205 protein-coding genes, 2 tRNA genes, 1 pseudogene and 1 riboswitch (2 of these 209 cut by a window edge) are annotated in these 230,686 nt (G+C 62.8%); of the genes and pseudogenes, 104 read left to right on the top strand and 104 right to left on the bottom strand.

The features are described from left to right. The 5 genes from ACJRW5_RS01760 to ACJRW5_RS01740 all read right to left on the bottom strand — a co-directional run. Positions 1-1,082: the 5' portion of an iron-containing alcohol dehydrogenase gene (locus ACJRW5_RS01760; RefSeq protein WP_484568815.1), read on the bottom strand. The gene continues 88 nt to the left of window position 1, outside the view; the window shows 1,082 of its 1,170 coding nt (coding positions 1-1,082); it begins with the start codon at positions 1,080-1,082; the stop codon falls past the left edge of the window. 8 nt (positions 1,083-1,090) lie between these two features. Continuing rightward, positions 1,091-2,479: an aldehyde dehydrogenase family protein gene (locus ACJRW5_RS01755; protein WP_484568814.1), complete on the bottom strand. Its 1,389-nt coding sequence runs from the start codon at positions 2,477-2,479 to the stop codon at positions 1,091-1,093. 96 nt (positions 2,480-2,575) lie between these two features. Further along, positions 2,576-3,949, bottom strand: a complete 1,374-nt coding sequence (locus ACJRW5_RS01750) for a glutamine synthetase family protein (RefSeq protein ID WP_484568813.1) — start codon at positions 3,947-3,949, stop codon at positions 2,576-2,578. A gap of 220 nt (positions 3,950-4,169) precedes the next feature. Beyond that, positions 4,170-4,946, bottom strand: coding sequence for an SDR family oxidoreductase (locus ACJRW5_RS01745; RefSeq protein ID WP_484568812.1), 777 nt, complete (start codon positions 4,944-4,946; stop codon positions 4,170-4,172). Next, positions 4,943-5,275, bottom strand: coding sequence for a nuclear transport factor 2 family protein (locus ACJRW5_RS01740; RefSeq protein WP_484568811.1), 333 nt, complete (start codon positions 5,273-5,275; stop codon positions 4,943-4,945). The genes ACJRW5_RS01745 and ACJRW5_RS01740 overlap by 4 nt, the downstream gene beginning before the upstream one ends. A 112-nt stretch (positions 5,276-5,387) precedes the next feature. Here ACJRW5_RS01740 and ACJRW5_RS01735 point away from each other — a divergent pair, with 112 nt between their 5' ends. Beyond that, positions 5,388-6,305: a LysR substrate-binding domain-containing protein gene (locus ACJRW5_RS01735; RefSeq protein WP_484568810.1), complete on the top strand. Its 918-nt coding sequence runs from the start codon at positions 5,388-5,390 to the stop codon at positions 6,303-6,305. A gap of 69 nt (positions 6,306-6,374) precedes the next feature. Here the strand turns inward: ACJRW5_RS01735 and dctP are convergent, their stop codons facing one another. The 4 genes from dctP to ACJRW5_RS01715 form a co-directional block, all read right to left on the bottom strand. Next, positions 6,375-7,409 (bottom strand): TRAP transporter substrate-binding protein DctP, encoded by a 1,035-nt coding sequence (gene dctP, locus ACJRW5_RS01730; RefSeq protein WP_484568809.1) that lies wholly within the window; start codon positions 7,407-7,409, stop codon positions 6,375-6,377. A gap of 127 nt (positions 7,410-7,536) precedes the next feature. Further along, positions 7,537-8,862 carry a TRAP transporter large permease gene (locus tag ACJRW5_RS01725; RefSeq protein WP_484568808.1) on the bottom strand — a complete coding sequence of 442 codons (1,326 nt, stop codon included), beginning with the start codon at positions 8,860-8,862 and terminating at the stop codon, positions 7,537-7,539. After that, on the bottom strand, positions 8,862-9,368 hold the full coding sequence (locus tag ACJRW5_RS01720; RefSeq protein WP_484568807.1) for a TRAP transporter small permease subunit: 507 nt from the start codon (positions 9,366-9,368) through the stop codon (positions 8,862-8,864). Before ACJRW5_RS01720 ends, ACJRW5_RS01725 begins: the two co-directional genes overlap by 1 nt. A gap of 347 nt (positions 9,369-9,715) precedes the next feature. After that, positions 9,716-10,615, bottom strand: coding sequence for an AEC family transporter (locus tag ACJRW5_RS01715; protein ID WP_484568806.1), 900 nt, complete (start codon positions 10,613-10,615; stop codon positions 9,716-9,718). A gap of 271 nt (positions 10,616-10,886) precedes the next feature. Between ACJRW5_RS01715 and ACJRW5_RS01710 the strand changes: the two genes are divergently transcribed. Further along, on the top strand, positions 10,887-11,318 hold the full coding sequence (locus ACJRW5_RS01710; protein ID WP_484568805.1) for a hypothetical protein: 432 nt from the start codon (positions 10,887-10,889) through the stop codon (positions 11,316-11,318). 60 nt (positions 11,319-11,378) lie between these two features. On the opposite strand, the gene ACJRW5_RS01705 is transcribed toward ACJRW5_RS01710, so the two are convergent. After that, on the bottom strand, positions 11,379-12,467 hold the full coding sequence (locus ACJRW5_RS01705; protein ID WP_484568804.1) for a fatty acid desaturase family protein: 1,089 nt from the start codon (positions 12,465-12,467) through the stop codon (positions 11,379-11,381). Further along, entirely contained in the window at positions 12,464-13,552 is a 1,089-nt protein-coding gene (locus ACJRW5_RS01700) for a ferredoxin reductase (RefSeq protein ID WP_484568803.1), read from the bottom strand. The genes ACJRW5_RS01705 and ACJRW5_RS01700 overlap by 4 nt, the downstream gene beginning before the upstream one ends. 150 nt (positions 13,553-13,702) lie before the next feature. Here ACJRW5_RS01700 and ACJRW5_RS01695 point away from each other — a divergent pair, with 150 nt between their 5' ends. From ACJRW5_RS01695 to azu, 9 genes are all read left to right on the top strand, one after another. Further along, entirely contained in the window at positions 13,703-14,338 is a 636-nt protein-coding gene (locus tag ACJRW5_RS01695; RefSeq protein WP_484569136.1) for a TetR family transcriptional regulator, read from the top strand. A gap of 162 nt (positions 14,339-14,500) precedes the next feature. Further along, positions 14,501-15,001, top strand: a complete 501-nt coding sequence (ureE, locus tag ACJRW5_RS01690) for an urease accessory protein UreE (protein WP_484568802.1) — start codon at positions 14,501-14,503, stop codon at positions 14,999-15,001. Positions 15,002-15,038: 37 nt separating this feature from the next. Next, positions 15,039-15,713: an urease accessory protein UreF gene (locus tag ACJRW5_RS01685; RefSeq protein WP_484568801.1), complete on the top strand. Its 675-nt coding sequence runs from the start codon at positions 15,039-15,041 to the stop codon at positions 15,711-15,713. Positions 15,714-15,727: 14 nt separating this feature from the next. After that, positions 15,728-16,342, top strand: coding sequence for an urease accessory protein UreG (ureG, locus tag ACJRW5_RS01680; protein WP_013713893.1), 615 nt, complete (start codon positions 15,728-15,730; stop codon positions 16,340-16,342). A gap of 22 nt (positions 16,343-16,364) precedes the next feature. After that, a complete protein-coding gene (locus ACJRW5_RS01675) occupies positions 16,365-16,937 on the top strand; it encodes a HupE/UreJ family protein (protein ID WP_484568800.1) in 573 nt (190 codons plus the stop codon). A gap of 204 nt (positions 16,938-17,141) precedes the next feature. Then, positions 17,142-18,056 (top strand): glycerophosphodiester phosphodiesterase family protein, encoded by a 915-nt coding sequence (locus ACJRW5_RS01670; RefSeq protein WP_484568799.1) that lies wholly within the window; start codon positions 17,142-17,144, stop codon positions 18,054-18,056. Between the two features lie 689 nt (positions 18,057-18,745). Then, positions 18,746-19,333 (top strand): cytokinin riboside 5'-monophosphate phosphoribohydrolase, encoded by a 588-nt coding sequence (locus ACJRW5_RS01665; protein WP_484568798.1) that lies wholly within the window; start codon positions 18,746-18,748, stop codon positions 19,331-19,333. Positions 19,334-19,408: 75 nt separating this feature from the next. Beyond that, positions 19,409-20,344 carry a DUF808 domain-containing protein gene (locus ACJRW5_RS01660; protein ID WP_484568797.1) on the top strand — a complete coding sequence of 312 codons (936 nt, stop codon included), beginning with the start codon at positions 19,409-19,411 and terminating at the stop codon, positions 20,342-20,344. Positions 20,345-20,732: 388 nt separating this feature from the next. Then, complete coding sequence (gene azu, locus ACJRW5_RS01655) at positions 20,733-21,182, top strand: azurin (RefSeq protein WP_484568796.1); 450 nt, start codon at positions 20,733-20,735, stop codon at positions 21,180-21,182. Between the two features lie 29 nt (positions 21,183-21,211). Here azu and ACJRW5_RS01650 read toward each other — a convergent pair whose 3' ends face one another. From ACJRW5_RS01650 to ACJRW5_RS01640, 3 genes are all read right to left on the bottom strand, one after another. After that, entirely contained in the window at positions 21,212-22,105 is an 894-nt protein-coding gene (locus tag ACJRW5_RS01650) for a transglutaminase family protein (protein ID WP_484568795.1), read from the bottom strand. Next, entirely contained in the window at positions 22,102-24,588 is a 2,487-nt protein-coding gene (locus tag ACJRW5_RS01645; RefSeq protein ID WP_484568794.1) for a circularly permuted type 2 ATP-grasp protein, read from the bottom strand. Before ACJRW5_RS01645 ends, ACJRW5_RS01650 begins: the two co-directional genes overlap by 4 nt. A gap of 114 nt (positions 24,589-24,702) precedes the next feature. Next, entirely contained in the window at positions 24,703-27,996 is a 3,294-nt protein-coding gene (locus tag ACJRW5_RS01640) for a transglutaminase family protein (RefSeq protein ID WP_484568793.1), read from the bottom strand. Positions 27,997-28,354: 358 nt separating this feature from the next. On the opposite strand from ACJRW5_RS01640, the gene ACJRW5_RS01635 reads away from it, so the two are divergent. Continuing rightward, a complete protein-coding gene (locus ACJRW5_RS01635) occupies positions 28,355-29,086 on the top strand; it encodes a class I SAM-dependent methyltransferase (protein WP_484568792.1) in 732 nt (243 codons plus the stop codon). A gap of 57 nt (positions 29,087-29,143) precedes the next feature. On the opposite strand, the gene ACJRW5_RS01630 is transcribed toward ACJRW5_RS01635, so the two are convergent. Further along, complete coding sequence (locus tag ACJRW5_RS01630) at positions 29,144-31,459, bottom strand: YgiQ family radical SAM protein (protein WP_484568791.1); 2,316 nt, start codon at positions 31,457-31,459, stop codon at positions 29,144-29,146. Positions 31,460-31,708: 249 nt separating this feature from the next. Here ACJRW5_RS01630 and ACJRW5_RS01625 point away from each other — a divergent pair, with 249 nt between their 5' ends. Then, positions 31,709-33,616, top strand: a complete 1,908-nt coding sequence (locus tag ACJRW5_RS01625) for a diguanylate cyclase (protein WP_484568790.1) — start codon at positions 31,709-31,711, stop codon at positions 33,614-33,616. On the opposite strand, the gene alr is transcribed toward ACJRW5_RS01625, so the two are convergent. From alr to rnr, 8 genes are all read right to left on the bottom strand, one after another. Continuing rightward, positions 33,617-34,693, bottom strand: coding sequence for an alanine racemase (gene alr, locus ACJRW5_RS01620; RefSeq protein WP_484568789.1), 1,077 nt, complete (start codon positions 34,691-34,693; stop codon positions 33,617-33,619). A gap of 185 nt (positions 34,694-34,878) precedes the next feature. Continuing rightward, positions 34,879-36,273 carry a replicative DNA helicase gene (dnaB, locus tag ACJRW5_RS01615; RefSeq protein WP_484568788.1) on the bottom strand — a complete coding sequence of 465 codons (1,395 nt, stop codon included), beginning with the start codon at positions 36,271-36,273 and terminating at the stop codon, positions 34,879-34,881. Positions 36,274-36,535: 262 nt separating this feature from the next. After that, on the bottom strand, positions 36,536-36,982 hold the full coding sequence (gene rplI / locus ACJRW5_RS01610; RefSeq protein WP_484568787.1) for a 50S ribosomal protein L9: 447 nt from the start codon (positions 36,980-36,982) through the stop codon (positions 36,536-36,538). A gap of 21 nt (positions 36,983-37,003) precedes the next feature. Further along, entirely contained in the window at positions 37,004-37,891 is an 888-nt protein-coding gene (locus ACJRW5_RS01605) for a YybS family protein (RefSeq protein WP_484568786.1), read from the bottom strand. A gap of 36 nt (positions 37,892-37,927) precedes the next feature. Continuing rightward, positions 37,928-38,158, bottom strand: coding sequence for a 30S ribosomal protein S18 (rpsR, locus tag ACJRW5_RS01600; RefSeq protein ID WP_003246847.1), 231 nt, complete (start codon positions 38,156-38,158; stop codon positions 37,928-37,930). Between the two features lie 28 nt (positions 38,159-38,186). Continuing rightward, positions 38,187-38,609, bottom strand: coding sequence for a 30S ribosomal protein S6 (gene rpsF / locus ACJRW5_RS01595; protein WP_047590140.1), 423 nt, complete (start codon positions 38,607-38,609; stop codon positions 38,187-38,189). Positions 38,610-38,783: 174 nt separating this feature from the next. Beyond that, positions 38,784-39,536: a 23S rRNA (guanosine(2251)-2'-O)-methyltransferase RlmB gene (gene rlmB / locus ACJRW5_RS01590; RefSeq protein ID WP_152487778.1), complete on the bottom strand. Its 753-nt coding sequence runs from the start codon at positions 39,534-39,536 to the stop codon at positions 38,784-38,786. After that, positions 39,533-42,022 (bottom strand): ribonuclease R, encoded by a 2,490-nt coding sequence (gene rnr, locus ACJRW5_RS01585; protein WP_484568785.1) that lies wholly within the window; start codon positions 42,020-42,022, stop codon positions 39,533-39,535. The genes rlmB and rnr overlap by 4 nt, the downstream gene beginning before the upstream one ends. 207 nt (positions 42,023-42,229) lie before the next feature. Between rnr and ACJRW5_RS01580 the strand changes: the two genes are divergently transcribed. Further along, a tRNA-Leu gene (locus ACJRW5_RS01580) sits at positions 42,230-42,316 on the top strand. An 80-nt stretch (positions 42,317-42,396) separates the two neighbouring features. Then, positions 42,397-42,483, top strand: a tRNA-Leu gene (locus ACJRW5_RS01575). Positions 42,484-42,585: 102 nt separating this feature from the next. Here the strand turns inward: ACJRW5_RS01575 and ACJRW5_RS01570 are convergent. The 14 genes and pseudogenes from ACJRW5_RS01570 to ACJRW5_RS01505 all read right to left on the bottom strand — a co-directional run bounded on the left by ACJRW5_RS01570 (position 42,586) and on the right by ACJRW5_RS01505 (position 57,713). After that, entirely contained in the window at positions 42,586-43,470 is an 885-nt protein-coding gene (locus tag ACJRW5_RS01570; protein ID WP_484569135.1) for a methyl-accepting chemotaxis protein, read from the bottom strand. Then, positions 43,444-43,704: pseudogene (locus ACJRW5_RS01565) on the bottom strand (HAMP domain-containing protein); the annotation flags it as partial. The pseudogene ACJRW5_RS01565 and the gene ACJRW5_RS01570, both read right to left, overlap by 27 nt. 1,002 nt (positions 43,705-44,706) lie before the next feature. After that, positions 44,707-45,999, bottom strand: a complete 1,293-nt coding sequence (locus tag ACJRW5_RS01560; RefSeq protein WP_484568784.1) for an adenylosuccinate synthase — start codon at positions 45,997-45,999, stop codon at positions 44,707-44,709. A gap of 56 nt (positions 46,000-46,055) precedes the next feature. Further along, positions 46,056-47,243 (bottom strand): ATP phosphoribosyltransferase regulatory subunit, encoded by a 1,188-nt coding sequence (locus ACJRW5_RS01555; RefSeq protein ID WP_484568783.1) that lies wholly within the window; start codon positions 47,241-47,243, stop codon positions 46,056-46,058. Between the two features lie 37 nt (positions 47,244-47,280). Continuing rightward, entirely contained in the window at positions 47,281-47,466 is a 186-nt protein-coding gene (locus ACJRW5_RS01550; RefSeq protein WP_484568782.1) for a DUF2065 domain-containing protein, read from the bottom strand. 125 nt (positions 47,467-47,591) lie between these two features. Further along, positions 47,592-48,461: a protease modulator HflC gene (gene hflC, locus ACJRW5_RS01545; protein WP_484568781.1), complete on the bottom strand. Its 870-nt coding sequence runs from the start codon at positions 48,459-48,461 to the stop codon at positions 47,592-47,594. Continuing rightward, positions 48,461-49,633 (bottom strand): FtsH protease activity modulator HflK, encoded by a 1,173-nt coding sequence (gene hflK / locus ACJRW5_RS01540; RefSeq protein ID WP_484568780.1) that lies wholly within the window; start codon positions 49,631-49,633, stop codon positions 48,461-48,463. Before hflK ends, hflC begins: the two co-directional genes overlap by 1 nt. A 97-nt stretch (positions 49,634-49,730) precedes the next feature. Further along, positions 49,731-51,032 carry a ribosome rescue GTPase HflX gene (gene hflX, locus ACJRW5_RS01535; RefSeq protein WP_484568779.1) on the bottom strand — a complete coding sequence of 434 codons (1,302 nt, stop codon included), beginning with the start codon at positions 51,030-51,032 and terminating at the stop codon, positions 49,731-49,733. A 12-nt stretch (positions 51,033-51,044) separates the two neighbouring features. Beyond that, a complete protein-coding gene (gene hfq / locus ACJRW5_RS01530) occupies positions 51,045-51,305 on the bottom strand; it encodes an RNA chaperone Hfq (protein WP_037054821.1) in 261 nt (86 codons plus the stop codon). 100 nt (positions 51,306-51,405) lie between these two features. Then, positions 51,406-52,377, bottom strand: a complete 972-nt coding sequence (gene miaA / locus ACJRW5_RS01525; RefSeq protein ID WP_484568778.1) for a tRNA (adenosine(37)-N6)-dimethylallyltransferase MiaA — start codon at positions 52,375-52,377, stop codon at positions 51,406-51,408. 62 nt (positions 52,378-52,439) lie between these two features. Continuing rightward, entirely contained in the window at positions 52,440-54,320 is a 1,881-nt protein-coding gene (gene mutL, locus ACJRW5_RS01520; RefSeq protein WP_484568777.1) for a DNA mismatch repair endonuclease MutL, read from the bottom strand. Then, positions 54,320-55,747 carry an N-acetylmuramoyl-L-alanine amidase gene (locus ACJRW5_RS01515; RefSeq protein ID WP_484568776.1) on the bottom strand — a complete coding sequence of 476 codons (1,428 nt, stop codon included), beginning with the start codon at positions 55,745-55,747 and terminating at the stop codon, positions 54,320-54,322. The genes mutL and ACJRW5_RS01515 overlap by 1 nt, the downstream gene beginning before the upstream one ends. A gap of 11 nt (positions 55,748-55,758) precedes the next feature. Next, entirely contained in the window at positions 55,759-56,226 is a 468-nt protein-coding gene (tsaE, locus tag ACJRW5_RS01510; RefSeq protein ID WP_484568775.1) for a tRNA (adenosine(37)-N6)-threonylcarbamoyltransferase complex ATPase subunit type 1 TsaE, read from the bottom strand. Beyond that, on the bottom strand, positions 56,214-57,713 hold the full coding sequence (locus ACJRW5_RS01505) for an NAD(P)H-hydrate dehydratase (protein WP_484568774.1): 1,500 nt from the start codon (positions 57,711-57,713) through the stop codon (positions 56,214-56,216). The genes tsaE and ACJRW5_RS01505 overlap by 13 nt, the downstream gene beginning before the upstream one ends. A gap of 61 nt (positions 57,714-57,774) precedes the next feature. Here ACJRW5_RS01505 and queG point away from each other — a divergent pair, with 61 nt between their 5' ends. Beyond that, positions 57,775-58,839 carry a tRNA epoxyqueuosine(34) reductase QueG gene (gene queG / locus ACJRW5_RS01500; RefSeq protein ID WP_484568773.1) on the top strand — a complete coding sequence of 355 codons (1,065 nt, stop codon included), beginning with the start codon at positions 57,775-57,777 and terminating at the stop codon, positions 58,837-58,839. Between the two features lie 114 nt (positions 58,840-58,953). Here queG and orn read toward each other — a convergent pair whose 3' ends face one another. Both orn and ACJRW5_RS01490 read right to left on the bottom strand, forming a co-directional pair. Next, the gene (gene orn, locus ACJRW5_RS01495) at positions 58,954-59,496 is read right to left on the bottom strand and encodes an oligoribonuclease (protein ID WP_484568772.1); all 543 of its coding nucleotides are present in this window, start codon (positions 59,494-59,496) and stop codon (positions 58,954-58,956) included. Between the two features lie 18 nt (positions 59,497-59,514). Then, positions 59,515-60,321, bottom strand: coding sequence for a class I SAM-dependent methyltransferase (locus ACJRW5_RS01490; RefSeq protein ID WP_484568771.1), 807 nt, complete (start codon positions 60,319-60,321; stop codon positions 59,515-59,517). 88 nt (positions 60,322-60,409) lie between these two features. Between ACJRW5_RS01490 and rsgA the strand changes: the two genes are divergently transcribed. After that, positions 60,410-61,441 carry a small ribosomal subunit biogenesis GTPase RsgA gene (gene rsgA / locus ACJRW5_RS01485; protein ID WP_484568770.1) on the top strand — a complete coding sequence of 344 codons (1,032 nt, stop codon included), beginning with the start codon at positions 60,410-60,412 and terminating at the stop codon, positions 61,439-61,441. Here the strand turns inward: rsgA and motB are convergent. Beyond that, positions 61,435-62,433 carry a flagellar motor protein MotB gene (gene motB / locus ACJRW5_RS01480; RefSeq protein WP_484568769.1) on the bottom strand — a complete coding sequence of 333 codons (999 nt, stop codon included), beginning with the start codon at positions 62,431-62,433 and terminating at the stop codon, positions 61,435-61,437. The two genes, rsgA and motB, sit on opposite strands and share 7 nt — an antisense overlap. Positions 62,434-62,449: 16 nt before the next feature. Continuing rightward, positions 62,450-63,301 (bottom strand): flagellar motor stator protein MotA, encoded by an 852-nt coding sequence (motA, locus tag ACJRW5_RS01475; RefSeq protein WP_484568768.1) that lies wholly within the window; start codon positions 63,299-63,301, stop codon positions 62,450-62,452. A 117-nt stretch (positions 63,302-63,418) separates the two neighbouring features. Here motA and ACJRW5_RS01470 point away from each other — a divergent pair, with 117 nt between their 5' ends. The 5 genes from ACJRW5_RS01470 to ACJRW5_RS01450 all read left to right on the top strand — a co-directional run bounded on the left by ACJRW5_RS01470 (position 63,419) and on the right by ACJRW5_RS01450 (position 70,837). Further along, on the top strand, positions 63,419-64,942 hold the full coding sequence (locus ACJRW5_RS01470) for an HDOD domain-containing protein (protein ID WP_484568767.1): 1,524 nt from the start codon (positions 63,419-63,421) through the stop codon (positions 64,940-64,942). Between the two features lie 50 nt (positions 64,943-64,992). Beyond that, complete coding sequence (locus tag ACJRW5_RS01465; protein ID WP_484568766.1) at positions 64,993-65,808, top strand: rhodanese-like domain-containing protein; 816 nt, start codon at positions 64,993-64,995, stop codon at positions 65,806-65,808. A 66-nt stretch (positions 65,809-65,874) separates the two neighbouring features. Then, positions 65,875-66,735 carry an archaetidylserine decarboxylase gene (asd, locus tag ACJRW5_RS01460; RefSeq protein ID WP_484568765.1) on the top strand — a complete coding sequence of 287 codons (861 nt, stop codon included), beginning with the start codon at positions 65,875-65,877 and terminating at the stop codon, positions 66,733-66,735. 167 nt (positions 66,736-66,902) lie between these two features. Continuing rightward, entirely contained in the window at positions 66,903-68,705 is a 1,803-nt protein-coding gene (locus tag ACJRW5_RS01455) for a molecular chaperone (RefSeq protein ID WP_484568764.1), read from the top strand. A 62-nt stretch (positions 68,706-68,767) separates the two neighbouring features. Then, positions 68,768-70,837, top strand: coding sequence for a GGDEF/EAL domain-containing response regulator (locus ACJRW5_RS01450; protein ID WP_484568763.1), 2,070 nt, complete (start codon positions 68,768-68,770; stop codon positions 70,835-70,837). Positions 70,838-70,896: 59 nt separating this feature from the next. Here the strand turns inward: ACJRW5_RS01450 and serB are convergent, their stop codons facing one another. Continuing rightward, positions 70,897-72,111, bottom strand: coding sequence for a phosphoserine phosphatase SerB (serB, locus tag ACJRW5_RS01445; RefSeq protein WP_484568762.1), 1,215 nt, complete (start codon positions 72,109-72,111; stop codon positions 70,897-70,899). Positions 72,112-72,285: 174 nt separating this feature from the next. On the opposite strand from serB, the gene ACJRW5_RS01440 reads away from it, so the two are divergent. After that, positions 72,286-73,821, top strand: a complete 1,536-nt coding sequence (locus ACJRW5_RS01440) for an AhpA/YtjB family protein (RefSeq protein ID WP_484568761.1) — start codon at positions 72,286-72,288, stop codon at positions 73,819-73,821. Positions 73,822-73,880: 59 nt separating this feature from the next. On the opposite strand, the gene ACJRW5_RS01435 is transcribed toward ACJRW5_RS01440, so the two are convergent. The 4 genes from ACJRW5_RS01435 to ACJRW5_RS01420 all read right to left on the bottom strand — a co-directional run bounded on the left by ACJRW5_RS01435 (position 73,881) and on the right by ACJRW5_RS01420 (position 77,316). Continuing rightward, entirely contained in the window at positions 73,881-74,789 is a 909-nt protein-coding gene (locus ACJRW5_RS01435) for a metal ABC transporter ATPase (protein WP_484568760.1), read from the bottom strand. Positions 74,790-74,934: 145 nt separating this feature from the next. After that, a complete protein-coding gene (locus tag ACJRW5_RS01430; protein WP_484568759.1) occupies positions 74,935-75,747 on the bottom strand; it encodes an aldo/keto reductase in 813 nt (270 codons plus the stop codon). Beyond that, complete coding sequence (locus ACJRW5_RS01425) at positions 75,744-76,919, bottom strand: NAD(P)/FAD-dependent oxidoreductase (protein WP_484568758.1); 1,176 nt, start codon at positions 76,917-76,919, stop codon at positions 75,744-75,746. Before ACJRW5_RS01425 ends, ACJRW5_RS01430 begins: the two co-directional genes overlap by 4 nt. Before the next feature lie 64 nt (positions 76,920-76,983). Next, positions 76,984-77,316 carry a DMT family transporter gene (locus tag ACJRW5_RS01420; protein WP_484568757.1) on the bottom strand — a complete coding sequence of 111 codons (333 nt, stop codon included), beginning with the start codon at positions 77,314-77,316 and terminating at the stop codon, positions 76,984-76,986. A 90-nt stretch (positions 77,317-77,406) separates the two neighbouring features. Here ACJRW5_RS01420 and ACJRW5_RS01415 point away from each other — a divergent pair, with 90 nt between their 5' ends. Both ACJRW5_RS01415 and waaA read left to right on the top strand, forming a co-directional pair. Beyond that, a complete protein-coding gene (locus ACJRW5_RS01415; RefSeq protein ID WP_484568756.1) occupies positions 77,407-78,294 on the top strand; it encodes a LysR family transcriptional regulator in 888 nt (295 codons plus the stop codon). A gap of 43 nt (positions 78,295-78,337) precedes the next feature. Then, a complete protein-coding gene (waaA, locus tag ACJRW5_RS01410; RefSeq protein ID WP_484568755.1) occupies positions 78,338-79,618 on the top strand; it encodes a lipid IV(A) 3-deoxy-D-manno-octulosonic acid transferase in 1,281 nt (426 codons plus the stop codon). A gap of 350 nt (positions 79,619-79,968) precedes the next feature. Here the strand turns inward: waaA and ACJRW5_RS01405 are convergent, their stop codons facing one another. Then, positions 79,969-81,411, bottom strand: coding sequence for a TolC family outer membrane protein (locus tag ACJRW5_RS01405; RefSeq protein ID WP_484568754.1), 1,443 nt, complete (start codon positions 81,409-81,411; stop codon positions 79,969-79,971). A 220-nt stretch (positions 81,412-81,631) separates the two neighbouring features. Further along, positions 81,632-81,738: riboswitch (TPP riboswitch) on the top strand. A gap of 96 nt (positions 81,739-81,834) precedes the next feature. Here ACJRW5_RS01405 and thiC point away from each other — a divergent pair. From thiC to ACJRW5_RS01355, 10 genes are all read left to right on the top strand, one after another. Then, positions 81,835-83,718, top strand: a complete 1,884-nt coding sequence (gene thiC, locus ACJRW5_RS01400) for a phosphomethylpyrimidine synthase ThiC (RefSeq protein ID WP_484568753.1) — start codon at positions 81,835-81,837, stop codon at positions 83,716-83,718. Positions 83,719-83,812: 94 nt separating this feature from the next. Next, positions 83,813-84,412, top strand: a complete 600-nt coding sequence (locus tag ACJRW5_RS01395; RefSeq protein ID WP_484568752.1) for an NUDIX domain-containing protein — start codon at positions 83,813-83,815, stop codon at positions 84,410-84,412. Then, entirely contained in the window at positions 84,403-84,855 is a 453-nt protein-coding gene (locus tag ACJRW5_RS01390; protein ID WP_484568751.1) for a DUF1249 domain-containing protein, read from the top strand. Before ACJRW5_RS01395 ends, ACJRW5_RS01390 begins: the two co-directional genes overlap by 10 nt. Positions 84,856-85,068: 213 nt before the next feature. Next, on the top strand, positions 85,069-85,884 hold the full coding sequence (gene cpdA, locus ACJRW5_RS01385) for a 3',5'-cyclic-AMP phosphodiesterase (protein ID WP_484568750.1): 816 nt from the start codon (positions 85,069-85,071) through the stop codon (positions 85,882-85,884). Between the two features lie 61 nt (positions 85,885-85,945). Beyond that, a complete protein-coding gene (locus ACJRW5_RS01380) occupies positions 85,946-86,557 on the top strand; it encodes a YqiA/YcfP family alpha/beta fold hydrolase (protein ID WP_484568749.1) in 612 nt (203 codons plus the stop codon). A 15-nt stretch (positions 86,558-86,572) separates the two neighbouring features. After that, complete coding sequence (parE, locus tag ACJRW5_RS01375; RefSeq protein WP_484568748.1) at positions 86,573-88,471, top strand: DNA topoisomerase IV subunit B; 1,899 nt, start codon at positions 86,573-86,575, stop codon at positions 88,469-88,471. Beyond that, positions 88,471-89,454 carry an esterase-like activity of phytase family protein gene (locus ACJRW5_RS01370; RefSeq protein ID WP_484568747.1) on the top strand — a complete coding sequence of 328 codons (984 nt, stop codon included), beginning with the start codon at positions 88,471-88,473 and terminating at the stop codon, positions 89,452-89,454. Before parE ends, ACJRW5_RS01370 begins: the two co-directional genes overlap by 1 nt. Next, the gene (locus ACJRW5_RS01365; RefSeq protein ID WP_484568746.1) at positions 89,451-89,975 is read left to right on the top strand and encodes a retropepsin-like aspartic protease family protein; all 525 of its coding nucleotides are present in this window, start codon (positions 89,451-89,453) and stop codon (positions 89,973-89,975) included. The genes ACJRW5_RS01370 and ACJRW5_RS01365 overlap by 4 nt, the downstream gene beginning before the upstream one ends. A gap of 7 nt (positions 89,976-89,982) precedes the next feature. Further along, positions 89,983-92,232, top strand: coding sequence for a DNA topoisomerase IV subunit A (gene parC / locus ACJRW5_RS01360; protein ID WP_484568745.1), 2,250 nt, complete (start codon positions 89,983-89,985; stop codon positions 92,230-92,232). Between the two features lie 173 nt (positions 92,233-92,405). Continuing rightward, the gene (locus ACJRW5_RS01355; protein ID WP_484568744.1) at positions 92,406-93,125 is read left to right on the top strand and encodes a PqiC family protein; all 720 of its coding nucleotides are present in this window, start codon (positions 92,406-92,408) and stop codon (positions 93,123-93,125) included. A gap of 40 nt (positions 93,126-93,165) precedes the next feature. Here the strand turns inward: ACJRW5_RS01355 and ACJRW5_RS01350 are convergent, their stop codons facing one another. The 6 genes from ACJRW5_RS01350 to msbA form a co-directional block, all read right to left on the bottom strand. After that, complete coding sequence (locus ACJRW5_RS01350; RefSeq protein WP_484568743.1) at positions 93,166-94,377, bottom strand: acyl-CoA dehydrogenase family protein; 1,212 nt, start codon at positions 94,375-94,377, stop codon at positions 93,166-93,168. A 13-nt stretch (positions 94,378-94,390) separates the two neighbouring features. After that, the gene (locus ACJRW5_RS01345) at positions 94,391-95,671 is read right to left on the bottom strand and encodes an acyl-CoA dehydrogenase family protein (RefSeq protein ID WP_484568742.1); all 1,281 of its coding nucleotides are present in this window, start codon (positions 95,669-95,671) and stop codon (positions 94,391-94,393) included. Between the two features lie 143 nt (positions 95,672-95,814). Beyond that, on the bottom strand, positions 95,815-97,236 hold the full coding sequence (gene hldE / locus ACJRW5_RS01340) for a bifunctional D-glycero-beta-D-manno-heptose-7-phosphate kinase/D-glycero-beta-D-manno-heptose 1-phosphate adenylyltransferase HldE (protein ID WP_484568741.1): 1,422 nt from the start codon (positions 97,234-97,236) through the stop codon (positions 95,815-95,817). Positions 97,237-97,296: 60 nt separating this feature from the next. Next, entirely contained in the window at positions 97,297-98,679 is a 1,383-nt protein-coding gene (locus tag ACJRW5_RS01335) for a PIG-L deacetylase family protein (protein WP_484568740.1), read from the bottom strand. Positions 98,680-98,683: 4 nt separating this feature from the next. Beyond that, positions 98,684-99,580 (bottom strand): GNAT family N-acetyltransferase, encoded by an 897-nt coding sequence (locus ACJRW5_RS01330; RefSeq protein ID WP_484568739.1) that lies wholly within the window; start codon positions 99,578-99,580, stop codon positions 98,684-98,686. After that, a complete protein-coding gene (msbA, locus tag ACJRW5_RS01325) occupies positions 99,580-101,409 on the bottom strand; it encodes a lipid A export permease/ATP-binding protein MsbA (RefSeq protein WP_484568738.1) in 1,830 nt (609 codons plus the stop codon). The genes ACJRW5_RS01330 and msbA overlap by 1 nt, the downstream gene beginning before the upstream one ends. Positions 101,410-101,613: 204 nt before the next feature. On the opposite strand from msbA, the gene ACJRW5_RS01320 reads away from it, so the two are divergent. After that, on the top strand, positions 101,614-102,492 hold the full coding sequence (locus tag ACJRW5_RS01320) for a BUD32 family EKC/KEOPS complex subunit (RefSeq protein WP_484568737.1): 879 nt from the start codon (positions 101,614-101,616) through the stop codon (positions 102,490-102,492). Between the two features lie 30 nt (positions 102,493-102,522). Here the strand turns inward: ACJRW5_RS01320 and ACJRW5_RS01315 are convergent, their stop codons facing one another. After that, positions 102,523-103,704, bottom strand: coding sequence for an O-antigen ligase family protein (locus ACJRW5_RS01315; RefSeq protein ID WP_484568736.1), 1,182 nt, complete (start codon positions 103,702-103,704; stop codon positions 102,523-102,525). Between the two features lie 273 nt (positions 103,705-103,977). Here ACJRW5_RS01315 and ACJRW5_RS01310 point away from each other — a divergent pair, with 273 nt between their 5' ends. Beyond that, positions 103,978-104,586 carry a protein kinase family protein gene (locus tag ACJRW5_RS01310; protein ID WP_484568735.1) on the top strand — a complete coding sequence of 203 codons (609 nt, stop codon included), beginning with the start codon at positions 103,978-103,980 and terminating at the stop codon, positions 104,584-104,586. Here the strand turns inward: ACJRW5_RS01310 and ACJRW5_RS01305 are convergent. From ACJRW5_RS01305 to glnE, 14 genes are all read right to left on the bottom strand, one after another. Beyond that, complete coding sequence (locus ACJRW5_RS01305; protein ID WP_484568734.1) at positions 104,583-105,683, bottom strand: glycosyltransferase; 1,101 nt, start codon at positions 105,681-105,683, stop codon at positions 104,583-104,585. The two genes, ACJRW5_RS01310 and ACJRW5_RS01305, sit on opposite strands and share 4 nt — an antisense overlap. Before the next feature lie 17 nt (positions 105,684-105,700). Continuing rightward, positions 105,701-106,660: a glycosyltransferase gene (locus ACJRW5_RS01300; protein ID WP_484568733.1), complete on the bottom strand. Its 960-nt coding sequence runs from the start codon at positions 106,658-106,660 to the stop codon at positions 105,701-105,703. Between the two features lie 116 nt (positions 106,661-106,776). Further along, positions 106,777-107,916 carry a glycosyltransferase gene (locus ACJRW5_RS01295; protein WP_484568732.1) on the bottom strand — a complete coding sequence of 380 codons (1,140 nt, stop codon included), beginning with the start codon at positions 107,914-107,916 and terminating at the stop codon, positions 106,777-106,779. Then, on the bottom strand, positions 107,903-109,657 hold the full coding sequence (locus tag ACJRW5_RS01290) for a carbamoyltransferase family protein (protein ID WP_484568731.1): 1,755 nt from the start codon (positions 109,655-109,657) through the stop codon (positions 107,903-107,905). The genes ACJRW5_RS01295 and ACJRW5_RS01290 overlap by 14 nt, the downstream gene beginning before the upstream one ends. 12 nt (positions 109,658-109,669) lie before the next feature. Continuing rightward, the gene (locus ACJRW5_RS01285) at positions 109,670-111,115 is read right to left on the bottom strand and encodes a lipopolysaccharide kinase InaA family protein (protein WP_484568730.1); all 1,446 of its coding nucleotides are present in this window, start codon (positions 111,113-111,115) and stop codon (positions 109,670-109,672) included. Next, positions 111,115-111,858 carry a lipopolysaccharide kinase InaA family protein gene (locus ACJRW5_RS01280; RefSeq protein ID WP_484568729.1) on the bottom strand — a complete coding sequence of 248 codons (744 nt, stop codon included), beginning with the start codon at positions 111,856-111,858 and terminating at the stop codon, positions 111,115-111,117. The genes ACJRW5_RS01285 and ACJRW5_RS01280 overlap by 1 nt, the downstream gene beginning before the upstream one ends. Further along, positions 111,855-112,589: a lipopolysaccharide kinase InaA family protein gene (locus ACJRW5_RS01275; RefSeq protein ID WP_484568728.1), complete on the bottom strand. Its 735-nt coding sequence runs from the start codon at positions 112,587-112,589 to the stop codon at positions 111,855-111,857. Before ACJRW5_RS01275 ends, ACJRW5_RS01280 begins: the two co-directional genes overlap by 4 nt. Positions 112,590-112,591: 2 nt before the next feature. Further along, positions 112,592-113,578, bottom strand: coding sequence for a glycosyltransferase family 9 protein (locus ACJRW5_RS01270; protein ID WP_484568727.1), 987 nt, complete (start codon positions 113,576-113,578; stop codon positions 112,592-112,594). Continuing rightward, entirely contained in the window at positions 113,579-114,385 is an 807-nt protein-coding gene (gene rfaP / locus ACJRW5_RS01265; protein ID WP_484568726.1) for a lipopolysaccharide core heptose(I) kinase RfaP, read from the bottom strand. It lies immediately after the preceding gene. A gap of 100 nt (positions 114,386-114,485) precedes the next feature. Next, positions 114,486-115,610 (bottom strand): glycosyltransferase family 4 protein, encoded by a 1,125-nt coding sequence (locus ACJRW5_RS01260; RefSeq protein ID WP_484568725.1) that lies wholly within the window; start codon positions 115,608-115,610, stop codon positions 114,486-114,488. A 9-nt stretch (positions 115,611-115,619) separates the two neighbouring features. Continuing rightward, positions 115,620-116,624 carry a lipopolysaccharide heptosyltransferase RfaC gene (gene rfaC, locus ACJRW5_RS01255; protein ID WP_484568724.1) on the bottom strand — a complete coding sequence of 335 codons (1,005 nt, stop codon included), beginning with the start codon at positions 116,622-116,624 and terminating at the stop codon, positions 115,620-115,622. 2 nt (positions 116,625-116,626) lie between these two features. Further along, complete coding sequence (gene waaF / locus ACJRW5_RS01250; RefSeq protein WP_484568723.1) at positions 116,627-117,670, bottom strand: lipopolysaccharide heptosyltransferase II; 1,044 nt, start codon at positions 117,668-117,670, stop codon at positions 116,627-116,629. A gap of 60 nt (positions 117,671-117,730) precedes the next feature. After that, the gene (locus ACJRW5_RS01245; protein ID WP_484568722.1) at positions 117,731-118,654 is read right to left on the bottom strand and encodes a branched-chain amino acid transaminase; all 924 of its coding nucleotides are present in this window, start codon (positions 118,652-118,654) and stop codon (positions 117,731-117,733) included. 60 nt (positions 118,655-118,714) lie between these two features. Further along, complete coding sequence (glnE, locus tag ACJRW5_RS01240; protein WP_484568721.1) at positions 118,715-121,657, bottom strand: bifunctional [glutamate--ammonia ligase]-adenylyl-L-tyrosine phosphorylase/[glutamate--ammonia-ligase] adenylyltransferase; 2,943 nt, start codon at positions 121,655-121,657, stop codon at positions 118,715-118,717. 271 nt (positions 121,658-121,928) lie between these two features. On the opposite strand from glnE, the gene aceE reads away from it, so the two are divergent. Continuing rightward, positions 121,929-124,574 (top strand): pyruvate dehydrogenase (acetyl-transferring), homodimeric type, encoded by a 2,646-nt coding sequence (gene aceE / locus ACJRW5_RS01235; RefSeq protein ID WP_484568720.1) that lies wholly within the window; start codon positions 121,929-121,931, stop codon positions 124,572-124,574. Between the two features lie 11 nt (positions 124,575-124,585). Continuing rightward, complete coding sequence (gene aceF / locus ACJRW5_RS01230) at positions 124,586-126,553, top strand: dihydrolipoyllysine-residue acetyltransferase (protein WP_484568719.1); 1,968 nt, start codon at positions 124,586-124,588, stop codon at positions 126,551-126,553. A 134-nt stretch (positions 126,554-126,687) separates the two neighbouring features. On the opposite strand, the gene ACJRW5_RS01225 is transcribed toward aceF, so the two are convergent. Beyond that, entirely contained in the window at positions 126,688-127,194 is a 507-nt protein-coding gene (locus tag ACJRW5_RS01225) for a hypothetical protein (protein ID WP_484568718.1), read from the bottom strand. A gap of 164 nt (positions 127,195-127,358) precedes the next feature. Here ACJRW5_RS01225 and ACJRW5_RS01220 point away from each other — a divergent pair, with 164 nt between their 5' ends. The 4 genes from ACJRW5_RS01220 to ACJRW5_RS01205 all read left to right on the top strand — a co-directional run bounded on the left by ACJRW5_RS01220 (position 127,359) and on the right by ACJRW5_RS01205 (position 132,335). Continuing rightward, complete coding sequence (locus ACJRW5_RS01220) at positions 127,359-130,082, top strand: sensor domain-containing protein (RefSeq protein ID WP_484568717.1); 2,724 nt, start codon at positions 127,359-127,361, stop codon at positions 130,080-130,082. Between the two features lie 50 nt (positions 130,083-130,132). Then, positions 130,133-130,786, top strand: a complete 654-nt coding sequence (gene msrA, locus ACJRW5_RS01215; protein ID WP_484568716.1) for a peptide-methionine (S)-S-oxide reductase MsrA — start codon at positions 130,133-130,135, stop codon at positions 130,784-130,786. Between the two features lie 16 nt (positions 130,787-130,802). Then, on the top strand, positions 130,803-131,000 hold the full coding sequence (locus tag ACJRW5_RS01210; RefSeq protein WP_484568715.1) for a putative motility protein: 198 nt from the start codon (positions 130,803-130,805) through the stop codon (positions 130,998-131,000). A gap of 81 nt (positions 131,001-131,081) precedes the next feature. Continuing rightward, positions 131,082-132,335, top strand: a complete 1,254-nt coding sequence (locus tag ACJRW5_RS01205) for a cyclic di-GMP phosphodiesterase (protein WP_484568714.1) — start codon at positions 131,082-131,084, stop codon at positions 132,333-132,335. 75 nt (positions 132,336-132,410) lie between these two features. On the opposite strand, the gene ACJRW5_RS01200 is transcribed toward ACJRW5_RS01205, so the two are convergent. Next, a complete protein-coding gene (locus ACJRW5_RS01200; RefSeq protein WP_484568713.1) occupies positions 132,411-133,259 on the bottom strand; it encodes a 23S rRNA (adenine(2030)-N(6))-methyltransferase RlmJ in 849 nt (282 codons plus the stop codon). Between the two features lie 26 nt (positions 133,260-133,285). Further along, positions 133,286-134,173: a LysR substrate-binding domain-containing protein gene (locus ACJRW5_RS01195; RefSeq protein WP_484568712.1), complete on the bottom strand. Its 888-nt coding sequence runs from the start codon at positions 134,171-134,173 to the stop codon at positions 133,286-133,288. 95 nt (positions 134,174-134,268) lie between these two features. Between ACJRW5_RS01195 and ACJRW5_RS01190 the strand changes: the two genes are divergently transcribed. The 10 genes from ACJRW5_RS01190 (at position 134,269) to ACJRW5_RS01145 (ending at position 149,185) form a co-directional block, all read left to right on the top strand. Next, entirely contained in the window at positions 134,269-135,459 is a 1,191-nt protein-coding gene (locus ACJRW5_RS01190; protein ID WP_484568711.1) for a YbfB/YjiJ family MFS transporter, read from the top strand. Continuing rightward, complete coding sequence (locus tag ACJRW5_RS01185; RefSeq protein ID WP_484568710.1) at positions 135,450-136,496, top strand: NAD(P)H-dependent flavin oxidoreductase; 1,047 nt, start codon at positions 135,450-135,452, stop codon at positions 136,494-136,496. Before ACJRW5_RS01190 ends, ACJRW5_RS01185 begins: the two co-directional genes overlap by 10 nt. A 134-nt stretch (positions 136,497-136,630) precedes the next feature. After that, the gene (locus ACJRW5_RS01180) at positions 136,631-138,436 is read left to right on the top strand and encodes an acyl-CoA dehydrogenase (protein ID WP_484568709.1); all 1,806 of its coding nucleotides are present in this window, start codon (positions 136,631-136,633) and stop codon (positions 138,434-138,436) included. 161 nt (positions 138,437-138,597) lie between these two features. Then, a complete protein-coding gene (locus ACJRW5_RS01175; RefSeq protein WP_484568708.1) occupies positions 138,598-140,343 on the top strand; it encodes a potassium/proton antiporter in 1,746 nt (581 codons plus the stop codon). 99 nt (positions 140,344-140,442) lie between these two features. Continuing rightward, positions 140,443-143,793 carry a mechanosensitive channel MscK gene (mscK, locus tag ACJRW5_RS01170; protein WP_484568707.1) on the top strand — a complete coding sequence of 1,117 codons (3,351 nt, stop codon included), beginning with the start codon at positions 140,443-140,445 and terminating at the stop codon, positions 143,791-143,793. An 18-nt stretch (positions 143,794-143,811) separates the two neighbouring features. Continuing rightward, positions 143,812-145,275, top strand: coding sequence for a protein adenylyltransferase SelO (gene selO, locus ACJRW5_RS01165; RefSeq protein ID WP_484568706.1), 1,464 nt, complete (start codon positions 143,812-143,814; stop codon positions 145,273-145,275). 169 nt (positions 145,276-145,444) lie between these two features. Continuing rightward, positions 145,445-147,235: an SLC13 family permease gene (locus ACJRW5_RS01160; RefSeq protein ID WP_484568705.1), complete on the top strand. Its 1,791-nt coding sequence runs from the start codon at positions 145,445-145,447 to the stop codon at positions 147,233-147,235. 59 nt (positions 147,236-147,294) lie between these two features. Continuing rightward, positions 147,295-147,729, top strand: coding sequence for a thioredoxin TrxC (trxC, locus tag ACJRW5_RS01155; protein ID WP_484568704.1), 435 nt, complete (start codon positions 147,295-147,297; stop codon positions 147,727-147,729). Between the two features lie 92 nt (positions 147,730-147,821). Further along, positions 147,822-148,265 carry a YiiD C-terminal domain-containing protein gene (locus ACJRW5_RS01150; protein ID WP_484568703.1) on the top strand — a complete coding sequence of 148 codons (444 nt, stop codon included), beginning with the start codon at positions 147,822-147,824 and terminating at the stop codon, positions 148,263-148,265. 122 nt (positions 148,266-148,387) lie between these two features. Then, complete coding sequence (locus ACJRW5_RS01145) at positions 148,388-149,185, top strand: universal stress protein (protein ID WP_484568702.1); 798 nt, start codon at positions 148,388-148,390, stop codon at positions 149,183-149,185. A 42-nt stretch (positions 149,186-149,227) separates the two neighbouring features. Here the strand turns inward: ACJRW5_RS01145 and ACJRW5_RS01140 are convergent, their stop codons facing one another. Further along, positions 149,228-149,998: a ParA family protein gene (locus tag ACJRW5_RS01140; RefSeq protein WP_484568701.1), complete on the bottom strand. Its 771-nt coding sequence runs from the start codon at positions 149,996-149,998 to the stop codon at positions 149,228-149,230. Between the two features lie 249 nt (positions 149,999-150,247). Between ACJRW5_RS01140 and ACJRW5_RS01135 the strand changes: the two genes are divergently transcribed. The 22 genes from ACJRW5_RS01135 to ACJRW5_RS01030 all read left to right on the top strand — a co-directional run bounded on the left by ACJRW5_RS01135 (position 150,248) and on the right by ACJRW5_RS01030 (position 168,939). Next, positions 150,248-150,964, top strand: coding sequence for a beta-ketoacyl synthase chain length factor (locus ACJRW5_RS01135; protein WP_484568700.1), 717 nt, complete (start codon positions 150,248-150,250; stop codon positions 150,962-150,964). Continuing rightward, positions 150,937-151,746 (top strand): lysophospholipid acyltransferase family protein, encoded by an 810-nt coding sequence (locus ACJRW5_RS01130; RefSeq protein ID WP_484568699.1) that lies wholly within the window; start codon positions 150,937-150,939, stop codon positions 151,744-151,746. The genes ACJRW5_RS01135 and ACJRW5_RS01130 overlap by 28 nt, the downstream gene beginning before the upstream one ends. After that, positions 151,727-151,987 carry a phosphopantetheine-binding protein gene (locus ACJRW5_RS01125; RefSeq protein WP_484568698.1) on the top strand — a complete coding sequence of 87 codons (261 nt, stop codon included), beginning with the start codon at positions 151,727-151,729 and terminating at the stop codon, positions 151,985-151,987. The genes ACJRW5_RS01130 and ACJRW5_RS01125 overlap by 20 nt, the downstream gene beginning before the upstream one ends. A 12-nt stretch (positions 151,988-151,999) precedes the next feature. Next, the gene (locus tag ACJRW5_RS01120) at positions 152,000-152,263 is read left to right on the top strand and encodes an acyl carrier protein (protein ID WP_484568697.1); all 264 of its coding nucleotides are present in this window, start codon (positions 152,000-152,002) and stop codon (positions 152,261-152,263) included. A 4-nt stretch (positions 152,264-152,267) separates the two neighbouring features. Further along, on the top strand, positions 152,268-152,813 hold the full coding sequence (locus tag ACJRW5_RS01115) for a COG4648 family protein (protein WP_484568696.1): 546 nt from the start codon (positions 152,268-152,270) through the stop codon (positions 152,811-152,813). Then, positions 152,810-154,474, top strand: coding sequence for an ApeI family dehydratase (locus tag ACJRW5_RS01110; protein ID WP_484568695.1), 1,665 nt, complete (start codon positions 152,810-152,812; stop codon positions 154,472-154,474). The genes ACJRW5_RS01115 and ACJRW5_RS01110 overlap by 4 nt, the downstream gene beginning before the upstream one ends. Next, positions 154,467-155,213 (top strand): glycosyltransferase family 2 protein, encoded by a 747-nt coding sequence (locus tag ACJRW5_RS01105; RefSeq protein ID WP_484568694.1) that lies wholly within the window; start codon positions 154,467-154,469, stop codon positions 155,211-155,213. Before ACJRW5_RS01110 ends, ACJRW5_RS01105 begins: the two co-directional genes overlap by 8 nt. Further along, positions 155,210-156,157, top strand: coding sequence for an LpxL/LpxP family acyltransferase (locus ACJRW5_RS01100; protein ID WP_484568693.1), 948 nt, complete (start codon positions 155,210-155,212; stop codon positions 156,155-156,157). The genes ACJRW5_RS01105 and ACJRW5_RS01100 overlap by 4 nt, the downstream gene beginning before the upstream one ends. Next, the gene (locus tag ACJRW5_RS01095; RefSeq protein WP_484568692.1) at positions 156,138-157,679 is read left to right on the top strand and encodes an HAL/PAL/TAL family ammonia-lyase; all 1,542 of its coding nucleotides are present in this window, start codon (positions 156,138-156,140) and stop codon (positions 157,677-157,679) included. The genes ACJRW5_RS01100 and ACJRW5_RS01095 overlap by 20 nt, the downstream gene beginning before the upstream one ends. Positions 157,680-157,762: 83 nt before the next feature. Beyond that, positions 157,763-158,188 (top strand): acyl-CoA thioesterase, encoded by a 426-nt coding sequence (locus ACJRW5_RS01090; RefSeq protein WP_484568691.1) that lies wholly within the window; start codon positions 157,763-157,765, stop codon positions 158,186-158,188. A 17-nt stretch (positions 158,189-158,205) separates the two neighbouring features. Continuing rightward, positions 158,206-158,856 (top strand): outer membrane lipoprotein carrier protein LolA, encoded by a 651-nt coding sequence (locus ACJRW5_RS01085; protein WP_484569134.1) that lies wholly within the window; start codon positions 158,206-158,208, stop codon positions 158,854-158,856. Further along, entirely contained in the window at positions 158,840-161,167 is a 2,328-nt protein-coding gene (locus tag ACJRW5_RS01080) for an MMPL family transporter (RefSeq protein ID WP_484568690.1), read from the top strand. Before ACJRW5_RS01085 ends, ACJRW5_RS01080 begins: the two co-directional genes overlap by 17 nt. A gap of 83 nt (positions 161,168-161,250) precedes the next feature. Further along, complete coding sequence (locus ACJRW5_RS01075) at positions 161,251-162,498, top strand: NAD(P)/FAD-dependent oxidoreductase (protein ID WP_484568689.1); 1,248 nt, start codon at positions 161,251-161,253, stop codon at positions 162,496-162,498. A gap of 13 nt (positions 162,499-162,511) precedes the next feature. Continuing rightward, the gene (locus ACJRW5_RS01070) at positions 162,512-163,234 is read left to right on the top strand and encodes a class I SAM-dependent methyltransferase (protein ID WP_484568688.1); all 723 of its coding nucleotides are present in this window, start codon (positions 162,512-162,514) and stop codon (positions 163,232-163,234) included. Further along, complete coding sequence (locus ACJRW5_RS01065; protein ID WP_484568687.1) at positions 163,231-163,728, top strand: DUF3261 domain-containing protein; 498 nt, start codon at positions 163,231-163,233, stop codon at positions 163,726-163,728. The genes ACJRW5_RS01070 and ACJRW5_RS01065 overlap by 4 nt, the downstream gene beginning before the upstream one ends. Next, positions 163,728-164,915 (top strand): beta-ketoacyl-[acyl-carrier-protein] synthase family protein, encoded by a 1,188-nt coding sequence (locus tag ACJRW5_RS01060; RefSeq protein WP_484568686.1) that lies wholly within the window; start codon positions 163,728-163,730, stop codon positions 164,913-164,915. Before ACJRW5_RS01065 ends, ACJRW5_RS01060 begins: the two co-directional genes overlap by 1 nt. Next, positions 164,912-165,376 (top strand): hotdog family protein, encoded by a 465-nt coding sequence (locus ACJRW5_RS01055; protein ID WP_484568685.1) that lies wholly within the window; start codon positions 164,912-164,914, stop codon positions 165,374-165,376. Before ACJRW5_RS01060 ends, ACJRW5_RS01055 begins: the two co-directional genes overlap by 4 nt. Continuing rightward, on the top strand, positions 165,369-166,097 hold the full coding sequence (fabG, locus tag ACJRW5_RS01050; protein WP_484568684.1) for a 3-oxoacyl-ACP reductase FabG: 729 nt from the start codon (positions 165,369-165,371) through the stop codon (positions 166,095-166,097). Before ACJRW5_RS01055 ends, fabG begins: the two co-directional genes overlap by 8 nt. Next, positions 166,097-167,329: a beta-ketoacyl-ACP synthase gene (locus ACJRW5_RS01045; protein WP_484568683.1), complete on the top strand. Its 1,233-nt coding sequence runs from the start codon at positions 166,097-166,099 to the stop codon at positions 167,327-167,329. The genes fabG and ACJRW5_RS01045 overlap by 1 nt, the downstream gene beginning before the upstream one ends. A gap of 5 nt (positions 167,330-167,334) precedes the next feature. Continuing rightward, positions 167,335-167,748: a hypothetical protein gene (locus tag ACJRW5_RS01040; protein ID WP_484568682.1), complete on the top strand. Its 414-nt coding sequence runs from the start codon at positions 167,335-167,337 to the stop codon at positions 167,746-167,748. A 106-nt stretch (positions 167,749-167,854) separates the two neighbouring features. Beyond that, the gene (locus tag ACJRW5_RS01035; protein WP_484568681.1) at positions 167,855-168,292 is read left to right on the top strand and encodes an excinuclease; all 438 of its coding nucleotides are present in this window, start codon (positions 167,855-167,857) and stop codon (positions 168,290-168,292) included. Positions 168,293-168,348: 56 nt separating this feature from the next. After that, positions 168,349-168,939, top strand: a complete 591-nt coding sequence (locus ACJRW5_RS01030) for an Sbal_3080 family lipoprotein (RefSeq protein ID WP_484568680.1) — start codon at positions 168,349-168,351, stop codon at positions 168,937-168,939. A gap of 18 nt (positions 168,940-168,957) precedes the next feature. Here the strand turns inward: ACJRW5_RS01030 and ACJRW5_RS01025 are convergent, their stop codons facing one another. Further along, positions 168,958-169,512 (bottom strand): methyltransferase family protein, encoded by a 555-nt coding sequence (locus ACJRW5_RS01025; RefSeq protein ID WP_484568679.1) that lies wholly within the window; start codon positions 169,510-169,512, stop codon positions 168,958-168,960. A gap of 73 nt (positions 169,513-169,585) precedes the next feature. Here ACJRW5_RS01025 and ACJRW5_RS01020 point away from each other — a divergent pair, with 73 nt between their 5' ends. The 6 genes from ACJRW5_RS01020 to ACJRW5_RS00995 are packed head-to-tail and all read left to right on the top strand — an operon-like array spanning position 169,586 to position 173,956. Next, positions 169,586-169,990, top strand: coding sequence for a beta-hydroxyacyl-ACP dehydratase (locus tag ACJRW5_RS01020; protein WP_484568678.1), 405 nt, complete (start codon positions 169,586-169,588; stop codon positions 169,988-169,990). Continuing rightward, positions 169,983-170,867 carry an ABC transporter ATP-binding protein gene (locus tag ACJRW5_RS01015; RefSeq protein WP_484568677.1) on the top strand — a complete coding sequence of 295 codons (885 nt, stop codon included), beginning with the start codon at positions 169,983-169,985 and terminating at the stop codon, positions 170,865-170,867. Before ACJRW5_RS01020 ends, ACJRW5_RS01015 begins: the two co-directional genes overlap by 8 nt. Beyond that, positions 170,864-172,054, top strand: a complete 1,191-nt coding sequence (locus tag ACJRW5_RS01010) for an ABC transporter permease (protein ID WP_484568676.1) — start codon at positions 170,864-170,866, stop codon at positions 172,052-172,054. The genes ACJRW5_RS01015 and ACJRW5_RS01010 overlap by 4 nt, the downstream gene beginning before the upstream one ends. Beyond that, entirely contained in the window at positions 172,036-172,302 is a 267-nt protein-coding gene (locus ACJRW5_RS01005) for an acyl carrier protein (protein WP_484568675.1), read from the top strand. The genes ACJRW5_RS01010 and ACJRW5_RS01005 overlap by 19 nt, the downstream gene beginning before the upstream one ends. Beyond that, the gene (locus tag ACJRW5_RS01000) at positions 172,299-173,408 is read left to right on the top strand and encodes a beta-ketoacyl synthase N-terminal-like domain-containing protein (protein WP_484568674.1); all 1,110 of its coding nucleotides are present in this window, start codon (positions 172,299-172,301) and stop codon (positions 173,406-173,408) included. Before ACJRW5_RS01005 ends, ACJRW5_RS01000 begins: the two co-directional genes overlap by 4 nt. After that, the gene (locus ACJRW5_RS00995) at positions 173,405-173,956 is read left to right on the top strand and encodes a hypothetical protein (protein ID WP_484568673.1); all 552 of its coding nucleotides are present in this window, start codon (positions 173,405-173,407) and stop codon (positions 173,954-173,956) included. Before ACJRW5_RS01000 ends, ACJRW5_RS00995 begins: the two co-directional genes overlap by 4 nt. On the opposite strand, the gene darH is transcribed toward ACJRW5_RS00995, so the two are convergent. From darH to ACJRW5_RS00975, 4 genes are read right to left on the bottom strand one after another with little or no spacing between them, the layout of a single operon-like run. Further along, positions 173,953-174,951 (bottom strand): BtrH-related acyltransferase DarH, encoded by a 999-nt coding sequence (gene darH, locus ACJRW5_RS00990; RefSeq protein WP_484568672.1) that lies wholly within the window; start codon positions 174,949-174,951, stop codon positions 173,953-173,955. The two genes, ACJRW5_RS00995 and darH, sit on opposite strands and share 4 nt — an antisense overlap. Further along, positions 174,948-175,355, bottom strand: a complete 408-nt coding sequence (locus ACJRW5_RS00985) for a DarG family dialkylresorcinol biosynthesis protein (protein WP_484568671.1) — start codon at positions 175,353-175,355, stop codon at positions 174,948-174,950. Before ACJRW5_RS00985 ends, darH begins: the two co-directional genes overlap by 4 nt. Continuing rightward, a complete protein-coding gene (locus tag ACJRW5_RS00980; protein WP_484568670.1) occupies positions 175,345-176,502 on the bottom strand; it encodes a beta-ketoacyl-ACP synthase III in 1,158 nt (385 codons plus the stop codon). Before ACJRW5_RS00980 ends, ACJRW5_RS00985 begins: the two co-directional genes overlap by 11 nt. Positions 176,503-176,521: 19 nt before the next feature. After that, positions 176,522-177,364 (bottom strand): dialkylrecorsinol condensing enzyme, encoded by an 843-nt coding sequence (locus tag ACJRW5_RS00975; RefSeq protein ID WP_484568669.1) that lies wholly within the window; start codon positions 177,362-177,364, stop codon positions 176,522-176,524. Positions 177,365-177,470: 106 nt separating this feature from the next. On the opposite strand from ACJRW5_RS00975, the gene ACJRW5_RS00970 reads away from it, so the two are divergent. Beyond that, positions 177,471-177,908, top strand: a complete 438-nt coding sequence (locus ACJRW5_RS00970) for a DUF2141 domain-containing protein (RefSeq protein WP_484568668.1) — start codon at positions 177,471-177,473, stop codon at positions 177,906-177,908. A gap of 108 nt (positions 177,909-178,016) precedes the next feature. Here the strand turns inward: ACJRW5_RS00970 and hemE are convergent, their stop codons facing one another. The 5 genes from hemE to ACJRW5_RS00945 form a co-directional block, all read right to left on the bottom strand. Continuing rightward, a complete protein-coding gene (gene hemE, locus ACJRW5_RS00965; RefSeq protein ID WP_484568667.1) occupies positions 178,017-179,084 on the bottom strand; it encodes a uroporphyrinogen decarboxylase in 1,068 nt (355 codons plus the stop codon). Between the two features lie 104 nt (positions 179,085-179,188). Continuing rightward, positions 179,189-179,629 (bottom strand): cyanase, encoded by a 441-nt coding sequence (gene cynS, locus ACJRW5_RS00960; RefSeq protein WP_484568666.1) that lies wholly within the window; start codon positions 179,627-179,629, stop codon positions 179,189-179,191. Continuing rightward, positions 179,622-180,530 carry an ABC transporter ATP-binding protein gene (locus ACJRW5_RS00955; protein ID WP_484568665.1) on the bottom strand — a complete coding sequence of 303 codons (909 nt, stop codon included), beginning with the start codon at positions 180,528-180,530 and terminating at the stop codon, positions 179,622-179,624. Before ACJRW5_RS00955 ends, cynS begins: the two co-directional genes overlap by 8 nt. 4 nt (positions 180,531-180,534) lie before the next feature. Continuing rightward, on the bottom strand, positions 180,535-181,371 hold the full coding sequence (ntrB, locus tag ACJRW5_RS00950; protein WP_484568664.1) for a nitrate ABC transporter permease: 837 nt from the start codon (positions 181,369-181,371) through the stop codon (positions 180,535-180,537). Then, the gene (locus tag ACJRW5_RS00945) at positions 181,371-182,738 is read right to left on the bottom strand and encodes a CmpA/NrtA family ABC transporter substrate-binding protein (protein WP_484568663.1); all 1,368 of its coding nucleotides are present in this window, start codon (positions 182,736-182,738) and stop codon (positions 181,371-181,373) included. The genes ntrB and ACJRW5_RS00945 overlap by 1 nt, the downstream gene beginning before the upstream one ends. 266 nt (positions 182,739-183,004) lie before the next feature. Here ACJRW5_RS00945 and ACJRW5_RS00940 point away from each other — a divergent pair, with 266 nt between their 5' ends. Next, positions 183,005-184,927 (top strand): sigma-54 interaction domain-containing protein, encoded by a 1,923-nt coding sequence (locus ACJRW5_RS00940; protein ID WP_484568662.1) that lies wholly within the window; start codon positions 183,005-183,007, stop codon positions 184,925-184,927. Here the strand turns inward: ACJRW5_RS00940 and ACJRW5_RS00935 are convergent. The 10 genes from ACJRW5_RS00935 to ACJRW5_RS00890 all read right to left on the bottom strand — a co-directional run bounded on the left by ACJRW5_RS00935 (position 184,912) and on the right by ACJRW5_RS00890 (position 199,245). Beyond that, entirely contained in the window at positions 184,912-186,330 is a 1,419-nt protein-coding gene (locus ACJRW5_RS00935; RefSeq protein WP_484568661.1) for an FAD-dependent oxidoreductase, read from the bottom strand. The two genes, ACJRW5_RS00940 and ACJRW5_RS00935, sit on opposite strands and share 16 nt — an antisense overlap. Positions 186,331-186,364: 34 nt before the next feature. Beyond that, entirely contained in the window at positions 186,365-190,813 is a 4,449-nt protein-coding gene (gltB, locus tag ACJRW5_RS00930; RefSeq protein WP_484568660.1) for a glutamate synthase large subunit, read from the bottom strand. 238 nt (positions 190,814-191,051) lie between these two features. Then, on the bottom strand, positions 191,052-192,608 hold the full coding sequence (locus ACJRW5_RS00925) for an AAA family ATPase (protein WP_484568659.1): 1,557 nt from the start codon (positions 192,606-192,608) through the stop codon (positions 191,052-191,054). A gap of 10 nt (positions 192,609-192,618) precedes the next feature. Next, complete coding sequence (gene aroB / locus ACJRW5_RS00920; protein WP_484568658.1) at positions 192,619-193,722, bottom strand: 3-dehydroquinate synthase; 1,104 nt, start codon at positions 193,720-193,722, stop codon at positions 192,619-192,621. Positions 193,723-193,773: 51 nt separating this feature from the next. Next, positions 193,774-194,292, bottom strand: coding sequence for a shikimate kinase AroK (gene aroK, locus ACJRW5_RS00915; protein ID WP_484568657.1), 519 nt, complete (start codon positions 194,290-194,292; stop codon positions 193,774-193,776). A gap of 5 nt (positions 194,293-194,297) precedes the next feature. After that, entirely contained in the window at positions 194,298-196,412 is a 2,115-nt protein-coding gene (locus ACJRW5_RS00910; protein WP_484569133.1) for a type IV pilus secretin PilQ, read from the bottom strand. A gap of 55 nt (positions 196,413-196,467) precedes the next feature. Continuing rightward, the gene (gene pilP / locus ACJRW5_RS00905) at positions 196,468-196,992 is read right to left on the bottom strand and encodes a type 4a pilus biogenesis lipoprotein PilP (protein ID WP_484568656.1); all 525 of its coding nucleotides are present in this window, start codon (positions 196,990-196,992) and stop codon (positions 196,468-196,470) included. After that, positions 196,992-197,612: a type 4a pilus biogenesis protein PilO gene (gene pilO, locus ACJRW5_RS00900; RefSeq protein WP_484568655.1), complete on the bottom strand. Its 621-nt coding sequence runs from the start codon at positions 197,610-197,612 to the stop codon at positions 196,992-196,994. The genes pilP and pilO overlap by 1 nt, the downstream gene beginning before the upstream one ends. Then, on the bottom strand, positions 197,609-198,181 hold the full coding sequence (gene pilN / locus ACJRW5_RS00895) for a type 4a pilus biogenesis protein PilN (RefSeq protein WP_484568654.1): 573 nt from the start codon (positions 198,179-198,181) through the stop codon (positions 197,609-197,611). The genes pilO and pilN overlap by 4 nt, the downstream gene beginning before the upstream one ends. After that, positions 198,181-199,245, bottom strand: coding sequence for a pilus assembly protein PilM (locus ACJRW5_RS00890; protein ID WP_484568653.1), 1,065 nt, complete (start codon positions 199,243-199,245; stop codon positions 198,181-198,183). The genes pilN and ACJRW5_RS00890 overlap by 1 nt, the downstream gene beginning before the upstream one ends. Before the next feature lie 184 nt (positions 199,246-199,429). Here ACJRW5_RS00890 and ACJRW5_RS00885 point away from each other — a divergent pair, with 184 nt between their 5' ends. After that, positions 199,430-201,844, top strand: a complete 2,415-nt coding sequence (locus tag ACJRW5_RS00885; protein ID WP_484569132.1) for a penicillin-binding protein 1A — start codon at positions 199,430-199,432, stop codon at positions 201,842-201,844. An 85-nt stretch (positions 201,845-201,929) separates the two neighbouring features. On the opposite strand, the gene ACJRW5_RS00880 is transcribed toward ACJRW5_RS00885, so the two are convergent. The 4 genes from ACJRW5_RS00880 to rpmE all read right to left on the bottom strand — a co-directional run bounded on the left by ACJRW5_RS00880 (position 201,930) and on the right by rpmE (position 205,774). Continuing rightward, the gene (locus tag ACJRW5_RS00880) at positions 201,930-203,198 is read right to left on the bottom strand and encodes a malic enzyme-like NAD(P)-binding protein (protein ID WP_484568652.1); all 1,269 of its coding nucleotides are present in this window, start codon (positions 203,196-203,198) and stop codon (positions 201,930-201,932) included. Between the two features lie 103 nt (positions 203,199-203,301). After that, complete coding sequence (locus ACJRW5_RS00875) at positions 203,302-204,738, bottom strand: M48 family metalloprotease (RefSeq protein ID WP_484568651.1); 1,437 nt, start codon at positions 204,736-204,738, stop codon at positions 203,302-203,304. Next, positions 204,735-205,535 (bottom strand): thermonuclease family protein, encoded by an 801-nt coding sequence (locus tag ACJRW5_RS00870; RefSeq protein WP_484568650.1) that lies wholly within the window; start codon positions 205,533-205,535, stop codon positions 204,735-204,737. Before ACJRW5_RS00870 ends, ACJRW5_RS00875 begins: the two co-directional genes overlap by 4 nt. A gap of 26 nt (positions 205,536-205,561) precedes the next feature. Beyond that, complete coding sequence (gene rpmE / locus ACJRW5_RS00865) at positions 205,562-205,774, bottom strand: 50S ribosomal protein L31 (RefSeq protein ID WP_003459015.1); 213 nt, start codon at positions 205,772-205,774, stop codon at positions 205,562-205,564. A 158-nt stretch (positions 205,775-205,932) separates the two neighbouring features. Here rpmE and ACJRW5_RS00860 point away from each other — a divergent pair, with 158 nt between their 5' ends. The 10 genes from ACJRW5_RS00860 to ACJRW5_RS00815 all read left to right on the top strand — a co-directional run bounded on the left by ACJRW5_RS00860 (position 205,933) and on the right by ACJRW5_RS00815 (position 219,138). Continuing rightward, on the top strand, positions 205,933-208,152 hold the full coding sequence (locus tag ACJRW5_RS00860; RefSeq protein WP_484568649.1) for a primosomal protein N': 2,220 nt from the start codon (positions 205,933-205,935) through the stop codon (positions 208,150-208,152). Between the two features lie 174 nt (positions 208,153-208,326). Then, the gene (argS, locus tag ACJRW5_RS00855) at positions 208,327-210,066 is read left to right on the top strand and encodes an arginine--tRNA ligase (RefSeq protein WP_484568648.1); all 1,740 of its coding nucleotides are present in this window, start codon (positions 208,327-208,329) and stop codon (positions 210,064-210,066) included. Next, the gene (locus ACJRW5_RS00850) at positions 210,067-210,741 is read left to right on the top strand and encodes an SPOR domain-containing protein (RefSeq protein ID WP_484568647.1); all 675 of its coding nucleotides are present in this window, start codon (positions 210,067-210,069) and stop codon (positions 210,739-210,741) included. Between the two features lie 237 nt (positions 210,742-210,978). After that, a complete protein-coding gene (hslV, locus tag ACJRW5_RS00845) occupies positions 210,979-211,509 on the top strand; it encodes an ATP-dependent protease subunit HslV (RefSeq protein ID WP_273252316.1) in 531 nt (176 codons plus the stop codon). Positions 211,510-211,690: 181 nt separating this feature from the next. Continuing rightward, entirely contained in the window at positions 211,691-213,031 is a 1,341-nt protein-coding gene (gene hslU, locus ACJRW5_RS00840; protein ID WP_484568646.1) for an HslU--HslV peptidase ATPase subunit, read from the top strand. A gap of 162 nt (positions 213,032-213,193) precedes the next feature. Beyond that, on the top strand, positions 213,194-213,565 hold the full coding sequence (locus ACJRW5_RS00835; RefSeq protein WP_484568645.1) for a gamma-butyrobetaine hydroxylase family protein: 372 nt from the start codon (positions 213,194-213,196) through the stop codon (positions 213,563-213,565). A 295-nt stretch (positions 213,566-213,860) separates the two neighbouring features. Then, positions 213,861-215,540: a class II poly(R)-hydroxyalkanoic acid synthase gene (phaC, locus tag ACJRW5_RS00830; protein ID WP_484568644.1), complete on the top strand. Its 1,680-nt coding sequence runs from the start codon at positions 213,861-213,863 to the stop codon at positions 215,538-215,540. Positions 215,541-215,681: 141 nt separating this feature from the next. Further along, the gene (gene phaZ, locus ACJRW5_RS00825) at positions 215,682-216,539 is read left to right on the top strand and encodes a poly(3-hydroxyalkanoate) depolymerase (protein ID WP_484568643.1); all 858 of its coding nucleotides are present in this window, start codon (positions 215,682-215,684) and stop codon (positions 216,537-216,539) included. Positions 216,540-216,756: 217 nt separating this feature from the next. After that, positions 216,757-218,439: a class II poly(R)-hydroxyalkanoic acid synthase gene (gene phaC / locus ACJRW5_RS00820; protein ID WP_484568642.1), complete on the top strand. Its 1,683-nt coding sequence runs from the start codon at positions 216,757-216,759 to the stop codon at positions 218,437-218,439. Between the two features lie 84 nt (positions 218,440-218,523). Further along, the gene (locus ACJRW5_RS00815) at positions 218,524-219,138 is read left to right on the top strand and encodes a TetR/AcrR family transcriptional regulator (protein ID WP_484568641.1); all 615 of its coding nucleotides are present in this window, start codon (positions 218,524-218,526) and stop codon (positions 219,136-219,138) included. Between the two features lie 78 nt (positions 219,139-219,216). On the opposite strand, the gene ACJRW5_RS00810 is transcribed toward ACJRW5_RS00815, so the two are convergent. From ACJRW5_RS00810 to ACJRW5_RS00800, 3 genes are all read right to left on the bottom strand, one after another. Then, positions 219,217-220,056, bottom strand: a complete 840-nt coding sequence (locus ACJRW5_RS00810; protein WP_484568640.1) for a phasin family protein — start codon at positions 220,054-220,056, stop codon at positions 219,217-219,219. A 10-nt stretch (positions 220,057-220,066) separates the two neighbouring features. Further along, positions 220,067-220,513, bottom strand: coding sequence for a phasin family protein (locus ACJRW5_RS00805; protein WP_484568639.1), 447 nt, complete (start codon positions 220,511-220,513; stop codon positions 220,067-220,069). 213 nt (positions 220,514-220,726) lie between these two features. Next, positions 220,727-221,002 (bottom strand): polyhydroxyalkanoic acid system family protein, encoded by a 276-nt coding sequence (locus tag ACJRW5_RS00800; RefSeq protein WP_013713710.1) that lies wholly within the window; start codon positions 221,000-221,002, stop codon positions 220,727-220,729. A gap of 192 nt (positions 221,003-221,194) precedes the next feature. On the opposite strand from ACJRW5_RS00800, the gene ubiE reads away from it, so the two are divergent. The 9 genes from ubiE to ACJRW5_RS00755 all read left to right on the top strand — a co-directional run bounded on the left by ubiE (position 221,195) and on the right by ACJRW5_RS00755 (position 227,064). Then, complete coding sequence (ubiE, locus tag ACJRW5_RS00795) at positions 221,195-221,965, top strand: bifunctional demethylmenaquinone methyltransferase/2-methoxy-6-polyprenyl-1,4-benzoquinol methylase UbiE (RefSeq protein ID WP_047587328.1); 771 nt, start codon at positions 221,195-221,197, stop codon at positions 221,963-221,965. Next, positions 221,965-222,582 carry a ubiquinone biosynthesis accessory factor UbiJ gene (locus ACJRW5_RS00790; protein WP_484568638.1) on the top strand — a complete coding sequence of 206 codons (618 nt, stop codon included), beginning with the start codon at positions 221,965-221,967 and terminating at the stop codon, positions 222,580-222,582. The genes ubiE and ACJRW5_RS00790 overlap by 1 nt, the downstream gene beginning before the upstream one ends. Continuing rightward, a complete protein-coding gene (gene ubiB, locus ACJRW5_RS00785; protein ID WP_484568637.1) occupies positions 222,579-224,162 on the top strand; it encodes a ubiquinone biosynthesis regulatory protein kinase UbiB in 1,584 nt (527 codons plus the stop codon). Before ACJRW5_RS00790 ends, ubiB begins: the two co-directional genes overlap by 4 nt. A 68-nt stretch (positions 224,163-224,230) precedes the next feature. Then, positions 224,231-224,629 (top strand): phosphoribosyl-AMP cyclohydrolase, encoded by a 399-nt coding sequence (hisI, locus tag ACJRW5_RS00780; RefSeq protein ID WP_004372946.1) that lies wholly within the window; start codon positions 224,231-224,233, stop codon positions 224,627-224,629. Next, positions 224,622-224,954, top strand: coding sequence for a phosphoribosyl-ATP diphosphatase (locus ACJRW5_RS00775; protein ID WP_484568636.1), 333 nt, complete (start codon positions 224,622-224,624; stop codon positions 224,952-224,954). The genes hisI and ACJRW5_RS00775 overlap by 8 nt, the downstream gene beginning before the upstream one ends. A 30-nt stretch (positions 224,955-224,984) precedes the next feature. Next, positions 224,985-225,218 (top strand): twin-arginine translocase TatA/TatE family subunit, encoded by a 234-nt coding sequence (gene tatA / locus ACJRW5_RS00770; RefSeq protein ID WP_484568635.1) that lies wholly within the window; start codon positions 224,985-224,987, stop codon positions 225,216-225,218. Positions 225,219-225,221: 3 nt separating this feature from the next. After that, complete coding sequence (gene tatB / locus ACJRW5_RS00765; RefSeq protein ID WP_484568634.1) at positions 225,222-225,566, top strand: Sec-independent protein translocase protein TatB; 345 nt, start codon at positions 225,222-225,224, stop codon at positions 225,564-225,566. Then, positions 225,563-226,357: a twin-arginine translocase subunit TatC gene (gene tatC, locus ACJRW5_RS00760; protein ID WP_484568633.1), complete on the top strand. Its 795-nt coding sequence runs from the start codon at positions 225,563-225,565 to the stop codon at positions 226,355-226,357. The genes tatB and tatC overlap by 4 nt, the downstream gene beginning before the upstream one ends. Continuing rightward, entirely contained in the window at positions 226,354-227,064 is a 711-nt protein-coding gene (locus tag ACJRW5_RS00755) for a 16S rRNA (uracil(1498)-N(3))-methyltransferase (RefSeq protein ID WP_484568632.1), read from the top strand. The genes tatC and ACJRW5_RS00755 overlap by 4 nt, the downstream gene beginning before the upstream one ends. A gap of 208 nt (positions 227,065-227,272) precedes the next feature. On the opposite strand, the gene dtd is transcribed toward ACJRW5_RS00755, so the two are convergent. Next, complete coding sequence (gene dtd, locus ACJRW5_RS00750; protein WP_484568631.1) at positions 227,273-227,710, bottom strand: D-aminoacyl-tRNA deacylase; 438 nt, start codon at positions 227,708-227,710, stop codon at positions 227,273-227,275. Further along, positions 227,707-228,678 (bottom strand): prolyl aminopeptidase, encoded by a 972-nt coding sequence (pip, locus tag ACJRW5_RS00745; protein WP_484568630.1) that lies wholly within the window; start codon positions 228,676-228,678, stop codon positions 227,707-227,709. The genes dtd and pip overlap by 4 nt, the downstream gene beginning before the upstream one ends. A gap of 222 nt (positions 228,679-228,900) precedes the next feature. Here pip and ACJRW5_RS00740 point away from each other — a divergent pair, with 222 nt between their 5' ends. Beyond that, positions 228,901-229,338, top strand: coding sequence for a hypothetical protein (locus tag ACJRW5_RS00740; RefSeq protein ID WP_484569131.1), 438 nt, complete (start codon positions 228,901-228,903; stop codon positions 229,336-229,338). 39 nt (positions 229,339-229,377) lie between these two features. Here ACJRW5_RS00740 and ACJRW5_RS00735 read toward each other — a convergent pair whose 3' ends face one another. From ACJRW5_RS00735 to ACJRW5_RS00725, 3 genes are all read right to left on the bottom strand, one after another. Beyond that, entirely contained in the window at positions 229,378-229,920 is a 543-nt protein-coding gene (locus ACJRW5_RS00735; RefSeq protein ID WP_484568629.1) for a lipocalin family protein, read from the bottom strand. A 12-nt stretch (positions 229,921-229,932) separates the two neighbouring features. Beyond that, complete coding sequence (locus tag ACJRW5_RS00730) at positions 229,933-230,184, bottom strand: hypothetical protein (protein ID WP_484568628.1); 252 nt, start codon at positions 230,182-230,184, stop codon at positions 229,933-229,935. A gap of 71 nt (positions 230,185-230,255) precedes the next feature. Further along, positions 230,256-230,686: the 3' portion of a DUF924 family protein gene (locus tag ACJRW5_RS00725; RefSeq protein WP_484568627.1), read on the bottom strand. Its footprint extends 184 nt past the window's final position; 431 of the gene's 615 nt are visible here — the last part of the coding sequence; the start codon falls outside the window, past its right edge; its stop codon occupies positions 230,256-230,258.

Raw genomic sequence — 230,686 nt, 5'->3', positions numbered from 1 at the left:
ACTTCGGCCATCTGGCCGACCTGCTCGAGACGCCCATCGTCGATACCGATTTCGCCCAGGCTGTGGGCAATACCCACTTCGCTACGCAGCGCCAGCACCCACTCCAGCACCGCCTCGAAGCCGCTGCCAGGCAGCGCCAGGTAACGCGCCATCTTCTCCATCTGCGCTTCGATGGCACCGCGATTGGCCACCAACACATAAGGCATCAGCACTGCATTGAGCAGGCCATGATGAGCGTCGTACAACGCACCCAGCGGATGGGCCAGTGCATGCATGGCGCCGAGGCCGCGCTGAAAGGCGGTGGCGCCCATGCTCGAGGCCACCAGCATCTGCAAGCGCGCCTCGACATCCGTACCTTGGCTTACCGCTCGCGGCAGGTACTGCTGGACCAGACGCATGCCTTCCAGGGCAATCCCCTCGGCCATGGGATGGAACAGCGGCGAGCAGAAGGCTTCCAGGCTATGCGACAAGGCATCCATGCCGGTTGCGGCGGTGATCTTCGCCGGCAGGCCGACGGTCAATTCCGGGTCGAGAATCACCAATGCCGGCAACATCCGCGCATGAAAGATGATGCGCTTGATATGTGCAGCATCATCGGTGATCACCGAAGCTCGCCCAACTTCCGAGCCGGTGCCGGCGGTGGTCGGCACCGCCACCACCGGTGCCATGCCGGCGACATTGACCCGACTGGCGTTGTCGCCGACATCCTCGAAATCCCACAGCGGCCGCTCCTGGCCGACCATCATGGCAATGGCCTTGCCGGCATCCAGTGCCGAACCGCCGCCGAAGGCGATCACCCCGTCATACCCCCCGGCCTTGAACGCAGCCACGCCGTCCATCACGTTGGCGCCGGTAGGATTGCCCTTGATCGCCGAGAACAGTCCCGCCTTGAGCCCCGCGTCACGACACTGGCGCAAGGCTGCATCGATCATCGGCAGCGCCGCCAGACCAGGGTCGGTGCACAGCAGCGGTGCGCGCATACCGAGTTGGCGACAGGCCTCGGCCAACTCACTGATGCGGCCGACGCCTACGCGCATCGAGGTGGGGTAGTTCCAGTTCATGCGGTACTGATCGAGAGTCATCTTGCACCTCACAGCTGCGTCTTGAAGTGGAAGGATTTCGGCCGGGTCAGCTGCTCGTAACCGATCCGCGACAAGGTGCAACCTCGCCCGGAATGCTTCACACCGGTCCAGGCCAGGCCAGGGTCGAGGTAGTCGCAGCGGTTGAGAAACACCGTGCCGGCCTCCACCCGGTCAGCCAGGGCCAGGGCCGTTTCGACATCACGACTGAAGATCGCCGCGGTCAGACCGAATTCGCTGTCGTTCATCAGCGCTAGCGCTTCTTCGTCGCTGGCGACCTTCTGAATGCCCACCACCGGCCCGAAGGTTTCCTCGGTCATCACGCGCATTTCGTGGTCGACATGGGTCAGCACCTGCGGCGCCAGGTAGGGCGTGCCAGGCGCATCCAGGGGAAACTCGGCCGGATCGATATGCGCCCTGGCGCCCTGCGCGATGGCTTCGGCGATCTGGCCACGGACGAAATCGGCAGCGTCGGCCCGTACCAATGGCCCCAGAGTGGTCTCCTGATCATCCGGGCGGCCCAGCTTATACTGACGCACCAGTGCCACGGCGCGCTCGACGAACTCATCGAACAACGATTCGTGCACATAGATGCGCTCGATACCACAGCAGGACTGCCCGGAGTTGAAGAAAGCGCCGTCGATGGCGGTCTCCACCGCATGCTGCAGGTCGGCGTCGGCCCTGACGTAAGCCGGATCCTTGCCGCCCAGCTCCAACCCGACGCTGATGAAACGCCCGGCGGCCGCACGCTCGACCATGGCACCGCCCGGCACCGAACCGGTGAAGGCGACGTGGTCGATACTCGGCGAACGAATCAGTGCTTCGGTATCGCCGTGGCTCAGATGCAGGTACTGGAACACCCCTTCGGGCAAGCCCGCCTCGACGAAGGCTTCGACCATGCGCTCGGCGCACAGCGGCGTCTGCGCCGAGTGCTTGAGCAGCACCACGTTGCCGGCCAGCAGCGCCGGCATCACCGCGTTCACCGCGGTCAGGTAGGGGTAGTTCCAGGGCGCGATGACCAACGCCAGGCCCAGCGGTTCGCGACGGATGAAACGGGTGAAGCCGGCCTTGTCCGGCAGGCGGATATCGGCCAGCGAGCCCTCGGCGATATCCGCCATATGGCTGGCGCGCTCGACGAAACCACGAATTTCGCCAGCCGCGTAGCGGATCGGCCGGCCCATCATCCAGCACAGCTCCTCGGCCAGTTGCGCCTCACGTGCGGCGAAGGCATCGATGGCGCGCCGGCCGATGGCGATGCGCTCGCGCAGCGGCGTCTGCTTCCAGGCCTGCTGCGCCAGCTCGGCCTGGGCCAGGGCGACCAGCACCTCGGGATTGGAGGCCAGATGACGCTCGACGTAGACCGAGCCATCGATGGGGGAAATGCATTGCAGCTTGCTCATAAGGTGCTCCACGAATCTTGCCTGCGTAGCCCGGATGCAATCCGGGAACACTCGACGAATACCGCCCCGGATTACATCCGGGGTACGGACGTGAAATCAGATGATTTCGAAGTAGCGATCCAGCTCCCAATCGCTGACATGGCGCCGGTACTCGCGCTCTTCCCATTCGCGGCTGGCGGCAAAGTGCTCGACAAAGGCATCACCGAACAGCTCGCGCGCCGCCTGTGAACCTTTCAAGCGCTGGGCGGCGTCCCACAGCGTGCGCGGCAAAGCCAACGCCTCGGGGTGCTTGACCGCGTAGGCGTTGCCGCTGACCGGTTCGGTTGGCTCCCACTCCTGCATGACGCCATACAGCCCTGAGCCGATGGCCACCGAAAGGGCCAGGAACGGGTTGCCGTCAGCGGCGCCCAGGCGATATTCCTGGCGCTGCGACTTGTCGCTACCAGGTATCACCCGCAGCGCTGCGGTGCGGTTCTCCACGCCCCAAGTGGCATCGGTGGGAGCCCAGAAACCGGGGATCAGGCGCCGGTAGCTGTTCAGCGTTGGCGCCACCATGCACAGGAACTCCGGCATCAGGCGCTGCTGCCCGGCGAGGAAATGCCGCTGCAACTTGCTCATGTTGTGCGCCTGATCCGGATCGTAGAACGCCGACTTGTCCGTCCTGCGGTCACGCAGCGAAACGTGAATATGCCCGCTCTGCCCCGGATACTTGCCCGACCACTTGGCCATGAAGGTGGCCATCAGCCCGTTGCGCTGGGCCAGTACCTTCATGAAGGTTTTGAACAGCGCGCCCTTGTCCGCCGCCGCCTCGGCGCGGTCATAGGCGATGGCCGCCTCCAGTACGCCGGGACCGGTCTCGGTATGCAGGCCCTCGATGGGAAAATCCATCGCCTCGCCCATCTCGAGGATCTGGTGATACAGCTCGGCATGCACCGAGTTACGGATCATCGAATAGCCGAACCAGTCCGGCGTGAACGGCTTGAGATCACGAAAGCCCTTGGCCCGTGCCGACTCCGGCGTCTCGTCGAACATGAAGAACTCGTATTCCAGCGCCGCATAGGGCTCGAAGCCCAAGGCGTGGCAGCGTTCGATCACCCGTCGTAACGTGCCGCGCGGGCACACGGCCTCGGCCTGCTGATCGAATTCGGCGAGAAACAGCAACATGCCGTCCTCGAAGGGGATCTCGCGACAGGTATGCGGCAGGATGCGCACCGGCGCATCCGGATAGCCGCTGTGCCAGCCGGTGTACTGGGTGTTGTCGTAGAGCTGATCCTTGACGTCCCAGCCGAGCACCACATCGCAAAAGGCGAAACCGTGCTCGAGGGCGGAGAAAAACTTGCTGCGGCTCATGTACTTGCCGCGCATCACCCCGTCGTTATCGAACAGACCGACCTTCACATGACTCAGGCCGCGCTCCTCGACGATGCGCCGGGCATCGCCCAGGGTCTTTACATCCCGTGGTTTGAACATGCTAACCCCTGTATCTCTTGTTTTTATCGTGGGCGGGTTAAGCGAACGGCTGGGCCTCCATGACCGGCCAGGCAAGGCCGACGACGCACGAGCGCAGCACGACGCTTGGTAAAGCGTCCGTTTCAGGCCAATAGAGTGTGGTACAGGATTGCCGGGATGGCAGGTACAGAGCGGAAAATTAGCAGCTACGGAGCCAGGCGGTGACTGCGCACCGCCCGCACTAGGTGGTCGGGACCGTGCCACCGTCGATGAGAAACTCGCTACCGGTGATGGATGCCGCACGAGGTGATGCGAGGAAGGCGATGAGCTCGGCGACCTCCGACGGCTTCGCCGGGCGGCCGAGCGGAATACCTCCCAGCGCCTCCATGATGAGGCGCTTACCGCCTTCGTAGTCGGTACCCGCCTCCTCCGCCAGCCGTTCGGCCAACGCGATCGACGCCTCGGTTTCGATCCACCCCGGGGCCACCCTCACGACCCGCACGCCTTGTGCCGAGACCTCTTTCGATAAACATTTGCTGTAAGTCGAAAGTGCAGCTTTAGCTGAAGCATAAGCGGTGGTCGCCTCGGGCAACGGCAAGCGGCTCTGGATGGATGTCACATGAATGATCACGCCCTGAGCACGTCGCAGCATGTCCGGAAGCAACGCCCGATCCAGGCGAATGGCCGGAAACAGATTCAGATCGAGCTCCCGCTGCCAATGGGCGTCGTCCAGTGCCGCAAAACCTCCAGCGGGAGCAGATGAGCCGCCCAGGACATGCACGATCACGTCTACAGCTCCCAGCCGTTGCCGGGTCGCCTCCACCAGCGCCTCGCAGCCTTCAGGGGTGCAAAGGTCGGCCTGAACGAACATGTCCGGCGGCAAGGCATCATCGGCCTGACGCGCCGACGTCAGCACGCGTGCCCCCTCGGCACGGAACAAGCGAACCACCTCGCGCCCGACGCCCTTGGTTCCACCGGTAACCAGGACCCGCTTACCGACAAGCTCCAGGTTCATCATGGCGCGATCTCCAGCGTGCTGATCCGTCCGTCACGAAGCCCGAATACATGCTTGAGCGTCAGCGGACTGCCAGGAAAGTCGCCGCGCACCAGCGCCGTGACCTGCAGTTTGCCGTTGGCATCGGTCACCTCTAGCGGCTCCACACGGTAAGTGAACGCCTGCCGAGCGGCCAACTGCCAGGATTCGATGGCCTCGATTCCGCGATGCATTCTGTTTTCATCCAACACTCGGGCATCTGCACAGAAACATGTCGCGATACGGGAGATGTCGTCGCCGTTGCTGATCTCGAAATAGCCCTTAACGGCACTGGGCAATTGCAGGTTCATCATTTCATGTCCTCTCACTGGGGTCAGGCTTGAGGACTATGATCTTGCCCCGCAGTGGATAATTTGCTCAATTGGAACAAACTTGATGACCAATCCCTGAAATCAGGATAATTCGATGCGCGATTCACGCCTCTCCCTGCATGAGCTGGAGGCGGTCCTGGCCGTGGCCCGCCGCGCCTCGTTTCGTCAGGCAGCCATAGACTTGGATGTGTCCACCACGGCACTGAGCAATACCATCGCCAAGCTGGAGGCAAATCTGCAGACACGTCTGTTCAATCGCACCACACGCAGCGTGTCGCTGACGGAATCGGGCAGGCGCTATCTGGAGCAGGTGGAGCCAGCCTTGCAGACCCTACGCAGCGCACTTGAAATGGTTCGCGCACACAACGCCGAGCCAGCTGGAGTCATCAGAATCAACGCGTTCGCCAGCGCGGCGCGTACGGCGCTTTTGCCGCTGATACTGGAGTTCGCGAACCGCCATCCGCGTGTCCATATCGACCTGGTGACAGAGGAACGCCTGGTGGACGTGGTCGCCGAGGGTTTCGATCTTGGCGTGCGCGCCGCCAACCTGATCCCGCATGACATGATCGTCATCTCCCTGGGCCAGGCCCAGCGCTATGCCGTGGTTGGCACACCGGCGTACTTCGCCGAGCACGGCGTACCGAAGAAGCCGACCGACCTCAAGCAGCATGAATGCCTGCGCATCCGGCTGCCCAATGGCGCCCTCTATCCCTGGTATTTCGAGCAGTCCGGCGAGATGGTCAGACTCGATGTCGACGGTCGATTCACCGTAGATGAGCCGGGCGTGGCCAAGGCCATCGTGCACGCGAACATGGCACTCGGACTGTTGATGGAGCAGGACGTCCAGGCGGAGCTCGACACTGGCAAGCTGCAGCGGGTACTGCAGGACTGGACGCCGCCGAGAGATGACCTGTGTCTGTACTACCCGAACAGACGCAATCCGTCTGCGGCGCTCAAGGCATTTACCGCCCTGGCTCGGGAAAATTTGCAGCGCGGCAGAGAACGGGACTGATCGGCGAAGCCTGAAAAAAGCCCGCAGGGTGAGCTGCGGGCATGCTGTCAGGGTCAGTAACGATCGAAATCAGCGATAAGGCGCTCCCGCCTTGGCCATCAGTGCGTTGTACTTCTTGAAGATATCCACCACCTTGGCGCAACGCGGGCTGGTCTTGGCGATCTCGTCCCAGAACTTCTGCGCCTCGGCTTCTACCGTGGCCCATTCCTCGGCGGGGATGGAGGTCAGCTCCAGCTTGCCGCCCTCGACGCGCAGCTGCGCCTCGCCGCCCCAGTACCAGTGCTGGCGGTAGTAGTTGGAGCTATCCATGCACAGTTTGAACAGGGTTTTCAGATGCTCCGGGACTTGCTCCCATTTTTCCGAGTTGGCGAAGTAGGAACCACACCAGGCGCCGGAGATGTTGTTGGTCAGGAAGTACTTGGTCACGTTGGCCCAACCGACGGTGTAGTCCTCGGTGATGCCGGACCAGGCGATGCCATCCAGCTCCCCGGTCTGGATCGCCACCTCGACATCTTCCCAGGGCAGGGTCACCGGAATGACGCCGAAACGCGAGAGGAACTTGCCCGCCGTGGGGAAGGTGAAAATACGCTTGCCCTTCAAGTCATCGAGTTTTCTGACAGGTTCAACGGTCGCGAAGTGGCAAGGGTCCCAGGCACCGGCGCCAAGCCAGGTCACGCCCTCGACTTCACCGTAGGCCTCGGCCCAGATCTCGTTGAGGCCGTATTGCTCGAACAGCACCGGTACATCCAGGCTGTAACGAGTGGCGAAGGGGAAGTAGCCGCCGAACACGGAGACGTCCACCGGCGCGGCAATCGAATCGTCGTCGCTCTGTACTGCGTCGATGGTGCCGCGCTGCATGGCGCGAAACAGTTCGCCGGTCGGCACCAATTGGTCAGCGAAGTACAACTGGATCTCCATCTGACCGTTGGCCGCCTTGTTGAAGGCGTCGATCGACGGTTTGATCACGTGCTCGGCCAGTGCCGCACCGGCATAGGTTTGCAGGCGCCAGGTAATCTTCGCCGGCTCGGCGGCGTAGATATGCGCCGAACCGAGTGCTGCGGTGCCGACAGCGGCAGTCTTGAGGAAATCGCGTCTCGAACTCATGCTGTTCTCTCCTTGGTGTCGATGCAGATGCAATACAACCGCTCTATGCCGCAGGGAGCCCCGCGGCCTTACCAGTGGCCGGGCAAGCCGGCTCGACTGCTGACGCGCAGGACGCGCCGATTTCCGCTTAGCCGCCGTAATGCAGTTGCGGCAACCACAGCGCCAGCTGCGGGAAGACCATGACCAGTGTCAGCGCCAGCGCCATGATGATGACGAAGGGTATGACCGAGACGTAGATATCGCGCAGGGTCACTTCGGGCGGCGCCATCGCCCGCATGAGGAACAGGTTGTAGCCGAACGGCGGGGTCATGTAGGCGATCTGGCAGGTGATGGTATAGAGCACGCCATACCAGATCAGATCGAAACCCAGGGCGCCCACTAGCGGTACGTAAAGCGGCGCGACGATGACCAGCATGGCGGTGTCGTCGAGAAACATGCCCATCAGGATGAACGAGACCTGCATCAGGATGAGAATCTGCCAGGGTCCCAGGTGCAGGCTGTCGACGAAGAAGCGCTCGATGGCCTTGACCGCGCCGAGGCCGTCGAACACCGCGCCAAAGCACAGGGCGGCGAGAATGATCCACATGAACATGCAACTGATGGCAAGCGTCTTGCGCAGGGTCTCTTCCATCACCTTGCCGGTCAGCCGCCGCTTGAACAGTGCCGCCAGGGTCGCTGCCGCGGCACCGACCGCCGAGCTTTCCACCAGGCTGGTGTAGCCCATGAGGAACAGTCCGGTCATCGACAGGAAGATGAAGATCGGCACCAGGCCGGCACTGAGCAGGCGCAGCTTTTCCTGCATGCTGATCTGCTCACGCTCGGCCGCCGCCAATGGCGGGCCGAGACGAGGCTGCAAGCGACAGCGCACGGCGATATAGAGCATGAACATGGCGGCCATCATCAGGCCGGGAATAGCCCCGGCCAGCCACAGCTGGCCCACCGGCTGGCGCGCGATCATGCCGTAGAGCACCAGCACCACGCTGGGCGGGATGAGAATGCCGAGGGAGCTGCCGGCCTGGATCACACCGGTGATCATGATCTTGTCGTAGCCACGCCGCAGCAGCTCGGGCAGGGCAATGCTGGCACCGATGGCCATCCCTGCGACGCTCAGGCCGTTCATCGCCGAGATCGCCACCATCAGGAAGATGGTGCCGATGGCGAGGCCGCCCGGCAGCGGTCCCATCCAGACGTGGAACATCTTGTAGAGGTCTTCGGCGATCCCCGATTCGGAGAGCATGTAGCCCATGAACACGAACATCGGCAGGGTCAGCAGCGGATACCACTTCATCAGCTTCATCGCCGCGCTGAACGCCATTTCCGAGCCGCCGTCCCCCCACATCAGCAACGCAGCGGCGGCCGCAACGAAACCGATGGCGCCGAATACGCGCTTGCCGGTCAGCAACAGCAACATCATCGAGGAGAACATCAACAGCGCGATCAGCTCGTAGCTCATCAGAGTGTCTCCCCACGGGCGGCGTACAGATCCTTGAAGAAGGTCGCAATCGCCTGCATCAGCATGAGGAAGATACCGAAGCACATGATGATCTTGATCGGCGCCATGTAGGGCGACCAGGCCGAGTAGCTGGTCTCCTTGTATTCGATGGCGTAGTCGGTGGAGGAGATACCGCCGACCAGCAGCATCACCAGGTAGAAAATCAGCAGGGTGATGGTGACGACATCGACGATGGCGCGCGTGCGCGGCGACCAGTGGCCGTAGGCCAGGTCCATGCGTACGTGGGCATCAAGCTGCATGGAATAGGCGCCGCCCAGCAGGAAGTAGGCGACCATCAGGAACTGGGCACTTTCCAGAGTCCAGATCGAGGGAGTGAAGAAGGTCTTGCTGATGGAGGAGTACAACAACACCGCCAGCATGGCGAAGATGAGGTACATGGCGAAACGCCCAACCCGCCGGTTGAATGCGTCCACGACCCGGACGAAAGCTCTGATGCCGTTGCGCATGCAGTTTCCTGCTTTTTTGTTTGTTATCCCGTCAGCCTAGACGAAGATTCGCCAAAGCCAACCGCCCCGCCGAGCCATAGCAGGAAACGCGCCAGCCCTGATCGGGCGACACCTACTCGAATAGAATCAAAGACTTGGAAAATGATGGAGTCACGCTTCCGATCCAGAGAAAGGCCAAGAGCACCGCGACGGTGCGCGACGGGTCATCTCTCCGGGCACGCGCCGCTCTTCATACCGGGGCGAGCGCTGGCAGATCTTGGCTCGACTGGAAAGGGGCCCTGCATGCCCCGCAAGGAGCAGGTATCCATGCCCCGAGGGTAGCCTGGCTGGTGGCGCAGACGACGCGGCTAGAACCCCACCAGCAGCATCCACAGCGGCAGCGAAAGCGCCGCCAGGAGCGTGGAGAGTGAAATCGCCGCACTGACACTGCGGTTGTCTTCGGCGGTGCGGGCAAACGCCATCACGTTCACTCCGCTGGGGCAGGCAGCCAGTAGTACCAACACGCTGCGCGCGGTCTCGTTGAGCCCAGGCAAAAGGCCGCTGAGCCACCAGACCAGAGCCGGAAAAACCAACAGCTTGGCCAATGCCACGCCCCAGGCCTCGCCCGTCGGACGCAGGCGATAGCGGGACAGGCTGGCACCGAGCACGATCAACGCGCAGGGCAATGCGGCCTGCCCCAGCCAGGTCACTGCGCGCCACAGGCTGTCTGGTACAACCAACCCGGAAAGATTGAGCAGCGCGCCCAACAGCAGACCAATGATCATCGGGTTGGCCAGGTTCTTCAGCAGCGCGCGGCCATCGATCCGCTCCTGACTGCCGAATGCCGCATAGAAACTCTGCAGGGAAAACAACGTGAGGCTGTGGAAAACCAGAATGGCGAAGACATACAGCAGCCCGTCATTGCCCATCAGGCTGGCGATCAGTGGAATGCCCACCAGCACGTTGTTGGAGAACGCCGCAACCAGTCCCAGCGGCGTAGCCGTCCCACGCCGCCAGTGCGCCAGCAGATTGACCAGAAAGAACACCAGTAACACGGGCAGGTAATAGGCCAGCAGCAACACCGGCGACAGCCCCTCGGCCAGCGATGCCTTGGCGATACCGGCGAACAGCAGGGTAGGCATGAACAGCTTGAAGGTGATGTTGGCCAGCCCCGCCGCCGACTCAGCAGTGAGCCATTGGCGCCAGCCAAGCAGGTAGCCGAGAACGATCAGAGTGAAGATCGGCAGAATTGCCTGTACCGCGAGCATGCTGGGCCTGCCTCCGGAAACTGCTGAAGAGGGCGGATCAACCACAACCCGCAAAGGGCGCCAAGGATACGCCTGAGCAATCCGAAGCGCGATGCCTCTGCGCACATTTGCCCGGCATCCCAACGCCACACCGAAAGCACCGATCTAGAGCGTTGCAAACAAGTATTGCGGATATCGATGTTCACTATCAGGCCAGTCAAGTTCTTATCCACGCCGATGTCTTCGAGAATTGACTCCGACGCTACTTACTACTCCCTACGGAGACATCGACATGAAAAGCCAACTGACCCTCGCTGCCCTGGCCCTGAGCCTGATGACCACCAACATTTTCGCCGCTCCGAGCAGCGCCCCCTTCCCCTTGATTGGCGAAGCCAAAGAAAGCCAGGTGCAACAACAACCCGTTGAACCGCTGGCCGAGAACGGTTCCGAACGCACCCCTGGCATTCAGCGTATCCAGCTTGCCGAGGACGGCTCCGACCGCACCCCCGGTGCTCAGCGCATCCAACTGGCCGAAGGCGGTTCCGAACGTACCCCAGGCGCCCAACGCTTCCAATTGGTAGAAGGTGGATATGAACGCACCCCGGGCGCACAGCGCGTCCAGCTGGCCGAAGGCGGCTACGAGCGCACGCCTGGAGCGCAACGTCTGCAATTGGCAGAAGGTGGCGCTGATCGTTTGATCGAGCAGCACGGGCACACTGCCTGAGTTATTGCTACATCCCCAAGCCCGGCGTAGGCCGGGCTTTTTCATTCCCGTGGGACAGCGCTATCGCTCAAGCTGGTCCAATGTCGGCAGGCGGTAGATCCAGATACGCCTCAACACGCTAGCGAACTGCGCCCACAAACTGCCGCAATTGTAGAGCTGGCCATAGCGAGCGCAGATCAGCCGCACTTCGCGGGCCAACTCGGCATAACGTCGCGCCGGCAAATCGGGGAACAGGTGATGCTCGATCTGGTGGCTGAGGTTGCCGGTCAAGATATGCAGCAACGGCCCACCGGACAGATTGCTCGAACCGCGCAACTGGCGCAGGTACCAGTGCCCGCGCGTCTCTCCCTGCAGGACTTCGGGTGCAAATACCGCCGCCTTCTCGGTGAAGTGACCACAGAAGATCACCAGGAAGGTCCACAGATTACGCAGCAGGTTGGCCACCACATTGCCCACCAGTACGGCCATGACGTTGGCGCCAAGCAGCAAAGCCAGCATAGGGAAGACCAGGTAGTCCTTGCCCCACTGCCGCGCCAGCTTGGCGCCGAATTGACGCGCCAGCGGACGTACTTCATCTGCGCTGATGCGCCCCTTGACCAGCTTGTCCAGGCGCAAGTGCTGAATCGCAACGGCGTACTGGAACAGCAACGCCTGGATCGTCACCCACAGCGGCTGCCAACGATAGAAGGGTTTCCAACGCTGTTCGGGAAACAGGCGCACCACGCCATAGCCAACGTCATCATCCATGCCCAGCACATTGGTGTAAGTGTGGTGCACGTGGTTATGGGTATGCCGCCAGAAGTCGGCCGGCCCGACGATATCCCACTCGTACTGACGTCCAGAGAACTCCGGATCGTTCATCCAATCGTACTGGCCATGCATGACGTTATGGCCCAGTTCCATGTTCTCGAGAATCTTGCCCAGGCCCAGCAGCAACGTGCCGAGCAGCCAGGTCGGCGGGAACCAGCCCAGCATCAGCAGCGCGCGCCCACTCCAGCAACACAGCCGCACAACGCCGCGCACCCGGCGGATATAACGGGCATCGGCTGCGCCCAGATCGGCCAGGGTGCGCTGGCGCAGAGCATCCAGTTCCTGGCCGAAGGCCTGCAGTTCAGCGGGGCTCAACTCGCGGTCCTGGCGCACATTCATAGATCGATCTCCACATCACCATGTGCTGCGCTCACGCACAGACGGATGGGCTGGTTGGACTCGGCGAACAACTCACCACTGCGCATATCGCGCACCGTGCCGGCCAGCAACAGACAGGTGCAGCTGGCGCAGATCCCCCGGCGACAACCGTGAGCGGGATGCAACCCGCTGGCCTCAGCGTGCTCCAGCAGGCTGGCGTTGCCGCTGACCGACACATGCAAGTGACTACGGGCGAAGCGCAGGCGAACCTCACCGGCGCCCTCGTCAGCCAGCACGGCCAGCGGACTGAAGCTTTCCGTCTGCAGGCTTGCGCCTCGTCCGGCCTCGCGCCACCAGTCGCATGCCGTGTCGACGAAGCCGCGCGGCCCACAGATCAGCAGATGCTCACCTGGCAACGCCGCCAGCCGCTCGGCAGACAGACGATCGCCGCTCTCGCCACTCACGGCCCAATACGCCCGAAAGTTGGCGTGGCTCGCTGTCAGCGACTTCAGCTCGTCAACAAAGGCGCGTTGACCACGAAGACGGACCTGATGCAAGAGCGTCACTGGCGCAGCAAAACCGCGACTCAAAGCGTCACGCAGCAAACCGAGCAAAGGCGTGATTCCGCTACCCGCAGCCAGCAACAGCACGCTACCCTGCTCTTGCGGCCACTCGAACTCACCGAATGCCTGCCCCAACTCGAGCACCTCACCGACCGCTAGATGATCAAGCAACAGGCTGGACAGACGCCCGCCCGGCTGACGTTTGATCGCCACCTCAACACGCCCATCTGCCGATACCGAAGTCAGGCTGTAGCTACGTCCGTGACGTACCCCATCCTGTTCCAGATACAACTGAACATGCTGGCCAGCGCGCCAGCCGTGGGCGTTACCGTTACAGCGAAGACTCAGGGCGAGCATGTCGTCAGCCACCCAGCGACGCGCCTCGACACGAGCAAAGACGCGATTAAGGCGCAACGCCGGATGCAGCAAACGCAGGCATAAATCGATATCCGCCTCGCGTAACCAGCCGGACACACACATCCATCGCAATGGTTGCAGGGCTCGCGCCAGGCGTCGTACCCATGAGAAAGGAAACAGGACCATCAGACGATTTCCAGTGAACACTTGTTCACAAGGCTGACAGATCGACTCCATTTCAGTCAACAATCGTTCACTGAACTATGCCCCAGCATGGTTCGACGCTGGCGCTGCGCATTTGCTAGAGTGCCGCATCGCTCAATGACCCGACTTCGCATGACGCCACGCGCTGAACAGAAGCAGCAGACCCGCCAGTCCCTGATGGCCGCCGCACTCACCCTGATGGAGAGTGGGCGCGGCTTCGGCAGTCTGAGCCTGAGGGAAGTGACGCGCGTTGCCGGCATCGTGCCTACCGGGTTCTATCGCCACTTCGCCGACATGGACGAACTGGGCCTGGCTCTGGTCGCGGAGGTCGGCGAGACCTTTCGCGCAGCCATCCGCCAGGTGCGTCGCCATGAGTTCGAGATGCGCGGCATGATCGATGCCTCGGTGCGCATCTTCCTCGCCGAGGTGGCTGCCAATCATGCCCAGTTCCTGTTTCTCGCCCGTGAGCAGTACGGTGGCTCACAGCCCGTGCGCCAGGCCATCAGCGCCTTGCGCGAGCGCATCACCAGCGACCTGGCCGCCGACCTAAAACTGATGAACCGTATGCCGCAGCTCGACGAAGCTGCGCTCGACGTCGTCTCCGATCTGGTGGTCAAGACCGTGTTCGCCACGCTGCCCGAACTGATCGACCCACCCGCCGAGACGCTGCCCGCGCACCTCAGCGCGGAGGCCAAGGTCATCCAGCAGCTGCGCTTCATCATGGTAGGCGGCAAGCACTGGCTGGGCCTTGGCAAGCCATCCGCCTGAAAGCTCCAAAACAGTGCAAATAGCGCGCAGACGCACCAAATAGTTCCCGACCGTACAGCCAACTTATCCACAACCGCTACACATGCGCCGTGATGCGGCACTCTGCGTGCTTGGCAAGCCACTTGCACTATTTCCGGGCACATTGCCCTGGAATAGATACGCATGCTGGTGATCCACACCCGAATCGCAGCACAGCCTGCCTGTGATGCCGAACTGGAGCTGACTTTCGAAGCCCGCAGCAAGAGCCGCCTGCGCTGCTTTACCACCACCGGTGAGGAAGTCGGACTGTTTCTCGAACGCGGCCAACCAGCACTGGCTGACGGCGAATGCCTGCAGGCCAAGGATGGACGCATCGTCCGTGTGCGAGCCAAGGCCGAACCGCTGTTGCACGTCACCTGCGCCAGTCCCTTCGAACTGATGCGCGCCGCCTACCATCTGGGCAACCGCCATGTTGCACTGCAACTGGGTGACGGCTGGCTACGCCTACCTGACGACTACGTACTCAAAGCCATGCTGGAACAGCTCGGTGCCAAGGTCGAAGCCGTGGAGGCGCCCTATCAACCGGAGCAAGGTGCCTATGGTGGTGGCCATCATCACTCGCATCATGGTGACGAAGAATTCAACTACGGCCCGCGCCTGCACCAATTCGGTGTGCGCAAGTGACGCTGCACGCTCCCGCCATGCATACCGGAGCTCAGCCATGAAACCGGCGTGGGCACTGCTGCGCCTGGCCAGCCCGCAACTGCCAATTGGCGGCTACAGCTACTCGCAAGGCCTGGAATGGGCCATCGACAGCGGGCTGATCAAGGAAGCCGATAGCGCCGAACGCTGGCTGGCCGATCAACTGCTACTCAACCTCTCGCGCTTCGAAGCACCGCTGCTGCTTGCTCACTGCCGCGCAGCGCATGAAGGCGACTGGCCTCGCCTGCAGGAGCTGGCCGAGCAACACCGCGCCAGCCGGGAAACCCGCGAGTTGGCGCTGGAGAGCCGGCAGATGGGTTACTCGCTGCGGCAACTGCTCGAAGGTCTACCGGAGCTCGATGAAGCAGCCCGCGACCAGCTGAAGAGCCAAGAGGAACCGGGTCTGGCACTGGCCTGGGCACTGGCGGCACGCGCCTGGCAGATCAGCCCGGATGATGCCCTCGCCGCCTGGCTCTGGGGTTGGCTGGAAAACCAGCTGGCGGTCCTGATGAAAGTATTGCCGCTGGGCCAGCAGGCCGCCCAGCGCCTGACCAGCCGCCTGTTACCGCAACTCGATAGCGCGCAGCAGCAGACCGCCGCTCTCCCACCCGAACAATGGGGCAGCGCCGCATTCGGCCTGACCCTGGCGAGCATGGCGCACGAGCGCCAGTACTCGCGTCTCTTCCGCTCCTGATGAGGAATTCACAGATGAACAGCCAACCCCTGCGCGTCGGTATCGGCGGCCCGGTCGGTTCCGGCAAGACCGCTCTGACCCTGGCCCTGTGCCGCGCCCTGCGCGAGCGCTACAACATCGCCGTGGTCACCAACGACATCTACACCCAGGAAGATGCCCAGTTCCTGGTGCGCAACGAGGCCCTGGAGCCCGAGCGCATCATCGGCGTGGAAACCGGCGGCTGCCCGCACACCGCCATCCGTGAAGATGCCTCGATCAACCTCGAGGCCGTCGAGCAGCTCAACCGGCGCTTTCCCGGCCTGGACCTGATCATCGTCGAATCCGGCGGCGACAACCTGTCCGCCACCTTCAGCCCTGAGCTGTCCGATCTGACCCTGTACGTGATCGACGTTTCTGCCGGCGACAAGCTGCCGCGCAAGGGCGGCCCCGGCATCTGCAAGTCCGACCTGCTGGTGATCAACAAAGTCGACCTGGCGCCCATGGTCGGCGCCTCGCTCGAGGTCATGGAGCGCGACACTCTGAAAATGCGCGGCGACAAGCCGTTCGTGTTCAGCAACCAGAAGGTTGGTCAGGGTCTCGACGAGATCATCGCCTTCATCGAACGCCAGGGCATGCTCACGGCAGCCTGATTCCAACATCAAGGAGATATTCATGAACCTGCGCAAAACCCTCTACGCGATCGCCCTGTTCTGCACCCCGGCACTGGCATTCGCCCACCCCGGCCATGGTGACTCCGGCATCATGGCCGGCCTGGCACACCCGGTCTTCGGCCTGGACCACCTGCTGGCGATGCTCGCCGTCGGTCTGTGGGCCGCACAGCAAAGCGGCACTGCCCGCTGGGCGCTGCCGGCGACCTTCGTTGGCACCATGCTGATCGGCGGCCTGTTCGGCTTCTCCGGCGTGGAAATCCCGCTGATGGAAACCGGCATTGCCGGCTCGGTTCTGGCCTTCGGCCTGCTGGTCGCCGTGGCCGCTCGCCTGCCAATGGCCGTATCCGTGGCTCTGACCGCCGTATTCGCCCTCAGCCACGGCGTTGCCCACGGCCTGGAACTGCCGGACCTGGCCAGCCCCTTCGCCTATGCCGTCGGTTTCATCGTCGCCACTGCGGCACTGCACGCTATCGGCTACGCCCTGGTGCGTTTTCTGCCTCAAGCAGCGGCACCGCTGGTGCGTATCGCAGGTGGCGCTTCTGCAGCTGCCGGGGTCTGGCTGCTGGCCAGCTGAGCCCATCACCACCGGGCGACGCAACCAACCAAAGGCGCCACTGAAAGCCGACAGTGCTTCGGGTGCGCCATGCGCACCGATGCCGACACGCACTGCGCGGATGCTGCAGTGCGCGCGGCGCACCCTACCCGCGTCGGCTGTAACACTTGCCAACGCCTCTACGCTGGGGCACAAAGTCCCGAACTGGCTTCGAGACCTAGCCCCATGCTGCGCCTCACTCGATTTCTGATCGCCCCGCTGCTGCTGATCGCCGTCGTCATACTGGCGTTGGCACTGACCAGCCGTCCGGCATCGACACCGGCTGTGCTGGCAGATCTGGGTCAACGCCCGTTGGTTATCGCCCACCGCGGCGGCAAGGGGTTGTGGCCGGAAAACACACTGTTCGCCTTCGAACGCGCCAGTACCCTGGGCGTCGACATGCTCGAGATGGATCTGCACCTGAGCCAGGATGCTCAACTGGTGGTGATCCATGACGAGACGCTGGAACGCACCACCAACGGCGAAGGCCAGGTCGCGCATTACAGTCTGGCCGAGCTGCAGGCCCTGGATGCCGGTTACAACTGGACGGCCGACGGCGGCCAGAGCTACCCCTACCGCGGCCAGGGCACCCGTATCGCCTCGCTGGCAGAGGTGTTCGAACAATTCCCTTTGATTCCCAAGATACTCGAGATCAAGGTGGCCGATGTCGGCATGGAGGCGGTGCTATGCGAAATGCTGGCGGCCTATGACCAGCTCGACCGGGTCATCGTTGGCAGCTTTCATGAACGCAGCCTCACCCGCTTTCGCCAACTCTGCCCGGAAGTCGCCACCTCAGCCGGACCGATCTCGGTGCGCATGCTGCTGGCACTGAACTGGCTGGGTCTGAGCGACCTGCTGTCGCCCTCCTACGCCGTGCTGCAGATTCCGCAGCAGCACAACGGGCTGACCATCGCCACACCCCGGCTGATTCGTAATGCCCAGACGCGTGGGCTGCACGTGCAGCTGTGGACCATCAATGAGCAGCCCGACATGCGCAATCTGCTGCAAATGGGAAGCAACGGCCTGATAACCGACTACCCGGATCGAGCTCTGCAACTGCTCGGCCGCTCCACCCAACTCGGTGCATTGCCCAGTCAGTAGGTTGACGATCAATACCTCATCGCCACCCGAGCCTGCAGCAACAGGTGCTGGCATGAATCATACCCAGCTTATCCACAGAGCGATCAACAACCTCCAAGTATAACTCATCTGAGCTGGAGGAAAAAACACCGCCAAGCTGGACAATCAACCACCAAGCTGCTCCACGAACACGCTGTTCATAAATTCACCAAAACGCTGGAAGCCCTATGAATAAAGGCTCTCAACAATAGGTACAGAAGTTATCAACAAGACCACCCACAGCTATCTTGGACAACGCCAAGCGCTTGCTACACTTTCCCAAAAAGCTGTCAAGCCTCTGTTAATAAAGGAAAATAACTGTTGATCAAATCTTCGCCAGCAGCCTGAAAGCGGCATTGTTACAGGCTGATGGATAACCGCCACCAGCTTTTCCACAGCGCTACCCACAGACTTGGTGGAAAACTTTATTTTGCTGATCTGGCCGGCTATCAGGGTCATCGAAACAATCTAACGGCACACCCCTCTCATCAGAGCTAGCCTGACCCGCATGTTCCCGCGTCAGGAAGCCGCGCCATGCACCTCAACGATCTGCTCAAACAGTTTCTCGCCACCTACGCCTGCGCCACCTGCGGCATCGATACGCGCTTCTGAAGCTTGGTCGCGACGCAACAGGCCGTTACCCTTGGCACATTCAGCCAAGGAGCCCGTCAATGTCCCTGCGTAGCGTCTGTGTCTTCTGTGGTGCCAGCCCTGGCGCCAGTCCGATCTATCGCCAGGCTGCCGAGGAACTCGGCCAGCACCTGGCTCAACGCGGTATCCGCCTGATCTATGGTGGCGGCGCGGTCGGCCTGATGGGCGTGGTCGCTGATGCGGCCCTGAACGCCGGGGGCGAAGTGATCGGCATCATCCCGCAAAGCCTGGAGCGTGCCGAGATTGGCCATCGCGGCCTGACCTGCCTGGAAGTGGTCGACGGCATGCACGCACGCAAGGCGCGCATGGCCGAACTGGCCGATGCCTTCATCGCCCTTCCCGGCGGCCTGGGAACGCTGGAGGAACTGTTCGAAGTCTGGACCTGGGGTCAGCTGGGCTACCACTCCAAGCCTCTCGGCCTGCTGGAAGTGAACGGCTTCTACAGCAAGCTCGGCGATTTTCTCGATCACCTCGTCGCGGAACGTTTCGTGCGCCCGCAGCACCGCGACATGCTGCAGATCGCAAGCAGCCCGCAAGATCTGCTCGACGCCCTGGCCGAGTGGCAACCCAGCGCGGCGCCGAAATGGGTCGATCGCTCACCAGACTGAGCACTGTCGATACGCAGACAGCCCAGGCAGTGCTAGGCTTGGCGCCCTGCCCTCTCCAGACACGGAAGCCACACCATGGCCGCAAGCAGCCTGCTCGCCCTGATCGACGACATCAGCACCGTACTCGACGACGTCGCCACCATGACCAAGGTCGCCGCACGCAAGACCGCGGGCGTACTGGGTGACGATCTGGCGCTTAATGCCCAGCAGGTCACCGGTGTCAGGGCCGACCGCGAACTGCCGGTAGTCTGGGCGGTGGCCAAGGGTTCGCTGATCAACAAGGCGATCCTGGTGCCTGCCGCCTTGCTGATCAGCGCAGTGGCGCCCTGGCTGGTGGTGCCGCTACTGATGTTCGGCGGCCTGTTCCTCTGCTACGAAGGAGCGGAAAAGCTCCTGCACAAGTTCCTGCATCGCCACGATGACGACGGCAAGAAGGCGCATCTGCAAGCTCTGGCCAACCCTGAGGTCGATCTGGTGGCCTTCGAGCGCGACAAGATCCGCGGCGCGGTGCGCACGGATTTCATCCTCTCGGCGGAAATCATAGCCATCACCCTGGGCACAGTGGCAGCCGCCAGTTTCGTCAATCAGCTCGTGGTCCTCAGCACCATCGCGCTGGTGATGACGATTGGGGTCTACGGCCTGGTGGCGGGCATCGTCAAACTGGACGACGCCGGGCTCTATCTCAGCCAACGCAGCAGCGCGCTGGCCCAACGCATTGGCCGCGCTCTGCTGGCTCTGGCCCCCTGGTTGATGAAGACACTCTCGGTAGTCGGTACCGCTGCGATGTTCTTGGTTGGCGGGGGCATCCTCAGCCATGGCCTGCCCCCGGTCGAGGCCGCCGTACACCACGCCGCCGAGTGGGTCGCGCAGGATGCCGGCCAGTTGCTTTCGGCACTGGTGCCGACATTGCTCAACGCCCTGCTGGGCATCGTCGCTGGCTTGATCAGCGTGCCGCTGGTGAGCGTGGCCAGCCGCCTGTGGCGCGCACTACGTCCAGCCAGTGCTGACTGAGACGCTCATTTCCTGAGCAGCCGACGCCAGGCTTCCAGAGCGCTGGCCTGGAGGCACTTTCCCCAAGCTTATCCACAGCTTGCTCCACGGTTTTCGGGGATAAGCTGACAGTGTCTGACTGCGTCGCTGTTTTTACCCTCTGTCTGCAGCCAATCAATTCATTACAAAGGATTTTTTGCTCTGCGGGCATGCCTTGGGCAGAACCTGACCAGCAGCCCAAAAAGCCCGCAGGACAGCGCTCTGGGCGGGCATTACAGAGCTTCTCAACAGTCTTATCCACAGTTTCTCGGGATAAACCACCGTGGCGTTCGGTCGCACCCAGTAGAGGGGCAAGCTGTGCGACTCTTTCCTGACCTGACCGGAAACTCAGAATCTGGAGGATTCAACGATGTTGCGTAACGCCGCTCTAATCGCTCTGCTCGGCCTGGCCAGCACCCCGCTGCTCGCCGCCGAATGCTCGGTAGATGTCGAATCGACCGACCAGATGACCTACAACACCCAGGCCATCTCCATCAGCAAGAGCTGCAAGACCTTCACCGTCAATCTCAAGCACACAGGCTCGCTGCCCAAGACCGCCATGGGTCACAACTGGGTGCTGAGCAAGACTGCTGATATGCCGGGCATCGCCACCGACGGTATTCCCGCCGGGGCTGACGCAAGCTACCTCAAGGCTGGCGACGAGCGCGTGATCGCCCATACCGACCTGATCGGTGGCGGCGAAAGCACCTCGGTAAGCTTCGATGTGAGCAAGCTGGCAGCAGGCGAAGACTACAGCTTCTTCTGCTCCTTCCCCGGCCATTACTCGCTGATGAAAGGCAGCGTGAAACTGGTCGACTGACACGTGCGGGGGCAACGCCCGCCGTCTCGTCAGCCCAACGGCAGCACCGTCACCTGAACTTCAGGGTCGTGGCTGCCGCCTCCCAGAATCACCCCACGTAGCGGCGAAACATCGGAGAAATCCCGGCCCCAGGCCAGGGTGATGTGCTCCAGTGCCGGCCGCACGTTGTTGGTCGGGTCGAAATCCACCCAACCCTGACGCGGGCAATACAGCGAAATCCAGGCATGCGAGGCATCGGCGCCAATCAGGCGCGGTTGACCGGGCGGTGGCTGGGTCAGCAGGTAGCCACTGACGTAACGCGCCGCCAGGCCACGCGAACGCAGACAGGCCAGCATCAGATGAGCGAAGTCCTGGCACACGCCACGCTTTTCTTCCAGCACCTGCAATAGCGGCGTCGCCACCTGAGTGGCGCCGGCATCGAAACTGAACTCGTCGAAGATCTTCTGCATCAGCGCCTGGCCGGCCTGCAGCAGCGGCCTGCTCGGGGTGAAGCAGTCGTCGGCGAAGTCGGCGAACACCTGCTTGAGCCGCACGTAGGGTGATTCGAAACGATAACGTGCGGCCTCCAGCAAGTCCGGCGCCAGACGCGAGCCGCTGTAGCTAAGCGCCGCGCAGGCAGCCTCCCAGTTCGGCGACTCATCCAGATCCAGTTCCGGCCGTGCCAGCACCTCGACACGTAGGCGCGCGCTGACGCTGAGCGCCTCGTGCGGACGCTCGAAGACCAGCCGCGTCAGCGGGTTGCCGAAGACATCCAGACCATCGCGACGCTGGCAGGGCTGCGGGTCGATGCGCAACTGCTGCTCATGATTGCGCTGCCAGGAACACTCGCGCGGCCATAGGTGTGCCAACTGCTGGGCCAGGGAGACCGGCGCCGAATAGCGGTAGTGGGTGTCGTGAAGCACTTGATACAACGCGCTGCTCATGAAGATTGCGTCCGCTGGCTGACATCGACATGGGCAAAGAAACGTAGCCCGAGGTGGTCGGATACTGCACCAGCGGCTTCGCTGATGGCGACCAGCAGATCGGCGAGGCCTTCGAGCACCGCGCGGGTGCTGCCGGGACCGAACAGCGGGTTTTCCAGGCTGGCCAGGCTCAAGGCGCTCAATTGCTGCTCCAGATAGACCAGGTAGCGCTCGGCAGGCACCTCGAAGCGCTCGTCCAGACGCTTCAGCGAAACCAGCATGGTGCGCAGCTGGAACAGCACGGCATGCGGGTTCTGCTCATCCAGCAGTAGCAGATCGAGCACCGGAATCAGCTGCGCAGAAGCCAGGTAACGGGTGCGATAGGTGATGCTGCTGTTACCCAGTTCCAGCAGCCACTCCAGCGCCGATTGGTCAGTGGCCGAACCACTGCGCAGGAACCCGGCAAAGCTGTCACAGAGAAACTGCAGACGCTCGATGTAGCGACCCAGCATGAGAAAGCGCCAGCCGTCGTCACGGGTCATGTCATCCAGGGCGAAACCGGAGAGCGCGGCCAGCGACATCAGCAGGCGATTGAGGAAGTCCAGCAACTCGCCGAAGTCGGCGGGCTGGGCTTCCAGCAACTGGGCTTCGCGTTGCAGCTCGACCAGCGCCTGCCAGTTGGCCTGAGACAGCTTGCCACGCACGCTGCCGGCGGCCCACTGCAAGCGTTGCAGGTTGGCACGCAGGCTGGCCGGCCAGTCGCCGCCGAGCAATGCCTGCAGCAGACGTGCTTCCAGCTCACCTTCCTCTGGATCGGCCAGCAGCCCCAGGTCCTGCGCCAGTGCCAGCGCACTCTGCAGCGCCTGCGGATCGTCATCGTCATCGACATAACGCGCCAGCATGATCCGCAGCAGACGCGCGCTGTCTTCACAACGCTCGGCGTAACGACCGAACCAGAACAGGTTTTCCACCACCCGCGACGGCAGGAACGGGTCACTGCGCACCAGGTCAGCGGTGCCCAGCGTACGCTGCGTTTGCCAGGGCTCGCCGCCACTCTGTCGCGTACCCAGCACCCAGGTGTCCTTGCTTGCGCCACCGCGCTGCATCGACACCACTTCGGCGTCGGCCTCACCGGCTACCCGCGTCAGGCCGCCAGGCATCACCCGGTAACCGTCGGCACTGGCCACCGCGAACACGCGCATGCCGATAGCTCGCGGCTGCAAACTGCGGCCGTCCCATACCGGCGCCTGCGACAGCTTGGCCCGCGCCTGGGCGACATAGGCATATGGGCGCGACTTGAGGCGCTCAGCCAGCTTGGCGCGCTGCGCCTCGTCCAGATCGCGGCCGAATACCGGTGCAAAACTCTGCGACGGGAACGCCGGGCGCACCAGCAACTCGTCGAGTTTTTCCAACGCCTCGTCCAGCACCGGCGGCTCACCGCACCACCAGCTGGCAATGGACGGCAGCAACAGTTCTTCGCCAAGCAGATGCTCGCTGATCGCGGGCAGAAAGCCGGGCAGACCGGGCGACTCCAGCACACCACAGCCCAATGCATTGGCCACCAGCACGCGCCCACGGCGCACCACTTCAAGCAAGCCTGGCACGCCCAGAGCCGAGTCGGTGCGCAGCTCCAGTGGATCGCAATAATCGTCGTCGAGACGGCGCAGCACCGCATGTACACGGCGCAGGCCGGCCAACGTCTTGAGGTAGAGCGTGGCATCGCGCACCGTCAGATCGCTGCCCTCGACAAGCGGATAACCCAGCTGGCGGGCCAGATACAGATGTTCGAAATAACTCTCGTTGAAGCGCCCGGGGGTCAGCAGCACTACCAGCGGCGTCTCTCCGCCACTGGGCGCCTGGCGCGCCAGGGTGTCCTGCAGGGTGCGGAAGAAGCCAGCCAGATATTGCACACGCAGATCGCGATACAACTCAGGGAAGGCACGCGAGACGATCTGCCGGTTCTCCAGCGCATAACCTGCGCCGGAGGGTGCCTGGGTCCGGTCCGCAGTGACCCACCAGCGACCATCCGGCGCCCGCGCCAGATCCACCGCATACAGATGCAGCCAGGTGCCACCAGGTGCCTGCATGCCCTGGCAGGGCCAGAGGAAATTATTGTGGCCGAATACCAGTTCGGTCGGCAGCAGGCCCTCACCGATCAGCTTCTGCGGGCCATACAGATCCGCCACTACGCGGTTCAGCAGGGTCGCGCGCTGGGCGACCCCGGCGGCTATCTGCTGCCATTCATCCGCAGGAATCAGGTTGGGCAGCAGGTCCAGCTCCCAGGGCCGGTCGGCGCCTTCGGGGTCGGCGTAGACGTTGTAGGTAACGCCGTTCTCCTGAATCTGCCGAGCCAGCATGGCCTCGCGTTGCGCCAGATGCTCGGGGCGGCTGCGTGCCAATTGCTCGTAGAAACGGCGCCAGTGCGGGCGCACGCCACCCTTGGCGTCGAGCAATTCATGATAGGCCCCGGCGGGGGGCGGGTAATCGGCTAGCAGGTCGTGCATGGTTGACTCGGCAGTGGCAAGGCGGCATGACGCAGATTGATCAGTTGCATCCGTGGGAGGCGCTTCAGCGGCGATCGTTCGCGGCTAAAGCGCCTCCCACAGCCTGGATCGACATCAGACGCGACGCAGGTCCAGGGTCATCGGTAGTTCATTATTGTCCATTGGTTGCACGACTGGGCGCTTGCCCGGGCTGTGGCCCAGACGGAAGAAGCGCGCCAGACGCCGACTCTCGGCCTCGTAGGCGTTGACCGGCAGGCTCTCGTAATTGCGTCCACCAGGATGGGCGACATGGTACTGGCAACCACCCAGCGAGCGCTGCATCCAGGTGTCGATCAGGTCGAACACCAGCGGTGCATGCACGCCGATGGTCGGCTGCAGACAACTGGCCGGCTGCCAGGCGCGGAAACGCACGCCACCGACGAACTCGCCGACCTTGCCCGTCGGGCGCAGCGGCACCGGCACGCCGTTGCAGGTCAACACGTAGCGATCCGGCGCCATGCCGCCCACCTTCACCTGCATGCGTTCGAGCGACGAATCGACATAGCGCACGGTGCCGCCGATAGCGCCCTCCTCGCCCAGCACATGCCAGGGCTCCAAAGCCTGGCGCAGCTCCAGATCGATCCCCTTGACCGCGAAGTCGCCGGCCTTGGGAAAGCGGAATTCGAAGTGCGGAGCGAACCACTCGTTACGCAGGCGGTAGCCGAAACTGCCGAGTTCCTGCAGCACGTCGGCAAAATCCTGCTCGACGAAATGCGGCAGGAGGAAGCGGTCGTGCAGCTCGGTGCCCCAGCGCACCAGCTTCGCCGGGCGATAAGGCTCCTGCCAGAAGCGCGCGATCAAGGCGCGCAGCAACAGTTGCTGAGCCAGGCTCATCTGCGCGTGCGGCGGCATCTCGAAGGCGCGCAGTTCGAGCAGGCCGAGGCGGCCGCTGGCGGAGTCCGGTGAGTAGAGTTTGTCGATGCAGAACTCGGCGCGGTGGGTGTTGCCGGTGACATCCACCAGCAGGTTGCGCAGCAGACGGTCGACCAGCCAGGGCGGGCAGTCGCGGCCCGGCTCGGGCATCTGTGCGAACGCCACTTCCAGCTCGTACAGTGCATCGTTGCGCGCTTCGTCCACCCGCGGCGCCTGCGAAGTCGGGCCGATGAACAGGCCGCTGAACAGGTACGACAGCGACGGGTGGTTGTGCCAGTAGCTGATCAGGCTGCGCAACAGGTCAGGGCGACGCAGGAATGGCGAGTCGCCCGATGTGGCACCGCCAAGCACAAAGTGGTTGCCGCCGCCGGTGCCGGTATGGCGGCCGTCGATCATGAATTTCTCGCTGGACAGGCGCGACTGCCGCGCCGCCTCGTAAAGGAACTCACAGCGCTCAACCAGCTCATCCCAGCTGGCGGCCGGATGAATGTTCACCTCGATCACACCCGGATCGGGGGTGACGCGGAAGTACTGCAGACGCGGGTCCTGCGGCGGCTCGTAGCCCTCCATCAGCACCGGACAATTGAGCTCGGCAGCCACCGCTTCGATGGCCGCGACCAGCTCCAGATAGTCTTCCAGGTGCGCCAGCGGCGGCATGAACAGGTACAGACGGCCATCACGCGGCTCGGCGCATAATGCAGTACGCACGATACCGGCAGCCGACTGGCCACTGGCCGGGCGCGCGCTCTGCACACCAGCGCTGGCTCCCCGCCAGACACCGCGTAGCTGACGCTGTATCTGTGCCGGGCTGGGCAACGGCGGCATCGCCTGGCTGGGGTCGACCGGATTGACGTAGGGGTAGTCGGTCTGACTCACCCAGGGCAAAGAATCGAGCGGCAGACGATAGCCTAGCGCCGAGTCCCCCGGCAGCAGCCGACAGTGCTCGTCACGCAGGAACCAGCGCCCGCTCTGCCACCCCTCGCCGACCACCTGACGCGCCAGCGGCAGGACATGACCTACCACCGCATCGAGCCCCTGATCGAATACCTTGCGCAGGCGTTCGCGCTCCAGTGGATCGCTCAGACGCGGATCGTCCGGAGTGACGTTATCCGGCAACTTGCGCTCGCGCCACAGGTAGTAGAACCAGTCCTCGAAGGCCGGGAAAACATTGCCTGCCTCCACACCCAAATGTGCGGCCAGGGTCGTGAGGAAGCGTTCTGCAGTCTCCGCCGTGGCGCCGTAACCGCGCTTTTCGTCAGCCAGCAGCTTCGGTTCGCGCCACAGCGGCTCACCATCACGGCGCCAGAAACAGTTCAGCGACCAACGCGGTAGTTGCTCGCCGGGGTACCACTTGCCCTGGCCGAAATGCACCAGCGCATTGGCCGCGTAGTGGTCACGCAGGCGGTAGAACAGGTCGGCGGCCAGCCGCCGCTTGTTCGGCCCCAGCGCGGCAGTGTTCCATTCGTCATCATCGGGGTAGTCGAGAGCGACGAAGGTCGGTTCGCCGCCCATAGTCAGACGTACATCATGCTGCTGCAGATCGGCGTCGATCTGCCGGCCCAGCGCCTGGATCGCCTGCCACTGCGCCTCGCTGTAAGGCTTGGTGACGCGCGGCGCCTCCCACACGCGCTCGACGCTCATCAGGTGCTCGAACTCCACCTCGCATTCGTCCAGCCCACCGGTGATCGGCGCCGCCGAAGACGGTTCCGGGCTGCACGCCAGCGGGATATGACCTTCGCCGGCGAACAAGCCGCTGGTGGGGTCGAGGCCGATCCAGCCGGCACCGGGCAGATAGACTTCGCACCAGGCATGCAGGTCGGTGAAGTCCTTGTCGGTGCCGGAGGGACCGTCGAGGGATTTGACGTCAGCGGTGAGCTGAATCAGATAACCGGAAACGAAGCGCGCCGCCAGGCCCAGATGACGCAGCAACTGCACCAGCAACCAGGCCGAGTCGCGGCATGATCCCGAGGCATTCTTCAGGCTCTCTTCCGGCGTCTGTACGCCCGGTTCCATGCGAATCAGGTAACGGATGTCGGCGGATAGGCGTTGGTTCAGCTCGACCAGGAAATCGACGCTGGGCCGCTCTTCGCGAGAGATGCCGGCCAAATACTTGGCGAACAGTGGCGTGGGCGGCAGCTTGACCAGATAAGGCGCCAGCTCGCGTTGCTCGCCCTCGGTGTAGGCGAACGGAATGCGCTCGGCATAGGGCTCGAGGAAGAAGTCGAACGGATTGAACACCGCCATCTCGGCAACCAGGTCAACCTCGACCTTGAACTCGCGGGTCTTCTCCGGAAACACCAGGCGGGCCAGGTAATTGCCCTGCGGGTCCTGCTGCCAGTTGATGAAGTGTTCGCCGGGCTCGACACTCAACGCATAGGAGAGAATGCGTGTGCGGCTGTGAGGTGCAGGACGCAAACGTACCACCTGCGGGCCAAGGTTCACCGCACGGTCGTAGCGGTAGTGGGTGACATGATGCAGCGCGACATGAATCGACACGGCGGCCTCCTGCTAGCCTGGACGATACCCTGTGTAGCGCAAGACTTATGCCAGAGGCAAACCGCAGGTTTTCCAGCGCGCCGCGCAAAGCCGGCCCCATATAGGGGCGCCTCCCGCACCAGGGTCACATAGGCGCACAACTATAGAGCAGGGAGCGCTGCAGGCGGATGACAATCGGCGCAGCTTTTTTGTCTTGCCATCCTGCTGGCCGCCGCACACACCTCAGCACCTGCTCAGCGTCGAAATGCAGGTGCCTGGCCACATGTCGCCCCTCCAGGGCGATACGCTTGCTGCAACCAGCGAGAAGCCGCAGACTGCGAACGCCGCACTTCTCGCCACAGACCAAGGACAGGCCGCCATGCATACGCTGGAACGTATCTACCCACTGAAGATGGATCAGCAGCTCGCCGCCGACCAGGCCACACTGGACCTGCACATGCAGCGCTACGAATTCGCCAGCACGGCTCTGCAGGGAGCGCGCGTACTCGATATGGCGTGCGGTTGTGGTTATGGCAGCGCGTTGATGGCTGAACGGCACCCGGACAAACAGATCACCGGGATCGATATCGATCCGCAAGCGATTGCCTATGCGCAAGCGCACTATCAGTTGCCCAACCTGCGCTACCTGTGCGCCAATGCCGAGAGTTTCAGCGACGCGGAAGGCTTCGACAGCATCGTCAGCCTGGAAACCATCGAACATCTGCCAGACCCGGTGCGCCTGGTGGAAAACCTCGCTCGACTGCTGGCCAAGGGTGGCCGCATCATCGCCTCGGTACCGACCACCCCGACGCTCGATGGCAACCCGCACCACCTGCACGATTTCAGCCCGCGTAGCTTCCGCACACTTTTTAACCGGCACGGCCTGCATCCACAGGTACAGTTCGAACAGATCCAGCGCTGGGAGTTTTCCGGCCTGTTCAAGAAGTCGGAGCAGAAGGAAGTACGCGAGCACCGCTCGGAAGGCGTCGGCAATGCCGTATTGGCCTACTATCGCCAGCACCCGCTGTACCTGCTCAAGCGTCTGGGGTCGATCCTGCGTTATGGCCTGAGCAACCGTTACCTGACCTGTAGCTTCAGCGCGAAGCCCTAGTCGCCACCGCGACAAAAACGCCAGCATCAAGCTGGCGTTTTCATATGCGGGAATGACTCAGCGCGGCGCGACGGGCTTTTTCGTCGGTTTCTTACCCTTGCCCTTACCGGCGCCGGAACGCTCGCGCGCGGCCTGCTGATTACGCGCCTCGGCAGCCGCCTTGGCCTGCTCGCGCTTGTCCCAGGGCTTGCTGCCGTCGCTGCCGCGCGGTGGCAGGCCAGTGTGCTGGGTAAGGATCTTGCCGCCACCATTACTGTTGCCGTTGCCGGCCTTCTTGCTGCCAAGCGGGGTGGAGTTCTTGCGCCGCGCGCTCTGGTAGCTGCCATCACCGGCCGGCTGGGTAGCCGGGATCAGCTGGTGCTTGGCCGGGCCGATCAGGTCGGCGCGACCCATGCGGGTCAGCGCCTCACGCAGCAGCGGCCAGCCCTTCGGGTCGTGGTAACGCAGGAAGGCCTTGTGCAGACGGCGCTGCTCCTCGCTCTTGACGATCTCCACACCGTCGCTCTTGTAGGTGACCTTGCGCAGCGGGTTCTTGCCCGAGTGGTACATGGCCGTGGCCGTGGCCATTGGCGACGGGTAGAAGGCCTGCACCTGGTCAGCGCGGAAGCCGTTGCGCTTGAGCCACAGGGCGAGGTTCATCATGTCCTCGTCGGTGGTACCCGGGTGCGCCGCGATGAAGTAAGGGATCAGGTACTGTTCCTTGCCTGCCTCTTTCGAGAACTTCTCGAACATCTGCTTGAAGCGGTCGTAGGAGCCGATGCCCGGCTTCATCATCTTGTCCAGCGGGCCACGCTCGGTGTGCTCCGGAGCAATCTTCAGGTAGCCACCAACGTGGTGGGTGACCAGCTCCTTGACGTACTCCGGCGACTCCACGGCGAGGTCGTAACGCAGGCCGGAGGCGATCAGGATCTTCTTCACGCCCGGCAGCGCACGCGCCTTGCGGTACAGCTCGATCAAGGAGGAGTGATCGGTGTTGAGGTTCTCGCAGATGCCGGGGAACACGCACGACGGCTTGCGGCAGTGACGCTCGATTTCCGGGTCCTTGCAGGCGATGCGGTACATGTTGGCGGTCGGCCCGCCGAGGTCGGAGACCACGCCGGTGAAGCCCGGCACCTTGTCGCGCATCTCCTCGATCTCGCGGATGATCGACTCATGCGAGCGGTTCTGGATGATGCGGCCTTCGTGCTCGGTGATCGAGCAGAAGGTGCAGCCACCGAAGCAGCCACGCATGATGTTGACCGAGAAGCGGATCATCTCGTAGGCCGGGATGCGCTCACCGCCGTAGGCCGGGTGCGGCACACGGGCGTAGGGCATGCCGAACACGTAGTCCATTTCCTCGGTGGTCATGGGGATGGGTGGCGGGTTGAACCACACATCCACCTCGCCATGCTTCTGCACCAGCGCGCGGGCGTTGCCCGGGTTGGTTTCCAGGTGCAGCACACGGTTGGCGTGGGCGTAGAGCACCGGGTCGTTGCGCACCTTCTCGAACGACGGCAGGCGGATCACCGTCTTGTCGCGGGTCATGCGCGGGCTGTCGAGAATCTGCACGACCTTGGCTTCGTTGGGGTCTTCGACCTCGCCTTTAGCCTGCTCGATGGCGCAGGCCTCGGTGTCCTGGGTGTTCACATAGGGGTTGATGATCTTGTCGACACGGCCCGGACGGTCGATGCGCGTGGAGTCGATCTCGAACCAGTCCCCCGGGGTGTCACGGCGGATAAAGGCGGTGCCACGCACGTCGCTGATGGTCTCGATCGACTCGCCACGGGACAGGCGCTGGGCCACCTCGACCACCGCGCGCTCGGCGTTGCCGTAGAGCAGGATGTCGGCGGTGGCGTCCATCAGGATGGAGCGGCGCACCTTGTCCTGCCAGTAGTCGTAGTGAGCGATACGGCGCAGCGAGGCCTCGATGCCACCGAGGATCACCGGCACATGGCTGTAGGCTTCCTTGCAGCGCTGGCTGTAGACCAGGCTGGCGCGATCCGGGCGCTTGCCGGCCACGCCGCCGGGGGTGTAGGCGTCGTCGCTGCGGATCTTCTTGTCGGCGGTGTAGCGGTTGATCATCGAATCCATGTTGCCGGCGGCGACGCCGAAGAACAGGTTCGGCTCGCCGAGCTTCATGAAGTCGTCTTTGCTGCGCCAGTCCGGCTGACTGATGATCCCGACGCGAAAGCCCTGGGCTTCGAGCAGACGGCCGATGATGGCCATGCCGAACGACGGATGGTCGACGTAGGCGTCACCGGTCACCACGATGATGTCGCAGCTGTCCCAACCCAATTGATCCATCTCCTCCCGGCTCATCGGCAGGAAGGGAGCGGGCCCGAAACACTCGGCCCAGTATTTGGGATAGTCGAACAGCGGCTTGGCGGCTTGCATATTTTTTGATCAGCGGGCTATCACGAGGGGCGCGGATCATAGCACAAAAATTAACCAAACCAGACTAATTCACTGGGTTTAATGCGCCGACAAGGACCACCCACCCTGGCATTCACACGCCCATCATCGTCGCTGAAATATCAAGAAAACGTGGCACCTTCCTGCATCATCGGGCGCCAGATTTGTTTTAGATCGATGACGATCCTGTGCATATACTCAAACACTCGAGAACCCGCTCTCAGGATGCCTATGCTGCAGCGCTTCGTCTTATCGCTCGCTCTCTTGCTGTCGCTGGCCTCCACCAGCCAGGCAGCGCCCGCCATCATGCTTGGCGAGAGCAGCAGTGGCTCGGCACTCAACAGCGACGTCGAGCTACTGGAAGACGCGCACGGCACGTTGAGCATTACCGATATCACCTCAGCCGAGCAGCAATCGCGCTTTCAGGCAGCCAATGGCCGTGCCAGTGTGGGCCAAAGTCAGAACCCCTGGTGGATCAAGCTCAGTGTGCAGCGCGACGTGAACGCTCCGGCAAACTGGGTGCTGGAGGTTGGCTCTGTGACCCAGCTCGATCTGCAGCTTTACCTGCCTGATGGTCAGGGTGGCTGGCAGTTACGCGAGTCGGGGGAACGGGTGCCCTTCACGGAGAACCGCGACCATTCGTATCGGCGCATGGTGTTCGACCTGCCAGCCCTGGGCGAGCAGCCACTGACTCTGTATCTGCGCGCCTTCGACCCGGCCGGCAACTCCTTCCCGCTGCGCATCTGGCAAGCCGACGACCTCACGCAACTGGCCATACGCGAAAACCTGGGGCTGGGCGTGATCTACGGCGTGGTCTTCGCCTTGCTGCTGTACAACCTGTTCATCCTCATCTCGCTACGCGACAAAGCCTATTTCTGGTACGTCCTGACCACCGCCTTCGCGCTGCTGTTCATCATCAGCATGACCGGTCATGGCGCACAGTATCTGTGGCCGAATCACCCCGTGCCGGTCTGGCTCGACCGAATCACCCTGCCATCTCTGTGGGGCCTGTTCGCCAGCCGCTTCACCCAGACGCTGCTGCAAACCAGGCTCTACGTGCGCTGGGCGCATCACCTGTTGAACATGGCCTGCGTGATCTACTTGGCCGCCATCGTCCTGAACTTCTTCGAGCAGCGCCATCTGGCGGCCTGGGCCATTGCCTTGCTGTCGCTGACCAGCATTCCCGCTGCACTTGGCAGTGCTGTGATCCGCTGGCGTCAGGGGTTCTTCCCCGCCCAGCTGTATCTCTACGGCTACGGCCTGGTGCTGGGCAGCGTCGCCATTCTGCTGCTGCGTACCACGGGCGTGCTGCAACCGGCCGAGTGGAACGCCTATGTGTTCCCCCTGGCCGTGGCAGCCGAGTCCATCCTGTTCTCGTTCGCCCTGGCCTACCGCATCCAGATACTCAAGCAGGAACGCGCAGATGCGCAGCAGCAGGCCGACCGCGAGAAAACTGCACGCCTGGCGCAGTTGCAAGCCAGCGCCGATGAATTGCAGGCCGCGGTAACCGCACGCACCGCCGAACTGGCCGCGACCAACGAACAGCTACGAGCCCGCGAACACGAGCTGCAGCATGCGGCCTTCCACGACCCACTGACCGAACTGCCCAACAGACGCTATCTGGTAGAGCGCTGCGAGTCGGCCCTGGCGCATGCCGAGCGGCACCAGGAAAGCGTAGCGCTGCTGCTGATCGACCTGGACCACTTCAAGCCGATCAACGATCGCTTCGGCCATGCGGCTGGCGACCTGATGCTGCAGGTGATTGCCAAACGTCTACGCGAGCACGTGCGCGCCGGCGATGCCGTCTCACGCCTGGGCGGAGACGAATTCGCGGCATTGATCTGTGGCAGCGATGCGGAAAGCCAAGCAAGGGAAATCGCCGCGCGCCTGGTGGCCGAACTGTCGGTACCCGTGCACTACGGAGCGGAACGCCTGCGCGTGACGGTCAGTATTGGCGTAGCGCTCTATCCCAGCCACGCGCAGAGCTTCACCGCCCTGTATAAAACGGCAGATGCCAGCCTCTATCGAGTCAAGGAGCTGGGGCGTTCAGGCTCACGCGTGCATGGCGACGATGGCGAACTCAGCGAACAGGCCTGCCTGCAGCTGGATGTGCTCAAGGTGCCAAGTGGCCTGGCTTGATCAGCCGATGTAGCGACGCGGCACGCGGGCCGTGACCTTGGTCAGCAACTCGTAACCAATGGTGCCGCAAGCGATCGCGACCTCATCCACCGGCAGGTTGCTGCCCCATAGCTCCACTGGCGAGTCGATGTCCGCCTCCGGCACATCGGTGATGTCCACGGCCAGCATGTCCATCGAAACCCTGCCCGCCAAGGGCGCCAGATGCCCGTCGACCAGCACCGGCGTACCGCTGGGCGCATGCCGCGGATAACCGTCGGCATATCCGCAACTGACCGTAGCGATGCGCGAATCTCGCTCGGCCACCCAGGCCGCGCCATAACCGACGCTTTCGCCAGCCGCTACCTCATGCACAGCGATAACCCGTGCAGCCAGGGTCATCACGGGCTTCAAGGCCAGCTCACTGGCGCTGAGATCGGCGAAAGGCGTGGCACCGTAGAGCATGATGCCGGGCCGCAGCCAATCCATGTGCGCAGCGGGAATGGTCAGTACTGCTGCAGAGTTGGCCAGCGAGCGGTGATTGAAGTCCAGATCCAGCAGACCTAGAAAACACTCAACCTGCTGCTCGGTGAGCGGATGGCCACGCTCGTCGGCGCAAGCGAAATGGCTGATCAGATTGAGCTCCGCCACCTGCCCGGCGTCCTGCAGGCGGGCATGCCACTGGCGCAGCTCGTCGACGCCGAACCCCAGGCGGTGCATACCGGAATCCAGCTTCAGCCAGACGTTCAGCGGTCGCAGCAGCTCACTGGCGAGCAATGCTTCGGCCTGCGCCGCGCTCTGCACGACAAGATCGAAGCCGAGCTGGGCGGCGATGGCATATTCGCCAGTCTCGAAACAGCCCTCCAGCAGCAGGATACGCGCCTCGTCGTGCATCGCGCGCACCTCCGCAGCCTCTTCCAGGCTGGCCACGGCGAAACCGTCGGCGATATCGCGCAGCGCCGTCACCACCTCACGCACGCCATGCCCATAGGCGTTGGCCTTGACCACTGCGAACGCCTGACGCCCCGGCGCGCAACGCTTGGCCATGCTGTAGTTGTGGACGATGGCGGAGAGGTCGACGATGGCAGCAAGCGGACGCATGACAGAGGGCCTGAACGAAAAACGGGTGCCCATCTTAACCGCTGGGCACCCATTTTCATTGATCTGTGCCAGACCATCTTTGCCGTCAACGCTGGGCGGGCAAGCCCGGAACACCGCACATTTGTTCACGAAGATGGCGCGCAACGCAGCCGGTCCTGCGCACAGCAGGTTTGCGTGACAGCGATTTATTCGTCGTCGAACTGATAGCTGCCCGGCGCCAGGTTCTCGAAGCGCGAGAACTTGCCGAGGAAGGCCAGGCGCGCGGTGCCCAGCGGGCCGTTACGCTGCTTGCCAATGATGATCTCGGCCACGCCTTTGTACTCGGTCTCGGGGTGATAGACCTCGTCGCGATAGACGAACAGGATGATGTCGGCGTCCTGCTCGATCGCACCGGATTCACGCAAGTCGGAGTTGATCGGGCGCTTGTTGGGGCGCTGTTCGAGGCCGCGGTTGAGCTGCGACAGGGCGATCACCGGGCAGTTGAATTCCTTGGCCAGGGCCTTGAGCGAGCGCGAGATTTCGGAAATCTCGTTGACCCGACTGTCGCCGCTGGAACCGGGAATCTGCATCAGCTGCAGGTAGTCGACCATGATCAGGCCGATCTCACCATGCTCACGGGCCAGACGGCGGGTACGTGCGCGCATCTCGCTCGGCGAGATACCGGCGGTATCGTCGATGAACAGCTTGCGGTCGTTGAGCAGGTTGACCGCACTGGTCAGACGCGGCCAGTCGTCATCATCGAGCTGACCGGCACGCACCTTGGTCTGGTCGATGCGCCCCAGCGAGGCGAGCATACGAATGACGATGGACTCCGACGGCATCTCCAGCGAGTAGACGAGGATCGCCTTGTCGCTGCGCATCAGCGCGTTTTCCACCAGGTTCATGGCGAAAGTGGTCTTACCCATCGACGGACGGCCGGCGACGATGATCATGTCGGCCGGCTGCAGGCCGCTGGTCAGGTTGTCCAGATCGTCGAAGCCGGTGGACAGACCGGTAATCGCGTCACCGTTGTTGAACAGCTCGTCGATACGGTCGATGGCCTTGACCAGGATGTCGTTGATGCCCACCGGGCCGCCGGTCTTGGGCCGGTCTTCGGCGATTTCGAAGATCTTGCGCTCGGCCTCGTCGAGGATTTCCTCACCGGTACGGCCTTCCGGGGCATAGGCGCTGTCGGCGATCTCGTTGCTGATGCCGATCAGCTTACGCAGGGTGGCGCGCTCACGGATGATCTGCGCGTAGGCCTTGATGTTGGCCACAGACGGGGTGTTCTTCGCCAGCTCACCGAGATAGGCCAGACCGCCGACCTGTGACAGCTGGCCTTCCTTGTCCAACTGCTCGGACAGGGTGACCACGTCGAACGGCGCGTTGCGCTCGGCCAGCTTGAAGATCGCGCGGAAAATCAGGCGATGATCATGGCGATAGAAGTCGCCATCTGACACGCCGTCGAGCACTCGTTCCCAGGCATTGTTGTCCAGCATCAGGCCGCCCAGCACTGCCTGCTCCGCCTCGATGGAGTGCGGCGGCACTTTCAGGGCCGCGGTCTGCAGGTCATATTGCTCGGGAATGCTGATGTCGTTCATAGGCTCGGGAAGAAAAAATACGGCGGTAGAAAAGCAACGGGCACGTCACCGCTTACGCAATGACGTGCCCGATTTTGGCAGACCCGCACCTGAGTGCAAGCCCGCCTGGCGGCTGCTAGCTAGAGTCTGTTCATGATCTAGCGAGCTAGAGCCCTGCAAGGCGAACGCTGGTGAGCAAGCGCAGTTTACGAGTAGTAAATGAGCATTGCGAACCAGCGTTCAACGCAGCAGGGCCGACGCGCCGCAGATCATGGGCGGGCTCTTAGGCGGCGACCACAATTACCTTGACGGTGGCTTCAACGTCGGTGTGCAGGTGCACGGCAACGTCGTATTCGCCGACCAGACGGATAGTACCGTTAGGCAGACGAACTTCAGCCTTGGCCACTTCAACGCCGGAGGCGGTCAGGGCGTCAGCGATGTCGTGAGTACCGATCGAACCGAACAGTTTGCCTTCATCGCCAGCAACGGCGGTGATGGTAACTTCCAGCTCGGCCAGTTGAGCAGCGCGAGCTTCAGCGGAAGCTTTCTTCTCGGCAGCGGCTTTTTCCAGCTCGGCGCGGCGGGCTTCGAACGCAGCTACGTTTTCAGCGGTAGCAGCGGTGGCCTTGCCTTGCGGCAGCAGGAAGTTACGGCCGTAACCGGCTTTAACGTTCACTTTGTCGCCCAGGTTGCCCAGATTGGCGATTTTTTCCAGCAGGATGACTTCCATTTGGGTCTTACCTCTTAACTTTTAACCTTCACCGTTCGCAGAGCCCGGGCCGTTCTTGCGCGCCAGGCGACCGCGAAAATCAAACAGACTGTCGATAACGGCTAATAAACAGATCAGGTTCATCGCTACCAGCAACGCTACGTAGAGGCCAATAGACCAGAAGCTGGACAACTGCTTCATGGCGATCAACCCGTGCCCCAGCGCCAGACCGGCCAGCATCAGGGGCAGCATACAAACCAGCGTGACCGACCAACCCGCATCCCCCAACACTGCCGGTGCCAGAAGCACACCGACAAGCAGAGCAATCGCCAAAGGCGCCGGCAGACGAACTTGACGAAACTCTTCGCCAAAACCGCCGGGGTTGTACAGCAACGCTTGCCAGTACCTCGCAAGAACAAGACCGAGAACGCTCGTACTCAACCAGAAGAACGTCATCATGCCCTGCAAAAACGGCAGCAGCGCGATCTGTTGCATGTTCTGAATCTGCTCGTCGGTCGCACCACCTGCAGAGCCTGCGGGCAACTCGGCCAATGCCTGCTTGAACACCTCGACATAACCCTCGAGGACACCCGCAAACACTGTATTGGCCAGCAGCATGAAGACGACGCCAAGCGGAATGCATGCACTCAGCACCCGAACCCAGGAGGTCGTTGTACGCAACACCTGCGCCAACACCAACGTTCCCAGCATCACCAGCAATACACTCGGCTCACCGAGGTAGCAGATGTAAAGCGCCGGAAACAATGCCCAGACAAGGATGCCCAACGCATCACTCAGCCCTCTGCGCAGCAGTACCAGACTGCTGGCAGCAGCACCGACCCAGAACAACAACGGCAAAACACTTGAACCTGCCACCACGAGGGTGGCCTGCATACGGCCGCGCATGATGTATTCAGCCAGGGCGCGCATGCGATCTATTCCTTAACGCTTGTCGACTATCCGATCTCAGCGGCCGTGGCTGTCGGTGTAGGGCAGCAGGGCCAGGAAGCGGGCGCGCTTGATAGCGGTGGCCAGCTGACGCTGATAACGAGCCTTGGTACCGGTGATACGGCTGGGAACGATCTTGCCGGTTTCCGAGATGTAGGCTTTCAGGGTGTTGAGATCTTTGAAATCGATCTCTTTCACGTCTTCAGCGGTGAAACGGCAGAATTTACGACGACGGAAGAAACGTGCCATGTGATTGGCTCCTCAATAGATCCGTGGATTACTCGTCAGCGTTGTCGCTGTCGTTGCTGTCGCTGTCATCGCTGTCGTTGGACTCAGCGTTTTCAGGACGTTCACGACGCTCGCGGCGCTCACTGCGGTTTTCTTCGGCCTTCAGCATCTCGGACTGACCAGTAACGGCCTCGTCGCGACGGATGACCAGGTTACGGATCACAGCGTCGTTGTAGCGGAAGCTGTCTTCCAGCTCGGCCAGGGCCTTGCCGGTGCACTCTACGTTGAGCATCACGTAGTGGGCTTTGTGGACGTTGTTGATGGCGTAAGCCAGCTGACGACGGCCCCAGTCTTCCAGGCGGTGAATCTTGCCACCGTCTTCTTCGATCAGCTTGGTGTAACGCTCGACCATGCCGCCGACTTGCTCGCTCTGGTCCGGGTGAACCAGAAAGATGATTTCGTAATGACGCATAAATGCTCCTTACGGGTTGTAGCCTGCCAACTAAGGTGGTCAGGCAAGGAGTGGGTTTTCTCGTGATGAGCTCACCGGACGAAAGGCATAGAAAAACCTGCCGTCACGGCAAGGGGCGCCATTCTAGAGAAGCCCCCCGCCGCACGCAAGGTGAACTGGCGATTATTTGAACAGTCAGCCACGCACCTTGGCCTGGCGCTGGCGCACCGCCTCGAACAGGCAGACGCCCGTGGCGACCGAGACATTCAGGCTGCTGACGCTACCACCCATGGGCAGCTTGACCAGGTAATCGCAATGTTCGCGGGTCAGGCGGCGCATGCCCTTGCCTTCGGCGCCCATCACCAGCACCGTCGGGCCGGTCATGTCGAGCTGATACAGCTCCTGCTCGACCTCGCCGGCTGTGCCGACCACCCACAAGCCTTTCTTCTGCAGCTTTTCCAGGGTGCGCGCCAGGTTGGTCACGGCCACCAGCGGAATCACCTCGGCAGCGCCGCACGCCACCTTGCGCACCGTGGCATTGAGCGTGGCGGACTTGTCCTTGGGCACAATCACCGCCTGCGCACCGGCCGCATCGGCAGTACGCAGACAAGCCCCCAGGTTGTGCGGGTCGGTCACGCCATCGAGCACCAGCAGCAAGGGCACGCCCTCGCTACGCTCGAGCAGCTCGTCGAGCATGTTCTCGCCCCACACCTGGCTCGGACTGACCTCGGCGACCACACCCTGATGTACGCCTTCGGCCCACTCGTCCAGCTCCTGGCGTTCCTTGTGCCCGACCGGCACGCGGTGCTGCGCCGCCAGTTCCAGCATCGGCTGGATGCGCGGCGCCTGACGGCTCTCGGCCAGCCACAGCTGCTTGACTCGCTTGGGGTGATGACGCAACAGCGCCTCTACAGCATGTACGCCGTAGACCTTTTCCAACTGACTCATCGTTTCGCCTTACGCTTGCTCGGACCGCCGGAGCCGCCAGCACCCTCGCCCGAGCTCTTGCCCTTGGGCGGCCCCTTGCGATGGCTGGAGCCCTTCTTCGCCGGCGCCTTGCCGCCGCCCTTCTTCGCCCCATCGAGCAGCGCCTTCTTCACCTCACGGCTTTTCTGCACGTCGGTGTTGCCCATGCCGCTCTTGCGGCCACGGCGCGTATCGTCGTCCTTGCTGGCTTTGCCCTGGCTCAGCTCGAAGTCGATCTTGCGCTCGTCGAGGTCGACGCGCATCACCTTGACTTCGACGCTGTCGCCGAGACGGAAGCTGCGCCCGCCACGCTCGCCGGACAGGCGATGATGGACCGGATCGAAGTGGTAGTAGTCGGCCGGCAGCGCGGTCACGTGCACCAGGCCTTCAACGTAGATGTCACGCAACTCGACGAAGATGCCGAAGCCGGTCACCGCGGTGATCACGCCTGCGAAGGTCTCGCCGACACGATCCTGCATGAACTCGCACTTGAGCCAGTTGACCACGTCGCGCGTGGCCTCGTCGGCGCGGCGCTCGGTCATCGAGCATTGCTCGCCGAGTTTCTCCAGGGTCGCTTCATCATATGGATAGATGCGTGCCTTGGGCATGATCGAGGCACCGGCACGCTCTACGTGCTTGGTGTCGCGCTTGGAACGAATCACACTGCGAATGGCGCGGTGCACCAGCAGGTCGGGATAACGACGGATTGGCGAGGTGAAGTGGGTGTAAGCCTCGTAATTGAGCCCGAAGTGCCCTTCATTCTGCGCGCTGTACACCGCCTGGCTCAGCGAACGCAGCATCACGGTCTGGATCAGGTGATAGTCCGGACGCTCACGAATGCTCTCCAGCAGGCGCTGATAGTCCTTCGGCGACGGACCATCCTTGGACTTGCCACGCTGCAGCGACAGCCCCAGCTCACCGAGAAACTGCTTGAGCTTCTCCAGACGCTCGAGCGGCGGGCCGTCATGCACGCGGTACAGCGAGGGAATCTCGTGATCCTGCATGAAGCGTGCAGTGGCCACGTTGGCCGCCAACATGCATTCCTCGATCAGTTTGTGCGCGTCGTTGCGCTGCGTCGGGCGGATCTCGTCGATCTTGCGGTCGGAACCGAAGACGATGCGCGTCTCCTGGGTCTCGAAGTCGATGGCGCCACGCTCGTGGCGCGCCGCGACCAGCACCTGATACAGCGCATACAGCTGATTGAGGTGCGGCAGAACCGCCTTGTACTCGCTACGCAGGGCCTTGCCCTCAGCCCCCTTGGGATCTTCCAGCATGTAGCTGACCTTGTTGTAGGTCAGGCGAGCATGGGAGTGGATCACCGCCTCGTAAAACTTGTAGTCGACCATCTGGCCGCTCTTGGACATGGTCATCTCGCAGACCATGGCCAGGCGATCGACATGCGGGTTGAGCGAGCACAGGCCGTTGGACAGCTCTTCCGGCAGCATCGGCACCACGCGCTCGGGGAAGTACACCGAGTTGCCACGTTCGACCGCCTCGGCATCCAGCGCCGAGCCAACTTTCACATAGTGCGACACGTCAGCAATGGCCACATAGAGCTTCCAACCACCGGAGAACAGCTTCCAGCGGCTGCTGTTCTTCTCGCAGTAGACGGCGTCGTCGAAGTCACGGGCATCCTCGCCATCGATGGTGACGAACGGCAAGTGGCGCAGATCGACGCGCTTCTCCTTGTCCTTCTCTTCCACCTCGGGCTTGAGCTTGCGCGCTTCCTTGATCACCGCCTCGGGCCAGACATGCGGAATATCGTAGCTGCGCAGCGCCACGTCGATCTCCATGCCCGGCGCCATGTAGTTGCCGATCACTTCGACGATATCGCCCTGCGGCTGGAAGCGTTGGGTCGGCCAGTGAGTGATTTTGATTTCGACGAACTGACCGATACGCGCACCGGCGGTGCGGCCTGGCGTGACCAGCACTTCCTGCTGGATCTTGGGATTGTCGGCGACCACGAAGCCGATGCCGTTTTCTTCGTAGTAACGGCCCACCACGGTTTCGTGACCACGCGCGATCACCTCGACGATGCCGCCCTCGCGGCGGCCACGACGGTCGAAGCCGGCCACACGCACCAGGGCACGGTCACCATCGAAGACCAGGCGCATCTGCGCCGGGCTGAGGAACAGGTCGTCACTGCCGTCGTCCGGTACCAGGAAGCCGAAACCATCGCGGTGACCGCTGATGCGACCGCAGATCAGGTCGAGCTTGTCCACCGGGGCATAGCTGCCGCGACGGGTATAGATAAGCTGACCATCGCGCTCCATGGCGCGCAGGCGACGGCGCAGGGCTTCGAGCTGGTCCTCGGTTTCGAGACCGAACTCTTCGACCAGCTGCTCACGGCTGGCAGGGGAGCCGCGCTCGGCCAGGTGGGCCAGGATCAGCTCGCGGCTGGGGATGGGGTTTTCGTATTTTTCCGCCTCGCGGGCGGCCTCGGGATCGAGGGATTGCCAATCGGCCATTTAAAGGGGGTTACCTATGCGGATGTATAAAGGTGAGTGCCATATGCCTATTGAAGCGCGAAAAAGGCATCCGGGGCAGCTTTTCCGGCGACAATAATTTTTTTGGGGTCAGGGGTTTACAAGGTAAATGCCCGCCCGTATAGTTCGCGCCCACAGCGTCGAGGAGACGTTGTAACACGAAGCAGATGATGATTCATCGGTTTCAGTGCCCAGGTGGCGGAATTGGTAGACGCGCTGGTTTCAGGTATCAGTGGCTTAACGGCCGTGGAAGTTCGAGTCTTCTCCTGGGCACCAAATTCGTGAAGCAGATTGATAACCTGCTTTACAATAACGGACGCAATGATCCGTATCGGCGACGATGAACATTGTAGTGTGCCCAGGTGGCGGAATTGGTAGACGCGCTGGTTTCAGGTATCAGTGGCTTAACGGCCGTGGAAGTTCGAGTCTTCTCCTGGGCACCAAAATTCAAGAAAACCGAGTCGAAAGACTCGGTTTTTTTATGCCCATCAAAAAGGCAGGGTGCGCCGCGCGCACCGCCAGGACCACAGATGTAGCGAAGTGCGCTACACCCTGAACTGCCCCAGACTGGCCTTGAGCTGCGCCGCCAGCTCGTCCAACGCCCGCGCATTGCCAGCGATGGCCGTTACCGCCTCTGCAGCACGGCGAGCTTCGGCGTGAATCACCTCGACGCGCTCACGTACCGCTCCAGCGCCCTCAGCCTGATGCGCGGCCGCCTGAGTCGCCGCATTGATGGCGCCATGCACCTCATCCACCGAGCGTTGCACCGACTGCTGCAAACGCGCGCTGTCGCGCAACACCTCGAGCCCCTCACTACCCTGAGTGCCCGCCTGGGCAATGACCGCCACCGCCTCCTGCGCACCGCGCTGCAGAGCGACGATATGGGTCTGGATGTCACCCGTCGACTGCTGAGTCTTGCTCGCCAGCGCACGCACCTCATCAGCGACCACTGCAAAACCTCGCCCGCTTTCCCCGGCGCGCGCCGCCTCGATGGCCGCATTCAGTGCCAGCAGATTGGTCTGTTCGGCAATGGACTGAATCACGCTGAGCACGACCTCGATCTGCTCACTCTGCTTGGCCAGGCGCTCGATCACCGCGGAACCGTCTGCCACACTGGCGACCAACCCTTCGATCAGAGCCGAAAGACGCTGAGCGATCAGCGCATTCTCCGTCGCCGCCTGGCGAATGGTATCGACGCGCTGCAGCGCGCCCTGCATCGCCTGACTCTCGGACTGCGCTTCATCCGCCATGCGCTCCAGCGCCTGCAGGCTTCCCGCCACTTCGTCACGCTGGCGACCGGCCGCCGCTTCCGCCGCCACACCACGCTCGGTCAGGCTGCGAATCTGCTCACCGGTACGCAGCGCCACTTCGCCAGACTCGCGCACGATGGGCTGCAGCTTGGCGATGAAGCGATTGACCGCCCCCGCCATCTCACCTACTTCGTCCTGGCTATCGATATCGACCCGCCGCGTCAGATCACCCTCACCCGCAGCCAGGTCATTGAGCGCATCACTAAGCAGGCGCAAGCGACTGAGGATTCGCCAGCCCAGCACCAACGCCACTACGCCCAGCGCCAACGCACCAACCACCAGTAGACTCAGGGCGATATTCCAGCGCAGCGAATCCGCTGCCTCACGCACCGACTCACCGCCATTACGGGCCATCTCCTGCGTGTAACGCTCGGCCGACTGCAGACGCTCACGCAGCGCCCCAGTCGCCTCCTCCGAAGCCCCGGACAAGCTGGAGTCGACCAGTTTTCCCGCGCCATCGACAAGAGATGCGAAGCGACCATCCAGAGCCGCCAGCTCCCGCTCGACGACGTCCAGCGACAAGCCCATCTGCACCTTGCCGATCTGCGCCCCCATGGGGTTGATATCAGCTTCGACCACGTACACCCGCGGGTCACGAGAAGCGGCATCGACCAGCTTGTCCAGCGGCGAATCACCTTGCCCTGCCGCAATCAACTCGCGCACCTGCGCGTTACTGCGGTTGAAATTGCGCGTCAGGCGCTTGCCCTCGCCGTCATAAATGATGGCGAACAACACCGACGGATCCTGCTGAGCGATGCGCGTCAGCGCCGTAAGCGCTGGAATATCCAGATCCCAGATCGACTTCGGCGCCACACCTGCCAACAGTTGCGCCAACGCCTGCCCGGAACTCTTCAGATTTCCTTCGAGCACCACTCGCAGCTGCGCCTGCTCATCTTTGAGCTGCCCCGACAAGCCTTCGGCAAGACGGGCACGAGTACTGCCAGCCAGCGCCGACAACCCCTGACTCATCTCGCGCTCGGCAGCTTCGAGCTCATCACCCAGACGACGACTTTCCGCCCCCATGCCCTGAGCGAGATCCTCGACCATCCCGTCGACAGAAGCACGCATCAACCAGACAGCCAAACCGACCTGAACCAACATGGCCAGACCAAGCGCAACGAACACCGGACGCAACAGACGACTGCGCAACATGGAAACGATGGCGAACACTGGCGGCACTCCTCAACGACCGTAACAGCTATAACGGCGAACTTCGGGATTTATTGAGCAACAGCAAAGCGTACGCCCAACAACCCGAAAACTGCCAGACAATCGGGATAGAAACGACACTGGCGCCCCAGCGGTCGAGCACAAAAAAGCCGCCCGAAGGCGGCTCTTGTTGCGCGATCAGACCGATCAGGCAAACGGATGACGCAGCACGATGGTCTCGTTGCGGTCCGGGCCAGTGGAGATGATATCGATCGGCGCGCCGATCAGCTCCTCGATGCGCTTGATGTAGGCACGCGCATTGGCCGGCAGCTCTTCCAGGGTCTTGGCGCCCAGGGTCGACTCGCTCCAGCCTGGCAGCTCTTCGTACACCGGCTGCAGGCCGATGTAGCTGTCGGCGTCGGTCGGCGCCTCGATCACTTCACCGTTCTCGTCCTTGTAGCCAACGCAGATGTTGATGGTCTGCAGACCATCGAGCACGTCCAGCTTGGTCAGGCAGATACCCGAGATGCTGTTGACGTCGATGGCGCGACGCAGGATCACGGCATCGAACCAGCCGCAGCGACGGGCACGACCGGTGGTCGAACCGAACTCGTGGCCACGCTTGGCCAGCGTCGCACCGATGTCATCGAACAGCTCGGTGGGGAACGGACCGGAACCGACACGGGTGGTGTAGGCCTTGGTGATGCCGAGGATGTAGTCGAGGTACATCGGGCCAACGCCGGAGCCAGTGGAGATGCCGCCGGCGGTGGTGTTGGAGCTGGTGACGTACGGATAGGTGCCGTGGTCGATATCCAGCAGCGAGCCCTGGGCACCTTCGAACATGATGTCCTTGCCGGCGCGACGCAGGTTGTGCAGCTCGGCGGTGACGTCGAGCATCATCGGCTTGAGCTGCTCGGCATAGGCCATGCACTCGTCCAGCGTCTGCTGGAAGTCGATGGCCGGCTCCTTGTAGTAATTGACCAGCTGGAAGTTGTGGTAGTCCAGAAGCTCGCCGAGCTTGGCGGCGAAACGCTCACGGTGGAACAGGTCACCGACGCGCAGACCGCGACGCGCGACCTTGTCTTCGTAGGCCGGGCCGATACCACGACCGGTGGTGCCGATCTTGGCTTCGCCACGGGCCTTCTCACGCGCCTGGTCGAGGGCGACGTGGTAGGACAGGATCAGCGGGGCAGCCGGGCTGATGCGCAGGCGCTCGCGCACCGGCACGCCCTTCTCTTCCAGCTTGGTGATTTCGCGCATCAGCGCGTCGGGAGCGACCACTACGCCGTTGCCGATCAGGCACTGCACGCCTTCGCGCAGGATGCCCGACGGGATCAGGTGCAGAACGGTCTTCTCACCATTGATCACCAGGGTGTGGCCGGCGTTGTGACCGCCCTGATAGCGCACAACGGCCGCGGCCTGCTCGGTCAGCAGGTCGACGATCTTGCCCTTGCCCTCATCACCCCACTGGGTGCCCAGGACGACGACATTCTTACCCATAAACTTGTCCTCTTCGCGCAAGCTTCGATGCCGGCAGCTGGCCGGCGAAAATGAATTCAGGACGCCAGGGGCGCCACCTGCCAACGTCCATCGCGCAACACCAGCAGCTGATCACAGCCCGCCTCATGCGCATCCGCCTCGCTCTGTCCGGGCAGCGCCTGTACCACGCGCTCACCCTCACTACGCAGACGACGAACGGCCTGCCACAGATAGAGGTCATGATTATCCGGCGCCCAGATGCCTTTGACAGTCTCATCGAGGCGCATATCCCCCAGGGTCACCAGGGTTTTCAGATCAGTGGAGAAGCCGGTTGCCGGACGCGCACGACCGAACACCGCACCGGTATCGTCGTAACGGCCACCCTGAGCAATCGCTCCGCCCTCGCCGGGCACGAACGCGGCAAACACCGCACCGGTGTGGTAGTTGTATCCACGCAGCTCGCCCAGATCGAAATACAGCGGCAACTCTGGGTAGCGCAGTTCCAGCGCATCGGCGATGGCAACCAGCTCATCGAGTGCGGCATGCACCGCATCCGGCGCCTCGACCAGCACTGCCTGAGCCAGATCGAGCACCTCGCGACCGCCACACAGCTCAGCCAGCGAACGCAGCATGTTGCCCAGACCGCCCGGCAGACCGGCGGTCAGCGCTTCGATCTCGTCCATCGCCTTGCGCTGCAGGGCGTCGAACAGCTGCTGCTCGGCCTCACCGGAGAGGTTGGCGGCCTGCGCCAGACCGCGGTAGATGCCGACATGACCGAGGTCCATGTGCACATCCGGCACGGAGGCCAGCTCAAGGGTCTCGACCAGCAGACTGATCACCTCGATGTCGCTGGCCGGACTGCCGTCACCGTAAAGCTCTGCACCGAGCTGGATCGGGCTGCGCGAAGTGGTCAGCGCACGCGGCTTGGCGTGCAGTACGCTGCCGGCATAGCACAGACGACTCGGCCCCTCGCGGCGCAGGGTATGCGCATCGATACGCGCCACCTGCGGCGTGATGTCGGCACGGAAGCCCATCTGCCGGCCGGACAGCGGATCGGTGACCTTGAACGTACGCAGGTCGAGATCCTGGCCGGCACCAGTCAGCAGGGACTCCAAGTATTCGATATGCGGGGTGACGACGAACTCGTAGCCCCAGCGTTGAAACAGATCCAGCACCTGACGGCGGGCTGCCTCGATGCGCGCCGCCTCCGGCGGCAGTACTTCTTCGATGCCATCTGGCAGCAGCCAGCGGTCTACCGTTGCCATTTCGCCATTCCCCTCTCGATCCGGGCGGCACAAGCCTTCAGTGAAGCAGATAGAGAAGAGCTGTACCCAGCAGCATGCTGATCAGCCCCATAAGACGCAGTCGACGGTCGGGCAGCCGAGCCGCCTGCAATACCGCCCCGCGCCAGTGGCGCGGATAGAGGAAGGGCAGGATGCCTTCCAGCACCAGTACCAGACACAGAGCGATGCCGAGTTCCTGCCACATGATTCTCACAGACGCAAAAAAGCCGGGATTTTCCCGGCTGCCGCATGATACCACGCTAAAAGCCTCAAGCCGCAAGCTTCAAGCCGCAAGTAGACGACCAGCGCCTACTTGCGGTTTGCTGCGACTCAAGGTTTGGCTTTTTCCAGGTAGCGAAAGAAGTCGCTACTCGGGTCCAGCACCAGCACGTCGCGCTTATCGGCGAAGCTTTCGCGATAGGCACGCAGACTGCGGTAGAAGGAGTAGAACTCCTGATCCTGACCGTAGGCACGCGAGTAGATGGCAGCCGCCTGAGCATCACCATCACCGCGCAGCTCCTCGGCTTCACGATAGGCTTCAGCCAGCAGCACGCGGCGCTGACGGTCGGCATCGGCGCGAATACCTTCGGCCAACTCACGGCCCTTGGCACGGTGCTCGCGGGCCTCGCGCTCACGCTCGGTGCTCATGCGCTCGAATACGCTACGGTTGACTTCGCGCGGCAGGTCGATGGCCTTGACCCGGACATCGACCACTTCGATACCCAGCTCGCGCTCAGCGGCACGATTGAGGGTCGAAGTCACGTCAGCCATCAGCGCATCACGCTCACCGGATACCGACTCGTGCAGAGTGCGCTTACCGAACTGGTCACGCAGCGATGCCTCCAGACGACGCGCCAGACGCTCGTCGGCCACCTGCTTCATGCCAGAAGTCGACTGATAGAAGCGCTCGGCATCCTTCACCCGCCATTTGGCGTAGGCATCGACCATCAATGCCTTCTTCTCCAGGGTGAGGAAACGCGAGGAAGTCGAATCCAGCGTCAGCAGACGCCCATCGAAGATGCGCACCTGGTTCACGTACGGAATCTTCACGTGCAGACCCGGCTTGACGTCCGGATTGACTACACGACCGAACTGCAGCAATACCGCTCGCTCGGTCTGCGCCACGATATAGAAGCTGTTCCACGCCACGATGGCCAGAACCACGGCCACGATCAGGCCGATCAGGGACTTGTTGCTCATCAACGGCCCTCCCGGGAACGCAGGTTGCGCTGCGACAGATCGCTACTCAGCGGCACGGCCGGATCACGCGTTGTCGTATTGCTGCTGTTGGCAGAAGAGGACGAAGACGAGGCACCGCCACGGCTGTCGATCATCTTGTCCAGCGGCAGGTAAAGCAGGTTGTTCTGCCCCTTGTCGCCAGTCACCAGCACCTTGCTGGTATTGGCCATCAGCTCCTGCATGGTGTCCAGATACAGACGCTCACGGGTAACTTCGGGCGCCTTGCGATACTCGGCAACCAGCTTGGTGAAGCGGTCCGCCTCACCCTGGGCGCGAGCGATCACTTCGTCACGATAACCGTTGGCTTCCTCCAGCAGACGCTGGGCCTGGCCGCGCGCCTCAGGAATCACGCCATTGGCGTAGGACTCGGCCTGATTCTTCTCACGCTGCTCGTCTTCACGGGCACGGATCACGTCATCGAAGGCTTCCTGAACTTCACGCGGCGCCGCAGCGCTCTGAATGTTCACCTGAGTGATGGTGATACCGGTACGGTAGTTGTCGAGGAAACGCTGCAGGCGCTCGCGCACCTCGCTGGCCATCAGCTCACGGCCTTCGGTCAGCACCTGATCCATCTCGGTCGAACCCACCACGTGACGCACGGCACTGTCGGTCGCATGTTGCAGGCTGACTTCCGGCTGGTCGACGTTAAGGACGAAGTCCTGCAGGTTGCTCACACGGTATTGCACGGTCAGCGGCACTTCGATGATGTTCTCGTCCTCGGTCAGCATTGCGCCCTGCTTGCTGTAGGCGCGCTCACGAGTAACGTTTTCCTGAAATTTGCGATCGATCGGCGGGAAGTAGATGTTCAGGCCCGGGCCGACGGTCTCATGGTATTTACCGAAGCGCAGCACCACGGCCTGCTCCTGCTCGTCAACCACATAGATCGCGCTGTACAGCCAGACCACCGCCAGCAGAGCCAGCCCCACGAACAGCAGGCCAAAGCCACCACCGCCACTGCGGCCAGAGTCATCGTCACCGCGCTTCTTGCCGCCACCGAAAAGCCCGTTGAGGCTTTCTTGCAACTTGCGGAACGCTTCGTCGAGATCCGGCGGGCCCTGCCGGCCACCGCCTTTCTTGCGGCCGCCCCAAGGGTCTTGATTATTCGAGTTGCCACCCGGCTCATTCCAAGCCATAGCGTTCTCCGTACTGATAAAGCGAAGGCGCGCCCGCGGCGCGCCGGCCAATGCTACCCAAAGCCCCCAGGTGACAGCAAAGCCGCCGTCCCAGGCTTTATTGCAAAGTATGTTGCTCGATAAAGACCTGAGGTTCCAACCCCTCGCGACTCACCAGGCGATTGAGTTCGACGCGTGGCAGGCGCACGGACAAGAGACTCTGCCCCTGCTCGTCATGCCCTTCGTTCTGCACCGCACCCAGCTGGAAAAACTGCGCACGCAGACGCCCCAGACGCTGTGGCAGCTGCAACGTACCGACAAAGAGATCGTTACCCAGCAACTCCGCCACGGCCTGCCGCAACAGTTCAAGACCGCGCCCTTCACGCGCCGACAGCCAGACACGCAGTGGCTTGCCGTCGGCATCACGCTGGATCTGCGGCTCGACACCTTCCAACAAATCCAGCTTGTTGTATACCTCGAGCATGGGTAGCTCGTTCGCGCCGATCTCCTTGAGCACCGCCTGCACCTGTTCGATCTGCGCCATGCGCTCGGGCTCATGGGCATCGATCACATGCAGCAGCAGATCGGAGTTGCTCGACTCCTCAAGCGTAGCGCGAAAGGCCTCGACCAGCTTGTGTGGCAGATGACGGATGAAGCCCACGGTGTCAGCCAGAACGATCGGGCCGAGGTCGTCGAGCTCAAGGCGGCGCAAGGTCGGATCGAGCGTGGCGAACAATTGATCTGCGGCATACACCTCGGAGGTGGTCAGCGCGTTGAACAGCGTGGATTTGCCGGCGTTGGTATAGCCCACCAGGGAAACCGAAGGGATATCCGCACGCTTACGGCCACGGCGCGCCTGTTCACGCTGGCTACGCACCTTTTCCAGCTTCTGCTTGATCTGGCGGATACGCACACGCAGCAGGCGGCGGTCGGTTTCCAGCTGGGTTTCACCAGGGCCACGCAGGCCGATACCACCCTTCTGCCGCTCGAGGTGAGTCCAGCCACGCACCAGGCGCGTGCTCATGTGGTCGAGCTGTGCCAGCTCGACCTGCAGCTTGCCCTCGTGAGTCCGCGCGCGTTGGGCGAAGATATCGAGGATCAACCCGGTACGATCGAGCACACGGCACTCGAAGGCGCGCTCGAGGTTGCGCTCCTGGCTCGGAGTCAGGGTGTGATTGAAGATGACCAGTTCGGCCTCAGCGGCCTTGACCTGATCGCGCAGTTCCTCGACCTTGCCACTACCAATCAGGTATTTGGCGGTCAGGCGACTGCTGGGCACACTGAGAAAAGCGACCATGTCCGCACCTGCGGACATGGCCAGCTCTTGAAACTCCTGGGGATCTTCGCTCGCCTCGGAGTCTTGGCCTTCCAGATGAACCAGGATGGCCCGCTCACCGCCCTCATGACGCTCGAAGAACAATGCAGCCCCCTATCAGGCGTTACCCGGCTCGGCATCACCCTGTTCGGAGTCGCCAGCGCTCGGCAGGCGTACCGGACGGCTGGGCACGACGGTGGAAATGGCATGTTTGTAGACCATCTGGCTGACAGTGTTCTTCAGCAGGATCACAAACTGGTCGAAGGATTCGATCTGGCCCTGCAGCTTGATGCCGTTGACCAGATAGATGGAAACGGGGACGCGTTCCTTACGCAGGGTATTCAGGTAAGGGTCTTGTAGCGAATGCCCTTTTGACATGTGCCGCACTCCTTTCGAGGATCAATTTTCAATATTTTAGTAAGTAAACAATAGCTTCGGACCATCACACCCCCAAGGATAGACGGCCAGCGGCAAGGTCTCAGTTCAATATGGAGACGCTTTCCAGGTATTTCAAGGTGCGAGACAGATTGTCGCAGGCAAGACTGTCAAGCCAGTGCAGCTCATTCCAGCTTCGCAACCAGGTGAACTGACGTTTGGCCAGCTGCCGAGTGGCGATGATGCCGCGCTCGACCATTTGCGCACGGGACAGATCACCTTCGAGGTATTCCCACACTTGGCGATAACCCACCGCCCGTATAGACGGCAATGCTGCGTGCAAGTCACTTCGTCTACGCAGGGCTTCGACCTCTTCTACAAAACCCTGTTCCACCATCGCCTGAAATCGTTGCGCAATGCGCTCATGCAAAACCTGGCGCTGCGCCGGAGCGATAGCAAGCTGCGCAACAGTATAGGGGAATTGTTCGCGACCCACTGTGCCCGCTTCGGGATTTCCAGCCGCCTGGCGCCGCCGGTGTTCACTCATGCTCAGGCCACTCACGCGGTAGACCTCTAATGCGCGAGTCAGACGCTGCGGATCATTGGGATGGATACGCGCCGCCGACTCCGGGTCGACCTCTGCCAGCTCGCGATGCAGCGCCTCCCAACCTTCCGCTGCCGCCCGTGCTTCCAGCTCTGCGCGGAGAGCCGGGTCGGCACTGGGCATGTCGGCCAACCCCTCCAGCAATGCCTTGTAATAGAGCATGGTGCCGCCAACCAGCAACGGAATACGCCCGCGCGCCGTGCTGTCAGCCATAGCCGCGAGGGCATCGGCACGAAACTCTGCAGCCGAATAGCTCTCTGCCGGGTCACGGATATCGATCAGGGCGTGGGGGAACTCGTCCAGAACCACCCGCTCGGGCTTGGCCGTACCGATATCCATACCGCGATAGATCAGCGCTGAGTCGACGCTGATCAGGTCGCATGGCAACACGCGGGCGAGATCGAGTGCCAGATCGGTCTTACCGGCAGCGGTCGGCCCCATCAGGAAGATTGCAGGAGGAAGCGAAGGCATTGGCAAGACTCGACACACGAAGACGGGGAGAGGTCCTGAACAAAGGGCCTCACTGACTCAAATTACTGACCGCGCATGAACAACTTGTCGAGCTGATCCATGCTCAGTTGCGTCCAGGTCGGCCGACCATGGTTGCACTGACCGCTGCGTTCGGTCTGCTCCATGTCGCGCAGCAACGCATTCATCTCGGGAATGGTCAGGCGCCGGTTGGCGCGTACGGAACCGTGACAAGCCATGGTCGCCAGCAGCTCATTGAGGTGCGCCTGGATACGATCGCTGGTGCCGTACTCAAGCAGGTCCGCCAACACGTCGCGGACCAGCTGCGTCGCCTCGGCCTGCTTGAGCAATGCCGGGATCTGACGAATCGCCAGGCTTTCCTCACCCAGACGCTGCAACTCGAAACCCAGGCGCTGGAACCACTCGCCATGCTCTTCGGCGCAATCCGCCTCACGCTGACTGAGGGCGATGGACTCGGGTACCAGCAGCGGCTGGCCGCGCAAACCTTCGCTGGCCATGGCGTGCTTGAGGCGTTCGTAAGTGATGCGCTCGTGCGCCGCATGCATGTCCACTACCACCATGCCCTGGGCATTCTCGGCGAGGATGTAAACGCCCTTGAGCTGGGCCACCGCGTAGCCAAGCGGTGGAATATCACCTTGCTCCTGTGGCATGGGCTGCGGCTGTGCGACTGGCAACGGAGAAAAATATTCGCGGTAGGCTGCCTGAGCCTCACCGGCCGAAACACCCGGGTTAGCAACCGGCTGCTGGTAACCGGCGCCACTGCCGCGCCAGGCGGGTTGAGGACTGGTCGCTGGAGCTTCAAGCACGCTGGCGGCCAGCCCCATCTCACCCTGCGGGCCGAACTCACCGGCGGCCTGCCCGGTGGGGCGCATCATCGGCGAAACGGCTGCCGGCGCGGCAACCTGATCCTCGGGGCGTACATCGGCCAGCGCGCGATGCAGCGTGCCGTAGAGGAAGTCGTGGACCATGCGGCTGTCGCGGAAACGCACCTCGTGCTTGGTCGGGTGCACGTTGACGTCCACCGTCGCCGGGTCGATTTCCAGGAACAGCACGAAGGTCGGATGGCGGCCGTTGAACAGCACGTCGCGGTACGCCTGGCGCACCGCGTGGGCGACCAGCTTGTCGCGCACCATACGACCGTTGACATAGAAGTACTGCAGATCAGCCTGACTGCGCGAGAAAGTCGGCAGGCCGACCCAACCCCACAGACGCAAGCCACCGCGCTCGATCTCGATCGGCAGCGCCTGCTCCAGAAACGCCGGGCCACAGACCGAGGCAACGCGACGCGCACGACTGATCTCATCGCCAGCCTCATGCAGGCTGAGCACAGTCTTGCCGTTGTGGCGCAGGTGGAAGCCCACATCGAAGCGGGCCAGCGCCAGGCGCTTGATTACTTCCTGCAGATGATCAAATTCAGTTTTCTCCGCGCGCAGGAACTTGCGCCGCGCCGGCGTATTGAAGAACAGGTCACGCACTTCCACCGAGGTGCCAACAGGATGCGCAGCCGGCTGCACGCGCGGTTCCATGTCGCGACCCTCGGTCTCCACCTGCCAGGCCTGATCAGCATCGGCGGTACGCGACGTCAGAGTCAAGCGCGACACCGAGCTGATCGAAGCCAGCGCCTCACCGCGAAAGCCCATGCTGAGCACGGCTTCGAGGTCTTCCAGTTCGCGAATCTTGCTGGTGGCATGGCGCGCCAGGGCTAGCGGCAGGTCATCCGGAGCGATACCGCCACCATCGTCGCGCACCTTGAGCAGCTTGACGCCACCCTGTTCGACTTCCACGTCGATACGTCGGGCTCCGGAATCCAGGCTGTTCTCCAGCAATTCCTTGGCCACCGAAGCCGGTCGCTCGACGACCTCGCCCGCAGCAATCTGGTTGGCCAGGCGCGGGCTGAGCAAATGAATACGGGACATGACACTCATTACTGGGCTGCCAGGGCCGTGGCGGGAATCTGCAGTTTCTGACCGACCTTGATCACGTCGCCCTTGAGTTTGTTGGTACTGCGCAGCGTCGCCAGGCTGATCTGGTAACGCTGCGCGATCAGCGCCAGGCTTTCGCCGCGGGACACCACGTGCTCACGCGGGCCGACGGCAATCTTACCTTCATCACGCAGCCAGGCTACGTAGGTGCCGGGCGGCGGGTTCTCGTGGAAGAACTGCTTGACCCCACTGGTGATGGAGCGCGCCAACGCCTGCTGATGGCTGGCCGTATGCAGTTTCTTGGCTTCCCCCGGATTGGAGATGAAGCCGGTTTCTACCAGGATCGACGGGATGTCCGGCGACTTCAGCACCATGAACCCGGCCTGCTCCACGCGGCGCTTGTGCAGCGGCGTGATGTTGCCCATGTTCGACAGTACCTTCTGCCCCACATTGAGACTAGAGGACAGTGACGCGGTCATCGACAGATCAAGCAGTACGCCGGCGAGCATCTTGTCCTTGTCGTCCAGGCTGACGTTGCCGGCACCGCCAATCAGGTCGGACTGGTTTTCCGCGTCCGCCAGCCAGCGCGCGGTCTCGGACGTGGCGCCGCGTTCGGACAAGGCATAGACGGAAGCACCGAACGCCGCAGAACGCGGCGCAGCATCGGCATGAATGGACACGAACAGATCAGCACCTTTCTTACGGGCGATCTCGGTGCGCTTGCGCAGCGGAATGAAGTAATCCCCCGTCCGCACCAGTTCGCCGCGGAAGCCCTTCTCGGCATTGACCTGTCGCTGCAACTCCTTGGCAATGGCCAGGGTCACGTTCTTCTCGTACTGCCCCTTGACCGGCGACAGGGCACCAGGGTCCTCACCACCGTGGCCGGCATCGATGGCGATGACGATATCGCGCTTGCCGCCCGGCACCGGCGTCAACTTGGGCGGCGGCTGGGTCGGTGTCACCGGCACGGCAGGAGACGTGGCCGCCACACTGGGCGCCTGCGTCGAGGGCGGTGCACTGCCCTGATCGAACAGATCGACGACCAGGCGATGCCCGTACTGCTGGTTCGGCGCCAGGGAAAAGCTCTTGGGCGTGACCGGCGCGGAGAGATCGATCACCACACGCAGGTCATCAGCACCGCGCTGAGCGGAGCGCACACCCGTGATCGGCGTATTGGCCAGCGACAGCTGTTCGAGGTTGGTGGCCAGTTTGGCGCCACTGACATCGATAACGATGCGGTCAGGTGCCGCAAGCGTGAAGACGCTGTGCTGCACAGGCCCGGACAGGTCGAAGACCAGACGGGTGTTGTCAGGAGCCCGCCAGAGACGCACGCTGCGCACATCCGAGGCAGCCAGGGCCTCGGCAGCCAGGGCCGCCAACAAAACACCCACAGCGGTAACCAGCGCGCCTATGCGCATACCCAACCCCATTGATTCTTACTTTATCCTTTACTGCTCAGGGCCTCGCACCAGGCATCCCCTCGAGCCCCATGCCCTTGCAGCAACAGCGAACGGCCGCCCGCTTGGGGGCTAATGGTAATGTCCATGTCGGGCTTTGGCAAAACACCCGCACCGCGCTGCGGCCACTCGATCAGGCAAAGCGCCGCGCCATCGAAATAATCGCGAATGCCGAGAAACTCCAGTTCCTCGGGATCGACCAGCCGATAAAGGTCGAAATGAAAAGCCCTCAGCTCGCCAATTTCGTAGGGTTCGACCAAGGTAAAAGTCGGGCTCTTCACGGCCCCTGCGTGCCCCAGGCCGCGCAGGATGCCGCGCGACAGGGTGGTCTTGCCCGCCCCTAGGTCGCCGTGCAGGTAGATAACTCCCGCGCCAGCGCTGACCTCGGCGATACGCGCCCCCAGGGCCAGCATCGCTGCTTCATCGACAGCTTCGAGTCTCACTTCAGACAAGGACAGAACTCCTCCAGTAACTGACGAATGGCGCAGGGCAGATCACCTGCCGCCAAACCACGCCCTCGTCGGGCCAACACCTCACCAGCCCGCGCATGCAGCCATACCGCGAGACAGGTCGCATCGAATGCAGCCATACCTTGTGCCAGCAGAGCGCCGATCAGCCCGGCCAGCACATCACCCAGCCCCGCGCCAGCCATCGCTGGGTGCCCGCGATCACACAAGGCCAAGCGACCGTCCGGCGCCGCAATCAGGCTGCCCGCCCCCTTGAGCACGACAACCAGACCGAAACGCTGCGCCAATGCGCGTGCAGCAGCCGGCCGGTCGGCCTGCACGCTCGCGGCATCCTGGCCGAGCAGGCGTGCGGCTTCTCCAGGATGCGGAGTCAGCACACCCAGCTGCGGCGCAGGCACCAGCCCCGCCGCCAGTAGGTTCAGCGCGTCGGCATCCCACACCTGCGGTAGAGCGGCACCCGCAACACTGGACAGCAGGCTGCGCGACCAGGCGCCCTGGCCCAAGCCTGGACCTACCACACAGACATCGGCACGCGCGGTCAACGCCAGCAACTGATTGGCCGAAGCCACCGCCGTGCACATGATTTCAGGACGCCGCACCAACGCTGCGGCGACATGCTCGGCACGCGTCGCCAGCGACACCAACCCCGCCCCACTGCGCAAAGCGCTATCGGCGCTGAGCAGCGCTGCGCCGCCCATGCCCAGATCACCGCCGATCACCAGCACATGACCGAAATGCCCCTTGTGTGCGACCGGCGAGCGCGGCGCCAGTCGCGGCAGGCCAGCTTCATCCAGTCGCAGCGCCACGCTGGGCGCCTGCGCCAGCAACTGCGCATCGCCCTGCAGATCATCGAACTGCAACTCGTCACACAACGCCGGTCCCTGACCGGTGAACAAGCCGAGCTTGAGCGCGATGAAGGTCATGGTCAGGTCAGCACGAACCGCCACGCCCAGACAAGCGCCGCTATCAGCATGCAGACCGGAGGGAATATCCACCGCCAGCACCGGCAAACCGGCCTGATTGATCGCGGCGATGGCCTGCGCATAGGGCTCGCGCACGGAGCCTGACAGTCCAGTGCCGAGCAGCGCGTCCACCAGTACACCGGCCAGCGGCAGACCCTCGTCCCAGGGCAGGATATCCACACCGGCCGCGCCGGCCTCGGCGTAGGCTTGCGCGGCATCGCCCTGCAGGGCTGCCGGATCGCCGACCGCCAGCACCCGGACGCGCCAGCCGGCACGTTGCGCCAACGCGGCAATCAGGTAGCCATCGCCGGCATTGTTGCCGCGCCCGGCCAATACCGTTATCTCACCCGCCTCCGGCCAGCGTCGCCGCAAGGCACGCCAGGCGGCGTGGGCGGCTCGCTGCATCAGCTCGAAGCCCGGCGTGCCGGCGGCAATCAGTTGCGCATCGAGTGCACGCACCTGCTGCGCACTGTGCAGACTCAAAGGCAGGGAAGCGGAAGTTCGATGCATGGCTCGCTCGGGGCAGATGTCTGGCAGAATTATACGCACCTCCATCATCCGCGCCTGCCTCATGTCCGACCACTCCCTTGATCTCGATGCCCTGGCCTTGTCCATCAAGGACTGGGGGCGTGAGCTCGGGTTCCAACAGGTGGGCATCGCCGATGTCGAGCTGAGCGAGCATGAAGCGCACCTCCAACGCTGGCTGGCCGCAGGCTACCAGGGCGAGATGGACTACATGGCCGCGCATGGCGACAAGCGCTCACGCCCGGCCGAGCTGGTGCCCGGCACCCTGCGCGTGGTCTCGCTGCGCATGGACTACCTGCCCGGCGACACGCAGATGGCGCAGCGCCTGCAGCAACCTGAGCAGGCCTACGTGTCACGATATGCCCTGGGCCGCGACTATCACAAACTGATCCGCAAGCGTTTGCAGCAGCTGGCCGAGCGCATCCAGCAGCAGATCGGGGCGTTCGGCTACCGCGCCTTCGTCGACAGCGCGCCGGTACTGGAAAAGGCCATCGCCGAGAAAGCCGGCCTGGGCTGGATCGGCAAGAACACCCTGGTACTGAATCGCAAGGCTGGCAGTTACTTCTTTCTCGGCGAACTATTCGTCGATCTGCCCCTGCCGGTGGATGCGCCCCATGCCAGCGAACACTGCGGACGCTGCAGCGCCTGTATGGACATCTGCCCCACAGCCGCCTTCGCCGGCCCCTATCAGCTGGATGCCCGGCGCTGCATTTCCTACCTGACCATCGAACTGAAGGGCTCGATCCCCGTCGAACTGCGTGCGCCCATCGGCAACCGGGTGTTCGGCTGCGATGACTGCCAGATCGTCTGCCCCTGGAACCGCTTCGCCCGCCCCACCGAGCAGGGCGATTTTCAACCGCGTCACGGCCTCGACAACAGCAGCCTGGCCGAGCTGTTCCTGTGGACGGAAGAAGAGTTTCTCGGACGCACCGAGGGCTCGCCGCTGCGCCGCGCCGGCTACGAACGCTGGCTGCGCAACCTCGCGGTCGGTCTGGGCAATGCGCCGTCGACCATCCCCGTACTGGAGGCGCTCAGCGCGCGCCGCGAGCATCCATCGGCGCTGGTGCGCGAGCACGTAGAGTGGGCGCTACAGCAACACGGCGCCCTGTAGCCCGGGTGCTATCTGGGAGCCGATAGCAGCGCCCCGAATGGCATCCGGGCCTCGGTGCGCACGGTGCACCCTACAGTGTGCGTCGGCTCAGTACCGGTCGGCTTACCGCTGCCCTTATACCTTGAGGAAGTGCTCGCGGTAGTGGCGCAGCTCGGCGACGGATTCGCGAATGTCGTCCAGCGCCTGGTGCGTAGCAGTTTTCTGGAAGCTGTCCTTGACCTCCGGCGCCCACATGCCGGCGAGGATCTTCAACGTCGACACGTCCAGATAGCGGTAGTGGAAGTAGGCTTCCAGTGCCGGCATGTATTTATAGAGGAAACGCCGGTCCTGACCGATGCTGTTACCGCAGATCGGCGACTTGCCCTTCGGCACCCATTGCTCCAGAAAGGCGATGGTCTGCGCCTCGGCCGCTGCGGTGTCGATCCGACTGTCGCGCACCCGCTGGGTCAGGCCACTCTCACCATGGGTACGGGTATTCCACTCGTCCATGCCGGCCAGGGCCTCGTCACTCTGGTGAATCGCGATAACCGGACCTTCGGCCAACACGTTGAGGTCGCTATCGGTGACGATGGTGGCCATCTCGATGATCACATCGTGCTCCGGCTCCAGGCCGGTCATTTCCAGATCAATCCAGATCAGGTTATTGGGGTTCTGCATGGCGTAGGGCTCCTTGGCTCAGGCGCCAAGTTTAGCGGAATCTGCACCCTGCATCTGCCAGAGAAGAAGACAGGTCTGCCGGCCCTCATTGACGTCGAGCAAGCGATCAGCCGGCGCGCCGGGAATCTCGAAAGTATTGCTGACCAGCCAGCTACCGGCACGCATCTGCACTTGCGCCTTGGCCCAGAGCCGCGGCATGGGCGCGGGCGAGAGAAAGCAGTAGACGACATCGAAGTCCGCCAGATCGACCTGCCAGATACTCCGGTAACGAACGCTGCAGTTCTCTTGCAGCAGGCAGCGCAGCCAGGCAAAGACGAAGAGCAGCGGCGCCGTCTCGACACCGACGAACTGCCCGCGCGGGCAAGCTCTCGCCAGTTGCAACAATGTGCCCGCCGTCCCACAGCCAAGATCGACGAAATGCACAGGGAGCTCACGCTCACTCAGCAGGCGCTGCAGCTGCTGCTGCGCCTTGCGCCCCGTCAAATAGAGCGGCACCTGCTCACGCAAACTGTTCCAGTTGACCAGCAGCAAGAGCACGAACCCCAACAGAAACAGCCAGGCGGGCAGCTCTGCACGCTGCACCAGCAGCAGCGAGGGAAGAAACGCCAGGTTGATCCACCACCACCAGCGCGACAAGCCCAGGCGCCAGCCTATTGCAGCGGCCAACACACCTTGCAGCAAGGCCACAGAAAACAGCGACAGGCGCCAGGGCACCAGTGCCAGCAGATACACCGTCACCACCACCAATGACACGGCCAGCCCCTGCGCGAGCAACGCACGCAACACAGGCAGTTGCAGCGCCCTTCTTTTCCCGCCTGTCGTCATTCCCTGCTCCCACTTCAGGCAGCCGAATGACCGCCGAGCGCTCATGCTAAACTCGCCGCGATCAACACTCCACCACCCCGGATGCTCCATGGCCAAACGCCAACTCAACCGCCGCCAGAGCTGGCGTATCGAAAAGATTCAGGGCGAACGCGCCGCCCGTGCCGCCAAGCGTGAATCGCGAGCGATGGAAGCACTGGAAGGTGGCGACCTGGGCCCGGAGCAGACCGGCCTGGTGATCGCCCACTTCGGCGTTCAGGTGGAGGTCGAAGGTTTGCAGGGCGAACTGGCTGGCCAGGTGTTTCGCTGCCACCTGCGCGCCAATCTGCCAGCACTGGTCACCGGCGACCAGGTAGTCTGGCGCCCGGGCAACCAGGGCGACGGCGTGATCGTCGCGCAACTGCCACGAGACAGCGAACTGTGTCGCCCGGACATGCGCGGCCAGCTCAAGCCCGTGGCAGCCAACGTCGATCAGATCGTCATCGTCTTCGCCCCGTTACCCGAACCCCATGCCAATCTGATCGACCGCTACCTGGTGGCCGCCGAGCACGCCGGAATACGGCCGCTCCTGCTGCTGAACAAAGCAGACCTGATCGATGCGCAGAACCAGGTGGCGCTGGATGCACTGCTCAAGGTCTACCGCCAGCTGGAGTATCCACTGCTGGAGGTCTCGGCTCACCAGGGCGACGGTATGGAGCAATTGAACAAGCGCCTGGATGGCCACGTCAGCGTCTTCGTCGGCCAGTCCGGGGTGGGCAAGTCATCACTGGTCAACAGCCTGCTGCCAGGCATCGACACCCGCGTGGGCGCGCTATCGGAGCTGACTGGCAAGGGCACCCACACCACCACTACGGCGCGGCTATTCCATTTCCCCGGAGGCGGTCAGCTGATCGATTCCCCCGGCATTCGTGAATTCGGCCTGGGCCATGTCAGCCGGGATGATGTGGAGGCGGGCTTCATCGAGTTTCACGAACTGCTCGGGCGCTGCCGTTTTCGTGATTGCAAGCACGACCGCGAGCCGGGCTGTGCACTACTCCAGGCACTTGACGAGGGTCGCATCCAGCCACAGCGCATGGCCAGCTATCGACATATCCTCGCCAGCCTGCCCGAAGACGACTATTGACCGTTGAGCTGGTCGAGCGGACCGCTGCCGCTGTCGAAGATATTCAATCGCTCTCGCAACTGATCAGCCGGAAGGGCCTCGGCAGGTTGCCCCTGCGTGGCACCCGCAGGGGCCTGGTCCTGCGGTTCGGGCTCCGCGCCCTGCTCTCCCTCGATGTTGCGCTGGGCACGCTTGGTCAGGACGACGATATCGATGCGCCGGTTGACCGGGTTCAACGGGTCCTCGCGATCGAACAGTGCTGACGAGGCATAGCCAACCACCCGGGCCACCTGCTCGTCCGGGTAGCCACCGGCAACCAGCGCTCGCCGGGCGGCGTTGGCGCGGTTGGCGGACAGCTCCCAGTTACCGAAGTCACCACGCCCCACGAAAGGCTTGGCATCGGTATGGCCGCTGACACTGATCTTGTTGGGTACGGCGCGAATGGTATCGGCCATGGTCAGCAGGATGTCTTCGAAGTAAGGCTGCAGTTCGGCACTGCCAAGGGCAAACATCGGCCGATTCTCGGCATCCATGATCTGAATGCGCAAACCATCCTGGGTGATTTCGAACAGGATCTGATCCTTGAAGCGCTGTAGATCGGGATTCTCCTCGACCTTGTTCTGCAGTTCCTGCAGCAATAGCTCCAGACGCTCCTGCTCCATCTTGTCGGCCAGGGTCTCGATCTGGTCCGCGCTGACACCCGTCTCGTCCGGCTGGCTCTCCGGCGTTTCGGAGATATCGGGATTGAGTGTGCGCTCTGGCGCCGGCGTCGGCGTACCGCCCAGGTCGATGGCGTAGGGACTGGCGCTTTCGGTGAAACCGACAGGGTCCTGAAAGTAGCCGGAAATGGCTTTTTTCTGCTCAGGAGTGGCCGACGACATCAGCCACATCACCAGGAAGAAGGCCATCATGGCAGTGGCGAAGTCGGCGAAGGCGATCTTCCACGCGCCACCATGGTGGCCGCCAGCGGTCTTCTTGACCCGTTTGACGATGATGGGTTGGTTGTTTTCCATGCGTCAGCTATCCGGTTCAGTTACCGCGCATGGCCTGTTCGAGCTCACTGAAGCTCGGCCGGTGCGCAGGGAACAGCACCTTGCGGCCGAACTCGACAGCCAGGGTCGGCGGCATACCCGAAGCCGATGCGACCAGCGTCGCCTTGATCGCTTCGTAGAGGTTCAGCTCTTCCTTGGCGTCATGCTCGAGCGCACCGGACAACGGGCCGAAGAAACCGTAGGAGGCCAGGATGCCGAGGAACGTACCGACCAGCGCAGTACCGACTTTCTCACCGATCTGTGCGTTATCCGCCTCGGCGAGAATCGACATGGTGATCACGATACCCAGCACCGCAGCGACGATCCCCATGGCCGGCATGCCGTCAGCGACCTTGGCGACGGCATGCGCCGGGTGCTCCACCTCCTCCTTGAGGCTCGCAAGCTCCATGTCGAACAAACCTTCGAGCTCATGAGGCGCCATGTTGCCGGACGACATGATACGCAGGTAATCACAGATGAAAGCGGTCATGCGAGCATCTTTCAGCACCGCAGGATATTTACTGAAGATCGGGCTGGCATTCGGATCTTCGACATCCGCCTCGATCGCCATCATGCCCTCACGCCGGCTCTTGTTGAGAATCTCGTAGAGCAGCTTGAGCACTTCCAGGTAGTAGGTGTGAGTGAAGCGCGAGCCGAACATGCTCAGCGACTTCTTGAACACCGTCATGAACATGCTGCCGGGGTTGGCCTGCAGAAACGCCCCCAGCGCCGCACCACCGATAATCATGACCTCGAACGGGTGGACCAATGCCATCAGTTGTCCGCCCGAAAGCACGAACCCACCGAACACGCAGCCAAAAACGACGATGATGCCTATGATTTTTGCCATAAAGGAACGCTTGTAGAGCCAAGAGGATGGGTTGTTTAAAACAACCCTTCTAATTATCGGAACTTATGCGCCAGACTATAGCCAGTTAAGGTCAAAAGCCAGCTCGGCTCAACCCACATGTCGACGCCAAAGCCTCTGCCACGCACTCTGGACGCCTGGTCGCAACACCTGGCCAGATTGCCGTTACCCATCGAGCAGCAGCAACATCTGCGCTTGCGTCGCGTGCTGGGCGACAGCCGCCGTACCTGGCGTGAAATTGCCGAAGCCATAGAGTCGAGCCCCTCGTTCGCGCTGCAGGTTCTGCGCGAGGCCAACCAGTCGGGCAACAGCCTGAGCGAGCCGGCGGAGAGCGTCGAAACCGCCCTATCACGGCTCGGACTGACACGTTGCGAAGCCTTGCTCAACCAGGCCCCCGCCTTACCGGAAAGCGAAATCCCCCTGGCATTTCGCCAGATCCTGCTGATCAGCCAGCATGCGAGCCAACAAGCTCGTGGCCTGTTCGGCGCGCGCCTGGCCCGCCTGTGGAATGAGCTGCACGGCTGCAGCCTACTGTTTCTCGCTCCGCTGTGGCCGCTGCTATGCGCCCATCCACACCTGTTCGAGGCTTGGGAGCAGCGGGTACTGCTCAAGGGCGAACGCCCGCAAATGGTCGAAAAGGAGCTGCTGGGGGGTTCCCTTATCCAGCTGTGCGTGAAACTGGCCGAGCGCTGGCGTCTGCCTGAGTGGATAGTGCGCGGCTACCGCCTGCTCGAGCGTGACCGTCGCCAACTGGTCAAGGCACTGCACATCGCTCGCGACAATGAACATCCACTGCATCAGCAGCAACTGCTCGACGCGGACATCCCGCTGCGCCACTGGCTGACCCAGCCCAGCAACTGCGTATTGCTCGCCAACGGTCTGGCGGTCTCCGCCCATCACGCCTGGGACACTCCGCACACCTTGCGCTGGCAACTGTTGACCGGGCTCTACCTGCAGGTTCCCCTGAGCGAGCTGCAGCAGGAAGTCCATCAGCATGCCGTTAGCAGCGCCCGATTGATTCATGACAACGCTCTGTGGCATCCGGCGCAGGCGCTGATATGGCCCTGGGACGCCCACCGCCTGAAGCCGGCGGTTAACGTGACCCCACCACCAAAACGTGATGACCTTGCCGCCTGGCGCCAGCTATGCGCGCGCCTGCTCGCCGAGCCCAGCAGTTTCACCAATGTGCCGCAGCTGACTGCCTGCGCCCGGGACGCCCTGCAGGCCTGCGGCCTGAAGCGCGTGTTGCTGCTACTTGCCGACCGCCAGCACAGCCGCCTGCAAACCCAGCAACAGGCGGGACTCGACCCCAGCGCGGCATCACTCAGCCTCGACCCGGCACAAAGCCAGGTACTGCGGCGCCTGCTAAGCGAACCTGGCCAACTGCGCCTGACGCCGAGTAACGTCGCCAAATTCTCCGCGCTGCTGCCGGGCCATCTCAAGGCCCTGTTCCCCAGCGAGCACCTGCTGCTGCGCTCGCTGGCCAGCAACGGCCGCGTGGTCATGCTGGTGGTCGCCGACCAGGGCGGCCAGCCGCTCAATGACGTATGCCTGCAGGCTTTCGCCAAGACCATACAGTGCATCGAGCGTGCGCTGAGCAGCTTTGCCCGCCGCGGGCGCTGAAACACGTGGTTTCCGCTACAATCGACCTCTTTTCATATGAGGAGGCCGCGATGTCCGCCTTCGACAACCTGCCGCTGGTGCTCGAACCCGCCGAACTGGCCGAGCGCCTGGATGCTCCCGAACTGATCCTGCTCGATCTCAGCAGCGCGGCGCGTTATGCCACAGGCCATATCCCGCGTGCACGCTGGGTCGATGCCAAGCGCACGCAACTGGGCCAGCCACCTGCACCTGGTCTGCTGCCCGAGCGGGCGCAACTCGAAGCGCTGTTCGCCGATATCGGCCATCGTCCGGATGCCATCTACGTGGTCTACGACGACGAAGGCGGCCCCTGGGCCGGGCGCTTCATCTGGTTGCTCGACGTGATCGGCCACCAGCGCTATCACTTTCTCAACGGCGGGCTGCAAGCCTGGGTCGATGACGGGCTGCCTCTGGACCAGGAAACACCTGAAACCGTCCGCACTCAGGTATCACTGACGCTGAGCGACGCCCCCACCGCCTCTCGCGAATACCTGCAATCGCGCCTGGGCGCTGACGACCTGGCGATCTGGGACGTGCGCGGTGCGGATGAGTACCGTGGCGAGAAACTGAGTTCAGCACGCGGCGGGCACATTCCCGGCGCCACGCACTTCGAATGGACTGCCGGCATGGATCCGCAACGCGGCATGCGCATTCGCACGGATATCGCCACGGTTCTGCAGGAGCTGGGCATCACCCCGGACAAGGAAGTGATCACCCACTGCCAGACCCACCGCCGCTCCGGCTTTTCCTACGTTGTGGCCAAAGCCTTGGGCTATCCCCGGATCAAGGCTTATGCCGGCTCCTGGTCAGAGTGGGGCAATCTGTCCGACACGCCCATAGAACGCTGAGCCCGAAACCCACTTATTGCCAGCGGGCCTGACCATGCCGGCTGGCTCCGCTGCCAAGGAAACACGATGAAACAACGCCTCTTCATTCTCAGCCAGTACCTGCTGCCCCACCACTTGCTGTCGCGCCTGATCGGTTATGTCGCCGAGTGCCGCATCAGCTGGCTGAAGAACCCTCTGATTGCCTGGTTCGCCAAGCAGTATCAGGTCAACATGAGCGAAGCACAGGTAGAAGACCTGCGCGCGTTCGAGCACTTCAATGCGTTTTTCACTCGCGCACTGAAAGAAGGCGCACGTCCGCTGGATGAAACACCGGGCGCCATCCTCAGCCCGGCCGATGGGGCGATCAGTCAACTCGGCACCATCGAACACGGTCGCATCTTCCAGGCCAAGGGCCACAGCTTCAGCGCAGTAGAACTGCTGGGCGGCGACAGCGAACGTGCCGCGCCCTTCATGGGCGGTCAGTTCGCCACTGTGTACCTGTCGCCGAAGGACTACCACCGCGTCCATATGCCGCTGGGCGGCACACTGAAGGAAATGGTCTATGTCCCTGGACGCCTGTTCTCGGTCAACCAGACCACGGCAGAGAACGTACCTGAGCTGTTTGCCCGCAACGAGCGGGTGGTTTGCCTGTTCGACACCGAGCGCGGGCCCATGGCCGTAGTCTTGGTCGGCGCCATGATCGTCGCCAGCGTCGAGACCGTCTGGGCCGGCCTGATCACCCCACCCAAGCGCGAGCTGAAAAGCACTCGCTACGATGCAGCAGCACGCGCACCGATCGAACTGGCCAAGGGCGCCGAAATGGGCCGTTTCAAACTGGGTTCCACCGCTATCGTGCTGTTCGGACCGGAGCAGGTGAAATGGGCCGAAGAGCTGGGTGCCGGCAGCACGGTACGTATGGGGCAGTTGCTGGGAAATGCTCAGCACTGAAGTGCTGACAAACTGAACCTGCATATCGACCACTTGGTCATAAATCCGTAGGCTGCGCTGGCTACCCGAACCTGAGGACGGGCTGCCAGCGCAGCCAGATGCTGCTAGAGTTCGAAAGACTATTACTAGAGCCGCGTGTCATCGTGTGGCCGGAGTATCCGAGTTCGATGGATAGACAGAGTCCCCACCTTCAGCTGTTACGCGTCCCAACACCGAGCAAGCAAAGCCTCAGCTTCTGCGACGGCACCCCCCGCGACCTCAAGCGCTGGATTGCCGCCCTGCCCAAAGCGAACATCGGTGAAACCGCGCGCCAGCTGTATCAGAGCCTGGTGGAACTCAATCAACTCCTCACGCCTTCGGACAATCGTCTGCAATTGCTGGAAATGTTGCGCCCGGAGGTCAGCTTCGTATGCCAGCATCTGGAACGCCACTTTCTCAACCAGGCCATCGTCCTCGACGAACGCCCGCGCAAGGTCGCCAACCTGTGCCAGGCCCTGCAGAACCACCTGGCCGTCGGCTACAAACTGATCATTTCCCGTGTCATTGCGCGCACCGGCAAGGATCGCGATCAACTGCTCGCCGTTGCCCTGCAACGTGCCAGCCACAGCTTGTGCAGCCCGCTGATTCGCGCCAGCCAACTGTACTGCCCTGTGCCGGAAGGTCTGTGGCTCGAACTGCATCAGCTCTATCAGATCGCCTTCGAACAACGCCTGCATCGCCAGGTCATCCGTGACCCGCTGGCGCGCCACACTCAAGGCCTGAGTACGGAACAAACGTACGTGACAGCGCTGCTACTGGGCTGCGCACGGACCAACCAGATGCGTCAGAACGGTATCGCACGCCTGGCCGAAGCCCTCGAACCCTGGAGCGCCCTGGTCAAGTTGCAGCCTGGAGACCAGCCGGGAAGCCTCTTCGTCCTCGCCCCTCAGGTCGATGGCCCCCCCCGCTACAAATCGCTCTACCAGAGTGGCGAGCTGCACAATCTGCTGGGCATCGATACGCAACCGCTGGTCGAAGCCATCAAGGAATATCTTGAACTCTCGGAAGAGGAGCGCGGCAAGTCGCGCCTGTCGATTCCCGAAGGCGTCAGCCTGGACTTGCTGCAGCACGTTGCCGCAGCCTGGGGAGATATCGCCGAGCGTACCTTCCAGCGCACACCGGGCCAGGGCAATCTGACGCTGTGCATCGGCATGACCGCACTGCACTTCTTTCTCTCCGGACAGCGCTCCTTCGCAGAGGTGCTCAAGCGCCCTGTGGAGCTCGGCACCGCGGTATTCAAACCCTCCACCGGCGAGCCGGATGTCTGGTCCAATGCCTTCGACGCCCAGCGCAACGCAGCGGATGAAATTCACTTCGAAGAGATCCAGTACACCAAGGCAACGCCCGGTGAGCAGGCACAACCTGAAAGCAGCGGCGAAAGCTATCCAACCTTCCCACTGGTCATCGTCAATCACAGCCCCGGTGGCTACTGCCTGTCCTGGCCAAAGGACGTCCCCAGCCAGTTGCAAGCCGGCGAGTTGCTGGGTGTTCAAGACAGTCCCAGCCAAGGCTGGAGTGTGGCCATCGTGCGCTGGATTCGCCAGGTTCGCGGCGGCGGCACGCAAATGGGCATCGAGCTGATCGCCCCCCATGCCCGTCCTTGCGGCCTGCAACTGGTACGCAAGTCCGAGCAGAACAGCCAGTACCTGCGGGCGCTGCTGCTGCCGGAAATCAGCGCCATCTCGCGCCCTGCCAGCCTGATCACGCCGCGCCTACCCTTCCAGGAAGGCAGCAAGGTGCTGATCAACGACCAAGGCGAAGAACATCGTGCAGTGCTGACGCGCAAACAGGTCAGCACCGGCAGTTTCAGCCAGTTCGAGTACCGCCGCGTCGGCGAAGAAGAAAGCACTGCCGGGACACCGGTCACAGCCTCGCAAAGCCAGAAGCCTGCCGGGGAGGAAGATTTTGACTCGCTCTGGAAGTCGCTGTAGGCTCCGACCAACTCACCATTTGTCGCCTTTTCGCGCCCGTTCGGCGCGGTATTGACCCCTCTATGGCCATCGAAAAAAAAACCATCCGCCTGCTGATTCTCGAGGATTCGCAGAACGAAGCCGAGCGCCTGGTCAGTCTGTTCCGCAATGCCGGACACGCCACCCGCGTCCATCGCCTGACTTCCAGCGAAGACCTCGCAGAAGCCCTGCAACACACCTGGGACCTGCTGATCAGCGCACCTAGCAGCGAGCATCTCGATCCTGGCGAAGCGATAGGCGCCATCCGCCGCCAGGCCAAGGACATCCCGGTGCTGCAGTTGGTCGACGGCAACGACTCCGAGGTCATCACCGAAGCCCTGCTGTTCGGCGCTCAGGACGCCCTGCCGCAGGGTGAAGATGAACGCCTGGTCCTGGTGGCCAAGCGCGAGCTGGCCAATCTCGAGGAACGCCGCGCCCGCCGCGCCGCCGAAGTGGCCCTGCGCGAAGCGGAGAAGCGCTGCCAGCTCCTGCTGGAAAGCTCGGTAGACGCCATCACCTATGTCCACGATGGCATGCACATCTATGCCAACCGGGCGTATCTGGAGCTGTTCCGCTACGAGGACGGTGAAGAGCTCGAAGGCATGCCGATGATCGACCTGATTGCCAGCGCCGATCAGAGTGCGTTCAAGGATTTCCTGAAGAACTATCACAGCACCGAGGGCGATGCCGAGCTGAGTTGCCAGGGTATCCGCGCCGACGGCAGCAGCTTCGCCGCACAGATGAGTTTCTCCCCTGCGACCTATGATGGCGAACCCTGCATTCAGGTGGTCATTCGCGCGGAAACCTCCAATGCCGAACTGGAAGAAAAGCTGCGCGAGATCAGTAGCCAGGATCTGGTCACCGGCCTGTTCAACCGCAACCACTTCATCGAACTGATGGACGGCGCCGCTGAACGAGCTGTCGGTACCGGCCAACCTTCGACTTTGGCCTACATTCGCGTGGACCGTTATGCCGGCATGCAAGGTGATATCGGTCTGGCCGGCATCGACCTGCTGTTGACTGATCTGGCGGGCCTGCTGCGCGCACATTTTCCGGCGGAGACTCAGCTGGCTCGCTTTGGCGACGACGTATTCACCGCGCTTCTTCCTGGCCAGACACCCGAGCAATGTGAAGCCAACCTGAGCGCCCTGCTGAAAAAGGTCGAGGGCCATCTGTTCGAGATCAGCGGTCGCACCGCCCAGACCACGCTTTCCATCGGCGTGGCCGGTCTCAGCGAGAAGACCGCCAAGGCCCAGGAAGTCATCGATCGCGCTCACCGCTGCGCAGACGAGTTGACCGATGGCAACGCCATCAAACTGTTCAACCCTGCCGCCGAACTGGCTGCCGCCGCCAACCGCGGCAACCTCCTGGCGATGGTGCAACAGGCACTGGAGAACAACAGCTTCCGTCTGCTGTTCCAGCCGATCATCAGCCTGCGCGGCGATGCTCACGAGCACTACGAGGTGCTCTTGCGCCTGCTCAACCCGCAAGGTGAAGAAGTACCGCCAGCGCAGTTCCTCGCCGCGGCCAAGGACGCCGGGCTGGGTGAGAAGATCGACCGCTGGGTGATCCTCAACTCGATCAAATTGCTCGCCGATCACCGCTCGAAAGGCCACAACACCCGCCTGTTCGTGCACCTCTCCAGCTCCAGCCTGCAGGATCAGACCTTGCTGCCCTGGCTCAGCGTGGCCCTCAAAGCAGCCCGGCTACCATCCGACTCACTGGTGTTCCAGTTCAGCGAACCTGACGCGATCGCCTACCTGAAGCAGGCCAAGGCGCTGACCCACGGACTCGCGGAGCTGCACTGCAAGGTCGCCCTGAGCCAGTTCGGCTGCGCACTGAACCCGTTCAATACGCTCAAGCATCTGCAGGTGGACTTCGTCAAAGTCGACGGTTCCTTCTCCCAGGACCTGAGCAATGCCGATAATCAGGAAGCCCTCAAGACGCTGCTCAGCAGCCTGCACGCTCAGGCCAAGCTGACCATCGTGCCCTTCGTCGAGAGCGCCAGCGTCCTGGCCACCTTGTGGCAGGCCGGGGTCAACTTCATCCAGGGTTATTACCTGCAGGGTCCGAGTCAGTCGATGGATTACGACTTCTCAGCCGGCGACGAGTAAACCAGCAGAAACGAAAAAGCCGCCTTCAACGGCGGCTTTTTCGTTTGTCTGGCTGCAGCTCAGTCCTGCCCCTCACGGTCGCGGAAGCCCAGCAGATAGAGGATGCCGTCCAGGCCAAGCGTGGAAATCGCCTGTTTGGCCGACTGTTTGACCAGCGGTTTGGCCCGGAAAGCCACACCCAGACCAGCCAGTCCCAGCATCGGCAAGTCGTTGGCGCCATCGCCCACAGCAATGGTCTGCTCCAGCTGCAGACCTTCCTTCTGTGCCAATTCGCGCAGCAAGTCCGCCTTGCGCTGAGCATCGACGATGGGCTCAACCGCAACGCCGGTGACCTTGCCATTCTCGATCTGCAGTTCGTTGGCGAACACGTAGTCAATGCCCAGCTTGGCTTGCAACTGCTTGGCGAAATAGGTGAAACCACCGGAGAGAATCGCCGTCTTGTAGCCCAGGCGTTTGAGCTCGGCAAACAGCACTTCGGCACCTTCGGTCAGGCGCAACGAGGCGCCGATCTCTTCCAGCACATCCTCGGACAAACCCTGGAGCAACCCCAGGCGCTCCTTGAAGCTGGCGCGGAAATCCAGCTCGCCACGCATGGCACGCTCGGTGATTTCGGCAACCTGCTCACCTACCCCGGCCGCCTTGGCCAGTTCGTCGATGACCTCGGCCTCGATCAGCGTGGAGTCCATGTCGAACACCGCCAGACGGCGGTTACGACGGAACACCGAATCGCGCTGGAAGGCGATATCGACATTCAGCTCCTGCGCCACACTGAGGAACTCGGCGCGCAGCGCTACCGGGTCGGCGGGCTCGCCGCGCACGGAGAACTCGATGCAGCCCTTGCCCTGCTCAGCGGGCATGTCCAACGGCATGCGCCCGGAAAGGCGGTCGATATGGTCGATATTCAGTCCGTACTTGGCGGTGATCGCGCTGACCCGCTGCAACTGCTCGGCAGTGACCTTGCGCGTCAACAGGGTGACGATATGCCGGGCCTTGCCCTGACCACCGACCCACTGCAGATAGTCTTCTTCGGAAACCGGAGTGAAACGCACCTGCTGATCAAGCTCGTACGCGGTGAACAGCAGATCCTTGAGTACGGCTTGAGAACGCCCGTTATCCGGAATTTCGATAAGGATGCCGAACGACAGGGTGTCGTGGATCACCGCCTGGCCGATATCGAGGATATTGACCCCGCCTTGCGCCAGTACGCCGGTGATGGCGGCGGTGAGCCCGGGGCGATCCTCGCCGGTGATATTGATCAGGACGATTTCGCGCAAGACGCACCCTCCAAGGCAAACGATTGAGGCAGACAGGCGGCGAATTGACCACCGCCCGACGAAAAGGCGCACATTCTACCCAGTTTCCCCACGATCCGGGCAGCCATGCGCTTTGCCCGCCCCAGACCGCTCGCTATACTGCGCGGCATCTTCAGTCGACAAGAGCCGAGCTCTGTGAACCGGCCCGCGCCCGTCAAGCCCGACAACTTCTTCATCATGATCTTCCACGCGCTGCGCCAGCGGCGGGTGCCTCTGGTGCTGCGCATTGCCAGCCACAGCCTGTTGCTGGTGGCCCTGGCCATGCTCATCTACGCCTGGGTCATGGGCATGCAGTTCAAGCAGGCCATGCAGCAGCAGGCCGATGCCCTGGGCCAGGCGATGATCACTCAGACAGCCGCCTCGGCCACCGAGCTGCTGGTGTCCAACGACATCCTCAGCCTCAATGTATTGCTCAACAATCTGGCGAAGAATCCGCTGGTCGCCCATGCGGCCATCTACAGCGTGGACAATCGCATCCTCGCCGAAGCGGGCGCACGCCCTACACGTAGCATGCTGGGCGAGAGCGACGGCCTGTACTCCACGCAAATCACCTTTCAGGAGGTGATCGCCGGGCAACTGCGTATCAGCCTGGACATGCGTCAGTTCCAACAGCCGATGACCATCAGCCTGCAGAGCATGGGCATTCTCAGCCTGATCCTGCTGGCCCTGACCCTGTCGCTGAGCATGCGCCTCGGCCGCCATATTTCAACACCGCTGCTGCAGCTACGGCTCTGGCTGCGTGATCCGGATGACCCGGCACCGGGCGCCGGACGCAATGACGAGATCGGTGATCTGGCTCGGCAACTTCAGGCTCGCCTGGTGCCGGAAAAGCCGGAACCCGAAGCAGAGGAACTGGAAGACGAAGCCCTGCTCGACGAAGAAGACTATCCACAGGAGCTAGACGACGAGGTCAGCCTCGCAGAGGAAGACGACAACGCAGCCGAGCGCCGCGTCGACGCAGTCACTCTAGATGATGACAGCGACGAGGCGCTCAAGCCCTGGCCCGACTCGATCGAGCCCGACGATCCCTTCGCTGACTTGCGGGACGAGGCAGCCGACAGCGCGCCCGCTACGCCCACCCAGTCGCCGCGCTCGGCGCAAGCCAGCGCCGTTCTGGCCATCCAGCTTGGCGCCCAGGAACAACTGCGACGCCTGCCACGCACGCGCCTGCTCGACCTGCTGGAACGCTACCGGGGCTGCCTGGAACAGGCTGCCGCGCTGTATCAGGGGCAACTGCACACCCTCAAGGACGGCAGCAGCCTGATGCTGTTTCACGAGCGTGAATGCGACGAGGACTACCTGACCCACGCCATTTGCTGCGGCGAACTGATGCGCGCACTCGGCCACGCCCTGCAGATCGAGGTCGCCGACAGCGGCATCACTCTGCAGTTGCAATTGGGTCTGACCCTGGGCAACGACCTGGAAGAGCTCGACCAGGCCGAGCTGCTGCTCAGCGACAGCGCCATGGACGCGCTCGCCCTGTCGCAACACAGCCGCAACCTGCTCTTGGTCGAACAGCGTGTCGCACAGGATACGCTGGCCCGCCAGCGTGCTCGCATTCGTCCGATCGCCAGCCCGGAGGGTGCCAGCTGCGTGGAACGCCTGCTCGACCCTTACCCGGCACTGCTGGAACGGCAACTGACGCGCATGCACGAAAGCCGGGCGCACTGACCGCCCTCCAGGGTCTGCTCCCATTTCATCGCAAAGCGCGAGTGTGACGGCAACAGGCCCTACGCCCCCACCAATGAGCGACGCTGTGGCGCTCGCACACCGTAGCGCAGCAGCCAGTCCTTCCAGCGGACTCGCTCATCACGCACCAGCCAGCCATCCTGCTCGGCGAAACTCTCGGACAGCCACAGACCGCGTGTGCTCGCTGCCTGCAGCTCACCTTTGCGCAAGGTGAACAGGCCACCACTGGGCGCCCCCCGATGCAGGGCAAGCAGGTAGATATCCGGCCGCCGACGCTCCAGACGCGCCACCAGACGCCCCTCCTCCAGACACTCGTCGACATGGAACAGGCTCAACTGCCTGGCATCGCGCGGCAGTTCCAGGCTCAAGTCATAGACCAGCTGCAAGGATGCGGTTGGCAGGTGCACATAAGCTCGCGGTCGCTCGAGCAGCGTTAGGTTGCCGCACTGTACGGGACGCGCCGCACCGGAAAGTGGGCTGAGACGAAAGTGGCTGGCCTCACGGTAACGCAGCGCCCCCTGATAGGGTGTCGGCAACCAGGTGTCGGCGAAACGTCCGCCCAGCCAGCCATCGGCAGTCTCGAGCAGGCACTCCTCCGCCACTTCCTGAATAGCGGTGAGCAACGGCAAATTCAGCTCATGCGCCGGCACATAGCCAGAGATCAACTTGAGCACCGTATCACCGCGGTCCGGGCGCCGCTGACGCACCAGCAGCCAGTAATCGCGACCATGCAGACGCAGAGTCAGGCGCACCGATACACCGAGATTGGCCAGCTCCACGGAAAAACGCGAACTGTCCACCACCTCGACCGGCCGGCGCCGTTCGAGCATCTGCTGAAAATTCAGTGGCTGGCCCAGGCTCTGGTAGCGCAGCCCATCAGCACTGGCCTCGACGAACAACGGCAGCGTTTTGAAGTTACTCGGGTCCTTGCGGATCAGCGTACGCGACATCTCGACTCCTTGTTCCGACTGGGCGTGAAGCCGGCAGTTACACCGGCATTCGCGCGAGGATCAGGGTGAAACGAAAACCGCTCAAGGCTGCCCCAAGCCAACCGTTCAATACAAGCCCGGCCTGTAAGGGGACGTGACCGGGGCCTCAGCGCATGTCGCGCAATACTGCCGCGACGGTGGCTACGTTGGCCGTCAGATGCGCAGGTGTAATGGTGCCGACGATGGCGCTGCTGACGCCTGGATGAGCGAAGATCAGCTCGAAACTGGCACGCACCGGGTCGACACCGTCGGCCAGGCAAGCATGCCCGCTGGCCAGCGCCTTCTTGATCAGAATGCCCTTGGCGTGACTGGCAGCGTAGTCCAGTACCGGTTTTTCGCCCTGCTCGCTCAGGTTGTAGGTGACCATGGCGCAGTCCCCCTCTTCCAGCGCCAGCAGACCGCCCTCGACGGTCTTGCCGGAAATCCCGTAGCCGAGGATCTTGCCTTCGCGCTTGAGCGCCGCCAGGGTTTCGTACACCCCCGTGTCACGCAGCACCGCCAGGTCGTTACCGTCGGAATGCACCAGCAGCAGATCGATACGATCGGTCTCCAGGCGTTTGAGGCTGCGCTCCACCGACAGGCGGGTATGCGCGGCAGAGAAGTCGAAATGCGACCGCCCCTGCTCGAACTCCTCGCCAGCCTTGCTGACGATCACCCACTCGTCACGCTGGCCGCGCAGCAGCGGGCCGAGACGCTGTTCACTGATGCCATAGGCCGGCGCGGTATCGATCAGGTTGATGCCCAGCTCACGCGCCTGACGCAACAGGGCCGTAGCCTGAGCATCATCAGGGATGGTGAAACCATTGGGGTACTTCACGCCCTGATCGCGGCCCAACTTGACGGTGCCAAGGCCCAGCGGCGAAACCCGCAGACCGGTGGAACCCAGCGGGCGATGCAGATCGTGCAGGGTGCTGATCATGGCAACAGCGCCTCCCAGACAGGTTGCCCCAGCGCCGGACGCGGCAACTCGGGCAGCGGCGCATGACTGGCCGGCACCACCTTGTCACGCTGCAAGGTCGCCAGTACGCGGTCGGCGAAATCCGGCGCCAGCGCCAGCTTGGTCGGCCAACCGACCAGCAGATTCTGCTGCTCGGCAAGAAAGGCGTTGTCCGGACGCACCAACCCCGATTGCGCGGGTTCGGCACGGTCCACACGCAGGGTAGCCCAGCGCGTCTGACTCTGATCGACCCAGGGCAGCAACGCCGCCATCTCCTTTTGTGCCACCTGAATCTGTTCGTTTTCTCCGCGTGCCACGCCGTCGGCCTCAGCCAGGTCACCGCCGAGATACCAGACCCATTGGCCATCGGCCGCAGGATGAGTGGTGACGGTCACGCGAGGTTTAGGCCCGCCGCCCAGGCAATGGGCATACAGCGGCTTCAGCGCCGGCCCCTTGGCCAGCACCATATGCAGCGGCCGCAGTTGCTGCGCCGGCTGCTCGATGCCGAGGGCAGCGAGCAGCTCGGCATTGCCGGCCCCCGCGCTAAACACCACACGCTGAGCACGAATCTCCCGACCATCGACGATCAGCCCGCGCAGCTCGCCATTGTCTCGCAACGGCTCGATCCGCTCGGCAGCCAACAGGCCATCGCCCGCCAGTTCGCTCAAGCGGGTGATCAGGCTGGGGACATCGAGTACCAGCTCGGCGAGTCGATAGACCTTGCCCTTGAACTTGGGATGCTGCAGCGCTGGCGGCAGTTGCTCGCCCTTGACCTGGTCGACCCGGCCGCGCACCGCCTTGCTGGCGAAGAAACTGGTCAGATTGCCAGCCAGGGTACCCGGCGACCACAGATAATGGGCATCGGAAAGCACACGTACACCAGACAGATCCACTTCGCCATTACCGGCCAGCGCCTCGCGCCAACGCCGTGGCATGTCGGCGATGGCTTCGGAGGCGCCGGTCAGCGCGCCGTGCAAGGCGTACTTGGCACCACCATGAATGATGCCCTGCGACTTCAGGCTCTGCCCGCCGCCCAGCTCGGCAGACTCGACCAGCACGGTGGCAAATCCCTGACGGCGCAGACGTGCATTGAGCCAGAGGCCGGCGACACCACCGCCGACGATCAGGACATCGGTGCTGAGAGACTGGGACATGAACGGGCCTCGGCGAAAATCGGGCGCGCAGTATAACCCGCCAAGCCTCGCGCCCGTCGGCCGATCAATGCCCGGTCGACTGGGAGAACAACTGAATCACCACCACGCCGCTGACGATCAACGCCATGCCGAGCATGGCCGGCAGATCGGGCTTCTGCTGATAGATGACGGCAGCGGCAATGCTGACCAGCACGATGCCCAGGCCGGCCCAGATGGCATAGGCGATGCCGACCGGGATGGTGCGTACCACCAGCGTCAGCATCCAGAACGCGATGCCGTAGCCGCCCACCACCAACAGCAGTGGCAGCGGTTTGTTGAACCCCTCGACGGCCTTCATCGAGGTGGTGGCGAGCACTTCGGCGGCGATGGCGATGGCAAGGTAGAAGTATCCGGGCATGGTGGCGACTCCTGAAAGACTGCACAGGATTCTAAGCAAAGCGACGATGGGATAAAGTCATTACCTATCAGCCATGCATATAGGTTGACCATGAACTGGAACCTCGATCAGCTTCATCTATTCGTCCGCACAGCCGAAAGCCGCTCGTTTTCTGCAGTAGCGCGGCAGACCGGGCGCGCCCAGTCTGCCGTTAGCACAGCCATATCCCTGCTCGAGAACGACCTTGGCGTGACACTGTTCGAGCGCAGCAGCGGGCGTCAACCACGGCTGACCGAAGCCGGTAGCGCTTTGCTGGAAGAAGCGCGCAGTGTGTTGCAGCAGTGCCAGCGCCTGGATGGCCGCGCACTGGGTCTGGCCCTTGGTCAAGAGGCTCGCCTGCGCCTTGCACAGGATGAGGCCATGCCCTATCAGCCGGTACTGGCCAGTCTGGAGGCACTAGCCGAAGCCTTCCCCCTGCTAGAGGTCCAGCTTGCCAGCGGCGCCCAGGGCGATGTAGCGCGCAAGCTGTTGCAACGCCAGGCTGATCTGGGCTTGCTGTTTCATCACGAGCAGATGCCCGGCGAGCTGGAGAGCCAGCGCCTGGGCACCATCGAAATGGTCACGGTATGCAGCCCGCAACATCCACTGGCCAAACTCGACAGTGTGGAACGCCGCGACCTCGCCGAACACCGCCAATTGTTGATGAGGCCGCAGGACAGTCACTACCCCGGCGGCGAGCAGATCAGTCCGCTGGTATGGCGCGCCGACAGTTTCTACGTGATGGCCGAGCTGGTAACTCGCGGCTTGGGCTGGGCCTGGCTGCCCCGTCATGTGGCGCAATATCCGACCTACCAGGGCCTCATCCAGGAACTGCGCAGCGACTGGGTACCCTTGCCACTGGTGGTGGAGCTGGTCTGTCGCCGCGACGGTGCGCTCGGCCCCGCGGCCAACTGGCTGGCCGACTGCCTGGCGCGCGAACTGTTGCGGCCGCAGACATGACTACCCTTCCAGCGCATGGCTGGCGGCGATAAGCTGCGCGCCCATGAACAGACTCTTCTATACCCTGCTGTTGCACCTGGCTCTGCCCCTGATCGCCCTGCGCCTGGCGCTGCGGGCACGCAAGGCGCCTGCTTACGCCCGTCGTATCAAGGAACGCTTTTCCTTCGCCCTGCCGGTGATGCAGCCCGGCGGCATCTGGGTCCACGCCGTCTCCGTAGGTGAAAGCATTGCCGCCGCGCCGATGATCCGCGCTCTGCAGGCGCGCCATCCCGAACTGCCAATCACCGTGACCTGCATGACCCCGACCGGCTCCGAACGCATCCAGGCCCTGTTCGGCGACAGCGTGCAGCACTGCTACCTGCCTTATGACCTGCCCTGGGCCGCTGCGCGTTTTCTCGATCGCGCGCGACCGCGTCTGGCCGTGGTGATGGAAACCGAGCTGTGGCCAAACCACATTCACCAGTGCGCCAAACGCGGCATCCCGGTGGCACTGGCCAATGCGCGTCTGTCCGAACGTTCCGCGCGTGGCTATGCGCGCTTTGGCAAACTCACCGCACCGATGCTCGCCGAACTGTCGCTGATCGCCGTGCAGACCCAGGCCGAGGCACAACGCTTTGCCGAACTCGGCGCCCGCACGGACTGCGTCGAAGTCACCGGCTCGATCAAGTTCGATTTGAAGATCGACGCAGAACTGCCGCAGCGCGCAGCCGAATTGCGTCACCACTGGCATGCCGAGCAGCGCCCGGTGTGGATTGCCGCCAGCACGCACGCAGGTGAAGACGAGATCGTTCTCGCCGCCCATCGTCAGTTGCTGGTCACTCAGCCCAACGCGCTGCTGATCCTGGTGCCGCGCCACCCCGAGCGCTTCAATTCGGTGTATGAACTGTGCCTGAGCCAGGGCCTGGCGACACGCCGACGCTCCACTGGCGCAGCAGTACAGGACGCCGACCAGATACTGCTTGGCGACACCATGGGCGAACTGTTATTTCTCTACGCGCTGGCGGATATCGCCTTCGTCGGCGGCAGCCTGGTGGCAAACGGCGGGCACAACCTGCTGGAGCCGGCGGCACTGGGCAAGCCGGTTCTAAGCGGCCCGCACCTGTTCAACTTCCTCGAGATCGCCGCGCAACTGCGTGACGCCGGAGCCTTGAGCGAAGTTGACGGCTCCGAGCAACTGGCTGACAGGGTTGCGACTCTGCTCAATGCCCCCGGTGAGATAAGACGTATGAGCGAGGCAGGCCTGGACGTGCTCAAGGCCAACCAAGGCGCTCTGGAACGTTTGCTGGTGGGGCTGGAAAGGCTACTGGCGGGACGTCGTCTGTAGCGCGTCCCGACCTGCGCAACCAAAAGGCTCTGTCCCAATACTGTGTTGGTCGGTGTCGATGTTTTTCGTAGGAGCCGCGCCCCGCGGCGAATGCTGCGCACACCGCCGACTGTGTGCAATGGCTGCAGTTGTTTCGCCCCGAGGCGGGGCTCCTGCATGTATTCGCAGGTGCCCTCAGGTGCTGCGACATGGCCTGCTAACGGCCGCAACAGGCAGTTGGTATAGCCAACAAAAAATCGCCGGGAGCGATTTTTGACGTCGGCGCCACCAACGGCCCGAAGGGTGGCCGTCAGGGATGGTAGGCCACGAAAAAACCGACTCGTGCCGGGCTTTTCGTCGCTGCAAACGCCTCAGAAATCCTGATTGTTCTTCAGGCGTTCTTCGGCGGCCGAGGCCAGATCCGGCGGCAGAAAGTCCTTGTCCGGGTTATAGTCCGGTTTGAGGAAGCTGCCCAGCGCTTCCAGATCAGCCGGGCTGAGGGTGCCGGCCGCCTGCTTCAGGCGCAGGTTGTTGAGGATGTAGTCGTAGCGCGCGTCGTTGTAGTTGCGCACGGCGCTGTACAACTGGCGCTGGGCATCGAGCACGTCGACGATATTGCGCGTGCCGACCTGGTAACCGATTTCGGTGGCCTCCAGCGCGCTCTGGTTGGAAATGATCGACTGGCGACGCGCTTGCACGGTTTCCACATCGGTGTTCACCGCGCGGAACAGGTTACGGGTGTTCTGCACCACCTGACGACGCAGGCTCTCACGCAGTTGCTCGGTCTGCCCCAGACGCTGGTAGGCCTCGCGCACCTGCGAGCTGGTCAGGCCACCGCTGTACAACGGGATATTCAGCTGCAGGCCAATGGAACGCTGCGACACGTCGCCGCTGTAACCGGGCGATAGCGGCGAACCGGAGTTGGTGAACCCAAGGCTGTCGTTGTCACCCTTCTGGTAGCTGGCCACTGCATCCAGAGTCGGCGCATGGCCGGCCTTGCGCTGGCGCAAGGTTTCCTCGGCCGCGTTCACCGCATAGTAACTGGCCTGCAGATTGAGGTTCTGCGCGGCGGCGGTATCGACCCAGGACTTTGCGTCATTCGGCGTCGGCGCCAGCACCGGCAGGGAGTGGACGATCCCTTCGACCGCCACATAGTCGCGGTTGGTCAGGGCCACCAGCGCCTCGAAAGCGTCATCCACCGCGCGCTCGGCGAGCAAACGGTTGGCACGAGCGGTGTCGAAGCCAGCCTGCGCCTCGAGCACATCGGTCTTGTCGGAAAGGCCAACATCGAAACGCTCGTTGGCCTGGTCCAGCTGACGCTTGAATGCCGCCTCTTCAGCTCGGGTCGAAGCCAGGTTGTCCTGGGCACGCAGTACGGCGAAGTAGGTTTCGGCGCTCTGCAGGATCAGGTTCTGCTCGGTGGCAGACAACTCCAGTGCAGCCTGCTCGCTGGTCGCCTCGGCGGCCTGCAACTGGAACCAGCGGTCGGCACGAAACAGCGGTTGGCTGAGGTTGGCCTGATAGACCAGGCCACTGCGCGAGATAGTGGCACTGGGCGAATCGACCTCGGTGCGGGTATCACCGTAGTTGGCCCCAGCAGACAGATTGGGCAGCAATCCAGCCCGCGCCTGCGGCACCACTTCACGGCGCGCCTGATAGTCGGCACGAGCGGCGGCGATGTCAGCGTTATTCTTCGCAGCTTCCTGGTACACGGTCACCAGGTCGGTCTTGCTGGACAGCGGGGCCTCTTCGGCCTGTGCCAGGCCGACCGAAGCGGCGGCCACGGCAAGGGCCAGGGAAAGTCTGCGCAACATGAATGTCGATCCTTGAATAGGCGGTAATCGGCAAGGCTACGGGGCGCGGCTGGCGGGGGTCAAGCGCTCCATTGGTGGCTTGAGTCTAGCTGGCGGCAAGCTATGTTGCTCACCGGGAACAATCCACCACGAGCACCAGCCGCGGTCGATTTCCGACGCGCGGGTCGAATTATTTTGACCCGGCGGTTGGTTTTCCGCATGAGGCTTGATTAGACTGGCCGGGTTCTTGTCGGGGTGCCCCACATGCGGGGCTGAGATTGGCAGCTGCCGGATCCCGTTGAACCTGATCAGGTTAAGGCCTGCGTAGGGAACAAGATGTCCTCGCCAGCACCCGGCGAGTCCTCTCGACACCGCCTATGGTGTATCTCGCGCCCTTCGTCCGCTCAGGTTCCAACTCCGACACCTATCCCGGAGAGAGCCTTGATGAGCACACAACAACAAAAGAATCTGAGCGAAAGCGCCCAGGTCGATCAGCAGTCGGTACAACCCTTCCCGCGTTCGCAAAAAATCTACGTTCAGGGTTCGCGTCCGGACATCCGCGTGCCGATGCGCGAAATCAGCCTGGACGTCACTCCGACCGACTTCGGCGGCGAGATCAACGCCCCGGTCACCGTCTACGACACCTCCGGCCCCTACACCGACCCCAACGTGACCATCGACGTGCGCAAGGGCCTGGCCGACGTGCGCAGCGCCTGGATCGAGGACCGCGGTGATACCGAGAAGCTGCCGGGGTTGTCCTCCGAGTTCGGCAACCGCCGCCTGAACGATGCCGAGCTCTCCGCCATGCGCTTCGCCCACGTGCGCAACCCGCGCCGGGCCAAGGCCGGCCGCAACGTCAGCCAGATGCACTACGCCAAGCAAGGCATCATCACCCCGGAGATGGAGTTCATCGCCATCCGCGAGAACATGAAGCTGGCCGAGGCCCGCGAGGCGGGTCTGCTGGGCGAACAGCACGCTGGCCACAGCTTCGGCGCCAACATCCCGAAAGAGATCACCCCGGAATTCGTGCGCAGCGAAGTCGCCCGCGGCCGCGCCATCATCCCCGCCAACATCAACCACGTGGAGCTGGAGCCGATGATCATCGGCCGCAACTTCCTGGTGAAGATCAACGGCAACATCGGCAACTCGGCGCTGGGCTCCTCAATCGAGGAAGAAGTGGCCAAGCTGACCTGGGGCATCCGCTGGGGTTCGGACACCGTCATGGACCTGTCCACCGGCAAGCACATCCACGAAACCCGCGAGTGGATCATCCGCAATTCGCCGGTACCGATCGGCACCGTGCCGATCTACCAGGCGCTGGAGAAGGTGGGCGGCATCGCCGAGGACCTGACCTGGGAGCTGTTCCGCGACACCCTGATCGAACAGGCCGAGCAAGGCGTGGACTACTTCACCATCCACGCCGGCGTACTGCTGCGCTATGTGCCGCTGACTGCCAAGCGCGTCACCGGCATCGTCAGCCGTGGCGGCTCGATCATGGCCAAGTGGTGCCTGGCGCACCATAAAGAGAACTTCCTCTACACCCACTTCGAAGACATCTGCGAAATCATGAAGGCCTATGACGTCAGCTTCTCGCTGGGCGATGGCCTTCGCCCCGGCTCGATTGCCGACGCCAACGACGCCGCGCAGTTCGGCGAGCTGGAAACCCTCGGCGAGCTGACCAAGATCGCCTGGAAGCACGACGTCCAGTGCATGATCGAGGGTCCCGGCCACGTGCCGATGCAACTGATCAAGGAGAACATGGACAAGCAGCTGGAATGCTGCGACGAGGCGCCGTTCTACACCCTCGGCCCGCTGACCACCGACATCGCCCCGGGCTACGACCACATCACCAGCGGCATCGGCGCGGCGATGATCGGCTGGTTCGGCTGCGCCATGCTCTGCTACGTCACGCCCAAGGAACACCTGGGCCTGCCGAACAAGGATGACGTCAAGACCGGCATCATTACCTACAAGATCGCAGCGCACGCGGCTGACCTGGCAAAGGGGCATCCGGGCGCGCAAATCCGTGACAACGCACTAAGCAAGGCGCGCTTCGAGTTCCGCTGGGAAGACCAGTTCAACCTCGGCCTCGACCCAGACACCGCCCGCGCCTTCCACGACGAGACCCTGCCCAAGGACTCGGCCAAGGTGGCACACTTCTGCTCCATGTGCGGGCCGAAGTTCTGCTCGATGAAGATCACGCAGGAAGTGCGCGACTACGCCAAGGAGCAGCGCATCGAAGCCGTCGATCTGGACGCAGAGCAAGGCATGCAGGCCAAGGCTGCAGAGTTCAAGGCGCAGGGCAGCCAGCTGTATCAGAAGATCTGAGGCTGTCATAGACGCTTGATCTGGCAGCGCTATGCTCGCTAGTGTGACGGGTAACGGGCCGCGGTTTGGCCCGTTACGACCATCTGGAGTACGCATGGACAAAAACGACATCGAAATCCTCGCTCGCGAGGAGTGCTTTCGCGGCTTCTACCGGCTCGACCGGCTCAAGCTGCGTCATCGGCAGTACGCCGGCGGCATGGGCCCGCAACTGACCCGTGAGCTGTTCGTACGCCACGATGCCGTATGCGTGTTGCCCTACGATCCGCAACGCGATGAAGTGGTGCTGATCGAACAGTTTCGCGTCGGCGCCATGGACAAGGCAGCCAATCCCTGGCTGCTGGAGCTGGTTGCCGGCTTGATCGACAAGGCCGAAGAACCCGAGGAGGTCGCCCGCCGCGAAGCGGTCGAAGAAGCGGATCTGATTCTGGGCCCGCTGTGGCCGATCACCCAGTATTTCCCCTCTCCTGGCGGCTCCGACGAGTTCGTCCACCTGTTCCTCGGGCGCTGCGACAGCAGCGGTGCGGGAGGTGTCCACGGTCTGCCTGAAGAAGGCGAGGACATTCGCGTGCATGTGATGCCATTGGAAGACGCCCTGGCCGCCGTGCGCGATGGGCGTATCAACAACGCCGCCAGCATCATCGCGCTGCAATGGCTGGCGCTGAACCGCGACGAAGTCAGAGGCATGTGGTCGTGAACCTGTTGCGCGAGCGCTACCGGGTTGATCTGGTCGAGTTGCAGAGCGCCTGCGAGGCCAACTACGCCCGTCTCATGCGCCTGCTACCACGCATGCGCGAACAGTGCGAAGGTCGCCGTGTCGCCCTGAGCCAGGGCGAACATCTGCTCGGCATACTGGCGCTTGAAGTGCGGGAAAGCTGCCCCTACACCACCACGCTGTGCGTTCGCCAGGAACACAGCCTGCCCTGGTTACCGGTACCGCAGCTCGAGGTACGGGTCTATCACGACGCACGCATGGCCGAGGTAGTCGGTGCCGAGAACGCTCGCCGCCTGCACATTCGCTACCCTTACCCGAACGCAGCCATGCATCAACCAGATGAGAAGAGCCAACTCAACCTGTTCCTTGGCGAATGGCTGAGCCACTGCCTGGCTTGCGGTCATGAGCCTCAGCCAGTGATGTAGAACGCCAGACGCGGCCATCAAGCTTTTTGTCATCAGGCCGATAGGGGTTACGCCGTTTTGTGGCCTGACGCCCATGACGACCCCTAATACCTGCCGCGAAGCGACGCGAAAAACGTTCCCAGCGGTTTTTCTGTGATCTGCGTCCGCTTCCTGGGTTTTCCCTTTATCGCAGCAGCCACCATAATTCACTCGATTGAGCCTTAGGAGACGGTCTTGCCGAGCCTGCCTACCCCTCACCCTGACTCTTCGGTCCTGCTGGTGCAGTTGTCCGACAGCCATCTGTTCGCCGAGGCGGACGGCAAGCTGCTGGGCATGGATACCTGTGACAGCCTGCAGCGCGTGATCGAACGGGTAAAGCAAGAGCAGCCGCAGATCGACCTGATCCTGGCGACAGGCGACTTGTCGCAAGATGGTAGCGAGGCTTCCTACCAGCGCTTTCGTCAGTTGACCGCAGCGATCGACGCCCCTTGTCGCTGGCTGGCCGGCAACCATGATGAAACCCCGCCCATGCAGGCCGTCTGCAAGGACAGCGAACTGCTTGAACCCGTGATCGACGTGGGGGCCTGGCGTATCGTCATGCTCGACTCCTCGATCCCTGGCGCAGTGCCCGGCTTTCTCGCTGACAATCAACTGGAATTGCTGCAGCGCACGCTCGGCGAGGCAACACAACGCCACCACCTGATTTGCCTGCACCATCATCCGGTGTCCATCGGCTGCAAATGGATGGACCCCATCGGCCTGCGCAACCCCGATGCACTGTTCGCCATCCTCGACCGTCATCCGCAGGCGCGCGCGGTACTCTGGGGCCATGTCCATCAGGAGTTCGACCGCCAGCGCAACAATCTGCGCCTGCTCGCCTCCCCCTCCACCTGCGTGCAATTCGCACCCGGCAGCGAAGACTTCCAGGTTGGCAGCGAGGCGCCCGGTTATCGCTGGCTGCGCCTGCATGACGATGGCACTCTGGAGACGGGCGTCTCGCGCGTCACCGGCATTCATTTCGAAGTGGATTACAGCGTCAAGGGTTACTGAAATCCCGCCAATCGGCTTGAGGCTTGCAGCTTGAGGCCCCGGACGAGTAGCCTCCCGCTCCATGACCGCATCCATCCTCTATATCCACGGCCTGAACAGTTCGCCGGCGTCGCTCAAGGCCAGCCAGCTGAGCCGCGCCATGAGCCACCTTGGCCTGGAGCAGCAGCTGCGCGTACCGGCACTGCATCATCACCCGCGCCAGGCCATGGCCCAGCTGCAGGCACTCGTCAGCGAACTGGGCGCCCCCGTGCTGGTCGGCAGTTCTCTGGGCGGCTATTACGCCACCTACCTGGCGGAGCAGCATGGACTCAAGGCATTGCTGATCAACCCGGCCGTAAGACCGCACCTTCGTTTCGACGGCTACCTGGGCCCGCAGAAGAACTATTACAGCGACGAGACCTGGGATCTGACCGAAGATCACGTCAAGGCCCTGGCCGAGTTCGAAGTCACGCCGCCGGTAGATGCAGTTCGCTATCAGATCTGGCTGCAGACCGCTGACGAGACCCTCGACTATCGCGATGCCGAGCGTTACTACCGTCATTGCGCCCTGCGCATCCAAGCCGGTGGCGACCACGGTTTTCAGGGATTCGCCGAGCGTCTTCCGATACTCTTCGCTTTTGCCGGCATTGACGCCACACTCTGGCGCGATATCGACTTTTCCGCATTCAATTGATGAACAAGAGAGCCCATGGCCCAGCAGAACGCCTATAACGCCGATGCCATCGAAGTCCTTTCCGGCCTCGACCCGGTGCGCAAGCGCCCGGGCATGTACACCGACACCACGCGTCCCAACCACCTCGCCCAGGAAGTGATCGACAACAGTGTCGACGAAGCGCTGGCCGGGCATGCCAAGACGATTCAGGTGATCCTGCACGAGGACAACTCGCTGGAGGTGATCGACGACGGCCGCGGCATGCCGGTGGACATCCACCCGGAAGAAGGCGTTCCCGGTGTCGAGCTGATCCTCACCAAGCTGCACGCCGGCGGCAAGTTCAGCAACAAGAACTACCAGTTCTCCGGCGGTCTGCACGGCGTCGGCATCAGCGTGGTCAACGCCCTGTCGACCCGTGTGCTGGTGACCGTCAAACGTGACGGCAGCGAATACCAGATGAGCTTCGCCGACGGTTTCAAGGCCAGCGACCTGCAGGTCATCGGCAGCGTCGGCAAGCGCAACACCGGCACCAGCGTGCACTTCTGGCCGGACGCCAAGTACTTCGACTCGTTCAAGTTCTCGGTCAGCCGCCTCAAGCACGTACTCAAGGCCAAAGCCGTATTGTGCCCGGGGCTGTCCGTCACCTTCGAAGACAAGGCCGCCGGCGACAAGGTCGAGTGGCACTACGAGGACGGCCTGCGCTCCTACCTGGTCGACGCTGTCAGCGAATTCGAACGCCTGCCCGCCGAGCCCTTCTGCGGTACCCTGGCCGGCAACAAGGAAGCGGTGGACTGGGCCCTGCTGTGGCTGCCGGAAGGCGGCGACGCGGTGCAGGAAAGCTACGTCAACCTGATCCCCACCGCGCAGGGTGGTACCCACGTCAACGGCCTGCGTCAGGGCCTGCTGGACGCCATGCGCGAGTTCTGCGAGTTCCGCAACCTGCTGCCGCGCGGGGTCAAGCTGGCCCCGGAAGACGTCTGGGAACGTATCGCCTTCGTCCTGTCGATGAAGATGCAGGACGCGCAGTTCTCCGGCCAGACCAAGGAGCGCCTGTCGTCGCGCGAGGCCGCTGCCTTCGTCTCCGGCGTGGTCAAGGACGCCTTCAGCCTGTGGCTCAACGCCAACCCGGAAACCGGCCTGGCCCTGGCCGAGCTGGCCATCAGCAACGCCGGGCGCCGCCTCAAGGCGGGCAAGAAGGTCGAGCGCAAGAAGATCACCCAGGGTCCGGCACTACCGGGCAAACTGGCCGACTGCGCCGGGCAGAACCCGTTGCGCTGCGAACTGTTCCTGGTCGAGGGTGACTCCGCCGGCGGCAGTGCCAAGCAAGCGCGCGACAAAGAGTTCCAGGCGATCATGCCGCTGCGCGGCAAGATCCTGAACACCTGGGAAGTGGACGGCAGCGAAGTACTGGCCAGCCAGGAAGTGCACGACATCGCCGTGGCCATCGGCATCGACCCGGGCTCAAGCGATCTTTCCGGGCTGCGTTACGGCAAGATCTGCATCCTCGCCGACGCCGACTCCGACGGCCTGCACATCGCCACCCTGCTCTGCGCCCTGTTCGTCCGTCACTTCCGCACTCTGGTCGATGCCGGCCACGTCTACGTGGCGATGCCGCCGCTGTACCGCATCGACCTGGGCAAAGAAATCTTCTACGCACTCGACGACGCCGAGCGCGACGGCATCCTAGACCGCCTGGTAGCCGAGAAGCGCCGCGGCAAGCCGCAGGTCACCCGTTTCAAGGGCCTCGGTGAGATGAACCCGCCCCAGCTGCGCGAAACCACCATGGACCCGAACACCCGGCGCCTGGTGCAGCTGACCCTGGACGACTTCGAGGGCACCCGCGAAATCATGGACATGCTGCTGGCGAAAAAACGCGCCAGCGACCGCAAAAGCTGGCTGGAAACCAAGGGCAACCTGGCCGAGGTTCTGGCCTGATGCGCAACCACCTCCTTGTGCTCAGCCTGCTGGCCGGCGCGGCCAACGCCGAGCCGGTGCTGCTGGAAGAACTGCAGTTGCAGCATGAATATCCGGTGGCAGAGATGCCAAGCGGTCACCTATCCGGCCTGGCGATGTGCGGTGAAGCCCTGTGGGCGGTGTCCGACCGGGATGACGATCGTCTCTATCAATTGCATCAGGAAGACACGCTGCTGCGTGCCGAGGCAGAGACCTTCGTCGCCCCCGAGCCGCCGCAAAGCGCTCTGCCCTGGGGTCTGCGCATGCGCAACTGGGCAGCCGGTCTGGTACGTGGCGGCAAGCTGGACTTCGAAGGCCTGTCGTGCGACACGCAGGGCAATCGCTATCTGGTCAGCGAAACCCATGCAGCGGTTTTGCAGGTTGCCAGCAACGGCAGCAGCCAGTGGCTCAACCTGCCCGGCGCCGTGGTTCGTCAGGCCCGTGCCAGTGGCATGCTGCTGCATTTCAACCAGGGCTTCGAAGGCATTGCCGTCGATCCTGCCGGCGAGCGCCTGTGGCTCGCCGCCGAGCAGCGCCGACGCGGCCTCGCCGTTCTGCATCGACGTGGCACCAGCTGGCGTTGCACCGGCGGGTGCGTACTGAACAGCGAAGGCGGCGAGGAGCCATCTCCCGAAGCACTGGGCGGGCACATGGCCGCACGCGACTTCTCCGGCCTGGCTTATTTCGACGAAAAGCTCTTTACCCTTGAACGTCAATCCCACCGCATCTGCCGGCGCGCGCTGGGCGACGGCGTCACGGAGCTGTGCTGGTCGTTCGCGGCCGAGGCCTTGAGTGAGCCACGTCGCTACGCTCAGGACTACGGCATGGCCGAGGCCCTGTGGATCGACAAGGATGGCGCCTGGATCGGCCTCGACAATGGCCAGCAGGCGCGCGGCGATGGCGAACAACGCCCGATCGTCTGGCGCTTTGCCGCGCCCAAGGGCGGCTGGAGCGAGCGTTCGTGAGCGAACAGGCGCCTGGCCGCCGCGCCGGACGCGTGATGCTGGTGCTCGCCTGGGGTGCCGGCCTGCTGCTGGCCACGCACTTCTTCGGCAACTGGGAAGACAGTCAGCACAACCCGAACCAAGCGCCGCAGTCGGTGCATGGCAACGGCTTCGTCGAAGTCAGCCTGGCCAGCAGCCGCCAGGGCCATTATCTGGTCAACGGCGAAATCGACGGGCAGGAAGTGACCTTTCTGCTCGACACCGGCGCTACCGCCGTGGCCGTTCCCGAAGCCCTGGCGCGCAAGCTCGGCCTGAAGCGCGGCGCGCCGATCACCCTGAGTACCGCCAACGGCCGCAGCACCGGCCATCGCACCCGCCTGGCAACCCTGCGCCTGGGCGATATCGAACTGCGCGACGTCGCGGCACTGATCGCCCCCGGCATGGACGGCGACGAAGTACTGCTGGGCATGAGCGCGCTGCAACAACTCGAATTCAGTCAGAAGGGCGGCACCCTGGTGCTGCGCCAATCAACCTTGCAATGAGGCCCGCATGAGCGAATCCCTCGATTTGAGCCTGGAAGGCGTGGAACGTCGGTCACTCGCCGACTTCACCGAACAGGCTTATCTCAACTACTCCATGTACGTGATCATGGACCGTGCCCTGCCGCATATCGGCGACGGCCTCAAACCCGTGCAGCGGCGCATCGTCTACGCCATGAGCGAACTGGGCCTGGACGCCGACGCCAAGCACAAGAAATCGGCGCGTACCGTCGGCGATGTACTCGGTAAGTTCCACCCACACGGTGACAGTGCCTGCTACGAAGCCATGGTGCTGATGGCGCAGCCGTTCAGCTACCGCTACACCCTGGTCGATGGCCAGGGCAACTGGGGTGCGCCGGACGATCCCAAGTCCTTCGCTGCCATGCGCTACACCGAGGCGCGTCTGTCGCGCTACTCGGAAGTGCTGCTGGCCGAGCTGGGTCAGGGCACCGTCGACTGGGTGCCGAACTTCGACGGCACGCTGAACGAGCCAGCGACGCTGCCAGCACGCCTGCCCAACCTGCTGCTCAACGGCACCACCGGTATCGCCGTGGGCATGGCCACCGACGTGCCGCCGCACAACCTGCGCGAAGTCGCCGCAGCCTGCGTGCGCCTGCTCGACGAGCCAAGCGCCACTGTCGAGCAACTCTGCGAGCATATCCAGGGCCCGGACTTCCCCACCGAAGCGGAAGTCATCACGCCCAAGGCCGACCTGCTGAAGATCTACGAGAGCGGCCGCGGCTCGGTGCGTATGCGCGCCGTGTATCGCGTCGAGGATGGCGACATCGTCGTCACCGCCCTGCCGCACCAGGTGTCCGGTTCCAAGGTGCTGGAGCAGATCGCCGCGCAGATGCAGGCCAAGAAACTGCCGATGGTCGCCGACCTGCGCGACGAGTCCGATCACGAGAACCCCTGCCGTATCGTCATCATTCCGCGCTCCAACCGCGTCGATGCCGACGAGCTGATGACTCACCTGTTCGCCACCACCGATCTGGAGTCGAGCTACCGGGTCAACACCAACGTCATCGGCCTCGACGGCAAGCCGCAGGTCAAGGACCTGCGCACCCTGCTGCGCGAATGGCTGGAATACCGCGTCGGCACCGTGCGCCGTCGCCTGCAGTTCCGCCTGGACAAGGTGGAGAAGCGCCTGCACCTGTTGGAAGGCTTGCTGATCGCCTTCCTCAACCTCGAGGAAGTAATCCGCATCATCCGCAGCGAGGACCATCCCAAGCCGGTGCTGATGGAGACCTTCGGCCTCACAGACGTGCAAGCCGACTACATCCTCGACACCCGCCTGCGTCAGCTGGCCCGTCTGGAAGAAATGAAGATCCGCGGCGAGCAGGACGAGCTGGCCAAGGAGCGCGAGAAGCTGCTGGCCCTGCTCGGCAGCGAAGCCAAGCTGAAGAAGCTGGTGCGCAAGGAGATCATCGAGGACGCCGAGAAGTACGGCGATGACCGCCGCTCGCCAATCGTCGCCCGCGCCGGGGCCAAGGCCCTGTCGGAAACCGAGCTGATGCCCACCGAGCCAGTCACCGTGGTGCTCTCGGAAAAAGGCTGGGTGCGTTGCGCCAAAGGCCACGACATCGACGCCAGCGGCCTGTCCTACAAGGCCGGCGACGGCTTCAAGGCCGCCGCTCCCGGACGCTCGAACCAGTACGCGGTGTTCATCGACTCGACCGGCAGGAGCTATTCGCTCGCGGCCCACAGTCTGCCTTCGGCACGTGGCCAGGGCGAGCCGCTGACCGGCCGCCTGACGCCGCCGCCGGGCGCCAGCTTCGAGTGCGTGATGTTGCCGGAAGACAGCGCCCTGTACGTGATCGCCTCCGACGCCGGCTACGGTTTCGTGGTCAAGGGCGAGGACCTGCAGGCCAAGAACAAGGCCGGCAAGGCCCTGCTGACCCTGCCCAACGGCGCCCGAGTGGTAGTGCCCAAGCCGGTGACCAGCCTGGACAACGACTGGCTGGCCGCGGTGACCACCGAAGGTCGCCTGCTGCTGTTCAAGGTCAGCGACCTGCCGCAGCTGGGTAAAGGCAAGGGCAACAAGATCATCGGCATCCCCGGCGAGCGCGTAGCCAGCCGCGAGGAGTTCCTGACCGATCTCGCTGTGCTGCCAGGTGGCGCCAGTTTGGTTTTGCAGGCCGGGAAGCGTACCCTGACACTCAAAGCCGATGACCTTGAGCACTACAAGGGCGAGCGCGGCCGTCGTGGCAACAAGCTGCCGCGTGGCTTCCAGCGCGTCGACCAGTTGCTGGTGGAGTAGCGTCGGCGCGACATGCCGTTCATTGGTCATATCCGCGCTACCGGCAGGCAGCCAAGGCTGGAGTCGTAGCGCGGTTTGGCGGATGATACGCGCCCTGGGTCATGCGCGAATGACCTCACCTGCATGATATGGGATCGATGTGCAGCTGCCCCAGAAGCAGCTGCCGGGAACGAATGATGACTGTAGTACGCCCCCTGGCCGTGCTTCTGATGACGCTGCTGACCCTGAGTGGTTGCAGCCTACTGCAGCAGAAGCCGGTACCTCTTTACCAGCTGGATAGTGGTAGCGCGGTGACACCGACCAAGGACAACGGTGTCACGGTTCTGGTCGGTCCGATCAGCGTGGCCGACTACCTGCGCCAGCAGAACCTGCTGCAACGCCAGGCTGATGGCAGCCTGGTGGCCGCTCCGGATGCTCGCTGGGCCAGTGGCCTGGCCAACGATATCGACCAGCAGATGTTGCGTCAGCTGGCCTGGCGCCTGGACAGCCAGCGTCTGGTTCTGGCCCCCGCCGCACCGGGTTTCAGTGCCGACGCACAAGTCATGCTGACCATCACCCGCCTCGACTCCGGCCCCACTCAACCAGCCGTACTGGAAGCCCAGTGGCGCCTGCTCGACCGTCGCGGTCAACTGCGCGACAGCCGCCTGATCCGCCTGGAAGAAGCCCACAGTGGTACGCTGGCCGAACAGGTAAAAGCGCAAAGCACGCTGGTGCAGCGCCTGGCCAGCGAACTGGCGGTCGCTATCCAGCCGATCGCCATGACCGGTGACCCGACACCGGAACCGCCGCGCAAAAAAGCGCCCGTAGCCAAGGCCAAGCCGGAAGAACCTGCCGGGCCGAAAATTCCGGTAGCAGAACCGATCAAGATCGATACAGAAGTCTTCCGCTTCTAAACAAAAAGCCCGCAGACGCGGGCTTTTTCTATTTCTTCGCTTACTTCAGCTCACTAGAGCTCTTGCCCAACAGACGCCTGGCAACGATCAACAGTTGGATCTGCTGAGTGCCTTCGAAAATATCCAGGATCTTCGAATCCCGCGCCCACTTCTCCAGAAGTTCGTCCTCGGCATACCCCATGGCGCCAACCAACTCGACACACTTGAGCGTGACCTCGCTGGCCACACGCCCAGCCTTGGCCTTGGCCATCGACGCCTCCTTGGAATTGGGCAACTTGTTGTCGGCCATCCAGGCGGCTTTGAGCGTCAGCAGACGTGCAGCCTCCCATTCGGCCTCCAGACGGTAGAGCGTCGCCTCGGCATGGCCGACGCTGAGCAGCGGCCGCGCATAGTCCAGACGACACCCTGCCTCGCGCAGCAGCGTACGGGTACGCTCAAGCGCGGCCCTGGCCACGCCAACCGCCATGCCTGCGACCAGCGGCCTGGTATTGTCGAAGGTTTCCATGACCCCGGCGAAGCCCTTCTGGACATCGACCTCCGCATTGCCCAGCAGGTTGGCCGCAGGCACGCGACAGTCACTGAAACTGATCGATGCCGTATCCGAGGCCTTGATGCCAAGCTTCTTCTCCAGACGCGTCACCGTCATGCCGGGCGTGCCCTTTTCCACCACGAACGACTTGATGGCCGCTCGCCCCAGGCTGCGATCAAGACTGGCCCAAACCACCACCGCATCGGCACGCTCGCCGGAGGTGACGAAGATCTTCTCGCCATTGATCACGTAATGATCACCGTCCTTCACGGCGGTAGCGCGAATCGCTGCGGAGTCCGAGCCACAACCCGGCTCGGTGATGGCCATCGCGGCCCAGGTCTTGCCCAAGCGTGCCAGCTGCTCGTCATTGGCGACTGCGGCGATAGCCGCGTTGCCCAGCCCCTGGCGCGGCATGGCCAGGAGCAGACCGACATCGCCCCAGCACAGCTCCATCACGCCCAGCAGCGCGGCCATGTTACCGCCATTCTTGACACCCTCCTGCTGCTCGCGCGCCGCGCCACGCTTGCTCGCCGAGCCGGCACCGACAGCGTCGGGCGAGCCCTCGTTCATGCCGTCGAGCAGCGCAGCCAGCATGTCCAGCTCCTTCGGATAGGCATGCTCGGCCTTGTCGTACTTGCGCGAGATTGGTCGCAGATAGCGCGCCGCAACCTGATGGGCCTGTTGCTGCAGGTCCGCGAACTTCTTCGGGGTTTCCAGATTCATGATCAGCTACCTGTCAGAGATGAAGACCGCCGGCGAGCACCGCCAGGCTGCGCAGGTCACGGTACCAGCGCTCGACCGGGTGTTCCTGGGTAAAACCGTGACCGCCGAGCAACTGCACTGCATCGCAACCGATCTTCATCGACTTCTCGGTACAGAGCAGGCGCGCCAGATAGGCTTCGCGGTGAAACGGTCTGCCTCTCTCGGCCAGCGCACAGGCGCGCCACAGCATCAGGCGCATGGATTCGAGCTCGATGGCCATCTCGGCAATCATGAACGCTACGCCCTGGCGATGACTGATCGGCTCACCGAAGGCCTGCCGCTCGTTGCAGTAAGGCACCACGTAATCTAGCGCTGCCTGCGCAGTGCCCACCGCCAGGGCGCAGAACGCCAGCGCCGAATAATCGAGAAAGGCGCGAAAATCAAAATCGGCTGCCGCGAGGCGCTGCCCGACGGGCACCTTGACCGACTTGAACTGGATGCGCGCCAGCCCGCAGGACCTGAGACCCATGGCCGGATCGGCCTGCCGCGTGATGCCCTTGCTGGCCGCGTCGACGAGGAACAACGCCGCTCCGTCGCTGGCCTGCGCCGTCACCAGCAGGCGACTGGCGGACATGCCGCCGAGCACCAGCGCCTTCTCGCCATCGAGCAGGTAATGCTTGCCACGTCGCCGGGCGCGGGTCGCAGGCGCTTGCGGGTCCGCCAGGACGGCCGCTTCGGTCACCGCCAGGGCATGTAGCAAAGCGCCTTCGTCACTGACGAAGGCGGGCAACCACTCGGCCTGCTGCTGTGGAGAACCCCAGCGACGAATGCAGTTGGCCGCTGACAACGGCCCCAGCAACGTGGCCGCCAACGAGAAATCTCCCTGAGCCAGACTCTCGGCAATCAGCGCATTGCTCAGCACGGTGCGCTCGCCGGCCAGGCCGCCCTGCGCTTCACTGACCCCGTAGTGCACCAGCCCCAGCTCGCGGGCCTGATTCAGCAGCGCCGCCGGCACCCGCCCCTCGGCATCGGCCTCGTGAGCGGCCGGGCGCAACACATCCAGCGCGAAGCCCTGCAGCATGTCCACCAACATCTGCTGATCATCGGAGAGCGTCAGGTCGAACAGATCGTCGCCCTGCGGGCGCTCGACACGCGGCTTGCCGGACGCGCGCTGGGCGACCATGCGAAAGCTGGCACGACTGCCGCTGTAGATGAACTTCTCGAAGGGTTTGCGCAAGTTCAGGCGGTCCGGCCAGTCGGCCTGCGCCACCTTGCTCAGCACGCTCAGGGCCTGGCCCTGGACATCGACTTTCATGGCATCTCGCTCCACGCGGGGGATGCCAGCGATGATGCGCCCACCACTGGCAAGCGACTATGACCTTCAAGCCGCGAGCGCACGGCAGTCGGGTCAAACCGGAAGCAGCGTGGGCATGGCTGACGCCAGGCCCACTACCGGCATCACTTGCTGCGAATCTTCTCGACGATGGCCGTGGTGGAGCTGTTCTCCACCAGGCCGAGGACACGGACTTCGCCGCCATAGGCCAGGACGATGTCGGCGCCCACCACCTGGTCGATGCCGTAGTCGCCGCCCTTGACCAGCACGTCCGGCTGCACCTGCCCCAGCAGGCGCTCCGGGGTGTCCTCGCTGAAGCTCACCACCCAATCCACTGCGCCGAGACCGGCGAGCACCGCCATACGCCGGTCGACGGCGTTGATCGGCCGGCCCGGGCCTTTCAGGCGACTGACCGAAGCATCGTCATTGACCGCTACGATCAGACGGTCGCCCTGCGCGCGCGCCTGCTCCAGATAGGTCACGTGGCCAGCATGGAGGATGTCGAAACAGCCGTTGGTGAAGACGATCTTCTCGCCATGGGCCCGCGCGTCCTCGATGGCGATGAGCAACTGATCCAGGCTCAGCACGCCACGCTCGGAGCCTTCCTCACGCTGGACCGCACGGCGCAGCTCTGGAGCGCTGATCGCCGCCGTACCCAGCTTGCCGACGACGATACCCGCGGCGAGATTGGCCAGGGCCACGGCATTCGGCAGCTCTTCACCGGCGGCGATGGACGCCGCCAGGGTGGAAATCACGGTGTCACCCGCACCGGTGACGTCGAATACTTCGCGGGCACGGGCTGGCAGGTGCAGTGGCGCGTGCTCCGGCCGCAACAGAGTCATGCCGTGCTCGCCACGGGTCACCAGCAGGGCGCCCAGTTCCAGTTCGCGCATCAGCTTGGCGCCCTTGCTGACCAGCTCGGCCTCGTCGGCGCAACCACCGACTATGGTCTCGAACTCGTGCAGGTTGGGGGTGATCAGGCTGGCGCCGCGGTAGACGGAGAAATCCTTGCCCTTGGGATCAGCCAACACGGCAATGCCGCGAGCACGCGCCAGCTGGATCAGCGCCTGATGATTCTGCAGTGCGCCCTTGCCGTAGTCCGACAGCACCAGCACCTTGACGCCAGCGAGCAGTTGCTCGACCTCAGCGGCCAGCGCGGCGGAATCGGTGCGGAACAGCTCCTCGAAATCCATGCGCAACAGTTGTTGGTGGCGGCTCATGACGCGCAGCTTGACGATGGTCGGCTGGTCGTCGAGACGCTGGAAATGGGTTTCCACGCCAACGCCGCGCAGGCTGTCGCTGAGGCTGTCGGCGGCTTCATCCACGCCGGTCACGCCGACCAGCAGGGCACGCGAACCGAGCGCCGCGATATTCAGGGCGACGTTGGCAGCGCCACCGGGACGATCCTCGATCTGGTCGACCCGCACCACCGGCACCGGCGCCTCCGGAGAGATCCGTGAGGTACCGCCATGCCAGTAGCGATCGAGCATCACGTCGCCCACCACCAGAACGGCGGCTTGGTCATAGCGGGGCATGGTCAGTTTCATTGCGGCTCCAGAAGGGGAGAAAAACGGAAAAATCATAGCATGACGTACTCGCGGTAACGCTCAGAGCCGGCGCACCCAGAACAGCTCGTGCCGGCGCACTGCCTTGCGGAAGAATTCATCTTCACCGGTGGCGGGCCAGTGACGCCCAGCCAGCACTTGCTGAATCAGACGTCGTAAACGTTTTTTCGGCGGCAGCGCCCCCTGCAGGTCGTGCTGTAATGCCAGCGCCATGGCCTTATCCAGTTGCCGCCCGGCGTCGAGAGTCGGACTCCACAGGCGATCGGCCGGTAGCGCGGTGATCGCCGGCGGCAAGGCAACCCCCTTACCCGCCGGCCCCATCGGCCAGCGGTCGTTGTCATGCAGGTGGTTGGCGTACAGCAACAGGGTCTGCGGCTGCCAGCTGGCCCGCTTGCAGGCTTCGAGCAGCGCGCGCGTGCTGGCGATATGATCGTGATGCGGGTCCAACTCCGGGTGCGGGGAGAGCAGCACCTCGGGGCGGTAATGCTCGATCACCGCGACCAGGTCGGCGATCAGGTTGTCCCAGGTCGGCTGGCCATCGGCATCCGCGGGCAGAGGCAACGGATTGTGCCGACGCACGCTGCGCACGTCGTGCTCACCGGATTCACGCGAGCCGAACGGCAGCTGCGGCTGCTCGGCCATGGCGGGCAGTTGCAAACAGTAGTATCCGAGCTGGACGCAACGCGCCTGCGTAACCCCGCCCCAGAGCGGCGCGGCCAGGCTGCCCCAGGCACGCAGACGCCCCTTCAGGCAAGCCGCTGCAGCCTTGTCCAGTCCCAACCGCTGGAGCCCCTGAGCCTCGATCTCCCCCTGAGTCAGGGTGACGATAGCCGTTTCAGGTGAGCGGCTGTACTGACCAAAAGCAGCCAGCTCGGCGTCGTCAGCATGCGGCGCGATAATCAGCATGCGCTGCGCCGCGTAGTCCGGATTACGCATGGCATACAAACGCAGCTCACCGTCGATATGACAGAAACGCGGCTCGATGCGCAGGTTGTGTGCCTGCTGACCGGAGAGGTTGACGTAGCGCCGCCCTGCCACGCCGCGCTCGAAGTCCTGACGGTCATCGCCGATATGCACGTAGGGATCGAGCCAGCGTCCGAGCCACGTCGCCTTCAGACGCAGTTCGAGCAGCAGAGTGTCGTAGTCCTCGAGATCGGCCTGGACCTGCAACAGCCCCTGCTCGATACGCGCCGGCACACTGAAGCAATCGGCCGGAAACTCATAGTGATAGTCATCACGCGGCGAATAGAACAGATGATCGGCGAACCAGGCCTCATGGGCTATCCAGCCCAAGACCAGCAGCAAGAGTGGCAGCCACCAGGCGACGAAGATCCCCAACAGCGCCAGTGTAAGCAATGCCAGCAGCAGGGCGATGCGTTTATTGCGCCGGTGGCGCATTAGAAGTTGTTGCTTGCGTCCTTTCATTGCCTCACACCTGATAAACCGGCACCCGGTTGCACCAGCGGTCCTTGTATTCGCGATCGGCACGGCCGAAAGAGTAGCGCAGCGGCTTGCCCTGCGCCCGTGCAAGCGTCCATTCAGCTTGCGTATTAACAAAGCTGAGCACGCTGCCGGGGCTGAACTCGCGCTGCTGCGGATCGACCCCGCCGTTGATGTACTCGAGGCTGACCCACTGCGGGGCCTCCACACGATAGAGCACCTGGATCGCCACCGGCTCGTCATTCAGGTAGATCAGCGAACCCGTCATGAACTCGCGCAACAGGCCGAACACCTCAGCCAGATGATCCTTGCCCGTAGCCTCGAACCCCCAGCGGCGCTGGAACAGATCGGCGTAAATGCGCGCCTGCTCCTGCGCCGTCAGCTCCAGCATCGGCCGGATCACGCCGCCCGCCTCCTCCAGCAAACGCTGCTCGCGACGCTGGTTGTAGCGGAACTTCTTGCTGTACTGCTCCGGCTCACGCGCCAGCGCCAGGCCCTCGGCCTGTTCTCTGGCGCCAATAAGCGCGGCGGCATTCAGTTCGGACAGGTAGCGCGCGCGATGGCGCAGCGAAACCTGTGCGCCAGCCGCCAGCGGCAGAATGATTTCGGCATTACCCAGATCGAACAGGCCGCGCTTGCCTCGTTGCTTCAGCACATCCTTGGACAGAGCCAGGTGCCGTCCCCAGGTGGCGATCGCCGCGTGCAACTGGCCATCAACCTGCCAGCCCAGGTAGCGCACGGCAATGCCGGCCAAATCGGCCAGCCGTGCTACCACCTCGGGATGCGTCGCCACGCTACCACCGAAACGCGCCCACGCGTCGGCATAGTCGGCAGCCGAAATCGGCGCCCAGCCCTGTTCACGCCAGAAACGCAGATGACTCAACATCAGGCGTCGTGCTCGTCAGTGGCGACCGCATCGCCCTCTTCGAACTGTTTGGCATGCAGACGCGCGTAATAGCCATTCTGAGCCAGCAGTTCGGCGTGACTGCCACGCTCGACGATCTGCCCCTGATCCATCACCAGGATCAGGTCGGCCTTCTCGATGGTGGTTAGACGGTGCGCGATAACCAGCGTGGTACGGCCCTGCATTACCTGATCCAGCGCGGCCTGGATATGCCGCTCGGACTCGGTATCGAGCGCCGACGTCGCCTCGTCGAGAATCAGCACAGGCGCATCCTTGAGCAGCGCCCGAGCAATGGCCAGGCGCTGACGCTGACCGCCGGAGAGCAGCACACCGTTCTCGCCGACCAGGGTGTCGTAACCCTGGGGCATCTTCTCGATGAACTCGGCGGCATAGGCATCACCCGCTGCCTGACGCACGGACTCCAGCGGCGCACCGGCCAGATCGCCATAGGCGATATTGTTGCGCACGGTATCGTTGAACAGGGTGACGTGCTGGGTCACCAGGGCTATATGGCGGCGCAGGTTACGCAGGGTGTAGTCCTCGACGTCCAGGCCGTCGAGCAGGATTTGTCCCTGCTCATGGTGATAGAAGCGCGGAATCAGGTTGGCCAGGGTCGACTTGCCGCTGCCGGAGCGGCCGACCAGCGCCACCATCTGCCCTGGCTCGGCGACGAAGGAGATGTTGTTCAGCACGGGCTTCTCGGTTCCCGGATAGCTGAAGCTGAGGTCACGCACTTCGAGCCGACCGCTCACGCGCTCACGTGCCTGCGTGCCATGATCGACCTCGGGTTCCTCGTCGAGCTGCTCGAAGATGCTCTCTGCGCCAGCCACACCCTTCTGGATGGTGGAACTGACCTCAGATAGCTGACGGATCGGCTTAGGCAGTAGGCCAGCCAGCGTAATGTAGGCCACAAGATCGCCAGCGGAGGCATCACCGCGCAGCAGCAGAACCAGGAACATCAGAACCGCCATCGCACTGTAGATGACAAGTTGGAGTGACGGCGTGTAAACCGCATTGGTCTTGACCATCTTCAGCTGCTTGAGCTTGTTTTCTTCGCTAGCCCCCAGAAAACGCTCTCTCTCATAATCCTCACCGCCAAAGCTACGCACCACGCGGTAACCCTGAATGCTCTCGGACGTCACATGCGTGACGTCGCCCATGCTGGTCTGGATCTTCTTGCTCTGCTTACGAAATTTCTTGCTGGTGCTGGTTACCATCACACCAATCACCGGCAGGATCGCCACCATGACCAGCGTCAGCTTCCAGTTCATCCACAGCAGCGTGGCAAACAGGAAAATGACCGTCATACCTTCACGCACCACTACCTTGATCGCATCGGTAGCCGCGCCGGTGACCATGGTCACGTTATAGGTGATCCGCGAGATCAGATGACCGGAATTGTGGCTATCGAAGTAACGGTTAGGCAGCGTCAACAGGTTGTTGAATAGCGCCACCCGCAGGTCCTGCACCAACCCCATGGAAACCTTGGCTAGATAGTAGTTACCAAGGAAGGAGCCAACCCCCTGCCACAACGCAATCAGGACAATCAACAGTGGTACGGCCTGCAACAGCTTCAGATGAGCCAGCCAAGGCGCATGTTCGAGCAGCCAGGGTACCCCCGCGAACAGACTGGCCTCAGGGTTGGATAACCCATCGACGAAATACTTGAGGATGTAGCCGAGCATCGGCTGAGTCGAAGCGAAGATCAGAAAACCGGCGATGCTGATGCTGAACAAGCCCCAATAAGGAACCACGTAGCGCAACAATCGCAGATACACCTTCATACTGGATTGCTGGTTGGAATTGGCCATTAGGCTTGCCTCACGCACTGCAAAAATTAGCAAGAGGCAGATTGTACCAGCACAACGCGTTTACACATCCTGATACTCAGAACTTTCGCCCTTGGGCCAGCTGAAGGGGTAAATCGCTGGCGTCAAAATTAAAACGCCATTACTGTACACGCTTTCGTCGGCTCAAGGGCCCAATATCCAAACTGTGCAGAAAGGACAACCGTTGTGATTTCCCACGGATGGAACAGGAAGCATTCAGCGCTATGCAAACGCTTTGAAAATGTCACCTTTTATGTAGCTGACGCCGACGCGGAAGCCGCACTTTGCAACCGGTGGCCGCACATCCGCAATATGCTTTCAGCACGCTGCAAGGCCAGTAAAAAACGTACCACACACACCCTTCACGCGAAGGGGGAAAAACCGCTTTTCGTCAAAAGCTCGACCATCGACAGTATCCCGTCACGCGTTAGAGTCACGTTAGGCCTGAAGCGACGATCAGGGCTTTATGATTGGCCTTTGGAAGAGCTGCGTAATCACGCCAAAGCGCAGAAGCGAACAGATCGGATACCAAGACTTCTTGGCTACGGCCTAGTCCATCAGAGCAACCGGGTCGTCAACGAAGTACTCTTGAAGTACGAGCACCTCACAGACTGGGTAGACGGCCACGAATGGCTGCAGACAAACAGTTCATTTGCGCGCCGCTTTGCAAAGGCCGGTCTAACGCTGATCACACATTTAAACCGCCGAAATATCTACCACCTAGACCTCTGGTGCGGAAATATGATGCTGAAAGACGGAAATCTAGAAGCACTCAAGGCGATTGACCTAGAAAACTGCTTTATTGGTGCCCCCCCCTATGCCAGCGAAACGCTTGGGTACCAGTTCGCCTTGCTTTATCAATACGAACTGCAGGGTTTCATCGAAGAGCACGAATACGATTTTCTAGTAGCTGAGCAGCTCACCAAGATGCCAGAGGTAGAACACTCCGGCTTTCAGACGTTCTACGAACACTTCAAACGCTATGGCGCCCACCGAAAAGAGCGTCATCTAATACCCAAAACAGGGCAAATCGATACTCTCCAACATCAACCTCATCCATGCTGAACCAGTAAACCGCCCTACCAAGAGGATGAATCACTGTATCCCCAAGGTTTCGCCTGAGGCAGGTTTTATCCTCTGTACCGCGAGCGCAAGGGTTAGCCCAATCGGCAACCAAGTTACAAACCACTCAGCTCGCGGACTCCCCCAAAGACTTGCAGCATCGAATTGCAGGGCAACGAAGGAAACCAGAAGGCAGCCTAGCAATAAGCGCCCCTCCGCAACCTTACGTTCACGCCAAGCCACTCTGAACGCCACCAACCAGAGCCCACACCAAAAAAACAACCCTGGCAACCCAAGCTCAATTGCAACATGGGTGAAAGCATTATGAGAATGATCGAAGCCGGCGGGAAAATTTTCAGTATAAACGCGATATCCCGACCCAATACCCAGCCCGAGCCACGGGGTTTCCATAATCATCTGCAGACTGGAAGCAAATATCTCCGGTCGATAGGAGAAACCCCGCTGAAGAATGAACGGCATGAAGAGAACTGAGCCGGCGATGGCCAGAGCACCAGCGCTAAACGCAACCAGCCATGCGACACGCCCACCATTCCATAACGGCATCGACAGTGCAGCCAGCCCCAAGGCAAGCATGGCCCCTCGGCTTTGACCAAAAACGATGAACATCATCAAAAAGACAATGAGCGCAGCCCAAACGCCACGCTGCCATGCGACCCTAGGCATAAACTGCAATCCCCACATAACGGCTAAAGCCATTACGTAAGCGCCAAGAATGGGGTGTCCGGCCTGCCCCATACCAGATAACCGGGCCTGCAGAGGGTGCATATCCTGCACGTAAAAAAGATAGAGACTAACTGGGCATGACAAGGCCAACCCAGCGAAGGCTACTCCCAGCCCCCTCCAAACAAATTCCGGCCGCATCTGAGCCATCAGCAGGAAAAAAACTAGGAAAAGGCATACATAGAAGACTCTCTTGAGCTCCTTCACTGGCTGCTCGGCAGCAGTCCAAGTCAAGCTCAACACTGCCCAACCAATGAACATGCAAAGCAGCGAAATCAACACCTTATTAGCCTGCCATGCCAACACAAAGCGCTTATGCATTAGCAGCCCCCCAGCCAAAGCAGGAAGCCAGAAAAAGGCTACTAGCCCTTGCTGATATAGCTTATTGGTGGGCATCCAGGCGATGCCGATCAGAAACCACAGATATCCAAGGCACAGAGCGCCCACTAACCAAAAACCACGAACACCTGCCATCCCCACTCCACCACGATAGGTTTATCACGCAGCTGCGACCGCACGCAGCACGGCATTCTACATCTAGAAAACTTCGAAGCCCGCAATAAATTCGATGCCTCAAACGCTGGACTGCCGCGACTCACCCATACATGTCAACCTGGCTTATAGGAAAGCAAGCAGCTAAATTAAAGCCGTTCAGCGGTCACCGGATGAAAAAACGCCCCGAAAAGAATTATCCTTGCCACAAACTTACATAATCGTCGACTAAACACTGACTAACCTTACGAATTTATGTCAACCAAGATCAAACTGAGCAACGAGATGCTAGCCACGCTCATAACGGGCGCCCTCGTACTAGAAAAAGACAGCTTTGGCCCCAAGGTATACAAGCTGGCCAATGGAAATTTCTTGAAATTATTTAGAAGAAAGCGCCTAGTTTCCTCGGCACTGCTCGTCCCTTACTCGGAGCGTTTCTGGCGCAACGCGGACAAGCTTAAGGCACTAAACATCCCTACTCTCACGCCACTAAGCATATATAGACTGGAAGACCCCGCCGTGACTGCCGTGTGCTACCGCCCTCTGGCAGGACGTACACTCAAGGACATCTACTTAGAGCAGCCATCCACCTTCGGCAGCTACATGCCAGAACTGATAAAGCTGATTCGTACACTACACCGCAGCGGCGTGTACTTCCGCTCATTACACCTAGGCAACATTGTGCTGACTCCCGGGGGCAAGATGGGACTCATAGACATCGCAGACCTAAGCATTCAGCGTCGAGCGCTTTCAACAGCTAAGGCAAAACGCAATCTCGCACACTTTTCCCGCTTGCTGAAAACTATGGGCATTGCGGAGCAGTTTCCTATGGAGGCCTTGAGCTCAGCAGTGCTGGACAATTAACGTAAAAGACAGCGATAGCACTCAACGAAGTCTTTCCAGGCACTCTCAGGGTTCATACCTGCCATTTGCGCCTGCGCCAACTCCGCCAAATTTCCCCGCAGATAAAAACTCAAGGCCGCTTTCCAGGCAGGTTTCTGATCGACAGGTAACAAGCCGACCCCTCCGGCCAATTGCTCACGGAATACCGGCAGATCACTTGCCAAAACGGGCACACCTGCGATCACCGCTTCGGAGAGGACCAAACCCAGCCCTTCCTGCCGAGATGGGATACACAGCAAATCGAATGCCCGATATAAGCGCACAGCTTCAGCAACATGCCCCAACAAAAAGACTTGCGTAGAAATCCCCAGCTTGCTCGCAAGCGTTGATAATGCTTCGCGCTCCGGACCTTCACCTAAAATTACAAGCCGATCATCAGGGTTGGCTCTCAACTCCTCAGCGAGCACCTCAATAAGCTGACTAAAGCCTTTCTCACTGACCAGCCTCCCTACCGCACCTATTATGCGCCCCCGCCCCTCTGCAACGGGAAGACCAAGCCCATCCCGTGCCGCCTCCTTATTCAAAAGAGACAGCCGCAATGTATCAGGGCGTAGAGCAACACGAACACCAGACACCTTACATCCCGTCTGATGCTGTATATCGGCAGCCAATGTTGCAGAAACCGCCATCAACTCTAGCCGCTCAGCGGGAAAAGCCTGTAGAAGTCGACTCTGCTCAGGTTTGATGCGCTTGTTACCGTGAAACAGTACAACGACACGCACCTGCGTCAACTCACGCAGCAAGGGTAGGACGTAGGTCGCCACTCCCATGCCATCTAGCAGAATGACTTGGGGTCTACGCACAGTAATCCACCGAACCAGACGTCGACGATCAATCAAACGCTGTATTGAAGCCAGACCACGTCCCTTAATCCGCGCCGAGGAAAGCCCGAGGCATGAGACTGGCCCCACCTCCATAAGCGGCGGTGCCTCACCGCCTTGCAGCAGCAGATTAACAATGCTCGAACCTCTCTCACTAAGCTTGAGTATGTCTCGGTGAACCTTGTGTACAGAGACGAAATCTGTGCCTCCGCCCCACATGACATTGAGGATATTCATTAGTTTCAGAGTCAGTGTCAGATGCCAATCTTGCGTAACAGTAACTGCAGTCGCGTTGGCTGAATGCCAGGAAGCAGAGGCGCAAGCATTGCTTCAACAATCTGCCGCCCTATGGCCGCAAAGCCATAACGCTGCTCAGCAAGCTGACGCCCAGCCTCGGCTATGTCCTTGGCTCGTAGCGGATCCTGCCTCAGGATACTCAACTTCTCGCGTAGCTCAGTCACGTCGTGGTACAGAACGATATTCTTCATATCGACAAAGCCAAGAGCCGTGCTTTCCAGTTCTCCATGATCATATGCGAACAGAACACAACCGCACGCCATAGCTTCGAAGTTCTTGATCATATATTCTCCCATTCCCACATCCGCACTCACGAAGAAACGGATACGGTTCAAGGTATCGCAATACTCCTCGCCGGATTTGGTCTTGGTCACGAACAGATCCTCGTGCCGCCCCAGCTCCTCGAGTAGCGCCTTGCGACCGCTATAAGCCACACTCTTGGTACTGCCGACGAAGCCCAGTTCGATGTCGCGCGTTCGACCTTGATAAGAAAGCAAGGCCTGATCGTATCCCTTGGGTACGAAGCAGGCATCGAAGCCTTCGTCTCGCAAACGCTGGCTGACCTGGGCGCCCGAGCTGATGATGCGCACCCACGGCATACGCCGATAGTGAGCACTGAACTTCCCCGTGTACTTGCAAGGGATATAGTTCTGGTAGGCATCGTGTTCCAGAATCACCACATTGGGCAGGGTACGAATGAAGCGCCATTGACGCATTTCTTTCTTGAACCGCAGAAAGAAAAGAATCCGGTCGTACCTCGAAGCATCCACATGCTCGCGGAAGTATCGCTTCAGGTTAGCTTGCTCATCGCTGCTCAGCCAACGAGTGTCGCAAGTACTACACGCATCAGCGATACCGTCATACAGCCGATCCAGTATTGCTCGCTGCTCAGCCTGGACCAGAAAAAGCACGTTCACAGGTACACCTCGAAAATCAGGAAACCGCACTGACGCTTTTGATGCTCTCACTTCCAGAGAAGGTGAGCCTCGCCACTGTATTGTCACGACAAATTGTTAGCTGGCAGGCAGAACGCTCATAGCAAGCCTGTACTCTCACCGAGCCACCCCTCCTGCCGCACTATGCTCAGGAATCGCATGCGCCCCTGTGCATCGGAGAAACACTCGAGCTGCCGGGAAGACGACGACTCCGTGGCACGAGCTGACTGCTCCTTAAGACATTGCGCAAGGCTTTGCGTATCCTTCAGCGGAAACAGCGCCCCCGAATCTCCCACAACTTCAGGTGCCCCGCCACAATCACTAGCCAGTATGGCTATCCCCGCCGCCATCGCCTCCAGCAACACCATGCCGAACGGCTCGTGGTCGGAGGTCAGGGCGAACACGTCGAACGCCTTGAAATAGCGCCGGCCGTTGGCCACCTGGCCGAGGAAGCGTACGGCATCACTTATACCCAGCTCGGCGGCCAGGGCCTTGAGCTGGGCCTCAAGCCGGCCACGGCCCATGATCGCCAGCAAGCTGCCGTCCGGCAGTTGTGGCAGTGCCTGGGCGAAGCCGCGGATCAATGTGGCCTGGTCCTTATCCGGATGCAGGCGGCCGACGTTGCCGACCACCCAGGCATCCTGTGGCAGGCCCAGATGCTCACGAGCCTGCTCACGGGAAACCTGCTCGGCCTGCACGGCGGCGATGTCGATACGGTTGTACAGGGTCTCGATACGTTCGACAGGCCAGGATGGCAGGCAAGCGCGTATGTCGTCACGCACGGCATTGGACACGCCGAGCAGCCTCAGGCGCTTGCGGAAACAGTTGGCGAACAGCTTCCGGGAGCGCCGTTCGTAGTCACCGAAGGCGTGGTGCACACCGATTACCGGCAGTTCACTGCCCAGCAGCGCAACATAGATCGGTTTGAAGCGGTGGGCGATGCACAGGGCGAAATCACGCGAGGCGGCGATACGGCGTAAATCACGGATCGCGCCCAACTTGAGGCCACGCACCTGGGCGCTGGAATAGTCGAGGAAGATCACCTCGTCAGAGGCAGAGCCACGCTCGACCTCCGCGGAAGGTGCGCCCGTCAGGTAGACGGTGCACACCTTGTAAGGCATGTCCTTGAACAGCACAGCGTATTGCCGCGCGCAATCCAGAAACGGGCCGTCATAGCCGTGACAGAACTGCAGAACCCAGCGCTGCGCTTGCTCAGTGTTCGTCTCAGACGCTGTCATACCAGTCCTTGCCGTCCTTGACCACGAGGATGTCTTCCATGATCAGGTACTGCAGGTCAGAGCCGTAGAACATGTTCAGCGCATCGGTCGGCGAGCAGATCATCGGCTCGCCACGGCGGTTGAGCGAGGTGTTCAGCGACACGCCGTTGCCGGTGAGTTTTTCCAGTTGCAGCATCAGGTCGTACCAGCGCGGGTTGTATTGGCGCTCGAGCACCTGGGCACGCGAGGTGCCGTCTTCGTGCACCACTTCGCCAACGCGCTCCTTCCACTCCTCGTTGACTTCGAAGGTGAAGGTCATGAACGGGCTCGGGTGATCGACCTTGAGCATCTTCGCTGCCACAGTGTCGAGCATGGACGGGCAGAAGGGTCTCCAGCGCTCGCGGAACTTGATCTGCTCGTTGATGCGGTCGGCCACGCCTGGCACGCTTGGGCAGCCAATGATCGAACGGCCGCCGAGGGCGCGCGGGCCGAACTCCATGCGGCCCTGGAACCAGGCCACCGGGTTGCCGTCGACCATGATCCGGGCGATGCGCTCAGGAGTGTTGTCGATGCGTTTGAACACCGGCTGATTAGGGTGCTTGGCGCAGGCGGCGATAACGTCTTCGTTGGAGTAGGACGGGCCGAGGTAGACGTGCTCCATCTTCTCCACCGGCACGCCGCGCTGGTTCGACACATAGGCCGCAGCGCCAACAGCGGTGCCTGCATCACCGGAGGCCGGCTGGACGAACAGCTCCTTGACGTCATCGCGGGCGATGATCTTCTGGTTCAGTTTGACGTTCAGCGCACAGCCGCCGGCGAAGGCGATCTTGCCGGTCTCACGCAGGATGTCGCCGAGGTAGTACTCCGTCATCTGCAGCGCCAGCTTCTCGAACAACGCCTGCATGCTGGCGGCGTAGTGGATGTACGGATCGTCGGCGATGTCGCCTTCGCGTTTCGGCCCCAGCCACTCGATCAGCTTGGGCGAGAAGTAGTAACCCTTACCGTTTTCCTTGTAGCGACGGAAGCCGATGACGTTGGCGTACTCGGTGTTGATGATCAGCTCGCCGTTCTCGAACTTGGCCAGCCGCGAGAAGTCGTACTTGGCGGCGTCACCGTACGGCGCCATGCCCATGACCTTGAACTCGCCGTCGAGCATTTCAAAACCGAGGTATTCGGTGATCGCGCCATACAGGCCGCCGAGGGAATCCGGATCGAAGAACTCCTTGATCTTATGGATCTTGCCGTTTTCACCGTAGCCAAAGAAGGTGGTGGCGTACTCACCCTTGCCGTCGATGCCGAGGATCGCGGTCTTCTCCTTGAAGCCTGAGCAGTGGTAGGCACTGGAGGCGTGCGCCAGGTGGTGCTCGATCGGCTCGATCTTGACTTTCTTCAGGTCGAAGCCGAGTTGCACCAGGCACCACTCGATGCGCTTCTTGTAGCGGTTGTAACGGCGGTTACCGAACAGGATCGCATCAAGGGCTCGATCTGGCGCGTAGGCATAGCGCTTGGCGTACTGCCAGCGGGCCTTTTCAAAGATGCTGATGGGCGCAAAGGGAATGGCCACCACGTCGACATCGGACGGCTTGATGCCGGCCTGTTCCAGGCAGAACTTGGCCGATTCGTAGGGCATGCGGTTCTTCGCGTGCTTGTCGCGCACGAAGCGCTCCTCTTCCACCGCCGCGATCAGCTTGCCGTCGATGTACAGCGCGGCGGACGGATCGTGACTGAGGGCGCCGGACAGGCCGAGAATGGTCAGTGCCACAGGTTTGAGCCTCTAATTCGGGCAGGTGCCGGGCACCTGCGGTAAACGTTGGTCGAGCAACTGGTGCAGGGCGCAGTCCGCCGGCCAGTTGCGCAGAAAACGGGCGCGGTCGCGAGCATAGGCCCGAGCGAAACTGCGCGCACTGCGATGTTGGCGCATGGCATCCAGGTCGATCAGCGACCAGGCACCCTGCGCGTCATCCCAAAACAGGTTGTGCCCCTTGAAATCACCGTGGCTGATTCGCTCACGCAGCAGCGCTGCGAAAAGACGATCCAGAGCCAACAGTTCGCTTTCCGGGGGAGGTGCCTGCTTATATGCTTCAAAACGCGCGATTATATCCTGCCCACCACAATAGTCAGTAATCAGGTACGCCCGTCCACGCAGCCAACACCAACGCCTTTCGATCACGGCCAGTGGTGTCGGCGTGATAAACCCTAGCAACTGCAGGCGGTTGCCTTCGCGCCAGCTATGCCAGGCCCGGCTCGGGCGCCAGAAGCGCTTGAACCAGTGCGGCAGGTTCTTAACGTTGTAGCGCTTGACCACCAGCGATCGAGCGTCAAGATCGACACGCGCTACGGTCGCCGTGCCGCCGGCCTTGTAAATATGTCCGCTCTCGATACAGGTATCGAGATTTTCCATTAACGGCTGCAGGGTCGACTCCGCCTCACGGCGCACCACGCGCAGACCGAAAGCACCGATGCGTGCGGCGAAAAGACTGCAGTCACGTGCCGTCTTCTTCAGGTAATCGCGCAAACGCCAGCGGCGTACCTTGGCAATCTCGGCCTGAAGCATCTCCAGTGGCAACGCGTGTTCGCCATTGGCCAGCAGATAATGAATCAGCAGTTCTTCGAGAAAGGCATCCAACTCGATTGGCAACTGGGCGAAGAACACGCCGAGGTTCTCCAGCACACGAGCGCGCGACAACGGCTGCCCCAGTATCTCGGCGTGCACCCCGCCGCCGTCGATCAGGTACAGGTGGCCGTCTTGGCGCAGCAGGTTGTCCAGATGCAGATCGGCCTGCCACAGACCTTGTGCATGCATACTGCCGACCGCTGCCAGCGCCTCCCCCAGAACCGCCTGCTGCTCGCCCGACAACAAGGGTTCGCCAGCGACTGCCTGCCAGGTCGACCAAAGACTCTGCGCGCCGTTGAGATACTCGAACAGCAACCAGCCGCCCTGCCCCTCGACGAAGTCATGCGCCAACAGAGCCGGTGTTGGCAGCCCCTGCCCGGCTAGCAGGCGGGCACCGTCCAGCTCGCGCTGATAGTGGCGCTGCGCCCGACCGCCAACCAGCAGCTTGGCCAGCACCTGGCGGCCTTGCCAGGTGGCCACACCCACATAGCGCTGGCCCGGCAGCACGCGTAGCCAATCACTGACCTGCAGATCAGCATCAGCCACCTGCAGTTGCAGCGGCAACACTGGCGTACGCCCGACCTGATTCAACTCAGCCAACTGCATCAGCGCGCCTCCTTGTGACGCTTGCGCGTCTCGAGCAGCTGCCACCAAGGCTCGATGTTCTCGCTGTGGCCGAGATAAGCCGCCAGCAAGGTGCGCACGTTCGCCTCGTTCCAGACACTGGCGCGGCGCAGCAGCGGCTCCAGATCCTTGATCCGGTCGCGGCGGCCGAACAGAAGCGGACGGGTCTTTTCCAGGTCGATCAATTGCGCTTCAAAACCTGCCGCCTTTTCGCGCAGGAAGATGTGCTTGGGATAGAAGCAGCCATGCATCTGCCCCGCCCGATGCAGCACCCCGGCCAGATCGCCACAGGCACGCAGAATCGCATGTTGTGTGACTGCGCTCAGCGTAGGCCATTGCGCGAGCCAGCTATCCAGATCACGCCAGCCATCCAGAGCGCGCGTCAGCAATATCGCACGGCGCTCACCGGGTATGCGCCGCTCGCCGAAGAACGCGGCCTGCAGGGCCGGTATCGCCATCTCGGCATAGCGACGAATGTTGCGAAACTCACGGGCGAAGGTCGGCTCCCCCCATGGGTGCAAGACGCTGCGCGTCAGGTGATTGCTCTGCCGCTTGAGATAGAACGCACGCTCGCCCAAGTCCAGACGATAGACGCTGCTCCAGCCGCCGCGCTCGGTGTTCGGTTCATCCACCGCTTCCAGCTTAAGCGTCCAAAGCGCATCAAAACTGGCCAGGCCATGCTGTTCGAGCAGCGCGCGATCCTGCTTCGAGACGAAATCCGTCATTCCCTACCCTCGAAGAACTTGAGCACCCGCCTGATACGCTTCTTGTCGCCCTCTCCGAGGCGCTCCCGATCACGATACTGCAGATAGAAGCGCAAACGCTGGGTGCGCGACAGCACGCGCTTGGCCACTTTATCGAGGCACGCCAGATCCTTGATGATGCGATAACGCAACAAAGGCCCCCACCAGAAACTACCCGTAGGGCAGTCGATGAAGAACAGCTCGGCCTTCTCGTTGACCAGCAGGTTGCGCCACTTGAGGTCGTTGTGGGTGAAATGATGGTCATGCAGGGTTCGCGCTCCCAGGGCCACTTGTTGGCTGACATGCAAGACCCATTCAGGATCAGCCAGACGCTGATCCTGGCGTTCGGCGATTTCGGCCAAATTGAGAGTATTGTCCAGCTCGCGCGTTACCAGCGCGCCACGCACGAAGGCACCAGCATTCCTCTCAAGCCCGTAGGCAACGATAGGAGCCGTGGGGATTCCCCACTTGGCGAACAGCTTCAGGTTTTGCCATTCCGCCTTGACCCGTGGTCGCCCAAGATAGCGACGCACCCCCTTTCCGGCCCCCCAATATCGCTTGACGTAATAACGCACGCCTTGGCGCTCGATCCGGATGACCTCCGATAAAGGGTCCTTAGTTAGCCGCTCCCCCTTCAGAGTGAATACAGCCTCGAGCGAGCCAAAAGCCGCCAGCAGAATAGGATCATGCACGTGATGCTTCCACGCCGACATACCTAGCAACTCCTCACATCGGCGAGCGCAGTCACAATACGCCGCAGGGGAATGAAAGGCCGCCAGACCGTATAACCCATCCACTTGAAACTGATCACTGGATTGATGACCTGGTTGAGATCATTGAAACCGGGACGCCAAGTGAAATCACTACGCCGGCGCGTGATGGTAAACGTGCGCAACCCCAGCAGCGACCCGAGATGACCACCGCCCGAGTCGTTACTGACGACTACGGAGCAGGTTCGCAGGTAATCGACCAGCCCCTTTAAATCCGTAAAGGCATGCACGACATGGCCAGGGTACTGACTACTCAAGGCTTGCTGCTCACTGACAATACCAACGAACTCGACATGCCAGCCCTTGGCGCTCAATCGACGAGCCAGACGCCGGAATCCGGAGCTGGAAAAGTTCTTGCTGACGTGCGGCGTCGTGGGGAAGATGGCTACACGGCGCTCAGCATCATTCGCGAGGGCAGGCAGTCCTTGAAAGCCCGTGACAGGCACGGCCAGATCTAGCCCCAGAATTTCTTCTGCGTACAGATCGATCCACTGCACCATCGTTTTACCGGCCTTGGGGTCGCGGCAGATCACATTGTGCGCGCCTGGAACCTCTATACCCTCAAGCATCACTGGACGCTCGGATAGGCGTAAATTTTCTGGCAGTTTCTTACCAGACAAATAGGCGATATTAGCTACCTGCGTCAGGTCGCCACCAGCTCGGACGGCCTTGATCAGCCAATCGATATAGCAAATGACTAGAGCATTGGAGTTAGCCAGTTGCAACAAATTCGGATTCACATCCGCTACTACCTGCAAGCCTGGAAGATACCCACTCAGTGAAGCCAAAGAGGGCGATACCAGCGTAACCCTTGCTCCAGCGGCCTGAAGACGCCACGCCAGCCGTAAAAACAGCGATGTGTCACCGAGAGCCGGACAGGAAACGACCGCAACACTCATACCTGGCTTGATAACTGTCTCTTCCACTGACATCTACAGTCGATCTCCATAACGCTGCTTACGCTCATACAATTTCGCCGCCCTGCGCTCCAGCCAGGCGAGCAGGCGCGCTTCGTCGCGCAGCACCCCGCGCAACGGGCGCTGGAAGTAGGTGCGCAGAAAACGCAGTTTGTCGCGACGGGTCAGGCCGATATCCAGGGCCGAGAAGTACAGAGCCGCGAGGTCTTTGTCACGCCAGCGCTGCGGGACTGCGTCCCGCACCTGTGCTCGGTGCAGGTCGATGACCGACAAGTGCAGGTCGTCAGCCTGTATCGGCCGATCGGTGTGCAGCAGGAAGTGGCAGATGTAGCAGTCGCGGTGGTTGACCCCGGCACGGTGCATGGTGCCGGTCATCTGCGCCACTTCGCGGATCAGCGCCCACTTCAGCACTGGCTGGGGCGGCTGCTCGGCCCAGTTCAGAGTCAGCTGCTCCAGATCGACGGTCGGCGCCAGCTCCTCGGTAACGATGAAGGAATGCTGGTGCGCCGGATTGCTACCGCGCTCGCCGTAGGCCACGGCGGTCATGGTTGGCACGCCTGCTTCGGTCAAACGCTGGATCGCCTGCCACTCTTGTGCTGCGCCGAGCACCGGCGCCTTGGCACTGAGCAGGTTCTTGGCGATCTCGCCCCAACCGATGCCACGGTGAATCTTGACGAAGTAGCCACGCCCGTCGACCTCTGTACGCAAGGTACGGCGCCCTTCCAGCTCTCGATAGACCTGACCCTGTAGCGCCTCGACAGCCTCGAAAGCGTCACGCTCGGCCCACAGGCTCTTGAACGGTTCGGCGAGGATCAGGCGCATGGCAGCCCCCCCGGCCGGGCATCCGTAGAGTGCGCCGTGCGTACTGAAGCCACTGCGATGTCGGTCTTGCGGTGCGCACAGCACACCCTCCCCAGACGGCTCATGCGTGCTTCTCCGCGAGGATTACGTCGGCGGCCTTCTTCGGCATGGAATAGAGGTCGGCGCTGTCGGCATAAGCCAGACCGTTGCGCACCCAGAAGGCGCGCTGCTGCGGATCGGCGAGCATGTCGGCCAGGGCGCGGTTGAGCCGCTCTTGCTCGAAGGGGCTGGGCAGCACCCGTCCGCAATCGGCATCGGCAATGTAGTGGGCATAGCCACAAACATCGGTGACCAGCACTGGCAGGCCGGAGACCAGCGCCTCCAGCAACACGGTGCCGGTGTTCTCGTTATAGGCCGGATGGATCAGTAGATCGGCGCCGAGCAAGAAGCGTGGAATATCGCTACGACCCTTGAGAATCTGCACCTGATCAGACAAGCCCAACGCCTTGACCTGCAGCAGGAAGGGCTTGGGATCGTCCTGGCCGATGGCGATCAGGCGGGTGCGTTTGCGCAACTCTCGCGGCAAGGAAGCCAGCGCTTTGAGGCTGCGGTCCAGGCCCTTGGTCTTGAACCCCGAGCCGATCTGCACCAGCAGCAGGTCGTCGTCGCCCAACTGAAACTCACGGCGGAAGTCCGCGCGAATCTCGGTGGCGTTCGCCGGCGCCCGGCGATCCTGGGCGATCCCCGGCGGCAGCAAATGAAAGCGTTGCAACGGCGTCTTGTAGTGTTTGACGAACAAAGGCTGCTGCACCTCGGAGATCATCAGGATCTCGGTCTTCGACTCCGGCGCGAACACCGCGCGCTCGTAATCGGCGAAGTGCTTGTAGCGCCCCCAACGCCGATAGATCGGATTACGCAGGGTCTGTGCCTTGTCTTCGAAACAGCCGTCGGCGGCGTAGTAGACGTCCAGACCCGGCATCTTGTTGAAGCCAATCACCCGGTCGACGGGGTCGCGCTTCAGATCGGCCTGCAGCCAGGCGCTGAACTTCTCGTTGCGGCGGTGATTGAACAACGCTCGCACCGGCGCCACGCGGATGTCGAAGCCACCCGGATTGTCGCCTTCCCAGATCGGCGTATATACGCGAATGGCGTGACCGCGCGCCTGGCACTCCAGGGCGATGCGCATGAAATCACGCTGTAGCCCGCCGAACGGGAAGTATTTGTAAAGAACGAAGGCCAGTTGCATAGCCGCTCCTTATAGGGTGCCGGGAGGCGCGAGCAGCAGCGCCTCCAGTTCCAGGCCAACGCGCGCGGCGTCGAGGCCATCGAAGCAGGGCTTGTCACGATCACCGCTGCCAGCGCCCGGACCGCTGGCACACAGATGAATCTGGCTACGACCATAGGCTCCGACCTTGCCGGGCAGCGTCGGGCCGTAGAGGGAAATGTTCGGTACATCCAGCGCCGCGGCCAGGTGGCCGAGCCCGGTATCGACGGAGACGCAGGCGCTGGCGCCGGCGATCACCTTGGCCACGCCGGCCAGGTTCAATTTGGGCAGCACGGCGACATGCCGGAGCCCGGCGGCGATGCGTTCGGCTCGTGCTTTCTCTGTCTCGCTGCCCCAAGGCAGGCGCACGGCCCAGCCCAGTTCGTCCATACGCTCGGCCAACGCACGCCAGTCGCTTTCCGGCCAGTGCTTGCTGACCCAGGTGGTGCCATGCAGGAACACCAGATAGGGTTGCGCCGTAGCGTCCATCATCGCTGCGCGATTGAGGCCGTAGTCAGCGCTGGCGGCAGGCAATGAATACCCCAGCGCCTTGGCAAACAACTGTCGTACGCGCTCCAGGGCATGTTGATCCTTGGCCACCGCGTAGCGCCGGTCGTAGAAGCGGCTGGCCAACGGCTCGCGCGCCGAATCACGATCCAGTCCGGCCACCGGCGCCTGAACATAGCGCGTCAGCCAGGCGCTCTTGAGCAGCCCTTGGGCGTCGATCACCAGGTCATAGCGATTCTCGCGCAAGCGCTGCTTGAAACGCGTCCACTCGCCACTGCGCCAGGTGCGTAGCGGGTGCTTGCGCCAGCGGCGAATGGCCACAGGAATCACCTGCGACACGGCCGGATGCCAGGCGGGAATCTCGGCGAAGCCTTCTTCCACGACCCAGTCGAAGCGAATGCCGGGAATGGCGCGAGCGGCATCGGTCAGCGCCGGCAAGGTATGCACCACGTCGCCCAGCGACGAGGTCTTGATGATCAGTACCCGCAAGATCAGTCGCCCTCGACCAGGGTCAGAGTTTCGCCGACCAGCCGTTCCAGCGCCTCGATGACCGGGCGCGGTTTGAGCTCGCGCAGGCAGTTGTAGTGACCGAAGCGGCAGGTGCGATCGAAACAGGGGCTGCATTCCAACCCCAGACGGACGATCTCGACACGATCGGCCAGTGGCGGAGTAAAACCAGGCGAGGTGGAGCCGTAGACAGCCACCAGCGGCCGGTTAAGTGCCGCAGCCACGTGCATCAACCCGGAATCGTTGGACACCACGGCAGTGGCAGCCGACATCAGGTCGATGGCCTCGGCCAGGCTGGTCTGCCCGGAAAGGTTGCAGACCTCCTCACGCAGGCCGGGAATCAGGCGCATGCGAATGTCTTCGCCGCCGGCATGGTCGTTCTTCGAACCGAACAGCCAGACCTGCCAGCCCTCGCGAATCTTGATCTCGGCGACCTTGGCGTAATGCTCGGCCGGCCAGCGCTTGGCCTCGCCGAACTCGGCGCCCGGGCAAAGCGCCAGCACCGGCCGGTCGAGCTGCAGGCCGAACTTGGCCAGCGCCTCGGCGCGGCTGGCCTCGTCAATCACCAGGCGCGGTTGAGGATAAGGCTGATGCAATTCGGCGCCCGGCTCGTAGGCCAGCGCCATGAAACGCTCGATCATCAGCGGGTAGCGCGCCTTGTCCAGCGTGCGAATATCGTTGAGCAGGCCGTAGCGCATCTCGCCCTTCCAGCCGGTGCGCTTGGGGATACCCGCGAACCAGGGCACCAGGGCGGACTTCAGCGAATTGGGCAGCAGAATGGCCTGATCGTATTGACCGCCAAGCGACTTGCCGATACGCCGACGCGTGGCCAGATCGAGCACACCATGCCCCAACGGCAGGCTGAGTGCGGCGCGCACCTCAGGCATGCGCTCGAGGATCGGTCGACTCCAGTCCGGCGCCAGCACGTCGATCTCGCACTCGGGATGACGCTGCTTGAGGCACTGGAACAGCGTCTGCGCCATTACCATGTCGCCTACCCAGCTCGGTCCAACGATCAGTATCTTCATATTCTTTCCAGAAACGACCAGGGAGGCTTTCGCCTCCCCGTCAAGCCTCCGAGGAACCCCTTACTTGACCAGCGTACGCCACCCGGCATGCGCGTTGGTCTTGCCGGTCACCAGGTCGAAATAGGCTTTCTGCAGTTTTTCGGTAACCGGACCACGGCGCCCGATACCAATCTGACGGCCGTCCACTTCACGGATCGGCGTGACTTCGGCGGCGGTGCCGGTGAAGAAGGCCTCGTCGCATATGTACACCTCGTCACGGGTGATGCGCTTCTCGACCACCTTGATGCCCAGCTCGTCGGCCAGGGTCAGGATGGTATTACGAGTAATGCCGTTGAGGCAGGAGGTCACTTCCGGGGTGTAAACCACACCATCCTTGACCAGGAAGATGTTCTCGCCCGAACCCTCGGCCACGTAACCTTCCGGGTCCAGCAGCATGGCCTCGTCGGCACCGCCGGAGATGGCCTCCTGCAGGGCCAGCATCGAGTTTATGTAGTTGCCGTTGGCCTTGGCGCGGGTCATGGAGATGTTGACGTGGTGACGGGTATAGGAGCTGGTACGCACCTTGATGCCAGTCTGCAGAGCTTCCTCACCCATGTAGGCGCCCCAGTGCCAGGCGGCGACGATCACGTGCACTTTCAGGCCAGCGGCACGCAGGCCCATGCCTTCGCTGCCGAAGAACACCATCGGGCGCAGGTAGGCGCTTTCCAGGCCGTTTTCACGCACCGCGGCGCGCTGCGCCTCGTTGATCTCTTCCTTGGAGAAGGGGATCTGCATGTTGAAGATGTGCGCCGAATCGAACAGACGGTCGGTGTGCGCCTGCAGACGGAAGATCGCGGTGCCGTCCGGGGTGTTGTAGGCGCGCACGCCTTCGAACACGCCCATGCCGTAGTGCAGGGTATGGGTCAGCACATGGGTGGTCGCCTCGCGCCACGGTACCAGTTCGCCGTCGTACCAGATCACGCCATCACGGTCGGACATCGACATCTTGCCTGCTCCTCAATTCGCTTCGCGGTTCGATCAATCAGTGCTCCCACCCGGGAGCCATCAGCTCAGTTCCAGCTGGCGCCACAAACGCATCACGGCGTGGCGCTCATCCTGAAACTGATCACCCGGCACTACCCCGGGCTGCTTCTGCAGCGCCTGGCGGTGAGCGGCCGAGCGGTAGACCTTGTAGGCCTCGCGCAACAATCCGGCATCTTGCGCCGACATCAGACCGACCCGCTCGAGCCCCTCGAGGATGCGGATGTTATCGGTGAATTCGAGCAGTTGCGGATGTTGCCACGACCAGGCCAGAGCCGCGTATTGCACCATAAATTCGATATCGACGATACCACCGGCATCCTGCTTCAGATCGAAGGAGGTTGCTGCATCGAAGGCATTTTCTGCAGTCCCGGCAGCCGTCGCACGCGTACCGAGGTTGTCGCGCATCTTCGCCCGCATCTCGCTGACCTCCGCACGCAGGGCGGCAATATCACGCTGACGCCCCAGCACCTCTCCGCGCACCCGGGCGAACTCGCCGCCCAGGCGCGGGCATCCGACCAGCACCCTCGCGCGTACCAGCGCCTGGTGCTCCCAGGTCCAGGCCTCGCCTTCCTGATAGCGCTGGAAGGCACCGAGCGAGCTGACCAGCAGCCCGGCCGCGCCCGATGGTCGCAGACGCATATCCACTTCATACAAGGCGCCGGAGGTGGTCTGCGTTGTCAGCAAATGAATGATGCGCTGCCCCAGCCGGGTAAAGAACTGCGCGCCGTCGATAGGTTTGGCACCATCGGTCTCGGCCTGCGGGTCGCCACCATGAATGAACACCAAGTCCAGATCCGAGCCATGGCCGAACTCGAGCCCCCCGACCTTGCCATAGCCGACGATGATGAAATCCGGATCGCAGGGCGCACCGTCGGCGCGACAGGGGCGGCCATGGCGCTGCACGGTGTGCTGCCAGGCCAGCGCCAGCACCTGATCGAGAATCGCCTCGGCCAGCCAGGTCAGGTAGTCCGACACCTTCATCAACGGCAGCGTACCGGCGATTTCCGACGCCGCCACGCGCAGGCTGTGCGCCAGCTTGAAGTGGCGCAGCGCTTCCATCTGCTGCTCAAGATCCTCCTCGGGAATACGGATCAACCGCTCACGCAATTCGGCCGCCAGTTCCGGCGCCTGTGGCGGCGAATACAACCTTCCTTCGTTGAGCAACTCGTCGAGCAGCAACGGGAAGCGGGCGATCTGCTCCGCGATCCACGGGCTGGCCGCACAGAGCGTGATCAACCGCTCCAGTGCGCCGGGGTTTTCAGATAGCAGCACCAGATAGGCCGAACGTCTCGCCACCTTTTCCACCAGCGGCAGCACCCGCTCCAGCACCAGATCCGGCACATCGTGCTCCGCCGCCTGCGCCAGCAGGCGCGGAATGAAGGCATCCAGACGCTCACGGCCGAGGCGCTGCATGGCACGCACCTGCGGACCATTGCGCAGGTCGCCCAGGCGCCGATAGGCCGCAGCAGCCTCAGTGAAGCCAGATTCTTGCAGTTGCTGAATGCCCGCTTCCTCATCCAGCGCCCCCTCCCACAACGGCAGCCATTCGGCGCCGACACAGGCCTCGCCGCCCTGCGCATCGTCCTCGTCAGGATCGGCGATCACTTGCTGGAAGTGCCACTCGATGCGGCCCCGCCAGTACATCAGGCGCTCGTGGAAGCTGGCCCAGTCGGCGAAGCCCATGATCGCGGCCACCCGCGCCTGATCCTGCGGATCGGCCGGCAGCATCTGCGTCTGCCGGTCACCGATGCCCTGCAGGGCATGCTCGGCGTAGCGCAGGAACTCGTAGCCTTCCTTCATTTCCGCTACCACCGCCGGCGGCAGATAGCCCTGCCCCTCCAGCGTGGCGAGGACCTTGAGCAAGGGTCGCTGCTGCAGGCTGAGGTCGCGCCCGCCATGGATCAGCTGAAAAGCCTGAGCGATGAACTCGATCTCGCGGATACCCCCGGCGCCGAGCTTGATGTTTTCGCTCATGCCCTTGCGCCGCACCTCCTGCTGGATCAACTGCTTCATCGCACGCAGCGCCTCGATGGCGGAGAAGTCCAGGTAACGGCGATAGACGAACGGGCGCAGCATTTCCAGTAACTCGGCTCCGGCAGCCTGATCGCCACCGACCACGCGCGCCTTGATCATCGCGTAGCGCTCCCAGTCGCGCCCCTGATCCTGGTAGTACTGTTCCAGGGCATTGAAACTGAATACCAATGCCCCGGACGAACCATAGGGGCGCAGACGCATGTCGGTACGGAAGACGAAGCCGTCGACGGTGATCGCGTCCAGCGCCTTGATCAGCCGCTGCCCCAGCCGGATGAAGAACTCCTGATTGTCCAGCGAACGCTTGACCCCTTCGGTCTCGCCGCCTTCGGGATAGCCGAAGATCAAGTCAATGTCCGAAGACAGGTTGAGCTCGTGAGCGCCGAGCTTGCCCATTCCGAGGATGACCATGTGCTGCGGCTGGCCGCTGCGTCGCCCCGTCGGCGTACCGAACTGCTCGCAGTGGCGTGGATAGAGCCAGTGATAGGCCAGATCGATACAGGCGTCGGCCAGATCGGACAGATCGCGACAGGTTTCAGCGAGCGCAGCCTGACGACTGAAGTCGCGCCAGATGATGCGCAACTGTTGACGATTGCGGAAACGCCGTAGACAACGCCCCAGCGCCTCCTCATCGGCACAATCGGCCAACTGCGCATCGAGCTGCTGGCGTAACTCGCCCGGCACCAGACTGCGCTCCAGCTCACCCGACTCAGCCAGGGCAAGGAAGGTTTGCGGGTCACGCTGCGCCTGCTCTGCGACAAAATCACTCAGGGCCGCAACCTGTCGCCAGTTTTCCCGCCGCTGCTGCGGCCAGGCCGAGAATGCGGCTGCCGCCCCCTCATGCTCGCTCAGGGCGGCTTGTAGTGACTGTTCGGCGCGTTCGGCCAGGGAGGCAAGAGAAGGGGGCAACTCGACCAGCAACGGCAGGCTCATGGTCTATCCTTTTGGCGGACTGCCGGACGCACGGCGCAAACGCCCGGAACCCCGCACCTGCGGGGCGTGCGCGGCCGGCAGTGCCGCGGATTGTAGTTTTACTACGAAAGAATTGTATCCAGAGGGCTGAATCCGTCGTCGAAATGTAGTAAAACTACAAGCGGCCGGTCCTACCCCCGGTAAATCCAAGAATTTCAACTCGCCCGCCCAAAAAGCCGGCGAGACCCAACTGGCCTCCGATTCTGGAAGCCTTTCCGCCCTGGAGCAAGCCATGCAAGACCTCGATCCGATCGAAACCCAGGAATGGCTGGACGCCCTTGAATCCGTCCTCGACCGTGAGGGTGAAGACCGTGCCCATTACCTGATGACCCGTCTGGGCGAGTTGGCCACCCGCAGTGGTGCGCAGCTGCCTTACGCGATCACCACGCCCTACCGCAACAGCATCCCGGTAACCCATGAAGCGCGCATGCCCGGCGACCTGTTCATGGAACGCCGCATCCGCTCGCTGGTGCGCTGGAACGCCCTGGCCATGGTGATGCGCACCAACCTGGACGACCCGGACCTGGGCGGCCACATTTCCAGCTTCGCCTCCTCCGCGACGCTGTATGACATCGGCTTCAACTACTTCTTCCAGGCCCCGACCGAAGAACACGGCGGCGACCTGGTGTTCTATCAAGGCCACGCCAGCCCTGGCGTCTACGCCCGCGCCTTCATGGAAGGCCGCGTCAGCGAAGACCAGATGAAGAACTTCCGTCGCGAAGTCGACGGCAAGGGCCTGTCTTCCTACCCGCACCCCTGGCTGATGCCGGACTTCTGGCAGTTCCCGACCGTATCCATGGGTCTGGGCCCGATCCAGGCGATCTACCAGGCGCGCTTCATGAAGTATCTGGAAGCCCGCGGTTTCATCCCGGCCGGCAAGCAGAAGGTCTGGTGCTTCATGGGCGACGGCGAGTGCGACGAGCCGGAATCCCTCGGCGCCATCTCCCTGGCTGGCCGCGAGAAGCTGGACAACCTGATCTTCGTCATCAACTGCAACCTGCAGCGCCTCGACGGCCCGGTTCGCGGCAACGGCAAGATCATCCAGGAACTCGAAGGCGTATTCCGCGGTGCTCAGTGGAACGTCAACAAGGTGGTCTGGGGTCGCTTCTGGGATCCGCTGTTCGCCAAGGACAAAGACGGTGCCCTGCAGCGTCGCATGGACGAAGTGGTCGACGGTGAATACCAGAACTACAAGGCCAAAGACGGCGCCTATGTGCGCGAGAACTTCTTCAACACGCCAGAACTCAAGGAAATGGTCAAAGACCTTTCCGACGACGAGATCTGGAAGCTCAACCGTGGTGGCCACGACCCGTACAAGGTCTATGCAGCCTACCACCAGGCGGTGAACCACAGCGGCCAGCCGACCGTGATCCTGGCCAAGACCATCAAGGGCTACGGTACCGGCGCCGGTGAAGCGAAGAACACCGCGCACAACACCAAGAAGGTCGATGTCGACAGCCTGCGTCAGTTCCGCGACCGCTTCGACATTCCGGTCAAGGACGAAGAGCTGGAAAACCTGCCGTTCGTACGGCCGGAGCCGGGCAGCCCCGAGTACAAGTACCTGCACGAGCGCCGCACCGCGCTGGGCGGTTTCGTACCGCAGCGCCGCCAGCAGAGCTTCAGCATCCCGACTCCGCCGCTGGATACCCTCAAGGCCATCCTCGACGGCTCGGGCGACCGCGAAATCTCCACCACCATGGCCTTCGTGCGCATCCTCGCGCAGTTGGTCAAGGACAAGGAACTCGGCCAGCGCATCGTCCCGATCATTCCGGACGAAGCCCGTACCTTCGGTATGGAAGGCATGTTCCGTCAGTTGGGCATCTACTCCTCGGTCGGCCAGCTGTACGAGCCGGTCGATAAAGACCAGGTGATGTTCTACAAAGAGGACAAGAAAGGTCAGATCCTCGAGGAAGGCATCAACGAAGCCGGCGCCATGAGTTCCTTCATCGCCGCTGGTACTTCGTACTCCTGCCACAACCAGCCGATGCTGCCGTTCTACATCTTCTATTCGATGTTCGGCTTCCAGCGTATCGGCGACCTGGCCTGGGCTGCTGGCGACAGCCGCACCCGCGGCTTCCTGGTCGGCGGCACCGCCGGTCGTACCACCCTCAACGGTGAAGGTCTGCAGCACGAAGACGGTCACAGCCACATGCTGGCAGCGACCATTCCGAACTGCCGCACTTACGACCCGACCTACGGCTACGAGCTCGCCGTGATCATCCGCGAAGGTATTCGCCAGATGACCGAAGAGCAGCAGGACATCTTCTACTACATCACCGTGATGAACGAGTCATACCAGCAGCCGGCCATGCCGGAAGGCGTGGAAGACGGCATCATCAAGGGCATGTACCTGCTCGAGGAAGACAAGAAGGAAGCGGCGCACCACGTGCAGCTGCTGGGCTCCGGCACCATCCTGCGCGAGGTGCGTGAAGCGGCGAAGATCCTGCGCGACGAGTTCAATATCGGCGCCGACGTGTGGAGCGTCACCAGCTTCAACGAACTGCGTCGCGATGGCCTGGCCGTCGAGCGCAGCAACCGCCTGCACCCGGGCCAGAAGCCCAAGAAGACCTACCTCGAAGAGTGCCTGAGCGGTCGCAAGGGTCCGGTCATCGCCTCCACCGACTACATGAAGCTGTTCGCCGAACAGGTTCGTCAGTGGGTTCCGAGCAAGGAATACAAGGTCCTGGGCACCGACGGCTTCGGCCGCAGCGACAGCCGCAAGCAGCTGCGTCACTTCTTCGAAGTGGACCGCAACTGGGTCGTGCTGGCCGCGCTGGAAGCCCTGGTCGACCGTGGCGAGATCGAAGCCAAGGTGCTGGCAGATGCCATCGCCAAGTTCGGTATCGACGCCGATAAAGCCAACCCCCTGGACTGCTAAGGAGCGTAGCGATGAGTGAGTTGATTCGCGTACCCGACCTCGGCGGTGAAGGCGAGGTCATTGAACTGCTGGTCAAGGTCGGCGACCGTGTCGAAGCCGAGCAGAGCGTACTGACCCTGGAGTCCGACAAGGCCTCCATGGAAGTGCCCTCGCCCAAGGCCGGTGTGATCAAGGAAATCAAGGTCAAGATCGGCGACCGCCTGAAAGAAGGCGACGAGCTGCTGGTGCTGGAAGTCGAAGGAGCCGCAGAAGCGGCGCCTGCGCCAAAAGCCGAAGCAGCCCCGGCCGAAGCTCCGAAAGCGGCCGCTCCTGCGGCTGCTCCGGCCGCCGCGACCAGCAGCGTGCAGGACGTACACGTGCCGGACATCGGCACCGACGGCAAGGTCAAGGTCATCGAAGTCATGGTCAAGGTGGGTGACACCATCGAGGCCGACCAGTCGCTGATCACCCTGGAGTCCGACAAGGCCTCCATGGAGATCCCCTCGCCGGCTGCCGGCGTGGTCGAAGAAGTGCTGGTCAAGCTGGATGCCGAAGTCGGCACCGGCGACCTGATCATCAAGCTGCGCAGCGCAGGCTCCGCGCCTGCCGCCGCACCGGCCCAGGCAGCAGCACCCGCTGCCGCTGCGCCTGCGGCACCTGCTCCGGCCGCTGCTGCCCCGGCTGCCGCCTCGGTGCAGGACGTACAGGTGCCGGACATCGGTACCTCCGGCAAGGTCAAGGTCATCGAGGTCATGGTCAAGGCTGGCGACAGCATCGAGGCCGACCAGTCGCTTATCACCCTGGAGTCCGACAAGGCTTCCATGGAAATCCCCGCGCCGGCTGCCGGCGTGGTCGAAGAAGTGCTGGTCAAGCTGGACGACGAAGTCGGTACCGGCGACCTGATCCTCAAGCTCAAGGTGGCCGGCGCTGCTGCGGCAGCTGCACCGGCGCATGCCAGTCAGGAAGTGCACCGCGTACCGGAAGGCGCCGCACCGGAAGTGGCCGCCGAAGTACGCGCCATTGCCTCGCTGTCGGCTGCTGCTGCCGAAGTCGCCAACACGCCCAAGCGCGACGGCGCCAAGGTGCACGCCGGCCCGGCCGTGCGTCAGCTGGCGCGTGATTTCGGTGTCGAGCTGGCGGACATCGCCGGCACCGGCCCGAAAGGCCGCATCCTCAAGGAAGACGTGCAGGTCCACGTCAAGGCGATGATGCAGAAGGCCAAGGCCGCGCCGCAGGCGACTGCAGCTGCTGCCACTGGCGGTGCCGGCATCCCGCCGATCCCGGCCGTGGACTTCAGCAAGTTCGGTGAAGTCGAAGAAGTGGCCATGACCCGCCTGATGCAGGTCGGTGCTGCCAACCTGCACCGCAGCTGGCTCAACGTGCCGCACGTGACCCAGTTCGATTCGGCCGACATCACCGACCTGGAAGCCTTCCGCGTTGCGCAGAAGGCCGTGGCCGAGAAGGCCGGCGTCAAGCTGACCGTGCTGCCGCTGCTGCTCAAGTCCTGCGCCCATCTGCTCAAGGAACTGCCGGACTTCAACAGTTCGCTGGCGCCGAGCGGCAAGGCAATCATCCGCAAGAAGTACGTACACGTCGGTTTCGCCGTGGACACCCCGGATGGTCTGCTGGTCCCGGTGATCAAGAACGTCGACCAGAAGAGCCTGCTGCAACTGGCCGCCGAAGCCGCCGAACTGGCCGACAAGGCACGCAAGAAGAAGCTCTCTGCCGATGACATGCAGGGTGCCTGCTTCACCATCTCCAGCCTCGGCCACATTGGCGGCACCGGCTTCACGCCGATCGTCAACGCGCCTGAGGTGGCGATCCTCGGTGTGAGCAAGGCAACCATGCAGCCGGTATGGGATGGCAAGGCCTTCCAGCCGCGCCTGATGCTGCCGCTGTCGCTGTCCTACGATCACCGCGTGATCAATGGCGCCGCCGCTGCCCGCTTCACTCAGCGCCTGTCGCAGCTGCTGGCGGACATCCGCACCATCCTGCTGTAAATCGTTTCGAGCACGCCACGCTCGCATCCTCAACCCCGTCTGTTCAGACGGGGTTTTTTTTGCCTTGGCGACGACACCGTGAGCCGTCGTAAAGACCTGCGAAATACTACGTTGAGCAGATGACGAAAATGCCGTCAGCCCTTCTGCACGTTGCGAATCAGAAAACTCAGCGCCTTGGCCAGCTCGCCGGCGCCCTGATGGTCACGCACGATCGTCAACAGCGGGCTGCCGTCAGCCGGATTGAACAGTACGCAGCGGATACCACTGGTCGGACATTCATAGCGGATGAACGGATCGACACCGAACACCGAGAGGCGCTGATTGTGCACGGCGACTGCCGTGCCTTCGGCCCCACGTCGCTCCTCGCGCAGCACCAGTTCGCCCGAGCCAGCGACGCTGAAACGATAGAGCAGATCCTCACGCCCGGGCACGCCGACCTGGTAACCGGCCCGCAGGGCGTAGGTTTCCAGCAGTGCGTTGCTGTGCGCAAGCAATGCCTGACGCTCGTTTTCGGTCAGGTAAAGACGCTTCAGCCCGCCGAGGTAAACGGCTTGTTCATCCCCTTGCAGCGCCGCATCCTCCTCGGCGCTGGAGAGGGCAGGTATCGCGGCAAAAAACACGCCTCCCAACACGATGGCCATCAGTTTTCTTGTCAGTCTCGCTTGCATGATGCACCCTTGCCGAACGCTATAGTGAAGTAGGCCTGAGCCCTAGCCTCCGTCCATGCCACTGCGCCCTCTGGCAGCAGCGGTTGTACCGAGAACGGATGCCTCGCCTGGTCAGCATACTGGAAGCCCAACGCCCAATGAAAAGCCATCCCGATGCCAGCGCACGCTCGGCAGCCGAGGTTGTGACGCAGTTGCCAGTGCCCTCGAGGCTCGGCATGCTGCGTTTCGAGCGCTTGAACGAGCCGAGCTGGGCACTGCTGTTTCTCGACCCGGCCTGCGAGCGCAAACTCGGCATCAGCGCCGCTGATCTCTGCGCACTGATCGATGCTCCCTACGCCAGCCTGATGGAGCCCGAAGCGCGCTACCGGCTGCACGATGCCATCCAGCAACAACTGCTGCAGGGCCAGCACTATCTGGTGCGCTACACCCTGCATACGCCACAGGGCGCGTTGAGCCTGCTGGAGGTCGGCGAGCCGTTCAAACAACACAATCGTCAGTTGCTTCGTGGCTACCTGTTGATCGCCGATGAACACCTCGGCATGTATCTCCCCGATGACCGGGAACTGGTGGCGCAGAACCAGCAACTGCGCGATTCGCTCCAGCAGTACCAGCGCACTCAGCATGATCACCTGCAACACCTCGCTCGCTCGCATACCCAACAGCAGCTGATCGTGCGCCTGTCACGCCAGCGCTACGTTTCCAGCGACCCGCAACAGGAAGCCGCGGAGCTCATTACCCAAGCGGCCTGCGAGGTTTACGGGGTGGCCCGGGCAGGCATCTGGCAACTGCGCAACGAGCGCCTCGACTGCATATCGCTGTACCGCCGTGACCTCGAGCGGCATGAACAATTGCCGCCGGTAGATGCCCGACACGTCCCCAGTTACCTGGAGGCACTGCAGAGCGGCCGGGCTATCGATGCCCATGACGCGCAACAGGACCCGCGCACACGCGAACTGAGCGCCGACTATCTGGCCCCGCTGGGTATCAGCTCGATGCTCGATGCAAGCATCCGCATAGAAGGCGAAGTGGTCGGCATCCTCTGTCTCGAGCATATGGGGCCTAAACGTAACTGGCAGGCAGACGAAATTGCCTTTGCCGGCGAACTGGCCGACCAGTTCGCCCAAGTCCTGATCAACCAGGAGAGGCGTTCCGCCACCAGCGCCCTGAATCTGTTCCAGCGCGCTGTCGAACAGAGCGCCAGCGCCTTCCTGCTGGTCGATCGCGATGGCCGCGTTGAATACGTCAACCCGAGTTTCACTGCCATCACCCTGTACAGCAGCGACGAGGTCTGTGGCCATAGACTGTCCGAGCTGCCAGCGCTGGCCAATCTCAGCGACCTGTTGTTCGACGCAGACTCGAGCCTGGCCGAACACAGCAGCTGGCAAGGCGAATTTCGCAGCCGGCGCAAGAGTCAGGAGCCCTACTGGGGCCATCTGTCGATCTCCAAGGTCTATGGTGACGACGGCGAGCTGACCCACTACATCGGCATCTACGAAGACATCACCGATGCCAAGCTGGCGCAGCAGCGCATCGAGCGCCTGGCTTACACCGACAATCTGACCAATCTTGGCAACCGCCCCGCATTCATCCGCAGCCTGGAGGAGCGTTTCGCGCGTAACAGCCGGCGGCCCATGGGGTTGCTGTTGGTGGACATCGACAACTTCAAGCGCATCAACGACAGCCTCGGCCATCAGACGGGTGACAAGCTCCTCTCCGCCCTGGCCCGTCGCCTGCGCAATAGCCTGGGCACCCAGGGCACGCTGGCACGTTTTGCCAGCAACGAGTTCGCCATTCTCCTGGACGGTAGCGATCAGGAAAGCGGCCTGCACATCGCACAACAGGTGCTGCAGACGCTGGACAAGCCGCTGTTCGTCGACAATCAGTTGATCAGTATCACCGGCTCGGTAGGCCTGGCCATCGCCCCGGAACATGGCGAAGACCCGCAAACCCTGATGAAGCACGCCGGCCTGGCGCTGCACAAGGCCAAGGCCAACGGCAAACATCAGGTGCAGCTGTTCACCGAAGCACTGAACGCCGAAGCCAATTACAAACTATTCGTCGAAAACAACCTGCGCCGGGCGCTGACCCAGAGCGAGTTGGAAGTCTTCTACCAACCCAAGCTGTGCCTCAAGAGCGGGCAATTGCTGGGCATGGAAGCGCTGCTGCGCTGGCAGCACCCAGAGAAGGGCATGATCCGCCCGGACCAGTTCATCAGCGTCGCCGAAGAAACCGGTCTGATCATCCCCATCGGCAAATGGGTGGTGCGCCAGGCCTGCCGCATGAGCAAACAGATCGCTGCCATCGGCCTGGGCGAACTGCAAGTGGCGATCAACCTGTCACCCAAGCAGTTCTCCGACCCGGATCTGGTCGGCTCCATAGCTGCCATCCTTCACGAAGAACAGCTCGACCCACGACTGCTGGAGCTGGAGCTGACCGAGAGCCTGCTGCTGGAAGCCACCGATGACACCCGCCACCAGCTCGGCCGCCTGAAAAGCCTGGGCCTGACCCTGGCCATGGATGACTTCGGCACCGGCTACTCATCGCTGAGCTACCTGAAGAAGTTTCCCATCGACGTGATCAAGATCGATCGCAGCTTCATCAAGGACATCCCCGACAACCAGGACGACATGGAGATCACCTCGGCGGTGATCGCCATGGCCCACAACCTCAAGCTCAAGGTCGTTGCCGAAGGCATCGAAACCGGCGCTCAGCTCGGCTTTCTGCGCCGCCAGCAATGCGATGTCGGTCAGGGCTACCTGTTCGACAAACCGATCCCGGGCCGCGAGCTGATCGACAGCCTGCGCCGCTACCCCTGCCGGCCGCAGGCCGAAAGCGGCCGCAAGACCGACCAGCGGACGTAACACGCGGCCATCGACCGAGTCCAAACTCAGCCTTTAATCAGGAGATCGCCATGGTTCTGCGTTCCCAGATACTCGTTCACAAACTGGCCCTGCCAACCGCCGAGCAGGCCTTGCCGGGCCGCAGCGAAGCGCTGCCGGTAGCCAGCACCCATTACGTCAATGGCAACCCGATCAAAGCGCCCTTCCCGGCCGGCTTGCAGCAGGCGGTGTTTGCTCTCGGTTGCTTCTGGGGCGCAGAGCGGCGCTTCTGGCAACAACCCGGCGTGTTCAGCACGGCGGTCGGCTATGCGGGAGGCTTCACCCCCAACCCCACCTACGAGGAAGTCTGTTCGGGCCTGACCGGGCATACCGAAGTGGTGCTGGTGGTATTCGACCCACAGCAGACCAGCTTCGAGGCGTTGCTCAAGGTGTTCTGGGAGGCGCACAACCCGACTCAGGGCATGCGCCAGGGCAACGATCAGGGCACCCAGTATCGTTCGGCGATCTACTGCCAGGACGACGTCCAACTGAGCGCTGCGCTGGCCAGCCAGGCACGCTTCCAGGCAGAGCTGGACAAGGCCGGCCTGGGCGCCATCACCACCGAGATTGGCCTGGCACCGACCTTCTACTACGCCGAAACCTATCACCAGCAGTACCTGGCAAAAAATCCCAACGGCTATTGCGGCCTGGGTGGAACAGGCGTATGTCTACCCCCTGAATCTTGAAGTCGAGCAGATCGCCGTGGACATAAGCAGCATTTCCAGTCAGGTATCCAGCCAGGCATCGGCGCAGATGGCCGCGCAGATGTCGCTGTTGCTGCTGCGCAAGACGCTGGAACTGCAGGCCGCCAACATCGGCGGCCTGATGCAGTCGGTGGCGCCGGCCAGCATGCCGAGCAATCCGCCGAACCTGGGCAACAGCATCGACGTGATGGCCTGAGTCCGAGAGAAAGAAAGGCTGACCGGCGACCTGCGCCGGACTAAACTGCCGGCCAATAGCCATCACCTGCGCGAACACGGCATGTCTGCCAGCACTCCCTACATCACGCCCGAACAACTCTGTGTCGGGCTCTATGTGCATCTCGACCTGAGCTGGTGGGAGCACGACTTCGCTTTCAGCAACTTCAAGATCAAGGACGAGGCGCAGATCCGCGCCCTGCGCGCTCTCAATCTCAGGCAATTACGGTACGACCCGGCGCGCAGCGACTGCCCGCCGCTGGAACTTGCCGCAAGCGCCCCCGAACCCGAACAGGAAGAGGTGCCGGACGATCCTGAGAGTCGCGCCCGCGAGGAGCGCGTGCAGAAGCTGCGCCATCTGCGCACGCGCCTGGCCGAAGTCGACCGGCGTTTCATCGAAACCAGTCAACGCATCAAGGCCCTCAACCAGACCCTGCGCAGTCGCCCCGAAGACGCCATGCGTCAGGCCGGCGCCATCGTCGGCGAGATGGTCGAAACCCTGCTCGGCGCACCCGGCGTGGTCCTGCATGGGATTACCGGCAAAGCCGCCGAAGACAGTTACTTCCACGCTCTCAACGTGTCCGTGCTGTCGCTGCTGCTCGGCCGCCAACTGAGGCTCGACAGCGAGGCCTGCCACAGCCTCGGCCTCGGCGCCTTGCTGCACGACATCGGCAAACTGGAAGTGCCGAGCAAGGTGCTACTCAAGCCGGAGCCACTGACCCGCCCGGAACAGCAACTGCTGCAGATGCACACCGACTTCGGTATGCGCATGGGCCAGAAGCTGATGCTCGACGACGAAGTACTGCGCATCATCCATGAGCATCACGAGCATTGCGATGGCTCCGGTTATCCACGTGGCCTGCGCGAGGCCGGCATTGGCCGACTGAGCCGGCTGGTGGCCATTGCCAACCGCTTCGACAACCTGTGCAACCCGCTCGATCCACGCCAGGCGCTGAGCCCACACGAGGCCCTGGCGTTGATGTTCAAGCAACAGCGAGAGCATTTCGATGACGTGGCGCTGAAGGCCTTCATCCGCGTCATGAGCGTCTACCCGCCAGGCAGCCTGGTGCAACTGCAAGACGAGCGCTATGCGCTGGTGCTGGGCATGAATCCGAATCAGGCGTTGAAGCCGACGCTGGTTGTCTATGACCCGAACCTCCCCAAACAGGAAGCTTTGATCGTCGATCTGGCCGAAGAGCCCGGATTGACCATCGCCCGCAGCCTGCGCCCGTCGCAGCTACCGCTGGAGGTGCTGGAATACCTCAGCCCGCGGCGCAACCTGAGCTATCACATCGAGCCTAATCACAAGCCAGGTTGAAGTCCGACTACGCGCTGAAACGCGCATTCGCGAGCTCGGGAGTAGGGTGCGCCGCGCGCACCACCTGCAAGCGTGCTAACCAGCCGGTTTCTCCTCGACCAACCAGTCCAGCCGCCAACCACCCTGGCTTTGCCCCAACGCGTCGGCCAGCCACGGCAGCAGTTGTCTGAGCTCGTCCTCCAGCCCCCAAGGTGGGTTGCTGATCACCAGCCCCGAGCCAGTCAGGCGCGCCGCGTCGTCCGGAGCATGCACATAGAGTTCGGCGCGCAGCAGCTTGGGTGCAGCACTCTTGCCCAGATCGCGATAGAAGCGCGCAAGCTGGCGCTCGTCCTTGATCGGGTACCAGATCGCCACAATGGCCTGGCGCATGCGCCCGTGCGCCTCGTTGAGGGCTTCGACGCAGCGTTGCAGCTCATCGGTCTGCTCGAAGGGCGGGTCGATCAGCAGCAACAGGCGCTTCTCGCGAGTCGGCATCAGTGCCCGTGGCACATGCCAGCCCTCCCCCAGGTGCACGGCCACACGACGGTCGCCACGCATGTTGTCCTTGAGCAGCCGACCGTCATCCGGGTGTTTCTCGTTGAGCTGCAGACGGTCCTGCTCACGGCTGAGCAGCCGCGCCAGTTCAGGCGACCCTGGGTAGTAGCGCAGCTCACCATCGGGGTTCATCGCCCGCACCACGTCCAGGTAGGCCTCCACCGCGTCCGGTAGCTGCGTGGCCTGCCACAGGCGACCGATGCCCTCCTGGTACTCGCCGGTACGACTGGCCTGATCACCTTGCAGGTCATACAGGCCGATCCCGGCATGGCTATCGAGGTAGGCGAAAGGCGCCTCCTTCTTCGACAGCAGGGCGATCAGGCGGGTCAGCAGCAGGTGCTTGAGCACGTCGGCGTGGTTGCCGGCATGGAAGGCGTGGCGATAGTTCATGAAGGTCTCCGAAGCAGCCGTGGAGTTTACTCGCTGAGCGAACTTTGCGCGCGCATCTGCTCCAGCAACAGGGACAACGGCGGATGCTCGCCAGCGTCGCGACGCCGCGCCAGCAGGGTGGTGGTCGCTCCGAGTTCGGGGGCGATGGCCTGGTAATGCACCAGATGCACGCGAGGGTGGTGTTCGAGCAGGCTGCGCGGCAGCAGGCCGATGCCCATACCCGCGGCGATACCGGCGAAGATCGCATCGATCGAACCATAGCTCTGCCGCGCCGCCACCTGCAGGTTACTGGCGAGTGCCCAGCGCTCCAGGCGCTCACGGTAGTGACAGCCTTCGGGAAAGCCCAGCAGCGTTTGTGGCCGTGCTCCCAGCTCGGCGGCGTCCTGGCCCGGCGGCAACACCAGCATCAACTCCTCCTGCCAGATCGGCAGGCAATCGAGCTGCGGATGCTCGAACGGCCCGCCGATCAGCCCCGCATCCAACGCCCCACTGAGCACCTCCTCGACCAGCCGCCTGCTCGGCCCCGTACTCAACTGCAGGTTGACCCTTGGCGCGCGCTGATGGAAGGCCGCGAGCAGCTCGGGCAGGCGCACGGCCGCGGTGGTTTCCATCGAGCCCAGACGCAGATCACCACTCCAGACATCCTCCTGCACGCTGCGCCAGGCCAGCTGGCACAACTGTTCAAGATGCTCGGCATGCGGGCGCAGGCGCTCACCCGCCTGGCTCAGCCGCAGGCGCTGGCCCTGGCGGCGGAACAGGTGCGTGTCGAGCTGCTGCTCCAACTGACGCAGGCGGGCCGAGACATTCGACGGCACGCAATTGAGCCGCGCGCCGGCGGCGCTTAGAGAGCCCTCACGCACAACGGCGAGAAAATAGCGCAACAACTGCGGGTTGAGACGTTGCCAGGCATCCACTGTTCTTTCACCAAAAGTGAAAATTGATCGCAGTATTTTTCACTAACAGTCCTGGCAGGACAACGACTAAGGTGCGCAGCACGACCGGAGGCCAGATGTTCAGACTCGACCGCGACTGCTTCAACGCCCTACTCGCCGCCGCCCTGGCGCTGGTGGCCGTGCATGCCCTGGGGCGTTTCGCCTTCACTCCGCTGTTACCACTGCTGCTCGACGATGGTCTGTTCAGCCTTGCCCAGGGCGCCCAGCTGGCGACCTGGAACTACCTGGGCTATTTGCTTGGCGCCTTGCTCGCCCTGCCCATGGCCAGCCCTCGCGGGCTACGTCTTGGCCTGCCGGTCGCGCTGCTGCTCAATGCCGGTCTGACCCTGGCACAGGTCTTCACCCGCGACATCGATATGCTCGCCTTCCTGCGTCTGAGCAACGGCATCAGCAACGGCGTGGTCTTCGTGCTCGCCCCGGCCCTGGTCCTGGAATGGCTGGCCCTGCGCCAGGCCACGGCGCTGAGCGGCCTGGTCTATCTGGGGCTGGGCGGCGGCATGCTGCTGTGCGGCCTGCTGGTCGTACTCACGCCCTGGCAGGGGCCGCTACGCTGGCTGCCGATGGCTCTGGTCGCCCTGCCGCTGGCACTGCTCAGCGCAGCAATGCTGCGACGCCTGGCCCAACAGCTGCCCACCCTTTCCAAGGCCCGCACGCACGGGCGACTGATCGACCGCAGCAGCCTGCCGCTGCTATTGGCTTATCTGGGCGCCGGCCTGGGCTATATCCTGCCGCTGACCTTCCTGCCCGCACTGGCCCGTGAACAGTTGCCGCCGGATCACCCCCTGGTGCTCGGCAACTGGTGGTGGACCGCGCTGGCGTGTCTGATCTCCGCCAGCCTGTGGAATCACGTCGGCGCCTGGCTCGGTGACCGTCGCGCCCTGCAGAGCAACTACCTACTGCAACTGCTGGGAACCGCCTTGCCGGTCCTGTTACCCGGCCCGGTCGGGGTATTGGGCTGCGCCGTACTGGTCGGCGGCACCTTCATGGGTACCGTCCTGCTCACGCAGCGACTGGCCCGCACCCTCAAGCCGGACCAGGGCCCGCGCCTGGCGGCGTTGTTGATCAGCCTCTACGGCAGCAGCCAGCTGATCGGCCCCTGGTTCGTCGAACACTGGACCGCCGCTGGTTACAGCCTGACCAGCAGCTTCTCGATTGGCGCACTGGCCCTGCTATGGTCGCTGTTCTGGACCTGGCGCACGCCTACCGCACTCACATCCATTGAAAGGGGCAAATCCTCATGTTCGTGAATGACCTGTTCGGCAGTGAACTCCCCCTGATCCAGGCGCCCATGGCCGGTTCGCAGAACCACCGACTGGCCGCTGCCGTGTGCCAAGCCGGCGGCCTGGGCTCACTCCCCTGCGCGATGCTCACGCCTGCGGCCCTGCGTCAGGAGCTTGAAGCGCTGCGCGGCTTGACCCAGCGCCCGTTCAACCTCAACTTTTTCAGCCATGTGCAACCCGAGCCGGATACCACGCAGGAGATGTGCTGGCGAGAGGCGCTGGCATCCTACTACCGGGAGCTGAGCGTGGATCAGGCAGCCATCGCAAGCGGGCCCGGACGCCTGCCGTTCAACGATGAAACGGCGGCACTGGTGGAAGCGTTTCGCCCGGCCGTGGTGAGTTTCCATTTCGGCCTGCCAGATGAAGACCTGCTGCAACGCGTACGCCGCAGCGGCGCGAAGATCCTCTCCAGCGCCACCACACTGGACGAAGCGCTGTGGCTGCAGGAACGCGGCGTCGACGCGGTAATCGCCCAGGGACTGGAGGCCGGCGGGCATCGCGGGCACTTTCTCGATCACGACCTGAGCCGTCAGCTTGGTACTTTCGCCCTGCTACCGCAGTTGGTCGATGCCCTCGACGTGCCGGTGATCGCCGCCGGTGGTATCAGCGATGCACGCGGTGTATCGGCTGCCATGGTGCTCGGCGCTGCGGGCGTGCAAGTCGGCAGTGCCTACCTGCTGTGTCCGGAGGCCAGCACCAGTGCCATCCATCGTGCCGCGCTGCAGAGCCCGACGGCTCGCCATACGACCCTGACCAACCTGTTCAGCGGGCGCCCGGCGCGCGGCATCGTCAATCGCCTGATGCGCGAGCTGGGGCCGCTGAGCGCCCTGGCACCGGCCTTTCCTCTGGCCACGGCGGCCATCGCACCGCTGCGTGCTGCGGCCGAGGCTCGCGGCAGCGGCGATTTCTCGCCGCTGTGGGCCGGGCAGAACATCGCCAACTGCCGGCCCATGCCAGCGGCCGAACTGACGCGTGAGCTGGCGCGGGGCTTCGCTCGGGGTTGAAATTCGCGGCTGAAGCCGCTCCTACGAAACGGGCATTGGCAGGATGATGTAGCGCTTTATCACGGCCAATGATGATACTGGGCAGCCGGGCGACTGGCTGCCTAGACTCGCTCGATCATCTGGAGGCCCGTTCCATGTCCGAGACACTGCTCAGCTCCCGCAACCTGGCGTTCGAACTCTACGAAGTACTCGATGCCGAAGCCCTCACCCAGCGCCCGCGCTTCGCCGACCACAACCGCGAGACCTTCGACGCGGCGATCAGCACTGCACGGGGTATTGCCGAGGAGCTGTTCGCCCCGCACAACCGCAAGAACGACGAACACGAGCCACAATACGTGGACGGCGGCGCGGTGCTTATCCCGGAGGTCGAACCGGCGCTACGCGCATTCCATGAAGCGGGCTTTCTCAACGCCACCCGCGATTTCGAGCACGGCGGCATGCAGCTGCCCAACCTGCTGTCGCAGGCCTGCTTCGCCCACTTCCAGGCCGCCAACTGCGCCACCAGTTCCTATTCGATGCTGACCATGGGCGTGGCCAATCTGATCGAAGCCTTCGGCAGTGACGAGCAGAAAGAGCGCTTCCTGCAGCCGATCATCGACGGTCGCTTCTTCGGCACCATGGCCCTGACCGAGCCGCACGCCGGCTCCTCGCTGTCGGACATCCGCACCAAGGCCGAGCCATATGCTGATGGCAGCTATCGCATCAAGGGTAACAAGATCTTCATCTCCGGCGGCGACCAGCCCATTTCCGAGAACATCGTGCACATGGTCCTGGCCAAGCTGCCGGATGCCCCGCCCGGCGTGAAAGGCATCAGCCTGTTCCTGGTACCGAAATTTCACGTCAATGCGGATGGCAGCCTGGGCGCACGAAACGACGTCACCCTGGCCGGCCTGTTCCACAAGATGGGCTGGCGCGGCACCACCTCCACTGCGCTGAACTTCGGCGACAGCGGTGAGTGCGTCGGCTATCTGGTAGGCAAACCGCACGCCGGCCTGTCCTACATGTTCCAGATGATGAACGAGGCACGCATCGGCGTCGGCATGGGCGCCATCATGCTCGGCTACGCCGGCTACCTCTACTCCCTGGACTACGCCCGCAACCGCCCGCAGGGGCGCCAACCGGACGGCAAGGACCCGAGCAGCCCGCAGATTTCCATCGTCGAGCACGCCGATGTGCGACGCATGCTGCTGACGCAGAAGGCCTATGTCGAGGGTGCCTTCGATCTCGGCCTGTATGCCGCGCGACTGTTCGATGATACCCATACGCTGGAAACCGCCGAAGACCGCACCCATGCGCTGGAGCTGCTCGACCTGCTCACGCCCATCGTCAAATCCTGGCCTTCGGAGTTCTGCCTCAAGGCCAACGAGCTGGCCATCCAGATTCTCGGCGGCCACGGTTATACCCGCGAATACCCGGTGGAGCAGTACTACCGCGACAACCGCCTGAACCCGATTCACGAAGGCACCCACGGCATCCAGTCCCTCGACCTGCTCGGCCGCAAGGTGTCGCAGAACGGTGGCGCGGCACTCAAGCAGCTGCTCAAGCTGATCAATGCGTGCTGCCAGCGCGCCAGCGAATATGAGTCGCTCACTGCCCTGCGCCAACCGCTGGAACAACTGGTGGCGCGCCTGCAGGCGGTGACCCTGGCGCTGCTCGGTGACCTGATGAGCGGCAAGGTCAACCAGGGCCTGGCCAACTCGGCGCTGTACCTCAAGGTGTTCGGGCACACGGTGATCGGCTGGCGCTGGCTGGAGCAGGCGATTCGCGCCGAACAGGGCCTGGCCCGTACCGACAATGCCGAGGAGCAGGCCTTCTACCGTGGCAAGCTGCAGGCTGCGCGTTACTTCCTGACCTGGGAGGTGCCAGGCTGCCACCACGATCTCGCCATCCTAGAAGCCCGCGACGATACCTGCCTGAGCATGCAGGACGCCTGGTTCTGAGTCAGTTGGAGCAGCATCGAAGCGTCCGCCCAGCGGCCGCTGCGGGGCTAGCTCGAAAAATGTAATAACCTTTTTGACAGCAGTACGAAGGCTACGGTTAGAATCCCTGGCACGCGCCATGCATAACGGCGCACCGTCCACCCAGCCAGGAGTACGCGCATTTGGATGCCAGCGCCATCAACAATCTGTTCTTGATCGGCGCCTTGTTGGTAGCAGCCAGCATTCTGGTCAGCGCGTTCGGGACACGTTTCGGCATCCCTATCCTGGTGATCTTCCTTGGTGTCGGCATGCTCGCCGGCACCGACGGCCCTGGCGGCATCGTCTTCAACAATTACCCCCTGGCCTATCTGGTCGGCAACTTGGCGCTGGCGGTGATCCTCCTCGACGGCGGCATGCGCACTCGGGTTTCCAGCTTCCGCGTGGCCTTGTGGCCCTCACTGTCACTGGCCACCATCGGGGTGATGATCACCGCCGGCCTGACTGGCATCGCGGCCGCCTGGCTGTTCAACCTGACCCTGCTGGAAGGTTTGCTGATCGGCGCCATCGTCGGCTCCACCGATGCCGCCGCGGTATTCTCCCTGCTGGGCGGTCGCGGCCTCAACGAGCGGGTCAGCTCGACCCTGGAAATCGAATCCGGCAGCAACGACCCGATGGCGGTGTTCCTCACTATCACCCTGATCGCCATGCTCGCCAGCGGCCAGACTGGCTTCAGCTGGGATCTGCCGATCCAGCTGGTGCAGCAGTTCGGCCTCGGCACGCTGCTGGGCCTGGGCGGCGGCTGGCTGCTGCTCAATCTGATCAACCGCATGGAACTGGCCACCGGCCTGTATCCCCTGCTGGTGGTCAGCGGCGGCCTGATCATCTTCGCCATCACCACTGCCGTGGGCGGCAGCGGCATTCTCGCCATCTACCTGTGCGGCCTGTTGCTGGGCAATCGCCCGATTCGTTCACGCCACGGCATCCTGCACATGCTCGACGGCCTCACCTGGCTGGCCCAGATCGGCATGTTCCTGGTGCTCGGCCTGCTGATCACGCCACATGAGCTGCTGCCCATCGCCCTGCCGGCGCTGGCCCTGGCGCTGTGGATGATCCTGTTCGCCCGGCCGCTGTCGATCTTCCTCGGCCTGCTACCCTTTCGCGCCTTCCACGACCGCGAGCGCATGTTCATCGCCTGGGTCGGCCTGCGCGGCGCGGTGCCGATCATTCTCGCCGTGTTCCCGTTGATGGCCGGGCTGCCCAACGCACAGCTGTTCTTCAACGTGGCGTTCTTCATCGTGATCATCTCCCTGCTGCTGCAGGGCACCAGTCTGCCGCTGGCGGCCAAGCTGATGCGCGTTACCGTACCGCCGGAGCCGGCACCAGTGTCACGCGCCGGGTTGGAGGTGCATCCGACCAGCCAGTGGGAGCTGTTCGTCTATCGCCTGGGTGTGGAGAAGTGGTGCATCGGCGCGGCCCTGCGCGAACTGAACATGCCGGAAGGCACCCGTATCGCAGCGCTGTTCCGTGGCCGTGAGCTGCTACACCCATCCGGCAGTACGCGCCTGGAAGCCGGCGACCTGCTTTGCGTGATCGGCCACGAGCACGACCTGCCGGCCCTCGGCAAGCTGTTCAGCCAGGCGCCCAAGCGTGGCCAGGATCTGCGCTTTTTCGGCGACTTCGTGCTCGAAGGTGACGCCGAGCTCAGTGCTGTTGCAGCGCTCTATGGCCTGAAACTGGGTGACATCGAAGGTAACCAGTCGCTCGGGCGCTTCATCGCCCATGAGATCGGCGGTGAAACCATCGTCGGCGATCAGGTGGAATGGCAAGGCCTGACCTGGACCGTAGCGGCCATGGAAGGGAACAAGGTGCGCAAGGTTGGCGTCAGATTCCCCGAAGGTGTTCGTCCGGGGCCCGGGCTGCACTTCTAGGACTCTGCTAGCATCAGCACCACACGCGGGCCACAGGCCCGCGTATGCGTTAAGCCGCCAGTATTCTCATCGCCACCGCCATCGGTAGATCACTTCACCATGCACCTGTCGCGCCTGCCCCTCGTTGCCATCCTGTTCGCCCTGTGCCTCAGCCTGCCGCCGGCGTTCGCCGACGAACCGCCAAAAGCCGAGAACGTCCAGCAGAGCCTGGACAGCCTGGCCGACCGCAAGCTGCCTGAAGCTGAACAGCTGGCCATGAAGCAGACGCTGGAACAGACGCTGCGCATGCTCAAGGATCGCGACGCAGCCGAGCAACGCCTGAACGACTTGCGCAAGCAACTGGACGAAGCCCCCCGCCTGATCACCGAGTCTCAACGCGAGCTGACCCGGCTCAAGGCCAGCCCCGATCAACCGGTCGCTGAACGTCATGCGCGCACGACGCTGCCGCAGCTCGAACAACTGCTGAACGAACGCTCCAGCCAGCTCAGCGAATGGAACAAGGCGATCATCGAAGCCAATAGCCTAGTGATTACCGCCCAGACTCGCCCGGAGCGCGCGCAAGCGGAGATCAGCCAGAACCAGGCACGCAGCCAACTGATCAATGACAGTCTCAAGAGCGGTCGCTACGAGGGCAAATCGCTGAGCCAGGAGCGCCGCGACCAACTCAATGCGGAACTGGCCCTGCTCGCCGCGCAGACCCAACTGCGCCGCCAGGAACTGGCCGGCAACAGCCTCCTGCAGGATCTCGGCAGCGCCCAGCGCGCCTTGCTCGAAGAACGCATCAACCGTGCCGAGCAGGAGCGTCAGGCCCTGCAGAGCCTGATCAACGAGCGACGTCGCGCCGAGTCGGAACAGACCGTCGCCGAGCAATCGCGGGAAGCCGAGCGCGCCAGCTCGGACAAGCTGCTGGCCAAGGAGAGCACGCTCAATCTCAAGCTATCCGACTACCTGTTGCGCGCCACGGATCGCCTCAACCGTCTCACCGAACAGAATCTGCAGACGCGCCAGCAGTTGGACAACCTGGGCCAGGCGGAACAGGCGCTGGACGAGCAGATTCGAGTTCTGCAGGGCAGCCTGCTGCTGTCGAAAATTCTCTATCAGCAGAAGCAGGCGCTGCCTCAGCTCAAGCTTGAAGACGGCTCGCTGGCCGATGAAATCGCCGATATCCGCCTGTACCAGTTCGAGCTGAACAAGCAGCGCGAAGAGACTCGCGACCCCGCCCGCTATGTGGACAACCTGCTGGCCAACCAGCCGGGTGAAGAGATCACCCCGGAGCTGCGCACGGCCCTGCTCGACCAGCTCGACACCCGTCGCGAACTGCTCGACCGCCTCAACCGCTCGCTGAACGCACTGCTCAATGAGTCGATCACCCTGCAGCTCAACCAGAAGGAGCTGCAAAGTACCGCCAGCAGTCTGCGCGCCACCATCGACGAGCAGATGTTCTGGATTCCGAGCAACAAGCCACTCGACCTGGACTGGCTGAAATCGGCTCCCCGGCATCTGCAGCAGCAGCTCGCCGACATGCCCTGGGCAATCGCCATCAGCGAACTGGGTGCGGGGCTGATCGACCGTCCCCTGGTGTTCCTGCCGCTGATCCTACTCTGCGCGCTGATCCTCAGGCGCCGTCAGTATCTGTTCAACAAGCTCGGCAGCCTGCATGGCGATATCGGCCACTACAAGCACGATAGCCAGCTACACACTCCGCTGGCTCTGGGTCTGAACCTGATCCTGGCGCTACCGGTGGCCCTGTTCCTCGCGCTCTGCGGCTATGCCCTGCTGCACGACGCCCGCGGCCAGAACCTCTATCTGGGCGGCGCCCTGTACGAGATGGCCGAAGCCTGGCTGGTGTTCTACACCCTGCACCGGATTCTCTCGCCCGATGGCGTGGCCATCCTGCACTTCCACTGGCCGCCGGCCAACGTCACTTTCTTCCGCCAGCATCTGCGCCGCCTGGGCCTGGTGGTGATGGCGCTGGTCGCCGTGGTGAGCATCGCCGAACATCAGCCGGCGAGCCTCGCCAACGACGTGATCGGCATCGCCGTGGTATTGACCTGCTACGCCCTGATGGCCTGGCTGCTGTTCCACCTGCTGTTCAACGCGCCGCTGCGCGAGAACGCCTCCGGGCTGCGCACCGGCCTCGGCGTGCTGTTCAACCTACTGCCACTGGCGCTGATCGGCGCGGTCGCTTTCGGCTACTACTACACCGCGCTCAAGCTCACTGACCGGCTGATCGACACTCTGTATCTGCTAATCATCCTGCTGATCGTCGAAGCCACTCTGGTGCGCGGCCTAAGCGTTGCAGCACGGCGCCTGGCCTACCAGCGCGCCCTGGCCAAACGTCAGGCACAGAGCAAGGAAAGCCTGGACGGCGAAGCACCGGTGGAAGAGCCGACCCTGGATATCGAGCAGGTCAACCAGCAGTCTCTGCGCCTGATTCGCCTGGCCCTGCTCGGCGGCTTCCTGGTCTGCCTGTACGCGGTCTGGGCCGATCTGATCGGCGTGTTCACCTACCTCGATACCGTCAATCTGTACGAGTACAGCAGCGGCACGGGAGACGCAGCAACGCTGGTCCCCATCAGCCTGATGGACGTGCTTGGCGCGCTGATCATCGTCGCCATCACCGTAGCGCTGGCGCGTAACCTGCCTGGCCTACTGGAAGTGCTTGTGCTGTCACGCATGCGCCTGGCGCAGGGCAGCGCCTACGCCACTACCACACTGCTGTCCTACGCCCTGGTCGCGATTGGCATCGTCAGCACGCTGTCCACGCTGGGGGTCAGTTGGGACAAGCTGCAATGGCTGGTGGCAGCGCTGTCGGTCGGCCTGGGTTTCGGTTTGCAGGAAATCTTCGCCAACTTCATTTCCGGCCTGATCATCCTCTTCGAACGCCCGGTGCGTATCGGCGACGTGGTGACCATCGGCAACCTGTCCGGCACGGTAAGCAAGATCCGCATCCGCGCGACCACCATCACCGATTTCGACCACAAGGAGATCATCGTCCCGAACAAGACCTTCATCACCGGCCAGTTGATCAACTGGTCGCTGACCGACACGGTCACCCGCGTCACACTCAAGGTTGGCGTGGGCTACGGTTCGGATCTCGATCTGGTGCGCAAACTGCTGCTGCAGGCCGCGCAGGAAAACAGCCGGGTGCTGAAGGACCCGGCGCCGATTGCCTACTTCCTCAACTTCGGCGAAAGCACGCTGGATCACGAGCTGCGCATTCACGTGCGCGATCTCGGCGACCGTAACCCGGCCACCGACGAGATCAACCGTTTCATCGACAAGGAATTCCCCAAGAACGGCATCAACATCGCTTTCCGCCAGGTCGAGGTGTACGTGAAGAACTTCGAGCACGGCGAGCAGAAGCTCGACCAGAAAGACCTGGCGAAAGCCGCAGCAGCAGGCGCCGCCAGCGTGCAAGACACGCCACCGCCACCCGCCACATCCTGACCTGCAGAGGAGCCACAGGTGAAAAGCCTCGACGAGCTGACCTTCGACAACCGCTTCGCCCGCCTGGGTGATGCCTTCTCTACCGAGATGCTGCCCGAGCCCATCGAGCAGCCCCGGCTGGTGGTGGCGAGCGAGTCGGCCATGGCCCTGCTCGACCTGTCGGCAAGCGAAGCGCAACGGGAGGAATTCGCCGAGCTGTTCGCCGGACACAAGCTCTGGGGTGAGGCCGAACCACGGGCGATGGTCTATTCCGGCCATCAGTTCGGCGGTTACAGCCCGCGCCTGGGTGACGGCCGTGGCCTGCTGCTCGGCGAGGTGCTGAACGAGGCAGGCGAACACTGGGACCTGCACCTCAAAGGCGCCGGCATGACCCCCTACTCGCGTATGGGCGACGGCCGCGCCGTGCTGCGCTCGTCGATCCGTGAGTTTCTCGCCAGCGAACACCTACACGCGCTCGGTATTCCCAGCTCACGGGCGCTGTGCGTGACCGGCTCTGACACGCCTGTCTGGCGTGAGAAGAAGGAAAGCGCCGCCATGGTCCTGCGCCTGGCACGCAGCCACGTGCGCTTCGGCCACTTCGAGTACTTCTACTACACGCGCCAGCACGAGCAGTTGAAGGTGCTCGGCGAGCACGTGCTGGCCTGCCACTTCCCCCATTGCCTGGAGCAGGCGGAGCCGTGGCTGGCGATGTTCCGTGAGGTGCTGGAGCGTACCGCGCAGATGATCGCCTACTGGCAGGCCTACGGTTTCTGTCACGGCGTGATGAACACCGACAACATGTCGATCCTTGGCATCACCTTCGACTACGGCCCCTACGCCTTCCTCGACGATTTCGATGCCAACCACATCTGCAACCACTCCGACGACACCGGTCGCTACAGCTTCAGCAACCAGGTACCGATCGCTCATTGGAACCTCGCTGCACTGGCCCAGGCGCTGACGCCCTGCGTCGCCGTGGAGCAACTGCGCGAAACGCTGGAGCTATTCCTGCCGCTGTACCAGGCCCACTACCTCGACCTGATGCGCAAGCGCCTGGGCTTTACCCAGGCCGAAGACGATGACGAGGCACTGATCCAGCGCCTGCTGCAACTGATGCAGGCCGGCAAGGCCACCGACTACACGCTGTTCTTCCGCAAGCTCGGCGAGCAGCCAGCAGCCGAAGCGCTGCAGGTGGTACGCAACGACTTCGTAGACCTCGCCGGCTTCGACGCCTGGGCAGGCGACTACCAGGCCCGCAGCGACCGTGAAGGCGGCGAGCAGGCCGAACGCCAGGCGCGCATGCAGGCGGTCAACCCGAAATACATCCTGCGCAACTACCTGGCCCAGAAGGCCATCGAAGCCGCCGAACAGGGCGACTATGGCCCGGTGCGCGAACTGCACGCCGTGCTCAGCCGTCCCTTCGATGAACAGCCCGGCATGCAACGCTACGCCGAACGCCCGCCGGAGTGGGGCAAGCATCTGGAGATCAGTTGCTCGTCGTGAGCAGCGACTGGGACGTCCCCTTGATGGCCTTATCTGTTAAACCGAAAAGGCATATCAATCTACCCAAACATTCTTAGACTATCTAAGAGAAGCCCTCTATCTTGGCGCCCAGCCAGGCCGCCCCAGCGCGTGCCGATACCTCACACGAGATTCGCTGCCAAGGATTTTCATGCCCTGGGACTCCCTGCCCCTGTTGTTCGTCGGCGCCCTGCTGATCTGGGTGCTCTATGCTTTTGTGCGGGAGAAATGGAGCCCGGACATCGTCGCCGCCATCGCCGTGGCCGCGCTGCTGGTCAGCCAGTTGCTGACGCCGGGCGAAGTGCTCAGCGTGCTGTCCAACTCGGCGCCGGTGACCATCGCCTGCATGTTCGTGCTCTCTGCCGCGCTGGAACGCACCGGCTGCATCGACGCGCTGGGTAACTGGCTGGGCAATCTGGTCGGCACCAGCCCGATCCGCGTGCTGACGGGCCTTACCATCACCGCCCTGGTGGTCTCGGCCTGCCTCAACAATACCCCGGTAGTCGCCATCCTCACCCCGGTCGCCATCGCCCTGGCCCGCCGTGCCGGTACCCTGCCCTCCAAACTGCTGATTCCGCTGTCCTATGCCACCATCCTCGGCGGCACGCTGACCATGATCGGCACCTCGACCAACATCCTGGTCGATGGTGTCGCACGCAAGGCTGGCCTGGCGCCGTTCGGCATCTTCGAGATCACTGGTGCCGGCCTGATCATGGCCGCTGTCGGCATGCTGTATCTGCTGACCATCGGCCACCGCCTGCTGCCGGAGCGTGAAACCCTCTCGCGCCAGCTGCGCCCGGACCTGTCGCGCACCTTCATGACCGAACTGCTGGTGCCACACGACTCGCCGATGATCGGCAAGACCCTGCACGAGGCCAACCTCAATGGTGGCAGCGGGCTGCAGGTGCTCAAGCTGTTCCGCGATGAACAGGAACTGACCGAGCCTGGCGCAGGCACCCTGCTCGCCAGTGGCGACCGCCTGATGCTGCATGGTCAGGTCAAGGATGTGGTGGAACTGCGCGAGAGCGGCCACCTGAGCTTCAATCGCGGCGATGCGTTCGAGACCATCAGCAGCCACGACGTGATCCTCGCCGAAGCCATCGTCGGGCGTAACTCGCGCTACAGCCACCGACCGATGCGCGACCTCGACCTGACGGCGCGCTATGGCATCGCGGTGTTGGCGATCCATCGTCAGGACGAAAACGTCCAAGGCAACCTCGACGACTTCCAGCTGCAGTTCGGCGACGTGATGCTGGTCGAGGGCACGCCCGCGCAGATCAAGCGCTTCGCCGACAATGGTGAACTGATCAGCCTCAATGCCGTGCAGGAGCGCGCCTTCCGCCGCGACAAGGCGCCGATTGCGATCATCGCTACGCTGGCGGTGATGCTGCTGGCGGCCTTCGGTGTAATGCCCATCGAAGGCCTGGCGATCATCGGCGCCGTCACCGTCCTGGCGACCCGCTGCCTCGACGTGGAGGACGCCTACAAGGCGGTGGACTGGAAGATCCTCAGCCTGATCTTCGGCATGCTGGCCATCAGCATCGCCATGGACAAGGTCGGCTTGGTCAAGCTGCTGGTGGAGAATGTCATGGGCTGGCTGCCCTGGGCTGGCCCGCTGCTGATGCTCAGCGTGATCTATCTGTTCACCTCGATCCTTACCGAGATGCTGTCGAACAATGCCGTTGCCGTGCTGGTGACGCCGATTGCCATCGGCCTAGCCCAGCATCTGGGCGTCGACCCGCGCGCCTTCGTGGTCGCGGTGATGTTCGCGGCCAGCGCCAGCTTCGCCACCCCGATCGGTTACCAGACCAACACCTTCGTCTACAACGCCGGGGGCTACCGCTTCACCGACTTCATGAAGGTCGGCGTGCCGCTCAACCTGTTGCTCTGGCTGGTGGCCACCGCGGTCATTCCCTGGTTCTTCCCGCTGACGCCGATCTGACTTGATATTCGCTGGCGGCGACTCCATCTGAGCAGCATGTTTTCTGGAGCTTTGCCGTCATGTCCGATCCCCTGCTGATTCCCTGCCCGCACTGCAACGGGCTCAATCGCCTCCCCAGTGAGCGCCTGCAGGACAGTCCACGCTGCGGCCGTTGCAAGGCGCAAGTGCTACCCGCCAGCCCCTTCGAGCTGAACCAGCGCAACTTCGCCAGCCAGCTCAAGGGCGACCTGCCCCTGCTGGTGGATGTCTGGGCCAGTTGGTGCGGCCCCTGCCAGGCGTTCGCCCCGACCTTCCAGCAGGCTGCGGCTCAACTGCAAGGTCGCTGCCGCCTGGGCAAGCTGGACAGCGAGGCCAACCCGCAGCTCTCCGGACAACTGGGTATCCGCTCGATTCCCAGCCTGATCCTGTTCAAGGGTGGCATGGAGGTTGCCCGCCAGAGCGGCGCCATGCCTTTGCCGCAATTGCTGGCCTGGCTGCACCAGCAAGGCCTGTGAGCGCTTCGGTCAACGCGCTCGGGCGCTGAGGTCAATTGCAGGGCAGGGTCCAGCCTTTAGGCTGGGGCGATCACCACCCCTGGAGTCGCACCATGCCACTGCCCACGGAAATCGCTCGCCAGCTGACCGAAGAACAGATCGCCTTCGTCCACCGCAGTGGCCTCAAGGCCGAGGTGCTGGAGCCCGGTTTCGTGCGCCTGCGCATGCCCCTGCAAGGCAACCAGAACCATATCGGCAGCATGTACGCGGGCGCCCTCTTCACCCTGGCGGAGATTCCGGGTGGGGCCCTGTTTCTGACCAGCTTCGACACCCAGCGCTTCTACCCCATCGTCAAGGAGATGAACCTGCGCTTTCGCCGCCCGGCCAGCAGCGACATCCAGGTGGAGGCGCGTCTCTCGACCGAGGAGATCGGTCGCCTGGAGGAACAGGCACGACAGCAAGGCAAAGCGGATTACCTGCTGGAACTGCAACTGACCGACGGCGCCGGAGAAGTGGTCGCGGAAAGTCGCGGTCACTATCAATTGCGTTTACGCTGAACGACGCCGCGACCGGCATACGCAATCGGTAACAGTCCCCGACCTTGCCATAGGTCAAAAGAGCGGCTATCTGAACAGGCACAATAAAATTGCCGACGGGTATCGGCAGGAGAGCCGTCACCATGTTCAACCACATTCTTATCGCCCATGACCTGCGCGACACCGCCGACATGGCTCTGTGCCGCGCCGCCCAGCTGGCCAAGCAACACAATGCCAGCCTGACCATTCTCCATGTGCTCGATCCCAGCCAGAGCAGCGAGCAGCACGAGAAAGCGCGCCAGGCTCTCGACCGCAGCCTGACCCAGTACGCACCGGCAGGCACTGCGCTGCGCATGCTCAGCGGCAAGCCCTCGGAAGTGGTACTGCAACAGGTCCAGGAGAGCGGCTGCGACCTGCTGGTGTTGGGCGGCCATCATCAGCGCCATGACTTCTTCTCCGGCACCAGCCTGGACCGCATCGCCCGCCGCTGCACCGTGCCGCTGCTGCTGGTCGCACGCAATGACGTTGCCCCTTATCAGCGAGCACTCGCCGCCATCGACTTCTCTCTGTGTGCCTGCAGTGCCCTGGGGCAAGCCTATCGACTACTGCCCGAAGGCGCCGAGCTGCATGCGCTGCATGTGTTCGAGCCGGACAAAGGCACGCCGCAGCAGGTCGAACTGCAGCTGCAAACGCAGCGCGGCCTGATCGACCAATTGCTGCATGACGAGGCGCAAAGCCTGCCTCCAGGCGGTCCCAAGCTGAGCCATGAGGTACTGCAGGGCGGCATCCTGCGCAGCCTGCAGGAGCAGATCAAGAGCCGCCGCGGCGAGCTGCTGGTACTCGGCTGCCATGGTCGCAGCGCCTTCTCCCAGGCGCTGCTCGGCAGCCTGGCCCAGCACTTTCTGCACAAGGCCCCATGCGACGTATTAGTGGTGCGCTGACAAAAAAGGCGCCCGTAGGCGCCTTTGATTTCTACCTGCCGATCAGGCCTGATTGAGCAGATCATGCAACTCGACGAACTGCTGAGTCAGCTTGTGCCGTGCATCCAGATGGATCAGCGGCGTACACACCTGGTGCGACTCGCGCATCTTCACCGAGCTCATCAGATTGACCGGGAGAACCGGCAGGCCTTCGGCTAACAGCTCGTCCAGCAGTTGCTGCGGCAACGAGGCACGCGGCTGGAACTGATTGACCACGATGCCCTCCACCTCCAGCGCCTCGTTGTGGTCCTCGCGCAGCTCTTCGATTTCGGCCAACAGCCCGTACAGCGCGTTGCGGGAGAAGCTGTCGCAATCGAAGGGGATCAAGACCCGGTCAGCCGCGATCAACGCGGAAACCGTGTAGAAGTTCAGCGCAGGCGGCGTGTCCAGGTAGATGTGGTCGTAATCCTCAGCCAGCTCGTCGAGCAGTTTGCGCAGCTTGTTGATCTTGTGCTTCTGCTCGAGCTTGGGCTGCAGCTCAGCCAACTCTGCCGTGGCGGTCACCACATGCAGGTTGTCGAAAGGCGTTTCATAGATATCGACCTTGCCCTTCTTGGAGAAGGGCCCGGAAGACAGGGTCTGCTTGAAGAAATCGGCAATGCCCACCGGGATTTCTTCACCAGTGAGGCCGGTCAGGTAGTGGGTCGAATTGGCCTGCGCATCCAGATCGATCAGCAACGTCCGATAGCCTTGCGCCGCACTCACCGCCGCGAGATTACAGGCGATACTGGACTTGCCCACGCCCCCCTTCTGGTTGAACACCACTCGTCGCATCGCTGCTCTCCCTGATCCCGAATGTTCCGAATTCTATGCAAAGCCCATGACAGGCACGAGACGTAGACCACAACGCCATCATCCGCCCATCAGAAGAAGCTGCGCAACATTTGCACAGTGCCGCGCGCATCTAGATAATGCCCGACCGAATTAGTACCGGCACTATGCCATGGATCTGACTGATAACGTTTCTTTCAGGTGCTTCGTCGTGTCGATGAGTATGCCCGGAGTGGCGAAAAGCCTCGTGCTATGAATTTCCAGATCGAAGGATTGCGCGCCTGGGCCCCTGGCCTGGAGTCAGTGGATGATTGGCGTGCCTGGTGCAACGCCCCCGTGGTCGTGCCCGACGACCAGCAACAGCCTGACGTAAGCTTCCTGCCGGCCATGCAACGCAGACGTCTCAGCCGGCTGGCGCGGATGATGTTCCACGTCGCCTGGCCATTGGCCGATGGGCAAGGCCCGCTGCCGCTGGTGTTCGCCTCTCGTCACGGCGAGACGCCGCGAACGCTGGCCATCCTCGAAGAGCTCGGGCAAGACGAGCCGCTCTCGCCCACCCAGTTCAGTCTGTCGGTACACAACGCCATCATCGGACTGTGGTCGATCCTGCGCGAGGACACCAGCGAAATGACCGCCATGGCCGCCTCCGGCGACGGCCTCGAGCAGGCCATGCTCGAGGCCAGCGGCCTGCTCGCCGAGGGGGCGCCTGCAGTCCTGTTAGTCGTCGCGGAAGAATTGCCGCCCGCCCTCTACACACCCTATATAGATGACGTACCCTTCTCTTACGCGATCGCGCTGCTGCTGAAACCGGGCAAAAGCTGGAGCTTGAGCCTCGCACCTGCCGAATCCGGCTTACCCGCCGCCTGGCCACATCCCCTCAACCTGTTGCGCGCGATCCATGGCGAGCAACGAACACTGACCCACTACTGGAAAGGCCGCCAATGGACCTGGTCACGCAACGAGGACTGAGCCCTTACAGCGCTCCCTATGCCTGGAGACTGGTGGCCACCGCGCTGAGCTTTACCCTGTTCGGGGTGGGCGGCGTGCTGCTGCGCGTACTGGTGTTCCCGCTGCTCAGCCTCCTGCCTGGTGACGTCCTGCGCCGACGCACTCGCGCTCGGGCCGTAGTCAGCTGGACCTTTCGCGTGTTCGTTCAGTTCATGTATCGCACGGGCGTACTCACCTATGAGGTCGAGGGCGCAGAGCGTCTCGGGCGCCCCGGGCAGATGGTGATCGCCAATCATCCGTCGCTGATCGATGTGGTGGTGCTGATAGCCTTCATCCGCGACGCCAACTGCGTGGTCAAGCAGAGCCTGTGGGAAAACCCCTGCATGCGCGGGCCGATTCGCGCGGCCCAGTACATCAGCAACAGCGGCAGCATGGATATGCTCGACGAAGCCGCAGGTGCGCTGCAGAGCGGCGAAACATTGATCGTATTTCCCGAAGGCACTCGCACCGTGCCCGGCAGCAACCCGGAGTTCCACCGTGGCGCAGCAGCGATCGCCGTGCGAGGTGCGAGTATCGTCACGCCGGTGGTGATCAGCGTAACGCCCACCACCCTGACCAAGGCCGAACCCTGGTACAGCATTCCGTCGCGCCGCTTTCACTTTCGCCTGCGAGTCGGGGAGGATATCGACCCGCGGCAATTCACCGAGCAGGCCCCACTGCCTATCGCGTCGCGCAAGCTCAATGACCATCTGCATCAACACTTCATGAAGGAGCTCGCAACAGATGAGCGATCTGCAACTTGAAATCAAGAACCTGATCATCGATGCCCTTGGCCTCGAAGACATGAGCGCCGATGATATCGACGCCGATCTCACCCTGTTCGGTGAAGGGCTGGGCCTGGACTCGGTAGACGCACTGGAGCTGGGCCTGGCGATCCAGAAGCGTTTTGGCATCAAGATCGACGCCGAAGCGAAGGACACCCGCAAGCACTTCGCCAACGTCGCCAGCCTGGCAGAGTTCATCTCCGCCCGCCAAGCAGCCTGAGGATCGCCGCCCATGCAAAACCGCGATGAAATCTTCGCCACCCTGCGCAGTGCGCTGGTGGAGTTGTTCGAACTGGATGCCGAGCGCGTGACGCTGGAAGCGAACCTGTACGAAGACCTGGAAATCGACAGCATCGACGCCGTCGACCTGATCGACCATATCAAGCGCCAGACAGGACGCAAACTCGCCGCCGAGGAGTTCAAGAGCGTGCGCACGGTGGGTGACGTGGTGGAAGCGGTGTACCGCCTGATCAACGCCCCCCAGCCCCAAGACTGACAGCATGGCTCGGCTGTTTGGCCTGCTTCTGCTGCTGGCTGGCGTGCTCTACCCCTTTGCCGTCTATTACGGCATGGAGCACCTGTCACCGCGCCTGTTCGCGGTGCTGCTCGGCGCGCTGTGGCTGGCCCGTGTGCTGACGGCCCGTCAGCGCCCAGGCGGCCTGTGGCTGGCCATATCGGCGCTGGCGTTCTGTCTGCTGCTCGGTGTCGCAGGTGAACCCGCCCTGCTGCGTTGGTACCCGGTACTGCTCAACCTGATGCTGCTGGCGCTGTTCGGCCTCAGCCTGAAGTACGGCCCACCGCTGGTGGAGCGCATGGCCCGTCTGCGCGAGCCGCAGCTGCCGGAAGTCGCCGTACGCTATACGCGCAAGGTCACGCTGGTGTGGACGCTGTTCTTCTGCGCCAACACCCTGGTGCTGATCGCCCTGGCGCTCTGGGCGCCGCTGGCCTGGTGGACGCTGTATACCGGCCTGATCTCCTACGGCCTGATTGGCCTGTTGTTCGCTGGCGAATGGTTGATCCGCCAGCAGGTAAGGAAGCACGAATGACCTGGTTGCCCCTCACCGACCTGTTGCTGGAGGCTCACGCTGGCCGCCAGGTCGCCCTGGAACCCGCCCTCGAACATGGCGCACTGCGCCAACGCGCCTTGCGCCTGGCCGCGGCCCTGCAGGCCCGCGGCATCAAGCGCGTGGCGCTGTATCTGGAAGATGCCGGCGAGCTGGCCATCGCCCTGCTTGGCGCCTGGCGCGCCGGGGTCGAGGTCGTGCTGCCGGCTGACGCGCAAGCACAGACGCGTCAGCGCCTGGTCACGCAGGTCGACCTGTGGCTCGACGACCTGACCGGGCTCGATGCCGAAGCACTGCCGGCGGCGCGCCTGCAGCCCGAGCACTGCCGTCTGACGCTGTGTACTTCAGGCTCCAGCGGTGAACCCAAGCTGATCGACAAGAACCTGACGCAACTGGCCAACGAGGTCGAGGCACTGGAGCAGTTGTGGGGCGCCAGCCTGGGCAACGCCAGCATCCTCGGCAGCGTCGCCTGCCAGCATATCTACGGGTTGCTGTTCCGCCTGCTCTGGCCGCTGTGCGCCGGCCGGCCATTCCATCGCCGCGCGCTGCCCTTCCCGGAAGATCTGCAGCGCATCAGCCTGAGCCAGGCGGCATTCGCCTGGATCGCCAGCCCGGCGCTGCTCAAGCGCATGAGCGACAACCTCGACTGGGCGGCGCTGAGCCGCGTACAGCGAGTGTTCTCCTCCGGTGGCGCGCTGCCGGCCGAGGCTGCCAGCGCGCTGCAGGAACGCCTTGGCCAATGGCCGACGGAAATCTACGGCAGCTCCGAAACCGGAGGGATCGGCTGGCGCCAGGGAGACACCCCCTGGCAAGCCTTCCCCGGCGTCGAGCTGAGTCTCGACGAGGCGGGAGCCTTGCGTATCGCCTCGCCCTACCTGCCGAGCGGGCATATCGAGCAGAGCATGGACGCCGCCGAGCTGGGTAGTGATGGTCGCTTCGTTCTACGCGGCCGCCTCGACCGTATCGTCAAGCTGGAAGAAAAACGCATCGCCCTGCCGATGATCGAGCAGACGCTGATCGATCATGAATGGGTGGCCGACGCGCGTGTCGGCGTCATTCAGGAGGGGCGCGCCTTCCTGGGCGCGGTGCTGGCGCTGAGCCCGGCGGGTATGCACACGCTGCGCAACGAAGGCCGGCGCACGCTGACCGAAACGCTGCGCCGCCATCTGGCCGAACACTGCGAAACCATCGCCCTGCCCCGTCGCTGGCGCCTGCTGCAGGAGCTGCCCTACAGCAGCCAGGGCAAGCTGCCACAGAAAGAGATCGAAGCGCTGTTGCAGGCTGCGCGGCCAACTCGCGCGGAGCCCAGCAGTTGCGAAGAACGCGACGGCGAGTGGCTGCTGCAACTGCCAGTGCCGCTGGACCTTGCCCACTTCACCGGGCACTTCCCAAAAACGCCGGTGCTGCCGGGCGTGGTCCAGGTCGATTGGGCGCAGCATCTGGCGCGTCGTTTCATTCCCGAGCTGCCGCCGCGCTTCGCCGGCATGGAAGTGCTCAAGTTCCAGCAACTGGTGCGCCCCGGCGACACCCTGAAGCTGACCCTGCGCTTCGATGCCGAGCGCGGCAAACTGTACTTCGCCTACCACAACGGCGAGGCCGCCTGTTCGTCCGGGCGCATCCTGCTGGAGCCGGCCCATGGCTGAGCCTGGCTTCCGTCCCTGCGCGGTCATCCCGGTCTACAACCACGAGCAGCCACTGCCCGGGGTTGTCGACGCCCTGCGCGAGGCCGGCCTGCCCTGCCTGTTGGTGGATGACGGCTCGCACGCGGCCTGCGCCGCGGTCATGGACGAGCTGGCCCGGCAACCAGAGGTCGCGTTGCTGCGTCTGCCCAGCAACCAGGGCAAGGGCGGCGCAGTGGCAGCCGGCCTGCGTGAGGCGGCGCGCCTGGGCTACAGCCATGCGCTGCAGGTGGATGCCGACGGCCAGCATGACCTGAGCACCCTCGAGACCTTTCTGAGCACCGCACAGCAGCATCCGCAGGCAATGATCTGCGGCTACCCGGAATATGACGAGAGCGTGCCGAAGGGTCGCCTCTATGCCCGCTACCTGACCCACGTGTGGGTCTGGATCAACTGCCTGTCATTGCAGATTCGCGACTCCATGTGCGGCTTTCGCGTTTACCCGCTGACGCAGACTCTGGCACTGCTGGACAGCTGCCGCATCGGACGGCGCATGGATTTCGACACCGAGATTCTGGTGCGCATGGCCTGGCGCGAGCAGCCCATGCACTGGCTGCCAACCCGCGTGCACTACCCCGAGGACGGTCTTTCGCACTTTCGCCTATGGCAGGACAACCTGCTGATCTCGGGCATGCACGCCCGGCTGTTCTTCGGCATGCTGATCCGCGCCCCGAGAATCATCTGGCGCAGGCTGGCGGCATGAGTGTGATGGGGCAGAAAGGTCACTGGGCCAAACAGGGCGAGCGCGGCAGCTTCCTGCTGATGCGCTTCACCGCTGCTGCCGTGCGACTGCTGGGCAGGCGCCCACTGGCGCCGCTGCTGTATCTGATCGTGCTGTACTTCTTCATCTTCGGGCGGCGCGCGCGCGCCAGTATCACGCAGTACCAGCAGCATCTCGCGAGCTGGAGCGCACGCCCCGAACTGGCCCCCCGCGCGGGCTCCGTGCTGCGCCAGTTTCTCGCCTTCGCCGACAGCCTGCTGGACAAGCTGGACGTGTGGAACGGCCGCCTGCCATTGCAGCAGTTGCAACTGGTCGACCCCGATGATCTGCGCGGACAGCTGCATGCCGGCGGCCGCGGACAACTGCTGGTCGGCGCTCACCTGGGCAACCTGGAAGTGTGCCGGGCCCTGGCCGAACTTGGCGAGCAGGTACGCATGAACGTGCTGGTCCACACCAAGCACGCCGAGCGCTTCAATCGCCTGCTTGGCGAAGCCGGCGCCAGCCACCTGCGCCTGATTCAGGTCAGCGAGCTGGACCCGGCGATCATGCTGCAACTGGCCGAACGCCTCGAGCGCGGAGAATGGCTGGCCATCGCCGGAGACCGCGTGCCGCTGCATGGCGGTCGGCACACCGTGGTCGATTTCCTCGGCCAACCCGCTGCCTTCCCGCAAGGCCCCTGGCTGTTGGCCGGTTTACTGCAATGCCCGGTAAGCCTGGTGCACTGCCTGAAAATCGATGGCCGCTATCAGGTTCGCCTGGAACACTTTGCCGACAGCGTGCAATGGACACGTCGCGAGCGCGAGCGAGTCATCGCCGAGTGGGCGCAACGTTATGCACAACGCCTGGGCGAGCATTGCCTAGACGCACCGCAACAATGGTTCAACTTCTACCCATTCTGGAAGCAAGATGACGACATACCAGCCTGAGCCGGTGATCTTCGGCGAACGCGCCCTGACCATCGAGAACATCGTAGCCCTGTCGCAGCGCCAGGCGCGCGCGCAGCTGCAGGACGATGCCGCCTACCGCGAGAAGATCGCCAAGGGCGCACGCTTTCTCGACACCCTGCTGGACAAGGAAGGCGTGATCTACGGCGTCACCACCGGTTACGGCGACTCCTGCGTGGTAGCCGTGCCGCTGCATCAGGTCGAAGCCCTGCCCAAGCACCTGTTCACCTTCCACGGCTGCGGCCTGGGCAAGCTGCTCGATGCGCCAAGCACGCGCGCCGTGCTCGCGGCCCGCTTGCAGTCGCTGTGCCATGGGGTATCCGGGGTGCGTGTCGAGCTGCTGGAGCGCATCCAGGCGTTCATCGAGCACGACGTACTGCCACTGATCCCCGAAGAGGGCTCGGTTGGTGCCAGCGGCGACCTGACCCCGCTGTCCTATGTCGCAGCCACCCTCACCGGCGAACGTGACGTGCTGTACAAGGGCGAGCGCCGCAGCGCCGCCGAGGTGCACCGGGAGCTGGGCTGGACGCCGCTGACCCTGCGTCCGAAAGAAGCCCTGGCGCTGATGAACGGCACCGCCGTGATGACCGCTCTGGCCTGCCTGGCCTATTCGCGCGCCGACTACCTGCTCAAGCTGGCGACGCGCATCACCGCCCTCAACGTGATCGCCCTGGAAGGCAACCCGGAACACTTCGACGAGCGTCTGTTCGCCGCCAAGCCGCACCCGGGCCAGACCCAGGTCGCCGCCTGGATCCGCCAGGACCTGGCCGTCGAAGCGCCGCTGCCGCCACTGCATCGCCTGCAGGATCGCTACTCGATCCGCTGCGCGCCGCACGTACTCGGCGTGCTGGCCGACAGCCTGGGCCTGCTGCGCCAGTTCATCGAGACCGAGCTGAACAGCGCCAACGACAACCCGCTGTTCGACGCCGAAACCGAGCGCACCCTGCATGGCGGCCACTTCTATGGCGGGCATATCGCCTTCGCCATGGACAGCCTGAAGAACCTGGTCGGCAACGTCGCCGACCTGCTCGACCGCCAGCTCGCCCTGCTGGTCGACAGTCGCTACAACCACGGCCTGCCGAGCAACCTGTCCGGGGCCCCGGCCGCGACGGCGATGATCAACCACGGCTTCAAGGCCGTGCAGATCGGCGCCAGCGCCTGGACCGCCGAAGCGCTGAAGAACACCCTGCCGGCCAGCGTGTTCTCGCGCTCCACCGAATGCCACAACCAGGACAAGGTGAGTATGGGCACCATCGCCGCGCGTGATGCGTTGCGCAGCCTGGAGCTGACCGAGCAGGTCGCCGCTGCCACCCTGCTGGCCGCCAATCAGGGCGTATGGTTGCGCGAGCGCGCTGGCAAGCGCGATATCCCGGCACCGCTGGCGGCAATGCGTGAGCAGCTGGCTGGTGACTTCCCTCCGGTGATCGAAGACTGCGCCCTGGAGGGCGAACTGCGCCTGTGCCTGGAGCGCATTCGCAGCCAGCACTGGAGCCTGTATGCCTGAGTCTGTTCTGGTGCGCAGGGCGCACCCTACGATCCACTGCCAGGCTGGGGCCGCCATGCGCACCATCGGCACAGGAGCGATCCATGCGTAAGTCAGGTGTGTTGCAGGCCGAGGTCGAGCTGCAGGTGCAGTTCTACGACGTCGACATGATGGAAATCGTCTGGCACGGCCACTACGTCAAATACTTCGAGCAGGCGCGCTGCGCCCTGCTCGACAAGCTCGGCCACAACTACCGGCAGATGCGCGACTCCGGCTACGCCTGGCCGGTGATCGACCTGCAGCTTCGCTATGTGCGCGGTGCCCAGTTCGGCCAGCGCATCGTCGTGCGCGCCGATCTGGTCGAGTGGGAGAGCCGCCTGAAGATCAACTACCTGATCAGCGATGCCGAAACCGGCGAGCGCATGACCCGTGGCAGCAGCGTGCAGGTCGCGGTGGAAATCGCCACGCGGGAAATGCAGTTCGCCTCGCCACAGGTGTTCGTCGAGGCAGTTGAGAGGGCGTTGGCGTGAGCAAATGCGTAGCCCGGATGAAAGCCGGGGAGTGCAACGCCGCAAAAGCCCCGAATTGCATCCGGGCTACGAGGCTGTCGCGAATTGTCTCCGCGCTACTGTTCACCTGCCTCACCTCCCTGGCTCACGCCTTCAGCCTCGACGACCTCAGCACCCAGCTGTCCCAACCCCAAGTGGTACGTGGCGACTTCATCCAGGAGAAGCACCTGCGCGCCCTGCCGCAGCCGCTGACCAGTCGTGGCAACTTCGTTCTGGCCAGGGAGCAGGGCCTGCTCTGGCTGCTCGCAAGCCCGCTGCGGCAGGACTACCGTATCGATGCACAAGGCATTGCCAGACGCACCGAGCAGGGCTGGCAACGGGTCGCCCAGCAAAGTGCCACCGCTCAGCAGAACCGCCTGTTCCTTGCCGTGCTCAAGGGTGACAGCAGCGGCCTGCGCGAGGATTTCGAACTCAGCCTGAGCGGCAACGCCGATGCCTGGCAGCTCGAACTGACGCCACGCAGCGTCCTGCTCAAGCAGGTGTTCAGCCGCATCCTGATCGACGGCGGCGAACTGGTACAACGCATCGAGTTGCAGGAAACCCAGGGCGACAGCACCGTGCTGCGCCTCGAAAACAACCGGGCAGCAGCCTCGCTGAGCGACGCGGAGTTGCATGACTTCCAGAGTTGAACACTGGGGCTCGAAGCTCTTTCCACTCGCCCTGCTCCTGCTCATCGCGGCTGCCATCTGGCAGTGGCGCGGCGCTGCCCCGGTGTCCGCCAACCTGCTGGAACTGGTACCCAGCGCCACACCGGACGCACTCGAAGAGCAGGCCGTGCAGCGCATGCAGGAGCCGCTCAACCGCGAACTGCTGGTACTGATCAGCCACCCACGGCGCGAGCAGGCCATGGCACTCGCCGCTGAACTGGGTCAGCAATGGCAGCAGCAAGCACCGTTCGAGAAAGTGCAGTGGGCGCCACAGGCCGACCTCTCCAGCCTGCGCCAACAACTGCAGGAACAACGCCTGGCCCTGCTGCCGACAGCCGAGCGCGAGCTGCTGATCGATGCTCCCGCAGCATTCATCGAAAAACGCGTACAGGACCTGTTCGACCCGTTCCGCAGCCAGGGCGTGGTCGCCACCAATGACGACCTGCTGGGCCTGAGCACCCTGATCGAGAAAGGCCTGCCACACAGCCACGACCTGCAGGTCGACCTCAGCGGTGCACTGATCGCCGAGAGCGAGGGCGTCACCTGGGCACTGCTGCGAGCGCGCACCACAGCCGGCGCATTCGACGGCAACCTGGCCATGGCCGTGGACGACCTGGTCACCAAGGCACGCCAGGACGTAGAGGCGCGCGGCGGACAACTGCTGGCCAGCAGCGGACTGCTCTATTCCGCCCACGGTCAGCGCGAGGCCACCCGCGAGATCAGCCTGATGGGCAGCATCGCCAGCGCCGGCGCGGTGCTGCTGATGCTGCTGGTGTTCCGCCGTGCATGCATCGTCCTGGCGTTCATTCCAGCCGCAGTCGGCGTGCTCGCCGGGCTGACCGCCTGCATCGCGGTATTCGGCCATATTCATGTGATGACGCTGGTGCTGGGCGCCAGCCTGATCGGCGTGGCCATCGATTACCCCCTGCACCTGCTGTCCAAGAGCTGGACGCTGCAGCCCTGGGACAGCAGGCGCGCGCTGCGTGCCACACTGCTTGGCCTGACACTGGGCCTGCTGAGCAATGTCATCGGTTATCTGGCCCTGGCCTTCACCCCGTTTCCGGCCCTCAAGCAGGTGGCTATCTTCTCCGCCGCCGGCCTGCTCGGCACCTACCTGAGCACCCTGTACCTGCTGCCGTTGTTGCTTGGCAAAGTCGAGATTCGTCCCTGGCAGGCACCGATGGCACTGGCCCAGCGCCTGCTCGACTGGCGCCGGGCCCTGCTACGCCGGGTACCGACACCCTGGCTGCTGCTGATCTTCGCGCTGTTCTGCATGGGTGGCGTGCTGCAGCTCTCGCACAAGGACGACCTGCGCCAGTGGGCCAGCGTACCGCCGCAGTTGCTGGAGCAGTCGAAAGCCATTGGCCAGATCATCGGCATACGCCCCACCAGCCAGTTCTTCCTGGTCCGCGGCAAGGACGAGGAACAGCTGCTGCAACGCCAGCTGCAGTTGAGCAAGCGACTCGACGGCCTGGTGCAACAGGGGCAGCTGAGCAGCTACCTGGCGCTCAGCCAGCTGATCGCCCCACGCACGCAACAGGAGCGCTTGCGCCAGGCCGTGGCAAGGCTGACCGAACACAGCAGCGCACTCACTGCATTGGGCATTCCCGCCACGGCAATCGACGCGGAAGTGCATCAATTACAGGCGCTGCCCACGCTGGGTATCGAAGCGGTGCTGGCAGCGCCGCTGGGCGAGCCCTGGCGACCGCTATGGCTGGGCCGGACAGATAACGGCCAGGTCGCCGGGCTGATCAGCCTGCAGGGCCTGAGCGATAGCGACCTGCTTGCCGGCCAGGCCGAAGGGCTCGAGGGCGTGCAACTGGTCGACCGCCTCGGCGAACTCAATCGCCTGTTCGCTGCCACCCAGGTCAGTGCGGCCGAGCTCAAACTGGCCTCCTGCCTGCTGATCTTCATCCTGCTGTGCGTCCCCTTCGGCGCACGCGGCGCGGCCCGCATACTGGCCGTTTCGCTGCTGGCTGCACTGGCCAGCCTGGCGTGCCTCGGCTGGCTGGGGCAGCCATTGACCCTGTTCAGCCTGTTCGGCCTGCTGCTGGTCACCGCCATCGGCGTGGACTACGCCATCCTGATCCGCGAACGGGTCGGCGGTGCGGCCACCAGCCTGCTCGGTACGCTGCTGTCGGCGCTGACCACCTGGCTGTCATTTGGTCTGTTGGCCGTATCGAGCACGCCTGCCGTGAGTAATTTCGGCCTGACCATCAGCATTGGCCTGGTCTTCAGTTTCCTCCTGGCCCCCTGGGCGAGCGACAGGCAAGCCGAGGCGCAACCGGAATGATCCCATCTGCATTACCCGTTACCCATAACCCCTGGCGCACGATGCGCCAGGCATGCCCACAACCTTGAGGCGAAGAAGTCGTCATGCAATCTCCTGAAATCGAACAGCGTCAGATCGTCGTTATCGGTGCAGGGCCGTCCGGAGCAATCGCGGCAGCCATTCTCAAACGCCAGGGGCATGACGTGCTGGTGCTCGAGCGACAGCGTTTCCCGCGTTTTTCCATCGGCGAAAGCCTGCTGTCGCATTGCCTCGATTTCATCGAGGAAGCGGGCATGCTCGAGGCGGTCCAGGCGGCAGGATTCCAGACCAAGCATGGTGCAGCCTTCGCCTGGGGTGAGCGTTACACCGAGTTCGATTTCCGCGACAAATTCACCGCGGGCCACGGCTCCACCTACCAGGTGATCCGTGCCGACTTCGACAAGCTGCTGGCCGACGAAGCAGCCCGCCAGGGCGTGGAAATTCGCTATGAAGAGGAAATCTTCGCGGCGGATTTCAGCGGCGACTGCCCGCGCCTGTCGGTGCGCCGTCTGGCCGATGGCCTCGAGTACCAAGTCGAGTGCGCCTTCGTCCTCGACGGCAGTGGCTACGGCCGGGTACTGCCGCGCCTGCTCGATCTCGACACGCCGTCTGCCTTCCCGGTACGCCGCGCGGTGTTCACCCACATCGAGGACCGCATCGATCCGGCCAGCGGCTTCGACCGCGAAAAAATCCTTATCACCACCCACCCGACCCTGCGCGACGTGTGGTTCTGGACCATTCCGTTCAGCAATGGCCGCTGCTCGCTGGGCGTGGTCGCTGCCGCCGAGCACTACGCCAACCGCCCGCAGGACCTGGATGCCTGCCTGCGCCAGTTCGTCGAAGAAACGCCTTCGCTGGGCAAGGTGCTGGGCAATGCCGTCTGGGATACCCCGGCGCGCGAGATCAACGGTTACTCGGCCAACGTCAAGAGCCTGCATGGCCGTGGTTTCGCCCTGCTGGGCAACGCCGCCGAGTTTCTCGACCCGGTATTCAGCTCCGGCGTCACCATCGCCATGCGCTCGGCAAGCATGGCAGCCGGCCTGCTGCACCGCCAGCTGGGTGGCGAGGCAGTGGACTGGGAACAGGAGTTCGCCGTGCCGCTCAAGCGCGGCGTGGATACGTTCCGCGTGTATGTGCAGGGTTGGTACGATGGCTCCTTCCAGGACGTGATCTATTACGAGAAGGCATCGCCGGAGATTCGCCGTATGATCAGCTCGATCCTCGCCGGCTATGCCTGGGATACCCAGAACCCCTACGTGGCAGAGCCCAAGCGCCGACTCGGTGTACTGGCCGAACTCTGTGCCCTGAACTGACAAAGGAGTGTCGATGAACAGCGCCCCACCCGTTTCGCCCACCTACGTCGAGGAAACCCGCTTCGGCTTCTGGTTCCTGCAAAGCCATGTGTGGCAACACCATGTGTTGCGGGTGGCGATCAACGATCTGCTGCGCCTGCTCGGCGAGCCGTTGCCACAGGCAGCGGTGCTGCTCGATGCCGGCTGCGGCCAGGGGCGTTCTTTCCAGTTGCTACAGCAGGCATTCGCACCGGCGCGCATGATCGGTCTGGATGCCGACCCGCACAGCCTCGACTGCTCGCGCCGGGAAGCTGAACGACTGGGTCTCGATGTCGAGTTGGTGGCCAGTGACTGCGCCGCCATCGACCTGCCCGACGCCAGCGTCGACCTGCTGTTCTGCCACCAGACGCTGCACCATCTGGTGGAGCAGGAAAAGGCGCTGGCCGAATTCTGGCGGGTGCTCAAACCCGGCGGCCGGTTGCTGCTAGCGGAATCGACCAAGTACTACATCGACACCTGGGTAATCCGCTGGCTGTTTCGCCATCCGATGCACGTGCAGCGCAGTGCCCAACAGTACCTCGACATGCTCGGCGCCCAGGGCTTCGAATTCAGCGACGCACAGGTCTCCTATCCCTACCTGTGGTGGAGCCGCTCCAAGGACTTCGGCCTGCTCGAACGCTGGGGGCTGATGCGCCCGAAACCAGTGGGCCAGCGCGACGAAACCCTGCTCAACGTGGTGGCACGCAAACCGCTATGAGCCGCATTGCCCTGCTTCTCGCCAGCCTCCTGCTCGCGGCCTGTGCCGCGCGCACCCCGCTGCCCGAGGTGACACCGCCGCTCGCCGCGCCACTGCCGCTGACCCTGCAGATCCAGCGCCAGCAAGCCGATGACAGACAGGACTGGCTCCTGGTGATCCAGCGTGAAGGCCAGACCCTGCGCTGGTCATTGCTCGATCCTCTGGGGATTCCTCTGGCTCGTCAGCGCCTGCAAGCCGGCACGTGGCAGAATGACGGCCTGCTGCCGCCCAACCCGGAAGCCAGGGAGCTGTTCGCGGCCCTGCTGTTCGCCCTCACTGACGAGGCCGCGCTGCCAGGCAGTTACCCCGTCGGCAGTTGGCAACGGCGTGCCGACGGCGGGCGCGAGTTGGCACCACACTGGCAGGTAAACTACAGCTCCACGCTGAACTTCAGCCTCGCCAGGCCGGAGCTGAGCTATCGGATAAGCGTACTGACTCAGGAAGACCGCAATTGATGCCCAGCTACCTCAACGCACTCGGAGTTGTCTGCGCCCTCGGTGCCGACAAGCAAGCCGTGGCCGATGCGCTGTTCGCCGGTGACAGCAGCGGCATGCGCGCCGAGGACGGCTGGGTCAGCGGGCGGCAACTGACCGTAGGCGCCGTGCGCGCGCAGCTACCAGCGATGCCCACAGGCTTCGAGGCCGCACAAAGCCGCAACAACCAGCTGCTGCTGGCCGCGGCGTTGCAGATCGAGGCGCAGCTGCGTACGGCGATCGAGCGCTATGGCGCGGCGCGCGTCGGCCTGGTATTGGGCACCAGTACATCGGGCATCCGCGAGGCCGGCGAGCATATCGCCCGCTACGTTCAGGACGGCGAACTGCCGCGCGAATACAGTTACGCCGAGCAGGAAATGGCCGCTCCGGCGACCTTCCTCGCTGACTGGCTGGGCCTGACCGGCCCCGTCTATTGCCAGTCAACGGCCTGCACATCCAGCGCCCGCGCGTTGCTCAGCGCTCATCGCCTGCTGCAGCAAGGCATCTGCGACGCAGTGGTCTGCGGCGGCGTGGACAGCCTGTGCCGCCTGACGCTCAATGGTTTTTCCTCGCTGGAGGCGGTGTCCGCCGAGCCGTGCAACCCGTTCTCGGTCAATCGCAACGGCATCAACATCGGTGAAGCCGCGGCCCTGTTCCTGATGAGCCGCGAACCTGCGCCCATTAGCTTCTTCGGCGGCGGCGCCAGCTCCGACGCCCACCATATTTCCGCGCCGCACCCGGACGGCCTCGGCGCCCTCAGCGCAATGCAGAAAGCCTTGAACAACGCAGGGCTGGCACCTGAGCAGATCGACTACCTGAACCTGCACGGCACCGCGACCCGCCACAACGATGCAATGGAGAGCAAGGCCGTCCACAGCCTGTTCCCCGATGGTGTCGCCTGCTCCTCGAGCAAACCCATGACCGGGCATACCCTGGGCGCAGCCGGCGCACTGGAGGCCGCCTTCTGCTGGCTGAGCCTCAGCGAGCACAACCCCGACACCCTGCTGCCACCTCACCTCTGGGACGGACAATGCGATCCGCAGCTGCACGCTCTGCAGCTGACCCAGCCGGGTGAGCGCCTGCGGCGTAAGCAAGGCCGATACCTGATGAGTAACTCCTTCGCCTTTGGCGGCAACAACATCGCCCTGATTCTCGGAGACGCACCATGAGCCTGTGGCCTGTAGCCGAACTGGTGCCACACGCCGGCAACATGGTGCTGCTCGATGAAGTGCTGAGCTGCGACACGGAAGCCATCGAGGTCCGCCTCATGGTGCGCCCGGACAGCCTGCTCAGCGACAGCGACGGCGACATGCCGGCCTGGACCGGCATCGAGCTGATGGCCCAGGCCATCGCCGCTTTCGCCGGCGTCCAGGCCAAGCGCGCCGGCCAGCCGGTGGAACTGGGCTTCCTGCTGGGCACACGCAAATACAGCTGCAACGTCGAGCGTTTTCCGGCCGGCAGCGAACTGCGCATCCGCGCCCTATGCTCGCTGCAGGACGACAACGGCATGGGCGTGTTCGAGTGCCATCTCGACGGCCCCGATATCCACGCCGAAGCCCGCCTCAACGTATTCCGCCCGCCGCAGCCGGCGGTCTATCTACAAGAACTGCAAGAACAATCCAATGACTGAAACCATCCTCGTCACCGGCTCCAGCCGCGGCATAGGCCGCGCTATCGCGCTGCGCCTGGCCCGCTCGGGCTACGACATCGTCCTGCACTGCCGCTCGCGCCGCGATGAAGCCGAAGCCGTGCAGGCGCAGATCCATGAACTGGGCCAGCAGGCGCGCATCCTGCAGTTCGACGTCTCCGACCGCGCCGCCTGCCGCACCGCCCTGGAAGCCGATATCGAAGCACACGGCGCCTACTACGGCGTGGTGTGCAATGCCGGCCTGACCCGCGACGGCGCTTTCCCGGCGCTGTCCGAGGAGGACTGGGACCAGGTGCTACGCACCAACCTCGATGGTTTCTACAACGTGCTGCACCCGCTGACCATGCCGATGATCCGCCGCCGCACTGCCGGGCGCATCGTCTGCATCACCTCGGTATCGGGGCTGGTGGGCAATCGTGGCCAGGTCAACTACAGCGCCTCCAAGGCTGGCGTCATAGGCGCGGCCAAGGCACTGGCCATCGAGCTGGCCAAACGCAAGATCACCGTCAACTGCGTGGCCCCCGGGTTGATCGACACCGAGATTCTCGACGAGCTGGTGCCAGTGGAGGAAATCCTCAAGATGATTCCGGCCGCGCGCATGGGCACCCCGGAAGAAGTCGCCGGCGCGGTGAACTTCCTGATGTCCGCCGAGGCGGCGTACATTACCCGCCAGGTACTCGCGGTCAACGGTGGGCTGTGCTGATGAAACGTGTCGTCGTCACCGGCATGGCCGGTATCACCTCGCTGGGCAGCGACTGGCCGACCATTTCGGCCAACTTCAAGGCCGGCAAGAGCGGCATCCGCCGCATGGACGAATGGGATCGCTTCACTGAGCTGAACACCCGCCTGGGTGGGCCGGTGGACGACTTCGTCCAGCCCAAGCACTGGAACCGCAAGCAGACGCGCAGCATGGGCCGCGTATCGAAGCTTGCGGTATTCGCCGCCGAGCGCGCGTTGGAGCATGCCGGCCTGCTCGGCGATCCGTGCATCGCCGACGGCCGTATGGGCGTGGCCTGCGGCTCGTCCACCGGCAGCACCGAGGAGGTCAAGGCCTTCGGCAACATGCTGCTGAACTCGGTCGCCGATGGCCTCAACGCCAACTCCTACATTCGCATGATGCCGCACACCACGGCGGCCAATATCAGCATCTTCTTCGGCCTCAAGGGCCGCCTGATTCCCACCTCCAGCGCCTGCACCAGCGGCAGCCAGGGCATCGGCTATGCCTATGAGGCGATCAAGTTCGGGCGTCTGAAGATGATGCTCGCTGGCGGCGCCGAGGAACTCTGCCCCACCGAGGCGATGGTGTTCGACGCGCTCTACGCCACCAGCCTGAAGAACGACGCCCCGCACACCAGCCCGCGCCCCTACGACAGCGGCCGTGATGGCCTGGTGATCGGCGAAGGCGCCGGCATCCTGGTGCTCGAAGAGCTCGAACACGCTCTCGCCCGCGGCGCCACCATCCATGCCGAGATCGTCGGCTTCGGTTGCAACGCCGATGGCCAGCACGCCACCAAACCGGTGCAGGAAACCATGCGCGGCGCCATGCAGCTGGCGCTGGACGATGCCGGCCTGGAGCCCGCGGCCATCGGTTACGTCAATGGTCACGGCACGGCCACCGAACAGGGCGACGTCGCCGAGACCCTGGCCACCAGCAGCCTGTTCGGCCCGAACATGCCGATCAGCTCGCAGAAGAGCTATTTTGGCCACACCCTCGGCGCCTGCGGCGCACTGGAGTCCTGGTTCAGCATCGAGATGATGAACTCAGACAGCTATGTACATACGCTCAACCTCGATCAGATCGACCCGGCCTGCGGCGAGTTGGACTATCTGTGCGGCGAATTCCGCACCATGCGCCACGAGTACGTGATGAACAACAACTTCGCCTTCGGCGGCGTGAACACTTCTCTGATCTTCAAGCGTTGGCACCAGGTATGAAACTGATGACTCCCCGAATCCTTCCACGCCTTCTGTTCGTCCTGCTGCTGGTGGGACTCGCCGCCTGCAGCCGCGTGCAGCCGATCATGACCGTTCATCAGGAGCTGCCCGCCAATACCACACTGAGCGACGAGCAACTGCGCGAGCCGCTGATCCGCGCCCTGACCAGAGCCAGATGGACCCTGGAAGAAGAAGAGGCCAATCGCATCCTCGCACGCATCGACTTCCGCCAGCACAGCGCCTCCATTACCATCGACTACGCTGGCGGACGCTACGACATTCGCTATCGTGACAGCCAGGATCTGGACTACGCGGATGGCAAGATTCACAAGCGCTACAACGCACTGGTGAAGAAGCTCAATCGGGTGATCCTGCAGGAAGTCCGCATCGCACAAAACCTCAACGGTTCGCTGCAATAAGAGAGTGTTTACCAAGCCGCGAGCGAAGGTCAGGCTGATGTCAACGCAGCATGGCCGAGCGCAGTAATTTGTAGGCACCCTCGAACATCACCAAGGAGAGAGTTTGATGAAACACAAGTACTGGATTGCCACCGCTTTCTGCGCCAGCCTGCTGCCCGGCCTCAGCCAGGCTCGTGATACCGCGCACTTCCTCGACTTCCAATCGGTGGTCAACGAGGCGACCCAGGCTGGCCGCCTGGACGGCTCGGTGAAGTTCTACCTGAACAAGACCCCGGCTGGCGCGCAGATCATCAACGCCAACGTCACCACCAGCCAGAAGACCAACGCCTTCAACAAGACTGACGAAGCGGCCTGCAGCTGGGTTCTGCAGTCGGCCCTGGTCAAGCTGCAGAACTCGGCCAAAGCTGCCGGTGCCAACGCCGTGGTCGACCTGGCCAGCAACTACAAGAACAAGGAATACCGTGACGACACCAAGTATGAGTGCCACGCCGGCGCAATCATGGCGGGTGTCGCACTGAAGGCCAAATACGCCAAGGTGAAGTAAACACCGCCCCCGTCAGGCCACCGCAACGGTGGCCTTTGTCCCTTCAAGGAAGACCCATGCTGCCCGCTCGTTCCTGCCTGCCAATGCTCACTGCCGCCATGCTGGTCGGCTGTACCGCCACGCAGGTCACACCTCTGCAAAACGCCGCAGATCAGATGTGCATCGAAGAAAACCCCAAGGTGCAGATCAGCGATTTCGTACCCGTGCTGCAGGAAGGTTTCGCCCGGCACGGTATCGAGACGCAGCTGTACGCCAAGATTCCCAGAGAGCAGTGCGCTTATGTGGTGACCTATACGGCCCGTCGCTCATGGGACATGGCCCCATATCTGTCGACTGCCGAAATCGTCATTCTCGGCCCCCGCCGGCAAACCCTGGCGAAGGCCAACTATCACCTGCGGGGCAAGGGTGGCTTGTCGCTGATGAAGTGGCAGGGCACCAAAAGCAAGATCGACCCGGTCATCGACGAGTTGCTGGCCGGCGCCCAACTGAGCGTCACAGCAACGGCTGCCAGCCAGACAGACGCCACCCACGCGCCGCACCAGAGCTTGGATGAACAGGTGCGTGAGCTGCAGAAGCAGAATCTCGGCTACGAGGACTATCAACGCGCCTATCGCCAGCTCCTGCTGGACAACCAGGGTGCTTACTGACGCCCGGCGACAGCCGGCTCAGAACACGAACGGCACGAACATGCGGCTGCGCTTCATGTAGTGACGATAATCGTCGCCAAAATAGGCCAGGCACTCGCGCTCCTCGAAACGCGCCGCGCACCACAGCAGCACGCTGGACAGCGCGGCCAGCAGCAGCATCAGCACGTCGATGCGTTTGAAGGCAATGCCCCAGGCCAGCAGCAGCAGCGAGCAGTACATCGGATGCCGGATATAGCGGAACACGCCACCGGTCACCAATCGGGACGTACGCTCGAAGGCGAACAGCTCGTCGTCCTGACGCTGTGCTCCGGCCCGGCCAAAGCGGCGCATCTGATAAACCCCGGCGAACAGCACCAGCAACGACAGGCTGAGTAGCACCCAGGCAATCTGCTGGTGCAGCTCACCCCGGTCACCGAACCAATGCTCCGCATTGAGCAGCAACATCACCAGCATCACTTCCCAGGCCAGGAAGCGATAGAAACCATGGCTACGCGGGTTACCCAACGTACGCCAGGATATTCCCACCAGCACCGCGCTGAGCATCACAAAAGCCACCAACTGCCACGTCGTCACCACGTCCTCCCTCTGCCCCCCGGGGCACCTCCCTCTGTTACACTGCCTCGCCCGTACGCCCTGACCCTTCGCCATGGATCGCACCCAACTGCACTCACTGCTGCCGCATCAGGGCGACGCGCTCTGGCTGGATGCGTTGATCGATCACGACACCGATGGCATTCGCGGCCTGAGCGGCTGGCATCATCTCGACAAGCTCGGCAAAGATGCCTCTCCCGACCTGCTGTTCGAGGCCGCCGCCCAGCTTTGCGCGGCACATGGTGCCCTATACGGCGAGAACGATGCCATCGAAATGGCCTTGGTCGGCAAACTTTCCCAACTACATCTGCACCCGGTCACACGCCGCGACGGGCCCCTGCTGGTAAGCGCCCGGCAGGAAGCCCTGAGCCCGGCCGGCGCGCTCTATGCCTTCGCCATCCACGCCGGCGAGCAACCTCTGATAGACGGCAAACTGCTGCTGGTGCTCGTGCATGCTTGAGTTGAATGACGTCAATTTTCGCTACCCCGGCGCGCAGCAACCGGCACTGCAGGGCATCGACCTGCAGCTGCAGGAAGGCCAGTGTCTGGGCCTGCTCGGCAGCAATGGTGCAGGCAAGACCACCCTGCTCGCCCTGCTCAGCGAAACCCTGGCCATGCAACACGGCAGCATTCGCTGGGAGGGCCCGCGCAGCCTGGGCCTGGTGCCACAACAATTGGCCTTCTACGCAGAGCTGACGGTAGCCGAGAACCTGGCGCTGTTCGCCGATCTCTATCGCCTGCAAGGCGCCCAGCGCCGCCAGCGTCTGGAGCTGTGCATCAGCAGCTGCGTGCTCGCAGACAAACTGTCACAGCGCGCCGGAAGGCTGTCCGGTGGCGAACAACGACGCCTGAACTTTGCCATCGGTCTGCTCCAGCCCGCACGCCTGTACCTGTTCGACGAAGCGACGGTCGGCGTCGACGCCGCCAGCCGGCAGTTGCTGCTCGATGCCGTTGCACGCCTCACCAGCGAAGGCCACGGCGTGATCTACACCAGCCACTACCTGGACGAAGTCGAGCGGATAGCCGGGCGCATCCTGCTGCTGCACGAGGGCCGTGTGCAGCTCGACGTGGACAAGCAGCAGTTGCTCGACGCCGGCCACAGCCTGCAGCTGGAATGGCCGCAACAGGTGCCGGAGGGTTTCAGCGCACTGCTCACGCAACTGCAGCTGCACGCCGAGCCCTTGCCTGGTGGAGTGCGCATCAACGAGATCGATGCCGCGCAACTGCAGGCCATCACCCAGTTCGTCTGCGCCCAGGCCACGCCCCCGAGCCTGCTGCGCTTCGGTCGCCCATCACTGGAGCAGCTCTATCTGAGCCTCAACGGAGGCCGGCTATGAAGCCCATGCTGGCACTGATCCGCAAGGAATACCTGCTGCTACTGCGCGACCCGCATGCGCTGGCGGTGCTGTTCATCATGCCGACCCTGTTTCTGCTACTGATGGCCGCAGCACTCTCCAACTACCTGAGTGACCAGCCGCCAGCGCTGGACCTGGTGCTCGAGAGCGAACGACACAGCGAGGCCAGCGACTTCTTCCGCCAAGCCCTGCAGGCGCAATTGCCGGGAAGCCAGGTGCTCGCCAGCAGCGACGAGGCGCTGCCGCGTATCATCCTCGCCGATAACTTCTCCGATACGCTGCTGGACATACCCCATGTTGGCCCCACGCTGACCTACCCCGCCCGCGTCGACAACCAGACCCGCCAGCGCCTGCGCGCCGCGCTGAACATTGCCCTGGCGCAGACCCGCCTGCTCGCCTTCCTCGAGGACAGCGGTGCGCTGTCTGAGGAGGCGAGCGCCGAGGAGCGCTGGCAACTGATCCAGCAGCGCACCCAGAGCCAGATCAGCGAAATGCAGCTGCTGGCCAGCGGTGAGCTCAGCGGCAAGGCCAACGCCAGCCAGCTGAGCGTGCCGGGCTGGTTGATCTTCGGCATGTTCTTCGTCGCGCTGCCCATGGCCGGAGGTTTCCAGCGCGAACAACAGAGCGGCGCCCTGCTGCGTTTCCGTGCCCTTGGGCTGAGCCCTACCGCCCTGGTAGTGAGCAAGCTGCTGCCTTATCTGAGCATCAACCTGGTGCAGTTCGTCCTGCTCCTGACGATCGGCGTCCACGCCTTGCCACTGCTCGGCCTCAGCGGGCTGGAGCTGCCCGGCTCCACGCTGGCCTATCTCTTGCTCGCGCTCAGTCTGAGCCTGGCCGCCTGCAGCCTGGGGCTGCTGCTGGCGGCATTGGCCCGCAGCGGCGAACAGGCATTGCTGCTCGGTGGCGGCATCAATATCATCCTCGCCGCTATCGGCGGCATCATGGTGCCCAAGAGCGTGATGCCCGAAGCCATGAGCCAACTGGCGCAAGTGTCGCCGATGAGCTGGGCACTGGACGCCTTCCTGACCCTGCTGGTGGGCCAGGGAACGCTTGCCGATATCGCGCCTGACTGTGCCCGCCTTCTGCTGTTCGCCCTGTTGCTGGGCAGCGTCGGGCTTTTTCTGTTTCGCAAACGAGTGCAGCAAACGCAATGGACCACACATTACTAGAACAAGAACTCAAGCAACTGCTGATCCGTGAATGCGACAAGGAAGACGACATCGACTGGCAGAGCATCGAGGATGACGAGCCCCTGTTCGGCCAGCAAAGCCGCATCGCCATGGACAGCCTCGACGCCCTGCAGGTATCGCTGGCCCTGCAACAGCACTACGGCGTACGTATTGAAGGGGCCAAGGATGGCCGCCGCATCCTGGGCAGCATCGCCAGCATCGCCGCCTTCATCAGGCAAAAGCAGTGACACCCATCTATCTGCAGCGCGGCGCCCTGCACAGTGCCCTGGGCCCTGACCTGCAGACTGCGAGCGGCGCCCTGCAGCGGGGCACGCGCCCTGTGCCATCGTCGTTCACCCTGCATGAGTTGCAGCAGCCGCGCGCCTACCTGCGGGCAAGCCCCGGTCTGGAAAACCTGGACCAGCGCTTCGATCGCCTGATCCGCGAAACACTGGGCAGCGACACGGGCGATCTGCGCGACTGCCTGCTGATCGTCGCCAGTACCAGCCTCGACATCAATGACCTGGAGGCCCAGGTCGCCGCGCGGGGTGGCTTTCGCAACGAGCACTCGACCTCACTCGACTTGCTGGCCGTGAAGCTGCAGCAGCGCTGGCGCTTCGCCGACGCCTTCACCCTGAATACCGCCTGCACCAGCGCCGCCAATGGCCTGCTGTACGGCGCCCGGATGCTCGCCGCCGGCTTGTACCGACGTGCGCTGGTGCTGGCATTCGAAACACCCAGTGCCATCGCCCAGCAAGGCTTCGGCGCGCTCGATCTGACCAGTCCCAGTGGCGACTATCGGCCATTCCACCCGGAACGCGACGGGCTGGTTCTCGGCGAAGCCTATGCCGCCGCCCTGCTGTCGTCGCAGCCCGGCGAAGCACCGCTGGCAAAACTGCTCGGCGGCTTCAGCGCCTGTGACACCAGCAACCTGACCACCACTCGCGAAGATGGCAGCCACATCGACTGGGTCATGCGCGAAGCCCTGCGCAGTGCCGGCATCGGTGCAGAGCAGATCGATCTGGTCAAACTGCACGGCACCGCTACCGGCGCCAATGACCGCGCCGAGAGCAACGGTGTACGCCTGCTGTTCGCTGAGCAACTGCCACCTCTGTGCGTGCTCAAACCCTGGCTCGGCCACACCCTGGGAGCCTGCGGCCTCAGCGAAACCCTGCTACTCATGAACACCCTCGCCCGCCTGCCCGGCCTGGACTACGCCGCCGAGGCCATGCTGCCCCTGGCCAGCGAACCGAGCTGCGTCAAGGCGGATGGCCTGCTGCTGGCCAATTTCTTCGGCTTTGGCGGCAACAATGCCAGTCTGGTGCTGCAAGGTTGCCCGGGAGGCATGCCATGAAAGCGGTGATCGCGGCCTGCAGCGTAAGCGGCGACGCCAGCTGCAGCGACAAGGAGCTGAAAGCGGCACTGGGTCAATGGCTACCGACGCCGCCACGGCGCATCGACCGCATGATTTTGCAGGCGCTGCTGTGCACGGCGCCGCTGAAGGCGCAGGTGCGCCCACGCTGCGGCCTGTATCTGGCGTCCCGCCATCCGGACCGCGCCACCATGGGGGCGCTGCTCGATGCCGTTTGCGTCCACCAGCGCCAGCCGAAACCCTTCGAGTTCGTCAACAGCGTGAGTAACGCAGCCGGCTTCCACGTCGCGGCGCAGTTGGGACTGGAAGGTCCGAACCTGTTCATCGGCGCAGGGCCTCGGGTCTGGTCGCAGCTGCAGGCACTGGCCGCTCTGGATCTGGCCGACGGCATGATCGACCAGGCGCTGCTGGCGGTCATCGATGAGAACGGCAGCTTCCAGGCCCACGCCGTGCTGATCGATGCAGCGACGGCGGCGCTGGACTTCGCCAGCCTCACAGCGGCTGTCGAAGTCCAAGTATTGCAGTTCTAGCGGCGCTTGGACCAGGCGCCCAGCTCTTTCATCAACAGCCGTTCCTGATCGGCAATCGCCCGCAATCTCTTGGCGATCGGCCGGAAATCCGGCACTTCCCCCTTGCTGCGGCTGGCGCGCACGCACGCCGAGGCGAACTGGCGCCAGTCATCGCCCACCGCGGTCAGACGCTCCGAAGCCTCCAGCAGGTTGTTGTCGGCGATCTTCTCCCCCGCTTCCTGCAGGAAGCTGGCGTACATGAAGCGAAAGCCGGCGCCACCGGTGCCTATCTCTTCCTGCATGCGCACGATGTGGGTGAGGTACAGGCGGTTGTACTTGGTCTGCGCGGGGTCGAGTTTCTCGACGCACCTGGCCAGGTGCTGAATGCCGCGAATACCGATCCACGGCAACGGCATGCCATCGAGGATACGTGAGGTGGAGAGCACGCTCTGCCGGATCAGGCGTTCCCAGTCCTGTTCCTGCGGCACGTCGTCGAGGTAATACATCAACCCTTTGGCCGCCAGCGCGCCCTTGGCGAAACGCGCCTTCTGCAGGTCGGCACTGGCGCAACGCACGGGCTCTTCGAAAACCGGATCGCTAAGCAGGTAATCATCGCCCTCACGCCCGTATGCCAGCAGGTTGTGGGCGTTGAAGTGAAAACGCATTTCCGGCGGGAAATACGGCAGCCAGAACACCGAACTCTGCAGACCGGCCAGACGGCCGCTGTCGAGTGCCGCGTCCAGCGCTATCCGCCCCTGCTCGGGGTTGGCGAAGGTGCGGCTGGTCAGCTTCACGCCCAGACGCTTGCTCAGGGTCTTGATCAGGTGTCGCGGCGGCATACGATAGGCAATCAACGGCATGCCACCGAGCTTGACGATCGGCAGGTAGGCAAAGGCCAGGCCGGAGGCCAGACCAAATGCCATCGGCTCGCTCATCGGCAGGCCGGCATGGGTCAGCAGGCTGGCCATCACGCCACTCTCGCAGTGGGCACTCTGGCGGTGCTGGAAGGCAGTCATGACAACTCTCTCTGGTAGCGACGCAGCTCGTCGACGGTCAGGCCGAAAGCCTCGGCGTAGCGCGCCAGCACAGAGGTGCTCAGGCGACGATAGATGTGCGGGCGGAAATGACGGCGCACCCGCCATTGCCACAACCCGGTGATCTGAGCCAGTGCCGGCTCATCCATGCGATAGCGATACATCAGGCATTTCAGTGGCGACAGTTCGCCGCGCTGCCAGCCCGCCAGGGCCTCGGCCTCCTGAGCCTCGAGCTCGGCGACCGCCAGCTGAGTAGCGTAAGCCTCCGGCTCCCAGCCGTCGCTCTGCGCGCGCTGATAATGCCCGCTGTCATCCACGGCATAAACCAGCTTGCTGTGGCCACCGTAAGTGGAGCTGTGATCCTGGGGAACTTCGTCAAGCTTCATCGCCGACCACCGTCAGATGCATGAACGCACTGGAAAAACGCCCGCTTTCAGGCACGTAGCAGAGCAATCGCTGACCACTGCGCAAACGCCCACCGTTGAACAGTTCTTCGAGGATGATGAAGATCGAGGCCGCGCCAGTGTTGCCTTTGCTGGTCAGGTTGGTGAACCAGCGCGCCTGCGGAATCGGCAGATCGACATTGGCCAGACCAGCGGCCAGCGGCTCGCGGAAGAACGCCGAGGAGTAATGCGGCAGGAACCAGTCGATATCCGCCACGCGCAGCTCGCGGCGCGCCATGATACGCTTGAGCGCTTCTTCCACGGTGTACTTGACGATGTTTTCGTTGAGCAGTTTGACGTTCTGCTTGATCGCCATGATCGACTGCTTCGCGCGCGCCTCGGCCTCGTAGCGGCTCCAGCCACGCAAGCGGCCGTCTTCCATATCGGCGCCGGCATACATGCAGGCTGGCATCTGATCGGCGAAGGAGTAGATGTCCAACCAGTCGATGCACAGACTCAGCCCAGCCGTGTTCGGCTGGCGCTGCAGCAGCACCGCGCCGGCGCCGTCGGAAAGCATCCAGCGCAGAAAGTCTTTCTCGAAGGCGATTTCCGGATGATTTTCCAGCTCCTCGACGCGGCTCTCGTACTCGGCGTTGAAATTGCGCGCCTGCATCAGCGTCGAGGCCACCTCCGAGCCACAGGCCACGGCGTTGCGGCTCTCACCGCTGGCCACGCTCATCCAGGCGTATTTCAACGCGGTCATGCCGCACAGGCAGATACCGGCGGTGGTCGCCACCTCGCAGGACGGATTACCCAGCTCGCCATGCACCATCACCGCATGCCCCGGCATGACCTGATCAGGCGATGAAGTGCTGGCCACCAGGCAATCCAGTTGGTCGAGCTCGAAGCCTTCGCCCTGCAGGCCACGAATGGCCTCGGCGCTGAGCTGGGCATTGCTCATGCCCGGCTCGCCTGTCAGCGGGTCGATCACATAATGACGCTGCTGGATGCCGTTGCGCCGCAGCACCAGCTTGCGCGCGCGTGAGGGCTTGCCACCGACCATGCCGAGGCGCGCTTCCATCTGCTCGTTGTCCACGGGGTCGTGCGGCAGGTAGGCGCTGATGCGATTGATGAATACGGGGTGAGCCACTGCAATACCTCAGGTCACGTCACTCGCCGGACGGGCCGGCAAAGTAGGCCTTCTCGCGCTGGATGCGCGCCTTGAACAGCGGCGCCAGCAACTTCTTCAACAGCGCCGTGACCGGCACCACGGTGACAATCAGGCAAATCAGAAAGACGATATACACCACCAGGCCGACGCCACGGCGGCGACTCTGCTGCGGACCGAGCGCAGACAGCAGACGACTCCACAGGGTAAAGCTGCGATTGCCGACCTTCTCGCTGGCGATCAGCTTCTCGTCCACCTTCACCGCCCCCAGGCCGCTGAGCATGGGCTGCTCGACCGGCAGATCATTGTGCTGCAGGCGCTGGGCAATGGCCTCGCCAAAGCGACTGGCCGCGACTATCTCAGCCTCGTCGATACCCGCACGCGGCACCCACGAATAGGGTTTCTGCCGGCCGGTGAACATCCACAAGGGCGTGGCCAGAAAACTCGCGGCGGTACCGCAGGCATCGGTCAGCACCACGTTATCCACCAGGCGCGCGCCGAGCGCCTGCAGACGCGCTTTGACCTTCTCCTGCGCCATCAGCCACATGTTGCGGCAGCCAACGAGAGTGACCACCGGCGTGTCCTGGAGCAGACGTGCGGCCTCGGGCGAGGCGAGAAAGCTGGTGCAGGGTAGCGACGGTGAGAGGAACCACACCTGATAGGCCAGGATCACCAGGTCGTAGCGTTTGTCGGCGTCCACGTCCAGCGGCAGCAACGGCTGCGGCTTCATCAGCACGGTTTCCGGGAAGATGCGAAAGAAACCGAGAAACGGCCAGGGAAAGGGGAACGGCTGCGCGGGCTGCAGTGCCAGATAATCGACTTCAATATCGTTACACTTGTGCAAAGGTGCGCAGACCGATTGCACCAACCGATTCAGCTGGCCAGTCTGTGAGAAGTGAACGACTAAAACCTGACGCATCCCAGCGCATTCCCTGCAAAATGGGCGGATTATGCCACAGAGAACTCATCAAATCGTAACCAAACTATGCGCACTGCTTCTCCTGTTCGTCGCCTTTTCCGCCTCGGCAGGCGACCTGCTGATTTGCGTCAGCGGCCTGCAGGACAGCGACGCAGAGCTGTACGTGGCACTGGTACCCGCCGAGCAGAAGGACTGGCAACCGGCGCTGCGCGAGCTGCGTGGCAAGGGTGAGCAACTGCGCCTGCCGGACGTGCCGCCCGGGCAGTACGCCATCCAGCTGTTTCAGGACACTGACGGTGACGGCAAGCTGGCCCTGAGCCCGCGAGGCATACCACGCGAGCCGGTGGCATTCTCCGGCAACCCATCGCTGTTTACCGGTAAACCGAGCCCGCGCAAGAGCCGCTTCGAGCATGGCGAAGAGGACACGCAGCTTGAGTTGAAACTGCACAATCCCAGAAACAAGCCCTGAGATCCAGTTGCCGAGCGCCAGCTCGCGGGGTGGAGGACGCTTGCCGGGCGGCCATCGGTGAGCGCAAGGGTGGATGAAAGCGTCATCCACCCTACGGCTGCATTGAACCTAGCGGTGGTACTGCGCCGACAGCTCGTGCACCGCCTCGAAGAAGGCGCCGGCGTTGGCCGGGTCGACTTCCGGGGTGATGCCATGGCCGAGATTGAACACGTGGCCACTGCCGGCGCCGTAGGCCGCCAGGATGCGCGCCACTTCGGCGCGGATCGCCTCCGGCTTGGCGTAGAGCACCGCCGGGTCCATGTTGCCCTGCAGCGCCACCTTGGCGCCGACACGGGCGCGGGCGCTGCCGATGTCACAGGTCCAGTCCAGGCCCAGGGCTTCGGCGCCGCTGTCAGCCATGGATTCCAGCCACAGACCGCCGCCCTTGGTGAACAGGATCACCGGCACCTGGCGCCCGTCATGCTCGCGGATCAGCCCATCGATGATCTTCTTCATGTAGGCCAGGGAGAATTCCTGATAGGCCGCTGCCGACAGCGCACCGCCCCAGGAATCGAAGATCTGCACCGCCTGCGCACCGGCCAGAATCTGCCCGTTGAGGTAAGCCGTGACCGACTGCGCCAGCTTGTCCAGCAGCGCGTGCATGGCCTGCGGGTTGTCGTAGAGCATGGCTTTGGTCTTGCGAAAGTCCTTGCTCGAGCCGCCCTCGACCATGTAGGTCGCCAGCGTCCACGGGCTGCCGGAGAAGCCGATCAGCGGTACCCGGCCGTTAAGCTCGCGGCGAATGGTGCGCACGGCGTCCATCACGTAGCCCAGATCCTTCTCGGCATCAGTCACCGGCAGCGCTTCGATGTCAGCCATGCTGCTGACCACTTTCTTGAAGCGCGGGCCTTCGCCGGTTTCGAAGTACAGGCCCTGGCCCATGGCATCGGGGATGGTGAGGATGTCGGAGAAGAGGATCGCCGCGTCCAGCTGCGGGTAGCGGTCCAGCGGCTGGATGGTCACTTCACAGGCCAGCTCCGGGTTCTTCATCAGGTTCACGAAGTTGCCGGCCTGGGCCCGGGTCGCGCGGTACTCCGGCAGATAGCGACCGGCCTGGCGCATCATCCAGATCGGCGTGACATCCACGGGTTGCTTGAGCAGGGCACGAAGGAAACGGTCGTTTTTCAGGGCGGTCATGGTGGCATCCGGCGAAAAAAGTGCGGGCATTTTCGCAGAGCGCAAAACAAAAGGCACGGCGGGTGCCGTGCCTTTTGTCCATCGCGACGATATGCCGCGACGATTTACCAGCTGCGATAGGGCAGGAATTTGCCGTTGAGGACGATCTGCACGCGGTCGCCCTTGGGGTCGGCGACACGGGAAATGTCCATGCTGAAGTCGATGGCGCTCATGATGCCGTCGCCGAATTCCTCATGAATCAGTTCCTTGATGGTCTCACCGTAGACATTGATCATTTCGTAGAAGCGATAGATCAGCGGGTCGGTGGGGATGGTCTTGTCCCAGTGCTTGTGCGGGAACTTCTGCAGCGCAGCGGAGACGTCCTCCGACAGTTCCAGCGTCTCGCACAGGGCGTCGGCGTTCTCCTTGGGCATGCTGTTCATGCCCAGGCAGGCCGAGGTGGTCCACACCGGCGACATGCCGATGCCCTTGCCGATTTCCGCCCAGTCCAGGCCGAGGCGTTCCTTGGCGGCGATGATGGTGCTGCGCATTTCTTGCTTATCCATGGTGAAGCTCCTTCACAGAGGTCAGGGGTACGACCCTGGCGGCGCCGCTTGGCTCGTCCAGGGCAGGGTTGATTTCCGGCGGGAAGCCGTGCTCGTCGCTCAGGGTGCGCCCGCGCAACTCGTGCGAGCGGTTCACCAGGAAGTCCACGAGGTGATTGCGAATGCGGTAATAGCCCGGGTGGTGAATCACCTGGTCACGCTGGCGCGGGCGCGGCAGGTCGATGCGCACCGACTCGGCGATGCGCGCCCGCGGGCCGTTGGTCATCAGCAGGATGCGGTCAGAGAGCAGGATCGCCTCGTCGACATCGTGGGTGATCATGAACACCGTCTGTTTGGTGGCGCTCCAGATCTTGATCAGCTCGTCCTGAATCACCCCACGGGTCAGGGCATCCAGCGCGCCGAACGGCTCGTCGAGCAGCAGCAATTGCGGCTGAGTGGCGAAGGCTCGGGCGATGCTCACGCGCTGACGCATACCGCCGGACAACTGCGCCGGCTTGCGCGACTCGGAGCCGCCCAGGCCGACCATCTCCAGGTACTTACGGCTGTGCGCGCGGCGCTGCTCCTTGGACCACTGCGGGAAGCGCGCACGCACGCCGAACTCGACGTTCTCCAGCGCACTGAGCCAGGGCAACAGGCTGTAGTTCTGGAACACCACACCGCGCTCCAGGCTCGGCCCGGCGACTTCCTTGCCGGCCATCTCCAGGGTGCCCTCGCTGAAGCTGTCGAGCCCGGCCAGAGCGTTGAGGATGGTCGACTTGCCACAGCCGGAGTGGCCGATGATGCAGACGAACTCGCCCTGTTCGAGGCCGAAGCTGACCTCTTCGAATACCGTCAGCGGCTCCGCGCCGGGTTGCGGGAAGCGCTTGGCCAGGCGCCGCGCATCGAGAAAATAACGGGACATGACATCACTCCTGATAGCTGACGAGACGGGCGATGCTGCCCAGCAGAAGATCGAGCAGCATGCCCACCACGCCGATCATCAGGATCGAGAAGATCACGCTGGACAGGTCCAGGTTGTTCCACTCGTTCCACACGTAGTAACCAATGCCGGTACCGCCCACGAGCATTTCGGCGGCGACGATCACCAGCCAGGCGATGCCCACGGAGATGCGCATGCCGGTGAGGATGGTCGGCATCGCAGCCGGCAGGATGACGCTGAACGCCGTGCGCAGCGGGCCGAGCTCATGGGTACGGGCGACGTTGATCCAGTCGCGGCGCACGCCGGCCACGCCGAAGGCGGTATTGAGCAGCATCGGCCAGACCGAGCAGATGAAGATCACGAAGATCGCCGAGGTCTGCGAATCCTTGATCACGAACAGCGCCAGCGGCATCCAGGCCAGCGGCGAGATCGGTCGCAGCACCTGGATGAAGGGGTTGAGCGCGCGGTACATCAGCGGCGACATGCCGATGACGAAGCCGATCGGAATCGCCACCAGCGCCGCCAGCAGGTAGCCGGCCAGCACGCGGTACAGCGAATGCCCGAGCTGAATGCCAATGCCCTTGTCATTGGGCCCGTTGTCATAGAACGGCTGGCTCAGCTCGTTATAGGCATGCGCCAGCACCACCGAAGGTGGCGGCACGCTGGCACGCTGCTCGGCTTCGCCCATGAGCAGGGCGTACTCGTCATCGGCGGCCACCTCGCTGCTCGGCGGCACGCGGCACAGCGCCTCCCACACGCCGAGCAGCAGCACCAGCAGAAGGATCGAGATGATCGCCGAACGCAGCGGCAGCGAAGCTTTCATCACGACCTCCGCAAGGCGAAACTGGACAAGTAGCCCTCGGGGTCGGCCGGATCGAACGGCTTGCCCATCACGCTAAAGGACTTGTAGGCGTCGCCTGGCACCGGCAGACCGAGGTCTTGCATGACCTTGCCAGCGTCGGCGGCGAGGAACACCCGCTCGGCGATAGTGCGGTAGTCGACGTCGCCTTCCAGATAACCCCAGCGCTTCATCTGGGTGAGGATCCACACCGCCATCGACTGCCAGGGGAAGGGGTCGAAGTCGATCCGCTCAGGCTCGTCGTGAATTTTGCCCAGACCATCGGCGTAGCGCCCGCTGAGCACCTGCTGCACCACCGCGACCGGCTGGTTGAGGTAGTTCTTGGTGGAGATCGCCTCGGCCACCGCCTTGCGGTTTTCCGCCTTGGAGGAGTACTGCGTGGCGTCGACCAAGGCGTGCAGCAGCGCGCCGTAGGTGTTGGGATTCTCGCTGGCGAACTGCTGGCTACAGGCGAAGGCGCAGCACGGGTGGCCCGGCCACAGGTCCTTGGTCAACAGGTGGATGAAGCCGACCTTCTCCCACACTGCGCGCTGGTTGAACGGGTCCGGCGAGAGGAAGCCGTCGAGGTTGCCGGCACGCAGGTTGGCGACCATCTCCGGTGGCGGTACGACGCGAATCTGGATGTCGCGATCCGGGTCCAGGCCGTGCTCGGCGACGTAATAGCGCAGCAGGAAGTTGTGCATCGAATACTCGAACGGCACGCCGAAACGCATGCCCTTCCACAGCTTCGGATCACGCTTGTCCTGATGCTGCATGCCCAGCACGATGGCCTGGCCATTGATGTTCTCCAGCGCCGGCATGACGAACGGCGTTTGCGTCGAGCCCAGGCCCAGGCTGATGGCCAGCGGCATCGGCGAGAGCATGTGCGAGGCGTCATATTCACCAGCCAGCGACTTGTCGCGCGCCACCGCCCAGCCGGCGGTCTTCACCGTTTCCACCTCCAGGCCGTACTTGGAGTAGAACCCCATGGGGTCGGCCATGATGATCGGCGTGGCGCAGGTGATGGGTACGAAGCCGATCTTCAGCTTCTTCTTCTCCAGCGGGCCGAGGCTGTCCTTGACCGCAGCCTTGACCGCATCGAGGGGAATCATGCTGCCGAGGATCGCCGCCGCCATCCCACCACCGATCATGCCCATGAAGCTGCGGCGGGAGAAATCGTTGTGGCCGAACACACCACGAACGATGGCACTCTCCACGGCGCGATCGAGCATGTCCTCGCTGCTCGCCGGCAGCGCCGCTGCACTCGGCGCGCAGCGCTGGCAATCGCAACCCGTGGTATGGGCTAACTCGCTATCGGGGCTGAACGGATCGTCCAGGCTGTTGACACTCATCGTGGCGTCTCCTGCTGCGGCATGCCCCAAATTGGTGAGGCTGGCGCTGAGTGAAAGGGGCCGTTGCCGGCCGGTTCACCCTGGCTATTGCAGGAGCTGTACCAACTGAAAAATAAACTCAAGCCATTGATAAATATGACTTTTTAAAATAACCAAGAATGACGATATCTCGTGATAAACGAGATATCGTCATTACGAAAAACGAAAAGCCGTCAAATGGCACGCCGCTTGATAGCTCCTGTTCAGCTCATCCTGCGGAGCACACCATGCCCGACTCACAGACTGCCAGCCGCTTGCTGCTGGAACACATGCGCAGCGCCAGCCTGCTCATCGACCCTGCCAGTGACCGCATCCTGCACGCCAACCCGGCCTGCTGCGCCTTGCTCGACTGCAGCCAGACAGTCTTGCTCGCGCAACGCGCCAGCCGCCTCTGGGCCCATGACCTTGGCGCACTGGTGAGTTTTACCGAGGAGGTTCAGGCACGCGGCCATGCCTGGCGCGACAACCTCGGCCTATTGCGCCTGGACGGCGGCTACCTGGAAGTGGAGATCAGCGGCAGCCACCTGCTGCATGACGGCGCCGCCCTGCTCGGCCTGCTGATTCAGGAACGCCGCCCACTCGATGCCCTGCGCGGGCTGGCCGAGGCTGAGCGCTATCAGCGTCAGGGGCTGCTGGAGTGGCAAGGGGTCGAGCGCATCTTCCGCCAGTTCGAACGGCAGAATCAGCTGATCCTCGGCGCCGCTGGCGAGGGCATCTACGGGGTCAATCGCAATGGCGAGACCACCTTCGTCAACCCGGCTGCCGAGCGCATTCTCGGCTGGCGCGCCGAGGACCTGATCGGCCACAGCATTCACCAGCTGATCCATCACCATCATCCCGACGGTAGCGCCTACGACGGCCACACCTGCCCCATCTACGCCGCCTTCAACGACGGCGAGGTGCATCAGGTGGCGGACGAAGTGTTCTGGAACAAGGACGGCAACCCCATCCCCGTGGAGTACACCAGCACGCCGCTGCGCGACGACGGCGAGCTGGTCGGCGCCGTGGTGGTGTTTCGCGACATCAGCGAGCGCCTGGAAACCGAACGACGCCTGCGCCAGGCGTTAAACGAAGTGCAGCAGCTCAAGCAGCGCCTGGAACTGGAAAACGCCTACCTGCAGGAGGAAATTCGCGGCGAGTACGCCCAGCACAACCTGGTCGGCCGCAGCGCTGCGATGCAGCAGGTAATCCACCAGATCGAACTGGTCGCCCCGACCGGCGCCAACGTGCTGATCACTGGCGAGTCCGGCACCGGCAAGGAGCTGATCGCCCGCGCCATTCACGACAACAGCGGGCGCAGCCAGCGCCCGCTGATCCGCGTCAACTGCGCTGCGGTGCCGCGCGAGCTGTTCGAGAGCGAGTTCTTCGGCCATATCCGCGGCGCCTTCACCGGCGCACTGAACGACCGCGTCGGCCGCTTCGAACTGGCCGATGGCGGCACGCTGTTTCTCGATGAGGTCGGCGAGATTCCCCTGGAGCTGCAGAGCAAGCTGCTGCGCGTGCTACAGGAGCAGCAGCTGGAGCGCGTCGGCGACACCCGCACACGCCAGGTGGACGTGCGGGTGATCGCCGCCACCAACCGTGACCTACGTCAGGAAGTGCGCGCCGGGCGCTTCCGCGAAGACCTGTATTTTCGCCTCAACGTATTCCCCATCGAGTCGGCGCCACTGCGTCAGCGCGCCGAAGACATCCCGCCGCTGGCCCAGCATTTTCTCAGCCGCGTTTGCCGCCAGTTGAACCGCCCGGAACCCAGCCTGCGCCTGGCCGATATCCAGCGCCTGCAGGGCTATTCCTGGCCCGGCAACATTCGTGAACTGGAGAACCTGATCGAACGTGCGGTGATCATTTCACCGGGCAGTCGCCTGCGTCTGGACCTGCCGAATGACGCACCGGCAGAACAGCTGACGCCTGCGCCTCAGGAACAGGAAGCGCGCATTCTCACTCAGGGTGAGCAGCGCAGACAGATGCGCGAAAACCTGATCGCGGCGCTCAGCGCCTGTGCCGGCAGGATATCGGGCAAAGATGGCGCGGCGCGGTTGCTGGAGCTCAAGCCCACCACACTGCGCTCGCGCCTGGAGAGTTTCGCCATCGACCCGCGCGACTACCGGGTGCAGTCGCGCCGGTCGCAGGCGAATCAGACGCCGAGGTAGTCGAGGATGCCTTCGGCGGCGTTACGACCTTCGAAGATCGCCGTCACCACCAGGTCGGAACCACGCACCATGTCGCCACCGGCGAAGATTTTCGGGTTGCTGGTCTGGTGCTTGAACTGGCTCTGCTCAGGCGCGACGACGCGACCCTGACTGTCGGTCTGGATCTCGAACTGCTCGAACCACGGCGCCGGGCTCGGGCGGAAGCCGAAAGCGATCAGCACGGCTTCCGCCGGGATGACCTCTTCGGAGCCCGGAATCGGCTCGGGGCTGCGGCGGCCACGGGCATCCGGCTCGCCGAGACGGGTCTCGACCACCTTGATGCCTTCCACCTTGCCTTCACCGACGATGGCGATGGGCTGGCGGTTGAAGAGGAACTTCACACCCTCTTCCTTGGCGTTCTTCACTTCCTTGCGCGAACCCGGCATGTTCTCTTCGTCACGGCGGTAGGCGCAGGTAACGGCCTTGGCGCCCTGACGGATCGAGGTGCGGTTGCAGTCCATCGCGGTGTCACCACCGCCGAGCACCACGACGCGCTTGCCCTTCATGTCGATGAAGTCTTCCGGCGTTTTCTCGAAACCGAGGTTGCGGTTGACGTTGGCGATGAGGAAATCCAGGGCGTCGTAGACGCCCGGCAGGTCCTCACCGGGGAAGCCGCCCTTCATGTAGGTGTAGGTGCCCATGCCCATGAACACGGCATCGTACTCATCCAGCAGTTGCTGCATGGTCACGTCCTTGCCGATCTCGGTGTTCAGGCGGAACTCGATACCCATGCCGGTGAAGACTTCACGGCGGCGGCTGAGCACGGTTTTTTCCAGCTTGAACTCGGGGATACCGAAGGTCAGCAGGCCACCGATTTCCGGGTTCTTGTCGAACACCACCGGGGTCACACCGTTGCGCACCAGCACGTCAGCGCAGCCCAGGCCGGCCGGGCCGGCGCCGATCACGGCAACACGCTTGCCGGTCGGCACGACCCGCGACATGTCCGGACGCCAGCCCATGGCGAAGGCGGTGTCGGTGATGTACTTCTCCACCGAGCCGATGGTCACCGCGCCGAAGCCGTCGTTGAGGGTGCAAGCGCCCTCGCACAGACGGTCCTGCGGGCACACCCGGCCGCACACTTCCGGCAGGGTGTTGGTCTGGTGGCTCAGCTCGGCGGCGGCGAGGATGTTGCCTTCCGAGACCAGCTTGAGCCAGTTCGGAATGAAGTTGTGCACCGGGCACTTCCACTCGCAATACGGGTTGCCGCAGCCCAGGCAGCGATGCGCCTGGTCAGAAGCCTGCGCCGGCTTGAAGTTGTCGTAGATCTCGACGAATTCCTTCTTGCGCTGACGCAGCAGTTTCTTCTTCGGGTCTTTGCGCCCGACTTCGATGAACTGGAAGTCGTTGTTCAGACGTTCAGTCATTGCATTACCTCATCAAACCACTTCAGGCGCATTCTTATTGCGGGTTGGCACGGGTGCTGGACAGCAGCGACTTCAGGCTCGCCGCTTTCGGTTTCACCAGCCAGAACTTGCGCAGGTAATCGTCCAGGTTTTCCAGCAGGTTCTGCCCCCACTCGCTACCGGTTTCCTCGACGTACTCGGCCAGCACGTTTTCCAGGTGGCTGCGGTAAGCTTCCATCGCCTCGCTGTTGATGCGTTGGATTTCCACCAGCTCGTGGTTGACGCGGTCGTAGAAGCCGTTGTCCAGGTCGAGCACGTAGGCGAAGCCGCCGGTCATGCCCGAGCCGAAGTTGTAGCCGGTCTTGCCCAGTACGCAGACGAAGCCGCCAGTCATGTATTCGCAGCAGTGGTCGCCAGTGCCTTCCACCACGGCGTGGGCGCCGGAGTTACGCACAGCGAAACGCTCACCCGCAGTGCCGGTGGCGAACAGCTTGCCGCCGGTGGCGCCATACAGGCAGGTGTTGCCGATGATGGCGCTGTCTTCGGTGGCGAACGGGCTGCCGGCAGGCGGGGTGATGACGATCTTGCCGCCCGTCATGCCCTTGCCCACGTAGTCGTTGGCATCGCCTTCCAGGCGCAGGTTCAGACCACCGGCGTTCCACACACCGAAGCTCTGACCGGCAGTGCCCTTGAAGCGGAAGGTGATCGGCGCGCCGTTCATGCCCTGGTTGCCGTGAGCACGGGCGATCTCGCCAGACACACGGGCACCGATGGAGCGGTCGCAGTTGCCGATCTTCAGTTCGTACTCGCCACCGGTCTTGCCGGCGATGGCGTCCTTGGCCAGCTCGACCATCTTCTCGGCCAGCAGGCCTTCGTCGAACGGCGGGTTCTTCGGCACCTGGCAGAACTGCGGCTTGTCAGCCGGGATGTGCGCACTGGCGAGCAGCGGCGACAGGTCCAGGTTGCCCTGCTTGGCGGTTTCGCCCGGCAGCATCTCGAGCAGATCGGTACGTCCGATCAGGTCCTCAAGACGGCTGACGCCCAGCTTGGCCAGCCACTCACGGGTTTCCTCAGCGACGTAGGTGAAGAAGTTCATCACCATCTCGACGGTGCCGATGAAGTGGTCCTTACGCAGCTTGTCGTTCTGCGTCGCCACGCCGGTGGCGCAGTTGTTCAGGTGGCAGATACGCAGGTATTTGCAGCCCAGGGCGACCATCGGCGCGGTGCCGAAGCCGAAGCTCTCAGCGCCGAGGATGGCGGCCTTGATCACGTCCAGGCCGGTTTTCAGGCCACCGTCGGTCTGCACCCGCACCTTGCCGCGCAGGTCGTTGCCGCGCAGGGTCTGGTGGGTCTCGGCCAGGCCCAGCTCCCACGGCGCGCCGGCGTAACGGATCGAGGTCAGCGGCGAAGCGCCGGTACCGCCGTCATAACCGGAGATGGTGATCAGGTCGGCATAGGCCTTGGCCACACCGGCGGCGATGGTGCCAACGCCGGCTTCAGCCACCAGCTTGACCGATACCAGCGCCTTGGGGTTGACCTGCTTGAGGTCGAAAATCAGCTGCGCCAGGTCTTCGATCGAGTAGATATCGTGGTGCGGCGGCGGCGAAATCAGGGTCACGCCCGGCACCGCGTAGCGCAGCTTGGCGATCAGACCATTGACCTTGCCGCCCGGCAGCTGGCCGCCCTCACCGGGCTTGGCGCCCTGGGCCACCTTGATCTGCAGCACTTCGGCATTGACCAGGTATTCCGGGGTCACGCCAAAGCGGCCGGTAGCCACCTGCTTGATCTTCGAGCTCTTGATGGTGCCGTAACGCGCCGGGTCTTCACCGCCCTCACCGGAGTTGGAGCGGCCACCCAGGCGGTTCATCGCCTCGGCCAGCGCCTCATGCGCCTCGGGCGACAGCGCGCCGAGGGAGATACCGGCAGCGTCGAAGCGCTTGAAGATCGACTCCAGCGGCTCGACCTGGTCGAGGCTGATCGGCGTGGCGGATTCCTTGACCTTGAGCAGGTCACGAATCATCGAAGCCGGACGGGTATCGACCAGCGCCGAGTATTCCTTGTACTTCTCGTAATTGCCCTGCTGCACGGCGTCCTGCAGCGTGCGCACCACGTCCGGGTTGTAGGCGTGGTATTCGCCGCCGTAGACGAACTTGAGCAGGCCGCCCTGCTGGATCGCCTTGCGGTTGTTCCAGGCTTCGAAGGACAGCAGCTTCTGCTCGCTCTCGATGTCGACGAAACGCGCGCCCTGGATGCGGCTGGCCACACCACGGAAGCACAGCTCGGTGACTTCATCGGCCAGGCCGACCGCTTCGAACAGCTGCGCACCGCGGTAGGACGCCACGGTGGAGATGCCCATCTTCGACAGGATCTTCAGCAGGCCCTTGGAGATGCCTTTGCGGTAGTGCTTGAACACTTCGTACAGATCGCCCAGCACTTCGCCAGTGCGGATCAGGTCGCCGAGCACTTCGTAGGCCAGGAACGGATAGATCGCCGAGGCGCCGAAGCCGAGCAGTACCGCGTAGTGGTGCGGGTCCCGCGCGGTGGCGGTTTCGACCAGGATGTTGCAGTCGCAACGCAGGCCTTTCTCGGTCAGACGATGGTGCACCGCACCAGTGACCAACGCCGCATGCGCCGGCAGCTTGCCGGGTGCGATGTTGCGGTCGGTGAGCACCAGCAGGACCTTGCCGGCACGCACGGCTTCTTCGGCCTGATCGGCCATGTTGCGCACGGCGGCTTCCAGGCCCAGCGACTCGTCGTAGTTCATGTCGATGACATGACGGTCGAAGCCCGCACGCTCCAGGCTCATCAGCGCGCGCCATTTGGCCGGCGAAATCACCGGGCTGCTGAGGATCACGCGAGTGGCGTGCTCCGGCGACTCGCTGAAGATGTTGCGCTCGGCGCCCAGGCAGATTTCCAGGGACATCACGATCGCTTCGCGCAGCGGGTCGATCGGCGGGTTGGTGACCTGCGCGAACTGCTGGCGGAAATAGTCGTACGGCGAGCGCACGCGCTGGCTGAGCACCGCCATCGGCGTGTCGTCACCCATCGAGCCGACCGCTTCCTGGCCCTGCTCGCCGAGCGGGCGCAGCACCTGGTCACGCTCCTCGAAGGTGACCTGGAACATCTTCATGTACTGCTTGAGCTGATCCGGGTCGTAGAAGGCCGAACCATGGTCGCGGTCTTCCAGCGTCGCCTTGATGCGCTGGGCATGCTTGCGCAGCCACAGTTTATAGGGGTGACGCGACTTCAGGCGGCTGTCGATGGACTCGGTGTCCAGCACCTGGCCGGTCTCGGTGTCGACAGCAAGGATCTGCCCCGGGCCGACACGGCCCTTGGCGATGACGTCCTCGGGCTGGTAATCCCATACGCCGATTTCCGAAGCCAGGGTGATATAGCCGTTCTTGGTGGTGACCCAGCGCGCCGGACGCAGACCGTTACGGTCGAGCAGGCACACGGCATGGCGACCATCGGTCAGCACCACGCCGGCCGGGCCATCCCAGGGTTCCATGTGCATGGAGTTGTATTCGTAGAACGCGCGCAGGTCGGCGTCCATGGTCTCGACGTTCTGCCAGGCCGGCGGAATGATCATGCGCAGGCCGCGGAACAGGTCGATGCCACCGGTGACCATCAGTTCGAGCATGTTGTCCATGCTTGAGGAGTCGGAACCCACACGGTTGACCAGCGGGCCCAGCTCATCGAGATCAGGGATCTGCTCGTTGGCGAACTTGGTGCGACGGGCCTGGGCCCAGTTGCGGTTGCCGGTGATGGTGTTGATCTCGCCGTTGTGCGCGAGATAGCGGAAGGGCTGTGCCAGCGGCCACTTCGGCAGGGTGTTGGTGGAGAAGCGCTGGTGGAACACGGCAATGGCAGTCTGCAGGCGCTCGTCACCCAGGTCCGGGTAGAACTGCTGCAGGTCCGCCGGCATCATCAGGCCTTTATAGATGATGGTCTTGTGCGAGAAGCTGCAGATGTAGTGATCGCTGTCGTCGGCGTTGGCTACCGAGGAACGACGACGGGCGCTGAACAGCTTGATGGCGAATTCCTGATCGCTCAGACCTTCGCCGCCGATGAACACCTGCTCGATCTGCGGCAGACGCTCCAGCGCCAGCTGGCCGAGCACGCTGGTATCGACCGGCACCTTGCGCCAGCCCACCAGTTGCAAACCAGCCGCGAGGATTTCGCGGTTCATGTTCTCGCGCGCGGCTTCGGCCTTGGCCGCATCCTGATTGAGGAAGACCATGCCCACGGCATATTGAGCAGGCAGCTCAGCGCCGAATTGCTCCTGGGCGACCGCACGCAGGAACTGGTCAGGCTTCTGAATCAGCAGACCACAGCCATCACCGGTCTTGCCGTCGGCGTTGATACCGCCGCGGTGAGTCATGCAGGTGAGGGCCTCAATAGCGGTCTTGAGCAGGTGATGACTAGCCTCACCTTGCATATGGGCGATCAAGCCGAAGCCGCAGTTATCCTTGAACTCATCAGGACGGTACAAACCTGCTTTCATAGGGGAAACTCTCACCAGGCTGCCTAGACTTCAGGCAAATTACTTTCTAATTCAATGACTTAAACCCGAAAAGCAGGCACGCGCCAGCTTTGCGTGGGCAAAAGGGAGGTCATTGTACATATCCACCTTGGGCGTCACAAATTTTCGTGACGAGGGGGTGAAAATTAATGTCGCAAAAACGAAGGATAGGACCGCAAGGTCGTGCTACCGACCAGGCGGTCATATTGGAACAGAGCGCTTAGCGGCTCATTTCCTGCTGGATACTGCCCAGCGTGCGCGGCCACGGCTTACCCGCCTGCAGCTTGGCAGGCAGACTCTTTATCGCAGCCTGGGCGGCATCACGACTGGTAAAGCTGCCATACGTCAGTACATACAACGGCTGCCCCTGGTGAACCTTCTTGAAGTAGTGGTACTCAGCGCCACCCTCTCGTACCAGCGCCTGAATATTCGACTCCGATCGCGAGCCCACAACCTGCAGCGCATAGCGCGACGCAGATTGCTGCGCATACCAACCACTCGCCGCAGTAGCTGGATTAGCGCTCGGCGCCGGAGCAGGTGCCGGCTTCGGAGCTGGAGCAGCAGGCTTCGGTGCAGCAGGTTCTGGTTGTTTGACAGGCTCAGGCTGCTTTGCAGGTGCAGGTGCAGGTGCAGGTGCAGGTGCAGCAGGGATTGGAGTCGACGGCGCAGTAACCGTCGAGGGCTCCGGCGAAACTGGCGGCTCGAAGTCATCCAGCTCTTCGCCTGCTGCCTCGGCCAATGGCTGACGAATGACCGCCTGCGACTCCCCTACCAAAGGTAATGGCAGCGGCTGACTGTTACCCGCAAACTCGATAGCCGGTGCGCGCTCCCCAGATTCGCTCTCCGGCTTCGACTCCTCAGCCCCCGCCACTGGCTCAGACGATTGCATGGGGAGCGATGCGTTGTCGGCAACCGGCGCAGGCGCCGTCGAATCTCGCCCCTGCATGAACCAAGCAGCCGCAACCCCCACCAGCACTACTGCCAGGGCCAGCAGATGCTTTCTGGGCAAGGCCAACCCGCCTGTACCACGCCCAGCCGAACGCTGCGCAAGCATCTGCTCAACCAGCAGCTCGCGGGCCTCTTGATTGACTGCCCCTGGCCAACCCAGGGAGCGAGCATGAATATCCTCGACCTGCTCATCTGTAAGCAGATCAATGCCCTGCCCCGCGCCCTCGAGCCGCTGAGCGAGGTAGTCGCGCGTCTCGTCTTCGGCATACGGCTGAAGCTCTATGGCGTGATAACACTCCTCGCCACCCGCCAAGGCCTCCAGTCGGGCCAACAGGCCCTGCTCGGCAAACAGGAATACATGCGGACGACCTTCGCCATTGCCTGCGGCCAGAGCCAGCACAGTTTTCAGCGCAGCATCATCGAGCTGATCGGCATCATCGATCAGCAGATAGACTTCCTGCCCCGTCAGCGCCAACCGGCCAACCTGAGCCAGAATCGAATTCGCATCAGCCTGGGCAACGGACAACCCCTGAGCCACATGACGCAACAGCGCTTCGCTCCCTGTCACGCTCTGGGCAACGACCACCGTCTGCACAGCCTGCTTGTTGGTACTGGCAACCAATGCCTGGCGCAGCAGGGTCTTGCCGCTGCCCTCCGGCCCGACCACCGCCAGCAACAACTGGCTGTAGCGCGCCAGGTGATGCAACTGCCCCAGCACCGGCTTGCGCTGCGCCGGGAAAAACTTGAAACCGGGCACTCGTGGCGCGAACGGATCGTGACTGAACTGGTAGTGCGCCAGGAAAGCTTCGTCAGCATGCAAACTGGTCATGAATCACTCTTCAAGAGTTGGATGACTGAGCCAGAGCCGCATAGTCGCTACGCAGCGTGGCGTCGAGAATTTCACGCGGGTAATCGGCGGTCACGACAGCCTCGCCGAGACGCTTGAGCAGCACGAGTCGAAGCTGACCATCGAGAACCTTCTTGTCCACCGACATATGCTCAAGAAACTGCTCGGGCGTCATATCGGCAGGCGGCACTACAGGCAATCCGGCCGCCTGCAAAAGGCGTACGCCTCGATCCCGGTCGACAGCAGACAACCAGCCGAGACGATAGGACATTTCCAGCGCCATCACCGTTCCAGCGGCAACCGCCTCGCCATGCAGCCAAACGCCGTAACCCTGCTCGGTCTCGATAGCGTGACCAAAGGTGTGCCCCAGATTCAGGGTGGCGCGCACGCCCGACTCGCGCTCGTCAGCCCCGACCACGCGCGCCTTGGCGGCACAGGAGCGCTCGATGGCATAGGTCAGCGCAGCGCCATCCAGCGCACGCAGAGCCCCCATGTTGCTTTCCAGCCAGCCAAGAAAAGGCTCGTCACAGATAAGGCCGTATTTGATCACCTCAGCCAAGCCAGCGGACAGCTCACGCTCCGGCAAGGTATTCAAACTGGCGGTATCGATCAGGACAGCCTTGGGCTGGTAAAAGGCGCCAACCATGTTCTTGCCCAGCGGGTGGTTGATTCCCGTCTTGCCTCCGACCGAGGAATCGACTTGCGACAGCAGGGTGGTAGGCACCTGGATGAAATCGACACCACGCTGATAGCACGCTGCCGCGAACCCGGCCATATCACCGATTACACCGCCTCCCAGAGCGATTACGGTGGTGCGTCGGTCATGACGGGCGGTCAGCAAACCATCGAATATCAGCTGCAGGGTTTCCCAGTTTTTGAACGCCTCACCATCAGGCAGGACGACCGATGCAACCTTGAACCCCTCCAGTGAACGCATGAGGGTATCGAGATACAGAGGCGCCACCGTCTCATTGGTGACCACCGCCACTTGGCGCCCCGCAATGTGACGCGCCAGTAATTCAGGACGCACAAGCAGGCCATCACCGATGTAAATGGGATAGCTACGCTCGCCGAGTTCAACGTGAAGAGTCTGCATGAGGCCCCCAGGATAAAAAGGCCTTAAGGATAGCGCAGTTCGCCCCGAGCTTTAACGGGGCGACAGTGCTTCCAGACGCGAGAGAATTTCCTGAACGACCATCCGTGGCGGACGCTCGTCAGTCTCGATGATGATGTCAGCCACTTCGCGATAAAGCGGATCCCGCGCCGCCATCAAATCCCTGAGTACCTGAGCGGGATTGGCGGTACGCAACAGGGGACGGTTACGATCTCGCGAAGTGCGATCAATCTGCTGCTCGACCGAGGTGTGCAGGTAGACGACGCGACCACCTGCATGCAACGCATGGCGATTTTCCGGACGCATTACCGCACCACCGCCAGTGGCGAGCACCAGCCCGTCCTGCAAGGAGAGCTCAGCAATGACTGCCTGCTCCCGCTCACGGAAACCCTGTTCACCCTCTACATCGAAGATCCAGGGAATGTCGGCACCGGTACGCTGCTCGATCTCCTTGTCGGAGTCCTTGAAAGGCAAACGCAGTTCTTTGGCAAGCAAACGCCCGATGGTGCTCTTTCCAGCTCCCATCGGGCCTACGAGGATTACATTCCGCACTTAGATCATCGATTCACGGCAATGGCTTGGTTGTTCATGATGCGCGGAGTGATGAAAACCAGCAACTCGGTCTTGTCGTCTTGCACGATATCGCGGCGGAATACTCGACCGATGAAAGGTAGATCCCCAAGGAAGGGTACCTTTTCGGTCGCCTTGGTCTGGGTATTCTCGAACACCCCACCAATCACGATGGTCTCACCATCGTTGACCAGCACCTTGGCATTGACCTCATTCTTGTTGATCGGCGGAACACCGTTGATGGCTGCCTGGAAGTTCGGCGCATCCTTGGTGACCTTGACCTCCATGATGATGCGGTTATCCGGCGTAATCTGCGGAGTCACCTCCAGAGAAAGAGCAGCTTCTTTGAAAGAAGTACTGGTCGCACCGCTGGAACTGGCTTCCTGATACGGCACTTCCTGCCCTTTCAGGATCTTTGCGGTCTCCTTGTCGGAGGTCACTACCTTGGGCTGGGAAATCACCTCGCCATTACCAGTTGCTTCCATAGCAGAAAGCTGCAGGTCCAACGTGATGTTATCAGTGAGGAAGCCGATACCAATACCTGAAGTGCTACCCAAGACCCCCATATCTACGAAAGGCACAGGAGCAACACCATCTTCCAAGGTGAACTCGCCTACTTCATCAGTGCCTGGCAAATAGGCAAGGCCCTCATCATTATCAAACGACGTAGCACCGTCCTTACCGTAGACACTCCAATTACCACGACGGGAGTTCCCCCCCCAACGCACACCAAGTGCCTTGTTGTAGTTGACGTTAGCTTCGACAATCCGCGCCTCGATCATCACCTGACGCACCGGAATGTCCAACTGGGCAATGATACGGCGCAGTTCATCCAGGCGATCCTGGGTTTGATAGGCAATGATGCTGTTGGTACGGTCGTCGACAGTGATGGAACCGCGATCGTCAGCCGCGCCGTCGGCACTGGTCACCGACTGGAACAGCTTGGCCATGTCGGTCGCCTTGGCATAGTTCACCTGAATCAGCTCACGACGCAGCGGAGCGAGTTCAGCAATCTGCTTCTGCGATTCCAGCTCCTGGCGTTCACGAGCGGCAATTTCATCAGCCGGCGCAACCAGCAGGACGTTACCAACCTTGCGTTTGTCCAGCCCTTTGGTCTTCAGCACCAGATCCAACGCCTGATCCCACGGCACATTCTGCAGACGCAGCGTGATGTTGCCGGCCACGGTATCACTGGCAACCAGGTTCAGATCGGTAAAGTCGGCAATCAACTGCAGAACGGAACGAACATCAATATCCTGGAAGTTCAGCGACAATTTCTCGCCTGTATAAGCGAAACGGTCTGCATTGCGACGTTCAACGTCCTCCTGGGAAAGAGGTTTGACGCTCAACGTCAGCTTGTCTTCGGTCTGATAGGCAAGATAGTCGTACAGCCCTACCGGTTCGATCAGGATGCTTGCCTTGTCCGCACCGCCCGTCGCACTCACGAACTGAACCGGTGTAGCGAAGTCCTTGACATCCAAGCGCACTCGCAGGGACTCAGGCAACTCGGTCTTGGCAAAGTCGAGACGAATCTTGCCGCCCTGCTCCTGGATATCGGGAGCAACAGACTTGTCGGACAGGGTAATCACGACATTACCCTCGCCCTGCTCACCGCGCTGGAAGTCGATATTGCTGATTGCCTTGGGTTGAGGGCCGTAGGTTTTCTTGGCGGGAGCAGAGGTTGCGACAGCAGGTGCAGCAGCCGGACGCGACGCAGCAGCAGTCGAATCACCGACAAGAACGAACAGATTATTGCCGTCCACTCGCGTACTGTAAGGAGCCAGGCTGGTCAGATTGACGATCAGACGAGTACGGTCCTTGGCTTCGACGATGGTGACACTGCGGGCATTACCCACACCGAGTTCTCTGTTCTTTGAACCCAGCTTGTTCGATACGCCGGGAAGATCCAGAGCGATACGAGCTGGCTGCTCTATCGTGTAGCCTCGCGGCGCGTTTACCGGCTCGTCGAAAGAGAGTTTCAGCTCGACCCTGTCGCCAGGCAAACTGGCAACATCCAAGCCCTGAAGATTGGCCGCCAAAACTGCGGGCGACAGCAGCACCGCCATAAAGGCGACACTAAGACGCGAAAGAGAGCCATTCATTTTCGTATCCCGTTTGGCAGACAGATTATTTGTATTCATTTCTCATACCGCTCCGTCAGGAGCGCTCCTTCAAGGAAAGGCTGCGTGGTCGCTCAAGCCAGCCACCCTCGCCATCCGGAACTATTTCCATTACGTCGATTTTGGATTCATCGATCAAAAGTATCTTGCCGTGATTACGCCCCAGATAATCACCAACTTTTACACGATGAACGCCTCCTGCGCCGCTAACCAGAGCAAACAATTCGCGATCGTTTCTCAGCGTACCGACCATCTCGAACGTTTCGATGTTGAAGCCTTCCAGGAACTGCTTGACTCGACTCTCGTCAGGCTTGATCTCCGCCGAACCTTTTTGTCGAGTAACAACGTCGATCTTCACCGGCGGCTGGAAGGGACTACGCAATGATGCCGCACGGTAGGTGAAGCTCTCGTAAGGCTGGAATGTCGGCAACGGTTCGATAGCGCCTTTCGGCTTGGCACGAACTTCATCCATATAGCTACGCAGATCCGCGAAATCGCTACTGGAACCACAACCAGCAAGAGTCAAGAAACCCGCCACCAGAAATAAACGAGAGAAACTCATTATTGAGCCCCCTTATCATTGTAGCGATAGGTCTTGGCCATGATCTGCATGCTCAGGCGACTTGAACTGTCTGCGCTCGCTGGCGCCAACTGGAAGTCATGCAAAGTCACGATACGAGGCAGACTGGCGACACCACTGACGAATGTAGCCAGATCGTGGTAGCCACCGCTGACTTTGATCTGAATAGGCAATTCGATATAGAACTGCTGGGCGACTTCCGGAAGAAGCTTGATTTCTTCAAACTCCAGGCCACTCCCTAGCCCTGTACGAGTGATGTCCTCCAGAAGCCCTGGAACTTCAGTATCGCTCGGAAGTTGCCGCAAAAGAGCACCGAAAGAAACCTCCATTTCCTGCATTTGCTCTTTATAGGCTTCCAAGTTCGCAGCTTGAAAAGCCTTTGTAGAAAATTGCTGCTTGAGCGTCACTTCTTCATTCTGACGCTGTTCCAACATACTCTGCAGGTCTTTCAAATGAAAGTTGTACCCAAGCCCGAGAACAACGATAAGCAAGAGCAGGCCCGCAATGAACTTGACTGCCGCCGGCCAGGAGCCGACGTTATTCATATCGAGATCATTCAGGTCGACGCTGCGCAGCCCCTCAAGAGAACTTTTGATGCTCATTGCGCCGCCTCCGCTTGTTCCTGATCAGGTTGGGTTTGCTGAACAGTGAGCTGGAACACGTTCGCCTGATCCAAAGCGCCTGCAGTGACTGCCTTGACCTCTGTGAGATTAGGGGCGGTAAGCCACTCGGAACCATCCAGATTACGCATCAGATTTGAAACCCGATTGTTAGACTCAGCAGCACCGACAATCGCGATACTCTTGCCCGCCATCTTGACGCTGGTGAAATACACACCATCCGGGAGTGTTCTTACCAACTGGTCAAATACCCGACCGATGATCGGGCGATTACCCTGCAAGTCCTGGATGATCTTCATACGCTCCAGCAACTGCTGACGACGAGTCTTCAGCTCGCTGATTTCCTTGATCCGCGCATCCAGAACAGCAATTTCCTTCTTGATGAAGTCGTTACGGGCGTTCTGATTGCTGATCGCTGCATTCAGCAACTGATCACCGAGAAACACCAAGCCAGCAGCAACAATGAACACTCCGGCCAGGCTGACCAGAAACCGCTGCTTGCGCTCCTCGCGCAGCTGTTCGCGCCAGGGCAGTAAGTTAATCCGCGCCATCAGTCGAAACTCCTCATCGCCAGGCCACAGGCAATCATCAGTGCCGGCGCATCACTGGCCAGCGCACCGGCATTGACCTTGCCACTCAGCGCCATATCGGCAAAGGGATTGGCCACCAACGTCTGCGTACCGATCTTCTGCTGAATCAATCGATCAAGATCAGGGATGGACGCGGTTCCACCCGCCAAGAGGATATAGTCGACGTCATTGAACTGGCCGGCAGCGAAGAAGAACTGCAGCGAGCGAGAAACCTGCTGAACCACAGCCTCTTTGAACGGCTGTAAAACCTCGCTGTCGTAGTCATCTGGAAGACCACCCTGCTTCTTGGCAAGCCCAGCTTCTTCAACCGACAGGCCGTAGCGACGCTGAATTTCTTCAGTGAGCTGTTTGCCACCGAAGAGCTGCTCGCGGGTATAGATGGTGCGACCGTTGTGCAACACACTCAGCGTGGTCATGGTCGCGCCGATATCCACCACGGCTACCGTCAGCTCGTCATGCCCGCCACCAAGCTGCGCTTCCAGCAGCCCATATGCACGCTCGAGCGCATAGGCTTCGACATCAACCACCTTGGCAGTCAACCCGGCTAACGCCAGGGCTGCTTCGCGGACCTCGACGTTTTCCTTACGGCATGCCGCCAGCAGAACCTCGACTCGCTCGGGATTACGCGGCGCCACCCCTTGCACTTCGAAATCGATAGCGACTTCTTCGAGCGGATAAGGAATGTACTGATCAGCCTCGATCTTCAGCTGGTTTTCCAAGTCGTCCTCGGAAAGCCCGGCCTCCATTTCGATGGTCTTGGTGATGACGGCCGAGCCAGCGACGGCAACTGCGGCGGTCTTGACGCCGGTCTTGGCCTTGGCCAACACGCGCGAGAGCGCCTGACCGACCCCCTCTAGCTCGGCGATGTTCTTCTCAACCACTGCGTTCGGCGGGAGCGGCTCGACTGCGTAAGCCTCTACCTTGTAGCGGCTTCCCGAGCGACTCAGTTCGAGGAGCTTGACCGAAGTCGAGCTGATATCGATCCCCAGCAGCGTATTCGCTTTCTTAGTGAAGAGCCCTAGCACGACCGTTTTCCTATTGGCATCCGCGACTTACGGACTATTTATGTTTTTCCACATTAAATATCAGTCTTGACAGAAGCGCAAATGGCTCCCCGGGAAAAAAAACGCTTATAATGTGAACAGCTTTTCCCTTTTCGCCTCGACACCTGCTTAACTCATTCTTTTACTTGGAATTCCGAACATTTTGATACGCCTGCTGAAGTTCATCTGGTGGTCTTGCGTTGCCGTTTTTTGTGGGCTGTTGCTCAGTTTCAGCGGTGCGTTTCTTTATCTTAGCCCGACCCTTCCGTCCGTCGAGTCACTGCGCCAGGTGCAGCTGCAGATCCCTCTGCGCATCTACAGCAGCGACGCCAAGCTGATTGCCGAGTTTGGCGAGATGCGCCGCTCCCCCATTCGCTTCGATGAGATCCCCAAGGATTTCATCAGCGCCCTGCTGGCAGCAGAAGACGACAATTTCGCCAATCATTATGGCGTCGATGTGACGAGCCTGATGCGCGCTGCCACGCAATTATTGAAAAGCGGTCAAATTCAGAGCGGCGGCAGCACCATCACCATGCAGGTGGCGAAGAACTTCTTCCTCACCAGCGAACGCAGCTTCTCGCGCAAGGCCACCGAAATCCTCCTGGCCTTGCAGATCGAGCGCGAGCTGAGCAAGGACGAGATCCTCGAGCTTTACGTCAACAAGATCTACCTCGGCCATCGCGCCTACGGCATCGAAGCGGCTGCACAGGTGTACTACGGCAAATCGATCCGCGACCTGAGCCTGGCGCAGATGGCGATGATCGCCGGCCTACCCAAGGCCCCATCGCGCTACAACCCATTGGTGAACCCGACACGCGCCAAAGAGCGCCGCGACTGGATTCTCGGCCGCCTGTTCCGTCTGGGCAGAATCGATCAGGCAAGCTATGAGTCGGCATTGGCCGAAGAGGTCGACGCCCGCTATCACGTGCCAGCGCCGGAGCTGAGCGCTCCCTATATTGCCGAGATGGCGCGCGCTGAGATGGTCGGCCGCTACGGCAGCGAGGCGTATACGGAAGGCTTCAACGTAACCACCACGGTACCGAGCAATCTGCAGGAAATGGCCAACAGCGCCCTGCGCGACGGCCTGATCGCCTACGACCAGCGCCATGGCTATCGCGGCCCGGAAAGCCGCCTACCAGGGATGACCCGCGACACCTGGCTGACCGAGCTGAACAAGTTCCGCAGCATCGGCGGACTGGAACCAGCAGTTGTCACCCAAGTGGAGAAGAGCGGCATCCTGGTATTGACCCGCAACGGCGAAGAGCAGGCCGTTGCCTGGGATAGCATGAAATGGGCCCGCCCGTTCCTGAGCACCAACAGCCTCGGCCCAAGACCACAACAACCTGGCGACGTTGCTCAGGTCGGAGACGTGGTCAGGGTACAACGCCAGGACGACGGCAGCCTGCTGTTCACCCAGATCCCAGCAGCGCAGAGCGCACTGGTATCCCTGGACCCCTACAGCGGCGCCATCCAGTCACTGGTCGGTGGATTCTCCTTTGACCAGAGCAACTACAACCGCGCGGTGCAGGCCAAGCGCCAACCCGGCTCCAGCTTCAAGCCGTTCATTTATAGCGCGGCGCTGGATAGCGGCTACACCGCGGCGACGCTGGTCAACGATGCACCCATCATCCTTTCCGACGACTACCTGTCGCAGAAGTGGCGCCCGAAGAACGACAACAACACCTTCCTCGGCCCCATTCGCATGCGTGAGGCTCTGTACAAGTCGCGCAACCTGGTCTCGATTCGCCTGCTGCAAGATATGGGCGTCGACTCAACGGTGAACTACATCCAGCGCTTTGGTTTCGCTGAGCAGGACCTGCCGCGCAACCTGTCCCTGGCACTCGGAACGGCCAGCCTGACGCCTATGGAAATCGCCGAGGGCTGGGCCACCTTCGCCAATGGCGGTTACAAGATCGAACCCTATCTGATCGAGCGCATCGATGATCGCAATGGCAAGCCGCTGTTCCGCGCCAACCCGGCACGCGTTCCCGGCAGCGAGCCCGAACCCAGCGAGGAAAGCGCCAATCTCGCGGTTAATGCCGCCGATGATCTGCCCCTGGAAGAACCGCAGGTTGCCGAGCAGATCATCGATGAGCGCACAGCGTACATCATGACCAGCATGCTGCAGGACGTGATCAAGCGCGGTACCGGCCGACGCGCCCTGGCCCTGGGCCGCAATGACCTGGCTGGCAAGACCGGCACCACCAACGACTCCAAGGACAGCTGGTTCTCCGGCTACAACGCCGACTACGTCACCACCGTGTGGTCCGGCTTCGATCAGCCGGAGAGCCTGGGCCGCCATGAGTACGGCGGCACCGTCTCACTGCCCATCTGGATGAGCTACATGGGCGCTGCGCTCAAGGATAGGCCCAGCCATCTGCCCAAGGAGCCGAAGGGCATTCTGACCTTGCGGGTCGACCCGGTCAGCGGCCGCGCCGCCGCCCCCGGCACGCCGGATGCCTACTTCGAGCTGTTCAAGAGCGAGGACTCCCCGCCGCCAATGAGCGAGTTCGAACCCGGCATGGGCATTCCGGGCAGCCCACTGCCAGCCGATGAAATGGCGCCGATCGATCTGTTCTGATCGGCACACCGCTCGCCCTCACAAGCAAGCGACAGACAACAAAAAACCCGCCTAGGCGGGTTTTTTGTTAGCGCATCCAGCCGGCTTAGCCGTTGAACACGTCATCCACCGACTTCAGCGGATAGTGTTTCGGATACGGCAGAGTCGCCACACCGGACTCGATCGCAGCCTTGGCCACAGCATCACACACCACGGTGATCAAACGCTGATCCATCGGCTTCGGAATGATGTACTCACGCCCGAAGGACAACTCGATACCGCCGTAGGCATCGCAGACTTCCTGCGGAACCGGCAGTTTGGCCAGATCGCGCAGCGCCAGCGCCGCAGCGATCTTCATCTCTTCGTTGATGCGAGTGGCACGGACGTCCAGAGCACCACGGAAGATGAAGGGGAAGCCCAGCACGTTGTTGACCTGGTTCGGGTAATCGGAACGACCGGTGGCCATGATCACGTCATTGCGGGTCTCGTGCGCCAGCTCCGGCTTGATTTCCGGATCCGGGTTGGAGCAAGCGAAGACGATCGGGTTGGCCGCCATGCGCTTGAGGTCTTCCGGGCTCAGCAAGTTAGCGCCGGACAGACCAACGAATACGTCGGCACCTTCGAGCGCGTCGGACAGCGTGCGCTTGTCGGTCTCGGTGGCGAACACGGCCTTGTACTGGTTCAGGTCGTCACGGCCGGCATGGATAACACCCTTGCGGTCGATCATGAAGATGTTCTCGACCTTGGCGCCCATGCTGACCAGCAGCTTCATGCAGGAGATGGCCGCAGCACCAGCGCCCAGGCAGACGATCTTCGCCTCTTCCAGAGTCTTGCCAGCGATTTCCAGGGCATTGAGCATGCCGGCAGCGGTGACGATCGCAGTGCCGTGCTGGTCATCGTGGAATACCGGAATGTCGCATTGCTCGATCAGCGCGCGCTCGATCTCGAAGCACTCGGGGGCCTTGATATCTTCCAAGTTGATGCCGCCGAAGGTAATGGAGATGCGCTTTACGGTGTCGATGAAGGCCTGCGGGCTTTCCGAATCGACTTCGATATCGAACACGTCGATACCTGCGAAACGCTTGAACAGTACGCCTTTACCTTCCATTACCGGCTTGGAAGCCAGCGGGCCGAGGTTACCCAGGCCAAGGATGGCGGTACCGTCGGAAATCACGGCGACCAGGTTGCCTTTACCGGTGTAACGGTAGGCCAGCTCGGCGTCACGGGCGATTTCACGCACCGGCTCGGCTACGCCCGGGCTGTAGGCCAGCGACAGGTCGCGGGCAGTGGCAGTGGCTTTGGTCAACTCGACGCTGAGCTTACCGGGACGGGGCTGAGCGTGATATTCGAGAGCGGCAGTTTTTAGATCTGACATAGTGGCATTTCCGCTTTTGTTGGCTGTTGAACGGGCAGCGGCCGAGGATACGCAAGTTGTATACACCTGCACAAGACCGTCCGGTCGCGATTGAAGCGCCGCACTAACGCAGCGTTTTCAGCCATTCCCCCGCACGCGGCTCACCATTCGGGTAAAGCCCATTGAGCAAACGCAGCTGCGACTCGCCATCGCTTGGTAAAGGCGATTGCTTTGCCAGTGCAGCCAGACTCTGCCCCGCCTTGGCGCGCACCAAACGCAAACGCACCGGCTCAGCCAGCTTGCGTTCGGCCGCTTTCAGCGGTCGGTAACTACGGATAACGTCAAGAAAACGCTGATCCTCAGTCTCCAGCGAGGCACGCCCTTTAACCGCCGCCACGAACAGGTAAGCGCTATCACCCCGGTAGATCACCGCCACTCGCCGAGCGGACTGCCCTTGCAGTACTGCCGTATAACCCTGCAGCGTTCCCAGGTGCAGCTCTTCGCCAGCAACCAGACGCTGATTACCGACGCGATTACGCAGGAACTCGGCGGGAGAAAGACGCTTGTCTGCCGCCTCCAACGTCATGGCGATGAAGGCTTGCTCATCCGCGCTATGGCCGATCAGCACGTCGGGGCGGTTGACCAGCTGCCAGCCCTGCGGATAAGTCAGGGTGAAGTCCAGCTCACCATGATAGAAATGTCTGCCGCGACGAATGCCGCTGGCCGCCGAATCACCAAACACCAGGCCATCGAGCATCTGCAGAAAGTTGTCACGACCAACTTCCTGATTGCCACCCGCCAGCGCACGCGCCGGACCGATCACCTCCTGCAGGCGACGATCATTGTCCGGATGGGTGTCGAACAGGCCGTGGTAACCACTCGCAGTGGGTGCCTCGCCACGCTTGGCCGCCTGCTCGCGGGCAAAGTCCTCCTGACTCTTGAGCACCTTGACCACCTCGATCATCGCTTGCGGGTCGTAGCCGCCGCGCGCCAGGTATTGCGCTCCCAGGCCATCGGCCTCCAACTCCATATCGCGCCCGTAGCCGCGCACGAAGGCATTGCCCATGACACTGGTCAGATCCCCGACCGCCCCGACACCGGTACCGATGGCCGCAGCCTGACCGAGCAGCCCCCAGGCCGTGGACTGGCTCTGCTGACGCACGCTGTGGCGTGCCGTCACGTGCCCGACCTCATGCCCCAGCACCGCCGCCAGCTCCGCTTCGGAATTGAGATAGGCGAGCAGGCCGCGATGGATATAGATGTAGCCGCCTGGCAACGCAAAGGCGTTGACGTCCGGGCTGTCGACCAGAGTGAAGACGTAGTTGAGCTGACTGCGATGACTGCTACGCGCCACCCGCTCACCGACACGCTGGATGTAGGCCTGCAGCTTGGCATCCTCGTAGCGCGGGTACTGCTTGAGGATTTCCTGGTTGTAACGCGCGCCAAGATCCAGCTCCTGGCGCTCGCTCATCATCACGAAATCGGTGCGCCCGGTGGCGGGGTTGACGGCACAACCCGCCAACCAACTGCAGAACAGGCACAGCGTCAATGCACGCATCATGGCAACACCTCCAGCATCGCCGAATGGGTGAGCGGCAACATCCAGCGCGCCTGCCCGGATTTCAAACCACCACGGCTCTGCCGATCGATGACCCAGCCGCGCGCCTCCACTCGCTGCCCCTTGAGCTTCTGCAAGGCAGGCACGTCGAACTCGCCAAGCAACTCGGGCGCCACCCGCAACACCCTGGCACCATCGAGTTCGAGCCAGAGGCCACCGCGATTACGCTGCACGTCGACAACCCGCCCAGCGAGCAAGGCGAAGCCGCCGGCTTTCAGCTGACCAGCCGTCTTGACCTGATCACTGCGCCATACGCCGAGCCGCTGGAGCCGAGCCAGGCGCTCGGCGCCCGCCTGGCAAGTCACCAGCGCAGTATTGGGCGCCACCGCCACCATGAAGCCAAGCCCTTCGCTCAGCAGCTGCGCTTCGAGGTTGCGCCCCTGGCGATCATAGAGATGCGCCAGCGTGCGCCCATAACGGTCCTTGCGTTGCTCGCCATAGAGCAAGCCAACGCGGCCATCGCTGGCATCCACCAAGGCCTGCAGGCGGCGTGTCGCCTGCACCGCATAGGGCTCATCTGTGCGCCCCTTGCGCCCCAGTTCCGGGGCATTGATACCAATCAGGCGGATGCTGCGGCCGTCGGCCAAACGCACGGTATCGCCGTCGACCACATGACGAACGGCAAACTGCGCAAGATCGTCGCGCAGCGGACAGAAGGCCTGCGCCAGCCCGACGCAAAACAGAGAAACGAAAAAGGCGCCCACCAGGGACGCCTTTTTCAGTAGCACGGAGTGGCGCACGCCAGATTCCGCCTTGCTTCGGTCGCTTACTTGGCGCCGAATACGCCGAAACGCTGCTTGAAGCGATCGATACGGCCGCCGGTGTCCAGCACTTTCTGCTTACCGGTGTAGAACGGATGGCACTCGGAGCAAACGTCGAGGCTCAGGTTCTTGCCCAGGGTGGAGCGGGTCTTGATGACGTTGCCGCAGGAGCAGGTGGCGTCGATCTCGACGTAGTTCGGATGGATATCGGCTTTCATGGTGCTTTCCTCGGGGTAGTCGTGCCGCCACCCGACCAATGTCAGGCACCGCACAGAAATAGGCCGCGCATCTTACCAGACACACGAAGCGATGCAAGCCAGGCAGGGCACCGGCTGTCGCGTGTTAACATCGACCACCTGTCACTGGAGCTCCTGGCTTGTCCGACCTGATCCTGCGCCTCGCCCTGCCCTCGCCGCTGCGCCGCCTGTTCGACTACCTCGCCCCTGCCGGCGTGCCGCGCAGTGCGCTGCAGCCGGGTGCGCGCCTGCGGGTGCCGTTCGGCCGCCGCGAGATGATCGGCGTGCTGGTCGAGGTCGACACCCAGAGCGACGTGCCGACGGACAAACTCAAGCCGGCACTGGAACTGCTCGACACGCGCTCGCCACTGCCGGCGCCATTATTCAAGCTATGCCTGTGGACCGCGCAGTACTACCAGCACAGTTTAGGCGACACCCTGAACTGGGCCTTGCCGGTACTGCTTCGCCAGGGCGAGCCCGCCGAGGTGCGCCAGGAGCGCTTCTGGCTGGCCAGCAACGGCGCCAGCGTCGATGACCCACGCCTGGCCCGCGCGCCACGTCAGCGCGAAGCGCTCAAAGCGCTGGCGCAACACCCGCACGGCGTTGCCCACAGCCTGCTCAGCCAGTTGCAACTCAACCGCGACAGCCTGCAACTGCTGCACGAAAAGGGCCTGGTGCGCGTCGAAGTACGCCGCAGCAAGCCACAAGCCAAGCCCGCGCACTGGCTGGCGCAACCGGAGCTGCCGCTCAACGCCGAGCAGCGCGCTGCAGTCAACGCCATCGCCTCGGGCTGGGGCCAGTTCAATGCCTTCCTGCTGGCAGGCATCACCGGCAGCGGCAAGACCGAGGTCTACCTGCAGCTGATCCATCAGTGCCTGGAGGCCGGCAAACAAGCGCTGGTGCTGATCCCCGAGATCAACCTCGGCCCGCAGACCTTCGAGCGTTTCGCCCGCCGCTTCAACGCACGCATCGCCCTGCTGCACTCGGCAGTCAACGACCGCGATCGCCTCGATGCCTGGCTCGCCGCGCGCGACGGCGAAGCCGATATCATCATCGGCACGCGCTCGGCACTGTTCACGCCGATGAAGAAACCCGGCCTGATCATCGTCGACGAAGAACACGACGCCTCCTATAAACAGCAGGAAGGTCTTCGCTACCACGCCCGCGATCTGGCCCTGGTGCGCGCCCGCCAGGAAGACGTGCCCATCGTGCTCGGCTCGGCCACGCCTTCGCTGGAGAGCCTGCACAACGCCCACAGCGGCCGCTATGCCCTGCTCAAGCTGACCCAGCGCGCCGGCGGCGCCAGCCAACCACGCTTCCTGCGCCTGGACGTGAAGAGCCGGCCGCTGGATGCCGGCATCTCCGGGCCGATGCAACAGGCCATCGCCCAGACCCTGGCGGCCGGCCAGCAGGTGCTGGTGTTTCTCAACCGCCGTGGCTTCGCCCCGACCCTGCTCTGCCACGACTGCGGATGGCTCTCGGAATGCCCGCGCTGCGATGCGCGGATGACCGTGCACCAACGCTATCAGGAACTGCGCTGCCATCACTGCGGCCATGTCGAACGCCAGCCGAGCAATTGCCCAAAATGCCAGCACGTCGACCTGCGCCCGGTCGGTGCCGGCACCGAGCGCGCCGAGGAACGCCTGGCCGTGCTGTTCCCCGATTACCCGGTGCTGCGCATCGACCGCGACAGCACCTCGCGCAAGGGCGCCATGGATCGCCTGTTCGCCACCATCAACAAGGGCGAGCCGTGCATCCTGGTCGGCACACAAATGCTCGCCAAGGGTCATCACTTCCCACGGGTGACCCTGGTGTCGATCCTAGATGCCGATGGTGGCCTGTTCTCCGCGGATTTTCGCGCCAGCGAGCGCATGGCGCAGATGGTCGTGCAGGTCGCTGGTCGCGCCGGACGCGCCGAGGAGCCCGGCAAGGTGATCATCCAGAGCCACCTGGCCGACCACCCGCTGCTGGTACAGCTGACTGAACAGGGCTACTTCGCCTTCGCCGAACAGGCCCTGAGCGAGCGCCGTGGCGCCGGCCTGCCGCCGTTCTGCCATCTGGCCCTGCTGCGCGCCGAGGCGCACAAGCCAGGGCAGGCGGAAGGTTTTCTCGACGAGGCCTGCAGCGAAGCCGAATACCTGCTGGGCGAGCTGAAGCTGTCCGGCATCGAACTGCTCGGCCCCGTGCCAGCGCCGATGGAACGCCGCGCCGGACGTTTTCGCGCGCAGTTGCTGCTGCAAGGCAACACCCGCGCCGCCCTGCATCGCCTGCTCACGCCCTGGCTGCAGGCGCTGGAGCAGATGCCCAGCGGCCGCGCGGTGCGCTGGTCACTGGATGTCGACCCGATCGATCTGTTTTGAATGCTGCGCCAGTACGCAAACCCGTAGGGTGCGCCGCGCGCACCAGCCTCTCGATTCGCAATCAGGCACCCATGGTGCGCGCGGCGCACCCTACAAGTTATGGCCTGCGGCTTGCCGCTGCTCTTATAATGCACAGTTTTCGACCAAAGCCCCCAAGGCAGCCCCGAGCCGAACATGAAAGACAGCATTCGCCACCTGATCCAGCAAGCCCTCGACCGCCTCACCGCCGAAGGCGTGCTGCCTGAAGGCCTGACCCCGGCCATCCAGGTGGAGAACACCAAGGACAAGACCCACGGCGACTTCGCCAGCAACATCGCCATGATGCTGGCCAAGCCGGCCGCCATGAAGCCGCGTGACCTGGCCGAGAAGCTGATCGCTGCGCTGCCGGCCGATGCGCAGATCGCCAAGGTGGAAATCGCCGGCCCGGGCTTTCTCAACTTCTTTCAGAACAGCAACGCCCTGGCCCAGCGCCTGGAAGCGGCGCTGGCCGACGGCAAGCTCGGCGTGCGCAAGAACGGCGCCGCGCAGCGTGTGGTCGTTGACCTGTCGGCGCCCAACCTGGCCAAGGAAATGCACGTCGGCCACCTGCGTTCGACCATCATTGGTGACGGCGTCGCACGCGTGCTGGAGTTCCTCGGCGATACCGTGATCCGCCAGAACCATGTCGGCGACTGGGGCACCCAGTTCGGCATGCTGCTGGCCTACATGCAGGAAAACCCGGCCGCCGCCGAGAGCGAGCTGGCCGACCTGGAAGGCTTCTACCGCGCCGCCAAGAAACGCTTCGACGAGTCCGCCGAATTCGCCGACCGTGCACGCCAACTGGTGGTCGAGTTGCAGGCCGGCGATGCCGAATGCCTGCGCCTGTGGAACCGCTTCAACGATATCTCGCTGAGCCACTGCCAGGCGCTGTACGACCGCCTTGGGGTCAAGCTGAGCATGGCCGACGTCAAGGGCGAGAGCGCCTACAACGACGACCTGGCACAAGTGGTCTCGGATCTGGCCGCCAAAGGCCTGCTGACCGAGGACAACGGTGCGCAGTGCGTGTTCATGGACGAATTCAAGAACGCCGAAGGCAACCCGCTGCCGCTGATCGTGCAGAAGGCGGGCGGCGGCTACCTGTACGCCACCACCGACCTGGCCGCCACCCGTTACCGCGCCGGCACGCTCAAGGCCGACCGCGTGCTGTACTTCGTCGACCAGCGCCAGGCCCTGCACTTCCAGATGGTCTTCGCCTGCGCGCGCCTGGCCGGCTTCGTCCCGGCCAGCATGAACATGGAGCACATGGGCTTCGGCACCATGAACGGCCCAGATGGTCGCCCGTTCAAGACCCGCGACGGTGGCACCGTGAAGCTGGTACATCTGCTCGATGAAGCCGAGCAACGCGCCTATGAACTGGTCAAGAGCAAGAACCCGGAGCTGGGCGACGACGAACTGCGCCAGATCGCCCGCGTGGTCGGTATCGCCTCGGTGAAATACGCCGACCTGTCCAAGCATCGCACCAGCGACTACAGCTTCAACTTCGACCTGATGCTCAGCTTCGAGGGCAACACCGCGCCCTACCTGCTGTACGCCTACACACGCGTGGCTGGCGTATTCCGCAAGCTGGGCAAGGGCGTCGAAGAGATCGGCGGGCAGATCTGCCTGGTCGCCGAGCAGGAACAGGCCCTGGCCGCCAAGCTGGCGCAATTCAACGAGCTGCTCACCAGCGTCGCCGAAAAGGGCACGCCGCACATGCTGTGCAGCTATCTATATGACCTGGCCGGTCTGTTCTCCAGTTTCTACGAAAACTGCCCGATCCTCAGTGCCGAAGACGAAGCCACGCGCGACAGCCGCCTGCGCCTGACCGCACTGACCGGCCGTACCCTCAAGCAAGGCCTGGAGCTGCTCGGCCTGGAAACCCTGGAGCGGATGTAAATGGCCGCGCGCAAGAAGCCAGCGCCCAAGCGCGGCGCCAGTCGCTATCAAGCCCCGACTAAGAAGCCTGTACCGGGCTGGCTCTGGCTGGCCTGCGGCCTGGTGGTCGGCGGTTTCTTCATGTTCCTGTTCAGCCTCGAGCCGGGTCGCGACGAGATCAAGCGCGACCGCGGCGAGCAGGCGCGCAGCACCAAGCCGGAACCCAAGCCAAGCAAGCCAGAACCGACCAAGCCCAAGTACGACTTCTATACCCTGCTTCCGGAGTCGGAAGTGATCCTGCCGCAGGCGCTGGAGGAAACGCCGCCACCCGCTCCTGCACAGAAACCGGTCACTCCCGAGGAAGCGGCAAAGATCGACACCGCCCGTGCCGAGGCCGCACTCAATGGCCAGGTGCCGCCACCCGCGCCGCAGGTCATTGCCAGCGCGCCGGTCACCACGCAGTTCTTCCTCCAGGCCGGCTCGTTCCGCAAGCGCGACGACGCCGATACCCTGCGTGCGCAGATCATCCTGCTAGGGCAGAACGTGCGTGTGGAAACCGGCAAGGTGCGCGAAGAAACCTGGCACCGCGTGCTGGTCGGCCCCTTCGCCAGCCGCGAGCAACTGGCGTCGGCGCAGAAGACCCTGGCCGGCAATGGTTTCAGCAACCTGCTGTTACAGCAGCGCCAGGTCCGCTGATCGCCCAACAGGCCGTTGAAAAACGTAGGCGAGGCAGGCTGGCCGAGGCAAAAACAGCCGAAAAAGCGCAGTTTACGCGTTGTAAATGAGCATTTTGAGGCTGTTTTTAACGACGGCCAGACAACGCAGGTAGTTTTTCAACAGCCTGTTAAGCCCGCCGCCGGTTGAAAAGCTGCGGCGGGCACCCCATCTGAGTTTCCATCCGGGCAATTCGCCCCGCAGCGTGGAGATTCACCCTTGACCACCATCGTTTCAGTGCGCCGTCATGGCAAGGTCGTGATGGCTGGCGACGGCCAGGTATCGCTCGGCAACACCGTCATGAAGGGCAACGCCAAGAAGGTGCGCCGCCTGTACCACGGCCAGGTGCTGGCCGGTTTCGCTGGCGCCACCGCCGATGCCTTTACCCTGTTCGAGCGCTTCGAAGGCCAGTTGGAAAAACACCAGGGCCATCTGGTGCGCGCCGCCGTTGAGCTGGCCAAGGACTGGCGTACTGACCGCAGCCTGAGCCGCCTGGAAGCCATGCTGGCGGTGGCCAACAAGGATGCCTCGCTGATCATCACCGGCAACGGCGACGTGGTTGAACCCGAAGAAGGCCTGATCGCCATGGGCTCCGGCGGCAACTTCGCCCAGGCCGCCGCGCGCGCTCTGCTGATGAAGACCGACCTGTCCGCCCGTGAAGTGGCCGAGACAGCCCTGGGCATCGCAGGTGACATCTGCGTCTTCACCAATCATCACCAGACAGTCGAGGAACTGGACGCCCCCGAGTGAGGCCTATCTAAAAACTACCTGCGTTGCCATCGCCGCGTTGAAAACAGGCTCGGAATGCTCATTTACAACAGTAAACTCCGCGTCCTCGCCTGTTTCCGCCTTGCGCTGACTGCCTCGCCTACGTTTTTAGAGAGCCCCCAAGCGTCAACTTTTTTATTGATTCGATAGCGAGCCAGATTCCATGTCCATGACGCCCCGCGAGATCGTCCACGAACTCAACCGCCACATCATCGGCCAGGACGACGCCAAGCGCGCTGTCGCCATCGCCCTGCGCAACCGCTGGCGGCGCATGCAGCTGCCGTTAGAGCTGCGCCAGGAAGTGACGCCGAAGAACATCCTGATGATCGGCCCGACCGGCGTGGGCAAGACCGAGATCGCCCGGCGTCTGGCCAAGCTGGCCAACGCGCCGTTCCTCAAGGTCGAAGCGACCAAGTTCACCGAAGTGGGCTATGTCGGCCGTGACGTCGAGTCGATCATCCGCGATCTCGCCGATGCCGCGGTGAAAATGCTGCGCGAGCAGGAAATCATCAAAGTCCGCCACCGCGCCGAAGACGCCGCCGAAGAGCGCATTCTCGATGCCCTGCTGCCTCCGGCCCGCCAGGGCTTCGGCGACGAGCCTGCGCGTAGCGAGGACTCCAACACCCGTCAACTGTTCCGCAAGCGCCTGCGTGAAGGCCAGCTGAACGACAAGGAAATCGACATCGAGGTCGCCGAGTCGCCCATGGGTGTGGAGATCATGACCCCGCCGGGCATGGAGGAAATGACCAACCAGCTGCAGAACCTGTTCTCCAGCATGGGCAAGGGCAAGAAGAAGAGCCGCAAGCTCAAGGTCGGCGACGCGCTGAAGCTGGTGCGTGACGAGGAAGCCGCACGCCTGGTCAACGAGGAAGAACTCAAGGCCCGCGCCCTGGAAGCCGTCGAACAGCACGGCATCGTCTTCATCGACGAAATCGACAAGGTGGCCAAGCGCGCCAACGCCGGCGGCGCCGACGTGTCCCGCGAAGGCGTGCAACGCGACCTGCTGCCGCTGATCGAGGGCTGCACGGTCAACACCAAGCTGGGCATGGTCAAGACCGACCACATCCTGTTCATCGCCAGCGGCGCCTTCCACCTGTCCAAACCCAGCGACCTGGTACCGGAGCTGCAGGGCCGCCTGCCGATTCGCGTGGAACTCAAGGCGCTGAGCCCACAGGACTTCGAGCGCATTCTGCGTGAGCCGCATGCCTCGCTCACCGAGCAATACAGCGAGTTGCTGAAGACCGAAGGGCTGCACATCGAGTTCGCCGAAGACGGCATCAAGCGCCTGGCCGAGATCGCCTGGCAGGTCAACGAGAAAACCGAGAACATCGGTGCCCGCCGCCTGCACACGCTGCTCGAACGCCTGCTGGAGGAAGTATCCTTCAGTGCCGGCGACCTGGCAGGTCAGCAGAATGGCGAGCCGATCCGCATCGACGCCGACTACGTCAACGGCCACCTGGGCGAACTGGCTCAGGACGAAGACCTGTCGCGCTATATTCTGTAAATCCAGGCGCACGATCTGGTCGCCGGTAGCCGGCGTCATTCTGTAGGAGCGGATTTATCCGCGAATTTCGCGGCTGAAGCGGAATGCCGCCCAGCCGCTCCTACAGGAGGGCGCAATCACTCAACTAGGCGTAGCGCCTAAATAAGATCACGGAAATCAGCCATGCCCATCCCCAGCGCGATCAAACTGCACAAGGCCTCGAAGACCCTGGAGCTGCGCTACGGGGATACGCGCTATCAGCTCAGCGCCGAGTTCCTCCGCGTGCACTCGCCCTCGGCCGAGGTGCAAGGGCACGGCCAACCGATCCTGCAAACCGGAAAACTCCATGTCGGTCTGGAGCGCATTGAGCCAGCCGGCAACTATGCACTGAAATTGTGCTTCGACGACGGCCATGACAGTGGCCTGTTCACCTGGGACTATCTGCACGAACTGGCCACGCGCCAGGACGCACTGTGGGCCGACTATCTGGCGCAACTGAGCGCCGCCGGCAAATCCCGCGACCCCAATGAATCAGTCGTTCGCCTGATGCTCTGAGGCGTCAGGTAAACCCTTGTCGCAGAGCGCTCGGCACCTTCGACATAGATCACGTTAGTGGCAGTTAGGGCGAGTTTTCTAATCTATCGCGGCATACTCCTGCCCCATTGACTGGCTTGCTTAACGACGCAAACTCGGGTAACCAAGGAACTGGCAGGTTCCCTGCATTTGGCTGTGCCAGGTGCAACGAAGACGCGGATTCGATCCGCCCCCGGTAACCCGAGCAGTACCTGGCCCTGTTCAGCTGCGCGCCTTCGCAGGCCGGTATTCGTCTCAGGACAATGGAGCGTCGTAGATGAGTGACAAGAACAACGATGACCTGAAACGCCAGGCCTCGGAGAACACGCTGGGACTCAACCCGGTGATTGGCATCCGCGGCAAAGATCTTTTGACTTCTGCCCGCATGGTGCTTTCTCAAGCACTCAAACAACCCTTCCATAGCGCCAAGCATGTGGCCCACTTCGGCCTCGAACTGAAGAACGTCATGCTCGGCCAATCTGCTCTGCTGCCCGAGGACGGTGATCGCCGCTTCACTGATCCGGCCTGGAGCCAGAACCCGCTCTATCGCCGCTACCTGCAGACCTACCTGGCCTGGCGCAAGGAACTGCACGACTGGATCGAGCACAGCTCATTGTCCGAACAGGACGCCAGCCGCGGCCACTTCGTCATCAACCTGATGACCGAGGCCATGGCTCCCTCCAACAGCATGGCCAACCCGGCCGCCGTCAAACGTTTCTTCGAGACCGGCGGCAAGAGCCTGCTCGATGGCCTCTCGCACCTGGCCAAGGACATGGTCAACAACGGCGGCATGCCCAGCCAGGTCAACATGGACGCCTTCGAGGTCGGCAAGAACCTGGCCACCACCGATGGTGCGGTGGTCTTTCGCAACGACGTGCTCGAGCTGCTCCAGTACAAGCCGATCACCGAAAGCGTGCATGAGCGTCCGCTGTTGGTGGTGCCGCCGCAGATCAACAAGTTCTACGTATTCGACCTGTCGCAAGACAAGAGCCTGGCGCGCTTCCTGTTGCGTAGCCAGGTGCAGACCTTCGTGGTCAGCTGGCGCAACCCGACCAAGGCACAGCGCGAGTGGGGCCTGTCGACCTATATCGAGGCACTCAAGGACGCCATCGACGTCATCTGCGCCATTACCGGCAGCAAGGACATCAACATGCTCGGCGCCTGCTCCGGCGGCCTGACCACCGCCTCCCTGCTCGGCCACTATGCCGCGCTCGGCCAGCAGAAAGTCAACGCTCTGACCCTGCTGGTCAGCGTGCTCGACACCCAGCTCGATACCCAGGTCGCACTGTTCGCCGACGAGAAAACCCTGGAAGCGGCCAAGCGCCGCTCCTACCAGGCCGGCGTGCTGGAGGGCAGCGACATGGCCAAGGTATTCGCCTGGATGCGCCCCAACGATCTGATCTGGAACTATTGGGTCAACAACTACCTGCTCGGCAACGAGCCGCCGGTGTTCGACATCCTCTACTGGAACAACGACACCACGCGCCTGCCAGCAGCGCTGCACGGCGAATTCATCGACATGTTCCAGACCAACCCGCTGACCCGCCCGGGTGCGCTGGAGGTATGCGGAACGCCGATCGACCTGAAGCAGGTCACCTGTGACTTCTTCGTCGTGGCCGGCACCACCGACCACATCACACCCTGGACCTCATGCTACAAGTCAGCGCTGCTGTTCGGTGGCAAGTGCGAGTTCGTGCTGTCCAACAGCGGCCATATTCAGAGCATTCTCAACCCACCGGGCAACCCCAAGGCGCGCTACATGACCAACAGCGAGATGCCACTGGACCCGAAAGCCTGGCAGGAGAGCTCCACCAAGCATGCCGACTCCTGGTGGCTGCACTGGCAGAACTGGCTGTCTGAGCGCTCGGGCGCGACCAAGAACGCCCCCAGAGCACTGGGCAACAAGAAGTTCCCGACCGGCGAAGCAGCGCCGGGCACCTATGTACACGAACGCTGATTTTCGAGCCCAACCGCGGCACCTGGAAGTGCCGCGCGCCACGCCGCCCCGTTCGGATATGGCGAACCAGGCGCGTCCTGGTAACCCTGGAGAAGACCCGGATGGTCGCCTCCAGTGCTCAACTCCATAGGGGCTGCGCCTATGCCGCAACCATTCGCATTCCGCACCATCGATCTCGATGGGCAAACCATCCGTACCGCGGTGCGGCCGGGCAACAGCCAGTTGGTGCCGCTGCTGATCTTCAACGGCATCGGCGCCAACCTGGAGCTGGTCATGCCCTTCGTCGCCGCTCTCGATCCCGAACTGGAAATCATCGCTTTCGACGTGCCCGGCGTCGGCGGCTCATCGACGCCCGCCACGCCCTACCGCTTTCCCGGACTCGCCAAGCTGGCGGCGCGCATGCTCGATTACCTCGACTACGGCCAGGTCAATGCCATCGGCGTGTCCTGGGGCGGCGCTCTGGCCCAGCAGTTCGCCCACGACTATCCCGAACGCTGCAAGAAGCTGATCCTCGCCGCCACCTCGGCCGGCGCGGTGATGGTGCCCGGCAAGCCCAAGGTGCTCTGGCGCATGGCCAGCCCCAGACGCTACGTGCAACCCTCCTACGGCGTGCGTATTGCCCCGGACATCTACGGCGGCGCCTTCCGTCGTGACCCGAAGCTGGCCATGGCGCATGCCAGCAAGGTCCGCTCCGGCGGCAAGATGGGCTATTACTGGCAACTGTTCGCCGGCCTCGGCTGGACCAGCATCCACTGGCTGCACAAGATTCGCCAGCCTACGCTGGTCATGGCCGGCGACGACGACCCGCTGATCCCGCTGATCAACATGCGTCTGCTGGCCTGGCGCATTCCCAACGCCGAACTGCATGTCATCGACGACGGCCACCTGTTTCTGGTGACTCGCGCCGAAGCGGTGGCGCCGATCATCATGAAGTTTCTCGAGGAGGAGCGGCAGCGTGCAGTGATGCACCCGCAGCCAACACCATTGCGCCAGCATTGATCGCACCGACAGAGTGCGCGATGTTCTGCATGCTCGATAAAGGGGCCTGCGGAGCCTCCTGAAAAGTTCGACGCGGCTGTCTGGGATGCACCTCCTGCGCGTCTGGTACAGGGCTTGCTGCAAGCCAAGCACAAGCGAGCGGCGCACGTGGGCTTCGAGCGAGCCTGGTAGTCGGTGCCATGCGAGTCTCTAGACGGTTTGACGACGGAGTGTTGCCATGCGAGACAAGTCGAACACCGGCGGCCTGCCGGCACCTGCCAGCTTCATGAATGCCCAGAGCGCCGTGGTAGGTGTACGCGGCCGCGATCTGGTATCCACAATGCGCCTGCTGGCTGCTCAAGGGCTGAAAAACCCCGTGCGCAGCGGTCGGCATTTGCTGGCTTTCGGCAGCCAGCTGGGACGCGTGCTACTCGGCGACGAGCTGCACAAGGTCAACCCGCAGGACGCCCGCTTCGCCGATCCGACCTGGCACCTCAACCCCTTTTATCGACGCAGCCTGCAGGCCTACCTGGCCTGGCAGAAGCAGCTCGCCGCATGGATAGACGATAGCGACCTGTCAGCCGATGACCGTGCCCGTGCGCGTTTCCTGGCCTCGCTGATGAGCGATGCGCTGTCGCCCTCCAACAGCCCGCTCAACCCACAGGCGGTCAAGGAATTGTTCAATACCGGCGGCAGCAGCCTGTTCAAGGGCCTGCGCCATCTGTTCGACGACCTGTTGAACAACGACGGCCTACCCAGCCAGGTCAGCAAACACGCCTTCGAAGTCGGCCGCAACCTGGCCTGCACGCCCGGCGCCGTGGTGTTTCGCAATGAGCTGCTGGAGCTGATCCAGTACAAGCCGATGAGCGAAAAACAGTATCTGCGCCCGCTGCTGATCGTGCCGCCGCAGATCAACAAGTACTACATATTCGACCTGTCCAACGACAAGAGCTTCGTCCAGTACGCGCTGAAGAACGACCTGCAAACCTTCATGATCAGTTGGCGCAATCCAGACCCGCGCCATCGCGAATGGGGGCTGTCGAGCTACGTGCAAGCGGTGGAAGAGGCCATCGACGCCTGCCGCGCCATCACTGGCAGCAAGGACGTCAATCTGCTCGGTGCCTGCGCCGGCGGCTTGACCATTGCCGCGCTGCAAGGCCACTTGCAGGCGCGGCGGCAGTTGCGCAAGGTTGCCAGTGCCACCTATATGGTCAGCCTGCTGGACAGCCAGATCGACAGCCCGGCGATGCTCTTCGCCGACGAGGAAACCCTCGAGTCGGCCAAGCGCCGCTCCTATCAGCAAGGCGTGCTGGACGGTCGCGACATGGCCAAGGTGTTCGCCTGGATGCGCCCCAACGACCTGATCTGGAACTACTGGATCAACAACTACCTGATGGGCAAGCAACCACCTGCCTTCGACATCCTCTACTGGAACAACGACAACACGCGTTTACCGGCGGCCCTGCATGGCGACCTGATCGACTTCTTCAAGCACAACCCACTGGCCCGCCCCGGCGCACTGGAGGTGTGCGGCACACCGGTGGACCTGACCAAGGTCACGGTCGACAGCTTCAGCGTGGCCGGGATCAACGACCACATCACGCCCTGGGACGCAGTGTATCGCTCGACCCTGCTGCTCGGAGGCAACCGCCGCTTCATCCTCTCCAACAGCGGGCACATCCAGAGCATCCTCAACCCGCCAGGCAACCCCAAGGCCAATTACTACGAGAACAGCAAGCTCACCTCCGACCCGCGTGCCTGGTACCACGACGCCAAGCATCAACATGGCAGCTGGTGGCCGCAGTGGCTGGAATGGATTCAAGCCCGCTCAGGTGAACAACGCGAAACACTGATGGCGCTGGGCAACCAGAACCATCCGCCTATGGAAGCCGCACCGGGTACCTACGTGCATATCCGCTGATCAACAGCAATCGGCAGGTATAGCCGACAGCGCCTTGCCCGGCTATGGTCAAACCTTCGCGACAGGACGAACAAGAAGCAACGGATGAAAACCCGCGAGCGCATTCTGCAAACGGCCCTGCACCTGTTCAACGAAGAGGGCGAGCCCAACGTTTCCACCCTGGAAATCGCCAACGAACTGGATATCAGCCCCGGCAATCTCTATTACCACTTTCACGGTAAGGAGCCGCTGGTGCTGGAGCTGTTCGAGCGTTTCCAGGCCGAGATGGCTCCGCTGCTCGACCCGCCAGCGGAGGCACAGCTCGATGTCGAGGACTACTGGCTGTTCCTCCATCTGATCGTCGAGCGCCTGTCGCAGTACCGCTTCCTCTTCCAGGACCTGTCGAACCTGGCCGGGCGCCTGCCCAAGCTGGCACGTGGCATTCGCCACTGGCTCAACGCGCTCAAGCGCACGCTCGCAGCACTGCTGGCCCGCCTGATGGCCAACGGCCAATTGAACAGCGGCACCCAGGCGCTGGGACAACTGGTCGAGCAGATCACCCTGACCCTGCTGTTCTCCCTGGACTACCAACGCATCCTCGATCAGCCAGGCGAGGTGCGGCTGGTGGTCTTCCAGATCATGATGCTGGTTGCTCCACACCTGAATCAGCCATCACGTGGCGCCGTCGAACAACTCGCACAACGCTACCTGGAAGCCTGAAGCACCGTTACCAGCGTTTACAGGACGCATAACGCAAACGCCCGGCACTAGGCCGGGCGTTTTTTGCTCCCGAGAAACTCAGGTCGGGTTGGCAGGTGTTGCCGGAGTAGCAGCCGGGGCCGGAGCAGCGGCGGGAGTCGCTGCTCCGGCAGGTGCCGCTGGCGCTGCCGGTTTCGCTGCAGCAGCCTTGGGTGCGGCAGGCTTTTTCGCTGCTGGTTTTTTCGCTGCTGCCGGCTTGGCTGCAGCCGCTGGCTTGGCAGCGGGTTTCGCTGCGGCCTTGGCTGCCGGCTTCGCCGCTGGCTTGGCAGCAGGTTTAGCGGCTGGTTTTGCAGCCGCAGGCTTCGCGGCAGCTTTAGCAGCAGCCGGTTTAGCGGCCGGCTTTGCTGCGGCTTTGGCCGCTGGTTTAGCGGCCGGTTTAGCAGCAGGTTTGGCTGCTGCTTTCACAGCCGGTTTGGCAGCAGGTTTAGGCGCAGTTTTAGCAGCCGGCTTGGCAACCGACTTGGCCGACACACCCGCAATCTTCTCCAACTGCTTGGTCAGGCTATCGACCTTGTCATTCAGTGCCTTCACTTCGTTGCGGCTGGGCACGCCCAGGCGCGAGATGGCATTGTTCAGACGCTTGTCGAACGCCTCCTCCAGCTCACCCCACTTGCCGATCGCCTTGCCCCGGACCTCGTCGACCTTGGAGCGGGCCGAGCCGACACTGGCTTTCACCGTACCGACCTGCTTGTCGACTTCGCTCTTGGCCTGCTTCTCGGCCTTCTCGCCATCCTTGACCAGCGAGTCGAACAGCTTGGTGCCGTCCTTGCTGACCTTGGAATAAGCGCCCAAGCCTGCCAACCAGATCTGGCGCGAGTATTTCTCGACCTCGCCGATCCAGGAGCTGGTCTGTTTCTCGGTTTTTTTCTTAACAGCCATCCTGATCTCCTTATTTGGTACGCGCGACGTGCTCGAGCAACGCGCTCAGCTCATCCAGCTTAGCAGAGAGTCCTTCAACATCCTGCTTGGACGGGATGCCGATGCGATTCAACGCGGCAGCCACACGAGTGTCGAAAGCCTTCTCGATCTTGTCGAGCTGAACTTCGACCTTGCCTTTTACGCTGGTGACGTTGCTGTTGACCGACTGCTTGACCGATTCGATCTGGCTGTTGGCGGCCTCGACCTGTTCGTCGACCAGCTTCTTGCCTTTGCTTTCGACGCCTTCACCGGTCTTGACCAGTTCCTTGAAGTATTCGGCCCCCTCGGCCCCTGCCTTGGCATAAGCGCCCAGGCCGGCGAGGTAGATCTTGCGGGCATAACCCTTCACGTCGTCGAGCAGACCGGCTTTGTCTTCGACCACAGATTCGACTTTTTTCTTCACGGCAACTTTCGACATGGTGCACCTCACGCGCTTTGACAGTTAGCGGAAACGCCCACGGAATGCAGGCTTAGGTACACCCTAAGGAGAAAAATTAGAAATCTCATACTAGGAGCGGCGACAGATGCGCAAAGGGATCGCGCATCACCGATGCCACCCTCTTTTGGGATGTGCCCGTAGGGTGAATCACGCCTCCCCCTACGGGCTGACTTGAAGCCTGAGGCTGCCGTTTCAGGCCAGCGACTTGTCCAGTACCTGCTCGATCTCGCGCTGGATCATGCCGCCCATGGGCGACAACAGCAGCCCCAGCTTGAGCTCGACACGCACGGTATCCTCACCCACTGCGATGCTGCCATCGGCGCCGCTGCGCTTGAACTCCAGGGTGTCACCGTTCCAGCGGTAACGCACGTCGTACTCGCTGGCCAGGCGCTCGGCCAGACGCTCGGCTTTCTCGCGAGCGCCCTCACGACCAAGGGAATGGGATCGTTCGACACGGATGCGGGACATGACAACTCCTTGAACTGGCAGCGCGCCGCACAACTGCGGCATGAGGTCGCGTCACTCTACCAGCCTCGACCACGGCCGAGCACTAGCGTCTGTTTGCCCTCTCGCTCGAGCCGGAAGGCAAACAGGCCCTGAGCAAGACAAAGACCGCACGCAGCTTTAGAATGGTGCGGTTTTCTACCCGGTGAGAGCGACATGAGCGATCCACGCAAGGCCCAGGAGCAGGAACCCACCACCCACTTCGGTTTCCAGGACGTGCCGGAAAGCCAGAAGGCGGACAAGGTAGCTGAAGTCTTCCATTCGGTGGCGGCCAAGTACGACCTGATGAACGACGTGCTCTCCGGCGGTCTGCATCGCCTGTGGAAGCGTTTTACCATCGAACTGTCCGGCGTGCGCCCAGGCAATCGCGTACTGGATATCGCCGGCGGCACCGGTGACCTGACCCGCAAGTTTTCCAGCATCGTCGGCCCAACCGGCGAAGTGGTGCTGGCCGACATCAACGACTCCATGCTCAAGGTCGGCCGTGATCGCCTGCTGGACAAGGGCGTAGCCGGCAACGTGCAGTTCGTTCAGGCCGATGCCGAGAAACTGCCGTTCCCCGACAACCACTTCGACGTGGTCACCATCGCCTTCGGCCTGCGCAACGTCACCCACAAGGACGAGGCTCTGCGCTCCATGCTGCGCGTGCTCAAGCCCGGCGGCCGCCTGCTGGTGCTGGAGTTTTCCAAACCGGGCAATCCGCTACTGGCCAAGGCTTACGACACCTACTCGTTCAGCTTCATGCCGCTGGCCGGCAAGCTGATTACCAACGACGCCGACAGCTATCGTTACCTTGCCGAATCGATCCGCATGCACCCGGATCAGGAAACCCTCAAGGCGATGATGGTCGATGCCGGCTTCGAGCGCGTCACCTATCACAACATGACCGGCGGCATCGTCGCCCTGCACCGCGGCATCAAACCCTGATGCTGCTGACCGGGCTGCTGGCGGGCGTCGAGACCGGCCTCAACCGCGTGTTGCGCCTCGATGGCACGGCATTGCCACGCCTGCAGGCGCTGGCCGGCAAGGTCATCGCCGTGCAGTGCCAAAGCCCGGCGCTGGAGCTGTTCATCCTGCCCAGCGGTGATGGCCTGCAGCTGGCCGCCCAGTGGTACGCCCCAGCAGACTGCACGCTCACAGCACCGGCGGCCAGCCTCGCACGTCTGGCCTTGAGCCGCGACAAGACCGCCGTACTGCATCGCCCGGAAGTGTCCCTCGATGGCGACAGCGCCGTCCTGCTGCAACTGGCTGGCATACTCCAGGACCTGGAGCTGGACTGGGAATACGAAGTCTCGCGCTGGATCGGTCCTGTGGCCACCACTTTGCTCGCCAGCCACCTGCGCAGCCGGGTGAACCTGGCCAGCAATGGCGCAGTCAGCCTCAAGCAAGATCTGGCCGATTATCTGGCCGAAGAATCACGCACCCTGGTAGGCCAGCGCGAAGCCGATGTGCGCTTCGCCGAGCTGGACCAACTGAAACTCGCCCTCGACCGCCTGGAAGCACGCATCGAGCGCCTCACTTCTGCCCATAAGCCCGACGCATGAAGCTGCTCGCCGTTCGCCGCCTGTTCCGTATCCAGCGTGTCGTCGTCCGTTATCAACTGGACGAAATGCTCCTCGAATTGCCGCTGCCCATCTGGCTGCGTGCATTGTCCTGGCTGCTGCCGTGGCGCTGGCTGCCGCGCAAGACACTGGAGCTTTCCCGTGGCGCGCGTCTGCGCCTGGCACTGGAAGACCTGGGGCCGATCTTCATCAAGTTCGGTCAGTTGCTGTCCACCCGTCGCGACCTGCTGCCGCCGGATATTGCCGATGAGCTGGCACGCCTGCAGGACCAGGTGCCACCCTTCCCCGAAGATCAGGCCATTGCCCTGATCGAGCGTCAGCTCGGTGCCACGGTCAATGAAGTATTCGCCCGTTTCGACAGCCAACCGCTGGCCTCGGCCTCGGTGGCACAGGTGCATGCTGCGCAGTTGAAAAGCGGCGAAGAGGTTGTGGTCAAAGTGGTGCGCCCCGGCCTGAAGCCGGTGATCCGCCAGGATCTGGCCTGGCTGTTCCTGATCGCCCGCATCGCCGAAAAGGCCTCGGCCGATGCGCGTCGCCTACGCCCGGTAGAGGTGGTCAGCGACTACGAGAAAACCATCTACGACGAGCTCGACCTGCTGCGCGAGGCGGCCAACGCCAGCCAGTTGCGGCGTAACTTCGACGGCTCGCCGCTGCTCTACGTACCTCAGGTTTACTGGGAGCTGTGCCGCCACCAGGTACTGGTGATGGAACGCATCTACGGCGTCCCGGTCACCGATCTGGCTACTCTCGCTGACCAGCGCACCGATATGAAGCTGCTGGCCGAGCGCGGTGTGGAGATTTTCTTCACCCAGGTGTTCCGCGACAGCTTCTTCCACGCCGACATGCACCCCGGCAACATCTTCGTCAGCACCCGTACGCCGTGGAGCCCGCAGTACATTGCCATCGACTGCGGCATCGTCGGTAGCCTCACCGATGAGGACCAGGATTACCTGGCGCGCAACCTGCTGGCCTTCTTCAAACGCGACTACCGCAAGGTCGCGCAATTGCACATCGATTCGGGCTGGGTGCCGGCAGAGACCAAGGTCAACGAGTTCGAGGCAGCGATCCGCACCGTTTGCGAGCCGATTTTCGAGAAGCCGCTGAAAGACATCTCCTTCGGCCAGCTGCTGCTGCGTCTGTTCCAGACCGCGCGACGCTTCAATATGGAAGTGCAGCCGCAGCTGGTTCTCTTGCAAAAGACCTTGCTCAATATCGAAGGACTGGGCCGCCAGCTGTATCCGGATCTGGACCTTTGGAGCACAGCGCAGCCCTATCTCGAACGCTGGATGCGCGAGCGCATCAGCCCATTGCATTTGCTGCGCAACCTGCAGCAGCAGGCCGAACAGGTGCCGCACCTGTCGCAGATCGCCCGCGATACACTGGAGCGCCTGCAACAACCGGCAAACACTCAAGCACCTGCCCCGAGCGCGCAATGGCCGCTGCGCCTGCTTGGCGCCGTATTGATCGGCGCAGGCGCCATGCAAGGCCTGGAGCCCCTGCTGGCCACCTGGCCCGCCTGGCTGATGGCCGGCGGCGGCCTCTATCTGGTACTGCGCCGATAGCCAGTTGGCCGCCGCACTGGCACACTTGGCGAACACACGGGCCTAGGCCCGTCAGACTTGGAACACCGATGAACGATTGGCTCGACGAAATCCACTGGAACGAAGACGGCCTGGTGCCGGCTATCGCCCAGGACCACCAGACCGGCCGCATCCTGATGATGGCCTGGATGAACCGCGAATCCCTCGCCCTCACCGTCAGCGAACAACGCGCCATCTACTGGTCGCGCTCGCGCGGCAAGCTGTGGCGCAAGGGCGAGGAGTCCGGCCATGTGCAGAAACTGCATGAGCTACGCCTGGACTGCGATGCCGACGTCATCGTGCTGATGGTCGAGCAACTGGGTGGCATCGCATGCCACACTGGGCGCGAAAGTTGCTTCTATCGCGTCTATGAAAATGGCGGCTGGAAAACCGTCGACGCGGTGCTGAAAGACCCGCACGCCATCTACGCAGGACACAGCCATGAGTGACACCCTGACCCGTCTGGCCGAAGTACTGGAAGCACGCAAGGGCGCAGCCCCTGACAGCTCGTACGTCGCCAGCCTGTATCACAAGGGCCTGAACAAGATTCTGGAAAAGGTCGGCGAGGAGTCGGTGGAAACCATCCTCGCTGCCAAGGACGCCGCAACCAGCGGCGACTGCAAGGACCTCATCTACGAAACAGCCGATCTGTGGTTCCACAGCATGGTCATGCTCGCTGCCCTCGGCCAGCATCCGCAGGCCGTACTGGATGAACTCGATCGCCGTTTCGGCCTGTCCGGGCATGCGGAAAAAGCCGCACGCTCGCCACAATGACCTGACAACTATTACAACGGAGAACACATCATGGGATTCGGTGGAATCAGCATCTGGCAACTTCTGATCGTCCTGCTCATCGTCGTCATGCTGTTCGGCACCAAGCGCCTGAAGAATCTTGGTTCCGACCTCGGCGACGCAATCAAGGGCTTCCGCAAGTCGATGGACAACAACGAGGCCGACAAGCCGGCCGTCGAAGATAACAAGGGCCAGACCATCGACGCCCAGGCACGCAAGGTCGAAGAGCCAGCGAAGAAAGACTAAGCCATGTTCGACATTGGTTTTACCGAGCTTCTGCTGGTCGGTCTGGTCGCACTGGTCGTGCTCGGCCCTGAGCGTTTGCCTGGGGCGGTGCGCACGGCTGGCCTGTGGATAGGTCGAATCAAGCGCAGCTTCAACTCGATCAAGGCCGAGGTCGAGCGCGAAATTGGCGCCGACGAGATCCGTCGCCAGCTGCATAACGAGCGGATTCTCGAACTCGAGCGCGAGATGAAATCGATGAAGCAGGACATTCTCGGCACGGGGAGCAGCACCCCGCCCACCGCCGACACCAGTGCAAAACCGAGCAGCGAAGCCGCTCCGAGCGTTCAGGACAAAAATCCCCAGCCATGAGCAGAAAGCCGGAAGAAGATCAGGAAATGCCCCTGGTCTCGCACCTGACCGAACTACGTACGCGCCTGCTGCGCTGCGTGATCATCATCCTGCTGATCTTCGGTGGCCTGTTCTATTTCGCTCAGGACATCTACGCCCTGGTCGCGGCGCCGTTGCGCGCCTACCTGCCGGCGGGCGCGACGATGATCGCCACCGGTGTCGCCTCGCCGTTTCTGACGCCCTTCAAGCTGACCCTGATGTGCGCGCTGTTTCTCGGTATGCCGGTAATCCTGCACCAGGCATGGGGCTTCATCGCACCGGGGCTGTACACCCATGAGCGGCGTATCGCCGTTCCCCTGCTGATCTCGAGCATCTTCCTGTTCTACGCAGGGATGGCCTTCGCCTACTTCGCGGTATTTCCGATCATGTTCGGCTTCTTCGCCAGCGTGACCCCGGAAGGGGTGGCGATGATGACCGACATCGGCCAATACCTGGACTTCGTCCTCACCCTGTTCTTCGCCTTTGGCGTGGCCTTCGAGATTCCGATCGCCACCTTCCTGGTGATCTGGGTCGGCCTGGTCGACGTTGCCACCCTGCGCAAGAGCCGCCCCTATGTGGTTGTCGGCTGCTTCGTCGTCGGCATGGTGCTGACGCCGCCAGACGTCTTCTCGCAAACCCTGCTGGCCCTGCCCATGTGGTTGCTGTTCGAGAGCGGCCTGCTCGCCGGTGCCCTGGTCAAGCGCAAACGCGAAGAGCAGCCGGCAGAAGACGACAGCCAGCCTGAAGACCAGCCACCCGCGCAACAACCGTGAACCTCCTGTTGCTGGAAGACGCCGACTTCGTCGGCGTCGATCGTGTGTGTCTGAGCGGCAGGCGACTCAAGCACCTGCATGAAGTGCACCGCGCCGAGGCAGGCGACAGCTTGCGCGTCGGGCGCCTCAACGGGTTGATGGGCGAAGGCAGGCTGATCACCTTGGATGCCGAACACGCCGAACTGCAGGTCAGCCTCGACCAGCCGCCACCGGCCAAACTGGCCCTGACTCTGATACTCGCCCTGCCCCGCCCGAAGATGCTCAAGCGGGTGCTGCAGACGGTCAGCGCCATGGGTGTGCCGCGCCTGATTCTGGTCAACAGCTACCGAGTGGAAAAGAGCTTCTGGCAAACCCCGTTTCTCGATGCCGCTGCGATCCGCGAACAGCTGATCCTCGGCCTGGAACAGGCGCGCGACACGGTGCTGCCCGAGGTGGTGATCGAGAAACGCTTCAAACCCTTCGTCGAGGACCGTCTGCCGGCCCTGGCAGCTGGCACATTCGGCCTGGTCGGACACCCAGGCGACTACCCAGCCTGCCCCCGTGCAGTGGAACAGCCAGTGACGCTGGCCATTGGCCCCGAAGGCGGCTGGATACCCTACGAAATCGAGCTGCTGCAACAGGCCGCAGGCCTGCAGCCGGTGCAACTGGGCGAACGCATTTTGCGGGTGGAAACCGCCGTGCCGGTGTTACTGGCCAGGTTGTTCTGATGCACTGGGCTGTACAAGCTTCGCGTTGTCCACCCTGAGCACTGCTGCGTGAGTATGCATAGCGCTGATTTGTTAGTCGCGGCTGAAGCCCCTCCACAGGGTTGTGGCATGCCTGTTTTCTCCAGCGCTCCACGTTCTTGTGGGAGGGGCTTCAGCCGCGACAGCCGTGAAGGTGCGTTGAGGATTGACCGCTCCCTCAACGCCAGGCTCACACCTCCAACAAGAAGGTCACCGGCCCATCGTTGACCAGATGCACCTGCATGTTGGCGCCGAAACGTCCGGTGGCCACCACTCCGTGCTCGCTGCGCGCCCGTTCGACCAATGCATCGAACAAAGCAGCGCCCTGGGCAGGTGGCGCTGCACTGGAGAAGCTGGGGCGCATCCCGCTTTTGGTGTCGGCCGCCAGGGTGAACTGCGAGACCAGCAACAGGCCACCGCCGATGTCCTTCAGCGAAAGGTTCATCTTGCCGGCCTCGTCACTGAACACGCGATAGCCGAGCAGTTTGTGCAGCGCCCTGCCTACGCTGGCCTGGTCATCGTGCGGCTCGATACCGACCAGTGCCAGCAGGCCCTGATCGATGCTGCCGACGACTTCCTCCTCGACCTCTACCCGCGCCTGCGTGACACGCTGGATCAGCAGCTTCATGCATCCTCCGGCGGCAGGTCGAGCAGACGCCGGGCCATGTCTTCTGCGGCACGCACCAGCGCATCGGTGATGCCTGGCTCGGCCGCCGAATGACCGGCATCGCGGATGATCTGCAACTCACTATTGGGCCAGGCCTGATGCAACGCCCAGGCGTTGTCCAATGGGCAAATGGCGTCATAGCGACCATGCACGATGATGCCCGGCAGGTGGGCGATCTTCGGCATGTCGCGCAGCAGTTGGTCAGGCTCGAGAAAAGCGTCGTTGACGAAGTAATGGCATTCGATGCGGGCAATGGACAGCGCCCGGTGCGTATCGCTGAAGCGGTCGACCACCTGCGGGTTCGGGCGCAGGGTCGCGGTGCGCCCCTCCCAGGTCGACCAGGCCTTGGCCGCGTGCATCTGAGCGATCTGATCGGCGCCGGTGAGACGCTTGTAGAACGCCTGCATCAGGTCGCCACGCTCCTCTGCCGGGATCGGTGCGACATAGTCCTCCCAGTAATCCGGGAACAGGCGACTGGCGCCCTCCTGATAGAACCAGCGAAACTCCTGCGGACGGCAGAGAAAGATGCCGCGCAGAATCAGCCCAAGCACCCGCTGCGGATGCGCCTGGGCGTATGCCAGCGCCAAGGTCGAACCCCAGGAGCCGCCGAACAGCACGAACTGGTCTATCCCCAGGTGCTCACGGATCAGCTCGATATCGGCGATCAGCGCCTGCGTGGTGTTGTTCTCCAGGCTCGCATGTGGCGTGGAGCGGCCACAGCCGCGCTGATCGAAGGTAACGATGCGGTAGAGGTTCGGATCGAAATAACGCCGACTGGCAGCATCGCAACCGGCGCCAGGACCACCGTGGATGAACAGCACCGGCAACCCATCAGCCGAACCGCTCTCGTCAACGTAGAGCACGTGCGGTGACTCGACCGCCAGCTCATGGCGGGCGTAGGGTTTGATCTCCGGGTACAAAGTCTGCATCGTTGGGCTCCTTGGAATCCGCTGCGACATATCGAGCTGGAAATGGACGCTGGCGAGACCGATCTGAACCGCTCCGTTCCGGAACCGTTAATCAGCGATCATGATCATTTTCAACGCCATCAGGCGGCAGTACAGCACATCATGAACAGGCACTTGGCTAGCGGGCTGCGACTACCGTATCGCACTCTGCCCGGCATCATAACCATGAAAAGGGAGTTCAGCATGTCAGCAAGATTTTTACTTGCACCGTTAGTGCTTTTTAGCGCGTTAATGCTTGGTGCTTGCGGCGCCAAGGATGATCCGCAGGCGGCACTGGAGGCAGCCGTTCAGGCACTGCAGGAGAATATCGAGGCCAAGCGCACCAACGCTGTACTGGAGCAACTGCACGACGATTTCCAGGCCCGCCAGGAATTCGACCGCGACTGGGCCAAACGCACCATGACCCTGCTGTTCCTGCGCCACAAGAACGTCAAGATCATCGCACTGGGTGAGACCAGCTGGATCGATCAGGCCATCAGCAGCAAGGGCTACACAGAAGCCCAGGTCGGTATGAGCGGCGCCGAAGGTCTGATCCCCGACGCCGCGCGCCACTATTCGGTGAAACTGGAATGGTGGCGCGAAGGCGATGAATGGAAGCTGGCGCGCCTGGAATGGGAGTAACCGCAGCCCGGACGCAATCCGGCTACGCTCGATGGGCCGTCAATCGGCCTGGCGCCAGATCAGATCCCCCGTGACGTAGCCCTGCTCACGGGCAACCGAAAGCAGCTTGTCACGCGTTTCCTGATCGACTTCCGGCGTACGCGACAGCAGCCACAGATACTTGTGCTCCGGGTGGCCCACCAACGCCACTCGGTAGTCCTCATCGTGATAAAGCACCCAGTACTCGCCCTTGATCGGCAGCAACTTGCTGGCCCAGTTGTCGAAGCTGACCCAGAGTTTATCGGTGCGTCCTTCGACTTGCGGCTCGGCCACACCCTTGGCTTCTATCCACTCACCATCCTCATCGATGCAACGGTTGGTCACATCAATGCGGCCATCATCACGCAAGCCGTAATGGGCCTCGGACTGCACGCAATTGCGCTGGAAGAACATCGGCAAGCGGGCCAGCTCGTACCAGGTACCCTGGTAACGCTGCAGGTCGACCTGGACGGTTTCCGGCTCAGGCTTGGAGATGTTGCCAGTGCCTGAGTTGGCACAACCGGCGAGGGCGATAACGGCACTGGCGAGAATGATCGAACGCATGGAGGCTCCTGTCTATTTGAGTCCCTTGCCGGAGAACAGCATGACCTTGTCCCCGGCATACTGGACGCTGATGTAGGCCTTGTCGTCGCCCCAGGTGCAACTGGTCACACCCAGCGCTCCGGCACACTCGCCCGGCGCACCGAGCAGGCTTTCCACCTCGGCCTTGCTCATGCCTGCCTCGAGTTTGGAATAGTTTTCCTGATTGACCTTGCTGCAGGCCGCCAGCATGGCGCAGGCGAACAGGGCGAGGAAACGCATCTTCATGGGGGTGACACTCCTGATGGGAAGATGCCAGCAAGCTTGGCATAGCCGGCGACGACTTGCCCGCTTGGAGTTCAGAAACGCGAGCCGGGTTCCCGTAGAAAAGCCTGTTCCTCGATCGTGGAAGCACGGCCGAGAATGGCATTGCGATGGGGAAAGCGGCCAAAGCGGGCAATCACCCGCTGGTGACGTTCGGCGAAATCGAGAAAGCTGGCGAACTGCGCTCTGTCATCCGCTGCGGCCTCGTCCAACAAGCACCGAAACAACTCGACGGCACGCTCCTGCAGCGCCAGATCCTCGGCATGTTCGAAGATCAGGTAGGCGAAAACCCGCTGGATCGGCGTCAATGCACGGTCCAGACCGCGCTCCAGGCCCGCCTGCAGCAGAGGACGGGACAGCGCATCGCCAGCGAAGGCGCGCGGCGTATCGCGAAAGATCATGCGTGGCAGCTGGTCGAGCAGAATCAGCTGCGCCAACCAACCTGGCGCTTCGTCCGCCCACCCCT

It is taken from the genome of Pseudomonas pichavaramensis (genome assembly GCF_050473265.1).
Taxonomy (GTDB): Bacteria; Pseudomonadota; Gammaproteobacteria; order Pseudomonadales; family Pseudomonadaceae; genus Aquipseudomonas.
Note: the sequence above shows the minus strand (reverse complement) of the source record. Positions and strands in the feature narration are given on the sequence as shown.

Excerpts from the sequence above, each read along its gene's own strand:
- ACJRW5_RS01755 (WP_484568814.1), bottom strand. The coding sequence starts at position 2,479 with ATGAGCAAGCTGCAATGCATTTCCCCCATCGATGGCTCGGTCTACGTC.
- ACJRW5_RS01750 (WP_484568813.1), bottom strand. The coding sequence starts at position 3,949 with ATGTTCAAACCACGGGATGTAAAGACCCTGGGCGATGCCCGGCGCATC.
- ACJRW5_RS01745 (WP_484568812.1), bottom strand. The coding sequence starts at position 4,946 with ATGATGAACCTGGAGCTTGTCGGTAAGCGGGTCCTGGTTACCGGTGGA.
- ACJRW5_RS01740 (WP_484568811.1), bottom strand. The coding sequence starts at position 5,275 with ATGATGAACCTGCAATTGCCCAGTGCCGTTAAGGGCTATTTCGAGATC.
- ACJRW5_RS01735 (WP_484568810.1), top strand. The coding sequence starts at position 5,388 with ATGCGCGATTCACGCCTCTCCCTGCATGAGCTGGAGGCGGTCCTGGCC.
- dctP (WP_484568809.1), bottom strand. The coding sequence starts at position 7,409 with ATGAGTTCGAGACGCGATTTCCTCAAGACTGCCGCTGTCGGCACCGCA.
- ACJRW5_RS01725 (WP_484568808.1), bottom strand. The coding sequence starts at position 8,862 with ATGAGCTACGAGCTGATCGCGCTGTTGATGTTCTCCTCGATGATGTTG.
- ACJRW5_RS01720 (WP_484568807.1), bottom strand. The coding sequence starts at position 9,368 with ATGCGCAACGGCATCAGAGCTTTCGTCCGGGTCGTGGACGCATTCAAC.
- ACJRW5_RS01715 (WP_484568806.1), bottom strand. The coding sequence starts at position 10,615 with ATGCTCGCGGTACAGGCAATTCTGCCGATCTTCACTCTGATCGTTCTC.
- ACJRW5_RS01710 (WP_484568805.1), top strand. The coding sequence starts at position 10,887 with ATGAAAAGCCAACTGACCCTCGCTGCCCTGGCCCTGAGCCTGATGACC.
- ACJRW5_RS01705 (WP_484568804.1), bottom strand. The coding sequence starts at position 12,467 with ATGAATGTGCGCCAGGACCGCGAGTTGAGCCCCGCTGAACTGCAGGCC.
- ACJRW5_RS01700 (WP_484568803.1), bottom strand. The coding sequence starts at position 13,552 with ATGGTCCTGTTTCCTTTCTCATGGGTACGACGCCTGGCGCGAGCCCTG.
- ACJRW5_RS01695 (WP_484569136.1), top strand. The coding sequence starts at position 13,703 with ATGACGCCACGCGCTGAACAGAAGCAGCAGACCCGCCAGTCCCTGATG.
- ureE (WP_484568802.1), top strand. The coding sequence starts at position 14,501 with ATGCTGGTGATCCACACCCGAATCGCAGCACAGCCTGCCTGTGATGCC.
- ACJRW5_RS01685 (WP_484568801.1), top strand. The coding sequence starts at position 15,039 with ATGAAACCGGCGTGGGCACTGCTGCGCCTGGCCAGCCCGCAACTGCCA.
- ureG (WP_013713893.1), top strand. The coding sequence starts at position 15,728 with ATGAACAGCCAACCCCTGCGCGTCGGTATCGGCGGCCCGGTCGGTTCC.
- ACJRW5_RS01675 (WP_484568800.1), top strand. The coding sequence starts at position 16,365 with ATGAACCTGCGCAAAACCCTCTACGCGATCGCCCTGTTCTGCACCCCG.
- ACJRW5_RS01670 (WP_484568799.1), top strand. The coding sequence starts at position 17,142 with ATGCTGCGCCTCACTCGATTTCTGATCGCCCCGCTGCTGCTGATCGCC.
- ACJRW5_RS01665 (WP_484568798.1), top strand. The coding sequence starts at position 18,746 with ATGTCCCTGCGTAGCGTCTGTGTCTTCTGTGGTGCCAGCCCTGGCGCC.
- ACJRW5_RS01660 (WP_484568797.1), top strand. The coding sequence starts at position 19,409 with ATGGCCGCAAGCAGCCTGCTCGCCCTGATCGACGACATCAGCACCGTA.
- azu (WP_484568796.1), top strand. The coding sequence starts at position 20,733 with ATGTTGCGTAACGCCGCTCTAATCGCTCTGCTCGGCCTGGCCAGCACC.
- ACJRW5_RS01650 (WP_484568795.1), bottom strand. The coding sequence starts at position 22,105 with ATGAGCAGCGCGTTGTATCAAGTGCTTCACGACACCCACTACCGCTAT.
- ACJRW5_RS01645 (WP_484568794.1), bottom strand. The coding sequence starts at position 24,588 with ATGCACGACCTGCTAGCCGATTACCCGCCCCCCGCCGGGGCCTATCAT.
- ACJRW5_RS01635 (WP_484568792.1), top strand. The coding sequence starts at position 28,355 with ATGCATACGCTGGAACGTATCTACCCACTGAAGATGGATCAGCAGCTC.
- ACJRW5_RS01630 (WP_484568791.1), bottom strand. The coding sequence starts at position 31,459 with ATGCAAGCCGCCAAGCCGCTGTTCGACTATCCCAAATACTGGGCCGAG.
- ACJRW5_RS01625 (WP_484568790.1), top strand. The coding sequence starts at position 31,709 with ATGCTGCAGCGCTTCGTCTTATCGCTCGCTCTCTTGCTGTCGCTGGCC.
- alr (WP_484568789.1), bottom strand. The coding sequence starts at position 34,693 with ATGCGTCCGCTTGCTGCCATCGTCGACCTCTCCGCCATCGTCCACAAC.
- dnaB (WP_484568788.1), bottom strand. The coding sequence starts at position 36,273 with ATGAACGACATCAGCATTCCCGAGCAATATGACCTGCAGACCGCGGCC.
- rplI (WP_484568787.1), bottom strand. The coding sequence starts at position 36,982 with ATGGAAGTCATCCTGCTGGAAAAAATCGCCAATCTGGGCAACCTGGGC.
- ACJRW5_RS01605 (WP_484568786.1), bottom strand. The coding sequence starts at position 37,891 with ATGCGCGCCCTGGCTGAATACATCATGCGCGGCCGTATGCAGGCCACC.
- rpsR (WP_003246847.1), bottom strand. The coding sequence starts at position 38,158 with ATGGCACGTTTCTTCCGTCGTCGTAAATTCTGCCGTTTCACCGCTGAA.
- rpsF (WP_047590140.1), bottom strand. The coding sequence starts at position 38,609 with ATGCGTCATTACGAAATCATCTTTCTGGTTCACCCGGACCAGAGCGAG.
- rlmB (WP_152487778.1), bottom strand. The coding sequence starts at position 39,536 with ATGAGTCAGTTGGAAAAGGTCTACGGCGTACATGCTGTAGAGGCGCTG.
- rnr (WP_484568785.1), bottom strand. The coding sequence starts at position 42,022 with ATGGCCGATTGGCAATCCCTCGATCCCGAGGCCGCCCGCGAGGCGGAA.
- ACJRW5_RS01570 (WP_484569135.1), bottom strand. The coding sequence starts at position 43,470 with ATGGCGGGGGCGGTCAATCGCTTCATCGCCAAGCTGCAGCCCATCGTG.
- ACJRW5_RS01560 (WP_484568784.1), bottom strand. The coding sequence starts at position 45,999 with ATGGGTAAGAATGTCGTCGTCCTGGGCACCCAGTGGGGTGATGAGGGC.
- ACJRW5_RS01555 (WP_484568783.1), bottom strand. The coding sequence starts at position 47,243 with ATGGCAACGGTAGACCGCTGGCTGCTGCCAGATGGCATCGAAGAAGTA.
- ACJRW5_RS01550 (WP_484568782.1), bottom strand. The coding sequence starts at position 47,466 with ATGTGGCAGGAACTCGGCATCGCTCTGTGTCTGGTACTGGTGCTGGAA.
- hflC (WP_484568781.1), bottom strand. The coding sequence starts at position 48,461 with ATGAGCAACAAGTCCCTGATCGGCCTGATCGTGGCCGTGGTTCTGGCC.
- hflK (WP_484568780.1), bottom strand. The coding sequence starts at position 49,633 with ATGGCTTGGAATGAGCCGGGTGGCAACTCGAATAATCAAGACCCTTGG.
- hfq (WP_037054821.1), bottom strand. The coding sequence starts at position 51,305 with ATGTCAAAAGGGCATTCGCTACAAGACCCTTACCTGAATACCCTGCGT.
- miaA (WP_484568778.1), bottom strand. The coding sequence starts at position 52,377 with ATGCCTTCGCTTCCTCCTGCAATCTTCCTGATGGGGCCGACCGCTGCC.
- mutL (WP_484568777.1), bottom strand. The coding sequence starts at position 54,320 with ATGAGTGTCATGTCCCGTATTCATTTGCTCAGCCCGCGCCTGGCCAAC.
- ACJRW5_RS01515 (WP_484568776.1), bottom strand. The coding sequence starts at position 55,747 with ATGGGGTTGGGTATGCGCATAGGCGCGCTGGTTACCGCTGTGGGTGTT.
- ACJRW5_RS01505 (WP_484568774.1), bottom strand. The coding sequence starts at position 57,713 with ATGCATCGAACTTCCGCTTCCCTGCCTTTGAGTCTGCACAGTGCGCAG.
- queG (WP_484568773.1), top strand. The coding sequence starts at position 57,775 with ATGTCCGACCACTCCCTTGATCTCGATGCCCTGGCCTTGTCCATCAAG.
- orn (WP_484568772.1), bottom strand. The coding sequence starts at position 59,496 with ATGCAGAACCCCAATAACCTGATCTGGATTGATCTGGAAATGACCGGC.
- ACJRW5_RS01490 (WP_484568771.1), bottom strand. The coding sequence starts at position 60,321 with ATGACGACAGGCGGGAAAAGAAGGGCGCTGCAACTGCCTGTGTTGCGT.
- rsgA (WP_484568770.1), top strand. The coding sequence starts at position 60,410 with ATGGCCAAACGCCAACTCAACCGCCGCCAGAGCTGGCGTATCGAAAAG.
- motB (WP_484568769.1), bottom strand. The coding sequence starts at position 62,433 with ATGGAAAACAACCAACCCATCATCGTCAAACGGGTCAAGAAGACCGCT.
- motA (WP_484568768.1), bottom strand. The coding sequence starts at position 63,301 with ATGGCAAAAATCATAGGCATCATCGTCGTTTTTGGCTGCGTGTTCGGT.
- ACJRW5_RS01470 (WP_484568767.1), top strand. The coding sequence starts at position 63,419 with ATGTCGACGCCAAAGCCTCTGCCACGCACTCTGGACGCCTGGTCGCAA.
- ACJRW5_RS01465 (WP_484568766.1), top strand. The coding sequence starts at position 64,993 with ATGTCCGCCTTCGACAACCTGCCGCTGGTGCTCGAACCCGCCGAACTG.
- asd (WP_484568765.1), top strand. The coding sequence starts at position 65,875 with ATGAAACAACGCCTCTTCATTCTCAGCCAGTACCTGCTGCCCCACCAC.
- ACJRW5_RS01455 (WP_484568764.1), top strand. The coding sequence starts at position 66,903 with ATGGATAGACAGAGTCCCCACCTTCAGCTGTTACGCGTCCCAACACCG.
- ACJRW5_RS01450 (WP_484568763.1), top strand. The coding sequence starts at position 68,768 with ATGGCCATCGAAAAAAAAACCATCCGCCTGCTGATTCTCGAGGATTCG.
- ACJRW5_RS01435 (WP_484568760.1), bottom strand. The coding sequence starts at position 74,789 with ATGTCGCGTACGCTGATCCGCAAGGACCCGAGTAACTTCAAAACGCTG.
- ACJRW5_RS01430 (WP_484568759.1), bottom strand. The coding sequence starts at position 75,747 with ATGATCAGCACCCTGCACGATCTGCATCGCCCGCTGGGTTCCACCGGT.
- ACJRW5_RS01425 (WP_484568758.1), bottom strand. The coding sequence starts at position 76,919 with ATGTCCCAGTCTCTCAGCACCGATGTCCTGATCGTCGGCGGTGGTGTC.
- ACJRW5_RS01420 (WP_484568757.1), bottom strand. The coding sequence starts at position 77,316 with ATGCCCGGATACTTCTACCTTGCCATCGCCATCGCCGCCGAAGTGCTC.
- ACJRW5_RS01415 (WP_484568756.1), top strand. The coding sequence starts at position 77,407 with ATGAACTGGAACCTCGATCAGCTTCATCTATTCGTCCGCACAGCCGAA.
- waaA (WP_484568755.1), top strand. The coding sequence starts at position 78,338 with ATGAACAGACTCTTCTATACCCTGCTGTTGCACCTGGCTCTGCCCCTG.
- ACJRW5_RS01405 (WP_484568754.1), bottom strand. The coding sequence starts at position 81,411 with ATGTTGCGCAGACTTTCCCTGGCCCTTGCCGTGGCCGCCGCTTCGGTC.
- thiC (WP_484568753.1), top strand. The coding sequence starts at position 81,835 with ATGAGCACACAACAACAAAAGAATCTGAGCGAAAGCGCCCAGGTCGAT.
- ACJRW5_RS01395 (WP_484568752.1), top strand. The coding sequence starts at position 83,813 with ATGGACAAAAACGACATCGAAATCCTCGCTCGCGAGGAGTGCTTTCGC.
- ACJRW5_RS01380 (WP_484568749.1), top strand. The coding sequence starts at position 85,946 with ATGACCGCATCCATCCTCTATATCCACGGCCTGAACAGTTCGCCGGCG.
- parE (WP_484568748.1), top strand. The coding sequence starts at position 86,573 with ATGGCCCAGCAGAACGCCTATAACGCCGATGCCATCGAAGTCCTTTCC.
- ACJRW5_RS01370 (WP_484568747.1), top strand. The coding sequence starts at position 88,471 with ATGCGCAACCACCTCCTTGTGCTCAGCCTGCTGGCCGGCGCGGCCAAC.
- parC (WP_484568745.1), top strand. The coding sequence starts at position 89,983 with ATGAGCGAATCCCTCGATTTGAGCCTGGAAGGCGTGGAACGTCGGTCA.
- ACJRW5_RS01355 (WP_484568744.1), top strand. The coding sequence starts at position 92,406 with ATGATGACTGTAGTACGCCCCCTGGCCGTGCTTCTGATGACGCTGCTG.
- ACJRW5_RS01350 (WP_484568743.1), bottom strand. The coding sequence starts at position 94,377 with ATGAATCTGGAAACCCCGAAGAAGTTCGCGGACCTGCAGCAACAGGCC.
- ACJRW5_RS01345 (WP_484568742.1), bottom strand. The coding sequence starts at position 95,671 with ATGAAAGTCGATGTCCAGGGCCAGGCCCTGAGCGTGCTGAGCAAGGTG.
- hldE (WP_484568741.1), bottom strand. The coding sequence starts at position 97,236 with ATGAAACTGACCATGCCCCGCTATGACCAAGCCGCCGTTCTGGTGGTG.
- ACJRW5_RS01335 (WP_484568740.1), bottom strand. The coding sequence starts at position 98,679 with ATGAAAGGACGCAAGCAACAACTTCTAATGCGCCACCGGCGCAATAAA.
- ACJRW5_RS01330 (WP_484568739.1), bottom strand. The coding sequence starts at position 99,580 with ATGTTGAGTCATCTGCGTTTCTGGCGTGAACAGGGCTGGGCGCCGATT.
- msbA (WP_484568738.1), bottom strand. The coding sequence starts at position 101,409 with ATGGCCAATTCCAACCAGCAATCCAGTATGAAGGTGTATCTGCGATTG.
- ACJRW5_RS01315 (WP_484568736.1), bottom strand. The coding sequence starts at position 103,704 with ATGGCAGGTGTTCGTGGTTTTTGGTTAGTGGGCGCTCTGTGCCTTGGA.
- ACJRW5_RS01310 (WP_484568735.1), top strand. The coding sequence starts at position 103,978 with ATGTCAACCAAGATCAAACTGAGCAACGAGATGCTAGCCACGCTCATA.
- ACJRW5_RS01305 (WP_484568734.1), bottom strand. The coding sequence starts at position 105,683 with ATGAATATCCTCAATGTCATGTGGGGCGGAGGCACAGATTTCGTCTCT.
- ACJRW5_RS01295 (WP_484568732.1), bottom strand. The coding sequence starts at position 107,916 with ATGACAGCGTCTGAGACGAACACTGAGCAAGCGCAGCGCTGGGTTCTG.
- ACJRW5_RS01285 (WP_484568730.1), bottom strand. The coding sequence starts at position 111,115 with ATGCAGTTGGCTGAGTTGAATCAGGTCGGGCGTACGCCAGTGTTGCCG.
- ACJRW5_RS01280 (WP_484568729.1), bottom strand. The coding sequence starts at position 111,858 with ATGACGGATTTCGTCTCGAAGCAGGATCGCGCGCTGCTCGAACAGCAT.
- ACJRW5_RS01275 (WP_484568728.1), bottom strand. The coding sequence starts at position 112,589 with ATGTCGGCGTGGAAGCATCACGTGCATGATCCTATTCTGCTGGCGGCT.
- ACJRW5_RS01270 (WP_484568727.1), bottom strand. The coding sequence starts at position 113,578 with ATGTCAGTGGAAGAGACAGTTATCAAGCCAGGTATGAGTGTTGCGGTC.
- rfaP (WP_484568726.1), bottom strand. The coding sequence starts at position 114,385 with ATGCGCCTGATCCTCGCCGAACCGTTCAAGAGCCTGTGGGCCGAGCGT.
- ACJRW5_RS01260 (WP_484568725.1), bottom strand. The coding sequence starts at position 115,610 with ATGCAACTGGCCTTCGTTCTTTACAAATACTTCCCGTTCGGCGGGCTA.
- waaF (WP_484568723.1), bottom strand. The coding sequence starts at position 117,670 with ATGAAGATACTGATCGTTGGACCGAGCTGGGTAGGCGACATGGTAATG.
- ACJRW5_RS01245 (WP_484568722.1), bottom strand. The coding sequence starts at position 118,654 with ATGTCGATGTCCGACCGTGATGGCGTGATCTGGTACGACGGCGAACTG.
- glnE (WP_484568721.1), bottom strand. The coding sequence starts at position 121,657 with ATGAGCCTGCCGTTGCTGGTCGAGTTGCCCCCTTCTCTTGCCTCCCTG.
- aceE (WP_484568720.1), top strand. The coding sequence starts at position 121,929 with ATGCAAGACCTCGATCCGATCGAAACCCAGGAATGGCTGGACGCCCTT.
- aceF (WP_484568719.1), top strand. The coding sequence starts at position 124,586 with ATGAGTGAGTTGATTCGCGTACCCGACCTCGGCGGTGAAGGCGAGGTC.
- ACJRW5_RS01225 (WP_484568718.1), bottom strand. The coding sequence starts at position 127,194 with ATGGCCATCGTGTTGGGAGGCGTGTTTTTTGCCGCGATACCTGCCCTC.
- ACJRW5_RS01220 (WP_484568717.1), top strand. The coding sequence starts at position 127,359 with ATGAAAAGCCATCCCGATGCCAGCGCACGCTCGGCAGCCGAGGTTGTG.
- msrA (WP_484568716.1), top strand. The coding sequence starts at position 130,133 with ATGGTTCTGCGTTCCCAGATACTCGTTCACAAACTGGCCCTGCCAACC.
- ACJRW5_RS01205 (WP_484568714.1), top strand. The coding sequence starts at position 131,082 with ATGTCTGCCAGCACTCCCTACATCACGCCCGAACAACTCTGTGTCGGG.
- ACJRW5_RS01200 (WP_484568713.1), bottom strand. The coding sequence starts at position 133,259 with ATGAACTATCGCCACGCCTTCCATGCCGGCAACCACGCCGACGTGCTC.
- ACJRW5_RS01190 (WP_484568711.1), top strand. The coding sequence starts at position 134,269 with ATGTTCAGACTCGACCGCGACTGCTTCAACGCCCTACTCGCCGCCGCC.
- ACJRW5_RS01185 (WP_484568710.1), top strand. The coding sequence starts at position 135,450 with ATGTTCGTGAATGACCTGTTCGGCAGTGAACTCCCCCTGATCCAGGCG.
- ACJRW5_RS01180 (WP_484568709.1), top strand. The coding sequence starts at position 136,631 with ATGTCCGAGACACTGCTCAGCTCCCGCAACCTGGCGTTCGAACTCTAC.
- mscK (WP_484568707.1), top strand. The coding sequence starts at position 140,443 with ATGCACCTGTCGCGCCTGCCCCTCGTTGCCATCCTGTTCGCCCTGTGC.
- ACJRW5_RS01160 (WP_484568705.1), top strand. The coding sequence starts at position 145,445 with ATGCCCTGGGACTCCCTGCCCCTGTTGTTCGTCGGCGCCCTGCTGATC.
- trxC (WP_484568704.1), top strand. The coding sequence starts at position 147,295 with ATGTCCGATCCCCTGCTGATTCCCTGCCCGCACTGCAACGGGCTCAAT.
- ACJRW5_RS01150 (WP_484568703.1), top strand. The coding sequence starts at position 147,822 with ATGCCACTGCCCACGGAAATCGCTCGCCAGCTGACCGAAGAACAGATC.
- ACJRW5_RS01145 (WP_484568702.1), top strand. The coding sequence starts at position 148,388 with ATGTTCAACCACATTCTTATCGCCCATGACCTGCGCGACACCGCCGAC.
- ACJRW5_RS01140 (WP_484568701.1), bottom strand. The coding sequence starts at position 149,998 with ATGCGACGAGTGGTGTTCAACCAGAAGGGGGGCGTGGGCAAGTCCAGT.
- ACJRW5_RS01135 (WP_484568700.1), top strand. The coding sequence starts at position 150,248 with ATGAATTTCCAGATCGAAGGATTGCGCGCCTGGGCCCCTGGCCTGGAG.
- ACJRW5_RS01130 (WP_484568699.1), top strand. The coding sequence starts at position 150,937 with ATGGACCTGGTCACGCAACGAGGACTGAGCCCTTACAGCGCTCCCTAT.
- ACJRW5_RS01125 (WP_484568698.1), top strand. The coding sequence starts at position 151,727 with ATGAGCGATCTGCAACTTGAAATCAAGAACCTGATCATCGATGCCCTT.
- ACJRW5_RS01120 (WP_484568697.1), top strand. The coding sequence starts at position 152,000 with ATGCAAAACCGCGATGAAATCTTCGCCACCCTGCGCAGTGCGCTGGTG.
- ACJRW5_RS01115 (WP_484568696.1), top strand. The coding sequence starts at position 152,268 with ATGGCTCGGCTGTTTGGCCTGCTTCTGCTGCTGGCTGGCGTGCTCTAC.
- ACJRW5_RS01110 (WP_484568695.1), top strand. The coding sequence starts at position 152,810 with ATGACCTGGTTGCCCCTCACCGACCTGTTGCTGGAGGCTCACGCTGGC.
- ACJRW5_RS01105 (WP_484568694.1), top strand. The coding sequence starts at position 154,467 with ATGGCTGAGCCTGGCTTCCGTCCCTGCGCGGTCATCCCGGTCTACAAC.
- ACJRW5_RS01100 (WP_484568693.1), top strand. The coding sequence starts at position 155,210 with ATGAGTGTGATGGGGCAGAAAGGTCACTGGGCCAAACAGGGCGAGCGC.
- ACJRW5_RS01095 (WP_484568692.1), top strand. The coding sequence starts at position 156,138 with ATGACGACATACCAGCCTGAGCCGGTGATCTTCGGCGAACGCGCCCTG.
- ACJRW5_RS01090 (WP_484568691.1), top strand. The coding sequence starts at position 157,763 with ATGCGTAAGTCAGGTGTGTTGCAGGCCGAGGTCGAGCTGCAGGTGCAG.
- ACJRW5_RS01085 (WP_484569134.1), top strand. The coding sequence starts at position 158,206 with ATGAAAGCCGGGGAGTGCAACGCCGCAAAAGCCCCGAATTGCATCCGG.
- ACJRW5_RS01080 (WP_484568690.1), top strand. The coding sequence starts at position 158,840 with ATGACTTCCAGAGTTGAACACTGGGGCTCGAAGCTCTTTCCACTCGCC.
- ACJRW5_RS01075 (WP_484568689.1), top strand. The coding sequence starts at position 161,251 with ATGCAATCTCCTGAAATCGAACAGCGTCAGATCGTCGTTATCGGTGCA.
- ACJRW5_RS01070 (WP_484568688.1), top strand. The coding sequence starts at position 162,512 with ATGAACAGCGCCCCACCCGTTTCGCCCACCTACGTCGAGGAAACCCGC.
- ACJRW5_RS01065 (WP_484568687.1), top strand. The coding sequence starts at position 163,231 with ATGAGCCGCATTGCCCTGCTTCTCGCCAGCCTCCTGCTCGCGGCCTGT.
- ACJRW5_RS01060 (WP_484568686.1), top strand. The coding sequence starts at position 163,728 with ATGCCCAGCTACCTCAACGCACTCGGAGTTGTCTGCGCCCTCGGTGCC.
- ACJRW5_RS01055 (WP_484568685.1), top strand. The coding sequence starts at position 164,912 with ATGAGCCTGTGGCCTGTAGCCGAACTGGTGCCACACGCCGGCAACATG.
- fabG (WP_484568684.1), top strand. The coding sequence starts at position 165,369 with ATGACTGAAACCATCCTCGTCACCGGCTCCAGCCGCGGCATAGGCCGC.
- ACJRW5_RS01045 (WP_484568683.1), top strand. The coding sequence starts at position 166,097 with ATGAAACGTGTCGTCGTCACCGGCATGGCCGGTATCACCTCGCTGGGC.
- ACJRW5_RS01040 (WP_484568682.1), top strand. The coding sequence starts at position 167,335 with ATGACTCCCCGAATCCTTCCACGCCTTCTGTTCGTCCTGCTGCTGGTG.
- ACJRW5_RS01035 (WP_484568681.1), top strand. The coding sequence starts at position 167,855 with ATGAAACACAAGTACTGGATTGCCACCGCTTTCTGCGCCAGCCTGCTG.
- ACJRW5_RS01030 (WP_484568680.1), top strand. The coding sequence starts at position 168,349 with ATGCTGCCCGCTCGTTCCTGCCTGCCAATGCTCACTGCCGCCATGCTG.
- ACJRW5_RS01020 (WP_484568678.1), top strand. The coding sequence starts at position 169,586 with ATGGATCGCACCCAACTGCACTCACTGCTGCCGCATCAGGGCGACGCG.
- ACJRW5_RS01015 (WP_484568677.1), top strand. The coding sequence starts at position 169,983 with ATGCTTGAGTTGAATGACGTCAATTTTCGCTACCCCGGCGCGCAGCAA.
- ACJRW5_RS01010 (WP_484568676.1), top strand. The coding sequence starts at position 170,864 with ATGAAGCCCATGCTGGCACTGATCCGCAAGGAATACCTGCTGCTACTG.
- ACJRW5_RS01005 (WP_484568675.1), top strand. The coding sequence starts at position 172,036 with ATGGACCACACATTACTAGAACAAGAACTCAAGCAACTGCTGATCCGT.
- ACJRW5_RS00995 (WP_484568673.1), top strand. The coding sequence starts at position 173,405 with ATGAAAGCGGTGATCGCGGCCTGCAGCGTAAGCGGCGACGCCAGCTGC.
- darH (WP_484568672.1), bottom strand. The coding sequence starts at position 174,951 with ATGACTGCCTTCCAGCACCGCCAGAGTGCCCACTGCGAGAGTGGCGTG.
- ACJRW5_RS00985 (WP_484568671.1), bottom strand. The coding sequence starts at position 175,355 with ATGAAGCTTGACGAAGTTCCCCAGGATCACAGCTCCACTTACGGTGGC.
- ACJRW5_RS00970 (WP_484568668.1), top strand. The coding sequence starts at position 177,471 with ATGCCACAGAGAACTCATCAAATCGTAACCAAACTATGCGCACTGCTT.
- hemE (WP_484568667.1), bottom strand. The coding sequence starts at position 179,084 with ATGACCGCCCTGAAAAACGACCGTTTCCTTCGTGCCCTGCTCAAGCAA.
- cynS (WP_484568666.1), bottom strand. The coding sequence starts at position 179,629 with ATGGATAAGCAAGAAATGCGCAGCACCATCATCGCCGCCAAGGAACGC.
- ACJRW5_RS00955 (WP_484568665.1), bottom strand. The coding sequence starts at position 180,530 with ATGTCCCGTTATTTTCTCGATGCGCGGCGCCTGGCCAAGCGCTTCCCG.
- ntrB (WP_484568664.1), bottom strand. The coding sequence starts at position 181,371 with ATGAAAGCTTCGCTGCCGCTGCGTTCGGCGATCATCTCGATCCTTCTG.
- ACJRW5_RS00945 (WP_484568663.1), bottom strand. The coding sequence starts at position 182,738 with ATGAGTGTCAACAGCCTGGACGATCCGTTCAGCCCCGATAGCGAGTTA.
- ACJRW5_RS00940 (WP_484568662.1), top strand. The coding sequence starts at position 183,005 with ATGCCCGACTCACAGACTGCCAGCCGCTTGCTGCTGGAACACATGCGC.
- ACJRW5_RS00935 (WP_484568661.1), bottom strand. The coding sequence starts at position 186,330 with ATGACTGAACGTCTGAACAACGACTTCCAGTTCATCGAAGTCGGGCGC.
- gltB (WP_484568660.1), bottom strand. The coding sequence starts at position 190,813 with ATGAAAGCAGGTTTGTACCGTCCTGATGAGTTCAAGGATAACTGCGGC.
- ACJRW5_RS00925 (WP_484568659.1), bottom strand. The coding sequence starts at position 192,608 with ATGACCAGTTTGCATGCTGACGAAGCTTTCCTGGCGCACTACCAGTTC.
- aroB (WP_484568658.1), bottom strand. The coding sequence starts at position 193,722 with ATGCAGACTCTTCACGTTGAACTCGGCGAGCGTAGCTATCCCATTTAC.
- ACJRW5_RS00910 (WP_484569133.1), bottom strand. The coding sequence starts at position 196,412 with ATGAATGGCTCTCTTTCGCGTCTTAGTGTCGCCTTTATGGCGGTGCTG.
- pilP (WP_484568656.1), bottom strand. The coding sequence starts at position 196,992 with ATGAGTTTCTCTCGTTTATTTCTGGTGGCGGGTTTCTTGACTCTTGCT.
- pilO (WP_484568655.1), bottom strand. The coding sequence starts at position 197,612 with ATGAGCATCAAAAGTTCTCTTGAGGGGCTGCGCAGCGTCGACCTGAAT.
- pilN (WP_484568654.1), bottom strand. The coding sequence starts at position 198,181 with ATGGCGCGGATTAACTTACTGCCCTGGCGCGAACAGCTGCGCGAGGAG.
- ACJRW5_RS00880 (WP_484568652.1), bottom strand. The coding sequence starts at position 203,198 with ATGTCAGATCTAAAAACTGCCGCTCTCGAATATCACGCTCAGCCCCGT.
- ACJRW5_RS00875 (WP_484568651.1), bottom strand. The coding sequence starts at position 204,738 with ATGATGCGTGCATTGACGCTGTGCCTGTTCTGCAGTTGGTTGGCGGGT.
- rpmE (WP_003459015.1), bottom strand. The coding sequence starts at position 205,774 with ATGAAAGCCGATATCCATCCGAACTACGTCGAGATCGACGCCACCTGC.
- argS (WP_484568648.1), top strand. The coding sequence starts at position 208,327 with ATGAAAGACAGCATTCGCCACCTGATCCAGCAAGCCCTCGACCGCCTC.
- ACJRW5_RS00850 (WP_484568647.1), top strand. The coding sequence starts at position 210,067 with ATGGCCGCGCGCAAGAAGCCAGCGCCCAAGCGCGGCGCCAGTCGCTAT.
- hslU (WP_484568646.1), top strand. The coding sequence starts at position 211,691 with ATGTCCATGACGCCCCGCGAGATCGTCCACGAACTCAACCGCCACATC.
- ACJRW5_RS00835 (WP_484568645.1), top strand. The coding sequence starts at position 213,194 with ATGCCCATCCCCAGCGCGATCAAACTGCACAAGGCCTCGAAGACCCTG.
- phaC (WP_484568644.1), top strand. The coding sequence starts at position 213,861 with ATGAGTGACAAGAACAACGATGACCTGAAACGCCAGGCCTCGGAGAAC.
- phaZ (WP_484568643.1), top strand. The coding sequence starts at position 215,682 with ATGCCGCAACCATTCGCATTCCGCACCATCGATCTCGATGGGCAAACC.
- phaC (WP_484568642.1), top strand. The coding sequence starts at position 216,757 with ATGCGAGACAAGTCGAACACCGGCGGCCTGCCGGCACCTGCCAGCTTC.
- ACJRW5_RS00815 (WP_484568641.1), top strand. The coding sequence starts at position 218,524 with ATGAAAACCCGCGAGCGCATTCTGCAAACGGCCCTGCACCTGTTCAAC.
- ACJRW5_RS00810 (WP_484568640.1), bottom strand. The coding sequence starts at position 220,056 with ATGGCTGTTAAGAAAAAAACCGAGAAACAGACCAGCTCCTGGATCGGC.
- ACJRW5_RS00805 (WP_484568639.1), bottom strand. The coding sequence starts at position 220,513 with ATGTCGAAAGTTGCCGTGAAGAAAAAAGTCGAATCTGTGGTCGAAGAC.
- ACJRW5_RS00800 (WP_013713710.1), bottom strand. The coding sequence starts at position 221,002 with ATGTCCCGCATCCGTGTCGAACGATCCCATTCCCTTGGTCGTGAGGGC.
- ubiE (WP_047587328.1), top strand. The coding sequence starts at position 221,195 with ATGAGCGATCCACGCAAGGCCCAGGAGCAGGAACCCACCACCCACTTC.
- ACJRW5_RS00790 (WP_484568638.1), top strand. The coding sequence starts at position 221,965 with ATGCTGCTGACCGGGCTGCTGGCGGGCGTCGAGACCGGCCTCAACCGC.
- ubiB (WP_484568637.1), top strand. The coding sequence starts at position 222,579 with ATGAAGCTGCTCGCCGTTCGCCGCCTGTTCCGTATCCAGCGTGTCGTC.
- hisI (WP_004372946.1), top strand. The coding sequence starts at position 224,231 with ATGAACGATTGGCTCGACGAAATCCACTGGAACGAAGACGGCCTGGTG.
- ACJRW5_RS00775 (WP_484568636.1), top strand. The coding sequence starts at position 224,622 with ATGAGTGACACCCTGACCCGTCTGGCCGAAGTACTGGAAGCACGCAAG.
- tatA (WP_484568635.1), top strand. The coding sequence starts at position 224,985 with ATGGGATTCGGTGGAATCAGCATCTGGCAACTTCTGATCGTCCTGCTC.
- tatB (WP_484568634.1), top strand. The coding sequence starts at position 225,222 with ATGTTCGACATTGGTTTTACCGAGCTTCTGCTGGTCGGTCTGGTCGCA.
- tatC (WP_484568633.1), top strand. The coding sequence starts at position 225,563 with ATGAGCAGAAAGCCGGAAGAAGATCAGGAAATGCCCCTGGTCTCGCAC.
- dtd (WP_484568631.1), bottom strand. The coding sequence starts at position 227,710 with ATGAAGCTGCTGATCCAGCGTGTCACGCAGGCGCGGGTAGAGGTCGAG.
- pip (WP_484568630.1), bottom strand. The coding sequence starts at position 228,678 with ATGCAGACTTTGTACCCGGAGATCAAACCCTACGCCCGCCATGAGCTG.
- ACJRW5_RS00740 (WP_484569131.1), top strand. The coding sequence starts at position 228,901 with ATGTCAGCAAGATTTTTACTTGCACCGTTAGTGCTTTTTAGCGCGTTA.
- ACJRW5_RS00735 (WP_484568629.1), bottom strand. The coding sequence starts at position 229,920 with ATGCGTTCGATCATTCTCGCCAGTGCCGTTATCGCCCTCGCCGGTTGT.
- ACJRW5_RS00730 (WP_484568628.1), bottom strand. The coding sequence starts at position 230,184 with ATGAAGATGCGTTTCCTCGCCCTGTTCGCCTGCGCCATGCTGGCGGCC.